This is a genomic window from Arthrobacter rhamnosi (genome assembly GCF_054510975.1).
The window spans coordinates 1-226,365 of sequence record NZ_JBTNDN010000006.1; the positions used below are offsets into that span (position 1 = coordinate 1).

General features: G+C 67.7%; 217 protein-coding genes, 9 tRNA genes, 1 other RNA gene, 2 pseudogenes and 1 riboswitch. Of the genes and pseudogenes, 132 read left to right on the top strand and 97 right to left on the bottom strand.

Features of this window, described 5'->3' with window-relative positions; translation table 11 throughout:
- Nucleotides 1-492: 492 nt before the first annotated feature.
- The 5 genes from ACX80J_RS13400 (at nt 493) to ACX80J_RS13420 (ending at nt 3,433) form a co-directional block, all read left to right on the top strand.
- On the top strand, nt 493-912 hold the full coding sequence (locus ACX80J_RS13400; protein ID WP_459343355.1) for a DUF3052 domain-containing protein: 420 nt from the start codon (nt 493-495) through the stop codon (nt 910-912).
- Nucleotides 913-915: 3 nt separating this feature from the next.
- Nucleotides 916-1,380, top strand: a complete 465-nt coding sequence (locus ACX80J_RS13405; protein ID WP_459348118.1) for a redoxin domain-containing protein — start codon at nt 916-918, stop codon at nt 1,378-1,380.
- Nucleotides 1,377-2,327 carry an NAD-dependent protein deacetylase gene (locus ACX80J_RS13410; protein WP_459348119.1) on the top strand — a complete coding sequence of 317 codons (951 nt, stop codon included), beginning with the start codon at nt 1,377-1,379 and terminating at the stop codon, nt 2,325-2,327. Before ACX80J_RS13405 ends, ACX80J_RS13410 begins: the two co-directional genes overlap by 4 nt.
- 116 nt (nt 2,328-2,443) lie before the next feature.
- The gene (locus tag ACX80J_RS13415) at nt 2,444-3,070 is read left to right on the top strand and encodes a hypothetical protein (RefSeq protein WP_459348120.1); all 627 of its coding nucleotides are present in this window, start codon (nt 2,444-2,446) and stop codon (nt 3,068-3,070) included.
- Between the two features lie 153 nt (nt 3,071-3,223).
- Nucleotides 3,224-3,433 carry a hypothetical protein gene (locus ACX80J_RS13420; protein ID WP_459348121.1) on the top strand — a complete coding sequence of 70 codons (210 nt, stop codon included), beginning with the start codon at nt 3,224-3,226 and terminating at the stop codon, nt 3,431-3,433.
- Between the two features lie 98 nt (nt 3,434-3,531).
- Here the strand turns inward: ACX80J_RS13420 and ACX80J_RS13425 are convergent.
- Nucleotides 3,532-3,604 (bottom strand) — tRNA-Val (locus ACX80J_RS13425).
- A gap of 97 nt (nt 3,605-3,701) precedes the next feature.
- Nucleotides 3,702-4,928, bottom strand: a complete 1,227-nt coding sequence (rlmN, locus tag ACX80J_RS13430; protein WP_459348122.1) for a 23S rRNA (adenine(2503)-C(2))-methyltransferase RlmN — start codon at nt 4,926-4,928, stop codon at nt 3,702-3,704.
- Nucleotides 4,929-5,160: 232 nt separating this feature from the next.
- Here rlmN and gndA point away from each other — a divergent pair, with 232 nt between their 5' ends.
- A complete protein-coding gene (gene gndA / locus ACX80J_RS13435) occupies nt 5,161-6,597 on the top strand; it encodes an NADP-dependent phosphogluconate dehydrogenase (RefSeq protein WP_459348123.1) in 1,437 nt (478 codons plus the stop codon).
- A gap of 56 nt (nt 6,598-6,653) precedes the next feature.
- Here the strand turns inward: gndA and epsC are convergent, their stop codons facing one another.
- From epsC to msrA, 3 genes are all read right to left on the bottom strand, one after another.
- Nucleotides 6,654-7,241, bottom strand: coding sequence for a serine O-acetyltransferase EpsC (gene epsC, locus ACX80J_RS13440; protein WP_087075947.1), 588 nt, complete (start codon nt 7,239-7,241; stop codon nt 6,654-6,656).
- A 61-nt stretch (nt 7,242-7,302) separates the two neighbouring features.
- On the bottom strand, nt 7,303-8,238 hold the full coding sequence (gene cysK, locus ACX80J_RS13445) for a cysteine synthase A (RefSeq protein ID WP_459348124.1): 936 nt from the start codon (nt 8,236-8,238) through the stop codon (nt 7,303-7,305).
- A 106-nt stretch (nt 8,239-8,344) separates the two neighbouring features.
- The gene (msrA, locus tag ACX80J_RS13450) at nt 8,345-8,869 is read right to left on the bottom strand and encodes a peptide-methionine (S)-S-oxide reductase MsrA (RefSeq protein ID WP_459343348.1); all 525 of its coding nucleotides are present in this window, start codon (nt 8,867-8,869) and stop codon (nt 8,345-8,347) included.
- A 104-nt stretch (nt 8,870-8,973) separates the two neighbouring features.
- On the opposite strand from msrA, the gene ACX80J_RS13455 reads away from it, so the two are divergent.
- The 3 genes from ACX80J_RS13455 (at nt 8,974) to ACX80J_RS13465 (ending at nt 11,637) form a co-directional block, all read left to right on the top strand.
- Complete coding sequence (locus ACX80J_RS13455; RefSeq protein ID WP_459348125.1) at nt 8,974-9,852, top strand: Nif3-like dinuclear metal center hexameric protein; 879 nt, start codon at nt 8,974-8,976, stop codon at nt 9,850-9,852.
- A gap of 100 nt (nt 9,853-9,952) precedes the next feature.
- A complete protein-coding gene (locus ACX80J_RS13460) occupies nt 9,953-10,696 on the top strand; it encodes a zinc ribbon domain-containing protein (protein ID WP_459348126.1) in 744 nt (247 codons plus the stop codon).
- 2 nt (nt 10,697-10,698) lie between these two features.
- Nucleotides 10,699-11,637, top strand: a complete 939-nt coding sequence (locus ACX80J_RS13465) for a reverse transcriptase-like protein (protein WP_459348127.1) — start codon at nt 10,699-10,701, stop codon at nt 11,635-11,637.
- Nucleotides 11,638-11,640: 3 nt separating this feature from the next.
- Here the strand turns inward: ACX80J_RS13465 and ACX80J_RS13470 are convergent, their stop codons facing one another.
- Nucleotides 11,641-12,402 (bottom strand): YaaA family protein, encoded by a 762-nt coding sequence (locus tag ACX80J_RS13470; RefSeq protein ID WP_459348128.1) that lies wholly within the window; start codon nt 12,400-12,402, stop codon nt 11,641-11,643.
- An 81-nt stretch (nt 12,403-12,483) separates the two neighbouring features.
- Here ACX80J_RS13470 and rnpB point away from each other — a divergent pair.
- The 3 genes from rnpB to ACX80J_RS13485 all read left to right on the top strand — a co-directional run bounded on the left by rnpB (nt 12,484) and on the right by ACX80J_RS13485 (nt 15,185).
- Nucleotides 12,484-12,880: RNase P RNA component class A (rnpB, locus tag ACX80J_RS13475), an RNA gene on the top strand.
- 130 nt (nt 12,881-13,010) lie between these two features.
- Nucleotides 13,011-13,286 carry a hypothetical protein gene (locus tag ACX80J_RS13480; protein WP_459348129.1) on the top strand — a complete coding sequence of 92 codons (276 nt, stop codon included), beginning with the start codon at nt 13,011-13,013 and terminating at the stop codon, nt 13,284-13,286.
- Nucleotides 13,287-13,928: 642 nt separating this feature from the next.
- A complete protein-coding gene (locus ACX80J_RS13485) occupies nt 13,929-15,185 on the top strand; it encodes an MFS transporter (protein WP_459348130.1) in 1,257 nt (418 codons plus the stop codon).
- Between the two features lie 107 nt (nt 15,186-15,292).
- On the opposite strand, the gene def (ACX80J_RS13490) is transcribed toward ACX80J_RS13485, so the two are convergent.
- The 4 genes from def (ACX80J_RS13490) to orn form a co-directional block, all read right to left on the bottom strand.
- The gene (gene def, locus ACX80J_RS13490; RefSeq protein ID WP_459348131.1) at nt 15,293-15,865 is read right to left on the bottom strand and encodes a peptide deformylase; all 573 of its coding nucleotides are present in this window, start codon (nt 15,863-15,865) and stop codon (nt 15,293-15,295) included.
- A gap of 5 nt (nt 15,866-15,870) precedes the next feature.
- Complete coding sequence (locus ACX80J_RS13495; protein ID WP_459348132.1) at nt 15,871-17,043, bottom strand: acyl-CoA dehydrogenase family protein; 1,173 nt, start codon at nt 17,041-17,043, stop codon at nt 15,871-15,873.
- 145 nt (nt 17,044-17,188) lie between these two features.
- A tRNA-His gene (locus ACX80J_RS13500) sits at nt 17,189-17,261 on the bottom strand.
- Between the two features lie 138 nt (nt 17,262-17,399).
- Nucleotides 17,400-18,002 (bottom strand): oligoribonuclease, encoded by a 603-nt coding sequence (gene orn, locus ACX80J_RS13505; protein WP_459343339.1) that lies wholly within the window; start codon nt 18,000-18,002, stop codon nt 17,400-17,402.
- Nucleotides 18,003-18,366: 364 nt separating this feature from the next.
- On the opposite strand from orn, the gene mptB reads away from it, so the two are divergent.
- From mptB to ACX80J_RS13520, 3 genes are all read left to right on the top strand, one after another.
- On the top strand, nt 18,367-19,887 hold the full coding sequence (gene mptB, locus ACX80J_RS13510; RefSeq protein WP_459348133.1) for a polyprenol phosphomannose-dependent alpha 1,6 mannosyltransferase MptB: 1,521 nt from the start codon (nt 18,367-18,369) through the stop codon (nt 19,885-19,887).
- Between the two features lie 61 nt (nt 19,888-19,948).
- Nucleotides 19,949-20,368 carry a DUF3224 domain-containing protein gene (locus tag ACX80J_RS13515; protein ID WP_459343337.1) on the top strand — a complete coding sequence of 140 codons (420 nt, stop codon included), beginning with the start codon at nt 19,949-19,951 and terminating at the stop codon, nt 20,366-20,368.
- Nucleotides 20,369-20,420: 52 nt separating this feature from the next.
- Nucleotides 20,421-20,493, top strand: a tRNA-Arg gene (locus ACX80J_RS13520).
- Nucleotides 20,494-20,585: 92 nt separating this feature from the next.
- On the opposite strand, the gene ACX80J_RS13525 is transcribed toward ACX80J_RS13520, so the two are convergent.
- Nucleotides 20,586-21,029 carry a DUF6098 family protein gene (locus ACX80J_RS13525; RefSeq protein ID WP_459348134.1) on the bottom strand — a complete coding sequence of 148 codons (444 nt, stop codon included), beginning with the start codon at nt 21,027-21,029 and terminating at the stop codon, nt 20,586-20,588.
- 217 nt (nt 21,030-21,246) lie between these two features.
- Here ACX80J_RS13525 and ACX80J_RS13530 point away from each other — a divergent pair, with 217 nt between their 5' ends.
- From ACX80J_RS13530 to ettA, 3 genes are all read left to right on the top strand, one after another.
- Complete coding sequence (locus tag ACX80J_RS13530; RefSeq protein WP_459343315.1) at nt 21,247-21,837, top strand: single-stranded DNA-binding protein; 591 nt, start codon at nt 21,247-21,249, stop codon at nt 21,835-21,837.
- Between the two features lie 149 nt (nt 21,838-21,986).
- Complete coding sequence (locus tag ACX80J_RS13535) at nt 21,987-22,562, top strand: DUF6993 domain-containing protein (protein WP_459348135.1); 576 nt, start codon at nt 21,987-21,989, stop codon at nt 22,560-22,562.
- Between the two features lie 92 nt (nt 22,563-22,654).
- Nucleotides 22,655-24,337, top strand: coding sequence for an energy-dependent translational throttle protein EttA (gene ettA, locus ACX80J_RS13540; RefSeq protein ID WP_459343313.1), 1,683 nt, complete (start codon nt 22,655-22,657; stop codon nt 24,335-24,337).
- A 121-nt stretch (nt 24,338-24,458) separates the two neighbouring features.
- Here ettA and tesB read toward each other — a convergent pair whose 3' ends face one another.
- The gene (gene tesB, locus ACX80J_RS13545) at nt 24,459-25,376 is read right to left on the bottom strand and encodes an acyl-CoA thioesterase II (protein WP_459343312.1); all 918 of its coding nucleotides are present in this window, start codon (nt 25,374-25,376) and stop codon (nt 24,459-24,461) included.
- Between the two features lie 196 nt (nt 25,377-25,572).
- On the opposite strand from tesB, the gene ACX80J_RS13550 reads away from it, so the two are divergent.
- The 3 genes from ACX80J_RS13550 to ACX80J_RS13560 are packed head-to-tail and all read left to right on the top strand — an operon-like array spanning nt 25,573 to nt 27,681.
- A complete protein-coding gene (locus ACX80J_RS13550; protein ID WP_459348136.1) occupies nt 25,573-26,037 on the top strand; it encodes an acyl-CoA thioesterase in 465 nt (154 codons plus the stop codon).
- A gap of 5 nt (nt 26,038-26,042) precedes the next feature.
- A complete protein-coding gene (locus ACX80J_RS13555) occupies nt 26,043-26,699 on the top strand; it encodes a hypothetical protein (protein WP_459348137.1) in 657 nt (218 codons plus the stop codon).
- Between the two features lie 58 nt (nt 26,700-26,757).
- Nucleotides 26,758-27,681: a metallophosphoesterase family protein gene (locus ACX80J_RS13560; RefSeq protein ID WP_459348138.1), complete on the top strand. Its 924-nt coding sequence runs from the start codon at nt 26,758-26,760 to the stop codon at nt 27,679-27,681.
- Nucleotides 27,682-27,766: 85 nt separating this feature from the next.
- Here ACX80J_RS13560 and ACX80J_RS13565 read toward each other — a convergent pair whose 3' ends face one another.
- The 4 genes from ACX80J_RS13565 to pepN form a co-directional block, all read right to left on the bottom strand.
- Nucleotides 27,767-28,306 carry a globin gene (locus ACX80J_RS13565; protein WP_459348139.1) on the bottom strand — a complete coding sequence of 180 codons (540 nt, stop codon included), beginning with the start codon at nt 28,304-28,306 and terminating at the stop codon, nt 27,767-27,769.
- Nucleotides 28,303-28,935, bottom strand: a complete 633-nt coding sequence (locus tag ACX80J_RS13570) for a mechanosensitive ion channel family protein (RefSeq protein WP_459348140.1) — start codon at nt 28,933-28,935, stop codon at nt 28,303-28,305. The genes ACX80J_RS13565 and ACX80J_RS13570 overlap by 4 nt, the downstream gene beginning before the upstream one ends.
- A gap of 138 nt (nt 28,936-29,073) precedes the next feature.
- Nucleotides 29,074-29,550 carry an OsmC family protein gene (locus tag ACX80J_RS13575; RefSeq protein ID WP_459348141.1) on the bottom strand — a complete coding sequence of 159 codons (477 nt, stop codon included), beginning with the start codon at nt 29,548-29,550 and terminating at the stop codon, nt 29,074-29,076.
- A 75-nt stretch (nt 29,551-29,625) separates the two neighbouring features.
- Nucleotides 29,626-32,172, bottom strand: a complete 2,547-nt coding sequence (gene pepN, locus ACX80J_RS13580; RefSeq protein ID WP_459348275.1) for an aminopeptidase N — start codon at nt 32,170-32,172, stop codon at nt 29,626-29,628.
- Nucleotides 32,173-32,379: 207 nt separating this feature from the next.
- Here pepN and ACX80J_RS13585 point away from each other — a divergent pair, with 207 nt between their 5' ends.
- Together ACX80J_RS13585 and ACX80J_RS13590 are read left to right on the top strand one after the other, a co-directional pair.
- Entirely contained in the window at nt 32,380-32,850 is a 471-nt protein-coding gene (locus ACX80J_RS13585; RefSeq protein ID WP_459343306.1) for a ribose-5-phosphate isomerase, read from the top strand.
- Nucleotides 32,843-33,727 (top strand): Fpg/Nei family DNA glycosylase, encoded by an 885-nt coding sequence (locus tag ACX80J_RS13590; protein WP_459348142.1) that lies wholly within the window; start codon nt 32,843-32,845, stop codon nt 33,725-33,727. The genes ACX80J_RS13585 and ACX80J_RS13590 overlap by 8 nt, the downstream gene beginning before the upstream one ends.
- 80 nt (nt 33,728-33,807) lie before the next feature.
- Here the strand turns inward: ACX80J_RS13590 and ACX80J_RS13595 are convergent.
- A tRNA-Gly gene (locus tag ACX80J_RS13595) sits at nt 33,808-33,878 on the bottom strand.
- 114 nt (nt 33,879-33,992) lie between these two features.
- Between ACX80J_RS13595 and ACX80J_RS13600 the strand changes: the two genes are divergently transcribed.
- The 5 genes from ACX80J_RS13600 (at nt 33,993) to clpX (ending at nt 38,763) form a co-directional block, all read left to right on the top strand.
- Nucleotides 33,993-34,066, top strand: a tRNA-Pro gene (locus ACX80J_RS13600).
- A gap of 69 nt (nt 34,067-34,135) precedes the next feature.
- Complete coding sequence (tig, locus tag ACX80J_RS13605; RefSeq protein WP_459348143.1) at nt 34,136-35,650, top strand: trigger factor; 1,515 nt, start codon at nt 34,136-34,138, stop codon at nt 35,648-35,650.
- A 308-nt stretch (nt 35,651-35,958) separates the two neighbouring features.
- Nucleotides 35,959-36,585 carry an ATP-dependent Clp protease proteolytic subunit gene (locus ACX80J_RS13610; protein ID WP_435868666.1) on the top strand — a complete coding sequence of 209 codons (627 nt, stop codon included), beginning with the start codon at nt 35,959-35,961 and terminating at the stop codon, nt 36,583-36,585.
- 45 nt (nt 36,586-36,630) lie between these two features.
- A complete protein-coding gene (locus ACX80J_RS13615) occupies nt 36,631-37,305 on the top strand; it encodes an ATP-dependent Clp protease proteolytic subunit (RefSeq protein ID WP_087075895.1) in 675 nt (224 codons plus the stop codon).
- Nucleotides 37,306-37,470: 165 nt separating this feature from the next.
- Nucleotides 37,471-38,763 carry an ATP-dependent Clp protease ATP-binding subunit ClpX gene (clpX, locus tag ACX80J_RS13620; RefSeq protein WP_301227294.1) on the top strand — a complete coding sequence of 431 codons (1,293 nt, stop codon included), beginning with the start codon at nt 37,471-37,473 and terminating at the stop codon, nt 38,761-38,763.
- Between the two features lie 80 nt (nt 38,764-38,843).
- Here the strand turns inward: clpX and ACX80J_RS13625 are convergent, their stop codons facing one another.
- On the bottom strand, nt 38,844-40,340 hold the full coding sequence (locus ACX80J_RS13625; protein WP_459348144.1) for a glyceraldehyde-3-phosphate dehydrogenase: 1,497 nt from the start codon (nt 40,338-40,340) through the stop codon (nt 38,844-38,846).
- A 209-nt stretch (nt 40,341-40,549) separates the two neighbouring features.
- Here ACX80J_RS13625 and ACX80J_RS13630 point away from each other — a divergent pair, with 209 nt between their 5' ends.
- A complete protein-coding gene (locus ACX80J_RS13630) occupies nt 40,550-41,167 on the top strand; it encodes a mycothiol-dependent nitroreductase Rv2466c family protein (protein ID WP_459348145.1) in 618 nt (205 codons plus the stop codon).
- Nucleotides 41,168-41,233: 66 nt separating this feature from the next.
- Here ACX80J_RS13630 and valS read toward each other — a convergent pair whose 3' ends face one another.
- Together valS and ACX80J_RS13640 are read right to left on the bottom strand one after the other, a co-directional pair.
- On the bottom strand, nt 41,234-43,858 hold the full coding sequence (gene valS / locus ACX80J_RS13635; protein ID WP_459348146.1) for a valine--tRNA ligase: 2,625 nt from the start codon (nt 43,856-43,858) through the stop codon (nt 41,234-41,236).
- Between the two features lie 53 nt (nt 43,859-43,911).
- The gene (locus ACX80J_RS13640) at nt 43,912-45,435 is read right to left on the bottom strand and encodes a SulP family inorganic anion transporter (protein ID WP_459348147.1); all 1,524 of its coding nucleotides are present in this window, start codon (nt 45,433-45,435) and stop codon (nt 43,912-43,914) included.
- A gap of 227 nt (nt 45,436-45,662) precedes the next feature.
- Between ACX80J_RS13640 and ACX80J_RS13645 the strand changes: the two genes are divergently transcribed.
- Nucleotides 45,663-46,457: an SDR family oxidoreductase gene (locus ACX80J_RS13645; protein ID WP_459348148.1), complete on the top strand. Its 795-nt coding sequence runs from the start codon at nt 45,663-45,665 to the stop codon at nt 46,455-46,457.
- Between the two features lie 5 nt (nt 46,458-46,462).
- Complete coding sequence (locus ACX80J_RS13650) at nt 46,463-47,383, top strand: diacylglycerol/lipid kinase family protein (protein WP_459348149.1); 921 nt, start codon at nt 46,463-46,465, stop codon at nt 47,381-47,383.
- Nucleotides 47,384-47,411: 28 nt separating this feature from the next.
- Here the strand turns inward: ACX80J_RS13650 and ACX80J_RS13655 are convergent, their stop codons facing one another.
- On the bottom strand, nt 47,412-48,737 hold the full coding sequence (locus ACX80J_RS13655; RefSeq protein ID WP_459348150.1) for a cytochrome P450: 1,326 nt from the start codon (nt 48,735-48,737) through the stop codon (nt 47,412-47,414).
- Nucleotides 48,738-49,157: 420 nt separating this feature from the next.
- Here ACX80J_RS13655 and ileS point away from each other — a divergent pair, with 420 nt between their 5' ends.
- The 5 genes from ileS to ACX80J_RS13680 all read left to right on the top strand — a co-directional run bounded on the left by ileS (nt 49,158) and on the right by ACX80J_RS13680 (nt 55,826).
- On the top strand, nt 49,158-52,463 hold the full coding sequence (ileS, locus tag ACX80J_RS13660; RefSeq protein ID WP_459348151.1) for an isoleucine--tRNA ligase: 3,306 nt from the start codon (nt 49,158-49,160) through the stop codon (nt 52,461-52,463).
- Nucleotides 52,456-53,847: a bifunctional folylpolyglutamate synthase/dihydrofolate synthase gene (locus ACX80J_RS13665; protein ID WP_459348152.1), complete on the top strand. Its 1,392-nt coding sequence runs from the start codon at nt 52,456-52,458 to the stop codon at nt 53,845-53,847. Before ileS ends, ACX80J_RS13665 begins: the two co-directional genes overlap by 8 nt.
- 7 nt (nt 53,848-53,854) lie before the next feature.
- Complete coding sequence (locus ACX80J_RS13670; RefSeq protein ID WP_459348153.1) at nt 53,855-54,286, top strand: DUF4233 domain-containing protein; 432 nt, start codon at nt 53,855-53,857, stop codon at nt 54,284-54,286.
- Between the two features lie 81 nt (nt 54,287-54,367).
- Nucleotides 54,368-54,784: a nucleoside-diphosphate kinase gene (gene ndk, locus ACX80J_RS13675; RefSeq protein ID WP_087075871.1), complete on the top strand. Its 417-nt coding sequence runs from the start codon at nt 54,368-54,370 to the stop codon at nt 54,782-54,784.
- 76 nt (nt 54,785-54,860) lie between these two features.
- A complete protein-coding gene (locus ACX80J_RS13680) occupies nt 54,861-55,826 on the top strand; it encodes an aldo/keto reductase (RefSeq protein ID WP_459348154.1) in 966 nt (321 codons plus the stop codon).
- Nucleotides 55,827-55,904: 78 nt separating this feature from the next.
- Here the strand turns inward: ACX80J_RS13680 and ACX80J_RS13685 are convergent, their stop codons facing one another.
- On the bottom strand, nt 55,905-57,332 hold the full coding sequence (locus tag ACX80J_RS13685) for an HNH endonuclease (RefSeq protein ID WP_459348276.1): 1,428 nt from the start codon (nt 57,330-57,332) through the stop codon (nt 55,905-55,907).
- Nucleotides 57,333-57,378: 46 nt separating this feature from the next.
- Here ACX80J_RS13685 and ACX80J_RS13690 point away from each other — a divergent pair, with 46 nt between their 5' ends.
- Entirely contained in the window at nt 57,379-57,717 is a 339-nt protein-coding gene (locus tag ACX80J_RS13690) for a hypothetical protein (protein ID WP_459348280.1), read from the top strand.
- 321 nt (nt 57,718-58,038) lie between these two features.
- On the opposite strand, the gene ACX80J_RS13695 is transcribed toward ACX80J_RS13690, so the two are convergent.
- The 9 genes from ACX80J_RS13695 to ACX80J_RS13735 form a co-directional block, all read right to left on the bottom strand.
- Complete coding sequence (locus tag ACX80J_RS13695; protein ID WP_459348155.1) at nt 58,039-60,165, bottom strand: 3-hydroxyacyl-CoA dehydrogenase NAD-binding domain-containing protein; 2,127 nt, start codon at nt 60,163-60,165, stop codon at nt 58,039-58,041.
- A complete protein-coding gene (locus tag ACX80J_RS13700; RefSeq protein ID WP_459348156.1) occupies nt 60,162-61,412 on the bottom strand; it encodes a thiolase family protein in 1,251 nt (416 codons plus the stop codon). Before ACX80J_RS13700 ends, ACX80J_RS13695 begins: the two co-directional genes overlap by 4 nt.
- A gap of 104 nt (nt 61,413-61,516) precedes the next feature.
- Nucleotides 61,517-62,824 (bottom strand): HRDC domain-containing protein, encoded by a 1,308-nt coding sequence (locus ACX80J_RS13705; RefSeq protein WP_459348157.1) that lies wholly within the window; start codon nt 62,822-62,824, stop codon nt 61,517-61,519.
- A 140-nt stretch (nt 62,825-62,964) separates the two neighbouring features.
- On the bottom strand, nt 62,965-63,591 hold the full coding sequence (locus tag ACX80J_RS13710) for a DUF3000 domain-containing protein (protein WP_459343892.1): 627 nt from the start codon (nt 63,589-63,591) through the stop codon (nt 62,965-62,967).
- Between the two features lie 82 nt (nt 63,592-63,673).
- Nucleotides 63,674-64,744 (bottom strand): threonine aldolase family protein, encoded by a 1,071-nt coding sequence (locus ACX80J_RS13715; RefSeq protein ID WP_459343289.1) that lies wholly within the window; start codon nt 64,742-64,744, stop codon nt 63,674-63,676.
- A gap of 7 nt (nt 64,745-64,751) precedes the next feature.
- Nucleotides 64,752-65,459 carry an SDR family NAD(P)-dependent oxidoreductase gene (locus ACX80J_RS13720; protein WP_459348158.1) on the bottom strand — a complete coding sequence of 236 codons (708 nt, stop codon included), beginning with the start codon at nt 65,457-65,459 and terminating at the stop codon, nt 64,752-64,754.
- A complete protein-coding gene (locus ACX80J_RS13725; RefSeq protein ID WP_459348159.1) occupies nt 65,456-66,820 on the bottom strand; it encodes a DUF6421 family protein in 1,365 nt (454 codons plus the stop codon). Before ACX80J_RS13725 ends, ACX80J_RS13720 begins: the two co-directional genes overlap by 4 nt.
- Before the next feature lie 217 nt (nt 66,821-67,037).
- Nucleotides 67,038-67,463 (bottom strand): peptide-methionine (R)-S-oxide reductase MsrB, encoded by a 426-nt coding sequence (gene msrB, locus ACX80J_RS13730; protein WP_459343286.1) that lies wholly within the window; start codon nt 67,461-67,463, stop codon nt 67,038-67,040.
- Between the two features lie 14 nt (nt 67,464-67,477).
- The gene (locus ACX80J_RS13735) at nt 67,478-67,963 is read right to left on the bottom strand and encodes a hypothetical protein (protein WP_459343285.1); all 486 of its coding nucleotides are present in this window, start codon (nt 67,961-67,963) and stop codon (nt 67,478-67,480) included.
- Between the two features lie 90 nt (nt 67,964-68,053).
- On the opposite strand from ACX80J_RS13735, the gene ACX80J_RS13740 reads away from it, so the two are divergent.
- On the top strand, nt 68,054-69,322 hold the full coding sequence (locus tag ACX80J_RS13740) for an alpha/beta hydrolase family protein (protein ID WP_459348160.1): 1,269 nt from the start codon (nt 68,054-68,056) through the stop codon (nt 69,320-69,322).
- On the opposite strand, the gene ACX80J_RS13745 is transcribed toward ACX80J_RS13740, so the two are convergent.
- Nucleotides 69,306-69,746, bottom strand: a complete 441-nt coding sequence (locus ACX80J_RS13745) for a SufE family protein (RefSeq protein ID WP_459343283.1) — start codon at nt 69,744-69,746, stop codon at nt 69,306-69,308. The two genes, ACX80J_RS13740 and ACX80J_RS13745, sit on opposite strands and share 17 nt — an antisense overlap.
- Complete coding sequence (locus tag ACX80J_RS13750) at nt 69,743-70,660, bottom strand: sulfurtransferase (protein WP_459343282.1); 918 nt, start codon at nt 70,658-70,660, stop codon at nt 69,743-69,745. Before ACX80J_RS13750 ends, ACX80J_RS13745 begins: the two co-directional genes overlap by 4 nt.
- Before the next feature lie 329 nt (nt 70,661-70,989).
- Between ACX80J_RS13750 and zapE the strand changes: the two genes are divergently transcribed.
- A complete protein-coding gene (gene zapE, locus ACX80J_RS13755) occupies nt 70,990-72,024 on the top strand; it encodes a cell division protein ZapE (RefSeq protein WP_459348161.1) in 1,035 nt (344 codons plus the stop codon).
- Nucleotides 72,025-72,119: 95 nt separating this feature from the next.
- Here zapE and ACX80J_RS13760 read toward each other — a convergent pair whose 3' ends face one another.
- The 5 genes from ACX80J_RS13760 to ACX80J_RS13780 form a co-directional block, all read right to left on the bottom strand.
- On the bottom strand, nt 72,120-72,371 hold the full coding sequence (locus ACX80J_RS13760) for an antitoxin (protein ID WP_459310793.1): 252 nt from the start codon (nt 72,369-72,371) through the stop codon (nt 72,120-72,122).
- A gap of 194 nt (nt 72,372-72,565) precedes the next feature.
- Nucleotides 72,566-72,639, bottom strand: a tRNA-Gly gene (locus tag ACX80J_RS13765).
- Between the two features lie 29 nt (nt 72,640-72,668).
- Nucleotides 72,669-72,740 (bottom strand) — tRNA-Val (locus ACX80J_RS13770).
- A 26-nt stretch (nt 72,741-72,766) separates the two neighbouring features.
- Nucleotides 72,767-72,837: transfer RNA gene (locus ACX80J_RS13775), tRNA-Cys, on the bottom strand.
- A gap of 52 nt (nt 72,838-72,889) precedes the next feature.
- A tRNA-Gly gene (locus tag ACX80J_RS13780) sits at nt 72,890-72,963 on the bottom strand.
- A 209-nt stretch (nt 72,964-73,172) separates the two neighbouring features.
- On the opposite strand from ACX80J_RS13780, the gene ACX80J_RS13785 reads away from it, so the two are divergent.
- The 5 genes from ACX80J_RS13785 (at nt 73,173) to rpe (ending at nt 78,108) form a co-directional block, all read left to right on the top strand.
- The gene (locus tag ACX80J_RS13785) at nt 73,173-74,048 is read left to right on the top strand and encodes a cytochrome (RefSeq protein ID WP_459348162.1); all 876 of its coding nucleotides are present in this window, start codon (nt 73,173-73,175) and stop codon (nt 74,046-74,048) included.
- A 205-nt stretch (nt 74,049-74,253) separates the two neighbouring features.
- Nucleotides 74,254-74,868, top strand: coding sequence for a peptide deformylase (gene def, locus ACX80J_RS13790; RefSeq protein ID WP_459348163.1), 615 nt, complete (start codon nt 74,254-74,256; stop codon nt 74,866-74,868).
- Entirely contained in the window at nt 74,865-75,818 is a 954-nt protein-coding gene (locus ACX80J_RS13795; RefSeq protein WP_459343278.1) for a methionyl-tRNA formyltransferase, read from the top strand. Before def (ACX80J_RS13790) ends, ACX80J_RS13795 begins: the two co-directional genes overlap by 4 nt.
- Nucleotides 75,815-77,401 (top strand): RsmB/NOP family class I SAM-dependent RNA methyltransferase, encoded by a 1,587-nt coding sequence (locus ACX80J_RS13800; protein WP_459348164.1) that lies wholly within the window; start codon nt 75,815-75,817, stop codon nt 77,399-77,401. Before ACX80J_RS13795 ends, ACX80J_RS13800 begins: the two co-directional genes overlap by 4 nt.
- Before the next feature lie 44 nt (nt 77,402-77,445).
- Nucleotides 77,446-78,108, top strand: a complete 663-nt coding sequence (gene rpe, locus ACX80J_RS13805) for a ribulose-phosphate 3-epimerase (protein ID WP_459343276.1) — start codon at nt 77,446-77,448, stop codon at nt 78,106-78,108.
- 160 nt (nt 78,109-78,268) lie between these two features.
- Here the strand turns inward: rpe and ACX80J_RS13810 are convergent, their stop codons facing one another.
- Nucleotides 78,269-78,931, bottom strand: a complete 663-nt coding sequence (locus tag ACX80J_RS13810) for an acVLRF1 family peptidyl-tRNA hydrolase (RefSeq protein ID WP_459348165.1) — start codon at nt 78,929-78,931, stop codon at nt 78,269-78,271.
- An 84-nt stretch (nt 78,932-79,015) separates the two neighbouring features.
- Between ACX80J_RS13810 and ACX80J_RS13815 the strand changes: the two genes are divergently transcribed.
- From ACX80J_RS13815 to nusB, 13 genes are all read left to right on the top strand, one after another.
- Entirely contained in the window at nt 79,016-80,494 is a 1,479-nt protein-coding gene (locus tag ACX80J_RS13815; protein WP_459348166.1) for a replication-associated recombination protein A, read from the top strand.
- Nucleotides 80,495-80,845: 351 nt separating this feature from the next.
- Entirely contained in the window at nt 80,846-81,472 is a 627-nt protein-coding gene (rpsD, locus tag ACX80J_RS13820) for a 30S ribosomal protein S4 (protein ID WP_055771608.1), read from the top strand.
- 156 nt (nt 81,473-81,628) lie between these two features.
- Complete coding sequence (locus tag ACX80J_RS13825) at nt 81,629-82,003, top strand: DUF948 domain-containing protein (protein WP_087075824.1); 375 nt, start codon at nt 81,629-81,631, stop codon at nt 82,001-82,003.
- Between the two features lie 25 nt (nt 82,004-82,028).
- Nucleotides 82,029-82,304 (top strand): hypothetical protein, encoded by a 276-nt coding sequence (locus ACX80J_RS13830; RefSeq protein ID WP_459348167.1) that lies wholly within the window; start codon nt 82,029-82,031, stop codon nt 82,302-82,304.
- A 145-nt stretch (nt 82,305-82,449) separates the two neighbouring features.
- On the top strand, nt 82,450-85,128 hold the full coding sequence (gene alaS / locus ACX80J_RS13835; RefSeq protein WP_459343272.1) for an alanine--tRNA ligase: 2,679 nt from the start codon (nt 82,450-82,452) through the stop codon (nt 85,126-85,128).
- Nucleotides 85,129-85,135: 7 nt separating this feature from the next.
- Complete coding sequence (gene ruvX / locus ACX80J_RS13840; protein ID WP_459348168.1) at nt 85,136-85,753, top strand: Holliday junction resolvase RuvX; 618 nt, start codon at nt 85,136-85,138, stop codon at nt 85,751-85,753.
- Complete coding sequence (gene mltG / locus ACX80J_RS13845) at nt 85,750-86,973, top strand: endolytic transglycosylase MltG (protein WP_459343270.1); 1,224 nt, start codon at nt 85,750-85,752, stop codon at nt 86,971-86,973. Before ruvX ends, mltG begins: the two co-directional genes overlap by 4 nt.
- Nucleotides 86,974-87,849, top strand: coding sequence for a shikimate dehydrogenase (locus ACX80J_RS13850; RefSeq protein ID WP_459343269.1), 876 nt, complete (start codon nt 86,974-86,976; stop codon nt 87,847-87,849).
- A gap of 32 nt (nt 87,850-87,881) precedes the next feature.
- Nucleotides 87,882-89,090 carry a chorismate synthase gene (gene aroC, locus ACX80J_RS13855; RefSeq protein ID WP_459348169.1) on the top strand — a complete coding sequence of 403 codons (1,209 nt, stop codon included), beginning with the start codon at nt 87,882-87,884 and terminating at the stop codon, nt 89,088-89,090.
- Entirely contained in the window at nt 89,090-89,677 is a 588-nt protein-coding gene (locus ACX80J_RS13860) for a shikimate kinase (protein ID WP_459348170.1), read from the top strand. Before aroC ends, ACX80J_RS13860 begins: the two co-directional genes overlap by 1 nt.
- A complete protein-coding gene (gene aroB, locus ACX80J_RS13865; RefSeq protein ID WP_459343266.1) occupies nt 89,667-90,761 on the top strand; it encodes a 3-dehydroquinate synthase in 1,095 nt (364 codons plus the stop codon). The genes ACX80J_RS13860 and aroB overlap by 11 nt, the downstream gene beginning before the upstream one ends.
- A gap of 112 nt (nt 90,762-90,873) precedes the next feature.
- The gene (gene efp / locus ACX80J_RS13870) at nt 90,874-91,437 is read left to right on the top strand and encodes an elongation factor P (RefSeq protein WP_087075808.1); all 564 of its coding nucleotides are present in this window, start codon (nt 90,874-90,876) and stop codon (nt 91,435-91,437) included.
- On the top strand, nt 91,434-91,844 hold the full coding sequence (nusB, locus tag ACX80J_RS13875; protein WP_087075807.1) for a transcription antitermination factor NusB: 411 nt from the start codon (nt 91,434-91,436) through the stop codon (nt 91,842-91,844). Before efp ends, nusB begins: the two co-directional genes overlap by 4 nt.
- Before the next feature lie 65 nt (nt 91,845-91,909).
- Here nusB and ACX80J_RS13880 read toward each other — a convergent pair whose 3' ends face one another.
- Entirely contained in the window at nt 91,910-93,199 is a 1,290-nt protein-coding gene (locus ACX80J_RS13880) for a PrsW family intramembrane metalloprotease (protein WP_459343265.1), read from the bottom strand.
- 96 nt (nt 93,200-93,295) lie between these two features.
- Here ACX80J_RS13880 and pyrR point away from each other — a divergent pair, with 96 nt between their 5' ends.
- From pyrR to ACX80J_RS13945, 13 genes are all read left to right on the top strand, one after another.
- Nucleotides 93,296-93,883: a bifunctional pyr operon transcriptional regulator/uracil phosphoribosyltransferase PyrR gene (gene pyrR / locus ACX80J_RS13885; RefSeq protein ID WP_459343264.1), complete on the top strand. Its 588-nt coding sequence runs from the start codon at nt 93,296-93,298 to the stop codon at nt 93,881-93,883.
- Nucleotides 93,880-94,908 carry an aspartate carbamoyltransferase catalytic subunit gene (locus ACX80J_RS13890; protein WP_459343263.1) on the top strand — a complete coding sequence of 343 codons (1,029 nt, stop codon included), beginning with the start codon at nt 93,880-93,882 and terminating at the stop codon, nt 94,906-94,908. The genes pyrR and ACX80J_RS13890 overlap by 4 nt, the downstream gene beginning before the upstream one ends.
- Nucleotides 94,905-96,284, top strand: a complete 1,380-nt coding sequence (locus ACX80J_RS13895) for a dihydroorotase (RefSeq protein ID WP_459343262.1) — start codon at nt 94,905-94,907, stop codon at nt 96,282-96,284. The genes ACX80J_RS13890 and ACX80J_RS13895 overlap by 4 nt, the downstream gene beginning before the upstream one ends.
- Nucleotides 96,272-96,808 carry a PH-like domain-containing protein gene (locus ACX80J_RS13900; protein WP_459343261.1) on the top strand — a complete coding sequence of 179 codons (537 nt, stop codon included), beginning with the start codon at nt 96,272-96,274 and terminating at the stop codon, nt 96,806-96,808. The genes ACX80J_RS13895 and ACX80J_RS13900 overlap by 13 nt, the downstream gene beginning before the upstream one ends.
- Nucleotides 96,805-98,130: a glutamine-hydrolyzing carbamoyl-phosphate synthase small subunit gene (gene carA, locus ACX80J_RS13905; protein WP_459348171.1), complete on the top strand. Its 1,326-nt coding sequence runs from the start codon at nt 96,805-96,807 to the stop codon at nt 98,128-98,130. Before ACX80J_RS13900 ends, carA begins: the two co-directional genes overlap by 4 nt.
- Entirely contained in the window at nt 98,130-101,474 is a 3,345-nt protein-coding gene (carB, locus tag ACX80J_RS13910) for a carbamoyl-phosphate synthase large subunit (RefSeq protein WP_459348172.1), read from the top strand. Before carA ends, carB begins: the two co-directional genes overlap by 1 nt.
- Entirely contained in the window at nt 101,464-102,315 is an 852-nt protein-coding gene (pyrF, locus tag ACX80J_RS13915; RefSeq protein WP_459348173.1) for an orotidine-5'-phosphate decarboxylase, read from the top strand. The genes carB and pyrF overlap by 11 nt, the downstream gene beginning before the upstream one ends.
- Nucleotides 102,316-102,428: 113 nt before the next feature.
- A complete protein-coding gene (gene mihF / locus ACX80J_RS13920) occupies nt 102,429-102,764 on the top strand; it encodes an integration host factor, actinobacterial type (protein WP_301227389.1) in 336 nt (111 codons plus the stop codon).
- Nucleotides 102,765-102,774: 10 nt separating this feature from the next.
- Entirely contained in the window at nt 102,775-103,344 is a 570-nt protein-coding gene (gene gmk, locus ACX80J_RS13925) for a guanylate kinase (RefSeq protein ID WP_459343257.1), read from the top strand.
- A 42-nt stretch (nt 103,345-103,386) separates the two neighbouring features.
- On the top strand, nt 103,387-103,647 hold the full coding sequence (rpoZ, locus tag ACX80J_RS13930) for a DNA-directed RNA polymerase subunit omega (protein WP_087025955.1): 261 nt from the start codon (nt 103,387-103,389) through the stop codon (nt 103,645-103,647).
- A 31-nt stretch (nt 103,648-103,678) separates the two neighbouring features.
- Nucleotides 103,679-104,893, top strand: coding sequence for a bifunctional phosphopantothenoylcysteine decarboxylase/phosphopantothenate--cysteine ligase CoaBC (gene coaBC / locus ACX80J_RS13935; RefSeq protein ID WP_459343256.1), 1,215 nt, complete (start codon nt 103,679-103,681; stop codon nt 104,891-104,893).
- A 166-nt stretch (nt 104,894-105,059) separates the two neighbouring features.
- Nucleotides 105,060-106,271: a methionine adenosyltransferase gene (gene metK, locus ACX80J_RS13940; RefSeq protein WP_459343255.1), complete on the top strand. Its 1,212-nt coding sequence runs from the start codon at nt 105,060-105,062 to the stop codon at nt 106,269-106,271.
- Nucleotides 106,272-106,319: 48 nt separating this feature from the next.
- Nucleotides 106,320-108,485 (top strand): primosomal protein N', encoded by a 2,166-nt coding sequence (locus ACX80J_RS13945; protein WP_459348174.1) that lies wholly within the window; start codon nt 106,320-106,322, stop codon nt 108,483-108,485.
- A 136-nt stretch (nt 108,486-108,621) separates the two neighbouring features.
- Here ACX80J_RS13945 and ACX80J_RS13950 read toward each other — a convergent pair whose 3' ends face one another.
- From ACX80J_RS13950 to ACX80J_RS13975, 6 genes are all read right to left on the bottom strand, one after another.
- Nucleotides 108,622-109,197, bottom strand: a complete 576-nt coding sequence (locus tag ACX80J_RS13950; protein WP_459348175.1) for a DUF2231 domain-containing protein — start codon at nt 109,195-109,197, stop codon at nt 108,622-108,624.
- Nucleotides 109,198-109,256: 59 nt separating this feature from the next.
- Nucleotides 109,257-109,544 carry a hypothetical protein gene (locus ACX80J_RS13955; protein WP_459348176.1) on the bottom strand — a complete coding sequence of 96 codons (288 nt, stop codon included), beginning with the start codon at nt 109,542-109,544 and terminating at the stop codon, nt 109,257-109,259.
- Nucleotide 109,545: 1 nt separating this feature from the next.
- Nucleotides 109,546-110,631, bottom strand: coding sequence for a glycosyltransferase family 4 protein (locus tag ACX80J_RS13960; RefSeq protein WP_459343251.1), 1,086 nt, complete (start codon nt 110,629-110,631; stop codon nt 109,546-109,548).
- On the bottom strand, nt 110,628-111,533 hold the full coding sequence (locus ACX80J_RS13965; protein WP_459348177.1) for an alpha/beta fold hydrolase: 906 nt from the start codon (nt 111,531-111,533) through the stop codon (nt 110,628-110,630). The genes ACX80J_RS13960 and ACX80J_RS13965 overlap by 4 nt, the downstream gene beginning before the upstream one ends.
- Entirely contained in the window at nt 111,533-112,366 is an 834-nt protein-coding gene (locus ACX80J_RS13970) for an aldo/keto reductase (RefSeq protein WP_459348178.1), read from the bottom strand. The genes ACX80J_RS13965 and ACX80J_RS13970 overlap by 1 nt, the downstream gene beginning before the upstream one ends.
- A 212-nt stretch (nt 112,367-112,578) precedes the next feature.
- The gene (locus tag ACX80J_RS13975; RefSeq protein ID WP_459343248.1) at nt 112,579-113,580 is read right to left on the bottom strand and encodes a sugar-binding transcriptional regulator; all 1,002 of its coding nucleotides are present in this window, start codon (nt 113,578-113,580) and stop codon (nt 112,579-112,581) included.
- A gap of 132 nt (nt 113,581-113,712) precedes the next feature.
- Between ACX80J_RS13975 and ACX80J_RS13980 the strand changes: the two genes are divergently transcribed.
- From ACX80J_RS13980 to ACX80J_RS14030, 11 genes and pseudogenes are all read left to right on the top strand, one after another.
- Nucleotides 113,713-115,455, top strand: coding sequence for a glycerol-3-phosphate dehydrogenase/oxidase (locus ACX80J_RS13980; protein ID WP_459343891.1), 1,743 nt, complete (start codon nt 113,713-113,715; stop codon nt 115,453-115,455).
- 134 nt (nt 115,456-115,589) lie between these two features.
- The gene (locus ACX80J_RS13985) at nt 115,590-116,336 is read left to right on the top strand and encodes an MIP/aquaporin family protein (RefSeq protein WP_459343247.1); all 747 of its coding nucleotides are present in this window, start codon (nt 115,590-115,592) and stop codon (nt 116,334-116,336) included.
- A 70-nt stretch (nt 116,337-116,406) separates the two neighbouring features.
- Nucleotides 116,407-117,924, top strand: coding sequence for a glycerol kinase GlpK (gene glpK, locus ACX80J_RS13990; protein ID WP_459348179.1), 1,518 nt, complete (start codon nt 116,407-116,409; stop codon nt 117,922-117,924).
- 312 nt (nt 117,925-118,236) lie between these two features.
- On the top strand, nt 118,237-120,735 hold the full coding sequence (gene leuS / locus ACX80J_RS13995) for a leucine--tRNA ligase (RefSeq protein WP_459348180.1): 2,499 nt from the start codon (nt 118,237-118,239) through the stop codon (nt 120,733-120,735).
- Nucleotides 120,735-121,652: a DegV family protein gene (locus ACX80J_RS14000; RefSeq protein ID WP_459348181.1), complete on the top strand. Its 918-nt coding sequence runs from the start codon at nt 120,735-120,737 to the stop codon at nt 121,650-121,652. Before leuS ends, ACX80J_RS14000 begins: the two co-directional genes overlap by 1 nt.
- Before the next feature lie 488 nt (nt 121,653-122,140).
- A complete protein-coding gene (locus ACX80J_RS14005; RefSeq protein ID WP_459343243.1) occupies nt 122,141-122,971 on the top strand; it encodes an SLBB domain-containing protein in 831 nt (276 codons plus the stop codon).
- A 131-nt stretch (nt 122,972-123,102) separates the two neighbouring features.
- Nucleotides 123,103-125,559: a ComEC/Rec2 family competence protein gene (locus ACX80J_RS14010; RefSeq protein ID WP_459348182.1), complete on the top strand. Its 2,457-nt coding sequence runs from the start codon at nt 123,103-123,105 to the stop codon at nt 125,557-125,559.
- A gap of 89 nt (nt 125,560-125,648) precedes the next feature.
- Nucleotides 125,649-126,659, top strand: coding sequence for a DNA polymerase III subunit delta (holA, locus tag ACX80J_RS14015; RefSeq protein WP_459348183.1), 1,011 nt, complete (start codon nt 125,649-125,651; stop codon nt 126,657-126,659).
- Nucleotides 126,660-127,610: 951 nt separating this feature from the next.
- On the top strand, nt 127,611-128,891 hold the full coding sequence (locus ACX80J_RS14020; protein ID WP_459348277.1) for a multidrug effflux MFS transporter: 1,281 nt from the start codon (nt 127,611-127,613) through the stop codon (nt 128,889-128,891).
- 63 nt (nt 128,892-128,954) lie between these two features.
- Nucleotides 128,955-129,338: pseudogene (locus ACX80J_RS14025) on the top strand (Gfo/Idh/MocA family oxidoreductase); the annotation flags it as partial.
- A 9-nt stretch (nt 129,339-129,347) separates the two neighbouring features.
- Nucleotides 129,348-130,064, top strand: a complete 717-nt coding sequence (locus tag ACX80J_RS14030) for a hypothetical protein (RefSeq protein ID WP_459348281.1) — start codon at nt 129,348-129,350, stop codon at nt 130,062-130,064.
- A gap of 44 nt (nt 130,065-130,108) precedes the next feature.
- Here ACX80J_RS14030 and ACX80J_RS14035 read toward each other — a convergent pair whose 3' ends face one another.
- The 16 genes from ACX80J_RS14035 to ACX80J_RS14110 form a co-directional block, all read right to left on the bottom strand.
- Nucleotides 130,109-131,077, bottom strand: a complete 969-nt coding sequence (locus ACX80J_RS14035; protein ID WP_459343239.1) for an aldo/keto reductase — start codon at nt 131,075-131,077, stop codon at nt 130,109-130,111.
- Nucleotides 131,078-131,113: 36 nt separating this feature from the next.
- Nucleotides 131,114-133,276: a beta-galactosidase gene (locus tag ACX80J_RS14040; protein WP_459343238.1), complete on the bottom strand. Its 2,163-nt coding sequence runs from the start codon at nt 133,274-133,276 to the stop codon at nt 131,114-131,116.
- Between the two features lie 93 nt (nt 133,277-133,369).
- Complete coding sequence (locus ACX80J_RS14045) at nt 133,370-134,371, bottom strand: LacI family DNA-binding transcriptional regulator (RefSeq protein ID WP_459343237.1); 1,002 nt, start codon at nt 134,369-134,371, stop codon at nt 133,370-133,372.
- Nucleotides 134,364-134,885 carry a hypothetical protein gene (locus ACX80J_RS14050; protein WP_459343236.1) on the bottom strand — a complete coding sequence of 174 codons (522 nt, stop codon included), beginning with the start codon at nt 134,883-134,885 and terminating at the stop codon, nt 134,364-134,366. The genes ACX80J_RS14045 and ACX80J_RS14050 overlap by 8 nt, the downstream gene beginning before the upstream one ends.
- Nucleotides 134,882-135,631: a ThuA domain-containing protein gene (locus ACX80J_RS14055; RefSeq protein ID WP_459348184.1), complete on the bottom strand. Its 750-nt coding sequence runs from the start codon at nt 135,629-135,631 to the stop codon at nt 134,882-134,884. Before ACX80J_RS14055 ends, ACX80J_RS14050 begins: the two co-directional genes overlap by 4 nt.
- Nucleotides 135,624-136,577, bottom strand: a complete 954-nt coding sequence (locus ACX80J_RS14060) for an aldo/keto reductase (protein ID WP_459348185.1) — start codon at nt 136,575-136,577, stop codon at nt 135,624-135,626. The genes ACX80J_RS14055 and ACX80J_RS14060 overlap by 8 nt, the downstream gene beginning before the upstream one ends.
- Nucleotides 136,574-137,575, bottom strand: a complete 1,002-nt coding sequence (locus ACX80J_RS14065) for an ABC transporter permease (RefSeq protein ID WP_459348186.1) — start codon at nt 137,573-137,575, stop codon at nt 136,574-136,576. The genes ACX80J_RS14060 and ACX80J_RS14065 overlap by 4 nt, the downstream gene beginning before the upstream one ends.
- The gene (locus ACX80J_RS14070) at nt 137,572-138,588 is read right to left on the bottom strand and encodes an ABC transporter permease (RefSeq protein ID WP_459348187.1); all 1,017 of its coding nucleotides are present in this window, start codon (nt 138,586-138,588) and stop codon (nt 137,572-137,574) included. The genes ACX80J_RS14065 and ACX80J_RS14070 overlap by 4 nt, the downstream gene beginning before the upstream one ends.
- Before the next feature lie 72 nt (nt 138,589-138,660).
- Nucleotides 138,661-139,761 (bottom strand): sugar ABC transporter substrate-binding protein, encoded by a 1,101-nt coding sequence (locus tag ACX80J_RS14075; RefSeq protein ID WP_459348188.1) that lies wholly within the window; start codon nt 139,759-139,761, stop codon nt 138,661-138,663.
- A 92-nt stretch (nt 139,762-139,853) separates the two neighbouring features.
- Nucleotides 139,854-140,669 (bottom strand): ATP-binding cassette domain-containing protein, encoded by an 816-nt coding sequence (locus ACX80J_RS14080; protein WP_459348189.1) that lies wholly within the window; start codon nt 140,667-140,669, stop codon nt 139,854-139,856.
- 210 nt (nt 140,670-140,879) lie between these two features.
- Complete coding sequence (locus tag ACX80J_RS14085) at nt 140,880-141,095, bottom strand: hypothetical protein (RefSeq protein WP_459348190.1); 216 nt, start codon at nt 141,093-141,095, stop codon at nt 140,880-140,882.
- Nucleotides 141,096-141,207: 112 nt separating this feature from the next.
- Nucleotides 141,208-141,465: an ArsB/NhaD family transporter gene (locus ACX80J_RS14090; RefSeq protein WP_459343890.1), complete on the bottom strand. Its 258-nt coding sequence runs from the start codon at nt 141,463-141,465 to the stop codon at nt 141,208-141,210.
- Nucleotides 141,466-141,468: 3 nt separating this feature from the next.
- Complete coding sequence (locus tag ACX80J_RS14095; RefSeq protein ID WP_459343228.1) at nt 141,469-141,627, bottom strand: hypothetical protein; 159 nt, start codon at nt 141,625-141,627, stop codon at nt 141,469-141,471.
- Between the two features lie 118 nt (nt 141,628-141,745).
- Entirely contained in the window at nt 141,746-142,168 is a 423-nt protein-coding gene (locus ACX80J_RS14100) for an arsenate-mycothiol transferase ArsC (protein ID WP_459343227.1), read from the bottom strand.
- A 135-nt stretch (nt 142,169-142,303) separates the two neighbouring features.
- Entirely contained in the window at nt 142,304-142,564 is a 261-nt protein-coding gene (gene rpsT, locus ACX80J_RS14105; protein ID WP_087075755.1) for a 30S ribosomal protein S20, read from the bottom strand.
- 251 nt (nt 142,565-142,815) lie between these two features.
- The gene (locus ACX80J_RS14110) at nt 142,816-143,352 is read right to left on the bottom strand and encodes a type II toxin-antitoxin system PemK/MazF family toxin (protein ID WP_459343226.1); all 537 of its coding nucleotides are present in this window, start codon (nt 143,350-143,352) and stop codon (nt 142,816-142,818) included.
- 183 nt (nt 143,353-143,535) lie between these two features.
- On the opposite strand from ACX80J_RS14110, the gene lepA reads away from it, so the two are divergent.
- Both lepA and hemW read left to right on the top strand, forming a co-directional pair.
- Entirely contained in the window at nt 143,536-145,389 is a 1,854-nt protein-coding gene (lepA, locus tag ACX80J_RS14115; protein ID WP_459343225.1) for a translation elongation factor 4, read from the top strand.
- A gap of 30 nt (nt 145,390-145,419) precedes the next feature.
- Complete coding sequence (hemW, locus tag ACX80J_RS14120) at nt 145,420-146,649, top strand: radical SAM family heme chaperone HemW (protein WP_459348191.1); 1,230 nt, start codon at nt 145,420-145,422, stop codon at nt 146,647-146,649.
- Nucleotides 146,650-146,673: 24 nt separating this feature from the next.
- Here the strand turns inward: hemW and ACX80J_RS14125 are convergent, their stop codons facing one another.
- Nucleotides 146,674-147,090, bottom strand: coding sequence for a DUF4870 domain-containing protein (locus ACX80J_RS14125; protein ID WP_459343223.1), 417 nt, complete (start codon nt 147,088-147,090; stop codon nt 146,674-146,676).
- A 78-nt stretch (nt 147,091-147,168) separates the two neighbouring features.
- Complete coding sequence (locus ACX80J_RS14130; RefSeq protein WP_459348192.1) at nt 147,169-148,020, bottom strand: DUF3097 domain-containing protein; 852 nt, start codon at nt 148,018-148,020, stop codon at nt 147,169-147,171.
- 164 nt (nt 148,021-148,184) lie between these two features.
- Between ACX80J_RS14130 and hrcA the strand changes: the two genes are divergently transcribed.
- The 3 genes from hrcA to ACX80J_RS14145 all read left to right on the top strand — a co-directional run bounded on the left by hrcA (nt 148,185) and on the right by ACX80J_RS14145 (nt 151,208).
- Nucleotides 148,185-149,198, top strand: coding sequence for a heat-inducible transcriptional repressor HrcA (hrcA, locus tag ACX80J_RS14135; RefSeq protein WP_459348193.1), 1,014 nt, complete (start codon nt 148,185-148,187; stop codon nt 149,196-149,198).
- A gap of 109 nt (nt 149,199-149,307) precedes the next feature.
- Nucleotides 149,308-150,438: a molecular chaperone DnaJ gene (gene dnaJ / locus ACX80J_RS14140; RefSeq protein WP_459343220.1), complete on the top strand. Its 1,131-nt coding sequence runs from the start codon at nt 149,308-149,310 to the stop codon at nt 150,436-150,438.
- Between the two features lie 2 nt (nt 150,439-150,440).
- Complete coding sequence (locus ACX80J_RS14145) at nt 150,441-151,208, top strand: 16S rRNA (uracil(1498)-N(3))-methyltransferase (RefSeq protein ID WP_459348194.1); 768 nt, start codon at nt 150,441-150,443, stop codon at nt 151,206-151,208.
- A gap of 38 nt (nt 151,209-151,246) precedes the next feature.
- Here the strand turns inward: ACX80J_RS14145 and ACX80J_RS14150 are convergent, their stop codons facing one another.
- Complete coding sequence (locus ACX80J_RS14150; protein WP_459348195.1) at nt 151,247-152,242, bottom strand: GerMN domain-containing protein; 996 nt, start codon at nt 152,240-152,242, stop codon at nt 151,247-151,249.
- Nucleotides 152,243-152,716: 474 nt separating this feature from the next.
- Between ACX80J_RS14150 and ACX80J_RS14155 the strand changes: the two genes are divergently transcribed.
- The 5 genes from ACX80J_RS14155 to ACX80J_RS14175 all read left to right on the top strand — a co-directional run bounded on the left by ACX80J_RS14155 (nt 152,717) and on the right by ACX80J_RS14175 (nt 158,227).
- Entirely contained in the window at nt 152,717-153,751 is a 1,035-nt protein-coding gene (locus tag ACX80J_RS14155; RefSeq protein ID WP_459348196.1) for a PhoH family protein, read from the top strand.
- Nucleotides 153,748-154,221 carry an rRNA maturation RNase YbeY gene (gene ybeY, locus ACX80J_RS14160; protein ID WP_087075733.1) on the top strand — a complete coding sequence of 158 codons (474 nt, stop codon included), beginning with the start codon at nt 153,748-153,750 and terminating at the stop codon, nt 154,219-154,221. The genes ACX80J_RS14155 and ybeY overlap by 4 nt, the downstream gene beginning before the upstream one ends.
- Nucleotides 154,218-155,528 (top strand): hemolysin family protein, encoded by a 1,311-nt coding sequence (locus tag ACX80J_RS14165; protein WP_459348197.1) that lies wholly within the window; start codon nt 154,218-154,220, stop codon nt 155,526-155,528. Before ybeY ends, ACX80J_RS14165 begins: the two co-directional genes overlap by 4 nt.
- Nucleotides 155,515-156,444 carry a GTPase Era gene (era, locus tag ACX80J_RS14170; protein WP_459343215.1) on the top strand — a complete coding sequence of 310 codons (930 nt, stop codon included), beginning with the start codon at nt 155,515-155,517 and terminating at the stop codon, nt 156,442-156,444. The genes ACX80J_RS14165 and era overlap by 14 nt, the downstream gene beginning before the upstream one ends.
- 196 nt (nt 156,445-156,640) lie before the next feature.
- Entirely contained in the window at nt 156,641-158,227 is a 1,587-nt protein-coding gene (locus ACX80J_RS14175; RefSeq protein WP_459348198.1) for an LCP family protein, read from the top strand.
- 136 nt (nt 158,228-158,363) lie between these two features.
- On the opposite strand, the gene ACX80J_RS14180 is transcribed toward ACX80J_RS14175, so the two are convergent.
- Nucleotides 158,364-160,319 carry a M13 family metallopeptidase gene (locus tag ACX80J_RS14180; RefSeq protein WP_459348199.1) on the bottom strand — a complete coding sequence of 652 codons (1,956 nt, stop codon included), beginning with the start codon at nt 160,317-160,319 and terminating at the stop codon, nt 158,364-158,366.
- Between the two features lie 228 nt (nt 160,320-160,547).
- Between ACX80J_RS14180 and leuA the strand changes: the two genes are divergently transcribed.
- From leuA to ACX80J_RS14195, 3 genes are all read left to right on the top strand, one after another.
- Entirely contained in the window at nt 160,548-162,290 is a 1,743-nt protein-coding gene (gene leuA, locus ACX80J_RS14185) for a 2-isopropylmalate synthase (RefSeq protein ID WP_459343212.1), read from the top strand.
- Between the two features lie 72 nt (nt 162,291-162,362).
- Nucleotides 162,363-163,109, top strand: a complete 747-nt coding sequence (gene recO, locus ACX80J_RS14190; RefSeq protein WP_459348200.1) for a DNA repair protein RecO — start codon at nt 162,363-162,365, stop codon at nt 163,107-163,109.
- A complete protein-coding gene (locus ACX80J_RS14195; protein ID WP_459348201.1) occupies nt 163,106-163,906 on the top strand; it encodes an isoprenyl transferase in 801 nt (266 codons plus the stop codon). The genes recO and ACX80J_RS14195 overlap by 4 nt, the downstream gene beginning before the upstream one ends.
- On the opposite strand, the gene ACX80J_RS14200 is transcribed toward ACX80J_RS14195, so the two are convergent.
- On the bottom strand, nt 163,903-164,961 hold the full coding sequence (locus ACX80J_RS14200; RefSeq protein ID WP_459348202.1) for an alpha/beta hydrolase: 1,059 nt from the start codon (nt 164,959-164,961) through the stop codon (nt 163,903-163,905). The two genes, ACX80J_RS14195 and ACX80J_RS14200, sit on opposite strands and share 4 nt — an antisense overlap.
- 72 nt (nt 164,962-165,033) lie before the next feature.
- Here ACX80J_RS14200 and ACX80J_RS14205 point away from each other — a divergent pair, with 72 nt between their 5' ends.
- Entirely contained in the window at nt 165,034-166,113 is a 1,080-nt protein-coding gene (locus ACX80J_RS14205; RefSeq protein ID WP_459348203.1) for a quinone-dependent dihydroorotate dehydrogenase, read from the top strand.
- Nucleotides 166,114-166,292: 179 nt separating this feature from the next.
- Here the strand turns inward: ACX80J_RS14205 and ACX80J_RS14210 are convergent, their stop codons facing one another.
- Nucleotides 166,293-166,880: a DUF3043 domain-containing protein gene (locus ACX80J_RS14210; protein ID WP_459348204.1), complete on the bottom strand. Its 588-nt coding sequence runs from the start codon at nt 166,878-166,880 to the stop codon at nt 166,293-166,295.
- Between the two features lie 116 nt (nt 166,881-166,996).
- On the opposite strand from ACX80J_RS14210, the gene ACX80J_RS14215 reads away from it, so the two are divergent.
- From ACX80J_RS14215 to ACX80J_RS14240, 6 genes are all read left to right on the top strand, one after another.
- On the top strand, nt 166,997-168,421 hold the full coding sequence (locus ACX80J_RS14215) for a M20/M25/M40 family metallo-hydrolase (RefSeq protein WP_459348205.1): 1,425 nt from the start codon (nt 166,997-166,999) through the stop codon (nt 168,419-168,421).
- A 151-nt stretch (nt 168,422-168,572) separates the two neighbouring features.
- Complete coding sequence (locus tag ACX80J_RS14220) at nt 168,573-168,953, top strand: HesB/IscA family protein (RefSeq protein ID WP_301227521.1); 381 nt, start codon at nt 168,573-168,575, stop codon at nt 168,951-168,953.
- Between the two features lie 170 nt (nt 168,954-169,123).
- Entirely contained in the window at nt 169,124-169,996 is an 873-nt protein-coding gene (gene ctaC / locus ACX80J_RS14225; RefSeq protein WP_459348206.1) for an aa3-type cytochrome oxidase subunit II, read from the top strand.
- Nucleotides 169,996-171,726: an aa3-type cytochrome oxidase subunit I gene (gene ctaD, locus ACX80J_RS14230; protein ID WP_459343205.1), complete on the top strand. Its 1,731-nt coding sequence runs from the start codon at nt 169,996-169,998 to the stop codon at nt 171,724-171,726. Before ctaC ends, ctaD begins: the two co-directional genes overlap by 1 nt.
- On the top strand, nt 171,723-172,124 hold the full coding sequence (locus ACX80J_RS14235) for a cytochrome c oxidase subunit 4 (RefSeq protein ID WP_459343204.1): 402 nt from the start codon (nt 171,723-171,725) through the stop codon (nt 172,122-172,124). Before ctaD ends, ACX80J_RS14235 begins: the two co-directional genes overlap by 4 nt.
- A gap of 106 nt (nt 172,125-172,230) precedes the next feature.
- Complete coding sequence (locus ACX80J_RS14240) at nt 172,231-173,022, top strand: GntR family transcriptional regulator (RefSeq protein ID WP_459343203.1); 792 nt, start codon at nt 172,231-172,233, stop codon at nt 173,020-173,022.
- Nucleotides 173,023-173,079: 57 nt separating this feature from the next.
- Here ACX80J_RS14240 and ACX80J_RS14245 read toward each other — a convergent pair whose 3' ends face one another.
- From ACX80J_RS14245 to ctaE, 5 genes are all read right to left on the bottom strand, one after another.
- Complete coding sequence (locus tag ACX80J_RS14245) at nt 173,080-173,694, bottom strand: phosphatase PAP2 family protein (protein ID WP_459348207.1); 615 nt, start codon at nt 173,692-173,694, stop codon at nt 173,080-173,082.
- Between the two features lie 108 nt (nt 173,695-173,802).
- Nucleotides 173,803-175,485, bottom strand: coding sequence for a cytochrome bc1 complex cytochrome b subunit (qcrB, locus tag ACX80J_RS14250; RefSeq protein WP_459348208.1), 1,683 nt, complete (start codon nt 175,483-175,485; stop codon nt 173,803-173,805).
- A gap of 1 nt (nt 175,486) precedes the next feature.
- Nucleotides 175,487-176,509: a cytochrome bc1 complex Rieske iron-sulfur subunit gene (gene qcrA / locus ACX80J_RS14255; protein ID WP_459343200.1), complete on the bottom strand. Its 1,023-nt coding sequence runs from the start codon at nt 176,507-176,509 to the stop codon at nt 175,487-175,489.
- 75 nt (nt 176,510-176,584) lie between these two features.
- Nucleotides 176,585-177,376 (bottom strand): cytochrome bc1 complex diheme cytochrome c subunit, encoded by a 792-nt coding sequence (gene qcrC / locus ACX80J_RS14260; protein ID WP_459343199.1) that lies wholly within the window; start codon nt 177,374-177,376, stop codon nt 176,585-176,587.
- Nucleotides 177,377-177,462: 86 nt separating this feature from the next.
- A complete protein-coding gene (gene ctaE, locus ACX80J_RS14265; protein ID WP_301227537.1) occupies nt 177,463-178,101 on the bottom strand; it encodes an aa3-type cytochrome oxidase subunit III in 639 nt (212 codons plus the stop codon).
- 148 nt (nt 178,102-178,249) lie between these two features.
- Here ctaE and trpD point away from each other — a divergent pair, with 148 nt between their 5' ends.
- Entirely contained in the window at nt 178,250-179,311 is a 1,062-nt protein-coding gene (gene trpD / locus ACX80J_RS14270) for an anthranilate phosphoribosyltransferase (RefSeq protein ID WP_459348209.1), read from the top strand.
- Between the two features lie 155 nt (nt 179,312-179,466).
- Here trpD and ACX80J_RS14275 read toward each other — a convergent pair whose 3' ends face one another.
- Together ACX80J_RS14275 and ACX80J_RS14280 are read right to left on the bottom strand one after the other, a co-directional pair.
- Nucleotides 179,467-179,748, bottom strand: a complete 282-nt coding sequence (locus ACX80J_RS14275) for an Lrp/AsnC family transcriptional regulator (protein WP_087075693.1) — start codon at nt 179,746-179,748, stop codon at nt 179,467-179,469.
- Between the two features lie 39 nt (nt 179,749-179,787).
- On the bottom strand, nt 179,788-180,207 hold the full coding sequence (locus tag ACX80J_RS14280; RefSeq protein WP_459343197.1) for a DUF3054 domain-containing protein: 420 nt from the start codon (nt 180,205-180,207) through the stop codon (nt 179,788-179,790).
- Between the two features lie 93 nt (nt 180,208-180,300).
- Between ACX80J_RS14280 and ACX80J_RS14285 the strand changes: the two genes are divergently transcribed.
- The 4 genes from ACX80J_RS14285 to ACX80J_RS14300 all read left to right on the top strand — a co-directional run bounded on the left by ACX80J_RS14285 (nt 180,301) and on the right by ACX80J_RS14300 (nt 182,326).
- Nucleotides 180,301-180,765 (top strand): VOC family protein, encoded by a 465-nt coding sequence (locus ACX80J_RS14285; protein ID WP_459343196.1) that lies wholly within the window; start codon nt 180,301-180,303, stop codon nt 180,763-180,765.
- On the top strand, nt 180,762-180,926 hold the full coding sequence (locus ACX80J_RS14290; RefSeq protein ID WP_459343195.1) for a hypothetical protein: 165 nt from the start codon (nt 180,762-180,764) through the stop codon (nt 180,924-180,926). The genes ACX80J_RS14285 and ACX80J_RS14290 overlap by 4 nt, the downstream gene beginning before the upstream one ends.
- 66 nt (nt 180,927-180,992) lie before the next feature.
- A complete protein-coding gene (locus ACX80J_RS14295) occupies nt 180,993-181,526 on the top strand; it encodes a hypothetical protein (protein ID WP_459343194.1) in 534 nt (177 codons plus the stop codon).
- Between the two features lie 245 nt (nt 181,527-181,771).
- A complete protein-coding gene (locus tag ACX80J_RS14300) occupies nt 181,772-182,326 on the top strand; it encodes a cysteine hydrolase family protein (protein ID WP_459343193.1) in 555 nt (184 codons plus the stop codon).
- A 27-nt stretch (nt 182,327-182,353) separates the two neighbouring features.
- Here the strand turns inward: ACX80J_RS14300 and ACX80J_RS14305 are convergent, their stop codons facing one another.
- The 3 genes from ACX80J_RS14305 to ACX80J_RS14315 all read right to left on the bottom strand — a co-directional run bounded on the left by ACX80J_RS14305 (nt 182,354) and on the right by ACX80J_RS14315 (nt 184,278).
- Nucleotides 182,354-182,926: an MOSC domain-containing protein gene (locus ACX80J_RS14305; protein WP_459343192.1), complete on the bottom strand. Its 573-nt coding sequence runs from the start codon at nt 182,924-182,926 to the stop codon at nt 182,354-182,356.
- A gap of 132 nt (nt 182,927-183,058) precedes the next feature.
- A complete protein-coding gene (locus ACX80J_RS14310) occupies nt 183,059-183,571 on the bottom strand; it encodes a hypothetical protein (RefSeq protein WP_459348210.1) in 513 nt (170 codons plus the stop codon).
- A 57-nt stretch (nt 183,572-183,628) separates the two neighbouring features.
- Nucleotides 183,629-183,757, bottom strand: a riboswitch (SAM riboswitch).
- Nucleotides 183,758-183,852: 95 nt separating this feature from the next.
- On the bottom strand, nt 183,853-184,278 hold the full coding sequence (locus ACX80J_RS14315) for a VOC family protein (RefSeq protein ID WP_459343190.1): 426 nt from the start codon (nt 184,276-184,278) through the stop codon (nt 183,853-183,855).
- Between the two features lie 149 nt (nt 184,279-184,427).
- Between ACX80J_RS14315 and ACX80J_RS14320 the strand changes: the two genes are divergently transcribed.
- The 5 genes from ACX80J_RS14320 (at nt 184,428) to ACX80J_RS14340 (ending at nt 189,365) form a co-directional block, all read left to right on the top strand.
- Entirely contained in the window at nt 184,428-185,045 is a 618-nt protein-coding gene (locus ACX80J_RS14320) for a TetR/AcrR family transcriptional regulator (RefSeq protein WP_459343189.1), read from the top strand.
- Between the two features lie 85 nt (nt 185,046-185,130).
- On the top strand, nt 185,131-186,384 hold the full coding sequence (locus tag ACX80J_RS14325) for an MFS transporter (RefSeq protein ID WP_459348211.1): 1,254 nt from the start codon (nt 185,131-185,133) through the stop codon (nt 186,382-186,384).
- A gap of 17 nt (nt 186,385-186,401) precedes the next feature.
- Nucleotides 186,402-188,075, top strand: a complete 1,674-nt coding sequence (locus ACX80J_RS14330) for an amidohydrolase (RefSeq protein WP_459348212.1) — start codon at nt 186,402-186,404, stop codon at nt 188,073-188,075.
- Between the two features lie 180 nt (nt 188,076-188,255).
- Nucleotides 188,256-188,912 (top strand): maleylpyruvate isomerase N-terminal domain-containing protein, encoded by a 657-nt coding sequence (locus ACX80J_RS14335; RefSeq protein ID WP_459343186.1) that lies wholly within the window; start codon nt 188,256-188,258, stop codon nt 188,910-188,912.
- Nucleotides 188,913-189,098: 186 nt separating this feature from the next.
- Nucleotides 189,099-189,365: a hypothetical protein gene (locus ACX80J_RS14340; RefSeq protein ID WP_459348213.1), complete on the top strand. Its 267-nt coding sequence runs from the start codon at nt 189,099-189,101 to the stop codon at nt 189,363-189,365.
- 101 nt (nt 189,366-189,466) lie between these two features.
- On the opposite strand, the gene ACX80J_RS14345 is transcribed toward ACX80J_RS14340, so the two are convergent.
- Together ACX80J_RS14345 and ACX80J_RS14350 are read right to left on the bottom strand one after the other, a co-directional pair.
- Entirely contained in the window at nt 189,467-190,048 is a 582-nt protein-coding gene (locus tag ACX80J_RS14345) for a Pr6Pr family membrane protein (protein ID WP_459348214.1), read from the bottom strand.
- Nucleotides 190,049-190,451: 403 nt separating this feature from the next.
- A complete protein-coding gene (locus ACX80J_RS14350) occupies nt 190,452-191,003 on the bottom strand; it encodes a helix-turn-helix domain-containing protein (protein WP_459343183.1) in 552 nt (183 codons plus the stop codon).
- A gap of 31 nt (nt 191,004-191,034) precedes the next feature.
- Between ACX80J_RS14350 and ACX80J_RS14355 the strand changes: the two genes are divergently transcribed.
- Nucleotides 191,035-191,994, top strand: a complete 960-nt coding sequence (locus ACX80J_RS14355) for a DMT family transporter (protein WP_459343182.1) — start codon at nt 191,035-191,037, stop codon at nt 191,992-191,994.
- A 188-nt stretch (nt 191,995-192,182) separates the two neighbouring features.
- On the opposite strand, the gene ACX80J_RS14360 is transcribed toward ACX80J_RS14355, so the two are convergent.
- On the bottom strand, nt 192,183-193,169 hold the full coding sequence (locus tag ACX80J_RS14360; RefSeq protein WP_459348215.1) for a hypothetical protein: 987 nt from the start codon (nt 193,167-193,169) through the stop codon (nt 192,183-192,185).
- Nucleotides 193,170-193,386: 217 nt separating this feature from the next.
- On the opposite strand from ACX80J_RS14360, the gene ACX80J_RS14365 reads away from it, so the two are divergent.
- The 4 genes from ACX80J_RS14365 to ACX80J_RS14380 all read left to right on the top strand — a co-directional run bounded on the left by ACX80J_RS14365 (nt 193,387) and on the right by ACX80J_RS14380 (nt 195,314).
- The gene (locus ACX80J_RS14365) at nt 193,387-193,971 is read left to right on the top strand and encodes a recombinase family protein (RefSeq protein WP_459348216.1); all 585 of its coding nucleotides are present in this window, start codon (nt 193,387-193,389) and stop codon (nt 193,969-193,971) included.
- A 249-nt stretch (nt 193,972-194,220) separates the two neighbouring features.
- Nucleotides 194,221-194,463: a hypothetical protein gene (locus ACX80J_RS14370; RefSeq protein ID WP_459348217.1), complete on the top strand. Its 243-nt coding sequence runs from the start codon at nt 194,221-194,223 to the stop codon at nt 194,461-194,463.
- 64 nt (nt 194,464-194,527) lie between these two features.
- A complete protein-coding gene (locus tag ACX80J_RS14375; RefSeq protein WP_459343179.1) occupies nt 194,528-194,782 on the top strand; it encodes a GlsB/YeaQ/YmgE family stress response membrane protein in 255 nt (84 codons plus the stop codon).
- Nucleotides 194,783-195,050: 268 nt separating this feature from the next.
- Nucleotides 195,051-195,314: a WGxxGxxG family protein gene (locus tag ACX80J_RS14380; protein WP_459343178.1), complete on the top strand. Its 264-nt coding sequence runs from the start codon at nt 195,051-195,053 to the stop codon at nt 195,312-195,314.
- Between the two features lie 186 nt (nt 195,315-195,500).
- On the opposite strand, the gene ACX80J_RS14385 is transcribed toward ACX80J_RS14380, so the two are convergent.
- Nucleotides 195,501-196,163: a PAS and ANTAR domain-containing protein gene (locus ACX80J_RS14385; RefSeq protein WP_459348218.1), complete on the bottom strand. Its 663-nt coding sequence runs from the start codon at nt 196,161-196,163 to the stop codon at nt 195,501-195,503.
- An 858-nt stretch (nt 196,164-197,021) separates the two neighbouring features.
- Nucleotides 197,022-197,666: a TetR/AcrR family transcriptional regulator C-terminal domain-containing protein gene (locus ACX80J_RS14390; protein ID WP_459348219.1), complete on the bottom strand. Its 645-nt coding sequence runs from the start codon at nt 197,664-197,666 to the stop codon at nt 197,022-197,024.
- 303 nt (nt 197,667-197,969) lie between these two features.
- Between ACX80J_RS14390 and ACX80J_RS14395 the strand changes: the two genes are divergently transcribed.
- The 6 genes from ACX80J_RS14395 (at nt 197,970) to ACX80J_RS14420 (ending at nt 204,671) form a co-directional block, all read left to right on the top strand.
- Nucleotides 197,970-198,305: a hypothetical protein gene (locus ACX80J_RS14395; RefSeq protein ID WP_459348220.1), complete on the top strand. Its 336-nt coding sequence runs from the start codon at nt 197,970-197,972 to the stop codon at nt 198,303-198,305.
- A 204-nt stretch (nt 198,306-198,509) separates the two neighbouring features.
- Nucleotides 198,510-199,631 (top strand): fatty acid desaturase family protein, encoded by a 1,122-nt coding sequence (locus tag ACX80J_RS14400; protein ID WP_459348221.1) that lies wholly within the window; start codon nt 198,510-198,512, stop codon nt 199,629-199,631.
- Between the two features lie 229 nt (nt 199,632-199,860).
- Nucleotides 199,861-201,537: an alpha/beta fold hydrolase gene (locus tag ACX80J_RS14405; protein WP_459348222.1), complete on the top strand. Its 1,677-nt coding sequence runs from the start codon at nt 199,861-199,863 to the stop codon at nt 201,535-201,537.
- Nucleotides 201,538-201,618: 81 nt separating this feature from the next.
- Complete coding sequence (locus tag ACX80J_RS14410) at nt 201,619-202,560, top strand: diacylglycerol/lipid kinase family protein (protein WP_459348223.1); 942 nt, start codon at nt 201,619-201,621, stop codon at nt 202,558-202,560.
- Nucleotides 202,561-202,882: 322 nt separating this feature from the next.
- Complete coding sequence (locus tag ACX80J_RS14415; protein ID WP_459348224.1) at nt 202,883-203,743, top strand: GAF domain-containing protein; 861 nt, start codon at nt 202,883-202,885, stop codon at nt 203,741-203,743.
- 751 nt (nt 203,744-204,494) lie between these two features.
- Nucleotides 204,495-204,671: a hypothetical protein gene (locus ACX80J_RS14420; RefSeq protein ID WP_459348225.1), complete on the top strand. Its 177-nt coding sequence runs from the start codon at nt 204,495-204,497 to the stop codon at nt 204,669-204,671.
- 214 nt (nt 204,672-204,885) lie between these two features.
- On the opposite strand, the gene ACX80J_RS14425 is transcribed toward ACX80J_RS14420, so the two are convergent.
- Nucleotides 204,886-205,662, bottom strand: a complete 777-nt coding sequence (locus ACX80J_RS14425) for a GAF and ANTAR domain-containing protein (protein WP_459348226.1) — start codon at nt 205,660-205,662, stop codon at nt 204,886-204,888.
- Between the two features lie 169 nt (nt 205,663-205,831).
- Complete coding sequence (locus ACX80J_RS14430) at nt 205,832-206,149, bottom strand: VOC family protein (protein ID WP_459348278.1); 318 nt, start codon at nt 206,147-206,149, stop codon at nt 205,832-205,834.
- Between the two features lie 209 nt (nt 206,150-206,358).
- Here ACX80J_RS14430 and ACX80J_RS14435 point away from each other — a divergent pair, with 209 nt between their 5' ends.
- Both ACX80J_RS14435 and ACX80J_RS14440 read left to right on the top strand, forming a co-directional pair.
- A complete protein-coding gene (locus tag ACX80J_RS14435; RefSeq protein WP_459348227.1) occupies nt 206,359-207,036 on the top strand; it encodes a GAF and ANTAR domain-containing protein in 678 nt (225 codons plus the stop codon).
- A gap of 31 nt (nt 207,037-207,067) precedes the next feature.
- On the top strand, nt 207,068-207,781 hold the full coding sequence (locus ACX80J_RS14440; RefSeq protein WP_459343168.1) for a GAF and ANTAR domain-containing protein: 714 nt from the start codon (nt 207,068-207,070) through the stop codon (nt 207,779-207,781).
- Between the two features lie 1,376 nt (nt 207,782-209,157).
- On the opposite strand, the gene ACX80J_RS14445 is transcribed toward ACX80J_RS14440, so the two are convergent.
- From ACX80J_RS14445 to ACX80J_RS14490, 10 genes and pseudogenes are all read right to left on the bottom strand, one after another.
- On the bottom strand, nt 209,158-209,721 hold the full coding sequence (locus ACX80J_RS14445) for a hypothetical protein (protein WP_459343166.1): 564 nt from the start codon (nt 209,719-209,721) through the stop codon (nt 209,158-209,160).
- Between the two features lie 206 nt (nt 209,722-209,927).
- Complete coding sequence (locus tag ACX80J_RS14450) at nt 209,928-210,059, bottom strand: hypothetical protein (RefSeq protein WP_459343165.1); 132 nt, start codon at nt 210,057-210,059, stop codon at nt 209,928-209,930.
- 347 nt (nt 210,060-210,406) lie between these two features.
- Nucleotides 210,407-210,643 (bottom strand): annotated as a pseudogene (locus tag ACX80J_RS14455) (helix-turn-helix domain-containing protein); the annotation flags it as partial.
- A 1,045-nt stretch (nt 210,644-211,688) separates the two neighbouring features.
- Nucleotides 211,689-212,345, bottom strand: a complete 657-nt coding sequence (locus tag ACX80J_RS14460) for a GNAT family N-acetyltransferase (protein WP_459348228.1) — start codon at nt 212,343-212,345, stop codon at nt 211,689-211,691.
- Nucleotides 212,346-212,481: 136 nt separating this feature from the next.
- On the bottom strand, nt 212,482-213,291 hold the full coding sequence (locus ACX80J_RS14465; RefSeq protein WP_459346293.1) for a GAF domain-containing protein: 810 nt from the start codon (nt 213,289-213,291) through the stop codon (nt 212,482-212,484).
- Between the two features lie 823 nt (nt 213,292-214,114).
- The gene (locus tag ACX80J_RS14470) at nt 214,115-214,915 is read right to left on the bottom strand and encodes a GAF and ANTAR domain-containing protein (RefSeq protein ID WP_459348229.1); all 801 of its coding nucleotides are present in this window, start codon (nt 214,913-214,915) and stop codon (nt 214,115-214,117) included.
- An 875-nt stretch (nt 214,916-215,790) separates the two neighbouring features.
- Nucleotides 215,791-216,114 (bottom strand): hypothetical protein, encoded by a 324-nt coding sequence (locus ACX80J_RS14475; RefSeq protein ID WP_459348230.1) that lies wholly within the window; start codon nt 216,112-216,114, stop codon nt 215,791-215,793.
- Nucleotides 216,115-216,232: 118 nt separating this feature from the next.
- Nucleotides 216,233-216,535, bottom strand: coding sequence for a hypothetical protein (locus ACX80J_RS14480; protein ID WP_459348231.1), 303 nt, complete (start codon nt 216,533-216,535; stop codon nt 216,233-216,235).
- A gap of 219 nt (nt 216,536-216,754) precedes the next feature.
- Complete coding sequence (locus tag ACX80J_RS14485; RefSeq protein WP_459348232.1) at nt 216,755-217,630, bottom strand: YsnF/AvaK domain-containing protein; 876 nt, start codon at nt 217,628-217,630, stop codon at nt 216,755-216,757.
- A 135-nt stretch (nt 217,631-217,765) separates the two neighbouring features.
- Nucleotides 217,766-218,389 (bottom strand): hypothetical protein, encoded by a 624-nt coding sequence (locus tag ACX80J_RS14490; RefSeq protein ID WP_459346299.1) that lies wholly within the window; start codon nt 218,387-218,389, stop codon nt 217,766-217,768.
- A 364-nt stretch (nt 218,390-218,753) separates the two neighbouring features.
- On the opposite strand from ACX80J_RS14490, the gene ACX80J_RS14495 reads away from it, so the two are divergent.
- Nucleotides 218,754-219,080 (top strand): DUF3040 domain-containing protein, encoded by a 327-nt coding sequence (locus ACX80J_RS14495; protein ID WP_459348233.1) that lies wholly within the window; start codon nt 218,754-218,756, stop codon nt 219,078-219,080.
- Nucleotides 219,077-219,481: a MarR family winged helix-turn-helix transcriptional regulator gene (locus ACX80J_RS14500; protein ID WP_459348234.1), complete on the top strand. Its 405-nt coding sequence runs from the start codon at nt 219,077-219,079 to the stop codon at nt 219,479-219,481. The genes ACX80J_RS14495 and ACX80J_RS14500 overlap by 4 nt, the downstream gene beginning before the upstream one ends.
- A gap of 155 nt (nt 219,482-219,636) precedes the next feature.
- Here ACX80J_RS14500 and ACX80J_RS14505 read toward each other — a convergent pair whose 3' ends face one another.
- Nucleotides 219,637-219,813 (bottom strand): CsbD family protein, encoded by a 177-nt coding sequence (locus ACX80J_RS14505; protein WP_459348235.1) that lies wholly within the window; start codon nt 219,811-219,813, stop codon nt 219,637-219,639.
- 11 nt (nt 219,814-219,824) lie between these two features.
- Here ACX80J_RS14505 and ACX80J_RS14510 point away from each other — a divergent pair, with 11 nt between their 5' ends.
- The 3 genes from ACX80J_RS14510 (at nt 219,825) to ACX80J_RS14520 (ending at nt 222,222) form a co-directional block, all read left to right on the top strand.
- Entirely contained in the window at nt 219,825-220,541 is a 717-nt protein-coding gene (locus ACX80J_RS14510; RefSeq protein ID WP_459348236.1) for a PP2C family protein-serine/threonine phosphatase, read from the top strand.
- Nucleotides 220,542-220,780: 239 nt separating this feature from the next.
- Nucleotides 220,781-220,996 carry an AsnC family protein gene (locus tag ACX80J_RS14515; protein WP_459348237.1) on the top strand — a complete coding sequence of 72 codons (216 nt, stop codon included), beginning with the start codon at nt 220,781-220,783 and terminating at the stop codon, nt 220,994-220,996.
- A 251-nt stretch (nt 220,997-221,247) separates the two neighbouring features.
- Entirely contained in the window at nt 221,248-222,222 is a 975-nt protein-coding gene (locus ACX80J_RS14520) for a serine hydrolase domain-containing protein (RefSeq protein WP_459348238.1), read from the top strand.
- Between the two features lie 152 nt (nt 222,223-222,374).
- On the opposite strand, the gene ACX80J_RS14525 is transcribed toward ACX80J_RS14520, so the two are convergent.
- Entirely contained in the window at nt 222,375-223,550 is a 1,176-nt protein-coding gene (locus ACX80J_RS14525; protein WP_459348239.1) for a glycoside hydrolase family 26 protein, read from the bottom strand.
- 597 nt (nt 223,551-224,147) lie between these two features.
- Here ACX80J_RS14525 and ACX80J_RS14530 point away from each other — a divergent pair.
- From ACX80J_RS14530 to ACX80J_RS14540, 3 genes are all read left to right on the top strand, one after another.
- Complete coding sequence (locus ACX80J_RS14530) at nt 224,148-224,744, top strand: LysE/ArgO family amino acid transporter (RefSeq protein ID WP_459348240.1); 597 nt, start codon at nt 224,148-224,150, stop codon at nt 224,742-224,744.
- A 373-nt stretch (nt 224,745-225,117) separates the two neighbouring features.
- Complete coding sequence (locus ACX80J_RS14535; RefSeq protein WP_459348241.1) at nt 225,118-225,312, top strand: helix-turn-helix domain-containing protein; 195 nt, start codon at nt 225,118-225,120, stop codon at nt 225,310-225,312.
- A 449-nt stretch (nt 225,313-225,761) separates the two neighbouring features.
- The gene (locus tag ACX80J_RS14540) at nt 225,762-226,049 is read left to right on the top strand and encodes a hypothetical protein (RefSeq protein ID WP_459348242.1); all 288 of its coding nucleotides are present in this window, start codon (nt 225,762-225,764) and stop codon (nt 226,047-226,049) included.
- Nucleotides 226,050-226,365: the final 316 nt, after the last annotated feature.

Consider the following 226,365-nt stretch of genomic DNA (forward strand, 5'->3'; position numbering starts at 1 on the left):
TGTACTGCGCGCGCTCGGTGCCCTGGGTGCGAATCAGCTGGTCGAGGGATTCGATCCACTCCGCGGTCTCTTCCGGATCCCCATCGGGCTTACCGACGGTCAACCCGCTCAGAATATCCGCCGTACCTTGTTCTGCAGCCACGCGATATCTCTCCACTTCCACAGATCATGTCTGTGTCGCTTTATGCCTGCGCCCGGCTCGTGGGCCCGCGCAGGGATGCAAGCCCCGGTGCTTGGACCGCGGCCATATAAGGCCACACTCTATCGCCGCCGGGCCTTCCATGCGTAGCCGGACCGGGGCCGCCGGGTAGATTACGCCGAGGGCGTGCCCTTCCTGCCCCGGTGCGGACGCCGGGCGCCGCTCCGGGGCACTCGGAGCCCCAAATCGACGCACTGGCTTGATGCTTGGCGGATAAGGGTGTTGGCTGGTAGCAATGTATATCTACACGAGGGCCCGTCAGCCGACAGTCCCGTCTTTCCAGGAGGAGCTAAGTGAGCGAGGCTGAAGCCGCCACTGCGGTCAACGTGGCAGGCAAGTTGGGTTTCAAGGACGGAGACCTTGTTCAGGAACTCGGCTACGACGACGACGTCGACTTCGACTTCCGGGAGAGCCTGGAGGACGGCATCGGCTCCGAGCTGCTCACGGAGGATGACCAGGACGTCGTCGACGGTGTGATCCTCTGGTGGCGCAACGGGGACGGCGACCTCGTCGATGCCCTCGTGGACGCCCTGACCTCGCTCGGCGCCGGCGGCGTCGTATGGCTCTTCACGCCCAAGTCCGGCCGCCCGGGCTATGTCGCTCCGGCGGACGTCCAGGAAGCCGCTCCGACGGCCGGCCTGCATTCGACGTCGTCGGCCGGAGTCTCCAAGGAATGGGCCGCGACGCGGCTCGTCAGCCGCCGGAAGCAGTAGGCGTTGCCGCTCGAGATCGGGTCCGCCGCGCCCAGGTTCACGCTCGACAACCAGTTCGGTGAGACCGTGGACAGCGCGTCGCTCGTCGGCGGGTCCGTCGTCGTCTTCTTCCCGTTCGCCTTCTCCCGCGTGTGCACCGATGAACTCGGCCAGCTCCGGGAAAACCTCGACCTCTTCGACGCCGCGGGCGTCACGCTGGTCGCGGTATCCGTCGACCACAAGTACACGCTGCGCGCCTTCGCGGACGCGAACGACATCTCCTTCGACCTCCTGGCCGACTTCTGGCCCCACGGCTCGGTGACCCGCGCCTTCGACGCCTTCGACGCCGTCCACGGGTACGCGGAGCGGGTCAGCTATGTCCTGGACGGCACCGGCACCGTGCGTGCCGTGGTGTCGTCGCCGCACGGACAGGGACGACCCATCGCCGACTACGCGCGAGCGCTGGGCTCGGTCGAAGCCGCACTGTGACGGCGGAGGGGGACAAGCACGACCAGGACGGGCCCGGATCCAACCCGCGCCTCGGTCTGACCGGGTTCGCGAGCGGGAACCCGGCGTCGGGCCTGAATCCCCTGGCCCCCGGGGAGCGCCACCTCCTCGACCAGGCCGTGGACCTGCTCGGCGGACTGCGGCTTGCCGTGCTGACCGGAGCGGGACTGAGCACCGACTCGGGCATACCCGACTACCGCGGCCCGCAGTCCGTCCCGCGCAATCCCATGACCTACCAGCAGTTTGTGGGCGACGAAGCGCTCCGCCGCCGGTACTGGGCGCGCAACCACGTCGGCTGGAGGCATCTCCGCCGTGCCGACCCGAACGCGGGCCACGCGGCCGTGGCGAGACTGGAGCAGCGGGGCCTGCTCTCGGGCCTCATCACCCAGAACGTCGACAGGCTCCACTCCTCGGCCGGGAGCGTGAACGTCATCGACCTGCACGGGACGTTCGACCGCGTCGTGTGCCTGCAGTGCGCGTCGACCTTCGCGCGATCCCGCATCGCCGAGATCCTCGAGGACCTCAATCCCGGGTACCTCGAGCGGGAGTCCGACGCCGGCGACGTGGCCCCCGACGCGGACGCGGATGTCGACGACACCGAGGACTTCGTGATGGCACCCTGCCCGGTGTGCGGCGGGATGCTGAAGCCCGACTTCGTCTACTTCGGCGAGAACGTGCCGAAGGACCGTGTCGCCGACGCATACGCCATGGTGGATGCCGCAGGGGCATTGCTCGTCGCCGGGTCGTCCCTGACGGTCATGAGCGGACTCCGCTTCGTCCGGCACGCCGTCAAGGCGGGCAAGCCCGCCGTCATCATCAACCGCGGCTGGACGCGCGGCGACGACCTCGCCACCCTCAAGATCGAGGCAGGCGTGTCGGAGGCCCTGACGTACCTCGCCGAGCGGCTGCCCGAACTTCCGCGGGCCTAGGTATCCACCCCCGGCTGGTCCGAGTAGTCAACCCGCAAAGCGAGTAGCGCCCACTGTTTCCCCGTCATCGACTGCGCCGTAGGTTCAACCCATAGGTCTCTCAACTGGGGTGGAACATGCGTCATTCAACAAGGTCTCTGCTGGTCGCTCTCGGAACAGTGATGGCTGCGGCCGTCGCCCCCCTCGCCCTCGAATACCAGGGGCAGGCTGCGGAGGACGCTCCCGTCTCCGCCGTCGTCGAGGCGGTCGCTCCGGCGCCGTCAGGTGCCGCCGGCGACGCCGTTGCGGATCCCGCCCCGTCGACGGGCGGGCAGGACTCCCCGGTGCCCGAGGATACGCCGCCTGCTCCCGCTCCGGCTCCGGCTCCGGCTCCTGCTCCCGCTCCGGCTCCGGCTCCCGCCTGGCCGGGCAGCGGCATGATTGGCGACCTCTCGCCCGGCTCGCTGCCCGTCCCGCCTTACCCGCAGTGTCCTGTCACCGAGGCAGGGGCCTGGTGGACCGACCCCGCTGACCCCTACACCTGCATCCCGCCGGGCTCCGTGCCGTTCCACGAGCCCACGCCACCGGGGATCGATCCGGAACTGCTCGAGCCGATCTTTGAGGAGCCTCAGACGCCGCCCGGTCCCGGCGATGACTGCAGGCTTGTCGGCGCGCTGCAGTGCACCGTGACCATCATGGGCCAGGACTATGTGCTGACGTTCTCCGACGGCAAGCCCGTCGGCGTGGCGGAGGCTCGGCAGTAGCCCTCGGGGCCGCTGGACCCGAGCCGTACCGGCGAGACGGCGGCATCTGTCGCGGGCGTCGTTTCCCGTACCTGTCCGCTCGAATCCAGCCCGTGGCATTGTCTGATGGATTGGGCTTGGCAGCCCGTGACCGTATACGCCTAGGCTTGGCGCATGAAGAGCACAATGCGCTGGAATCGAAGGACGGCCATGTTCGTTATTGGCGCTTCGATGCTTGCCCTCTGCGTGGCGGCCCGCAGGTTGGGTATCGGAATGGGCGCTGACGGTCCGTCCCTCTGGCTTGCTCTGCTGTTCCTCAGCGGGGCTGCGCTGATTCTGATCGTGTTCATCGGACGACTGGCCTCGATCGTCAGGAAGCGTTGAATGGCCGGGAGTTTCAGTCGGCCGCAAAGAGACCAACCGCACAGCAGAAAACCCCGCCATTCAAGGGTGGGGCCCTTGGAGTAGCGGGGTTTCGATAGTGGGTCCTACCGGGATCGAACCGATGACATCCACGGTGTAAACGTGGCGCTCTACCAGCTGAGCTAAAGACCCTGGTCCTGGATGCCGTCCCGCCGGCTACAGCCGGCAGCGCGTCATCACGAGGATCGACTATACCGGCTCGGCGGAGGATCGCGCCAATCCGTTCACGCTACTCGCCGGCCGCCAGCTGTCCGCAGGCACCGTCGATCTCCTTGCCGCGCGTATCGCGCAGGGTGGTGGGGATGCCGGCGTCGCGCAGACGGTTGATGAACTCCGTCGAGACGCTCTTCTCCGACGCGGTCCAGATGGAGCCCGGCGTGGGGTTGAGCGGGATCGGGTTGACGTGCACCCAGCCACGGCCGCGCTGGTTGAGTTTCTTGGCCAGCAGGTCGGCACGCCACGCGTGGTCGTTCATGTCCTTGATGAGCGCGTACTCGATGCTCACGCGGCGCCCGGTGGTCCGGTAGTAGTTGTAGGCCGCGTCGAGGGCCTCGTCGACCTTCCAGCGCGTGTTCACCGGGATGAGCTCGTCGCGGAGTTCGTCGTCGGGTGCGTGGAGCGACAGCGCGAAGGTGACCGGCAGCGACTCGGCCGCCAGCTTGTTGATGGCCGGCACCAGACCGACCGTCGACACGGTGATGTTGCGGGCCGACATGCCGAGACCCTCGGGGGAGTCGTCGACGAAGCGGTGCAGGGCCGCCATGACCCGCTTGTAGTTGGCCAGCGGCTCGCCCATGCCCATGAAGACGATGTTGGTCACGCGGTCGGCGTCGTGCCCGCCATCGGTGCGAAGGTCGCCCAGCGCGCCCTCGGCGAGGGCACGGTTCGCGGCGACCACCTGGTCCACGATCTCGGCCGTGGACATGTTGCGCGTCAGGCCGGCCTGGCCCGTCGCGCAGAACGGGCAGTTCATGCCGCACCCCGCCTGGGATGACACGCAGAGCGTCACGCGGCCCGGATAGCGCATCAGGACCGACTCGACGAGGGCGCCGTCGAAGAGGCGCCAGAGGAACTTGATGGTGTCACCGTTGTCCGTGGTCAGGCGCTTCACCTCGGTGAGCAGCGGCGGGAACATGGCCTGCACCAGCTCCTCGCGCCCCGCCTTCGGCAGGTCGCTCATGGCGGCCGGGTCCGTGGTGTAGTGCGAGAAGTAGTGCGTGGACAGCTGCTTCGCACGGAAGCCCTGGTGGCCCAGTTCCTTCAACCGGTCCTGCCGCTCGGCAAGGGTCAGGTCCGCCAGGTGCACCGGCGGCTGGCTGACGCGCGGCGACTTGAACTGCAGCAGCGGCCTGCCGTCGCTGGAGACGATCGGCTCGGCGCCCTCGACTTCGGGGCGCACCTGAGGGCGCGAGGAGGCGGGGGCAGGGGCGGCGGGGGTAACCGTAACGTCGGACATCCTTATCATTCTTTCATGGATGGCGCCAGCGTCCCAGTCGACGGCGTGTTCGAAGGGACACTTCCCCTCTCGGAACCCGCCGACATAAAACGGCGGGTCCGGTCGCGCGTGTGGCGGCGGGTGTTGCGACGGTAATAGTGTGAAAGCGGCCGGTTGGCCCGCGCGGGAACGCGCCCGAAAGCACCGGTACATGCAGCGCACTGCATGCAGCGGATAAACGACGGAGAACACATTGAGCGCACAGATCGGCGTCACAGGCCTGGCAGTCATGGGAGCGAACCTCGCCCGGAACCTGGCCCGCAACGGCTACACGGTGGCCCTGCACAACAGGTCGGTGGAGAAGACCGACACCCTGCTGGAGAAGCACGGGAACGACGGCGACTTCATCCGCACCGAGACCCTGCAGGAACTGGTCGACTCCCTCGAGAAGCCCCGCCGTGTGCTGATCATGGTGAAGGCCGGCAAGCCGGTGGATTCGGTGATCGACCAGCTGACCCCGCTGCTGGAGCCCGGCGACATCGTGATCGACGGCGGCAACTCGCACTACGAGGACACGCGCCGCCGCGAGGCCGCCCTCTCCCAGCAGGACCTGCACTTCGTCGGCGTCGGGGTCTCCGGCGGCGAGGAGGGCGCCCTCCTGGGCCCGTCGATCATGCCCGGCGGCTCCCGCGAGTCCTACGATTCCCTCGGCCCGATGCTGGAGAAGATCTCCGCGAAGTACAACGGTGAGCCGTGCTGCACGTGGATCGGCACGGACGGTGCCGGGCACTTCGTGAAGATGGTGCACAACGGCATCGAGTACGCCGACATGCAGGTCATCGGGGAGGCCTTCGACCTGCTGCGCTCGGGTGCCGGGATCGAACCGGCCGAGCAGGCGAAGATCTTCACCGACTGGAACGCGGGCACGCTGTCCTCCTTCCTCATCGAGATCACCGCCGAGGTCCTCGGCCACACGGACGCGCGCACGGGCAAGCCCTTCGTCGACGTCGTCGTCGACGCCGCCGGGCAGAAGGGCACCGGGCGCTGGACCGTGGTCTCCGCGCTGGAACTGGGCAGCCCCACCTCGGGCATCGCCGAGTCGGTCTTCGCCCGCGCCCTGTCCTCGCAGAAGGACCAGCGGGTCCTGGCCCAGGACATCCTGCAGGGCCACGAGGGCAGCGTCGAGCTGCCCGAGAGCTTCGTGGAGGACGTCCGCCTGGCCCTGTACGCGTCCAAGCTCGTCAGCTACGCCCAGGGCATCGACATGCTCACCGCGGCCGCGAAGGAGTACGGCTGGGAGCTCAAGCTCGACGAGATCGCCTCGCTGTGGCGTGCCGGCTGCATCATCCGCGCCGAGCTGCTCGACGACATCATGAAGGCCTACGCCGGCGACGAGCGCCCCGCGAACCTGCTGCTCGCCCCCGCATTCGCCGAAGCCATCGCCGGCGCGGTCCCGGCGTGGCGCCGCGTGGTCGCGACCGCCGTGCAGCTGGGCATCCCCGTCCCGGTCTTCTCGGCATCGCTGGCCTACTACGACGGCCTGCGCCGCAAGCGCCTGCCCGCCGCCCTCACCCAGGGCCTGCGCGACCTCTTCGGCGCGCACACCTACAACCGCGTCGACACCGACGGCACGTTCCACACCCTGTGGGGCGAGGACAAGTCCGAGATCGAAGCCGTCGACACCCACTGACGGCCCCCGCAACGACAGAAGCCCCGGACCTCGGTCCGGGGCTTCTGTCGTTGCGGCTAGATGTAGATGGCGGGGTCCACGTACTCCGCGGGGTCGACGGCAGGTTGCGTCTCCCGCCGCGAGTCGCGGTGGCGGAACGTCGCCGGGATGCCCGTGACGATGGAATCGGGTGGCGTGTCCTTCACCACGACGGCGTTGGCGCCGACGGCGCTGCCCGCCCCGATGGTGATGGGGCCCAGCACCTTGGCTCCCGCCCCGATGGTGACGCGGTCACCGATCGTGGGGTGGCGCTTGACCTTCTCCAGCGAGCGGCCGCCGAGCGTCACGCCCTGGTAGAGCATGACGTCGTCGCCGATCTCCGCGGTGCTGCCGATCACGATGCCCATCCCGTGGTCGATGAAGAACCGGCGCCCGATGGTCGCCGCCGGATGGATCTCGACACCGGTGAGTGCCCGCGCGAGCTGGGCGAGGGCGCGCGCGGGGAAGCGCAGCTTTTCGTTGCGCCACATCCGGTGGGTGAGGCGATGCACCCAGATGGCATGGAGCCCGGAGTACACGACGGTGTTCTCGAAGGACCCGCGGGCAGCCGGATCGTGGGTCCGTGCGGTCTCGAGGTCCTCGCGCAGTCGTTCTAGAAAGCTCACCGGCTACCTTTTCCTGGGGATGTCGTGGTCTCGGACGGTATCCGAGGTCGTGCGGGCGGTCTCAGCCGCGGATGTCGTCGAAGAGCACCGTCGAGATGTAGCGTTCGCCGAAGTCGCAGACGACGGCCACGATGAGCTTACCGGCGTTCTCCGGACGCTTCGCGAGCTCCAGGGCGGCCCAGACGATGGCCCCGGACGAGATGCCGCCGAGGATGCCCTCCTGGGTGCCCAGGGCGCGTGCCACCCGCACGGAGTCCTCGACCGTCGCGTCCAGCACCTCGTCGTACGCCTCGCGGTCGAGGTTCTCCGGGATGAAGTTGGCGCCGAGGCCCTGGATCTTGTGGGGGCCCGGAGCTCCGCCGTTGAGGATGGGGGAGTCGGCGGGCTCGACGGCGACGATTTGCACGCCGGGCTTGCGCTCCTTCAGCACCTGGCCGACGCCCGTGATGGTGCCGCCGGTTCCGACACCGGCGACGAAGATGTCCACCCCGCCGGCGGTATCCTCCCAGACCTCCTCCGCCGTGGTGGTGCGGTGGATGGCCGGGTTCGCGGCGTTGGCGAACTGCTGCGCCCAGATGGCGTTCTCCGTCGTCGCGACGATGTCCTTCGCCCTGTCGACGGCGCCGCGCATGCCCTCCGAGCCCGGGGTCAGCACGATCTCGGCACCATAGGCCCGCAGCATCACGCGCCGCTCGGTGGACATGGTCTCCGGCATCGTCAGGATGACCTTGTATCCCCGTGCGGCTCCGACCATCGCCAGGGCGATGCCGGTGTTGCCGGAGGTGCCCTCGACGATCGTTCCACCGGGACGGAGGGCGCCTGCCTGCTCCGCCGCGTCGATGATGGCCACGCCGATGCGGTCCTTCACGCTGTTGGCGGGGTTGTAGAACTCCAGCTTGACGGCGACCTGGGCGTCGAGCCCCTCGGTCAGGCGGTTGAGTCGGACGAGGGGCGTCCGTCCCACCAACTGGGTAACGTCGTCATAGATCTTTGCCATGCGGGAGCCTGCCTGTTCGGGTGCGGTGGATGTCGGCGTCGGGCGGGGCGGATCCGAACCGCCCGGGACCGACGGCGGTCAGCTTAACGGGTGGTCCGGGTTGCACCTACGCGGCGAGCCACTGGGCGTAATATTTCCGCGCCTTGGACAGCTTCGGGTTGATGATCACCTGGCAGTAGCCCTGCTCGGGGTGCTTCGCGTAGTAGTTCTGGTGCCAGTCCTCCGCGACGTGGAACCGGGGGAGCCTGCTGACCTCGGTGACGATCGGGTTCTTCCAGTTCTCCTGGTTGCGCCGGATCGCGTCCTCGAACAGTTCCTTCTGCTCCGCGTCCTGGTAGTACATGACGCTGCGGTACTGCGTGCCGACGTCGTAGCCCTGCCGGTTCAGCGTGGTGGGGTCGTGGGACACGAAGTACATGTCCAGGATGACGTCCTCGGGGATCACGTCCTCGTCGAAGGTCACCGCCACGACCTCCGCATGGCCGGTCATCCCCGAGCAGACGGAATCGTAGTCAGGGTGCCTCGTGTGCCCGCCGGTGTAGCCCGAAACGACCTCGGTCACTCCGCGGGTCTTCTGGTAAAGGGCGTCGAGGCACCAGAAACAGCCTCCTCCGAGCACGAAAGTCTTCATGTCCTTGTCAATGCGCCGCGGGCACAGATGATTCCCGGGGCGGATGGCCCGCCTGCGAACGGCGGAAGTTGGAGGCGTTCCGTGGCGGGGGTATTACTGGTGTCATGGAACAGAACCAGCACGACGACGCTCCGGTGGCAGCGGCGGCACCAACCGTCGGCGACGTCCTGCTTGCCATCGGCGAGTTGTGGCCCGAGAGCCTCGCAGAGGGCTGGGACGCCGTCGGGCTCGTGGCCGGCAGGGCGGAAAACCGCGCGGTGAAGATCCTGTTCGCGGTCGACCCGTCCGCTGCCGTCCTCGACGAGGCGCTCGCCTGGGGAGCGTCGATGATCGTGTCCCACCACCCGCTCCTGCTGAAGCCCGTCTCGTCGGTCGCGGCGTCCGGGTTCAAGGGCGACGTCGTCCATCGGTTGATCGAGGCGGGGTGCGCCCTCGTGACCGTTCACACCAACGGCGACAGTGCGGTCGGCGGCGTGTCCGACGTCCTGGCCGACGCCCTCGGGCTGCGCGACGTCGAACCGCTCGCACCGGCTGCCGGGGGCCTGCCCGAGGAGGGCATCGGGCGCGTGGGCGATCTCGGGACGCCGGTGACGCTCGGCGCCTTCGCCGAGGCGGTCTTCTCCATCCTGCCCGCCGTCGCAGGAGGAGTCAGGGTCGCAGGCAACAGCGATGCGTTGGTGCGCCGCGTGGCCGTGTGTGGTGGAGCCGGCGACTCCCTGTTCGATCGCGTCCGTGCCAGCCGGGCCGATGTCTACGTCACCGCCGACCTGCGCCACCATCCGGCCTTCGAGGTCCGGGAGGCCGCAGCGGGCGGCCCGCCCTACCTGATCGACGTCTCCCACTTCGGCAGTGAGTGGTTGTGGCTGACGCCGGCCGCGGACGCCTTGTGCGATGTGCTGAGCGCGCGAGGCTTCCTGACCGATATCCGGGTCAGCGGGGTCAACACGGACCCCTGGGACTTCGTCCTCACACCCGGCAGCTGATGTCCCGTCACCGACGTCCGGCCGCGGCGGCGTGGCCTAGGCTTGGACGACGCCCACGCCCGTTCGTCGTGCCCCATCCGACCCATCCTGGAGGTTAACCGTGGCCAAGGCTGCACCCGAGGAACAACTCCGCCTGCTCGACCTGCAGGCGCTCGATTCGACCCTCAACAAGCTGAGCCGGCAGGCTGCTGCCGCGCGCGCCAACCCCGAGCTCGGCACGGTGGCCGCCCGGGTGGCCGAGGTGGACGCGGAACTCGTGCGCGCCACCACGGAGCTGGGGGACCTCGAGCGTGAGCTGACCCGCGCGGAGGACGAGGTGCAGGCGGTCGTCAACCGCCTCGAACGCGACGAGAAGCGCCTGAACAGCGGAACCGGGACCTCGAAGGACCTGACGGCGCTGCAGCACGAGGTCGCGTCCCTCACCAGGCGGCGCTCGGACCTCGAGGACGTCGAACTCGACGTCATGGAACGGGTGGAGGCGGCACGCACCGCCCAGGCCGAGGTCCAGGGTCGGACGGACTCCGTCAGGGCGGAGCTCCGGGCCCTCGAGGAGGCGCGTGACGCCGAACTCGCGGCCCTCGAGGCGCAGCGCGGCCAGGTGCAGGCGCAGCGCGACGAACTCGCGGCGACCTTCGACGCGGGGCTGCTCGCGATCTACGAACGGATCCTCGCCAAGCGCGGCGTCGGTGCCGCACGCCTGTTCCACGGCAAGTCCGAGGGTTCGGGGATGCAGCTGAGCCCGGGCGACCTCGCCGACATCTCCGGTTCCGCCCCCGACGACATCGTGCTGTGCCCCGACTCCGGGTGCATCCTCGTTCGTTCCGGCGACTGGGGAAACCAGTAGCCGTGACAGATCAGCAGTTGTTCGACCCGTACGAATCCAGCGCATCAACGAAGCAGGACCAGGGCGCCCCTGCTCGGCTCATCGTCGAGGCCGACGGCGGCTCGCGCGGCAATCCCGGGCACGCGGGCTACGGCGCCCTCGTGCGCGACCCGGAGACGGGCCGCATCCTCGTGGAGAAGGCCGCCTACATCGGCAAGGCCTCCAACAACGTCGCGGAGTACTCAGGGCTCGTCTCGGGGCTGGAACTGGCCCGTGAGATCAATCCTCGGGCAGCCGTCCACGTGAAGATGGACTCCAAGCTGGTCGTCGAGCAGATGTCCGGCCGGTGGCAGATCAAGCACGCCGACATGCGCACGCTGGCGGCTAAGGCGCGGAAGGTCCTCGATCCGCGCCAGGTGAGCTACGAGTGGATTCCGCGCGAGCGGAACAAGGACGCCGATCGGCTGTCCAACGAGGCGATGGACGCCGGCATGGCCGGCGTCGAGTGGAAACCGCGTGCCGCCGCCGTGCAGCCGGAGGAGCCCGAGGCTCCGGCCGAGGAGGCCCCCCGTCCCGCAGGCAGGCTCCACCACCTGGAGGTGTGGACCCAGGACATCGCTGCCTCAGAGGCGAGCCTGGGCTGGCTGCTCGAACGGCTGGGCTTCCCCCGCAGGGACTCCTGGAAGGACGGGGTGAGCTACGGCTCCGACGAGTTCTACCTCGTCCTGGAAAGCGGTCCCGACGTCGCCGCCGGCGCCCACGAGCGCCGCCGGCCCGGCGTGAACCACCTCGCATTCCGCGCCGGCGCACGAGCCGACGTCGACCTGCTGGCGCGGCGTGCTGCGAGCCACGGATGGTCCCTGATGTTTACGGACAGGCACCCGTTCGCGGGCGGGCCGGAGCACTATGCCGCCTACCTCGAGAACGCCGAGGGCTTCGAAGTGGAGCTGGTCGCCGACTGACCGTCAGTCGAGCACGATGGTGAGCTGCGCGGGCTTCCGGCCGCCGGAAGGCTCGAGCTCCGCTGTCCACTTCTCGCGGGCCACCTTGAGCAGGGCCTCCGCCGTCTCCGGCGCGGTACCGCGTCGCGTCAGCAGGTGGCGGGCGAATTCGCCGCGCGTGTGCTTGGCGAAATGGGACACGACGGTCCTCCTGCCGTTGCGCAGCTGGACCACGTTGACGGCCGCGCTCTGCTGCGCCGGCGGCGCCCAGGCGGCGGCATAGGTGCTCGACCGGCAGTCGACGACGAGCCCCGCGCCTGCGTGCTCGGTCAGGGGAGAGGCGAGGTGCTTCTTCCAGAAGCTCGCCAGCCGTCCCGTCCCGGGCAGGTCGACCGACATCGACAACCGGTAGGCGGGGATCGGATCGCCGAACGCGATCGCGCCCCACAGGCCCGAGACGACGACGCAGTGCTCGCGTGCCCTGCGCTTCTGCACCGGGGTCATGCCGGCGTAGCCGAGCGCGTCGTAGAGGACCCCGGAATAGACGTCGTGTGCGGGAGCGGCCGGGGCTACGTCGAGCACCAGGTTCCGGGCTACATCGGCTGCGAGGGATTCTCCTACGCCGAGGATCGCGTGCGCGTCCGCGGCGCTGCTGGCGCTCTTGAGGGCGGCCAGGACAGCCCGGCGGGCGTCGTTGAGTTCCGGGAAGTGCAGGTCCTCCAGGTGGACCGGACCACCCTTGCGGGCTGCGGACTTGCCTTCGGACGGGGGAAGCAGGATCAGCACCGATCAACTGTACCCAACCGGGACGGCTCACCGTGCCCCCGGACAGGACGGCCGGCTGGGCCGCCTAGAATGGTTCCTGGATGGGTCGACCAGGCGGCCGCGTTGGACGGTGCTCGCACCGCTCCACCGAGGAACGTCCGGGCTCCGCAGGGCAGGGTGGTGGGTAACGCCCACTCGGGGTAACCCGCAGGCCAGTGCCACAGAAAAGAGACCGCTGTCCGCCGCAGGCTTCGGCCGCTGCAGGCAGTAAGGGTGAAAAGGCGGTGTAAGAGACCACCAGCACGCCGGGTGACCGGCGTGGCTCGGTAAACCCCACCCGGAGCAAGGCCAGACAGTGCACGTTCGAGGGCTGCCCGCCCGAGTGCACGGGTAGGCCGCTGGAGGGCGTCGGCAACGGCGTTCGTAGATGGATGGCCGCCACTCGCGCGACGGTAACGGCGAGCGATGACAGAACCCGGCGTATCGGTCGACCCATCCCTCGACCCCCTGCCGCGCTTCGGCAGGCATCGCCCCTCCCCGCCGGAATAGTGCAATCCCATAATCCGGGTTGCGCGGGAACGGCCACCTTGGTTTCATCGTGTCCAGGCTGGGCCGACAGGAGGGCAGCGATGACAACCGGAGCAGAACTTCGGAGCGACGTCTCGGTCATGATGCGCCTGATGCATGCGACGCCGGAAGAACTGTGGCTGACGTACTTCGCCGACTCCGGTGATGCCAGCGAGCACGAGGTGGAGGAGTGGCTGTACGGGGTTCGCGAGCTGCCGGCCCCCCAGGTGGACCTGTTGGGCGTGGCGGTCAACGACCTCGCCGAGGAACACGGTCTCCAGACCCGGGTGGGAGACATCGCCGAGCGCAGTGCGGCTTTTCTTGCGGGTGAGGTGTAGCGGCAGGGACCGCAGCGGGAGCGCGTCGCGACCGACGTCGCCCGGAGAACGGTTCCGCCCCGTGACGGTTCTGGTACGCGCCCGGCGCGTCGCGCGGTGTCCCGCGCCGTCGGGCGGCCTACCCTATGGGAACCGCCGCAGGTCTCAAACGCAATTGCGACGGTAACGAACGGGTCGGCATACTGCTGGGGCTTCGGGCCGGCCCGTTCACCTCGCACACCGGTGGTTTCCGAAGGCACCGGTGGTTCCCGACGTCGGGCGGCGCGAGGCCGGGCAGAAAACGGTCCCCCGTACCCGGTCTCAAGAGGTAGGGGGACCGCCCGGCGTCTATAGCCGCCTCGGAAGCGCATCGACCGCGGTACTGCTGGGGAACGACCGCGGGACACCCTCCCATGAACCATTTTCCGCTCACCCTTGCCGCGCGGCAATCTCAGCGGACGGGCTAAGCCAAGGGAGAAACCGGGAACTTCCGCCAGCGCGACAAGTTATTACCAAAGCGAACTATTATCAGCCGCGGGATCTCCACCGTCAAGACCAGAGGAAGTGAGGCCGAGAAGTGGTCGAATGCGGCAGGGATCCCTACGCGTCCTCCGTTAGGGTGATCGGATGAGCGCTGGGGGTACAGGGAGAAGACACCTTCTGGTGCGCAACCAGAACTTCCGGGCCCTGATGGTTTCCAGTACATCCGGAGTGCTCGGCAATGCCGTCGCAGCCGTGGCTCTGCCGATCATCGCCGCGGTCGAACTCGATGCCAGCAACTTCGAGGTCGCGGCGCTCGCCGGCATGACGTTCCTGCCCTGGCTCCTCTTCGGGCTCGTCATCGGCGTCTGGGTGGACCGGCTACCCCGGAAGCCGGTGATGCTGGCATCGCTCGTCGTACGCGTGATCGTGCTCGCCCTGCTGCCGGTCGGCTACTGGCTCGGATTCCTCAGCACGCCTTTGCTGTTCGGTGCTGCCTTCGTCGCAGGGATCACGTCCGTGTTCTTCCAGCTGGCGGATGCCGCCCTCGTCCAGCAGGCCATCACGGCGGACGAGCTGATGGAGGGCAACGGCCTCATCACCGGCTCGGGCGCAGCGGCGGACGCGGCCGGCCGCTCCGCAGCCGGCTGGCTCACCAGCGCGGCAGGCGCGTCGAACACCCTGGTCGTGCAGCTGGCGACGTCGATCGTCTCCCTCGTGGCCATCCAGCGCCTCGACGTCGCGGAGGTGGTGCAGCCCCAGAGCGACCGGCGGGTCCTGCGCGAGATGTACGAGGGTCTCCGGTACACCTTCAGCACGGCGCCCCTGCGCGCCATCCTCTTCAATGCGGCCCTGTGGAACCTCGGCGGCAACATCGCAGCCTCTCTGATCGTCCTGCTGGTCCTGAGGACGCTGGGGGAGTCGGAGGTCTGGCTGGGGCTGCTGCTGGCGGCGGCATCCGTCGGCGGAGCGGTCGGCGGGGTAACGGCGAACCGGATGGGGGAACGGTTCGGCTCGGGTCCGCTGTGGCGCTGGTCAATGGTGCCCGGCGTGTTCGGCTATGCCTCGCTGCTGATCATCACACCCGGGTGGGGCATGGCCTGGGGAATCCTCGGCATGTTCACCATGGGAGCGAGCGTTGCCTGGAACATCGTGGTCGGCTCGAGCTTCCGGCAGCGCGTCTGCCCGCCGGGGATGATGGGACGGCTGGGTGCGGCTTCCCGGACGGTGAGCTGGGGGATGCTCGCGCTGGCAAGCCTGCTCGCAGGCATCCTCGCGGAGATGGTCGGGATCCGCGAGGCCGTCCTGATCGGCGTCGTCATCGCATGCACCGCCCCGCTCGTGGCCCTGCTCGGGCCGCTGCGGGGCGTCCGGCGCCTGGAGGACCTCGTCGAGGCTCCCGCCGCCGACTCCCGGCTCGGGGCTTCGAAGAGCACCTGATCCGACATCCCCGCTCGCGGCCGCTGCACGGACCCGGTCACGACCCGGCCGGACAGCAGCCCAGGACAGGAGCACAGCACGAGCGGCGGAGCATGTCCCCGGCGGTCCTAGTGGCCGAACGGGTCCGGATCCACGCCGGGCATCCAGGAGAGTCCCGGCACCCCCCAGCCGTGGCTCTTCATCGCCTTACCGGCCTTCCGCGCCTGCCGGTTGTTGAGGCGGTCGACGTAGAGCTTCCCGTCCAGGTGGTCGTACTCGTGCTGCATGCAGCGGGCGAACCATCCCGTGGCCTCGAACTCGACGGGCGCGCCGTCGCCGTCGAACCCGGAGACCCGCGTCCACTCGGCACGCTTGAGCGGGAAGGCCTGGCCGGGGACGGAGAGGCACCCCTCGGACTCGTCTTCGGGATCGGGGTCCGACCCGGGGATCTTGGAGGTCACGAGCGTGGGATTGACGAGGACACCACGCGGCGCCACGCCGTCGTCGTTCTCCATGCCGTACACGAAGATCCTCAGGCCCACGCCGATCTGCGGGGCCGCGAGACCCACGCCATTGGCGACGTCCATGGTCTCGAACATGTCGGCGATCAGGGCGCGCAGCTCGTCGTCGAAGGACTCGACCGGCTGGGCACGCCGGTGGAGGACCGGTTCGCCCGTGATGGTGATGGGGTGGACAGTCATGGGACCTACCTGTTCTGGGTGCTCCGGTCCGCGATCGACCGGCCGATGGATTCGCGCATGATCTCGCTGGTGCCACCGAAGATGGTCAGCAGCCGTGCGGCCAGGAAGGCCTGCGAGACCGGGTATTCGAGGATGTAGCCGTAGCCGCCGTGCAGCTGGAGGCACCGGTCCGTGATGGACTTGGCCCGCTCGCTCGCCCACAGCTTGGCCTGCGCGGCGGCGGTCGGCGTCAGCGTCCCCGCGTTGAACGCGAGCACCGCCTGGTCGACGAAGGCCTCGGTCACCTCGACCTCGGTCAGGACGTCGGCGAGGACGTGACGGGTGTTCTGGAAGTCGAGCACACGCTCGCCGAAGGCGCTGCGCTCCGTGACGTACCGGACGGTCTGCTCGTAGGTCGCCCTTGAAAGGGCGGCGGAGGCGACCGCGATGCCCAGGCGCCCCTGCGGGATCTGCTCGAGGCTGTAGCGCAGGCCCTGGCCGACCTCGCCGACGAGGTCGGCGCCCGGGACCCTCACGTTGTCGAAGAACAGTTCTGCAGTGTCGGAGGCCCGCAGGCCCATCTTGTCCAGCTGGCGCCCGGGTGTGTAGCCCTCGCCCTTGCGGACCATAAAGAGGGAGAAGGAGTCACTGGAGCCGCGGCCGGAACTGCCGTCCGTGCGGGCGAGCACGAGGGAGGCGTCCCCTCTGATGCCGTTGCCGATGAAGACCTTCTGCCCGCTGATCAGCCAGTCGTCGCCGTCGCGCACCGCTTTCGTGCGGATCCCGCGCAGGTCACTGCCCGCTCCGGGTTCGGTCCAGGCGCAGGAGGTCACGATCTCGCCGGACACCATGCCCGGGAGCCACCGCTCCTTGAGGTCGTCCGACCCGTGGGCCAGCAGGTGCGGAAGGACCAGGTCGTCGTGCAGGTGGAAGGCGAGCCCGACGGCGAGGTGGTTGCTGCGGGCGAACTCCTCGTCGAGCACGGTGCGGAAGCGGTAGTCGGGCATCCCCGCGCCGCCGAACTCCTCGGGTACGGCCAGTCCGAGCAGGCCCTGCTCGCCCGCGGCGGTCCAGACGGACCGGTCCATCATGTGCTGCTGGTCCCAGCCCGCATAGTGGGGAGCGACGGCACGCTCGTTGAACTCGCGGGCGACGTCCCGGAAAAGCTCGTGATCCTCTTCGAACACCGTGCGTTCCATGGTCTTGGTCCTTCGTTGCTGTCAGCCGGAGGCGGGTATGCACCATGCCGTCCGGGCTGGGGCTTGCTGGGGCCGGAAATGCGTATGCCGCCCCGGATGATCTCCGGGGCGGCATACGTGGCCAGGATTCATCCTGACGACTGAGGGTGAGTAACGGGGGTTGAACCCGCGACCTCCTGGACCACAACCAGGCGCTCTGCCAACTGAGCTATACCCACCATGTGTCTTCGCGGCCGGCCCGGTGGATTACCTCCTCCAGGCTGTCTGCGAAAGGCAGCGGATACAAGTTTACACACTTTTTTGAGTGCTTCGGACCGCCGCGCCAACGGCGCCGTCCCGGACCCTGCGGGGGAGGGTCAGGGCACGATCGTGCGGGCGATGGCCTTGCTCGTGGCCGAGTCCGGTCCGGGGGAGGGGACGAAGACCGCGGCGCGGTAGTAGCGCAGCTCCCGGATCGAATCCTCGATGTCGCCGAGCGCGCGGTGTCCGCCCGTCTTGGCGGGCGACTGGAAGTAGGCGCGCGTGAACCAGCGGCGAGCGAGTTCCTTGATGGTCGACACGTCGATGACGCGGTAGTGCAGGTGATCGACGACGAGCGGCATGTCGCGGACGAGGAAGGTGCGGTCCGTCCCGACGGAGTTGCCGGCCAGCTGCGCCTTCCTCGGCTCCGGCACCCACTTCCTGATGTAGTCCAGGACCTGCTGCTCGGCCTCCGCCATGGTGATGCCGCCGTCGAGCTCCTCGAGCAGGCCCGACGTCGTGTGCATCTCCCGTACGAAGTCACCCATCTGCGCGAGGGCCTCGGGCGTGGGCTTGATCACGACGTCCACACCGTCACCCAGGATGTTCAGTTCGGCGTCGGTCACGAGGACGGCGACTTCGATGAGGGCGTCATGAGCGAGGTCCAGCCCCGTCATCTCGCAGTCGATCCAGACGATGTGTTCATTCGATATGGGCATTCGACCAATGTACCGTCCGGTACCGACGCCCTCGCGCCCATTCTTCGCGGTCCTCCGCCGTCCAGATGCGGACCCTCGCGGTCCTCCGCGGTCCTAGCGGTCCCTCGCGGTCCGGATGTGGACCCGCCGACCGTCCGACGCTCCTGACGGGGACCGCTCGCCTCCCGGCTGCCCGGCCGGCACCAGGGGCCGGTGCTAATATTCGAACAGTTCGCTCAGGGCTGCGGGGAGATCTGGGTAACCCTGCTGCCTCCAGCAAGGGCGCCGTACCGCGGGGCTCCCGCCGTTCAGCTCCCGGCGTCACCGGCCTGAGGACATGGGCGTTCCACGCCGACTTCTGCTTGCCGACGATTGGATTCCCCAGATGGCCGCCCAGGTCCCGCTCACCGAGGTCGAGACGTTGCCGGGGCCGAACCGTCCTCATGTCGCGATCGTCCAGGGATTCATCGGGTCCCTGATGATGTGGATGGGATCGCTCGGCGTCGGCTGGCTGTCGCTGGCGTCCGCCGAGCTCCGGCGCAACCCCGTCATCATCTGGCTGCGTTTCGAGCCCGCCGGTGCTGTGCTGTCCGTACTGCTCCTGGCGCTGGGTGGCATGCTCCTGATCCGGGCGTGGCTCCGGCTGGGCCAGCGGCTCAACGGCTGGTCGGACGACACCCGACCGCACCTGATGAAAGCCATAGTCGCCTGGACCATCCCGCTTGCCGTGGCACTGCCCCTGTTCAGCCGGGACGTCTTCGCCTACATAGCCCAGGGCCAGGTCATGGTCGCCAAGCTGAACCCCTACGTGGACGGCTACTCCCAGATCTCGAACTACCTCCAAATCGGCGCCGACGACCTCTGGGCCCAGAGCCCCACGCCGTACGGTCCGGTGTTCCTCTGGATCGAGGAGGGCATCGTCAGGGTGACCGGCGGGCACCCCGACACCTCGATCATCCTGTTCCGGGTCGTCGCCCTCATCGGTGTAGCGCTCTGCGTCTACTTCGTTCCGAAGCTCGCCGCCCTCCACTCGATCAACGCGAACCGCGCTCTCTGGCTGACCGTCGCCAACCCGCTGTTCCTCATCAACTTCGTTGCGTCGATCCACAACGATTCGCTGATGATCGGCCTCGCGCTCGCAGGGCTGTACTGCGCTGCGACGAAGCGCCCGGTGCTCGGGATCCTGCTGATCACCCTGTCCGTCGGGATCAAACCGATCACCCTGATCTTCCTACCCTTCGTGGGGCTGATGTGGGCCGGCAGGGGAGCCTCCTGGCCACGGCGCTTCCTCTACTGGTTCCTGACCGCCGGGCTGTCCCTCGGGATCCTCTGGATCATGGGCGTCGTGAACACCTTCGGGTTCGGCTGGGTCGGCGCGCTCAGCACCCCCGGCAGCGTCTGGATCTGGTACGCCCCGGTCGGCTTCATCGGACTGGTCATCGCCACGCTGGGCAACGCGGTCGGCCTGAACGGGTGGGACCTCGCCAGCGTGTTCCATACCCTCGCGCGCCTGGGCTCACTGGTGATCATCGCGCTGCAGATCTTCCGCGGTGACCACAGCCGCCTTGTCCGGAGGCTCGCCATCGCCTTCGCCGCCGTCGTCGTCCTCTCACCGATGATCCAGTCCTGGTACGTCGTCTGGCTCATTCCGCTGTTCGCCGTCACGGGGATACGCGAGGACTGGCAGGTGAAGTTCCTCTACTTCACCGTTGCCTTCTTCATGGTCTATGCGATCTCGGATCAGCTGGACATCTTCCCCTACTTCGACTTCAGCCTCATGATGGCGCGCCAGGTGGCAGCCGTCGTCGCCCTCGGCTTCGCGCTCTACCTGGTCTTCGTCGACCGCAGTACGAAGATCCTGTTCCGGCGTCGATACCGGCCACTGGCACCGGGCCAATTGCACTGACGCCGGCACACCGGTCCGGAAACGGCATGCGGGACCGGCGACGAGCGGCAATACTAAGCAGATGATTGAAACAGGAACGACGACGTACAGCGGCGAGTTCGAGATCACGGCCTGGGATGCCGAGACCTATTCCGAGCCCGGCAGCACCGGCGAACTGTCCCGGGTCCGGGCCGCGAAGGTCTTCGAAGGGGACATCAGCGGGACGAGCACGGCGGAACTGCTGATGGCGGGGAACGACATCGGTGCGGGGTATGTGGCGTCGGAACAGTTCGTGGGGACGATCGGGGACCGCTCCGGCGCAATGACTGTCCAGCACTGGGGGGTCGCCGAGGGATCCGATGCGGCGAGCTCCGGCCACATCATCCCGGGTTCCGGCACGGACGGGCTCCGCGGCATCTCGGGCAAGGCCATCTATTCGCAGGACCCGGACGGCCAGCATCGCCTCGAGCTGAGGGTGAGTTTCGCCGACGACGACGAGTAGGTGGGAGCGGTTCCGGAAGAGGTGGAAGCGGCCATAGTAAACTGGGGGAAATGCCTCCGTAGCTCAGGGGATAGAGCAGGGGCCTTCTAATCCTCTGGTCGCAGGTTCGAATCCTGCCGGGGGCACAGGATGAGGGCCGGACGCCGAGGCGTCCGGCCCTCTGCATTCTCCGTCCCTCAGTTCCCCGAGAGCCCGGCCACCCGAGAGTCCGGCCGGACTACGGGCGGTTGCCGGTATCGAATCTCTCGTCGTACACGCGCCCGGCCTCGTGCAGAAGGTCCTCGTGCAGCCGGCCGAGCGGCTTCACGTCGGTGAGGAGCGGCTCGCAGTCAGGGCCCCGCCCCACGCATCGTCCCGTCAGGACCCAGGGAAATCTCTCCTCTTCCTCCGCCAGGTGCCGGTACTGACAGATCTGGCGTGCCAGCCAGTCCTCGAGCGGGCGCGTCCACCACTGCTCGGGGGTCAGTGGGTTGACGGACAGCCCCGGCAGGGCGAGCCCGCTTTCGCCGTCCTCACTGGTCGAGTCCCTGTCCGCCTCGAAGCCGCATGAGTAGCGGAGGTAGAGCGTCTCCGCGCCCTGCACGAGGTCGGCCAGTTCGCTGAGGGTGCCGATGACGCGATCGTCGGTCCCGGTGGTCTGGGGAGGTGTCGCTGGGTCCATACCTCAACGCTAGGAACGGTTGCCCGTGCGCCTCAAGCGGTGATTGGTACCCCTGCACCACTTCCACTCCCTGTGCTGTTCACCTAGGGCCGTCCGGTCGGGCCGTCCACGCGGTTATCAACATAGGACGGTCCCTCCCTCCCCGCTACGGGCGCCGCACCGAGACTTGAGCCGGGCCGCAGGCATTGCCGCCCTCTCGGCAACGGAAGGACAGATCATGACCGACATCATCACCGTGCGGGGCTATGTCGCCACAGAGGTGCGGCTGACCGTGGCATCGAGCGGCCTGGCCATCACGGGTTTCCGCATGTGCTCCACCGAGCGCCGCTTCGACAGGGAAACCGGTACATGGGTGGACGGCCACACGAACTGGTACTCCGTCTCGATGTTCCGGCAGCTCGCGACCAACGCAGGAGCCAGCATCAAGAAGGGGGATCGCGTGATCGTCACCGGGCGTCTCAAGGTGCGGCCGTGGAGCAACGCCGACGGACGGACGGGCACGTCCGTCGAGATCGAGGCCGACACTGCCGGCCACGACCTGATGTGGGGCACAGCGAACTTCATCAGGACGGCGGCCAACCGGAGCGAGGCGCCGACGGCCACCGACGACCATGCGGCCGCCCTTCCCGCTGACGCCGGTGTCCCGGACGGTGTGGATACCGCCACCGGAGAGGTGTACGGCGACGGGCCCGGTCTCGGCCCGGACGGCGAGGCCGGGCCGGAGGATGACGCAGGGGACGGCGCCGGGATCGGGCAAGACGCGAAGGACCGCGACGAACTGCTCGAAGCAACGGGCGCCCCGTTCTAGCGAGGACGTCGTCGCGCGGGTGCCCTTACCGGGATGCCGGCCCGGCACTGGTGTGACGCTGGTCTGATGCCGGCTCGATGCCGGCTCGACGCCGTTCTGGTGCCGGTGTGATGCGGGGCAGGATGTCGCGTGCGTGGCAGGATGAACGGGTGACCACTGCCCCTCCCGCGAAGCCGCAGCACCGGGCGCCCGCCTGGCGCCGTACCGTCGCCGCGCTCGCGGCGGGTGCTGCCCTCGCGCTCACCTCCTGTGCGGCATCACCCGCACCGTCGCCGGATGCCCTGACCGACAGCAGTGCCCTGTCCCCGACTGCCGCGGCGGCCGACCCTGCCACCGCTTCGGGACAGCCGGCCGAGGCCGCACCAGCGCCGGCCGATGCTGAGCCGGCGCCGTCCGCGGTGCCCTCATCGCCGGCGGCGGACGCCCCAGGGATCGCGGCAGCCGTCGAGGCCGCCCTGCGAACGGTGGCCGAGAGCCAGGACTCGGTGTCGAGCGACCAGGTGCGAGGTGCCATCGAGCAGGGCTTCGCCGACGCCGGGTCGGCGCCCGAGGACGTGGAGGTGTCGATCGATCGGACGCCGACAGGACTCGACGTCGACGCCATCCAGGGCGCCGGGCGCACCGGTGGAACATGCATCGTGGGGGAGGTGCGCGAGGGTGCCGTGTCCGTGGCGGTGCTTCCCGCGCTCGCCTCCGGCCTGTGTTTCGTCGGCGACCAGCGATAGCAGCTCCACCGGACACCGTCCCGGCCGTGACGGGCCGGGTCCGGAGCCCGCCAAATGTGAGATCGGGCTAGGCAAGCACTAGCCTTAGGTGTATGGCGGAATTTATCTACACAATGACCAAGGCCCGCAAGGCCGTTGGCGACAAAGTAATCCTCGACGACGTGAGCATGTCCTTCTTCCCTGGCGCGAAGATCGGCGTCGTCGGACCGAATGGTGCCGGTAAGTCCACCATCCTCAAGATCATGGCGGGCCTCGATACCCCCTCGAACGGTGAAGCGCGCCTCAGCCCCGGCTACACGGTCGGCATCCTCCTGCAGGAACCGCCTCTGAACGAGGAGAAGACCGTACTCGGCAACGTCCAGGAGGGCGTGGGGGAGATCTACGGGAAGATCCAGCGGTTCAACGAGATCTCCGAAGAGATGGCCAGCCCGGACGCGGATTACGACACGCTGCTCGACGAGATGGGCAAGCTCCAGGAGGCCATCGACGCTGCCGACGCCTGGGACCTCGACTCCCAGCTCGAGCAGGCCATGGACGCGCTGCGCTGCCCGCCTGCGGATGCCGACGTCCGCGTGCTGTCCGGAGGTGAGCGCCGCCGCGTCGCGCTCTGCAAGCTGCTGCTGCAGAAGCCGGACCTCCTGCTCCTCGACGAGCCCACCAACCACCTGGACGCCGAGAGCGTGCTCTGGCTGGAGCAGCACCTCTCCTCCTACGCGGGCGCCGTCCTGGCCGTCACCCACGACCGGTACTTCCTCGACCACGTCGCGGAATGGATCGCCGAAGTGGACCGCGGTCACCTGTACCCGTACGAGGGGAACTACTCCACCTACCTCGAGAAGAAGCGCGCGCGCCTCGAGGTCCAGGGCAAGAAGGACCAGAAGCTCTCGAAGCGCCTGACCGAGGAGCTCGAGTGGGTCCGCTCCAACGCCAAGGGACGCCAGACGAAGTCCAAGGCACGCCTGAACCGCTACGAGGAGATGGCCGCCGAGGCCGAGCGTACGCGGAAGCTCGATTTCGAGGAGATCCAGATCCCGCCGGGCCCACGGCTCGGGAGCCAGGTCATCGAGGCCCACGACCTGCGCAAGGGCTTCGACGACCGCATCCTCATCGACGGACTGTCCTTCTCCCTGCCGCGCAACGGAATCGTCGGTGTCATCGGCCCGAACGGTGTCGGCAAGACCACCCTGTTCAAGACCATCGTGGGGCTCGAGCCCCTCGACGGCGGCGAACTGCGGATCGGCGAGTCGGTGAAGATCTCGTACGTGGATCAGTCGCGCGGCGGGATCGATCCGAACAAGTCGCTGTGGGAGGTCGTGTCCGACGGGCTGGACTTCATCCAGGTCGGCCAGGTCGAGATGCCGTCCCGCGCCTACGTCTCGGCCTTCGGCTTCAAGGGTCCGGACCAGCAGAAGAAGGCCGGTGTGCTCTCCGGTGGTGAGCGCAACCGCCTGAACCTCGCACTGACCCTGAAGCAGGGCGGCAATCTGTTGCTCCTCGACGAGCCCACCAACGACCTCGACGTCGAGACGCTCTCGAGCCTGGAGAACGCGCTGCTCGAATTCCCCGGCTGCGCCGTCGTCGTGTCGCACGACCGGTGGTTCCTCGACCGGGTCGCGACGCACATCCTGTCCTACGAGGGCACCGAGGAGGACCCGGACACCTGGTACTGGTTCGAGGGCAACTTCGACGCCTACGAGCAGAACAAGGTGGAACGGCTCGGCCCCGATGCCGCCAAGCCGCACCGCGTCACCCACCGCCGCCTCACGCGCGACTAGGGTCGACCGGACCGGAACCGGAGCGGAACAACGGGAAGGGGCACACGGCTGGCCGTGTGCCCCTTCCCGTGTCCTGGGACGCCCCGTCCGCGGGGACGGATACGCGTGCCGCCGAGCGTCCTCAGGCAGGAGGGACCCGGACCATGCCCTCCTGCGCCACGCTTGCCACGAGCTCTCCGCTGCGGTTGTAGATGCGTCCGGCGGCCAGCCCGCGCGCGCCGGACGCGCTCGGCGAACTCTGGACGTACAGCAGCCAGTCGTCCACGCGCACCGGGCGATGCCACCACATGGCGTGGTCGAGGCTGGCGACGTTCATGCCGGGCTGGATCCAGGTGAGGCCGTGCGGTCGCAGGATCGACTCCAGCAGGGTGTAGTCGCTCGCGTACGCCAGGGCGGCGCGGTGCAGGTTCGGGTCGTCGGGCATCGGCCCCAGGCTCTTCATCCAGACCGCGTTGCGCGGTTCGCGCGAACCCTCGTTGGACAGGTAGAGCGGCGCATCGATGTGCCGGATGTCGAACGGTCGGTCGAAGGCCCAGGCCTGGGCGACCGGATGGTCGAAGCCGCCGAGGAGTTCGGCGGTCGACGGCAGGCTCTCGGGGTCGGGCACGCCGGCCGGCATCGTGTCCTGGTGGGTGATGCCCTCGTCGGGCTCCTGGAAGGACGCGATCATCGACAGGATGGGCACCCCGTTCTGGTAGGCATGCGTGCGGCGGGCCGAGAACGACCGGCCGTCGCGCAGGCGCTGCACCCCGAAGGTGATGGGCTGGTCCGCGTCGCCGGCGCGCAGGAAGTAGCCGTGCATCGAGTGGACGGCGCGGCTGGGCTCCACGGTACGCATAGCCGCGATGAGCGACTGCGCGAGCACCTGGCCACCGAAGACGCGCCGGCCCGGCTGCCGTGCCGAGGTCCCGACGAAGATCTCCTCGTCCGTCTGTGCCCCCTCCGCGCTGCCCAGGTCGAGGAGGTCCAGGAGCGCCGCGGTGGGGTCCTTCCTCCGCTGTCCTGCCGGTGCTTCAGCTGATGGCGCATGGTCTGCCATGGTTCGATGTCTCCTCGTGGACAGGTAAGAGCGTCGCGGTGCGCCGCTGCAGGCGGCGCCTGGCACGTACTGACAGTAGACGCCGCCCCAGTCTCGCTCAACACGGCGCCGGGCGGACGGATGGCATTGCTCACACCCGGTGCCCTGCGGGCGCGCGGAATGGCTCGCAGGAAGCAGATCTTGAGAGGATGGCCGTATGTCTCCGGTGCACACCCTTCCCCTCCAGCTGCGGTTCGGCGACGAGGATTCCTACGGCCACGTGAACAACGTGCGCTTCCTCCAGTTCCTCGAGGACGCGCGCGTGCTGCTGATGAGCCGGCCCCGGCCGGGAGGATCCTTCCTGGACCTGATCGACCCCGACCACTACACGCTCGTGGGCCGACAGGAGATCGAATACCGTGCGCCCCTGAACTTCAGCACGACGCCGGCCGCCGTCGATCTCTGGGTGACCGCGGTAGGGGGCTCCAGCTTCGACCTGGGCTACGCCGTCCGGGACCAGGTCGACGCCGAAGGAAGCACCACCAGCGCGATCGCGGCGACCACCATGGTGCTCGTCAGCCGCAGCACCGGGCGGCCCGTGCGCCTGTCCGGACCCCAGAAGGACATTCTTTCGTCCTGGGCGGGCCCGGCCGTCCCGTTCCGTCGCGCCCGCGGGAAGTAGGACGCATGGCATCCTCATCCCTGCGCTTCGCGGACTCCGCTTCGGTCGCGGACCTCCAGACGTTCACCGCCCGGGCGCGCGCCAATGACGATGGCGGCATGCGCCTGCTCACCGTCGGTCGCGTCCTCGCGGCGTACGTGTGCACCCTCCGCCCCACCGTGCTGGGAGAAGCCGTCCCCACGGTGCTCGGGCTCCGGACCATGGCACTCGAGGGCGATGCCGACGTCGACGTCACCGTCTCGCTGGGCTCCGTCCTCGACAGGCTCGCGCGCATGCACGAAGGCGACCTCGAGTTCCCCGTCCCTACCGTCACAGTCGCGGAGAACTGGGCAGGGATCCTTCCGCCGCGCTCCGGCTGGGCGCACGCCGGGACCGTCCCGTCGGACGCCCTGGAGCAGGCGGCGAAGGACGGCATCGGCGAGGTCGCCCGGAGCCTCCCCGAGCGTGCCGGTGCGCCGTTGGTCAGCAGTGCGCGCACGGCGGTCTGGGGACGTCCGCTGGCGGGGGTTCCCGGAGCGGTCCCGGCGGGAGCCGCCTTCGGGGCCTTCAGCCTGGGGTTCCTCGAGCCCGGCGCGGAGGCGACCGTCCACACCAATGGCCGCTGGTCCCGCCTCAGTACCGGCCGGGGCCACGTCCTGGTGCGTGCGGCTGCCATTCTCTGAGTCGCTGATGGGTATGGCGGGACTTCCGCCCACTGCGTCCACCGCGGACACTGGGTCCATGGCGCCCCGGCGAGCCGCGATCATCCTGGGACTGGGACTAGTCTTCGTGCTGGCATGTGCTGCTCTCGCTCTCGTCGTGCTGTATCCGCCGGCATTTGCCGCGTCCTTCTTCTCCCGGGAGCGGCCCGCCGCCGGCGCCGGCGGCCCGGTCCCGCCGGTTGACGAGCCACCCGTGGTGCGCCTGGCGATTGCCGGAGACACCGGGACCGGAGACGCGGCCGAATACGCCACCGTCGACCGCATGGTCGCTGAGAGCGGGGAGTTCCCCTACGATGCGCTGCTCCTGCTCGGGGACCTGATCTACGAGGACGGGGGAGCGGAGCTGACCGACCGCCTCGTCTCCCAACCGTTCGCCCCGATCCTCGACGGCGGTGCCGAACTGCTGCCCGTGCTCGGGAACCATGATTACCTCGAGGGTGCACAGCAGCAGATCCTCGAACGGCTCGGCCGCCAGAGCCCCTGGTACGCCGAACAGGTGGGCCCGTTACGGGTCATCGTGCTGGATTCCACGCGCGTGGAGGACGAGGAACAGACGCGGTGGCTCCGCGCGACGCTGGCCGATGGACAGTCCCCGGGAACCTGGACGGTGGTCGCGATGCACCACCCGGCGTACTCCGCCGGCCGCCACGGGTCCAACCGGGCCGTTCGCGACGCGTGGAGTCCCCTGTTCGCCGCAGCGCACGTGCCGCTGGTACTGGCCGGCCACGACCACGACTACCAGCGTTCGACACCCCAGGACGGCGTCACCTATGTCATCTCGGGAGCGGGCGCGAAAGTGCGCTCGACCGGAAGCCGGGACTTCACAGCGGTGAGCAGTTCCACGCTGCACTACGTCGACCTGCTGGTCTACGAGGACCGCCTCGTCGGCAGGGCGATCGACCCGTCGGGCAGCCTCGTCGACAACTTCACCATCGTCCGATGAGTCCGCGCGCAGCCTCCGGCGTCGTACGCCGTGCTGCCGGAACGACTGCGGTACCCGACGAGCCGGTTGTCGCCGGGTCGGATCCTCAGTCTGCCGCGTTCACCATCGAGTGGGCGGCGCGGTCGAGGTAGTCCCACAGCGTGGCCTCATGCAGGGGGGCGAGGCCGAGGGTGTCCACCGCGGCGCGCATGTGCTGCAGCCAGTGGTCCCTCGCCTGGGGTCCGACGCGGAACGGCATATGGCGCATGCGCAGCCTCGGGTGTCCGCGCTGCTCGCCGTAGGTCTTCGGCCCGCCCCAGTACTGCTCGAGGAAGAGCAGCAGGCGCTCCTTCGCCGGACCGAGGTCCTCCTCCGGATACATCGGCCGCAGGACGTCGTCGCCTGCGACCCCGTCGTAGAAGGCGTCGACGAGCTTCACGAAGGTGGCGTGACCGCCCACGGTCTCGTAGAAGTTGTCCGTGTACTGCGGCTGGGTGAAGCCCTGTCCGGCTGCGACGAGCCGTTCGACGGGCAGCGCACTCCTGGCGCCGGCGGCCTGCACGGGGAGCTGGCCGGCCGGGGCGGGGAGGCCGCCCTGGGAGCCGCCGTCGCCGGGACGAGCGCCGCTTGGATCCTGCGCGTTCATGCGTGTCCTTCCACTGCCGCCGGAGCGGGCGTTGCCGGTTCCGACGGCGGTTCTACGTAGTCGCCCTGCGACCTGTTGCCGACCTTGGTGATGTCTCCGTTGCGGACGTACCAGATGGCCCCGTTCACGTCGACCATGCGGGTGATCCGCAGGCCGAGCGACTGCACGACCCCCACCGTGTCGCCGACCTCGATGGTGTCACCGATGCCGTACTGGTCCTCGATCGTGATGAAGAACCCGAGGAAGGCATCCCGGATCACTTCCCGTGCCCCGAAACCGATCGCGATGCCGACGATCCCGACACTGGCCAGGATGGGCCCGATGTTGAAGCCGAGCGACTCGATGGCCATGAGGACGGCGACGGTGGCGATCGTCACGGCAGCGATGCTCGAGATCAGGCCACCGATCGTCTCGGCTCGCTGTACGCGCCGCGCGCTGTCGAACGGGCGGAGCGCGGGTTGCGCCCACTTGAAGTGCGGTTTCTTGAAGACGCTGTAGCCGTTCTGGACGCGTTTGACCGACCGCGTGATCAGGTGGCGGACCACGAGCCACAGGAGGAAGGCGGCGATCAGGATGATCACCGCGCCGAGGACCTGGCCGCCGTAGCCGAGGGAGGAAAGGAATGTCATGGTGTCGCTTTCATGCAGGCGCCCGGGGTTCCGTCGTGGTCGATCATCTGCCGGTCCTCGGGACCGCCGACCAGCGCGGAGACGCCTTAACAGGCTACAGCGGACGGTCGCGCCCGCGGGCGTCGAGCGGGGCCTGCCCTACGATGTCGCGGGACCGGCCGACGTGGGCTCGTGCTGGATCGGGAAGTTCACCGACCGGGCGATGAAGCACAGCCGGTTCGCCTCGGCATGCAGGGAATCGGCCAGCGCGCCCTGCCCGGCGTCCGCCAGGTCGACGTGCGGCTGCAGCAGGATGCCGGTGAATTCGCCGCTGCCGTCCCTGTTGAGCCGCAGGGTGCCCGTTGCGCTGTCCCGGTAACCGGTGACGACCACGCCTGCCTTCACCGCGACGTGCAGGTAGGACAGCATGTGGCACTGCGCGACGGCGGTCAGCAGCAGCTGCTCGGGATTCCACCGGTCCTTCGACCCGTGGAACGTGGGATCGGCGGTGCCGGCGAGGAGCCCGGGGCCCTCGACCTCGATCTCGTGGTCGCGGCTGTAGGACCGGTAGCCGGAGGTCCCCGAGCCGAGGTTGCCCGTCCAGCGGATCCGGGCCGAGTAGCTGTGCAGGTTCATGCTCCAAACCTAGTACCGGAGCGCCGCCGTCCCGGTGCAGTAACGGGGTATTCCCCCGTTCCTGCACCGGGCGGACTACCGGTCGGCAGCCTGCGCCTTCCGGGCGCGCTCGACGCCGTCCCGGCTTTCCAGGATCAGCCTCCGGAGCGAGGGGGAGGAGTCGCCGAGCGCTGCAAGGAAGGCGTCGGTCCGGTCCAGCGTGTCCTGGGTCGTCAGGAGCGAGGGGTAGAGACCCACGACGATCTGCTGGGCGATCTCGTGCGTACGGGTGGCCCAGACGTCCTGCACCGAGGCGAAGTACCGCTCCACGAAGGGCTCGAGGAGGGAGCGGTCGTGGACGCGCGTGAAGCCCGCGATCATGGACCGCTGGGTGGCGTTCGGCAGGTCGGTCGAGTCGACGAGCGCGGCCCAGGCCGCCTCCTTGGCGTGCACCGTCGGCAGGGCGGCCCGTGCCGCTGCTGCCGCGAGCGCTCCGGTCGCCGTCGAGTCGCGCGCCAGTTCGGCGTCGATCGCTGCCTCGCCGACGCGCCCTCCCACCACCAGGCTGGTCAGCAGCTCCCACCGCAGGTCCTGGTCCACGGTGATGCCCTCGGGCACGCGCTCGCCGTTCAGCATCGCCTCGACGGTGTCCAGCTGGGACGCCGTGCGGGCGTGTGCCGAGAAGGCCTTCGTGAACTGCAGCTGCGCATCGGAGCCTGCGTCCGCGGCGAGGGCGAGGCCGAGGAGGCGGTCGGCAGCGGCTTCGGCCATCGCGTCACGGTCCTCGGGACGGACGTAGAACGCGAGCGCGGAGGCGAGCTGCCGGAGCAGGACGAGGACGACGGACGAGTCCGACTCCGCGCCGATGTTCTGCAGCACCAGCTCCACGTAGTCCCGCGCGGGCGTCTCGCCGTCGCGCGCCGCGTCCCACGCCGAGGCGAGGACGAGCGTGCGGGGGAGGGAGTCCCGGAAGTCCTTCACGTGCAGCACGGAGGTCTTCAGGGAGGCCGGGTCGAGGCGGATCTTCGCGTAGGCGAGGTCGTCGTCGTTCAGCAGGACGAGCGCGGGCTGCGTGCGTCCCACGAGGTCCGGCACCTCCGTCCGTTCGCCGTCGACGTCGAGTTCGAGACGATGCGTGCGGACGAGGGCGCCCCGGTCGAGGTCGTAGAAGCCGACGGCGAGGCGGTGCGGGCGGAGCGTGGGGAACGCCTCGACGGCCGTCTGCCGGATGGCGAACGAGGTGATGGTGCCGTCGTCGTCCGTCGTGAACTCGGGGCTCAGCGTGTTGACCCCGGCGGTCTCGAGCCACAGGGCCGACCACGCCTTCAGGTCCCGGCCGCTTGCGGCCTCGAGCTCCGACAGGAGGTCGACGAGTTCGGTGTTCTTCCACGAGTGCTTGGCGAAGTACTGGCGCACGCCCTCCATGAAACGGTCCTGGCCCACCCAGGCCACCAGTTGCTTGAGCACCGAGGCGCCCTTCGCATAGGTGATGCCGTCGAAGTTGACCTGCACGTCCTCGAGGTCCTTGATCTGCGCCACGATGGGGTGGGTGGAGGGCAGCTGGTCTTGGCGGTAGGCCCAGCCCTTCTCCAGGATCGCGAAGGTGGTCCAGGCCTGCTCGAACTCCGTCGCCTCGGCGGCGGCGAGGGTGGACATGAACTCGGCGAAGGACTCGTTCAGCCACAGGTCGTTCCACCAGCGCATCGTCACGAGGTCGCCGAACCACATGTGGGCCAGTTCGTGCAGGATCGTGATGGCTCGCCGCTCGACGGTCGCGTCGGGCACGCGGGAGCGGAACACGTAGGTCTCGACGAAGGTGACCGCACCCGCGTTCTCCATCGCGCCGGCGTTGAACTCGGGGACGAAGAGCTGGTCGTACTTCCCGAAGGGGTACGGCGTGCCGAACTGCCGCTCGTAGAACTCGAAGCCCTGCCGGGTCAGCGCGAAGATGTTCTCGGCGTCCATGTACTGCATGAGCGACTTGCGGGCGAAGACACCCAGCGGGATGGTCCGTCCGTCGGAGCTCGTGAGCTCGCTGCGGACGGACTGGTACGGGCCGGCGATGAGCGCGGTCACGTAGGAGGACATCGTCGGCGTGGGCTCGAAGTACCAGGTGGAGTTCCCGGCGCCCTCGGCCGGGCCGGCCGGCACGGGCTCGGGCGTGGGCATGTTGGAGATGACGTCCCAGTGCGACGGCGCGGTCACCGAGAAACGGAACGTGGACTTCAGGTCCGGCTGCTCGAAGACGGCGAAGACCCGGCGCGAGTCGGGGACCTCGAACTGGGTGTAGAGGTAGACCTCACCGTCGACGGGGTCCGTGAAGCGGTGGAGGCCTTCACCGGTGTTCATGTACAGCATGTCGGCCTCGACCACGAGGGTGTTGCTCGTAGCCAGCACCGGAAGCTGGATCCGCACGCCGTCGGCCACCTCCGCAGGATCCAGTTCCACGCCGTTCAGCTCGACGCGGTGCACGGCGTCCGCTACGGCGTCGATGAACGTCGACGCGCCCTGCTCCGCGGCGAAGGAGACGACCGTCGTGGACCCGAACACGCGGTCGCCCCGCGTCAGGTCGAGGGTGACCTCGTAGGAGTGGACGGTGAGCAGATCGGCGCGTGTGCGTGCTTCGTCGCGCGTCAGGTTCAGACCGGGCAAGGATCGCCTCCAGGGTGGGTTGCGGGTACGCGCGCGGGACCGCGGCGTTTCGTATTCTCTCACTCCGCCCCCCGCCTGCCGGGCGTCCCGCGCTTCGTCGGGTCCCCACCGGTCGGACTAGGCTGGGAAGGTCCTGCTCCGCAGACGTCCCCAGCCACCGCCGGTTCCTCCCGGCGCCACCCGAAGGAATCGATCGCCATGCGCGTCCACCTCGCCACCGACCACGCCGGCATGGAGCTGAGCGCCCACCTGCTCGCGCACCTCACAGCGGCAGGGCACGACGTCGTCGACCACGGCCCCACGTCCTACGATCCCGAGGACGACTACCCCTCCTTCTGCATCGACGCAGCACGCGCCGTCGTCGCCGACCGTGCGGCGGGCACCGAAGCGCTCGGCATCGTCCTCGGCGGGTCCGGGAACGGCGAGCAGATCGCGGCGAACAAGGTGCACGGGGTCCGGGCGGCGCTCGCCTGGAACCTGGACACGGCGCGCCTCGCGCGGCAGCACAACGACGCGAACGTCATCGCCGTCGGCGGACGACAGCACTCCGTGGAGGAGGCGACCACCCTCATCGAGGCGTTCCTCGCCGAGCCGTTCAGCGGCGCCGAGCGGCACAGCCGCAGGATCGCTCAGATCGCGCGTTTCGAGGAGACGGGCAGCATTGCCTGAGGGCCATTCGGTCCACCGGCTGGCGAAGCAGTTCACCTCCGTCTTCGTCGGCGAGAGGTTGGCGGTGTCCAGCCCGCAGGGACGCTTCGCCGCCGGAGCCGAGCAGCTCGACGGCGCCACCCTGGTCGGCGCGCTCGCCCATGGCAAGCAGCTGTTCCTGCGGTTCGACAACGACCGGGTGCTGCGCGTCCATCTGGGGCTGTACGGCGCGTGGAGTTTCGGGGGTGACGCGACGTTCCGCGGCGCCTCGAGCATCGGGGCGCCGCGGAGGATCGGGGAGTCGGAGCAGCCGTCCGGGAACGGTGATGCGGACGGAGGGTACGCAGGACCGCCGGAACCGGTCGGCGCCGTCAGGGTCCGGCTCGTGTCCGCCCACGGCTGGGCGGACCTCCGCGGCCCCACGGCCTGCGAGGTCATCACGCCCGCGGAGGAAGCGGCAGCGCGCACCCGGCTGGGACCGGACCCGCTGCAGCCGCGGTCGGACGACGGGCTCTTCGCACGCAGGGTCCTGTCCAGCAGCAGCCCCATCGGCATCCAGCTCATGAACCAGGCGGTCATCGCAGGCATCGGGAACGTCTACCGAGCGGAGGTGCTCTTCCTGCAGGGCATCTCTCCCTGGCGGCCGGGCAGGCAGTTGCGGGAGGACGAGGTGGCCGGCATCTGGGCGGACACGGTGCGGCTGATGAAGGACGGCGTCCGTGAGGGACGCATCATCACGACGACGGCGGAAGCGCGCGGCGGCAGGCCGAAGGCGTCCGCGCCCCACTACGTCTACAAGCGCACGGGCGAGCCGTGCCGCCGCTGCGGGACACCAATCCTCACGGCGGAGATGGCGGCACGCAACGTCTACTGGTGCCCGCAGTGCCAGGCCGACTGATGCTCCGCACCCCTCGGGGGCTTAAAGAACAATCACCCGGAGCGATGTCCGGGTGATGCGGACCTGACGGCCCGGAGGAGAGGGGATGACGGGAATCGAACCCGCGTAATCAGTTTGGAAGACTGAGGCTTTACCATTAAGCTACATCCCCGCAGGAGGCGCCTCTCGGAGCCCCGTGGAACGCATATAACTACACCACAGCTGCCGCGCTATCGCCAAATGTGCGTGGCAGGCGTAAAGGTGCGTAGACTGTCACTCGCACTTACGGGGTGTAGCTCAGCTTGGTAGAGCGCCTGCTTTGGGAGCAGGAAGTCGCAGGTTCAACTCCTGTCACCCCGACTCTGTCGTGTGATGAGGAAAGTGCCTCCGCTGCAGAACCAATCCCAATCATTTCAGGAGTCCTACGCTGTGAAGAGCGCTGTTGAAACCCTTTCCCCCACCCGGGTGAAGCTGAACGTCGAGGTCCCCTTCGAGGAACTGAAGCCCAGCATCGACGAGGCCTACAAGACCATCGCCACCCAGGTTCAGGTTCCGGGGTTCCGCAAGGGCAAGGTTCCCCAGCAGCTCATCGACCAGCGCGTGGGTCGGGGCTACGTCATCGAGACCGCCATCAACGACGGCCTGAACGGTTTCTACCAGAGCGCTGTCCAGGAGACGGGCATCCGCCCCCTCAGCCGTCCCGAGGTCGAGATCACCGAGGTCCCGGATCCCGCCAAGAAGGACGGCCAGCTCACCTTCACCGTCGAGCTGGACATCCGTCCCGAGGTCGAGCTTCCCGACTACAAGGGCATCGAGGTCACGGTCGAGCCCGTCGAGGCATCCGACGAGGACATCGAGAAGGCCCTGGACGAGCTCCGCGGACGCTTCGGCACGCTGGCCGCCGTCGACCGCCCCGCCAAGGACGGCGACTTCCTCACCATCGACCTGACCGCGTCCGTCGACGGCGAAGAGGTCGACTCGGCGCAGGACCTGTCCTACCAGATCGGTTCCGGCACCATGCTCGAAGGCATGGACGAGGCCGTCACGGGTCTCTCCACCGATGAGAGCGCGACGTTCGAGACCAAGCTGGCAGGCGGCGAGCACGCCGGCGCCGACGCGCAGGTCACCGTCCAGGTCAAGGCCGTCAAGGAGCGCGAGCTCCCCGAGGTGAACGACGAGTTCGCCCAGCTCGCCTCCGAGTTCGACACCGCCGAGGAGCTCCGTGCCGACCTCGCGAAGCAGGCCTCCGAGTCCAAGCTCATGGACCAGGGCGTCGAGGCACGCGACAAGGTGCTCGACAAGCTCATCGAGCTCGTCGCCGTTCCGGTTCCCGAGAGCGTCGTCGAGGAGCAGCTGGAGCAGCACTTCAACGGCGAGAACGCCCACAGCGCCGGCGAGGACCACGACACCGAGGAGCACCGCGCCGAGATCCGTACCAACACGGAGCGCGCCTTCCAGAACGAGGTCATCCTCGACGCCGTGGCCGAGAAGGAAGAGGTCGGTGTCAGCCAGAGCGAGCTGATCGACTACATCGTCTCCACCGCGGGCCAGTACGGCATGGAGCCCAACCAGTTCGCCCAGATGCTGGACTCGAGCGGCCAGGTCCCGATGATCGTCGGAGAGGTCCGCCGCCGCAAGGCGCTGGCCAAGGTCCTCGAGTACGCGACGGTCACGGACACCAACGGTGCCGCGATCGACCTCACCGAATTCGTCCGCCCCGCGGGTGACGAGGACGAGACGATCAACGTCGACGACGTCGAGACGGAGCAGGACGTCGCCGAGGACATCGAGTCCACGGAAACCGAGGCCACCGAGTCCGGCACCACGGAATCCGAGGCCACCGAGGCCGAAGCCACCGAGGACGCGGCGTCCGACGCTGAGCCGGCAAAGGCTCCCAAGGCTGCCGCACCGAAGAAGACCAAGAAGAAGGCAAGCGCGGAGTAGCTTGTCCCAGCAGCGCAGACAGCGGTGCCGCAGCCTTCGGGCAGCGGTGCCGCTGCCGCTTTAAGCCGGGAGTGCGGGTCGGACAGGTCCGCGGCGGCGGGCCGTCGGGGTGCCGGGCGGGGGCTGCGCGGCACCTGTGCGCCGGCCGCCCGGATGCCGCCGGGACACCGCCCGGACACCGTGCGCCGTCAGCGAACAGTTGCGCGAGCGGGACGAAATCGGCCGCGGGGCGGGTTAGTGTCCAAGGAGAGACAAACGGACGGGTCGGCCGAACTGGAGCGGCCCGCCAGAGTGAGAGGTTAACGTTCATGGCAACCGAACCAAGCACCCCGAGCATGGCCGGCCCCGAAGCGGCTGGTCGCGACGAGTACATCTACAACAGGCTCCTCAAGGAGCGCATCATCTGGCTCGGTTCCGAGGTCCGTGACGACAACGCGAATGCCATCTGCTCGCAGCTCCTGCTGCTGTCCGCAGAGGACCCCGAGCGTGACATCTACCTCTACATCAATTCGCCCGGCGGCTCGGTGACCGCGGGCATGGCCATCTACGACACGATGCAGTTCATCCCGAACGACGTCGTGACGGTCGCGACGGGGCTGGCAGCCTCGATGGGCCAGTTCCTGCTGTCCTCGGGCACCAAGGGCAAGCGCTACGCGACCCCCCACGCCCGCATCCTCATGCACCAGCCCTCCGGTGGCATCGGCGGTACGGCCACCGACATCCGCATCCAGGCGGAGCTGATCCTGCACATGAAGCGGGTCATGGCGGAACTGACGGCGGAGCAGACGGGCCAGACCGTCGAGAGGATCCTGAAGGACAACGACCGCGACAAGTGGTTCACGGCCCAGGAAGCGCTCGACTACGGTTTCTTCGACCACATCTCCGCTCACTCGGGCTCTGTCTCCGGCGGCGGCGGAACCGACCAGACGTCCTAGTCCGCAGCAGCCCATCCTCCGACCAGTCGTCCTACAGGAGACACCATGAACCACGATTTCCAGGCAGCAGCGGGATCCAAGGCGCAAAACCTTCCGACCAGCCGCTACATCCTTCCCCAGTTCGAAGAGCGCACGCCGTACGGCTTCAAGCGCCAGGACCCCTACACGAAGCTGTTCGAGGACCGCATCATCTTCCTCGGCACGCAGGTCGACGACGCCTCCGCGGATGACGTCATGGCCCAGCTGCTCGTCCTCGAGTCCACGGACCCCGAGCGCGACATCACGCTGTACATCAACTCGCCCGGTGGCTCCTTCACCGCGATGACGGCGATCTACGACACCATGCAGTTCATCCGGCCCGAGGTGCAGACCGTATGCCTCGGCCAGGCTGCAAGCGCCGCCGCCGTCCTGCTCGCTGCCGGCGCCCCCGGCAAGCGGCTGGCACTGCCGAACGCCCGCGTCCTGATCCACCAGCCCGCCCTCTCCGGCGGACAGGGTGGGCAGGCCTCGGACCTGGAGATCCAGGCCAACGAGGTCATGCGCATGCGGACCTGGCTCGAGGACACGCTGGCCCTGCACTCCGGCCGCTCCTCAGAGCAGGTCAACCTCGATATCGAGCGTGACAAGATCCTCACCGCCGCCGATGCCGTCGAGTACGGCCTGGTGGACGAGGTCCTCAACTCCCGCAAGATCACCCCGGTCAAGATCAACACCCCGTAAGCGGCAGGCGTCATCCGACGGTTCCCCGAACCGTCGGATGACGACGCCGAGGCCGGGATCCGCCCGTGGCGCCGTGAGGCACCACGGGCATTTTGATACTGGCTACCACGGGCATGTGGCCTAGAGTGGTGGTAGCAATCGCGAAATACCTAAGGGGATTGAACCATGGCTCGCATTGGTGAGAGCACGGATCTGCTCAAGTGCTCTTTCTGTGGAAAAAGCCAGAAGCAGGTCCGCAAGCTCATTGCCGGCCCCGGCGTGTACATCTGTGACGAGTGCATCGACCTCTGCAACGAGATCATCGAGGAGGAGCTCTCCGAGGTAGCGGATCTCGGCACGTTCGAACTGCCCAAGCCCCGCGAGATCTTCGACTTCCTGCAGGAGTACGTGGTGGGCCAGGAGCCCGCGAAGCGTTCCCTCGCCGTCGCCGTCTACAACCACTACAAGCGGATCCAGTCCGGCACCGGGCCGCGGGCCGCCGGAACCCTCGCCGACGCCGCCGAGACCGAAGACGTCGAGATCGCCAAGTCCAACATCCTGCTGATCGGCCCCACGGGCTGCGGCAAGACCTACCTCGCCCAGACGCTCGCGCGCCGGCTGAACGTGCCGTTCGCCGTCGCGGACGCCACGGCGCTGACGGAAGCCGGCTATGTCGGCGAGGACGTCGAGAACATCCTGCTCAAGCTCATCCAGGCCGCGGACTACGACGTCAAGAAGGCCGAGCAGGGCATCATCTACATTGATGAGATCGACAAGATCTCCCGCAAGAGCGAGAACCCCTCCATCACGCGTGATGTGTCCGGTGAGGGCGTCCAGCAGGCCCTGCTGAAGATCCTCGAGGGGACGGTCGCCTCCGTGCCCCCGCAGGGCGGCCGGAAGCACCCGCACCAGGAGTTCATCCAGATCGACACCACGAATGTCCTCTTCATCGTGGCCGGAGCCTTCGCAGGCCTCGAGGAGATCATCGGCTCACGGGCGGGCCGCAAGGGCATCGGGTTCGGTGCGCCGCTGAGCTCCCTCAAGAACGAGGAGGCGAGCTACGGCGACGTCATGCCGGAGGACCTCCTGAAGTTCGGGCTGATCCCCGAGTTCATCGGACGCCTTCCCGTCATCACCACCGTCACGCACCTGGACCGTCCGGCGCTCATGCAGATCCTGACGGAACCGAAGAACGCGCTCATGAAGCAGTACCAGAAGATGTTCCTGCTCGACGGGGTCGAGCTCGTCTTCGAACCCAAGGCGCTCGAGGCCATCGCCGATCTCGCCCTCGACCGCGGCACGGGCGCCCGCGGCCTGCGCGCCATCATGGAGGAGGTCCTCCTCCCGGTCATGTTCGATCTCCCCAGCCGTGAGGACATCGCCACCGTGGTGATCACGGACGACGTCGTCGCCAAGCGGGCGGAGCCCACGCTCATCTCCCACGAGGTGGTCGCGAAGCGGCGGAACAAGTCCGCCTGACCCGGGCGCACCGGCAGCAGACAGGAAGGGCCCGGCCGATCGGCCGGGCCCTTCCTGTGTCGCCGTGCGTTCCGCCGACGTCAGACGGTCGCGGCTACCGCGGCGTCGGCGTCCGCGGTGGGGTAGGTGGGTGGGTGGACGGCGGCCATTTCTTCCATGACGCGCACGACCTGGCAGCTGTAGCCGAATTCGTTGTCGTACCAGACGTAGAGGACGGCGTGGTGGCCGTCGGCGATGGTGGCGAGGCCGTCGACGATGCCGGCGCGGCGTGAGCCGACGAAGTCGGTGGAGACGACTTCGGGGCTGTCGATGTAGTCGACCTGTTTGCGCATGCCCGAGTGCAGGGACATCTCGCGCAGGTAGGTGTTGACGTCCTCCTTGGTGGTCTCCTTCTCGAGGGTGAGGTTCAGGATGGCGATGGACACGTCCGGGGTGGGCACGCGGATGCTGCTGCCGGTGAGCTTGCCGGCCAGTTCGGGCAGGGCTTTGGCGACGGCGGTCGCGGCGCCGGTCTCGGTGAGGACCATGTTCAGGGCCGCGGAGCGGCCGCGGCGGTCGCCCTTGTGGAAGTTGTCGATGAGGTTCTGGTCGTTGGTGAAGGAGTGGACGGTCTCGACGTGGCCGTGGATCACGCCGTAGCGGTCGTTGACGGCTTTCAGGACCGGGGTGATGGCGTTGGTGGTGCAGGACGCGGCGGTGATGATCCGGTCGGTATCCAGGATGGTGGCGTGGTTGATGCCGTGCACGATGTTCTTCAGCGCGCCCTTGCCGGGGGCGGTGAGCAGGACCTTGGCGACGCCGGTGCTGCGCAGGTGCTGGGAGAGGCCGTCCTCGTCGCGCCAGCGGCCGGTGTTGTCCACGACGAGGGCGTCGGTGATGCCGTAGGCGGTGTAGTCGATGGTGGCCGGGTCGTCGGAGTAGATGACCTGGATGCGGGTGCCGTTGGCGGTGATGGTGTTCGACTCTTCGTCGACCTGGATGGTGCCGTCGAAGGAGCCGTGGACGGAGTCGCGGCGCAGCAGGCTGGCGCGTTTGGTGAGGTCGTTGGCGGAGCCGCGGCGGACGACGACGGCGCGCAAGCGGAGTCCGTGGCCGCCGCCGGCTTTTTCGATGAGCAGGCGGGCCACGAGGCGTCCGATGCGGCCGAAGCCGTAGAGGACGACGTCGGTGCTGGTGCGTTCGTCGGCTCCGCCCTGGTCGACGATGTCGGCGAGTTCGGTGCGCAGGAACTCCTCCAGGGAGCGGGCGTGCCCGGCAGCGCTGGCCCGGTCGTAGGCGAGGCGGAGGCGTCCGATGTCGATGGCCGCGGCGCCGAGGTCAAGGTCGGCGAGGATCCGCAGGATGGGGGCGGTGTCCTCCAGGCGGAGTTCCTCGGTGGTGATGCGCCGTGCGAAGCGGTGGGCCTTGAGGATGTTCATGGTGGATTTGTTGATGAGGCTGCGCCCGTGGATGCTTGTGACCACGTTGTTGTTGCGGTACAGGTGCCCGATCAGCGGGATCATGGCCTCCGCGAGAGCCTCGCGGTCGAGCCAGGTGTCGGAGAATTCGGCGGGGCTCTCGGTCCGGTGCTGCTGCAAAACGCGTCCCTAACTGCGCCGGGGTGCCCGGCGCGAACTCATCCGGCCTGATGGCGACGCAGGAGTAGCGCCAGGCATCTTCGACCGGTCGTGTCCTTTCATTAGACCGCCTCACGGGGCACGGGACCAACTCGGCCGGAATAGGGAGCAGGGATGGCGGGTTGCACCGGAAAAGGCCCCGGCCTCACCAACCCCAGAAGGAGCCCCGTATGAGCGAGTCCACGACCACCCAGAAAGCCGATTTCTGGTTCGACCCCCTGTGTCCCTTCGCGTGGATCACCTCGCGCTGGATCGGAGAGGTGGAGCAGGTCCGGGACATCTCGGTGGACTGGCACGTCATGAGCCTGTCCGTGCTGAACGAGGGACGCGACCTGCCCGAGGAGTACAAGGCGCTGATGCTGCAGGGGTGGGGCCCGGTCCGGGTCATCATCGCCGCAGCCGAGCTGCACGGGGACGAGTACGTCAAGAAGCTGTACGACGCCATGGGCACGCGCATCCACATCGGCCAGAACAAGGACTTCGACGTGGTCATCAGGGAGTCGCTCGAGGAGGCGGGACTGCCCGTAGACCTCGCGAAGTTCGCGCACTCCGACGAGTACGACGAGCAGCTCCGGGCCTCCCACAAGGATGGGATCGACCGCGTGGGCGACGAGGTCGGCACCCCGGTCGTCGCCTTCACCGGCACGGCGTTCTTCGGGCCCGTCCTCACGAGGATCCCGCGGGGTGAGGAGGCCGGCCGCATTTTCGACGGCGCCGTCCTGATGTCGGAGTTCCCCGAGTTCTTCGAACTCAAGCGCTCCCGCACCGAACGCCCGAAGTTCGACTAGGTATCCGAGCCGGCAGGAGGGGACCCACCGCACGGTGGGTCCCCTCCTGCGTCTGCGGACGGGCGGCTACGCGGCGGGCTGGGGAACCAGTTCGACGTCGGAGACGGCCAGGGGGCCGTTCCCTTCCGCGAGCCGGAGGTCCCTGACGTTGCCGGCGGCGAGGAGGTCGGCCAGGCCCGCCCGGAGCTGCTCCACCTGTGCGGCGGGTGCCGTCACGACGGCGGTCTCCACTTCGGTGCGCTGCTTGACCTTCGCCTCGGACTTGGCCTTGCGGATGCCGCCGAGCGCGAGTGCGACGGACGTGAGCACGTCGGCGTCGGCGGTCCCGGGCAGGGCGTCGAGTGCGCCGGCGCTCGGCCACGCGGCCTGGTGGACCGAACCGGAGCGCCACCAGCTCCAGACCTCTTCCGTGGCGAACGGCAGGAACGGCGCGAACAGGCGCAGCAGGGCGTCGAGCGTCGTGGCCAGCGCGGTCTGCACCGACTGCGTCCCGGCGTCGCCGGCATCACCGTAGGCGCGGTCCTTGACCAGCTCCACGTAGTCGTCCGTGAAGGTCCAGAAGAAGGATTCGCTGAGCTGGAGTGCCCTGGCGTAGTCGTACTTCTCGAAGGCGGCCGTCGCCTGCTCGGTGACCGACCGCAGCTGCGTCAGCAGGGACTGATCCAGTGCGCTCGTGACCCGTGCGAGCGAGCCTTCGCCGATCGACGCCTCCGTGACGCCCAGGTTGAGGACGAACTTGGACGCGTTGAGCAGCTTGATGGCGAGGCGGCGACCGATCTTCATCTGGTTCACCTCGTACGCGGTGTCCGCGCCGAGCTTCGCCGAGGCCGCCCAGTAGCGGACGGCGTCGGCACCGAACTGCTCCAGGACGTCCGTGGGGACAACCACGTTGCCCTTGGACTTCGACATCTTCTTGCGGTCCGGGTCGAGGATCCAGCCGGAGAGCGCGGCGTGCTTCCACGGCACGGAATCCTGCAGCGCGTCCGCCCGCACCGCGGTCGAGAACAGCCAGGTCCGGATGATGTCGTGGCCCTGCGGACGGAGGTCGAAGGGGAAGACCTTCCCGAACAGGTCCTCGTCGCGCGCCCAGCCACCGACGATCTGGGGTGTGAGGGACGACGTCGCCCAGGTGTCCAGCACGTCGCTGTCCCCGATGAAGCCGCCCGGCTGGTCGCGGGCGGACTCCTCGAAGCCGGGTGCGGGATCCGCCGCCGGATCGACCGGCAGCGACTCGAGCGCGGGCAGGATCGGGTCGTCGTACTCCGGTTCGCCGTCGGCGTCGAGGCGGTACCAGACGGGCACGGGCACGCCGAAGAAGCGCTGGCGCGAGACGAGCCAGTCGCCGTTGAGTCCCTCGATCCAGTTCTCGTAGCGGGAGCGCATGAAGGACGGGTGGAAGTCGATCTCGCGGCCGCGCTGGATCAGGGCGTCGCGCTTCCCGGCATCGCGCCCGCCGTTGCGGATGTACCACTGGCGACTGGTGACGACCTCGAGGGGCTTGTCGCCCTTCTCGTAGAAGTTGACCGGGTGCAGGATCTTCTTCGGTTCGCCGTCGAGGTCCCCGCTCTCGCGGAGCAGGGCGACGACGGCCTCCTTGGCGCTGAAGATCGTCTTGCCGGCCACCTGCGCGTAGTTCTCCCGGGCGCGCTCCGTCGTGATCCAGTCCGGCGTCTCCGAGCGGATCCGCCCGTCCCGGCCGACGACGGCGCGCGTGGGCAGCTGGAGCTCGCGCCACCAGGTGACGTCCGTCAGGTCGCCGAAGGTGCAGATCATGGCGATGCCGCTGCCCTTGTCGGGCTTGGCGAGGGGGTGCGCCTTGATCTCGACCTCGACGTCGAACAGGGGCGAGGACACGGTGGTGCCGAAGAGCGGCTTGTACCGCTCGTCGTCGGGGTGCGCCACGAGGGCGACGCACGCCGGCAGCAGCTCGGGCCGGGTCGTCTCGATGTGGATCTTCTCGCCGTTCGGGGCGGAGAACGCGATCCGGTGGTAGGCGCCGGGCTGCTCGCGGTCCTCGAGCTCCGCCTGGGCGACGGCGGTGCGGAAGGTGACGTCCCAGAGGGTGGGGGCTTCGGCCAGGTAGGCGTCACCGGCCTTGAGGTTCTCGAGGAAGGCGCGCTGCGAGACGGCACGGGAGGTGTCGTCGATGGTCCGGTAGGTCAGGTCCCAGTCGACCGAGAGACCGAGTGTGCTGAAGAGGTTCTCGAAGACCTTCTCATCCTCGACGGCCAGCTCCTCGCAGAGCTCGATGAAGTTGCGGCGCGACACGGCGTCGAAGTCGCGCTGGTTCTTCGCGGGCTCTGCCGGCGGCCGGTAGTCGGCGTCGTACGGCACCGAGGGGTCGCAGCGGACACCGTAGTAGTTCTGGACGCGGCGCTCGGTCGGCAGCCCGTTGTCGTCCCATCCCATGGGGTAGAAGACGTTGGCTCCGCGCATGCGCTTGAAGCGTGCCATCACGTCGGTCTGGGTGTAGGAGAACATGTGCCCGACGTGGAGGGATCCCGACGCCGTCGGCGGAGGAGTGTCGATCGAGTAGACGTGCTCGCGGGTGGTGTCGCGGTCGAAGGCGTAGGTGCCGTCCTCGCGCCACTGCCGGGAGAGCCTCTCTTCGAGGCCCTCGAGGGCGGGCTTGTCGGGAACGGAAACGGGCTGGGGGGAGGGCGTGTCTGTGCCCTGGGTCGTATCGGCCATAGATCCATTGTTCCCTACGGCGGGCGGCCCGGGGTCCGTCCGGTGCCCTGGGCTCAGGAGCCCGCGCCGAGCTGCCCGCGCAGCCGGTCGCGCATCGACGCGGAGGCCTCGTTGAGGCCGACGACCTCCACCTCGGTGCCGTGCGCCCGGTACTTCTCGGAGATGGCATCGAGGGCGGCGATGGTCGAGGCGTCCCAGAGGTGCGATCGGTGCAGGTCGATGGTGACCCGGCCGGGGTCGCGCGCGTAGTCGAACCGGGTGTAGAGGTCGTTGGACGACGCGAAGAAGAGTTCGCCGTCGACCGTGTAGGTGACGTGCGCTTCCCCGTCGCGCATGTCGTCCCGGCGCGTCACCGTGACGAAGTGCGCGACGCGGCGTGCGAAGGCCACCATCGCGACGAGGACGCCGACGCCGACACCGATCGCGAGGTTGTGCGTCCAGACCGTCCCGACGACGGTGGCGAGCATGACGAGGGTCTCGCTCTTCGGCATGCGCTTGAGGGTGGAGGGCCGGATGCTGTGCCAGTCGAACGTCGCGATCGAGACGAAGATCATGACGGCGACCAGTGCGGCCATCGGGATCAACGCCACGATGTCGCCGAGTGCGACGACGAGGATGAGCAGGAAGATCCCGGCGAGGAAGGTCGAGATCCGCGTGCGTGCCCCGGAGGCCTTCACGTTGATCATGGTCTGGCCGATCATCGCGCACCCACCCATGCCGCCGAAGAAGCCCGTGATGATGTTCGCGGCGCCCTGGCCCCACGACTCGCGGGTCTTGTCGGAGCGGGTGTCCGTGATGTCGTCGACCAGCTTGGCGGTCATCAGCGATTCCAGGAGCCCGACGGCGGCGAGGGCGAGGGAGAACGGCGCGATGATCTGCAGGGTCTCGAGGTCCAGCGGCACGTCGGGGAAGAACAGCGTGGGCAGGCTGTCCGGCAGGTCGCCCTTGTCCCCGACGGTCGGGACAAGGACGTCGGCGAGGACCGCGAACACGGTGAGGACGACGATCGCGACCAGCGGGGCCGGAACCACCGTCGTCAAACGCGGGAGGCCGAAGACGATGAGGAGCCCGACAGCAACCATCGGGTACACCAGCCACGGGACACCGAGGAGTTCGGGGACCTGGGACAGGAAGATGAGGATGGCCAGTGCGTTGACGAAACCCACCATGACCGAGCGGGGGATGAACCGCATGAGCCGTGCCACGCCGGTAAGACCCAGGACGACCTGGAACACTCCGCCGAGGATGACCGCGGCGAGGAAGTAGTCCAGTCCGTGGCCGGCGACCAGGGGTGCGACCACCAGAGCCACGGCTCCGGTGGCGGCGGAGATCATGGCGGGCCTGCCGCCGAGGAACGCGATGGACACCGCCATGGTGAAGGACGCGAAGAGCCCCAGCCGCGGGTCGACGCCGGCGATGATGGAGAACGCGATGGCTTCGGGAATCAGCGCGAGCGCGACGACGAGACCGGCGAGCACTTCGGTCTTCAGGAGCCGTGGATTCCGCAGGGTCCGGGCCACCGACTGGCGTTCGAGGGGCGACAGGGCGGCGTCCGTTACGGAAGCTGCAGTGGTCATCGGTCTGGTCTTCCTTCGGTGAGGGCGCGGAGTGCTGCTGGTGCCGCTACAGTCCGGGGACGCCGGCTGAGGAACTCACGGGTCCCGGGGAGAGACGCGGCCCGCCCAACGTTACCGGTGGCGGCAGGCGGATCGGACCGCCCCGGGCGGCCCTGCTTCCCGCAGTCGGGCAGCCGACTCCCCACTGCCTTCTCACGGCCTTCCCACGGCCTCGCTACAGTGGCCCCATGACTCCGACATCCCCGGCGCCGCTCGGCGCACCCGTCGTCCCCGCCCCTCCGGCACTGCGAGCCGTCGTCACCGGAGCCAGTTCCGGCATCGGTGCGGCGACCGTCCGTGCCCTGCGACGGAACGGCTGGGACGTCGTCGCGGCGGCGCGCCGCGTCGACCGTCTCGAGGCCCTCGCGGCGGAGACCGGCGCGACGGCTGTGGCCCTCGACGTCACGGACCAGGCGTCCGTCGATGCCTTCACCGCGGAGGTCACGGCCGCCGGTCCCGTCCACGCCCTGGTGAACAACGCCGGCGGCGCCTTCGGGGCGGACCGTGTGGTGGACAGCGTCACCGAGGACTGGCAGCGGATGTACGACGTGAACGTGCTCGGGTCGATGCGGGTCACGCGCGCCCTGCTGCCGGCGCTCCGGTCCGGCGGCCAGGGCAGCGTCCTCTTCCTGACCTCCACGGCTGCGCTCGCGGCCTACGAGGGCGGGGCGGGATACTGCGGCGTGAAAGCCGCCCAGCAGTCGATGGCGCGCTCGCTCCGCCTGGAGGAGGCGGAGAACAACATCCGGGTGATCGAGGTGTCACCCGGCATGGTGCGCACCGAGGAGTTCTCGCTCAACCGCCTCGGCGGGGACCAGGGCGCCGCCGACAAGGTGTACGAGGGGGTGGACTACCCCCTGACGGCGGACGACGTCGCCTCCGCGGTCGCCTTCACGCTCGATGCGCCGCACCACATGAACATCGACCAGCTCGTCCTGCGTCCGCTCGCGCAGGCCGCCAACCACAAGGTGCTCCGGGGCTGATCCCCGTGCCCCGATCAGAGGAAGCTCTCCCGGGGGCCAGGGGGGACGCCCTGCTCCTCGTCAGTCCGACCGCGGGCAGGGGTAGGGCCCGACGGCTCGCCCCTGCCACGGCGGAAGCACTGCGGCGCGAAGGCTTCGCCCTCACCGTCGTCGTCAGCGGGAGCCTCGACGACGCTGCGGAGCAGGCGCGGAAAGCGGCGCCGGGGAGCGTCGTGGCCGCCCTCGGAGGCGACGGCTTCCTCGGCGCCGTCGCTGCCGGCGTGCAGGAGTCCGGTGCAGTCCTCCTGCCCTTGGCCGGCGGCCGCGCCAACGACACCGTGCGGCGCCTCGGCCTGCCGCTGAACCCCCTGAAGGCCGTCCGGGAACTCCCGGGCTACAGCGCCACGGCGATTGATCTGGGGTGGGTCAACGGCCGCCCATACCTGGGCGTGGCGCACGCAGGCTTCGACGCGCTCGCGAACGAGTACGGCAACGCGACGCGGGCACGCCTGGGACCGTTCGTCTATCTCTACGGCGGGCTGAAGGCGTTCCGGGCATGGCGCGGCGTGACGTTCACCCTGTCCGTCGACGGAGCGGAGCAGGTCTTCCCCGGCTGGTTCGTCGCGGTCGGCAACGGGGGACGGTACGGCGGTGGGCTGCGGATCTGCCCCCGAGCGAGGATCGACGACGGACTGCTGGACGTGGTGTCCCTGGGTGCCTCGTCCTTCAGGACCGTCGTCGCGGCCTTCCTTCTCTCGTACCGGGGACGGCATCTCGGCCTTCCCGGCATCACCGCGTCCCGTGGTTCGAGCGTCCGGATCGCGGCGGACGCACCACTCACCGTGTACGCGGACGGCGAGCCGGTGGGCCCACTGCCCGCCGTCCTGACGGTCACGCACCGGGCGCTGACGGTGCTGATGCCTGCGGATCCACCGGCCCTGCACTGACGTGGGCACTCCGGCGAGCCGGCGGCCGTCACGTCCGGGGAGAGACGCCGAGGCGCACCGAGTAGTTGTCGAGGGCCCCCGGCAGCGGACGGGAGGGGCCCAGCGCCTGGCCCTTCTCGACACGGAAATCCTGGTCCTCCACGAGGACGGCCAGTGCCGCGCTGGTCAGCAGCAGCGTCAGCTGCTTCCCGGGGCACACCACGGGTCCGTCGCTGAAGGGCACGAGCGGCCAGCCGTCGTCCTCCTCGGTGAGCCAGCGCTCCGGCGAGAAGTCGTGGGCGTTGCGCAGGTGGCGGTCGTCGCGATGGAAGTACGGGGAGTAGATGAGCACGCCGCAGCGGGCCGGCATCAGGCCCGACGCCCACTGCACGGGCTGCGTGGTCTCGCGCAGGATCATCGGAGTGGTGGACCAGAGGCGCAGCACCTCGAGCACGCAGGCGCGCAGGTACGGGAGGAACCGGCGGCCCGAGGCGTCGGCGTCGACCTCGCGCCGCGCGGCCTGCAGGGCCTCCGGATGGGTCGCCAGGACGGTCAGGGTCCGGAAGACCACCATGCCGCTGTTGTCCAGGGCGAAGAGCCACTGGGGCACCTGGTCGGCGGGGCGCGCACTGTCATCCGTGGGGACGGCGGCCAGGACCGAGGCGAGGCTCCCGGGCTCGGCGTGGGCGAGCTCGTCCCGGATGCGGGTGAGGAACCGCTCCCGGGTACTCCTGCGCACGGGCTTCAGGAACGCCCAGTTCCCGTCCTTCCGCAGCCGATTGAGCATCGCGGTGAGGCCCGTGTCGTCCCGCGCGTGGTCACCGAAGACCACGCGGCGCACCACGCGGGACCAGGCCTCGGCGAAGTCGCTCCAGGGCAGTGAGCCGTTCAATGCATCGGCCAGGAGGTCCCGCAGCTCCTCCTCCACGACGGGCACGAACCGGTCGGCGAGGTGGTGCACCGGGTGGTCCGTATCGAGGACCTGCTCCTGCAGCGCGCGGCGTACGGTGCGCTCCGGACCGCGGGAGACCAGGACGTTGGACGGCTGGAAGTGCGCCATGACGGCGCGCTTCTCGCTGCTGGCGGCCGAGAAGGGCTCCGGCGACCGGGCCAGGACGGTGTCCACGTCCCCGGGCGCGAGCACGACCGCCTGCTTCCGCAGGGGGAGCTTCAGCATCAGCGGACCGTCCGGGTACCGGGCGTGGAGCTTCTGGAGGACGGCGACGGCCCTCCTGTCGAGGTCGAGGCGCGCTGCCAGGCCGAGGGGCAGCGGACGCCGGATCACCGGTCCCTCCGCGATGGTGGGGAGGAAGACCCCCAGCAGCACCCGGGCGGTGTCGAGTGCGGACGCGGTGGGGAGGGTCGGCGTTGGCATGGCATGTCCTGTCACTGTCGGTTGTCTCCCACCTTGCCAAGCGCGCCCCGTGCCCACAACGCATTTCGCAGGGCCCGCGGGCGGTGGCGGTGTGCATGCCCTTTCGACAACGAATTCGCGGCAGGGCTAGACTTGAAGGACAAGCATCGACCCGGCAATCACCGGTGAGCTTCCGGAAGAAAGGCCGGCCCCACAGGGGCGACGGCCCGTAGAACCGGACGGGACGGCCCGTCACAGCCTGCGAACGAGCGGCGGCCCAGGCTGCCGTGACCGCGACGAGCGGCACGGTGGACGACGGCGGCAAGTGAGGTGGTACCGCGGGTCCAGTTCCCTGCGGCCGGTCAGGCAACCGGCGGCGACGGAACGGGCGCCCGTCCTCACGGCAGGACTCCTGCTCCACCCGACGCCGCCGTACACAGGATGAGACCAATGCCGCAGATCTACCCCAAAGCCGTGTCGCCCGACGACAGCGGTGCTTCCTCCGGAACCAGCGCCTCCCCGCGCTTCCCCGAGCTCGAGGAACGCGTCCTCCGCTACTGGCAGGAGGACGGCACCTTCCAGGCATCCATCGATGCCCGCGCTCCCGGCGTCGACGGATCGAACGAATTCGTCTTCTACGACGGCCCGCCCTTCGCCAACGGCCTGCCGCACTACGGCCACCTCCTCACCGGCTATGCCAAGGACCTCGTAGGTCGCTACCAGACGCAGCGCGGCCACCGGGTGGAACGCCGCTTCGGCTGGGACACGCACGGACTGCCCGCCGAACTCGAGGCGATGAAGCAGCTCGGCATGACCGACAAGCAGCAGATCGTCGCCATGGGCATCGACAACTTCAACGACGCAGCGCGGGCCTCCGTCATGAAGTACGCGGGGGAGTGGCGCGACTACGTGACCCGCCAGGCGCGCTGGGTGGACTTCGACAACGACTACAAGACCCTCAACCCGGAGTACATGGAGTCCGTCCTCTGGGCCTTCAAGACGCTGCACGAGAAGGGCCTGACCTACAACGGGTACCGCGTGCTGCCGTACTGCTGGAACGACGAGACCCCCCTGTCCAACCATGAACTGCGGATGGACGAGGACGTCTACCAGGACCGCCAGGACCAGACCGTCACGGTCACCTTCCCCCTCCTCGCGGGCGAGTCGGCCCTCTCGAAGGACCTCGCGGGCGTCCAGGCCCTCGCCTGGACCACCACGCCCTGGACGCTGCCCACCAACGCCGCGCTCGCCGTCGGGCCCGACATCGCGTACGTCGTCGTCGAGGCCGAGCGGGACGGCGGAAGCGGCCGCTACCTGCTGGCGGAGGACCTGCTCGGCAACTACGCCAAGGACCTCGGCTTCGCGGACGCCGCCGCCGCCCGGGAATCGGTCACCTCGCGGCACCTCGGCTCCGAGCTGGAGGGGCTCACCTACGAGCCGCTGTGGGACTACCTCGCCGATCCCGAGGAGGGCGGTTACCGCAACGCCTTCCGCATCCTGGTGGCGGACTACGTCACGACGACGGACGGCACCGGCCTCGTACACCAGGCACCCGCCTACGGCGAGGAGGACCAGAAGGTGTGCGAGGACGCCGGCATCCAGGTGATCCTCTCGGTCGACGAGGGCGCGAAGTTCCTGCCGATGTTCGGCCGGGGTCCGCTCGCGGACATCGTCGGGCTGCAGGTCTTCGACGCGAATCGGCACATCACGCGCGTGCTCAAGTCCGAGGGCCGCCTGGTGCGTCAGGCCAGCTACGTGCACAGCTACCCGCACTGCTGGCGGTGCCGCAAGCCGCTCATCTACCGCGCCGTATCCTCGTGGTACGTCGAGGTCACGAAGATCCGCGACCGCATGGTGGAGCTCAACCAGGACATCACGTGGATCCCCGGCAACGTCAAGGACGGCCAGTTCGGCAAGTGGCTCTCCAACGCGCGCGACTGGTCCATCAGCCGCAACCGCTTCTGGGGCAGCCCCATCCCGGTGTGGCAGTCGGACGACCCCGAGTACCCGCGCACCGACGTCTACGGCTCGCTCGCCGAACTGCAGGCGGACTTCGGCCGCCTCCCGCTGAACAAGCAGGGCGAGGTGGACCTCCACCGTCCCTTCATCGACGAGCTCACGCGACCCAACCCCGACGACCCGACGGGCCGGTCCACCATGCGCCGCGTCGAGGACGTGCTCGACGTCTGGTTCGATTCCGGGTCCATGCCCTACGGGCAGGTGCACTACCCCTTCGAGAACGAGCAGTGGTTCGACACCCACAACCCCGCGGACTTCATCGTCGAGTACATCGGGCAGACGCGCGGCTGGTTCTACATGCTGCACATCCTCTCCACGGCGCTGTTCGACCGCCCGGCGTTCCGCAACGTCATCAGCCACGGCATCGTGCTCGGCTCCGACGGGCAGAAGATGTCCAAGAGCCTGCGCAACTACCCGGACGTCTCCGAGGTCTTCGACAGGGACGGCTCCGACGCCATGCGCTGGTTCCTCATGGCCTCCCCGATCCTCCGCGGCGGCAACCTCGTGGTCACGGAGCAGGGTATCCGCGACGGCGTCCGCCAGGTGATCCTGCCGCTGTGGAACGTGTGGCACTTCTTCAGCCTCTACACGAACGCGGCCAACGGCGGAGACGGCTACGAGGCGAAGACCGTCACCCCCGAGGCCGCGGCCCAGCTGAGGGAGCCGATCGACCGCTACATCCTCGCGAACACCGGCAACCTCGTCCGCGACCTCACCGAGGCCCTCGACGCCTTCACCATCAGCGACGCCTGCGAGTCCCTGCGTCGCTACCTGGACACGCTCACCAACTGGTACGTCCGCCGGAGCCGGCAGCGCTTCTTCGACGAGGACACCGACGCCTTCGACGTGCTCTACACGTGCCTCGAAGCCGTGTGCCGCGTCGCGGCCCCGCTGCTTCCCCTCGTCACCGAGGAGATCTGGCGTGGCCTCACCGGCGGCCGGTCCGTCCACCTCACCGACTGGCCCGACGCGGCGTCGTTCCCTGCCGCTCCCGACCTCGTGGAGCAGATGGACCGCACCCGCCAGGTGTGCTCCGTGGGCTCCAGCCTGCGGAAGGCGGCCAACCTGCGGGTGAGGCTCCCGCTGCGGGAACTGACCGTCGTCGCGCCCGGCGCGGCGGGCCTCTCGGGCCAGTACTCCGCGATCATCGCGGACGAACTCAACCTCAAGGGCGTTCGGCTCGTCGACTCGGCCGACGCCGAGCCGGCCGAGTTCGGCATCTCGCAGCGCCTCGTGGTCAATGCCCGCGCCGCCGGCCCGCGCCTCGGCAAGAACGTGCAGACGGTCATCAGGGCGTCGAAGTCCGGGGACTGGTCGGTGGACGACGACGGCGGCGTCACCGCGGGCGGTCTCGCCCTCGAGCCGCACGAGTACACGCTCGACACCGTGGTGGAGGGGAACGATGCAGCCTCCAAGGCCGTGACGGTCCTGCCGGGTGGCGGGTTCCTCGTCCTCGACACGGAGGTCACGGAGGAACTGGCGGCGGAGGGAACAGCCCGTGACGCGATCCGCGCCATCCAGCAGGCCCGTCGCGACGCGGACCTCGACATCAGCGACCGCATCACCACGACCATCGGCGTGGCGCCGGACCAGGTGGCCGCGCTCGAGGCGAATGCCGAGCTGATCAGGGCGGAGACCCTGACGCTGGACCTGCGCATCACGGCGGTCCAGGGCTCGGGCAATGAATTCAGCATCACCGTCGGGAAGCAGGAGCAGCAGCATGGATGACACGAACGGAACCGGCACCGAGGGCCGCGCGGGACTCGACGCGTTCTCGGTCGAGAGCGTGTACGCCGAGCTGCTGAGCCGCGCGCCGGAGAACAAGATGGAGCCGCGCATGGCGCCGCTGCACCGGGCCATGGAGATCCTCGGCGAGCCCAACAGGGCCTTCCCGATCATCCACATCACCGGCACCAACGGCAAGACCTCGACCGCGCGCATGATCGAGAGCATCCTGCTGGCGCACGATCTCCGGACCGGCCGCTACACGAGCCCCCACCTCTCGCGCGTGACGGAGCGCATCAGCATCGACGGAGAGCCCGTCGCGGACGAGACCTTCGTCCGGGTCTGGGACGAGATCAGGCCCTACCTCGACATCGTCGACGGTGAGCTGCAGGCCGCCGGCGAACCACGCCTGACCTACTTCGAGTGCGTCACCATCCTCGCGTTCGCGATCTTCGCGGACGAGCCAGTCGACGTCGGCGTGATCGAGGTGGGGCTCGGCGGCATCACCGACGCCACGAACGTCGGTGACGGGCAGGTCGCCGTGATCACACCGATCTCCCTCGACCACACGGACCTCCTTGGCGACACGGTCGAGGACATCGCCCTCGAGAAGGCCGGCATCATCAAGCCCGGCTCCTTCCTGGTCAGCGCGATCCAGCCCCGCGACGCCGCCCAGGTCCTCCTCGAGCGCGCCCGTGAGGTGGGGGCGGAATTCCGATTCGAAGGCGTCGAGTTCGGCGTCGAGTCGCGCACTGTCGCCGTCGGCGGGCAGGTGATATCGCTCACCGGGCTCGCCGGCCGCTACGGGGAGCTGCTGGTGCCGCTGCACGGCGAGCACCAGGCGGAGAACGCGGCCGTGGCCGTGGCTGCGGTGGAGGCCTTCCTCGGCGGAGGCGAGCGGGAACTCCAGACGGAGCTCGTGCGCAACGGGCTGCGGGCCGTCACATCGCCCGGACGCCTCGAGGTGGTCCGTACGGCTCCGAGCATCATCGTGGATGCGGCCCACAATCCGGCGGGCGCCCGCGCCGCGGCCAAGGGGATCCGTGAGGCCTTCGAGTTCTCGCGCCTCGTCCTCGTCATCGGCGTGCTGCAGGACAAGGATGCCGCCGCGATCCTCGCCGAACTCCATGAGGAGCTCGGCGGGATCCTCGAGGACGTCTGCCTGACGCAGTCGACGTCGCCCCGCTCGATCCCGGCCGCCGACCTTGTGCAGGCAGCGCTGTCGGCGGGCTTCGCGGAGGAGAACATCAACATCGCCCCCGGGCTGGACGACGCGCTGGAGTGGGCCGTGATGAAGGCGGAGGAGAACAACGACCTCGCCGGAGGGATCCTCGTCACCGGCTCGATCACGGTGGTCGGGGAAGCCCGCACGCTCCTAGGGAAGTAGGCAGAGCATGGCACGGATGACCAGGGCCCAGCGCGAGTGGCGGCCGGGGATGCCGAAGAAACGCCGGTCCACGAAGATCATGTTCGCCTCCACGGTCCTGTTGCTCGAGGCGTTCGTCGTGTTCTTCGCGACGCTCGCAGTATTCGGGCTGCGGCGCGACGAGATCTCGCCCGTCCTGATCCTGACCTCGGGCATCATCCTCAGCATCGTGCTGGTCCTGACCTGCGCGGTGCTGACGAAGAAGTGGGGGATCGGCCTCGGCTGGATCCTCCAGCTGGTCATCATCGCCGGAGGTTTCCTCGAGCCGATGATGTTCGTGGTCGGCGGCGCCTTTGCCCTGACGTGGCTCTACGGCATCCGGCAGGGCATCCGCGTGGACAGCGAGAACGCGGAGCGGGACCGGCTGCAGGCGGAGTGGGAGAAGGCCAACCCCGAATAACGGCGCCGCCTTTAGTAGAGTCGATCGTGATACCCCACCACTGCGCCGTCCCGCACGGCGCGCACCTCCCCAGGAGTCCCCATGAGCGTTGAGCGCACCCTTGTCCTCGTCAAGCCCGACGGCGTGTCCCGCGGCCTGACCGGCACCATCCTGTCCCGCATCGAGGCGAAGGGCTACACCATCGCCGAGCTGAAGCAGGTGCACGCCTCGCGCGAGCTGCTCGAGGAGCACTACGCGGAGCACGTCGGCAAGCCGTTCTTCGAACCGCTGGTGGAATTCATGCTCAGCGGGCCGATCGTCGCCGCCGTCTTCGAGGGACAGCGTGTGATCGAAGGATTCCGGTCCCTGGCAGGGACGACGGAGCCTACGACGGCGGCACCCGGCACCATCCGCGGTGACCTGGGCCGCGACTGGGGAGTGAAGGTCCAGCAGAACCTCGTGCACGGCTCCGACTCCGCCGAGTCGGCCGAGCGCGAGATCGGTATCTGGTTCGCCTGACCACCAGCGGATGCGTCGGGGCCCCGGGTCGTGTGCCCGGGGCAACGAATGGTCGGGATCTTGGTAGGTTAGGTCCATGATGACCTACCGCAGACTGGGTTCCTCGGGACTCAGCGTTTCCACCGTCGGACTGGGCTGCAACAACCTGGGCAGGGCGGGTACCGTCTCCGAGTCCCAGGAGGGCACCGACGCCGTCGTGCATGCGGCGATCGACGCCGGGATCACGCTGTTCGACGTCGCCGACATGTACGGCAGGACTCCCGGCGTCAGCGAGGTGCAGCTGGGCAAGGCCCTCGGCGCGAGGCGCGATGACGTGGTCCTGGCGACGAAGTTCGGGCTCGACATGGGCGGGGTGAACGGACCGGACTGGGGTGCGCGCGGATCCCGACGCTACATCATCCGGGCGGTCGAAGCGTCCCTGCGGCGCCTCGGTACCGACTGGATCGACTTGTACCAGTACCACGCCCCTGATCCGCAGACGCCGATCGAGGAGACCCTCGCGGCACTCGATGACCTCGTGACGAGCGGCAAGGTCCGCTACCTCGGACACTCCAACTTCGCCGGGTGGCAGATCGCCGAGGCCGAGTTCACGGCGCGCAGCGGCGGCTATACCCCGTTCATCTCCGCCCAGAACCCCTACAGCCTGCTGGACCGCCGTCTGGAGCGGGAGGTCGTCCCGGCCGCCGAGGCCTACGGTCTCGGGGTCCTGCCCTACTTCCCGCTCGCCAACGGCCTGCTGACCGGAAAGTACCGGCGCAACGAGGTTCCCGCGGGCAGCCGGCTCACGCACTCCCGGAAGAACCTGCTGGAGACGGCCGACTGGGACCAGCTCGAGTCCTTCTCGGCGTTCGCGGCCGAGCGGGGACTCACCGAGGTGCAGGTCGCCTTCTCCTGGCTTGCAGCCCAACCCTCCGTCGGGTCCGTGATCGCCGGCGCCACGTCCCCGGAGCAGGTGCGGCAGAACGCGACGGCGGCCGAGTGGACGCCGTCGGACGCGGATCTGGCCGAACTGGACGACATCTTCCCGCGCCCCGAAGGCTAGAGCTCCCCGGGTGAAAGGGCTGCGACACAGCACCTCCGACACGGCACCTCCGAGCGGGGTGTTCGGCTTCCTGGTGGGTCAGGCGGTGACCGGTCTGTGGTGCGCGTTCTTCAGCGCCTTGCTGCGGTGCCGCTTCTCGTGCCGGGGGAATCGGGACTGTGCGGGTGGAGTGTCGCCGGATCCGGTGCCCAACGCCGGGGGCGCCGCGGAGCTGTAGGTATGTCCGGTGGGAGTCCGGAGGTCGATGGTGTGGGTCGGACCAGAGCGAGTGGTGGCTTTCCAGCCGTCGATCTCCTTGGTGTGGTTGCATGCTTCGCACAGACCGGCGCCGTTCCAAAGGCTTGTCGGTCCGGCGTCCCGCCAGGGGAGGATGTGGTCCACCTGGCGAATGGGTGCGTCGCAGTAGGGGGTCCGGCAGGATCGGTCGCGCGCCTCGATGAAGCGGCGCTGCCCGTCCGTGAAGAGCCGGGCGCGTGAGTCGACGGCGAGCAAATCCCCCGTCCCGGGCGCCGTGTACAGCCTGCGCACCCAGACCTTTAACCCCTGCCCATGCCCCGCACGGCCGACAACGCCGTCGCCAGCGTCACCGACGGCGCCACCGGCGGCCCCACCAGCGATGCCGGTTCGGGAACCGGTCGAGGGACTCGCGGAGGTCGCCCTGCCGGCCGGGCTCAGGGTGGTGCGGGCCCAGGCGCCGGGAACAATGCCATACCCGCTCAGGTGCGCCGGTTCGTTGCCGCCCCCAAGAAGGGTGCGGTCGGTCATCACGAGTTGGAGTTCCACGCCGCAGATACCTTCGACGGTGCCGGTGGTCCGCTCGACGAGGGTGTCCGCCATGAGCTGGCCCCGCGAACGGGTGTCGCCGGCCGAACGGAGCGAGTCGGCGTGCCGGGTCAGGGCCGCGTACAGGCCCACGCCCTGCGCGACGGGAAGCAGGGCGGTCAGGTAGGTCATGGTGTCAGGTGCGGGGCGGAGGCTGACGTACCGGTCCGCGGCAGCCTGGCTGGCGCGTTGCGTAGCGGAGCGAGGGTCCCTGCGGTAGACGGCGGTCCGGGCTGCAGCGATCAGGGCCCGGTCGCCCGCCCCGTCGAATGTTCCCGTATCCGGGGAGAGTTCCTCGTCGACGGCGCACCGGTCGGCTGCGCTCAGGCACGCGGTCTCCCGGACCAGCAGGGTTGCCCGCCATTCGTTGAGCCGGCCCGCGTCCAGAGCGGCCAGCGTATGGGGCATCTCCGTGACGAGCGCTCGTGCCAGGCCGAGGAGCCGGTTTCCTCGGGAGGGCGATTCGCGGCGGGCGAGGGCGATCTGCGCGGCCACGCCCTGTCCCCGGTCCGCTGCGGGTACACCGGCCTCGGTCTGGGCGCGGCGCTCGGCCAGGTCGAACGCAACCGCGATCCGGGCCTGCGCGGCGGCCACCGCCGACTTGAGGTCTTCCAGGTCCCGCAGGTGATCGATCAAGCCGGCCCTCCCGCTGCTGACTTCCAGGGAGGCCACCTCCTCAATCAGGTGCCGAACGGGAGAGTGCGAGGTTGTCTCACCTTTGGTACCGGGAATGGTGCTGCCCGAGACGGCACTGCCCTTGGCGGTGCGCGAAGGGGACGAGACTGCACCGCCCGAGGTGGTGCGCGAAGGGGACGAGACCGCACCGGACGGAACGGCGCTGCGCGTCGTGGAGCGCGAAGGGGACGAGACCGCACCGGACGGAACGGCGCTGCGCGTCGTGGAGCGCGAAGGGGACGAGACCGCACCGGACGGAACCGCGCTGTGCGTTGTGGAGCGCGAAGGGGACGAGACTGCACCGCCCGAGGTGGGGTGCGAAGGGGACGAGAGCGTGTGCCTGAACTCGTGTCCCTGCTTGTTGTCCATGCCCCAGTCTGTCAGCCGCCACTGACATTTTGAGAGGTGGATCATACCGTCAATGAAGGGCTCCACTGCAGGAAGTACGGCGGCATCATTCGCAGAACCCTGCGTCAACTGCTGCTCCGAGGGGCGCTTCGGTCCGGTAGGCGAGCATGCCCAGTAGCCAGTGACGAAGGGCGCGTGCCCGCGGCGTCGGGCCCTGCCCGCACATGCCAATAGTCAGTGCCGAAGGGTGGGCGAAAGTTGGTCACGAAGGGCCCCTGCCCGCACACGCCAATGGTCAGTGACGAAGGGCGCCTGAAAGTTGGTGACGAAGGGTCCCCGCCCGGGGACGCAGGGACCCTTCCGCGCGTCAGGCCCGGTGGAAGGTCTTCCCGTTGACGCGCTCGGACGCTCCGACCCGGTCTAGGTAGGGGGTGATCCCGCCGAGGTGCATCGGCCACCCCGCTCCCATGATCATGCAGAGATCGATGTCCTCGGGCGCTGCGACCACACCCTCGGCGAGCATGCGCCCGATCTCGTCCGCCAGCGCGTCCTGCGTGCGGCGCAGGACCTCGTCCGCGGACGAGGGGGTGGTCCCGCGGTCCAGCAGGGCGAGGGCGGACTCGGGAACCGCGTAGCTGCCGTCCTCCTGCTTCTCCCACAGCCCCTTGATGCCGGCGTCGATGAGCTTCTGCTGGTTCGCCGACACGTGGAAGCGGTCCCCGAAGGCCGCGTGCAGCGACTCCTGCACGTGCTGGCCGACGGGCAGGCCCACCAGCGCGAGCAGCCGGAAGGGCGTCATGGGCAGGCCCATCGGGCGCAGGGCGGTGTCGGCCGTCTCCGGGTCGGTACCCTCGTCGAAGACCGCGGTGATCTCGCCGAACATGCGTCCCAGGATGCGGTTCACCACGAAGGCGGGCGCGTCCTGGACCAGCACGGCGTTCTTCTTCAGGCCCTTCGCGAGGACGAAGGCCGTGGCCAGCACGGCGTCGTCCGTCTTGGGCGCACGCACGACCTCGAGCAGCGGCATCGCCGCCACGGGGTTGAAGAAGTGGAAGCCGACCACGCGCTCGGGGTGCAGCAGGTCCGCAGCCATCTCGGCCACGGACAGGGACGAGGTGTTCGTCGCGAGGATGCACTCGGGGGAGACCACGGCCTCGACCTCGGCGAACACCTGCTTCTTGACCGACAGTTCCTCGAAGACCGCCTCGATCACGAAATCGGCGTCGGCGAACACGTCCTTCGACACCGACCCCGAAACCAGCGCCTTCGTGCGGTTCGCGGCGTCCTGGGACAGCCGCTGCCTGGCGAGCATCTTGTCCACCTCGGCATGGACGTAGGCGACGCCCTTGTCCACCCGGGCCTGGTCGATGTCCGTCAGCACCACCGGCACCTTGAGCTGGCGGGCGAACAGGAGGGCCAGCTGGCTCGCCATGAGGCCGGCGCCGACGACGCCGACTTTCGACACGGGACGCGCGAGCTTCGCGTGCGGAGCTCCAGCCGGGCGCTTCCCGCGCTTCTGTACGAGGTCGAGGAAGGCATAGACGGTGGCATGGAACTCGGGCGTCTGCATCAGTTCGGCGAGGGCTGCGCATTCCGCCGCCGCGGATTCCTGCCGCGAGTAGGTGAGGCCGCCTTCGAGGAGATCCAGGACCCGTGAGGGTGCGGGCGCCGCATTGCTGGTCTTCGCCTCGACGAAGGCCCGGCCGGCGGCGACGGCGGCCTTCCAGTCGGCGTCGTCGTACCGTGCACGCTCGGCACGACGCTGCTGGACGGCGTCGGCGGCCTCGCCACCGGCCAGCACCTTCGCGGCCCAGAGGAGCGACTGCTCGAGGTAGTCGGCGGGCTCGAAGAGCGCGTCGGCGATGCCGAGCTCGTAGGCGGCCCTGCCGTCCAGGCTGCGATTGTTGCTCAGGGGGTTCTCGATCATGACCTTTACGGCGTTCGCGGGGCCGATGAGGCGCGGTAGGCGGTAGACGCCGCCCCAGCCCGGGACGAGTCCGATGAAGGCCTCGGGCAGGCCGATGCCGTTGGCCCCGGAGGACACGGTGCGGTAGTTGGCCGCGAGGGCTATCTCGAGGCCGCCACCCAGGGCGACACCGTTGATGAAGGCGAAACTCGGCACACCGAGGTCGGCGAGGAGGTCGTACGCTTCGTGGCCGAGTTCCGCCATGAGGCGGCCCAGGTGCTCGGACCGGACGCTCTTGACGGTGCTGAGGTCCGCGCCCGCCACCAGGAAGTAGGGCTTGCCGGTGACGCCGACGGCAGAGATCTCGCCACGCGCTGCGCGGTCCCTCAGCGCCTCGAGGGTCCGGCCGAACTCGATCAGGGTGTTCGGCCCGAGGGTGGTGGGCCGGGTGGAATCGAAATCGTTGTCCAGGGTGATGAGCGCGAGGACGCCGGCCCCGCCGGGAAGGGTGATGTCCTGGACGTAGGAGTGGGTGACGATCTCCGCGGGAACGAGCGCGGCCAGTTCGTCGTAGCGTTCGAAGCTCATGCTGCATCCTGTCCGTAGTGCTCGTGGCGGGGGTTCTCCCAGATGACGGTGGCGCCCATGCCGAGGCCGATGCACATGGTCGTCATGCCGTAGCGCACGGACGGATCCTCCTCGAACTGGCGCGCGAGCTGGTTCATCAGCCGGACGCCGGAGGACGCCAGCGGATGGCCGACGGCGATCGCGCCCCCGTACCGGTTCACCCGGGGGTCGTCGTCGTCGATGCCGAAATGGTCGAGGAAGCTCAGGACCTGCACGGCGAAGGCCTCGTTGATCTCGAACAGGCCGATGTCGGAGATGCCCAGTCCGGCCTGCCGCAGTGCCTTCTCCGTGGCCGGCACCGGACCGATGCCCATGACCTCGGGTTCGACGCCGGCGAAGGCGTAGGCCACGAGGCGCATGCGGACGGGCAGTCCCAGTTCGGCGGCGGCGTCGGCGGACGCGAGGAGGGCGGCGGTGGCGCCGTCGTTCAGGCCGGCGGCGTTGCCCGCGGTGACGCGGCCGTGCGGGCGGAAGGGCGTGCGCAGGGCGGCGAGGTCCGCCAGGGTGGTGCCGGGGCGCGGTGGCTCGTCGACCGTGTTGAGGGTCCACCCGGAGCCGGGCTTCCTGCCTGCGACGGGAACGAGGTCGGGCTGGATCTGCCCGGCCCTGTAGGCGTCGGCGAGCTTCTCCTGGCTGCGGACTGCGTAGGCGTCCGCCCGGTCCTTCGTGATGGCGGGGAAGCGGTCGTGCAGGTTCTCCGCCGTGACGCCCATGTTGAGCGCCGCGGGGTCCACGATCCGCTCCGTCTGGAAGCGCGGGTTGGGATCGGCGTCCGCGCCCATCGGGTGGTTGCCCATGTGCTCGACGCCGCCCGCGATGACGACGTCGTAGGCGCCGAAGGCGATGCCCGAGGCGGTGGTGGTCACGGCGGTCATGGCGCCGGCACACATGCGGTCGATGGCGAAGCCGGGGACCGTGCGGGGGAGTCCCGCGAGGAGGGCGGCGGTGCGGCCGATCGTCATGCCCTGATCGCCAATCTGCGTAGTGGCCGCGATGGCGACGTCGTCGATGCGTTCGGGCGGGAGGGACGGATTGCGGCGGAGGAGGTCGCGGATGCACTTCACCACGAGGTCGTCGGCGCGCATTCCCGCATAGATGCCCTTGTCGCCCGCCCTGCCGAACGGCGTGCGCACTCCGTCGACGAAGACGACGTCGCGGACGGCACGTGCTGCGCTCCGCGGAGACGCGGTCCCTGGTGCTAGGCTCACCTGTTGCTCCTCATCGAGATAGGGATCCCCCAGCGGGAGATGGATCCGCGACTATGTTACTGGTGAGTAACATAGTCGGCAAGCGGTGTGCCGGAGCCCTCCCGTCAGGCTGGGGCCGGCTCCTCACCCCGCTGCCCCTTGGCGGGCAGGGGATCGGGGTCCAGGAAGGCGACGGTGATGATCGCTGCGACCTGCTCGATCTGCCACCGGCGCGCCCCGAGCGCGGCGAGCGCCTCGGAGACGGACTCGAGCGAGATTTCGGCAGGCGGGCGCCAAGCGATCCGGCGCAGGTAGTCCGGCGTCAGCAGGTTCTCCACGGGCATGCCGAGTTTCTCCGCCCGCTGCGCGACCCGGGGGCGCGCCGTCAGGAGCCTCGCCGCTGCCTCCGGGTCCTTCTCCGGCCAGATGCGCGGCGGCGGAGGAGCGTTCGTCGAGACGTGGAGGGGCGGGAGGTCGGTGAGTTTCTTCGCCTCGCTGATGCAGCGGAGCCAGCGCGGTGCTTCCTTCTGGGCGGCCCTGCCGTGGAAACCCTTGGTGGCCAGCAGCTGCGGGACCGTGCTCGGCATCGCCTTGGCGGCCGCCACGATCGCCGAATCGGGAATCAGGCGCCCGGGTGCGACGTCGCGGCGCTGTGCGAGGTCCTCGCGCTCCAGCCACATCTGCCGCACCGCGGCGAGCTGCCGGCGGTCACGCAACTGGTGCAGCCCGGAGGTGCGGCGCCAGGGATCGACGCGGGGCTCGGCGGGAGGGGTCCGGCGGATGTGCTCGAACTCCTCCTCGGCGATCCCGAGTTTGCCGTCCTGTTCCAGGATGCCGGCGAGCTTGTCCCGCAGCTCCGTCAGGACTTCGACGTCGAGGGCTGCGTAGCGGAGCCAGGGTTCGGGCAGCGGCCGCTTGGACCAGTCCGCCGCCGAGTGCTCCTTCGCGAGGCTGAAGCCGAGCTGGGATTCGATGACGGCGGCGAGCCCTACGCGGGGAAGGCCCGCGAGGCGCGCAGCGAGCTCCGTGTCGAACAGCTTGTCCGGCCACATGCCGAGTTCCGAGAGGCAGGGCAGGTCCTGGCTGGCCGCGTGGAGGATCCACTCGACGCCGTCGAGGGCGTCGTCGATCACGCGCAGGTCGTCGAAGGGCTCGGGGTCGATGAGCCAGGTCCCGGCACCCTCGCGCCGGATCTGCACCAGGAACGCGCGCTGTCCGTAGCGGAACCCGGAGGCCCTCTCGGCGTCGACTCCTGCCGGTCCCGTTCCTGCGGCCAGTGCGGCTGCGGCACGCTCGAGGCCGGCCGGGGTGTCGATGACGAGCGGGACGCCTTCGCGGGGCTCGGTCAGGAGGGGGAGGGGAGGAGTGCCGGGATCGACGGCTGGATCGGACGCGCCGGTGCTGTCCGTCTGTTCGGAGGTGTGGGAACTCATGGTGATTTCAGTCTATCCCCGCATGAAGCCGCGCCCGGAAGCGACGGCCCGACGCACGGGACCACCCGCCCGGCAGCACGGGCCCGATACACGGGCCGGCTACCCTGGTCCGCTGCCCGTGGCCCGATACCGTGGCCCGATCAGGACCGGCGGACCGGCAGGTGCGCCACGCCGGACGGCAGGGGCGGCAGCCCGGCGAACGTGCACACCATCTCCGACCACGCCTCGAGGTGCCGTCGGACGTCCGCCGTCGCAGGCGTCCAGGATGCCCTCAGTTCGATGTCGATCGTGTCGCCGCGGTCCTCGAGCGTCCCGTAGCTCTCGGACAGGATCCTCGTGGCCGTGCCGCCCGTGCTGTGGTGCCGTGCGCCATGGTTGTCGAGGGCCTCCACGAGCCAGGTCCAGGCGACCGAGCCGAGGAGGACATCGTTGCCCATGTCCGGTTCGAGCTGGGCACGGATGTACGTGACGATGCGGAAGCGGCCGTTCCAGACCTTCGACCCGTCGGGATCGTAGAGGAGGATGAACCGCCCCGTGGCGAGTTCCGCCGGCTCGGGCGGAAGGATGAGGTTCCGTGCCGGCCCGTGGAGCGGCGGGGGTGCGACGGGCGTTGCCTCGACGACCTCGGTGCCGAGAGCTACGGCGAAGGGCGCGAGCCGTGAGGGTGCCGGTATCTCCTCGAGGCGGATCTCGCTGCGACGGGCCGCCTTACGGAGGCCGGAGAGGGCGTCGAGGAATTCCGCAGGAAGCTGCGATACGCCGCCGATTGCACTCACTCCCGCAGGCTATGCCCTGCGGGAGCGAGTTCGACGGCGGCGCGCCGGGCACGGCGCAGGCACGGAGGGTGGATCAGGCGGACACTTCCCGGCGGATCGCGTCGAGGAAGGCGTCGACGTCCTCTTCCGTGGTGTCGAACGAGCACATCCAGCGCACCTCGCCGGTCGCCTGGTCCCAGTCGTAGAAGCGGAAGCTCTCCCGGATGCGATCGGCGGCCCCCGGCGGGAGGATGGCGAAGACCGCGTTGGCGGTGGTCTCCTGCGTGAGGGTGACGCCCTGGATGCCCCGGGCGCCCTCGGTGAGGCGGGCGGCCATGGCGTTCGCGTGCGACGCCGAGCGGAGCCAGAGATCCCCCTCCAGCAGGGCTATGAGCTGCGCGGAGACGAAGCGCATCTTCGAGGCGAGCTGCATGTTGAGCTTGCGCAGGTAGTCGAGCCCGGTGGACGCCTCCTGGTTCAGCACGACGATGCACTCGCCGAACATGAGGCCGTTCTTGGTGCCGCCGAAGGACAGGATGTCCACCCCTGCGTCACGCGTGAAGGCCCGCAGGGGCTGCCCGAGCGCCGCGGCGGCGTTCGCGAGCCGCGCTCCGTCCATGTGCACGCGCATGCCACGGGCGTGGCAGTGGTCGGCGATGGCCTTGATCTCGGCCACCGAGTACAGCGTGCCGAGCTCCGTGGTCTGCGTGATCGAGACGGCCAGGGGCTGCGCGCGGTGCTGGTCCCCCCAGCCCCAGGCCTCCCGGTCGATCAGAGCGGGCGTCAGCTTGCCGTCCGGCGTGGGCACCGTCAGCAGCTTGATGCCGCCCACCCGCTCCGGTGCCGCGTTCTCGTCCACGTTGATGTGGGCCGTCTGGGGGCAGACGACCGCTCCCCAGCGGGGGAGGATCGACTGCAGCGATAGGACGTTGGCGCCGGTGCCGTTGAAGACGGGGTAGATGGAGATCCCCTCGCCGAAGTGGTGCTCCATCACCTCCTGCAGCCGGGCCGTGTACTGGTCCTCCCCGTAGGCGACCTGGTGCCCCTCGTTGGCGGCGGCGAGGGCCGTGAGGACTTCGGGGTGCACGCCCGAGTAGTTGTCGGACGCGAAGCTGCGCCGGGTCCGGTCGTGCAGGGATGCGGGTGAGGTCAGGGTGTCGGTCACTGTCCCATTATCCCCGAACCGCATCGATGCGGGCCCCGTTGGCCTCGGCGGCCGGCGACTCGAGCAGCGACGCCAGGATGGCGGCGAGCTCGTCGACGTGCGTGTAGCCCGGAAACGTCCGTTCGGGGTGCTGCTCCCGCATCGTGTCGTCGAGGAGCGCCTTCACGACGACGGCGGTGGCGGCGGCCGTGGCGCCGTCGCGCGCGAAGCCGTCGGCCACGGCCTGGAGCCATGCATCGACGGAGGCCTTCACCGCCGCGTACGAGGCGTTGGCTGCCGTCGGTTTCTCCACCGCCGTCGCGGACACGGCGGCGAGCCGCCCGCCGCGCTCGGCCAGCTGGTCGTAGAACGCCCTGCTCGTGTTGAACAGGGTGAGGAAGACCGAGCGGTGGAGGACCTCGTAGTCCGCCGTCGACTGCGTCGTGATGCCCCTGCCGCCCCGCCAGCCACCGACGAGGTGGAACAGGGCGTCCGCCCCGCCCTGGCCGGTACGCACGCGGTCCGCGAGGGCGCCGACCGCGGCCTCGTCCGTGAGGTCGCACACCTCGCGGACGACGCCGTCGACCCCGGCGAAGGCCGCGTCGAGGCGACCCCCGTCGGAGCCGACGGCGACGACGGTGAGTCCGTCCGCGACCAGCCGCCGGGTGAGGGCGATTCCGGATGCGCTCGTGGCACCCGCTACGACGGCGGTACGGCCGCCGGGAGCGTCGGTCATGCCGCGTCCGCCGTGATGCCCGCGGTGGACTCGATGACCGGCTTCATCTTGCGGTCGAGCGCCTCGAAGAACATCGAGAGGGGGAACTCGTCGTCGAGCACCGCGTCCGTGAGGGCGCGGGGCGGGCCCAGGAGCTCGAGGGCCTCGGGGCCCTTCGCCCAGACCGACGCCGGGTGCGGGGTGACCGTGGCGGAGACCAGGTCGTAGGCGGCGAGCCAGTGCGCGATCTTCGGACGGTCGATGGAGCGCCAGTACAGCTGCTCGATCTGCTCGCCCAGGGCGACGACGACGTCGGCGGCCTCGTCCCAGTCGATGGTCAGCTTGGTGTCGGTCCAGTGGAGGACCCGGTGCTGGTGCATCCAGGCGAACAGGAGCTGTCCGCCGAGGCCGTCGTAGTTGCGCACCCGGCTGCCCGTGATGCTGAAGCGGAAGATGCGGTCGAAGATGACGGCGTACTGCACGAGCCGAGCGTGCTTCCGCGCTTCGGGAGAGGCGTCCTCGTCCTTCTCGATCCGGACGCTCTCACGGAACGCGGTGAGGTCGCAGCGCAGTTCCTCCAGCGAGTAGAGGAAGAACGGCATGCGCTGCTTGATCATGAACGGATCGAAGGGGAGGTCTCCGCGCATGTGCGTGCGGTCGTGGATGAGGTCCCACATCACGAACGTCTCCTCGGTGAGTTTCTGGTCGTCGAGGAGCTCCAGCGCGTCATCGGGCAGTTCCAGGCGGGTGATGTCCGCGGCGGCCCGGACCACGCGGCGGAACCGGGCCGCCTCGCGGTCCGCGAAGATGGCTCCCCAGGTGAAGGTCGGCGTCTCGCTGACGGCGACGGTCTCGGGGAAGAGCACCGCGGAGTTGGTGTTGTACCCCTCGGTGAAGTCGAGGAACCGGATGGGGACGAACAGTGCGTTCGAGTACTCGCCGGCCTCGAGCTCGGCGATGAACTCGGGCCAGAGCACTTCGATGAGCACGGCCTCGACGAGCCGGCTGGTGCTGCCGTTCTGCGTGTACATCGGGAAGACGACGAGGTGCTGGAGCCCGTCGATCCGGTCCTGCTGCGGCTGGAAGGCGAGCAGGGGCTCGAGGAAGTCGGGGACGGCGAAACCGCTCGCCTGCCATGCCTCGAAGGCGGCGACGGTGCGGCGGAGGTACTCGGCGTCGTGGGGGAACAGGGGCGCGAGCTCCTCGACGGCCGCCACGATGGCCGCCGTCAGGTCCGCAGCGGCGGCGTGGTGCCCGGGCTCGGGGATGGAACCGTCCTTGACCTGCAGCAGCCGGAGTTCCTCGGCTGCGGCCTTCAGGGAGTGCCAGGCGGCGGTCTCCTGGGGGACGGATACTACCTGCGCGAGGGGCGTGACGGTCATGACTTCTGCTTTCTGTCGTGCGGACGGTCGTTCTGACGCGAGCGTAGCAACAAGAACAGCATTCCTTACCAGTTGACCGAGCAACGTACAGAAAATCTTATGCTCGACAGCATGCGTTCCGGGGGAAGAACCAGAGCGGCTTCATACGCCGGGCAGGCGACAGGCCGGCTCCGAGGAGCCGGCCTGTCGGGTAGTCCCTTGATCCTGCGGGGAGGACCTACTCCGCCGCCACCAGCTTCATCGAGATCGAGTTGATGCAGAACCGCTGGTCGGTGGGGGTGTCGAAGCCCTCTCCCTTGAACAGGTGCCCGAGGTGCGAGTCGCAGCGGGCGCACCGCACCTCGATGCGCTCCATGCCCAGGGACCGGTCATGCAGGTACCGCACCTTGTCCTCGGCCAGCGGCGCCCAGAAGGAGGGCCACCCGCAGTGCGAGTCGAACTTCTCGTTGCTGGTGAAGAGCTCGGCGCCGCAGGCGCGGCACTCGTAGGTGCCCGCCGTCTTCGCGTCGTAGTACTCCCCGGTGTAGGGGCGTTCCGTGCCCGCCTTGCGCAGGACCTGGAACTCCTGCGGTGTCAGTTCCTGGCGCCACTCGGCGTCGGACTTCTCGATTTCGGGCCGGTAGGCATCGTGTTCGGTAGTCATACTGGCTCCAACGCCTACGAGTCGCCAATAAATCCCGAGCCGGAGTACAGGTGCAGCACGGCGATGCCAAGCTTGTCCTGTGCCTTGTTGGCCCAGTCGGTGTGGAACGTATCGGCCATGGCATGCGGCCGGGTGATGACCACGGCCTGCTCGGCTCCACTGTCCGCGGCTTCCTGCACCAGGGCGTCGACCGGGTTCCCCGTCGTCGTCCTCCCGCGTGCAGCGAATCCCTCCGCCGTGAGGAGCTGCAGGGATTCGGCCAGGGCGGTGCGGGCGGTGGCCTCGTCGTGGCGGCGGTCGTCGGACGAGAACGTCCGGAAGGCCTCGCCGACCTCGAGCAGGCTCAGGTGGCGGAAGAACTCGCCCAGGACGGACTCGTGGCGGTCCTCGGGGATCAGCACGACGACGTCCGCGGGCTCCTCGCCCTGCAGTGTCCGCAGGTTGCGAAGATCGGCGTGGGTGAGGACTTCCTCGGTCAGCACCAGGATTGTTTGGGTCATGGCGCCACTGTACTGCCCGATCCCGGGGCACCACGCCGGGGTTGTGCAACGAATCGACGGCGCTTGGAGGGGCAGGGTAGAAATGGAGCTATGGCATCGACGAGGTCAACGGCCGCGGCGCAGCGGACCACCGCTCCCTGGCTCAAATGGACGGCGCTGGGGGTGGGGGCGGGAGCAGCCCTCGCGTCCTCTGCAGCCGGGGCGGTCTCGGGACTCGCCGTCTACTTCGCGCGGCAGATCGTGACACCCGCGCGCAGCCGGGACGAGAACCTGGACATCCTCGCCGTCGTCGGCCCCGCCGGCCGGCAGACCGTGATCCTGCCCGCGAACGACGACACCACGGTCGAGGGCACGTACAGCCTCCACTTCACCCGGGGGACCGGTCACGCCCGCATCGGGGGGATCCGCTCGTACGTGCCGCGCGAAGGCACGGTGGAACGCGTCGTGGAGAAGGTCTACGCCGGCGACCTCGCCGCCGCCACGCGCGGCTGGTGGGGCGGCGCCGTCTACCCCTCGCCGGCGGCGATGGGCTTCGCCGACGAGGAGGTGCTCATCCCGGTCGAGGGCGGTTCCGCCCCCGCTTGGCTCGTCCGCGCAGAGGCACCCGCCCGCACGTGGGCGATCATGGTGCACGGCCGCGGGGCCTCGCGTGCGGAGGCGCTGCGCGCGCTCGGACCGGCGCGTCGCCTCGGACTGACCAGCCTGGTCCTGTCCTACCGGAACGACGGCGAAGCGCCGTCGGCGCCCGACGGCCGCTACGGACTCGGTATGACGGAATGGCACGACGTCGACGCCGCCATCGATTTCGCCGCCTCCCACGGAGCCCGCGACGTCGTCCTCTTCGGCTGGTCCATGGGAGGCGCGATCGTCCTGCAGACGGCGGACCTCTCGCGCCACCGGCAGCGGATCAGCGCACTGGTGCTCGACGGCCCCGTCATCAACTGGATCGAAGTCCTGGCGCACCATGCGGAACTGAACCGGATCCCGGCTCCCGTGGGACGACTCGGACAGTACCTGCTCGCAAGCCGGCGGGCCCGGAGGATCACGGGACTGGCCGCGCCGCTGGACCTCAAGAGCATGGACTGGATCGCTCGTGCGGAGCAGCTGACCCTGCCGACGCTCGTCCTGCACAGCGAGGACGACGAGTTCGTGCCCATCGGCCCCTCTGCCGAACTGGCCGCCAGGAACCCGGCCTTCGTCACCCTGGAGCGGTTCCACCGCGCCCGCCACACGAAGGAGTGGAACGTGGACCCGGAGCGGTGGGAGACCGTGGTCGAACGCTGGCTCGGCGGGCGGCTGTTCGGGCGGACGCTTCCCGGCGGGAAGGCGCCCGACCCGAAGGCTACTGCGCTTCCCTGATCTTCCGCTTGATCCGCCCCAGCATCGCGGCCATGCCGCGCATCCGCAGCGGGGTGATGGCCCGGGTGAGCCCGAGCCGGTCGGGCACGTCGTCCGGGACGGCAAGGAGCTCCTCGGCGGGCAAGCCGTCGAGTCCCTCGAGGAGCACCCCGGCGAACCCGCGCGTCGTGGGCGCCTCGGGCGGCGCCGAGAAGAACAGGTGGACCGGTCGCTCCGGTTCGTCGCCGATCTCCATGGTCAGGAAGAGCGGGCTCTGGCACTCGACCACCTGCTCCAGGAGCTCGGGGTGGTTGCCGTACCGCTCGGGGAGGTCCGGGAGTTCCCGGGAGAAGTCGAGCAGCAGCTGGAGTCGGTCGGGCTCCGTCAGGTCCTGGAAGTCGTCGATGATCTCGGCGAGCTTCGCCGGGACGGCGCCGCCGGTCATCGCGCGGCCCGTGCCGCTGCCGCGGGTACCTCGCCGGGCTCGCTGCCCCGGACGATCGGCACGCGCACGGCGTTGCCCCACTCGGTCCACGACCCGTCGTAGTTCCGCACGTTCCCGAACCCGAGCAGGTGCGTCAGGACGAACCACGTGTGGCTCGAGCGCTCGCCGATGCGGCAGTAGGCGACGACGTCGTCCCCCTCCTGCAGTCCGGCCTCGTCCCGGTAGATGGCGTCGAGTTCCGCGCGGGTGCGGAACGTCCCGTCCTCCGCGGCGGCGCGGGCCCAGGGGACGGACACCGCGGTGGGGATGTGCCCGCCCCGCAGTGCGCCCTCTTCGGGGTAGGCGGGCATGGTGGTGCGGGCACCGGTGTACTCGTCACCGGACCGCACGTCGATGAGGGGCTTGCCCAGGTGCTCCAGCACATCGCCGAGGAAGGCACGCACGGGGGCGTCGTTGCGCTCGACGACGGGGTAGTCGCTTGCGGTGATCTCGGGCTTGTCGGTGGTCATCGGCCTGCCCTCGGCCACCCACTTGTCCCGGCCGCCGTCGAGGAGGCGGACGTCCTCGTGCCCGAACAGCGTGAAGACCCAGAGGGTGTACGCGGCCCACCAGTTGCTCTTGTCGCCGTAGATGACGACCGTGGAGTCGCGGGAGATGCCCTTCGCGGCCATGAGCCGGGCGAAGCCCTCCCCGTCGATGTAGTCCCTCGACACCTCGTCGTTGAGCTCGGTGTGCCAGTCGATCTTGACGGAGCCGGGGATGTGGCCCGTCTCGTACAGCAGGACGTCCTCGTCCGATTCGACGACGACGAGGCCTTCGGCGCCCTGGTTCGCCACGAGCCAGTCGGTGGAGACCAGCCGCTCGGGGTGGGCGTACTCGGAGAACTTGTCCTGCGGATCTGCTGCCAGGGTCATGGGGGCCTTTCGCGTAGCTGTCTGCACCGCGGTCTGTGCCCGCGGTGCGCGTCCTTCCACCTAGCCTAACCACGCGCTGCGGCAATTACTTCCGGGGCTGCAGCGGAGGGCGACGCAGCGCGCAGGGCAGGCGGAACGTACCGGGGAGGCATCGGGAACGTCACCGGAGACGGCGTCGGGACCAGCACCGGGAACGGTGCCGGAGCGTCCGGTCAAGGAGGGGCGGGCGCGGATCATCCGGGAGGGCGTGCTCCGGTTTGACGTATTCTTGCCTAGCGAAGCGGCCGCCCGTGGGCCGCCCCCCTGCCGGAAATAGAAAGCGGTCCCCAGTGCCAGCCATCGAACACCTGACAGAGCGATCGCCCAAGGTCTCCGTCAACGAGTTGCTGGGCGGGTTCTACCCATCGCCCCGCTTCGGGGAGGTGTCCTTCGACACCTACCGTCCGGATCCCCAGCAGCCGTCCCAGTCGGCGGCCGTCTCCAAGCTCCGCGAGTTCGCCACCTCCGTCAACGAGCCCGAGCCGTCGGGGTTCCGCAAGCTGTTCGGCGGCGGGAAGAAGGCCACGACGCGGGCGGGGATCTACCTCGACGGCGGATTCGGCGTCGGCAAGACCCACCTGCTCGCCTCGCTGTGGCATGCGTCCTCGGGGAAAAAGGCCTTCGGGACGTTCGTCGAGTACACGAACCTCGTGGGTGCGCTGAGCTTCCGCAAGACCGTCGACGCCCTGAGCAGCTACAGCCTCGTGTGCATCGACGAGTTCGAGCTCGACGATCCGGGGGACACCGTGCTGATGTCCCGCCTGATGAGGGAACTGGCCGACGCCGGCGTCAAGCTCGCCGCGACGTCGAACACCCTCCCCGGGTCCCTGGGTGACGGGCGCTTCGCCGCGGAGGACTTCCAGCGGGAGATCCAGGTTCTCGCGGACCAGTTCGAGGTGGCACGGATCGACGGCGAGGACTACCGGCACCGCGGGCTCCCGCAGGCTCCGGACGCGCTCGACGACGCCGCCCTGCAGGAGCGGATCTCCTCCTACTCCGGCGGCGTCCTCGCGGAGGACGACTTCGGGGACCTCATCCGGCACCTCGCCGACGTGCACCCGAGCCGCTACCGGCAGCTCCTCGACGGCATCGACGCCGTCGCATGGCACAACGTGGAGACCATCACCGAGCAGGCCGTGGCCCTGCGCTTCGTGGTCCTGGCCGACAGGCTGTACGACCGGGACGTGCCGATCATGGCGAGCGGGACCACCTTCGACCACCTCTTCACGGAGGAGATGATGGGTGGGGGCTACATGAAGAAGTACTACCGCGCGGTCTCCCGCCTCACGGCCCTGGCGCGCCAGGGGAGCGAGGTGGCGTCCTAGCTGTCCTGCAGGAGGACCGACGGACCCCGCAGACGCGAGAAGCGCCGGTGCCGCCTCTCGGCGGGACCGGCGCTTCCTTATTGCCGGGCTGGGAATTACACGGCCGGCGGGGAGGTAGGGCCGACGTCGCCCTTGCCGTCCTTCTTGTCGATCCTGTCGACCATCTCCGAAGCCTTCGCCTGCACTCCGGTGATGTGATGTGAGTACTTGCCATGGGTCCTGCTGTCGACGAAGCCGCCAGCCTTTCCGATGCCGTTCTTCACCTTGTCGGAATTATCGCCAATGAGTTCGGTCGCCTTACCCGCGAGGGTGCCGGCCTTGCCCTTGAGCCCATCCAATAAACCCACGGACACCTCCTTTCGGTCGTGGAAACGCAGTCCGTTTCCGCACCATGGATCTTAGGGCACGGCGCTGGGGATGTCCCCCGAGAAGGGGCAGAAGGGCGGCGGGTACGCGCAGGGCATAAAACAGGGCATGAAACGGGGCACAAAAAATGCCCGGTCCTCGCCAGGACCGGGCAACGGCCGACGACCGGCCTGAGAGCGGACGACGGGATTCGAACCCGCGACATCCACCTTGGCAAGGTGGTGCTCTAGCCAGCTGAGCTACGTCCGCAAAAAAGCGCCCCCGAGGGGGCGCCGTAGTGGGCGATACTGGGATCGAACCAGTGACCTCTTCCGTGTCAGGGAAGCGCGCTACCGCTGCGCCAATCGCCCATTTTCATGGTGCTCGTACCGTAACGAGGTGGGGACGGGATTCGAACCCGCGTATACGGCTTTGCAGGCCGCTGCCTCGCCTCTCGGCCACCCCACCATGACCGGATGGCTCCGGTCACCGGACTGATCCGGCTTTACAGTGACTTGCGAGCGGACGACGGGATTCGAACCCGCGACATCCACCTTGGCAAGGTGGTGCTCTAGCCAGCTGAGCTACGTCCGCAGAAGGAAAAAACACCCGAGATTCCCGTTCGATGCCGTGCATTTCGCGGTGTTTCTTCGTTTTCCAACGAGAAAAAACTCTATAGGACGTTTGGAGGTTCGTCCAATCGGCGTCGGCCCGCCGTGTCCGGCCGGGGTGTCCTGGGACATCTGCACCCTGTCTGGCCGCGGTGTCCTGGACCTGTCAGAGGCACCTGAGAGACTGGAATCATGACCGCCCCGCTCCTGGCACATGCCACACCCCACGGCAGGATGTACGCCCGTTCCACCGCGGACCAGCCATCCGTCCCGTCCATCACCACCGTCATCTCGCAGCTGCCCAGCTCCCTCGGCGGCTGGTTCGGCCACATGGCCGCCAGTGCGCTGTCACGGGACCCGCGCCTTCCCGGCGCGCTGTCGAATCCGACGGAGCTCAGGACGGCGGTCAAGGAGGCCGCCGCGGCAGCCGAACGCTATCGGGACGACGCCGCCCAGCGGGGCACGCGCGTGCACCACTACTGCGAGCAGGTAGCCCTGCGGGCGCTCGGCCGCCCCGAGGAGCTCGACGCCGCACGGCTGGTGCTGGAGGAGAACGGCGAGGGGGGCTTCGCGCAGCGGTTCGACGAGTGGTGGGAGCTGTACGACGTCCGTCCCGTCGAACCGGAGCTGACCGTGTGGAACACGGAACTTGGCTACGCGGGGACGCTGGACCTCGTGGCCACGATCGGCGGGAGGACGTGCCTCATCGACTACAAGACCAAGAACACCGACAGGGACGGCTTCGTGAAGGCCCTCGACGACAAGGTGGTCATGCAGCTGGTCGCGGGGATGAAGGCGGAGGAATCGCTCGTGGATCCCCAGAAGGGCGAATGGCGCCCCTGGGCGCACGGGGACCAGCCGCTCCTGCTCGGGGTCGCGGTGGGACAGACCGAGGTGCGGGCCATGCGGGCCAACCCGGCCGTGCTGCGCAATCACTGGTTGCGGTTCTGCGCCCTGCGGCGGGCGTGGGAGGCAGGGCTGGACGCCGAGGAGGCCGGGCGGGCCCTGCTGCCGATCGGGCCCCCGCCCGGCAAGGTCGCCCCGACCGTGTCCGCACTGCCCGCCTGAGGTCGGCCGCGCTTCCGGGCGGGGGTTCTGGCGCGGGGCTTGGTCACCGGGTTCTGGCGCGGGTCGCGTTCCCGAGTCGGTTCCTGCCCGGCGCGCCATCCAGCGGCACTAGGATTGATGCGAGCCTCGCGGCGTTACGCCGCGGGCACCGACAATCTCCGCGCATTCCGCGCGTTCCGCGACCGAAGCGAGGAACAGAGCACCGATGGCCGTCCTGAGTATCCGAATGATCGGCGACCCGATCCTCCGCACGCCGGCAGCGGAGGTCACCGACTTCGGACCGGAGCTGGCCCGGTTGGTCGAGGACATGACCGAGACGATGATCGATGTCCAGGGAGCGGGCCTCGCCGCTCCCCAGGTCGGCATCGGGCTGCAGGTGTTCACCTACCGCGTCGACGGCGTGCAGGGCCACGTGGTGAACCCGGTGCTCGAGGTCGGCGGGGAGTCCCAGGGGGAGTCCGACGTCGAAGGCTGCCTGTCGGTCCCCGGTCTGGGAAGCTACGTGGGCAGGACGGACTGGGCACGCGTCACGGGCAAGGACGTCTCGGGCGGCGACGTCGTGGTCGAGGGGACGGGCATGCTGGCCCGGGCACTGCAGCACGAGACCGACCACCTCCGTGGCACCCTGTACATCGACCGCCTCGAGGGCGAGGACCGCAAGAACGCCCTCAGGGCCATCCGCAGCGCGGAGTACAACCGCGTCACCTCCCGCACCGCCGCGCAGCGCTCCCTGTCGCTCGGCTCGAGCTTCACGCCGGGGCCCGCAGCCGGCAGAACGGCGACCCGCAGCACGGGGACGTCCGGGCAGGGCGCCCGATGAGGATCCTGTTCGCCGGGACACCCGAGGTCGCCGTGCCGTCGCTGCGTGCCCTCGTGGACGCCAGCTTCGACGTCGCCGCCGTGCTCACCCGCGTCGACGCTCCGGTGGGCCGCAGGAAGGTCCTGACCCCGAGCCCGGTCGCCGCGGCCGCCGAGGACCTGGGATTGGCGGTCCTCAAGGCGAACCGCTTCACGCCGGAACTGATCGACCACCTCGGGACCCTGGACCTCGACGCGGCGGCGATCGTCGCCTATGGCGGGATCGTGCCGCCGGCCGGACTCGCCGTTCCCGAGCACGGCTGGATCAACCTGCACTTCTCCGTGCTCCCCGCCTGGCGGGGTGCGGCTCCGGTGCAGCACGCCGTGCTCGCAGGGGATGACATCACAGGGGCCACCACGTTCCGGCTGGAGGAAGGGCTCGACACGGGGCCCGTCTTCGGTGTCATGACCGAGACCCTGGAGCCCGGGGCCACGAGCGGCGAGGTCCTCGAGCGGCTGTCGCACAGCGGCGCAGTCCTCCTCGTGCAGACCCTGTCCGGCATCGACGCCGGTCGCGTGACGGCCACCCCGCAGGCCGGTGAGCCGACCTTCGCACCGAAACTCACCATCGACGACGCGCGCATCGACTGGTTGCAGCCGGCCGTCGCGGTGCGGCGCCGCATCAATGCGGTCACCCCCGAACCCGGTGCATGGACCACCCTCGACGGTCAGCGTGTGAAGATCGGCTCGGTAGCGCCTCCGGCGCACGGCACCGGAACGGCGTCCGACGCCGGAGGCGGGCCTGCCCGGCCGGCACCGGGTGCCCTGCAGGTCGTCGGGCGGGAAGTGCGGGTAGGGACGGGTACGGAACCGGTGGCCCTCGGGACTCTCCAGCCGGCCGGCAAGAAGATGATGGATGCCCTCGATTGGGCACGTGGCGCGGCGACGCGCGGAGAGCTGGTGTTCGAGTGAGCGCTACCGGAGGCACGAACAGGGGATCCGGCGGAACCAACGGGGGGTCCGGCGGGTCCGGCGGCTCCGGGGCCAGGGGATCAGCCGGCAAGGGCGGGGGGCAGGGCAGCAACCGGCGGCGCAACGAGCAGGGGCGCGAGCGCAACCGGGGCGGCGAGCGGCAGTTCTCGCAGGCCGCCCCGGCGCAGCGCACACGCCGTGCCGATCCCGCACGCCTGGTGGCGTTCGAGGTCCTGCGGGCCGTCGCCGCCGAGGACGCCTACGCAAACCTTGTGCTGCCGGCGAGCATCCGCAAGCACAAACTTGACCGCCGGGATGCCGGGTTTGCGACCGAACTGACCTACGGGGCCCTCCGGGGCCAGGGGACCTACGACGCCGTCCTCGCCCGCTGCGTGGACCGGCCACTCGACCAGCTCGATCCCGCGGTGCTGGACGCGCTGCGGATCGGGGTCCACCAGCTGCTCGCCATGCGCGTGCCCGCCCACGCCGCCCTGGACCAGACCGTGGGACTGGTGCGCGCCGTCATCGGTGCCGGACCGTCGTCGCTGGTCAACGCCGTGCTCCGCAAGGTCACCGCGCACGATCTCGACGGGTGGATCGGCGAGCTCGTCGACGGCATGACGGACGCGACTGCCATCGCAGCCCTGACGTACAGCCACCCCGAGTGGATCGTCCGCGCACTGCGCCAGGCACTCGTCGCCCATGGGCGCGACGTCGCCGAGATCGACGCGCTGCTGGCCGCGGACAATGCTGCGCCCGTGGTGCACCTCGTGGCACTGCCGGGACTCGCCTTGTTGGACGACGCGCTGGCGGAAGGAGCCGAGCCCGGAGGCCTCGCTCCCGGCTCGGCCTACTACTCGGGCGGCGACGTCAGCCGGCTTCCCGGGGTCTCGACGGGTATCATCCGCGTGCAGGATTCGGGGTCGCAGCTCGTGGCCCGTGCCCTGGCCGCCGTGGACCTCGGGACGGGACGCGGGGAAGGCGCGGAGGAATGGCTCGACCTGTGCGCCGGTCCCGGCGGCAAGACGGCCCTGCTCGCGGCGATCGGCCAGGACAGCGGCGTCCACCTCACCGCGAACGAGCCGGTCCCGCACCGCGCCCAGCTCGTGCGGCAGGCCCTGCGGCCGCTGCCCGAGGACTCGTGGACGGTGCGCGTGGGCGACGGGCGCGAGGTCGGGCGGGAGCAGCCGGACCGCTACGACCGCGTCCTCGTCGACGCCCCCTGCACCGGCCTCGGAGCGCTGCGGCGCCGCCCGGAGTCCCGGTGGCGGCGCAAGCCGGCGGACCTCGTGGGGCTGGCGCCCCTGCAGCGCGACCTCCTCGCGTCCGCCCTCGACGCCGTTGCGCCGGGCGGCGTCGTCGCCTACGTGACCTGCTCGCCGCACCACGCGGAGACGGACGCCGTCGTCGACGACTGCCTGCGGAAGCGCCCGGGATTCGAGCGGCTCGATGCGGGTGCGGCGCTCGACGCCGTGAGCATCGGGGGAGCGCTCGGTGCCGGCCACGGGACCAGTGCGCAGCTCTGGCCGCACGTCCACGGCACGGACGCGATGTACCTCGCGCTGCTCCGGAAGACCCCATGACGACGGACCTCGCTCCGGGTGTACCCGCAACGAAAGGAACGGCTGTGACGCACCTCCGTATCAACCCGAGCATCCTCTCGGCGGACTTCGTCAACCTCGAGGCCGAACTGCAGCGCATCTCCTCCGCTGACGCCGTGCACGTGGACGTGATGGACAACCACTTCGTGCCGAACCTGACGCTCGGTCTGCCCGTCGTCCGCCGGATCCAGCAGGTCAGCCCGCTGCCGCTCGATGTGCACCTCATGATCGAGGACGCCGACCGCTGGGCGCCGCAGTACGCGGAGGCGGGCGCCGCGTCCGTGACCTTCCACGCGGAAGCGGCCACGGCTCCGGTGAAGCTGGCCCGGGAGTTGCGGGACGCCGGCGCGAAGGCGGCCATGGCGCTGCGGCCGGCGACACCCATTGAGCCGTACCTCGACATGCTCGGCGAACTCGACATGCTGCTCGTGATGACGGTGGAGCCGGGCTTCGGCGGGCAGTCCTTCCTGGACCTCACGCTGCCGAAGATCCGCCGGGCCGCGGCAGCCATCGAGGGTGCGGGACTCGACCTGGTCATCCAGGTCGACGGCGGCATCACGGAGGAGACCATCCTCCGTGCCGCGGATGCCGGGGCCACGGTGTTCGTCGCGGGTTCCTCGGTCTACGGGGCGGACGACGCCGCCTCCGCCATCACGGCCCTGCGCACGGCGGCCTCCCGGGACGCCTGAGCGGGTCTGGAGCACATCACCCCCGGGGCGGTCAGGGCGGGCAGACACGCTTCCGGCCTGGTCAGAGCGCGGGCGCGGGCAGGAGTGAGACAGGATCGGTCAGGGCGCGGGCACGGACAGGCACGGCTCCGGCCCGGTTCGAGTGCGGGAACGGACTGCGTCAGGGAACGGTCGGCGGGTCGGTCACCGTGATCCTGATCGACAGCGCCGAGCGGGCCGCCTCCTTGAGGACCGCGAAGCGGGGATCGGGCACCGTCAGGAAGGGGACCTGCGGGAGCCCGGCGTAGGGGGCGAGCACCGGCTCGCCGAGCGTGCTCGTGGCCAGGGCCCTGTCGCCGCCGAGCTGGAGGCACGACGGCGGTTCCGCTGCGTAGAGCGCCGCGGCGCGGGCGGCCGTCTCCTCCACGAGGGCATCGGCCTGGTTCGCGCGCCGGCGGGCGAAGCGCTGCTGGGACCAGCCCCCGGCGGCCGTCCTGCCCTGGACGTACCGCGTCCCCGTCTTCGAGGACAGGACCGCGCCCGCCCGGGCGATCCCGACGGAGTAGCCGCCGCGCCGGACCAGCAGGAGGCCCACGACGGCCGATGCGTCGACCCCGGACACCAGGGCCCGCAGGAGGTCGTCCGCGCCGGCTCCGGCGGGTGCCGGCGCTCCCGGCAGGGGTGGGCTGAGGACTGCGGTGCAGCCGTTGGCGCCCGTCACCCTCACGGAACCGTCGGATTTTTCCGCCTCGGGGTGCAGGGAGTAGGAGCCGTTGCGCTCCCCGAACCGGGCGAGCCAGCCGTCGAGGCGCTGCACCTCGACGAGGACGTATCTGGCGGGCATGGCCTTCCTTTCCGCTCGGGACGGCAACCGCACGGGGCCACCGCGGGAGCGGCCGGGTCAGTGCCCCACAGTAACGTTGGCGCTGTGAATGATCTATTCAGTGCCGCGGCGGAGGACGACGAGTCGGACGACCCACCTGCCGGTGGCGTCCGTGCGCCCGGCGTCGTGCGGCCCCGCAGCCCCCTCGCCGTGCGCATGCGTCCCCGCAGCCTGGACGAGGTCGTGGGGCAGCAGCACCTGCTCGGCCGCGGATCACCGCTCCGCACGCTCGCCGGCGAGCACGATCCCGGAGCCCACGCAGCGCCGTCGTCCGTGATCCTCTGGGGCCCGCCCGGTACCGGCAAGACGACCCTCGCCCATGTGATCGCGCGCGGCCAGGGCCGGAAGTTCGTCGAGCTGTCCGCCATCACCGCGGGGGTCAAGGACGTCCGGCGCGTCATGGACGACGCCCTGACCTCCCGGGACCTGTACCGGCAGACCACCGTGCTGTTCCTCGACGAGATCCACCGCTTCAACAAGGCCCAGCAGGACGCCCTGCTGCCCGGCGTGGAGAACGGGTGGGTGGTGCTGATCGCCGCCACCACGGAGAACCCCTCGTTCTCCGTGGTGTCACCGCTGCTGTCCCGCTCGCTCCTGCAGACACTCCGTCCGCTGGACGAATCGGACATCCGCGGCCTGCTGCAGCGCGCCGTCGACGACGAGCGCGGCCTGGCGGGCACCGTGGAACTCTCGGAGGAGGCACTCGAGCACCTCGTCCGCCTGGCGGCCGGTGACGCGCGGCGCGGCCTGACGGCGCTGGAGGCGGCGGCCGGCGTCGCACACTCCGAACGGGAACCGCAGCCCGGCGCGCACCGGGGCGGTGAGGACTGGACCGACGGCGAGGACGACGACGGAGCGGGCGACGACGCAGGCGGGGACGCGGCTCCCGTCCGAGTCACGCTGGACCACGCCGAGAAGGCCGTCGACGTCGCCGCCCTGCGCTACGACCGCGCGGGGGACCAGCACTACGACGTGGCGAGCGCCTTCATCAAGTCCCTCCGAGGGTCGGACGTCGACGCCGCGCTGCACTACGTCGCACGGATGCTCGAGGCGGGGGAGGACCCCCGGTTCATCGCCCGGCGACTGATGATCTCCGCGTCCGAGGACGTGGGGATGGCCGATCCGACCGCCCTCCAGACCGCGGTCGCCGCCGCCCAGGCAGTGCAGCTCGTGGGCATGCCCGAGGCACGGATCATCCTCGCGGAGGCCGTGGTGCACATCGCGACCGCCCCGAAGTCGAACGCCGCGTACAACGGCATGAACGCTGCCATCGCGGACGTGAGGGCCGGCCGGGGCCAGGGGATCCCCGCCCACCTGAGGGACGCGCACTACCCGGGAGCATCGCAGCTCGGGCACGGGAAGGGCTACGTGTACTCGCACGACGAGCCGCACGGCATCGCCCTGCAGCAGTACGCACCGGACGACCTCGTGGGACGCGACTACTACGAGCCGACGGACCGGGGCGTCGAGCGGGACATCGCCTCCCGCCTCGCGAAGCTCCGGCGGATCATCCGGGGGAAGTAGCGCCGGGGACAGACCCGACACGGCCCGACACGGCCCGACACGGCCCGACACCGCCCGGCGGGGCGGTGCGAGATGGACGGGCGCAGGTTTCCCCTCGCTACGATTCGGTGGCCCGGTGGGCCGACTGCTAGCATTGAAGGCTGACTGGCAAGTCGCCGTGTACCAGCCTCCCTCCTCCGCCGTTCCGCAGGTTTCCTGCTGTCCGGTTCGGGGTGGCGGCCAGGGTCGCAGCGCACTGTAGTACCGGGAAGCGGCCAATCCCGGCTCTCCGCAAGTGGAGGCCAGCGACACCAGGAAGTGCGGATGCCCTCGGGGCCTCCGCTTCTTCGCCGCAAAAATCGAAAGGTGAACGTGGCTAACAACACACGTGCCCGCCGCAAGGTCCGCATTTCGCGGGCCCTCGGCATTGCTCTGACCCCCAAGGCCGAGAAGTACCTCGAGCGTCGGCCGTACGCGCCGGGCCAGCACGGCCGCGCGCGTCGCAAGCAGGACAGTGACTACGCCGTACGCCTGCGCGAAAAGCAGCGTCTGCGCGCCCAGTACAACATCCGCGAAGCGCAGATGGCCCGCATCTTCGAAGAAGCGCGCCGGACCGCAGGCCTGACCGGTGAGAACCTGATCGAACTGCTCGAGATGCGTCTCGACGCCCTCGTGCTCCGTGCCGGCTTCGCCCGTACGAGTGCCCAGGCGCGCCAGCTCATCGTCCACCGCCACATCATGGTCGACGGCGCCCGCGTGGACCGCCCGTCGTTCCGCGTGGCCGAAGGCCAGCTCATCCACGTGCACAGCCGCAGCGAGACCATGGTCCCGCTGCAGGTTGCTGCCGCTGGTGCGCACCGCGACGTCCTCCCCGCCGTTCCCGGCTACCTGGACGTCCAGCTCGACAAGCTCCAGGCGCGCCTCGTGCGTCGCCCGAAGCGCTCCGAGGTCCCCGTGACCTGCGAAGAGCAGCTCGTCGTCGAGTACTACGCACGCTAGTCGCGCCGGCTGACCGTATCGGGCAGCCTCGAGCGAGACGTGCAGACCAAGAGCCCGCGGCACACGCCGCGGGCTCTTCGTTCTGTAAGGTACTAGGAGCAAGAATTCCCATGCCCGCCCGAGAGGCGGTGCACCCCTGCGTAAAGGAGACCGCCCATGTCAGGTGGAGATATTGCGGGCCTGATAGCTGCTGGCGTGTTCGCTGTCCTGGTACTGCTGCTGGCCGTGCCGATCTGGAAGCTCGGCCGCGTGTTCGACGAGCTGCGCAAGGCCATCCGCACCGTCACCGACGAGACGACCCCGCTGATCGAGGAGGTCACGAGCACGGTGAGCACCACCCACCAGCAGCTCAGGACCGTCGACGGCATCACCTCGAACGTCTCCGACGCGTCGGCCAACATCTCCGCCCTGTCGTCGCTCGTTGCCGCCACGATCGGCTCTCCGCTCATCAAGGTGTCGGCGTTCTCGTACGGTGTCCGCTCGGCCCTCGCGGGCCGCAAGTCGCCTGCCCGCCGTCGGCGCAGCCGCTAGTCCCCCCACCGAACCGGAGAGAACGATGATCAGAAGAGCCTTCTGGCTGGCAGCCGGCATCACCATCGGCGTCGCCGCCGTGCGCAAGGTGTCCCAGGCCAGATCGACCCTCGGGCCCGAGGGCCTGAACCGCGCCGTCGGGCAGATCAGCGACAGCATCGCGGACTTCGCGGACACGCTGCGCACAGCGATGGCCGAGCGCGAGGGCGATCTCCGTGCCGCGCTCGGTATCGACGCTCCCGCCGCGTCCGACGCCGGTACCGCCGACGCGCTGCCCGCCGCGCGCCGCGCCATCCGCTAGGACAGCCCGCACGTCCTGCCCCTGCACGCCGCCCGGTGCGGCGTGTCCCGACCGCGCCGTGTCCTGACCGCGGCCCAGCTTTCCGCAGCGCGGGCCCGCAGATGCTCCCGCTCCGCCGCGTCCCGACCACCAGAAGGATTGCCCCATGAAGTCCCACGAGATCGCCAGCCGCTGGCTGAGCTACTTCGAGAAGAACGGGCACACGGTCGTGCCCTCGGCGTCGCTGATTTCCTCCGACCCGTCGCTCCTGTTCACCGTCGCCGGCATGGTGCCGTTCATCCCCTATCTCACGGCGCGCGAAGAGGCTCCCTATAGCCGGGCGACGAGCGTCCAGAAGTGCATCCGCACGGGCGACATCGAGGAGGTCGGCAAGACCGCCCGCCACGGCACCTTCTTCCAGATGTGCGGCAACTTCTCCTTCGGTGACTACTTCAAGGCCGACGCCATCCGTCTCGCCTGGCAGCTGCTGACCAGCGACGTGGCCGACGGCGGCTTCGGGCTGCCGGCGGAGAAGCTCTGGATCACGGTCTACCACGAGGACGAGGAAGCGCTGGCGATCTGGCGCGACAGCATCGGCGTCCCCGCCGGACGCATCCAGAAGATGGGCAAGAAGGACAACTACTGGTCCACCGGCCAGCCCGGCCCCGCAGGCCCCTGCTCCGAGATCTTCTACGACCGCGGCCCTGAATACGGCGTCGACGGCGGGCCCGAGGCGGACGACACCCGCTATGTGGAGATCTGGAACCTCGTCTTCATGCAGTACCAGCGCGGCGAAGGCACCGGCAAGGACGACTTCGAGATCCTCGGCGAACTGCCGAAGAAGAACATCGACACGGGGCTGGGCCTCGAACGCCTCGCGATGATCCTGCAGGGCGTCGAGAACATGTACGAGACGGACCAGGTGCGCCCCGTGCTCGACCGGGCCGCGGCACTCAGTGGCAGGACCTACACCAGCGCGGAATCGCAGGACGACCCGCACCACACGGACGACGTCCGCATGCGCGTGGTGGCCGACCACATCCGGTCCTCTCTCATGCTCATCGCCGACGGCGTCACCCCCTCCAACGAGGGCCGCGGCTACGTGCTGCGCCGCCTGATCCGCCGTGCGGTCCGGGCCATGCGGCTCCTCGGTGTCGAGAAGGCGTGCCTGCCCGAGCTCCTGCCGGCGTCCCGGGACGCGATGAAGGGCGTCTACCCCGAGGTCGAGAAGGACTTCGAGCGGATCAGCCGCATCGCCTACGCCGAGGAGAAGGCGTTCCTGCGCACCATCGCCTCCGGCACGGCACGGCTGGAGGAAGCGGTCCGTGAGTCCCTGGCCGAGCAGCGCCCGCTGTCCGGACAGGATGCCTTCACACTGCACGACACGTACGGCTTCCCGATCGACCTGACGCTCGAGATGGCGGAGGAGGCCGGCCTGGCTGTCGACGCCGACGGCTTCCGTTCGCTCATGCTCGAGCAGCGCCAGCGGGCCCAAGCGGACGCCCGCGGCAAGAAGGCCGGGCACGCCGACCTGTCCGTGTTCAACGAGCTGCTCGGACGCGGCCAGACGGTCTTCACCGGCTACGACGAGCTGACGTCCGAAGCGACCATCATCGGCGTGCTCGACAAGGGCGCGTCGGTCCCGAGTGCGCTCCAGGGCGACGAGATCGAGCTCGTCCTCGACCAGACACCCTTCTACGCGGAGGCGGGCGGGCAGGCAGCCGACGTCGGCCTGATCACCGGGAACGGCTTCGTCGTCGAGGTCCTGGACGTCCAGCGGCCCGTCAAGGGCCTCAGCGTGCACCGCGCCGTCGTGCGGGAGGGCGAGGTCGCCCCGGGCGCCACGGTGACGGCCGCCGTCGACCGCCAGCGCCGCCACGCGGGGGAGCAGGCGCACTCCGGCACGCACATCGTCCACGCGGCCCTGCACGAGATCCTCGGCCCCGAGGCGCTGCAGCGCGGCTCGTTCAACAAGGCGGGCTACCTGCGCTTCGACTTCTCCTGGGGCGAGGGCATCAGCGCCGCGGCACGGTCCGAGATCGAGGAGGTCTCGAACATCGCGATCCGCAACAACTACGAGGTCGAGACCAAGATCATGTCCCTGGCGGACGCCAAGGCACTCGGCGCCACCGCCCTGTTCGGCGAGGCGTACGGGGAGACCGTCCGCGTGGTCGAGATGAACGCGGACTTCTCACGGGAACTGTGCGGAGGCACGCACGTGGCGTCGACATCCCTCATCGGGAGCCTGACGCTCCTCGGCGAGCAGTCGGTCGGGTCCGGCAACCGGCGTGTCGAGGCCCTCGTGGGGCTCGACGCGTTCCGCCACCTCGCCGCAGAGCGCGCCCTCGTCTCCGAACTCTCCGACATGCTGAAGGTGCCCTCGGCGCAGCTGCCGGAGCGCCTCTCGGCGACCCTGAACAAGCTCAAGGCGGCCGAGAAGGAACTCGACCGGCTCCGCAAGGAACAGCTCGCCGCTGCCGCGGGGTCCCTCGTGGACACCGCCGTCGACGTCGACGGCGTCCGGCTCATCGCGCACGACGCCGGCGAGATCGGCGGCGCGGACGAACTGCGGACGCTCGTCCTCGACCTGCGCGGGCGCCTCGGCTCCGATGCCGCCGTCGTCGCCGCGACCGGTGTCTCCCAGGACCGTCCGCTGGTGCTCGTCGCCACGAACGAGGCCGCGCGGAGCGCCGGGGTCAAGGCGGGGGCGCTGGTACGCACCGCGGCGAAGATCCTCGGTGGCGGCGGCGGAGGCAAGGACGACGTGGCGCAGGGCGGCGGGTCCGACGCGTCCCGCATCCCCGAGGCGCTCTCGGCCATCCGCACCGCCGTAGCGGAGCGCTGACGCCTCCGTGGGAGGCGACGGTTCCGGAGCGGCGTCCGGCACGCAGGACGCCGCTCCCTACCCCTTCGGTCCGAAGCTCGGCGTCGACGTGGGCCAGGTCCGGGTCGGCCTCGCGGGTTGTGACAGGGACGGGGTGCTGGCGACTCCGATCCGGACGCTGAAGCGCGACGCGCGGAAGAACTACGACATCCGGATCCTCGTGCGGGAGGCCGTCGAGCGGGGCGTCGTGCAGATTTTCGTGGGATTGCCCCGGAACCTCAGCGGCCTTGAGGGGCCATCCGCCGCGATGGCAAGGACCTATGCGAAACTCGTCGTCGAGGAACTTGAACGACAGTCCCTCGTGGTCCCGGTACGCTTGGTGGATGAGCGGTTGAGTACGGTGTCGGCCCACCGATCGCTTCATGCTGCTGGTCTGGGTAGCCGCGAGCATCGTAAGGTAGTGGATCAGGTGGCTGCCGTCGAAATACTCCAGCATGCCATCGATATGCAACGTTCACGTGGACGGGACGTGGGGGATCCGGTTCCTGCGCGTGACGCAGCGGGCAGCCAGGGCCCGCTGCTGCCCCCTACAGAGGAGCAAGTTATCAAGGACAATTCGCCGAGCAGGAGGGATGCGGAGTCGTGAACGACGGTACCCGCAATTCCACTGCCTCCCAGGACCCCAGCGACGTCGACGCGTCCTACGAGGATGACGGCTACGCCCATCCCGAGCCCGTCGAGGAATTCTTCGCAGCGCAGGATACCCCCGCGCGCACCGCACCGCGCCAGCCCTCCAAGGCCAGGCAGCGCCGGCGACGCCGGCGCACCGTCGTCGTCCTCGTCGTCCTGCTGCTGTTCGCCGGCATGGTCTTCGGCGTCGCGCTGATGCTGCGCGACATGCTCGGCCTCAACAAGGTGTCCGACTACCCCGGCCCCGGCGGCGAGGAGACCGTGTTCACGGTGCCCGAGGGAGCCGGCGCCCTGGCGATCGGCACCGGCCTCGAGAGTGCCGACATCGTCGCCGACTCCGCCACGTTCATCACGGCGCTGTCCGCGATCTCCGAAGGACGCGAGGTCCAGCCTGGCGAGTACGAGATGCGCCTGCAGATGCCGGCGGCCGACGCGGCCGAGGCGCTGCTCGGGGCGGACCCGTCGCTCGTCTCGTACGCCGCTGTCGCCCGCGACCTCCGGCAGGGTGAGGTCTTCGACATCCTCAGCGAGTCCACCGGCATCCCTCGCGCGGAGTTCGACGCCCTCGCGGAAGATCCCACCCAGTTCGGCCTCCCGTCGCAGGCGCTGTCGCTCGAGGGGTACCTTCACCCGGGCGAGTACCGCTTCGACGTCGAGGCGACGGCCCCGCAGATCATCGAGGAGATGGTCAAGGCCACGACGGACCGCCTCGCCGAGGACGGCGTCACCGATCCCGGCAAGCAGTACGAGATCCTGACGATCGCCAGCATCGTCCAGGCCGAGGCCGGCGAGGGCGACTACGCCACCGTGGCCGGCGCGATCAACAACCGGCTCACGCCCGGGAACACCGAGACCAGCGGCCTCCTGCAGTCCGATGCGACCGTCGCCTACGGCCTGGGGAAGCGCACCTACCAGCTCAGCGAGGAGGAGAAGGCGGACGCGTCGAACCCGTACAACACCTTCGCGAACCCCGGTCTCCCGAAGGGCCCCATCGGCTCCCCGAGCGACGAGGCGATCGACGCGACGGTCAACCCGGCGGACGTCCCGTTCTACTTCTGGGTGACGGTGAACCTCGACACGGCGGAGACCAAGTTCTCCGAGACGTATGCGGAGCACCTGGGCTATGTCGCGGAGTACGACGCGTGGTGCGCCGACCACCCCGGTCGGTGCGATTAGGTGCATGCGGCAGCTCCGGCGGCCCGGACTCTCCGGGCCGCCGTGATCGGTTCGCCGATCGGACACTCGAAGTCGCCCCTGCTGCACGCCGCGGCCTACCGCGCGCTGGGCATCGCCTGTTCCTACACGGCGATCGACGTCGGTGAGCCGTCCCTCGAGGAGTTCCTCGGCACCGTGCGGTCCGGCGACGGCTGGCGCGGCCTGTCCGTCACCATGCCCCTGAAAGCCGGGACGGCGCGGCTGACCGACACCACCACGGACCTGGCGACCGCGCTGGGCGTCGTGAACACGGTGGTCGTCGGCGGCGACGGTGACCATCGCGTGCTCACCGGGCACAATACGGACGTCGCCGGCGTGGCCAACGCCCTGGCCGGTGCCGGGGTGGGCACGCCCGCCCGTCCCGTCATCCTCGGCGGTGGGGGCACCGCCGCTGCCGCCGTGGCCGGACTGGCACGCCTCGGCGCCTCGACCGTGCGCGTGGTGGTGCGGCGCCCGGAGGCGGCCTCCGACCTCCTGCGGATCGGGGCGCTCCTCGGCATCGGCGTCGAGCTGCAGGCCTGGCAGCGGGCCGGTGCGGCGCTGCGCTCCGCGGACGTCGTCGTGTCCACGCTGCCGCCGCGCGCCGGGGATCCCCTCGCGGCCTCGCTCGACGACGGCTTCCGGACCGGCGGTACGCTGCTCGACGTGGCGTACGACCCGTGGCCGAGCGCCCTGGCCGCCGCGTGGCAGCGGGTGGGTGGCGAGATCGTCCCCGGGCTCGACATGCTGCTCCACCAGGCCGTCGAGCAGGTCCGCCTGTTCTTCCCGGACGTCGTCCAGGACCCGGCGTCCGTCTTAAACGTGATGTGTGACGCAGTGGGGGCTCCCCGGCGCTGAAGCCCGGTGCCCTGCATGGCAGTATGGAAACCATGTTGCGTTGGTTGACGGCAGGAGAATCCCACGGTCCGGCCGTGGTCGGGATCATCGAGGGAATGCCCGCGGGTGTGGGCATCACGAGCAGCGATATCCAGGAGGCCCTGGCTCGCCGGCGTCTCGGGTACGGACGCGGCGCCCGCATGAAGTTCGAGCAGGACTCCGTCCGCATCCTCGGCGGCGTCCGCCACGGCCTCACGCAGGGCGGCCCTGTCGCCATCGAGGTGGCGAACACCGAGTGGCCCAAGTGGGAGAAGATCATGTCCGCGGATCCCCTCGACGAGGAGGACGCCGCGGAGCTCGCCGTCTCCGCACGCAACGCCCCGCTCACGCGGCCCCGGCCCGGTCACGCCGACTTCACCGGCATGCAGAAGTACGGGTTCGACGAGGCCCGTCCCGTCCTCGAGCGCGCGAGCGCCCGCGAGACCGCCACACGCGTAGCGCTCGGCACCGTGGCCGCCAAGTTCCTCGAGAGCCTCGGCATCCGCCTGGTCAGCCACACCGTGTCCATCGCCACCGTCTCCGTGCCCGAGGACGCCCCCCTGCCCACGCCGAGCGATGTCATCGCCCTCGACACCGACCCCCTGCGCTGCTTCCACCGGGACACCTCGGACGCGATGGTGGCCGAGGTGGACGCCGCCCACAAGGAGGGCGAGACCCTCGGCGGCGTCGTCGAGGTGGTCGCCTACGGCCTGCCGCCGGGACTCGGGAGCTACGTGCACTGGGACCGGCGCCTCGACTCCCGACTGGCCGCCGCCCTCATGGGCATCCAGGCCATCAAGGGCGTGGAGGTCGGCGACGGCTTCGAGACGGCGGCGCGCCGCGGCACCGCGGCACACGACGAGATCGTGCGGAACGACGACGGCAAGATCGTCCGCGCCAGCAACCGCTCAGGCGGCATCGAGGGAGGCATGAGCATCGGCGACGTCCTCCGCGTGCGCGCCGCGATGAAGCCCATCGCCACGGTGCCGCGTGCCCTCCGCACCGTGGACGTGAGCACCGGTGCGGCCGCCCGGGCGCACCACCAGCGGTCCGACGTCTGCGCAGTGCCCGCCGCCGGCGTCGTCGCCGAGGCCATGACGGCCCTGGTGCTGGCCGAGGCCGTGACGGAGAAGTTCGGCGGCGACTCCCTCGCGGAGACCGCCCGAAATCTGCGCAGCTACCTCGAGAACATCCCGGAGTTCCTGGACTCCACCGGGGTCTGATGCAACGGAACCACCCCGTGGTCCTGATCGGACCGATGGCCTCCGGCAAGTCCGCGGTGGGCCGCATGCTCGCACAGCGGACCGGTGCCCGCTTCATCGATTCGGATCGCGAGATCGTCGAGCGCCACGGCAGCATCAGCACCATCTTCGAACAGCAGGGCGAGCAGGCGTTCCGGACCCTCGAGGCGGGCATCGTCGGCGAGGCGCTCGGGGCCGGGGACGCCGTCGTCTCGCTCGGCGGGGGAGCAGTGCTCCATCCGGCCACGCAGGCCCTGCTGGCGCACGCCACCGTGGTCTTCCTCGACACCGACGTCGCGACCGTGCTGCCGCGCATCAGCGCGGACGCGGGACGGCCGCTCCTCGCCGAGCGCCCCGCCGAGCGGTGGCAGGAACTGTACGACGAGCGGCGGCCCCTCTACGCCGCGCTGGCGACGGTCGTGGTGGACACCCGCGGCCGGTCCGTGCGCGACGTGACCGCCGCCGTGCTCTCGGCCCTCGAGGGCGCCCCCGGACCATCCCGCGACAGCGTCGCGGCACCATCGACCGATCTGAACGAGGAAAGCGGGACGAATCCCCATGGCGACTGACGAACCGACCATCATCCCTGTCACCGGGAGCACTCCCGAGAACACGTACGACGTCGTCGTCGGACGGGGGCTGCTCGGCCGGCTCCCCGCGATCCTCGGCGAGCGGGTCCACCGCGTGCTGGTGATCCATCCCCGGGCGCTGCGGGCGACCGGCGACACGGTGCGTGCCGAGCTGGCGGACGCCGGCTTCACCGCCGTGACCGCCGAGATCCCCGACGCCGAGGAGGGCAAGCACATCCAGGTGGCGGGGTTCTGCTGGCAGGTGCTCGGCCAGAACGACTTCACGCGCTCGGACGCCGTCGTCACCGTCGGGGGCGGCGCGGTGACGGACCTCGGCGGGTTCGTCGCGGCGACGTGGCTGCGCGGCGTGCGGGTGGTGCACCTTCCCACCAGCCTGCTCGGCATGGTGGACGCCGCCGTCGGCGGCAAGACCGGCATCAACACGGCGGAGGGGAAGAACCTCGTGGGCGCCTTCCACCCGCCGGCCGCCGTCCTCGCCGACCTGGACGCCCTGGCCACGCTGCCGAAGAACGAGCTCGTGACCGGGCTCGCCGAGGTGGTCAAGTGCGGCTTCATCGCGGACCCCGTCATCCTGGACCGAATCGAGCAGGACACCGCGGCCGCCACGGACGCGGCATCGCCCGCGCTGCGGGACCTCGTGGAACGCGCCATCCGGGTGAAGGCCGACGTCGTCTCCGAGGACCTGCGCGACACGGGCCGCCGCGAGTACCTCAACTACGGCCACACCCTCGGGCACGCCATCGAACTCGCCGAGCGGTACTCCTGGCGGCACGGCGCCGCCGTGTCGGTGGGCCTGGTCTTCGCGGCCGAACTCTCCCGGATGGTGGGGCGGCTGAGCGACGCGGACGCCGACCGCCACCGCAGCATCCTCGAGTCCCTCGGCCTGCCGGTGACGTACCGGCGCGACCGGTGGGCGTCACTGCTCGACGGGATGCGCCGCGACAAGAAGTCGCGCGGCGACCTCCTCCGCTTCGTCGTGCTGGACGGCATCGGTCGCCCCGGCATGCTCGAGGTACCCGACACCTCGCTGCTGTTCGCCGCCTACCAGGAGATCGCCTCCTGATCACCCCTCACGCTGCGCAGGGTAGACTGGACCGTGGATTTTTAGCGCGCTTCCGCGTGCCCGCTGTGCCTCGGCCGGCCCATCCATCCGCGAAACCGACGAAAGTGAATCTGTGGCGACCACGAACGACATCAAGAACGGCACTGTGCTGAAGCTCGAGGGCAACCTCTGGAACGTCCTCGAATTCCAGCACGTCAAGCCTGGCAAGGGTGGAGCATTCGTCCGCACCAAGCTTCGCAACATCCTCTCCGGCAAGGTCGTCGACAAGACCTTCAACGCAGGCCTCAAGATCGAGACGGCCACGGTGGACCGCCGCGACTACCAGTACCTGTACAAGGACGGCGAGGACTTCGTCTTCATGGACACCTCGGACTACGACCAGATCACGGTCCCCGGGAAGACCGTCGGCAACGCGGCGAACTTCATGCTCGAGAGCCAGATGGCCACCATCGCCCTGCACGAGGGCTCGCCCCTCTACGTGGAGCTCCCCGCGTCCGTGACGCTGGAGATCACCTACACGGAGCCGGGCCTGCAGGGTGACCGGTCCACCGGCGGCACCAAGCCCGCCACGGTCGAGACCGGCCACGAGATCCAGGTGCCGCTGTTCCTCGGCACCGGCACCAAGGTCAAGGTCGACACCCGCACGGGCGAGTACCTGGGACGCGTCAACGAGTGAGCGCACGCAGTAAGGCTCGTCGCAGGGCCCTGGACATCCTCTTCGAATCCGAGCAGCGCGGCATGCCGGCCCTCGAGGTCATCCGCGCCCGCCGCGAGAAGACGGACATGGTCATCGCCGACTACACGGTGGACATCGTGGAGGGCGTCCTGGAGCACCAGGAGCAGATCGACGAGTTCCTCAGCACCTACTCGCAGGGGTGGACGCTCGACCGCATGCCCGCGGTCGACCTCATGATCCTGCGGATCGGCAGCTGGGAGCTCCTGTACAACGAGGACGTCCCCGACGGCGTCGCCGTCAGCGAGGCCGTGGAGCTGGCGAAGATCCTCTCCACCGACGAATCACCCAAGTTCGTCAACGGCCTCCTCGGCCGGCTCCAGCAGCTCAAGCCGACCCTGCTCGCGTAGCCCGCGAGACCGTGCAGAAGCTCCCGTCGTCCTGGACGACGGGAGCTTCTGTGTGTCCGGCCGGGTCAGCGCGCGGCCGACGCCAGCTCGAAGATCCGTGCGCGGCGCTGCGTGGCCTCCTCCAGCAGGACGCGCTCCTGGGCGGCGTAGTCGGCGTCGCGCCGCCCGCCCAGCAGGCGCTGCCGGGTGTGGGCGATGCGCGCACCGGTGCGGATGAACGCGCGCATGTCCTGCTTCGCCCCGATGGACTGCGCCCAGGCGAGCGCCTGGGAGCGGCCCGGCCGCGTCGCCAGCATCCTCACCTCCTCCGGGGTGAACCAGCCCGCGCGGGCATAGTCGCCGAGGCGCGCCTCCGTCAGGCTCCGCTCGGACCGGCGGAGGAGCACGACCACGATCACGGCGACGACGAACAGCGGCACCTGGACCACGAGGTAGAACAGGAGGAAGTCGTGGAAGAGGACGACGGTGCCGCCGTTCCAGAGCATGTGGCCCGCCATCGCGGGGATCAGTCCGAGGACGAACGCCGTCAGGATGCGGGCGTTGCCCCCACCGCGGCTGAGCGCGGAGCCGAGGACGAACCCGAGGAGTGAGGTGAACATGACGTGGGCGAAGGGGGAGAACAGGCCGCGCAGGATGAACACCCCGACCAGGGCGCCCGCCGTGCCGGAGTCCCTGACGGCCGAGCCGAAGTACAGGATGTTCTCGGTGAAGGCGAAGCCCGCCGCGACCGTCCCCGCATAGACGATGCCGTCCACGGGGCCGTCGAAGTGGCTGCGGCGCGTGTAGACCAGGATGAGGACGCCGAGGCCCTTGGCGAACTCCTCGACGAGCGGCGCCTGCAGGACCGGGCCGATGATCTCCGGTGAGGTCGTCTCCAGCGCGGACCCGAGGAGTTCCACGACGTAGGTGCCGAGCAGCAGAGCCACGACGACCGAGGCGCCGGCGCCCCAGAGGAACGCGAAGAGCAGGGCGCCGCGGGGTTCGGGGTCCCACCGGTCGATCCAGCGCAGGCCGAGCAGGCAGATGCCGAGGGGCACGAGTGCGAGGATGCCGCAGAGCACGAACGCTGACGGGCCCAGGGACAGCGAGAGCAGGAGGAGGACGCCTGCGACGACGAGGGCCGCGACGATCACGAGCAGGACGTTGAGGACGCCGTGGCGGCGCGGCGGCGGCTGGTCCCAGACCGGCCGGAAGGGGTGTCCGTCGGTCGGGATGGGGGCCGGACGGTGGTGCCGCACGGTGGTGTCGCCCCACCAGCCCGGGTGCGGGGAGAAGGAGGTGTCGTGGCGGGCGGAGCCCCGTGCCTCGTTCCACTGCGGGCCGCCTGCGCCCGCTCCATGATTGTTGATCGCCATGGTGCAACCCTAGGGGCACGCGGCGCTGTGATAGTTTTGACGGTGCAACCAGCCTTTAAATTCCGTCCAGTGAGGCGGGGAAGGAGGAAGCGTGTTATGACTGTGCCTGCCCCGGAATCCGGCATCCACAAGCGCGTTGTTCTCGCAGAAGCAGATATAGACCGGGCGCTCACGCGTATCGCCCACGAGATCCTCGAGGCGAACAAGGGTTCCCGCGATCTCGTCCTCCTCGGCATCCCGCGCAGGGGTTTCCCCTTGGCCCGTCGGCTCGCCCAGAAGATCGCCGCCGTCGACGAGAGCGTCGACCCCGATCTCATCACCGGCCAGCTCGACGTCACCATGTACCGGGACGACCTGCGCCGCAACCCCACCCGTTCGCCGCTCGCCACGCAGCTGCCGCCGTCGGGTATCGACGACAAGGTCGTGGTGCTCGTCGACGACGTCCTGTACTCGGGACGCACCATCCGCGCAGCCCTCGACGCCCTCGCGGACCTCGGCCGGCCGCGCATCGTGCGCCTCGCCGTCCTCGTGGACCGGGGCCACCGCGAACTCCCGATCCGCGCCGACCACGTCGGCAAGAACCTCCCGACGTCGTCGAGGGAACGAGTCCGGGTCCACCTGGCGGAGATCGACCTGATCGGCGGTTCCGCGGTGAACGAGGTCGTCATCGAGGACCGCCCGTGAAGCACCTGCTCAGCACCCAGGACCTCTCGGCGAGGAACGCCCTGCGCCTGCTCGACGTCGCCGAGGAGATGGCGGCCGTGGGGGAGCGGGAGATCAAGAAGCTCCCCGCCCTGCGAGGACGCACCGTGGTGAACCTCTTCTTCGAGGACTCCACGCGCACGCGCATCTCCTTCGAGGCCGCCGCGAAGCGCCTGTCCGCCGATGTGATCAACTTCGCGGCGAAAGGCTCGTCGGTGTCCAAGGGCGAGTCCCTGAAGGACACGGCGCAGACCCTCGAGGCCATGAGCGCCGACGCCGTCGTGATCCGCCACCCGGCGTCCGGGGCGCCGGCCCGGCTCGCCGCGTCGGGCTGGATCGACGCCGCTGTCGTCAACGCCGGCGACGGCACCCACGAGCACCCCACCCAGGCGCTGCTCGACGCCTTCACGCTCCGGCGGCACTGGGCGAAGCTTGCCGGCGGCCCCTCCGCGGGCAGCACCCTCGCCGGCATGAAGGTCCTGATCGTCGGCGACGTCCTCCACTCGCGGGTAGCCCGCTCCAACGTCTGGCTCCTGACCACGCTCGGCGCGGAGGTCCTCCTCGCGGGTCCGCCCACGCTGCTCCCGGTGGGTGTGGGGTCCTGGCCGTGCACGGTGTACTACAACCTCGACGACGCCCTCGCGCAGCGGCCCGACGCGGTGATGATGCTGCGCCTCCAGGCCGAACGCATGAACGCGGCGTTCTTCCCCTCGACGCGCGAGTACTCGCGGCGCTGGGGATTCGACGACGGGCGCCTCGCGCTGCTCGACACGATGGGCCTCGACGACACCGTGATCATGCACCCCGGCCCCATGAACCGCGGGCTCGAGATCTCCTCGGCCGCGGCCGACTCACCCCGCTCCACCGTCCTCGCCCAGGTCCGCAACGGCGTCTCCGTCCGGATGGCGGCGCTCTACCTGCTGCTCTCGGGTGACCAGCACGACGAGCCGGACGACGACCTGCAGGACCTCCAGGCTGCCACGACACCGGAAGGCCGTACCCCGTGACGACGAACACCAGCGACTCCGCCCGCCACCCCTCCGAATACCTCATCCGGGGCGCCGCGATTTTGGGCGGCGTCCGGCAGGACCTCCTCGTCCGCGGCGGCATCATCGCCGCCGTCGGGCAGGCCGCGGCGGAGGACGCCTCCCCGGGGGCCGTTCCGGTCGAGGCCGACGGCCTCGTCGCGCTGCCCGGCATGGTGGACCTCCACACCCACCTCCGCGAGCCGGGCCGGGAGGACGCCGAGACCGTGGAGACCGGTTCCCGGGCCGCGGCGCTGGGCGGCTTCACCGCGGTCCACGCCATGGCCAACAGCTCGCCCGTGGCCGACACGGCAGGCGTCGTCGAGCAGGTCTACCGCCTGGGCCTCGCGTCCGGCTGGGTCGAGGTGCGACCCGTGGGCGCCGTGACCGTGGGCCTGGGCGGTGAACGCCTCGCCGAGCTCGGTGCCATGGCGGAGTCCCGGGCATCCGTCCGCGTGTTCTCCGATGATGGCATCTGCGTCTCCGACCCCGTCCTGATGCGCCGGGCCCTGGAATACGTCAAGGCCTTCGACGGCGTCATCGCCCAGCACGCCCAGGAGCCCCGGCTGACGGAGGGCGCCCAGATGAACGAGGGCGAGGTCTCGGCCGTCCTCGGACTCACAGGCTGGCCCGCCGTCGCCGAGGAGAGCATCATCGCCCGCGACGTCCTGCTGGCACAGCACGTCGGGTCCCGGCTGCACGTCTGCCACGTGTCCACCGCCGGGTCGGTCGAGATCATCCGCTGGGCCAAGGCCCGCGGGATCGACGTGACGGCCGAGGTCACGCCGCACCACCTCCTCCTGACCGACGAACTGGTCCGCAGCTACGACCCCGTGTACAAGGTCAACCCGCCGCTGCGCACGTCGGACGACGTGCACGCCCTGCGTGCGGCCCTCGCCGACGGCACGATCGACGTCGTCGGGACCGACCACGCGCCCCACCCGAGCGAGCACAAGGAATGCGAGTGGGCGCAGGCGGCGATGGGCATGACGGGGCTGGAGACCGCGCTGTCCGTGGTGCAGCACACCATGGTGGAGACCGGCCTGCTCGACTGGGAGGGCTTCGCCCGCGTCACCTCCGCGACGCCGGCGCGCATCGGCCGCCTCGGGCACCAGGGCCGGCCGCTCGCGGCCGGCGAGCCCGCCAACCTGATCCTCGTCGACCCCGCCGCGCGCTGGACGGTGGATCCGTCCACCATGGCCACCAAGGGGCGCAACAGCCCGTTCCGGGGGCTCGAGCTGCCCGGCAGCGTGCGGGCGACCTTCTACGGCGGACACCCGACGGTCCTCGACGGACGCCTCGCCACCCCCCGCCGCGCGGCACCGACCGCGGAGGAGGCTCCGGCATGGAATACCTAGGCTGGATCGCGCTGACCCTCGGCATCATCGTGGTCATCGTCGCGCTCATGGCGCTCGGGTGGCGCAACCGGCTGCGCCGCCAGGCCGACGTCCCCGCACCACCCGACGCGCCCGCCGACCCGGGACGCGTCCTCTACGAGGCTGAGGGCCAGTACGTGGCGACGACCACCGCAGCAGACTGGCTCGACCGCATCGCGGTGCACGGGCTCGGCCTCCGCGGCAACGCCATCACCGCCGTCCACCCCGACGGCGTCGTGATCACCCGCACGGGTGCACGGACCGTCTTCATCCCGCGCGCGGACCTCGTCTCGGTCCAGCTCGCCAGCGGCATGACCGGCAAGTTCGTCGAGAAGGAGGGTCTCGTGGTCATCACCTGGCGTCTGGGCCCCGGCCGCGTCGACACCGGTTTCCGCACACGCCACCCCGCATCCAAGGCCCAGCTCGTCGCCGCCGTCGCGGCGCTCGTGCCGGCCGAACCCACCCCCCGAACCCCACCGAAACCCGAAGGCAGGGAACAGCTGTGAGCAACGTCCAATCCAAGGCACCCGCGGTGCTCGTCCTCGAGGACGGCCGGACCTTCCGCGGCCGGGCCTACGGAGCCGAGGGCACCGCCCTCGGAGAAGCCGTCTTCGCCACCGGCATGACCGGCTACCAGGAGACCATCACCGATCCCTCCTACGCCCGCCAGCTCGTCGTCCAGACCGCGCCCCACATCGGCAACACCGGGGTCAACGCCGACGACGCCGAGTCGCGGCGCATCTGGGTCGCCGGCTACATCATCCGCGACGCCGCCCGCCGCCCGTCGAACTGGCGGTCCGAGCAGAGCCTCGACGACCAGCTGCGCGAGCAGGGCGTCGTCGGCATCGAGGGCGTCGACACCCGCGCCGTCACCCGCCATCTCCGCGAACGCGGCGCCATGCGCGCCGGCATCTTCTCCGGCACCGACGCGACCCTGCCCGAGGGGCAGCTGCTCGAGCAGGTCCTCGCCCAGCCGTCCATGGCAGGCGCCCGCCTCGCCGAGGAGGTCAGCATCGACGAGGCGTACGTCGTCGAGCCCGCCGACCACGGCTGGACCGACGAGCCCGTCGCCACCATCGCGGCGCTGGACCTCGGTATCAAGGCCATGACGCCCAAGCACTTCGCCCAGCGCGGCGTGCGCACCGTGGTCCTGCCCGCCGGGGCGACCTTCGAGGACGTCGTGGCCGTGCAGCCGGACGGCGTGTTCATGTCCAACGGCCCGGGCGACCCGGCGACCGCCGACGCCCAGGTGGAACTCCTGCGCCGCGTGCTCGACGAACGGATGCCGTTCTTCGGCATCTGCTTCGGGAACCAGATCCTGGGCCGCGCCCTCGGCTTCGGCACCTACAAGCTCCGCTACGGCCACCGCGGCATCAACCAGCCGGTCCTCGACCGGCGCACCGACAAGGTCGAGATCACCTCGCACAACCACGGGTTCGCCGTCGATGCTCCCCTCGGCGGGCCGGTCGAAGCACCCGCCGGCCGCTACGGGCGCGTCGAGGTGAGCCACGTCAACCTCAACGACGACGTCGTCGAGGGGCTCGCCTGCCTGGACATCCCGGCGTTCTCGGTCCAGTACCACCCCGAAGCGGCCGCCGGTCCCCACGACTCCGCGTACCTCTTCGACCGTTTCGTCGACCTCATGCAGGCCGAGAAGCACGGGGCAGGCGACGCCCGCGCGGCCTCCCTCCTCGACGCGTCCTCCGAGTCGGACGCACTGGCTCGTGCGGCCTCGGCGGAACTGGGGACCCACGGATCCAAGGTGTCGGGCACGCAGCCCCGGCACAGCACGACATCATTGAGCAGCACAACGCAGGAAGAGAACTGATGCCCCGCAGAACCGACCTCAAGAGCGTCCTGGTCATCGGCTCCGGGCCGATCGTCATCGGGCAGGCCGCCGAATTCGACTACTCGGGCACCCAGGCGCTGCGCGTCCTGCGCGAGGAGGGCCTGCGGGTCATCCTCGTGAACTCGAACCCCGCGACGATCATGACGGACCCCGAGTTCGCGGATGCGACCTACGTGGAGCCGATCACGCCCGACGTCGTCGCGAAGATCATCGAGAAGGAACGCCCCGACGCGCTGCTCCCGACCCTCGGCGGCCAGACGGCGCTGAACACGGCGATCGCCCTCGACAAGAACGGCGTGCTGGACAAGTTCGGCGTCGAGCTGATCGGTGCGAACATCGCCGCCATCGAGCTCGGCGAGGACCGCGAGAAGTTCAAGGGCGTCGTCGAGCGCTGCGGCGCCGAGTCCGCCCGGTCCGCCATCATCCACTCGCTCGACGAGGCCCTCGTGGCCGCCGAGGACCTGGGCTACCCGATGGTCGTACGCCCCTCCTTCACCATGGGTGGCCTCGGCTCGGGCCTCGCGTACACCGAGCAGGACCTGCGCCGCATCGTCGGCCAGGGCCTGCAGTACAGCCCCACGAGCGAGGTCCTCCTCGAGGAGAGCATCCTCGGGTGGAAGGAGTACGAGCTCGAGATGATGCGCGACAAGAACGACAACGTCGTGGTCGTCTGCTCCATCGAGAACTTCGACCCCGTGGGCGTCCACACGGGCGACTCCATCACCGTGGCTCCGGCCCTGACCCTCACCGACCGCGAGTACCAGCGCCTGCGCGACATCTCCATCGCGGTCATCCGTGAGGTCGGCGTCGACACGGGCGGCTGCAACATCCAGTTCGCCGTCGAGCCGGACACCGGCCGCGTCGTCGTCATCGAGATGAACCCGCGCGTGTCGCGGTCCTCGGCGCTGGCGTCGAAGGCCACGGGCTTCGCGATCGCCAAGATCGCCACGAAGCTCTCCCTCGGCTACACGCTCGACGAGATCCCGAACGACATCACGCTGAAGACCCCCGCCTCGTTCGAGCCGACCCTCGACTACGTGGTGGTCAAGGTCCCGCGGTTCGCCTTCGAGAAGTTCCCCGCGGCCGACCCCACGCTGACCACCACCATGAAGTCCGTCGGCGAGGCCATGGCCATGGGCCGCAACTTCACCGAGGCGCTCCAGAAGGCACTGCGCTCGCTCGAGCAGAAGGGCTCCCAGCTGTCCTTCGCGCCGGTCGCGGCGGAGGAGGTCGACGCCCTCGTCGAGGCGGCGAAGCGCCCCACCACCGAGCGTCTCTCGCAGGTGCAGCGCGCGCTGCTCGGCGGGGCGAGCGTCGAGCGTCTGTACGAGGCCACCGGGATCGACCCGTGGTTCCTCGACCAGCTGGTCCTGCTCAACGAGGTGGCCGAGGAGGTGCGCTCGGCGCCGAACCTCACCGAGGAGGTGCTGCGGCACGCCAAGCGCCACGGCTTCTCGGACGAGCAGATCGGGTTGCTGACCTCCACGCCCGACGCCGTCGTGCGCGGTGTTCGCCACGCCCTCGGCATCCGCCCGGTCTTCAAGACGGTGGACACGTGCGCCGCGGAATTCGCCGCCTACACGCCGTACCACTACTCGTCCTACGACGAGGAGGACGAGGTGGAGCCGCACGAGAAGCCGTCGATCATCATCCTGGGCTCCGGTCCGAACAGGATCGGCCAGGGCATCGAGTTCGACTACTCGTGCGTCCACGCCACCATGGCGCTGCGCGAGGCCGGCCACGAGACGGTCATGATCAACTGCAACCCCGAGACGGTCTCCACCGACTACGACATCTCCACGCGCCTGTACTTCGAACCGCTGACCCTCGAGGACGTCCTGGAGGTCATCGCAGCCGAGGAGCGCACCGGCGGGGTCCTCGGCGTGTTCGTGCAGCTCGGCGGCCAGACACCGCTGAAGCTGGCCCAGCAACTGGCGGACGCCGGCATCCCGATCCTCGGTACCTCCCCGGAGGCGATCGATCTCGCCGAGCACCGCGGCGCCTTCAGCCGCGTGCTCGACGCCGGAGGGCTCATCGCCCCGAAGAACGGCACCGCGGTGTCCTTCGAGGACGCCAAGAAGATCGCCGACGAGATCGGGTACCCCGTCCTCGTCCGGCCGTCCTACGTGCTCGGCGGCCGCGGGATGGAGATCGTCTACGACGAGGCGAACCTCTCGCGCTACATCACGAACGCCACGGAGATCACCGAGGCCCACCCCGTCCTGATCGACCGCTTCCTCGAGGACGCCATCGAGATCGACGTCGACGCCCTGTACGACGGGACGGAGATGTACCTCGGCGGCATCATGGAGCACATCGAGGAGGCCGGCATCCACTCAGGCGACTCCGCGTGCGTGCTGCCGCCCATCACCCTGGGTGCCGACGTCCTGCAGCGTGTCCGCGAGGCGACCCTCGCCATCGCGGAGGGAGTGGGCGTGCGGGGCCTCATCAACATCCAGTTCGCCCTCGCCTCGGACGTGCTCTACGTCCTCGAAGCCAACCCGCGGGCCTCGCGCACCGTGCCCTTCGTCTCGAAGGCCACCGGCGTGCAGCTCGCCAAGGGGGCGGCGCTCATCGGCACCGGCGTCACCATCGCGGAGCTCCGGGGTGAGCACGGACTGCTCCCGGCGCGGGGCGACGGCGGCTCCCTGCCGCTGGACGCACCGGTGTCCGTGAAGGAAGCCGTCCTGCCGTTCAGCCGCTTCCGCACCCCGGAGGGCACGGTCGTCGACTCGCTGCTGGGCCCCGAGATGCGCTCCACGGGTGAGGTCATGGGGATCGACAAGTACTTCGACACGGCCTTCGCGAAGAGCCAGGCCGCCGCGAACGCCGCTCTGCCGATCGAGGGCAAGGTCTTCGTGTCCGTTGCGAACCGGGACAAGCGCTCCATCATCATGCCCGTCAAGCGGCTCGTCGACCTCGGCTTCGAGATCGTCTCCACCGGTGGCACGGCAGACGTGCTCCGGCGCAGCGGCATCCAGGCGACCACGGTCCGCAAGGTCGCCGAGGGCGTGGGAGCCTCCGGCGAGGGTACCGTCGTCGACCTCATCACCGAGGGCGGGATCGACATGATCATCAACACGCCCTCGGGCGGGCAGGCCCGCGGCGACGGCTACGAGATCCGCGCCGCGGCCACCTCCTACGGGTTGCCGGTCATCACGACCATCCCCGAGGTGGGAGCGGCCGTGCAGGCGATCGAGGCCATGCGCTCCTACGAGTGGTCGGTGACGAGCCTCCAGGAGCACGCTGCCAACCTGCGCGCGTCGACCGAAGCCCGCGATGCCGGCCTGCGCGCGTCGACCGAAGCCGGCCATGCCTCCTGAGGCCGGCGCCGCCGCGTCCCGTGCCCCGTTCGGGGAGCGGCTCGCGGCGGCGCGTGCGGCGAAGGGCAGCCTGTGCGTCGGGATCGACCCGCATCCCGCGCTGCTGGCAGGCTGGGGACTGGACGACTCACCCGCGGGCCTCGAGCGGTTCTCGCTCGCGGTGCTCGACGCCGTCGGGCCTGTCGCGGCAGCCGTGAAGCCCCAGGTGGCGCTGTACGAGCGGCACGGCGCGCGGGGGCTGGCGGTCCTGGAGGCCCTGCTGGCGCACGCCGCGGAGTCCGGTGTCCTGACGATCGCGGACGCCAAGCGCGGCGACATCGGCTCGACGATGCAGGCGTATGCGGAGGCATGGCTGGGGGAGGGGCGGCCCCTGGCTGCCGACGCCGTGACCCTCAACCCGTACCTCGGGTTCGAGTCCCTCCGGCCCGCCATCGATCTCGCCACCGCGACCGGCCGGGGCGTCTTCGTCCTCGCACTCACCTCGAATCCTGAGGGCCGGTCGGTGCAGCACGTCGGAGGGGACGCGTCCGTGGCGCGGTCCATCGCGCATGCTGCCGCCGCCGAGAACGCCGGGTCGGCACCCGGGCACGTGGGACTCGTCGTCGGGGCGACCATCGGCGACGCCGCCCAACGGCTCGGCCTGGACCTCGCCTCGCTCAACGGCCCCATCCTCGCACCCGGCGTGGGAGCGCAGGGTGCGGGGCCGGAGGAACTCCGTGGCGCGTTCGGGGACGCCCTGCCGTTCGTCCTGCCGACGTCGAGCCGTGCCATCCTCGCGGCAGGACCCGCTCCCGGGAACCTGCGGGCGGCGGCGGAGCGGACGCGCGACGAGCTGGTGTAGGTCGCACTGATCCCACGCCGGTCGCATTGATTTCGGAGGCGTGCGCCGGGTAGGTTCGGTTCGGGACCCGACCCATCCACCCCATCGGGTGCCGTCAAGCGCAGGGAGCACCAGTGAGTCTGAAGCCATTGACGGATGTCGAACGAACACGGGCGCGGGAGAAGGCGACGGCAGCGCGCGCGGTTCGGGCGGACATCAAGTCCCGGCTGAAGACCGGTAAGCTTTCGGTGGCGGAAGTGATCGAGAATCCCGACGGCGACGACGCCGTGGGCCGCCTCAAGGTCCTGGATCTCCTCAAGGCCCTGCCCGGCGTGGGGGACGTACGGGCGGCCGCCATCATGGCAGAGGTCGGTATCGCCGCGACGCGCCGCGTCCGCGGACTCGGCATCCATCAGCGCAGGTTACTCGTCGAGTACCTCGGACACCATTCTGGCTCGGCCAGTAAGTAAGGAAGCGTCAGTGATCCAGCCCCGGTTGACTGTTCTCGCCGGTCCGACCGCGGTCGGCAAGGGAACTGTCTCGACCTACATCCGGGACAACTACCCGGAGGTGTGGCTCTCCGTCTCCGCGACCACCCGCCCTCCCCGCCCGGGTGAGGTCCATGGCGTGCACTACTTCTTCGTCTCCTCGGAGGAGTTCGACCAGCTCATCGAGGACGGGGAGCTGCTGGAGTGGGCCGTGGTCCATGGCCGCAACCGCTACGGCACGCTGCGCAGCACCGTGCAGGCCGCGATGGACGAGGGCCGCACCGTGCTGCTCGAGATCGATCTGCAGGGCGCGCGCCAGGTCAAGGAGAGCATGCCGGAGGCGAATTTCGTCTTCCTCGCGCCGCCGAGCTGGGACGAGATGGTGCGCCGGCTCGTGGGCCGCGGCACCGAAACACCGGAGGAACAGCAGCAGCGGCTGGAAACAGCTAAACTGGAACTTGCCGCCGAGCCGGAATTCAACCACACCGTCGTCAACGACACCGTGGAGCATGCGGCAGACGAGCTCGTATCACTGATGGGACTGCGTCCGCTGCAGCGCTGAGAAGCCCTGCACCGGCCGTTCCGCCTAATATTTGGAGAATTTGTGTCAACTCAGCCCGAAGGCATCATCAACCCGCCGATCGACTCTCTGCTGGAGGCCTCGGACTCGAAGTACGCCCTCGTGATCTACGGTGCCAAGCGCGCCCGCCAGATCAACGCGTACTACTCCCAGCTGCACGAGGGGCTCTTCGAGTACGTCGGCCCCCTGGTCGACACGAAGCTGAACGAGAAGCCGCTCTCCATCGCGCTGCGCGAGATCAACGAGGGCATGCTCGTGTCCACGCCGATGGAACAGTCCGAGTAGTCCCCCCGGTCGGGCAGGACACGGACAACCGGTGCGCATAGTACTCGGTGTCGGAGGAGGGATCGCAGCCTACAAGGCAGCATCCCTCCTCCGTCTTTTCACGGAGGCGGGGCATGACGTCACCGTCATCCCCACGGACGCGGCAACCCGCTTCGTCGGCACCGCCACCTGGGAGGCGCTCTCGGGCAACCCGGTGAGCAACAGCGTCTGGGACGACGTCGACAAGGTGAACCACGTGCGGCTCGGGCACGAGGCCGACCTCATCGTCGTCGCCCCCGCCACCGCCGACGTCCTGGCCCGCGCTGCCGCCGGGCTCGCCAACGACCTGCTGACCGGTACCCTCCTCATGGCGCACGGTCCCGTCTTCCTGGCGCCTGCCATGCACACCGAGATGTGGCAGCACGCCGCCACGAGGGCGAATGTCGAGACCCTCCGCTCCCGGGGCGTCACGGTCATGGAGCCCGCGTCCGGGCGCCTCACCGGCGCGGACTCCGGTCCTGGCCGGCTGCCGGAACCGGCCGACATCTTCGAAGCGGCGATGGTTGCCGTCGCGCGGTCCTCGGGATCCGGAGCCCTGCAGGGCAAGCGCGTCACCATCTCCGCAGGAGGCACGCGCGAGGCCCTCGACCCGGTGCGCTTCCTCGGCAACCGGTCGTCCGGCAAGCAGGGCATGGCCCTCGCCGAGGCGGCCCTCGCCCGGGGAGCCCAGGTGACCCTGGTCCTCGCGCATGCGGATGTGGCACCGCCCCGCGGCTGCGACGTCGTCCGGGTCGAGTCAGCCCTCCAGCTGCGCGAGGCCGTCCTCGCGGCGCTCCCGGCCACCGACATCCTCGTGATGGCCGCTGCGGTCGCCGACTTCCGTCCCGCCGAGGTCGTCACCACCAAGATCAAGAAGAACGACGACGGGACCGATCCGGTGATTACGCTCGTCCGCAATCCCGACGTCCTCCGTGAGGCCGTGCTGGCCCGGCAGGATCACGGGAGGCCGCCCGTCATCGCGGGATTCGCCGCCGAGACCGGGGATGCCACGGCCGACCCGCTCACGCATGCCCGAGCCAAGCTCGCGCGGAAGGGCTGTGACTTCCTCGTGCTGAACGTCGTCGGTTCCGACCGGGTCTTCGGCGCGGACTCGAACGAGATCACCATCCTCGACGCCGACGGCATTGAGTCGGCTGCGGTGCGCGGATCGAAGCGGGTCGTCGCGGACGCAGTGCTCGACCACGCCGCGCAGCTCCTGGCCCGCTGAGGCAGGTCCGCCGGGCGTACCGACCGGCCCGCTGCCAGTGGCCGGCCGGCGTCCACCCGGCGTCCCCGCCGGGCGTATCGACCGGCCTCCGTCCGGCAGCCGCGGAGACCGTCGGGCCGCGTAGTATCCGGGGCTGACTGTCCCTCCGACCAAGTAGAGTGGGCACGTGAATTCACCCAGCACTAGTTCCCCCCTGCGCCTTTTCACCTCGGAGTCGGTCACCGAGGGCCATCCGGACAAGATCTGCGACCAGATCAGCGACGCGATCCTCGACGGCCTCCTGGAGCAGGACCCCGACTCCCGCGTGGCGGTCGAGACGCTCGTCACCACCGGACTGGTGCATGTCGCGGGTGAGGTGACCACGGAGGCGTACGTCGAGATCCCGGACATCGTCCGCAAGACGATCCTCGGCATCGGCTACGACTCCTCGGCGAACGGTTTCGACGGCGCGCGGTGCGGCGTGTCGGTGTCCATCGGCCAGCAGTCCGCGGAGATCGCCTCGGGCGTCTTCACCTCCCTGGAGACCCGCGAGGGCACCGGCGTCGATCCCTTCGACGCCCAGGGCGCCGGCGACCAGGGGATCATGTTCGGCTACGCGAGCGACGAGACCGCGGTGATGATGCCGGCGCCCATCTGGCTGTCCCACCGCCTCTCCGAGCGGCTCACCGCTGTCCGCAAGGACGGCACCCTTCCGTACCTCCGGCCCGACGGCAAGACCCAGGTCACCATCGGGTACGACGGCGACCGGCCGGTTTCGATCGACTCCGTCGTCATCTCGTCGCAGCACTCCTCCGACGTGTCCCTCGAGCAGCTCAGGGCCGACCTGGCCGACCACGTCATCGCGCCGGTCCTCGCGGACTCCGAGCTCGACACGTCCTCCGTCCGGCACATCCTCAACCCGGGCGGTGCGTTCGTGATCGGCGGCCCCGTGGGGGATGCCGGACTGACGGGCCGCAAGATCATCGTGGACACGTACGGAGGCATGGCCCGGCACGGCGGTGGGGCCTTCAGCGGTAAGGACCCCTCGAAGGTGGACCGTTCGGCGGCCTATGCCATGCGCTGGGTCGCGAAGAACGTCGTCGCGGCCGGTCTTGCGCGCCGCGCCGAGATCCAGATCGCCTACGCCATCGGCATGGCCCAGCCGGTCGGCATCTATGTCGAGACCTTCGGGACCGAGACGGTCGACCCGCTCGCCATCGGAACCGCCATCCGCGAGGTCTTCGACCTCCGCCCCCTCGGCATCATCACGGCTCTCGACCTGAAGAAGCCCATCTACCAGCGCACCGCCGCCCACGGCCACTTCGGCCGTGAGGAGGAGGGCTTCACCTGGGAGCGCACCGACCGCGTGGACAAGCTCCGGAGCTACTTCAACGCCTGAGCGGGAAGGGGACAGCGCGCGGCGCAGGCTGCCGGACGCTTCAGCATCATGACGGAGACGGAGCGGGACACGATCGGGACGGACGGCCAGCTGTCGCTGCTGCACGGCTTCGGGCCCGCGAAGCTGCCCCAGACCGATCCCGAACGTGCCTCGACGCGTCCCGTGGCCCGGGTGGTCCTCGACGCGCAGCTGCCCCATCTCGACCGGTTTTTCGATTACGCGGTACCCGCCGCCATGGACGCCGAGGCGCAGCCCGGGGTGAGGGTGAAGGTCCGGTTCGCCGGACGCGAGCACACGGGGTTCCTCGCCGAACGGGTGGACGAGGCCAGCACCACGGCCACGCTCCTGCCCCTGGGCAAGGTCGTGTCCCCCCAGCGGGTCCTGACGCCCGAGGTCCTGGCCCTCGCGGAAGCCGTCGCGGCGCGGTCGGTCGGAACGGTGAGCGACGTCCTGCGGCTGGCTGTCCCGCCGCGCATGGCCCGTGTGGAGGACGAGTTCCCTCCTGGAACTGCTCCGGCAGGTGATCCGGCAGGTGATCCGGGCGCAGCCGGGTCGGCACAACCGGCCCCCGGGATCTTCCGGCGCTACTCCAACGGGCCGGCCTACCTGCAGCACCTGCGAGCGGGGGAATCACCGCGCGCGGTCCTCACGAGCCTCGGCGGCTTCGGCAGCACGGCGTGGACGGAGGAGATCGCTGAGGCCGTCGCCGAGACGGCAGCCTCGGGCCGCGGCTCCATCGTCGTCGTCCCCGACCAGCGCGACCTCGCACGCATCGAGAGCGCGCTCGTGGCCCGTCTCGGGTCGTCCGCCGTGGCCCGCCTCACGGGGGAGGACGGGGCGACGCCCCGGTACCGCAGCTTCCTGCGGATCCTGCACGGGTCGGCAACGGTCGCCGTGGGGACCCGTTCGGCCGCCTACGCGCCCGTCCGGAACCTGGGACTGGTGTGCCTGTGGGACGACGGCGACGACCAGCATCTCGAGCAGCGCGCACCGTACCAGCACGTCCGCGACGTGCTGCTCGTGCGGGCCGAGCAGGAGGGTGCAGCCGTCCTGCTCCCCTCCTTCTCCCGCAGCACGGAGGCGCAGCGGCTCGTCGACACCGGCTGGGCGCACGCCGTCCAGGCCGATCGTGCCGAGGTGCGCCGGGCGACACCGCGGGTCGTCCACGCTGCCGACGCGTACCAGATGGAACGCGACCCGCTGGCCGCGCAGGCCCGGATACCCCACGCGGCCTGGGCGGCGGCGCAGGCCGGGCTGAAGCACGGGCCCGTCCTGCTGCAGGTGGCCCGCACCGGATTCTCCCCGTCCCTCGCCTGTGACCGGTGCCGTCACGCTGCGCGGTGCTCCTCCTGCGCCGGGCCACTGGCGCAGCCGAGCCGGAACGCTCCGCCGGCCTGCCGGTGGTGCGGGCGGCCCGAGACCTCCTGGTCCTGTCCCGAATGCGGCGGGACCCGTGTCCGCGCAACCGTCGCGGGTGCCACCCGGACCGCCGAGGAACTGGGGCGGGCCTTCCCCGGCGTGCCGGTCGTGTCCTCCGCGGGCGAGCACATCGTCGACACCGTCCGGGACGTGCCCGCCGTCGTCGTCGCGACACCCGGCGCCGAGCCCGTGGCACCCGGCGGCTACGCCGCGGTCATCCTGCTCGACGGGAACGCCCTGCTCAGCCGCGAGTCCCTGCGCGCCGGGGAAGATGCCCTGCGGCGCTGGTTCTCGGCGGCCATCCTGGCCCGCCCCTCCGCGGCAGGCGGCACCGTGGTCATCACGGGCGACGACGACGTCGCGGTGGGCCACCTCGTGCGCTGGGATCCCGCCGGCGCGGCGGCGAGGGAACTTCTCGAGCGGCAGGACCTCGGCCTGCCTCCCGCCGTCCGGTATGCCGTGCTGACGGGGACCCGCGAGGCCCTGACGTACTTCCTCGAAGGAGTCGAGACCGGGGGCGCCCGCGTCGTCGGGCCCGCACCCGTCCCGCCGGACATCCGCCGGGAGGCGGTACGGGCGGCCCGTGCAGCGGCGGACCCGAAGGACGCCGGGCGGACGGGCGATGCGGCTCCGGACGCACTCGCCGGGCAGGGAAGCCACCGCGTCCTCCTGTTCTTCCCCTATCGGGCAGCAGCGGCCATGACACGGCAGCTGCGGGCCCGCCGCGCCACCCTGTCCGCGAAACGGACGGGAGATCCGGTCCACATCCGGCTCGATGCGCTCGACGTGCTCTAACCGACAGCTCGACGCGCTCACGCCGGCCGCCCGCACTGGGATTACGGCAACCTTTCCGCTGCCTGCCTCAGCCGGCGTCCGTGCCTGCGTCGGCCGTGCCAGTCCCTGGATCAGACGTTGCGATCAGCCGTCTGGGTCAGCCGTTCGTGTCCGTCCCCGCTTCGGCGTCCGGGCCTGCGGCGGCGTCAGTCGTTCGGCGCGCGGTCCCGCGATTGAGCGCCAGATGGCCTCCCAGGAATCCCGCGCCGGCCACCACCGCGTTACCCGCCAGACCGAGCCCCATGCCCAGGGCATGACGGTCCCGGATCCGGGCGATGAGGGAGCCGAGGAGGAGGAAGATGGCGATGTCGGTGCCCAGGGCGTGCACCGCGCCGATCCGGCGCTCGGCACCCTCCATCCCCGCCCAGTCACCGGCACCGGAGATCGCCGTCGGTACCGACGCCGCCAGCCCTGCGCCGACCAGGAGCGTGGCGCTGGAGCGTCCGCCGGCCTCGCCGGCTACATCGAGGATGGACGCACTCAACCAGCATCCGAGCGTCACGTCGGTGAGCAGCGGATGCACCGAGTGGCCGAGGACGCCGGTATGGAACGGGCTGTGCCCTGCCCACCTCAGCAGGGGCCCGTACAGGACCTCCTGGGCGACCGCGACCCGTTCCGACAGGGCATCCTCTCCCACGGAGTGCGCGACACGCTGCGGCAGTGACAGTTCCATGGTCATGGACGGTACGCCGGTGCCGTGCGGCTGTACAGAGCGCCGCGGGGACGGCGCCGTCAGGTAGCGGGCACGGTCCGCCATCCACCGGAATCGATCTCGACCATGATCGGCGCGGTCCCTGCGATGCCCTGCGTCCGCAGCGCCCGGGCGATGTCCGCCGGAGGTGCGGTCACCACGAAGGCCTCGCCGCGGTACAGGTCTGCCGTCTCCTCCACGAGGGCGACGATGGCACCGGGACCGCGCGCCTCGAACCGGCCCGCGACCTGCAGGCGCACCAGCCACGGGGGCGGAGCGGCGGCGGCGTCGAGCAGGATCGCCGTGGCCGGACACTGGAGATCGGCCATGTCAGGCCCGCCGTCGTGCATGCTCGGCGACGGCCCGTCGGCACGCGACCCGGAGCTGCTCCGCGGAGGCCGACCAGGAGTACTGCGCCGCCCGTTCGAGACCGGCCCGGGACGCCTCGGCCCACCGGTCCGGCTCCGCCAGGGTCCGTACTGCGGCGGCCACCGCCGACGGGTCGTCCGGGTCGACGTACAGCGCCGCGGCACCGCCGACCTCGCGGAAGATGGGGATGTCGCTCGCGACCACCGGGGTGCCCGTCGCCATCGCCTCGATGATCGGCAGGCCGTACCCTTCCGCCTTCGACAGGGTGACGAGCGCGGTCGAGTCGTGCAGCAGGTCCTCGTACTCGGCGTCGGTCACGCCGCCGTGGAAGACCACGCGGTCCGCTCCGGGAGCGAGGGACTCGAGCTCCCGGCGGCGTTCCGGGGTGATGCGGCTCAGGAGGTGGAGCGTGTGCCCGGGCAGGGCGGCCATGGCGCGGACGAGTGTCTCCACGTTCTTGTAGGGCATGAAGGAGCCCATGTAGAGCAGCGACGCCGACCGTGACGCGTGCGGATCGCGACGGCGCTCCGTCGGCTGCGGCGCATTGCCCACGAGCATGACCGGTCGGCGCGTCAGCCGGTGCCGGCGGATGAGGTCCGCCGTCGTGCCGGAGATGGTGGCCACGACGTCCGCGCGGTCGAGGAGGAGGCGCTGGGGCCAGTAGGCGAGGTGGTAGAGCCGCCAGAGCAGGCGCACGGGGAGCGGGAGGAACGACGGCGGCGCCGGGTTCTGGTAGTAGATGAGGTCGTGCAGGGTGAGGATGAGCGGATACCTGCGGCCCCAGGACCCCATGGTCTGCATGGGGCACACGACGACGTCGGGCTCGAGGGGGTTGATGCGCCGGGCGACGAACAGTTCCGCGGGGGAGAGGGGGCTGGTGACCCGCACGTGCGGCACGTCCGGGAGGAGGGCGAGCTGCCGTGGGTCGCTGATCAGCATCACGACGTCGTCCGTCTCGGCGAGGGCAGCGATGAGGCTGGCTCCGTAACGGCTGATGCCGTCGTGGTGGTCGGTGCGCGTGAAGCGCGCGTCGAACAGGATCCTCATGCGGGTGCGTCCTTCAGGCAGTTCTCCAGGAACTTCTCCAGTAGCAGCGCTGCCTCGCGCGGCTTCTCGTAGTGGACGAGGTGGCCGACGCCGGGGATGACCTCCAGGGTCGCGTGCGGGATGAGGGCAGCCAGCTCCCGTTGGCCGGCGACCGACCCGATGTCGTCGTTCTCCGCGGCAAGAAGCAGGACCGGCATCGTCAGCTCCCGCGCACGGTCCCGGACGGTGCCCGAGATGGACGCCCGGAACGCCTCCAGTACGACGCGCCGGCCGGCGAACGAGCTGAAGTAGGCGTCGTGCTGCCCATGGATCCAGCGCCGCAGGTTCCTGTCCTTCGTCTTGGCCAGAAAGATGCTCATGCCCCGCACGATCACGGGATTCGCCAGGAGCGCCCGTCCGGCGGTGTCCGGCAGGCGGTCCGCGGCGACGTAGTAGCCCTCCGCCAGCCGGGATGCAGCCCGGCTGGGTCCCTCGAGGGCGGGAGCACTGATGGGATTGACGAGGACCAGGATCCCGGCGAGGTCCGGGTCCAGGGCGGCCTCGGCGGCGACGATCGACCCGAAGGAATGCCCGAGCAGGACCCGCGGTTCCGGGATTAGCCTCCGGGTGATGTCCCGGATGAAACGGGCGTAAGTGGCGACATCGTGCGTGCCGTTCAGTTCCTGGCCCTGCCCGAATCCCGGCAGGTCCGGCAGGAGGACCCTGTGCCCGGGTAGTTCCTCGACCAGGCGCAGCAACCCGTGATGGTCCCCCCGGAACCCGTGCACCATGACGATGGTCGCGCCGTGCGGACGGTCGTTCGGGCCGTCGTTCGGACCGCCGGCGGGATGGGCGGCGGGATAGTCCCAGACCCGTTGCAGCGTCCCCTCCCAGGGGATGCTGCGGACGACGGCGGAGCGCATCAGCCCACCCGGTCCGGGTGTGAGCCGAACCGCTGGTCCCGGTCCAGAGCGTCGAGTGCCGCGAGGTGCGCGTCGTCGAGGGCGAGCCCGAAGATGTCGAGGTTGGAAGCGATGCGCTCGCGGGAGCTCGCCTTCGGGATGGTGAGGATGCCGTGCTGCAGGTGCCACCGCAGGATCACCTGCGCCGGCGTCCGCCCGAGCTCGGCCGCGATGCGTCCGACGACGGGGTCCTGCAGCACGTTGCCGCGCCCGAGGGGACTCCATGCCTGGGTGGCGATGCCGTGCCGTTCGTGGAAGGAGCGCAGGTCGTGCTGCTGCAGGTACGGGTGCAGCTCCACCTGGTTGAGGACGGGGACGACGCCGGTCTCGGCCAGGAGTCGCTCCAGGTGCGGCCGCTGGAAGTTGGACACCCCGATGGACCGGACACGTCCTTCCGCCTGGAGCCGCCCCAGGGCACGCCAGGTCTCGACGTACAGGTCCTTCGAGGGGCACGGCCAGTGGATGAGGTAGAGGTCGAGCCGGTCGAGGCCCAGCAGGTCCATCGATGCGTCGAACGCCCGCAGCGTGGCGTCATGGCCGTGGTCGTCGTTCCAGACCTTCGACGTCACGAACAGATCCTTCCGGTCGCCGGTCTCGAGGTAGGCCCGCGCGGCTTCGCCCACGCCCGCTTCGTTGCCGTAGAGGGCCGCCGTGTCGAGGAGCCGGTACCCGGCCTCGAGCGCCGTCGAGCAGAGGTGTGCGGTGTCCGCGGGCGGGACCTTGTAGACGCCGTACCCGACGACGTCGATCGAGGTGCCGTCGGCGAGTGCGATGCGGGGGACGGAGGAGCTCATGGGGGAACTCTACCGAGATCGGTCCGGGCAGGGCCTGCGTCCGACAGGCCCTGCGCATCGGTCAGCGGGGATCGACCTGTCGAGGATGAGCTCCAGTCCCTACCTTCCCGCTGGCGGCGGCTGCGGAGGCACTGGACTCCCTCGAGCCGGGCGCCGTCCGCGGCAAGGGAGTCCTTACGGTGTAACCGTGGGTGCTCCGGGAGTTCCTCCGCTCAGGCGTGGACGAGGCGCCGGGCGGATCCCTCGTCCAGGATGAGGTCGGTGGCCAGTCCTGCGGCGAGCGCCCCGCGCAGGCCGTGGATCTTCGATTCCCCCGACACGACGCAGATGCGCCGCTGGACCCGCTTCAGGTCGTCGAGGTCCGGGCCGGTGCTGCGCTTGTTGAGCAGGATGTCGCTGTGGGTGCCGTCGGCCCGGAAGAACATGGTGGCGACGTCGCCCACGACCTCCTCGCTCTCCAGGGTGTCGAGGTCCTCCCGGTCCAGGTAGCCACCGCTGTAGACATGGCTCGGGATGCCGGCGCCGATCGACCCGACACCGAAGATCGCCATGGTCATCCGGCCCTGCAGGTCGAGGATGCGGCGGACGCTGCGCTCCTCCCACATTGCCGTCTTGGTGGCCGCATGGTCGAAGAACGCGGGGACGGGGAACTGTTCCACGCGTGCACCGTAGGCCTGCCCGAAGCGCCGCAGGATCTCGCTCGCGTAGGTGATCCCCGTGGTCTGCGTGTTGCCGGCTCCGTTGAGTTGCACGATCGTGCTGTCGTGGGTCTGCTTGCGGGTGAGGTGGTGGCTGACGGCGCTCAGGGTGGATCCCCAGGCGACGCCGATGATGGCGTTCGAATCCACGAGGGGCCCGATAGTGCGGGCCGCCTGGATGGCGACGCGGTCGAGCACCTCGGAGTCGCTGACGGAGTCCGCGACCGGCACCACATGGGCCTCGACGCCGAACCGGCGGCTGATCTGCTGCTCCAGCGCCGGCGCACGCTCGGACGGATTGTTCAGGGAGATCTGCACGAGGCCGGTCTCGCGCGCCATGGAGAGCAGACGGGAGACCGTGGAGCGCGAGGTGCGCAGCTCACGCGCAATGGCCTCCATGGTGAGGTCCTGGAGGTAGTACATCTGGGCGGCCCTCAGGGCGTCCCGCGAGCGGTTGCCCTCCGTGCGGTCCGCGCCGGCAGACTCCCGTGCGGGAGTGCCGTTCGTCGTCGTCATCCCGTTAGTCTGGCCGCCTCTGCACGTTTGTGCAATCCGATTGACTGCTATTCCCACTGCTTGAAGGATGGAACCGCAGCACCCATTCCAGACAGAAGAGCCACACAGAAGCGACGGAGCAGTCCCTTGAGCATTCCAGCCGACCGGACCACCGGTGAAGGCACCACAACTTCTATCCGCACCGTGGTGCAGAAGCTCAGGGACACCCCCCGGGCCTCCGTGCTCGTCATCGGCGGCGGCATCAACGGGGTCGGTACCTTCCGCGACCTCGCACTGCAGGGGATCGACGTCGCCCTCGTGGAGCGCGGCGACTACTGCCAGGGTGCCTCGGGTGCCTCGTCGCACATGATCCACGGCGGGATCCGCTACCTCGAGAACGGCGAGTTCCGCCTCGTCCGCGAGTCCGTCATCGAGCGCAACGCCCTCCTGCGGATCGCTCCGCACTATGTGAAGCCGCTGCAGACCACGATCCCCATCTACACGACGTTCTCGGGCATCCTCTCCGCCCCCATGCGTTTCCTCACGCACCGCCAGGGCAAGCAGGTGGAGCGCGGCGCCGTCCTCATCAAGGCCGGCCTCACGATGTACGACTTCTTCTCGCGCGACGGCGGCAACGTCCCCCGCCACTCCTTCGTCGGCCGCAAGAAGGCGCTCGCCGCCATGCCCGAGCTCCGCAAGGACATCAAGTACGCGGCAACCTACTTCGACGCCTCCGTGCACAACCCGGAGCGCCTGACGCTGGACGTGCTGCGCGACGGCCAGGTCGCCAACCCCGCCGCCCGCGCCGCCAACTACGTCAGCGCTATCGGCACCACCGAGGAGGGCGTCGTGCTGCGGGACGAGCTCACGGGGGAGACTTTCCCGTTCCAGGCCGACGTCGTCGTCAACGCGACCGGGGCCTGGACCGACAGCACCAACGCCGCACTCGGTGCTGAGACCCTCTTCATGGGCGGCACCAAGGGCTCCCACATCGTGCTGGACAACCCCCGACTGCTCGCGGCCTGCAACGGCACGGAGATCTTCTTCGAGCATCTCGACGGCCGGATCGTCCTCATCTACCCCATGGGGGACCGCGTCCTCGTCGGCACCACCGACATCGACGTCGACGTCGAAGCGCAGGCCGTCTGCACCGACGAGGAGATCGCATACTTCTTCGAACTCATCGGGCACGTGTTCCCCGACATCCCGGTGTCGCAGGACGACATCGTGTACAGCTTCTCCGGCGTGAGGCCCCTGCCGCGCCACGACGACACGCAGCCCGGCTTCGTCTCGCGCGACTACCGCATCGAGAAGCGCGAGGAGAAGCGGGGCGGCCGGTCCGTCACCACGCTGAGCCTGGTCGGCGGCAAGTGGACCACCTTCCGCGCCCTGTCCGAGCACCTCACCGACGACACGCTCGCGGCCCTCGGTGCGGCGCGCAGGACCTCGACGGCGGGTGTCGCGATCGGCGGCGGCAGGGACTTCCCGACGGACGAAGCGTCGCGGCGCGCCTGGGTCGCTGCGGCGGTACGGCCGGGCGTCGACGAGGCCCGCGTGGAGGTTCTGCTGACCCGCTACGGGACCCGTGCGAAGGATGTTCTCGAATACCTCGCCGAAAGCCCGGACAGGATGTTTAATTCCACGCAGGAGCTGAGCACGCGAGAACTCGCCTACATGGTGGAGCACGAGCAGGTCGGCCACCTGATCGATGTCCTGATTCGCCGTACATCGCTTGCATTCCGGGGCCTGGTCTCCGAGGAACTGCTCGCTGAGCTTGCCGAGACCCTGGCCCCGCTGCTGGGCTGGACCGCTGCGGAATCCGCAGCGGAGATCGAGCTCGCCGAGAAGGTCCTCGCCGAAGCCCACCGGGTGCAGGTCAAGAGCTTGACCGCGTAGCGGCACCTGCCGCGACGTGGTCGAACCGCTGTTCCGGCGGTGCAGTGCCAACGGCAGTGGTTGCCGGGGGGAACCAACGGGTGCCGTCGAGGCGGCGGCACCCGTCGATAAATGAATAGATAGAGGAGTCAATGATGTCTCTGGAAGTATTTGTTGCCGAAACCTTCGGCACGATGCTGCTGCTATTGCTCGGTACGGGCGTCGTCGCGAATGTCGCGCTCGCCAGGACCAAGGGCAATAACGGCGGCTTCCTCATGGTCAACTTCGGATGGGGGCTCGCAGTCTTCGCCGGCGTCTACGTCGCAGCCCTCTCCGGAGCCCACCTCAACTTCGCGGTCACGATGGGTCTCTGGGTCAACGGCGACACCGCCGAATTCGCTCCGGGCGTCGACAAGAACTTCATCAATGCGATCGCCTACCTCGCGGCGCAGATGCTCGGTTCCATCCTCGGTGCGGTCCTGTGCTGGCTCTCCTACAAGCAGCACTTCGACGAGGAGCCGGACCCCGCCAACAAGCTCGGCGTCTTCTCCACGGGTCCCGCCATCCGTTCCTACGGCTGGAACCTCGTCACCGAGATCATCGGCACGTTCGTGCTCGTCTTCGTCATCCTGTCCCTCGGCCCCACCGCAACGGGCCTCGGCCCCCTCGCGGTCGCCCTGCTGGTCGTCGGTATCGGTGCATCCCTCGGCGGCCCCACCGGCTACGCCATCAATCCGAACCGCGACCTCGGTCCCCGTATCGCCCACGCCATCCTGCCCATCCGGGGCAAGGGCAGCAGCGACTGGGGCTACGCCTGGGTCCCGGTGGTCGGACCGATCATCGGTGGTGTCCTCGCCGGCATCGTCGTCCAGTTCGTCACGTTCCCCGTAGCGGCCGCGTAGGTCCCCCTTCCGGTTCGGCGGCTGTGCGCAGCCGCCGATCAACGACGTCCATCCAATGAAGGAGCAAGACATGTCGCAGCAGTACGTCATAGCCATCGATCAGGGCACCACCTCCAGCAGGGCCATCGTGTTCGACCACAAGGGGGACATCGTGTCCTCCGGCCAGAAGGAACACGAGCAGATCTTCCCGCAAGCCGGCTGGGTGGAGCACGACCCCGCCGAGATCTGGGACAACACCCGCGAGGTCATCGGCACCGCACTCTCCAAAGCGAACCTCACACGCCACGACATCGCCGCAGTCGGCATCACCAACCAGCGCGAGACCGCCGTCGTCTGGGACAGGACCACCGGCAAGGCCGTCTACAACGCGATCGTCTGGCAGGACACGCGGACGCAGAACATCGTGGACGAGCTGGCACGGGACGGCGGCGTCGAACGGTACAAGCAGAAGGTCGGCCTGCCGCTGGCCACCTACTTCTCCGGCACCAAGATCAAGTGGATCCTCGACAACGTCGACGGGGCACGCGAGAAGGCGGAGGCCGGCGACCTCCTGTTCGGCAACACGGACTCCTGGGTCACCTGGAACCTCACGGGCGGCACCGACGGCGGCGTGCACATCACCGACGTCACCAACGCCTCGCGCACGCTGTTCATGGATCTCGAGACGCTGGCGTGGGACGAGTCGATCCTCGCCGACTTCGGCGTACCCGTGTCGATGATGCCCGAGATCAAGTCCTCGTCGGAGGTCTACGGCACCGTGCACACCTCGCAGCTCCTGCGCGAGACGCCGGTGGCCGGCATCCTCGGTGACCAGCAGGCGGCGACCTTCGGCCAGGCCGCCTTCGACAAGGGCGGTGCGAAGAACACGTACGGCACCGGCAACTTCATGATCGTAAACACCGGCGAGGAGATCGTCCACTCCAAGAACGGCCTGCTCACGACGGTCTGCTACCGGCTCGGTGACGCGAAGCCGGTCTACGCGCTCGAGGGTTCCATCGCGGTCACGGGTTCGCTCGTGCAGTGGCTCCGCGACAACCTGGGCATCATCAAGAGCGCCCCGGAGGTCGAGCAGCTCGCCAAGACGGTCGATGACAACGGTGGCGTCTACATCGTCCCTGCGTTCTCCGGCCTCTTCGCACCGTACTGGCGTTCGGACGCCCGCGGAGCTATCGTCGGGCTCACCCGCTTCGTCAACAAGGGCCACATCGCCCGTGCGGCGCTGGAGGCCACGGCCTTCCAGACGCGTGAGGTGCTGGACGCGGCGAATGCCGATTCCGGGGTGAACATGGAGGACCTTCGAGTCGACGGCGGCATGGTCGCCAATGACGCCCTGATGCAGTTCCAGGCCGACATCCTCGGCATCCCCGTCATCCGACCGAAGGTCACCGAGACCACCGCGCTCGGCGCTGCCTACGCTGCGGGCCTCGCCGTCGGCTTCTGGAAGAACACCGACGAGCTCGCCACCAACTGGGCCGAGGACAAGCGCTGGAACCCGTCCATGGACGAGGCCGAGCGGGAGCGCCAGCTGCGCCTCTGGAAGAAGGCGGTCACGAAGACCTTCGACTGGGTCGACGAGGACGTGCGCTAGCACTCATCTCCCATCACCGGGTCATGTCCGGTCCGCCGCAGGGCGGGCCGGGCAGGACCTAGCAGGTGCACCCCTGCAACCCGGAATCCGTCGTCGGGCTGCGGGCACTGCTAAAGTGAACGCATGCTCCGCGCCCTCCTGCTTACCTAGCCGCACGGTACTCACCGTGCGGCGGCCCCTCCCTGTGTGAGGGGCTTTTGTGTGTCCGGCGCAGGACACCCCGAGGCAACGGGGGCGCGGGTCCGCGGCAGCGCAGCAGAGAAGAAGCATCGAGCAGGACGACGTTCCACCGACAGGACAGGTCAACATACAGTGAGCATCAACCCCGAGGGCGCTCAGCCGGACGAGAACACCTACGATTTCTCCGCCATCGAGGCGAAGTGGCCCGCGGTCTGGGACCGACTCCAGGCGTTCGCACCGGCCGACGACGGCGAGCGCGAGCGCCGCTACGTGCTCGACATGTTCCCCTACCCCTCCGGCGACCTGCACATGGGCCACGCCGAGGCGTTCGCCATGGGCGACGTCGCGGCGCGTTTCTACCGACAGAAGGGCTACGACGTCCTGCACCCGATCGGCTGGGACTCCTTCGGGCTCCCCGCCGAGAACGCGGCCATCAAGCGCAACGCCCATCCCGCAGAGTGGACCTACGCGAACATCGAGACCCAGGCGAACTCGTTCCGGCGCTACGCGATCAGCGCCGACTGGAGCCGCCGGCTGCACACCTCCGACTCGGAGTACTACCGCTGGACACAGTGGCTCTTCGTGCGGTTCTTCCAGAAGGGGCTGGCCTACCGCCGCAACTCGCCGGTGAACTGGTGCCCCAAGGACCAGACCGTCCTGGCGAACGAGCAGGTCATCAACGGCGCCTGCGACCGCTGCGGGACGATGGTCACCAAGAAGAACCTGAACCAGTGGTACTTCAAGATCACCGACTACGCGGACCGCCTGCTGGACGACATGGAGCAGCTGAAGGGCCACTGGCCCGAGCGCGTGCTCGCCATGCAGCGCAACTGGATCGGCCGTTCCGAGGGCGCGCACGTGCGGTTCCGGATCGAGGCCGACGGCGACCTGCCGGCGAGCGACGTCACCGTCTTCACGACCCGGCCGGACACCCTGTACGGGGCGACGTTCTTCGTCGTGGCCGCGGACGCCGACCTCGCGCTGGACCTCGTCACGCCGGACCGGAGGGCGGACCTCGAGCAGTACCGGGAGCAGGTCAAGGGACTGTCGGAGATCGAACGCCAGGCGACGGAGCGTGAGAAGACCGGGATCTTCACCGGCCGCTACGCCGTCAACCCGCTCAACGGCGAGAAGCTGCCCGTCTGGGCCGCCGACTACGTCCTGGCCGACTACGGCACCGGGGCGATCATGGCGGTCCCCGCGCACGACCAGCGCGACCTCGACTTCGCACGGGCCTTCGACCTGCCCGTCCGCACCGTCGTCGACACCGGAGCGGCGGATGCCGCCGAGACCGGGATCGCGACGACGGGCGAGGGGACCCTGGTCAATTCCGGCGAGCTGACCGGCCTGGACAAGGCCGAGGCCATCCGGCGCGCGATCGAGCTGATCGAGGAGCAGGGGACGGGCGAGCACACGATCAACTACCGCCTGAGGGACTGGCTGCTCTCGCGGCAGCGTTTCTGGGGCACGCCCATCCCGATCATCCACTGCCCCTCGTGCGGTGAGGTCGCCGTCCCGGACGACCAGCTGCCCGTCACGCTGCCCGAGGGCCTGCGCGGCGAGGCCCTCGCTCCCAAGGGGACGTCGCCGCTGGCCGCCGTCGAGGAATGGGTCAACGTGGCGTGCCCGGACTGCGGCGGCGCCGCACTCCGCGACACCGACACCATGGACACGTTCGTGGACTCGTCCTGGTACTACCTGCGCTTCGTCGACCCGCAGCTGGACACCGCGCCGTTCGACACCGAGGCCGTGAACCGCTGGCTGCCCGTCGGCCAGTACGTGGGCGGCGTCGAGCACGCCATCCTGCACCTGCTGTACAGCAGGTTCTTCACCAAGGTGCTGTTCGACCTCGGCATGGTCGGCTTCACCGAGCCCTTCAGCGCGCTGCTCAACCAGGGCCAGGTGCTCAACGGCGGCAAGGCCATGAGCAAGTCCCTCGGCAACGGCGTGGACCTCGGCGAGCAGCTCGACCGCTTCGGCGTCGATGCCGTGCGCCTCACCATGGTGTTCGCGTCCCCGCCCGAGGACGACGTCGACTGGGCGGACGTCTCGCCGTCGGGCTCGGCGAAGTTCCTGGCGCGCGCCTGGCGCCTCGGTGGCGACGTCACCAGCGAAGTCGGAGCCGACCCGTCGGCGGGTGACCGGGCACTGCGCTCGGTGACGCACCGGACCGTGGCCGAGGCCTCGGAGCTGATGGAGGCCAACAAGTTCAACGTCGTCATCGCGAAGCTCATGGAACTCGTCAATGCGACGAGGAAGGCGATCGATTCGGGTGCGGGCGGCGCTGACCCCGCGGTGCGTGAGGCGGCCGAGGCGGTCGCCATCATGCTCAGCCTCTTCGCGCCCTACACGGCGGAGGACCTGTGGAACCGCCTCGGGCACGAGGCCACCGTGGCGACGGCGGGCTGGCCGGCGGTGGATGCCGGACTGCTGACGCAGGAGAGCGTCGTGGCCGTCGTCCAGGTCCAGGGCAAGGTGCGGGACCGGCTGACGGTGTCCCCGGACATCGCCGAGCACGACCTGCGCGAGCTCGCCCTCGCCAGCGAGCAGGTGCAGCGCGTCCTGGACGGCCGGGGGATCCGCACGGTGATCGTGCGCGCGCCCAAACTGGTCAACATCGTCCCGGCCTGATGGAGCCGGGACCGGCGGCCCCCGCGCACGGGGACACGGTGCGGGTGGCCGTCGTCACCGATTCGGCCGCGGGCTTCCCCCCCGACTGGCTGGCACCCGGGGGTGCGGCCGCGGAGGTGCGGGTGGTCGCGATGCCGGTCCTCGTGGGCTCCGACATCCTCACGGGTGAGCACGACGACGTCACGGAACCGCTGATGGTGGCCCTCGCCGCCGGGTCGGACGTGCGCACGTCCCGTCCGTCGCCGGGCCAGTTCGACAGGGTGTACGGACGCCTCGCGGAGGAAGGCTACGACGGCGTCGTGTCCGTCCACCTGTCGGGGCTGCTGTCCGGGACGGTCGAAGCAGCACGGCTGGCGGCGTCACGGGCCACGATCCCGGTCGAGGTGATCGACACGAGGACGGCGGGCATGGCCCAGGGCCGTGCTGCCCTCGCCGCCGTCGCTGCCGCCCGGGCGGGCGCTGACCTGCAGGCAGCTGCGGCCGCCGCGGCCATGGCGGCGCGTGCCTCCGCGCTCTACTTCTACGTGCCGAGCGTCGAGCAGCTGCGGCGCGGCGGCAGGGTCACCGCGGCCGCGGGCTGGTTGGGCACGCTCCTGTCCGTCCGGGTGATCCTCCACGTGCAGGCCGGGCGGCTGGTACCCCTCGAACGCATGCGGTCGGCGCCGCGGGCGATGGCGCGGCTCCAGGAACTGGTCGAAGCCGACGCCGCGACCCGGCCGGGCGGCGTCCTGCTGACCGTGCACCACTTCGGCAACGAGGACGAGGCACGCGGCCTGGCCGAGCGTCTCGAGGCGGTGGCAGGGACGGGACGGGTGTCCCTGGCTCCCTGCCCCTCGGTCCTCGCTGCGCACGCGGGCCTCGGCGTCGTCGCCGTGACCGTCACCGCGGACCAGCCCGGGACGTCCGACCGGCCCTGACCGCTCCTGGGAGGCGTCCTGAAGCTCGTCCTGGGGGCTGCTGGCGGCGATTCCAGCCGGATGTCCACATAGCACCAGCCGTCCGCGGGTCCGCAGTGCGCCGGTCCTAGCGTTGCCCCATGGGAAAGCACCGATGGCCAACCGCGGGGGACGAAGGGGTACAGCTCCCGGAGGCGTCCATGTCTCCGCCGTCTGATGTTGCGCCGTCTGATGTTGCGCCGTCTGATGTTGCGCCGTCTGCTGTTCCGCCGTCTGCTTCTCCGTCGCCCCATTTTCGCCCGCCCGCTTCTCGGCCGCAGGACGAGGGTCGGACCGACTCCTCGCGGGCCGACGAGGGCCCGGGCAGGGGTGCGGGCCATGAGCAGCCCATGCTTTGCCGGAGCGATGTCCTGCAGCGTCCCGCCTCGGGTCCGTTCTCACGGCCGGCCGGGCGGGATCAGGGTCCTCCACTCCAGCGAGGGCAGGATGAGGGTCCTCCTCGAAGCGGAGTGCAGTGGGGCATCGCCCGGTCTGCGGCGCTCGTCTTCCTGGGGGTCGCGCTGGCGATCGGTGCAGGGCTGTTCCTGGTGCGCAGTTCCGAACCGTCTGCCGCTGCGGTGTCGGTGCAGCTCGACGCCGGATCCCCCAGCAGTGAGGACCCGGGTACCGGCCCGCCCGACGCTCCCCGCTCGGTCGGTCCTGATGTAGGCGACGGTGCCTCCGGTGCCGCGAGCGAGGGCAGTGGGCCCGGAGCCGGGGGCGAGCAGCAGGGGGACTCCCGGGAGCGTGGCGACGACGCGTCGGGCGGGTCATCGGCGGGAACGCCTGTCCCGGCTGGCCGTGCCGATCAGGGGACGGTCGTCGTCTACGTCACGGGTGCGGTGGCTTCGCCCGGCGTGGTCACGATCCCGTCCGGCACACGCCTGTTCGAGGTACTGGAAAAGGCCGGTGGTGCTCTTCCCGAGGCGGACCTCGAGGGCATCAATCTCGCCGCCACCCCGTCCGACGGACAGCACATCCACCTCCTCGCCGTGGGTGAGGAGCCGCGGACCGATCAGGATGTGCCGGACGCACCGGCAGCACCTTCGGGCGGGCAGGCCGGCGCCTCCGGCGGAACTCCGGACAGCGCCGGCCCCGGCCCGGGTGGGGTCATCGACATCAACACCGCCACCCTCGCCGAGATCGAGTTCCTGCCCCGCGTGGGGCCGGTTCTGGGGCAGCGGATCATCGACTGGCGCGAGGAGAACGGCCCTTTCGGGCAGCCCGCCGATATCGACGCCGTACCGGGAATCGGGCCGGGGATGCTCGAAGGGATCCTTCCCCTCATCGTGGTGCGGTGAGCTGTCCCGTGGCGTCCCCGGGCGCCCCGGAGCCCCACCGGGCGGTCGGGGACGACGATACGACGGCCGGCGCACAGCGGCCCCGTCGACGGCGGTGGAGTGGTGACCTCCGCCTCGTACCGTCCGCCGGAGTGGCATGGGCGGCGGCCGCGATCGCCATCCGGGGTGGAGCGACGGGGGCTGCGGCGGGTGGCCTCCTCGCTGCTGCGGTCGGACTGGTCCTCGCGTGCCTCGTGTTCCTCGTCCCGTCCGGGTCCAGCCGGAAGAGGACGCTGGTGGCCGCGCAGGCCCTCGCGGCAGCAGCAACGATGACGCTCGTCCTGCTGGCCGCTGCCGGGAGCCTCGCCCGAGCGGACGCAGGACCGGTGGACGACGCCGTTGCCGGCGGGATCCCGTTCACGGCCGTCCTCCGGATCTCGGGGGAACCGTCGCTGCTGGGTCCCGGAACCTTCGGCGGCGGCAACCGCTACCTCCTCGACGCCGACGTCATCGGGGGGATGCTGCGCGGTGATCCCTTCGCTTCCACGACGCCCGTCGTGGTCTTCGGGTCGGAGCAGTGGGCGGGTCTCGGAACGGGAGACACGGTCCGTGTACTGGGCATCGCGAAACCGCCCGATCGCATCGGCGAGGCGGCCGCGGTCTTCTTTCCCTCCAGCAGACCGGCGGTCACGAAGGCAGCTGGGTGGCTCGGCTACACCGCCGACCTGAGAACGCGCTTTCGCGACCTCGCCGTTCGGGATTCCCCCGATGGTCTGCTGCCCGGGATGGTGCTCGGTGACCGGGCCGGTCTCGAGCCCGCCCTGAAGAAGGCCATGACGGTCACCGGGCTGACCCATCTCACCGCCGTGAGCGGAGCGAACTGCTCCTATGTCGTCGCCTTCGCGTTCCTCGGACTGAGGGCCGTCCGACTCCCACGATTACCCGCCGCCGCCGGCGCGGTGATGGCACTGGTGGGCTTCGTGATGCTTGTCCGCCCTGAACCGAGTGTCCTCAGGGCCGCGGTGATGGGCACGATCGGAGTGGCCGCCGTCCTCTCGGGACGCGGCAGGGCGTCCCTGACCCTGCTGATGCTGTCGATCATCATCCTCCTCGCGGTGGACCCGTGGCTCTCCGTGTCCTTCGCCTTCCTGCTCTCGGTCGCAGCAACCCTGGGGCTGGTCACCGCCGGGCCCAGGGCCGTCGACACGCTCGAACTCGTGATGCCGCGTGTCGCCGCCCAACTGCTCGCCATCCCCCTGACGGCACAACTCTTCTGCACACCGATCCTCGTCCTGATCCAGCCGGTACTCCCGGTGTACTCGCTGCCGGCGAACGTGCTGGCGTCGCCCGTGGTCCCCGCGATCACTCTCGTGGGGATGCTGGCCGTCCTCGCGCTGGTGGCCGCTCCTGTCCTCGCGCAGCCCCTCATCGCTGCAGCCCAGTGGGGGACGCGGTGGATCGCAGGCGTTGCCGACACGCTTGCTGCTGCGCCGGCGGCATCCGTGCCGTGGATCCCGGGAGCACCAGGCGCCGCCGTGGCCGCACTCGCCTCACTGTCGTTTCTCGTGCTCATGGTCCAGCGGGAGGCCATCACCGGGTGGTGGGGAAGGAGAATCGCCGCACCTCTGCCGCCGGTTCCGGATGGCGGCACCGGCACTGATCCGGACCCGGGTCCAGGGGCGGGCCCGCCCCCGTCCGGACGTGCCCCACGGGGGGCCCGGACCTCCGGCGTCAGGAAGGACGGGCGCCGGCGGCACCGCGGCGCCGCGCTCGTCCTCCTTGTCGTCCTGTGCGCCGTCGGAGGTGCCTTTATGATCCACCGGGCGATGGGCGGGCCCATGGGGAGCTGGGTGATGGCGATGTGTGATGTCGGTCAGGGAGACGGCATCGTCGTCAGGACGACAGCCGGCCATGCGCTGGTCGTGGACGCGGGACCGGATCCCGACGCCATCGACAGGTGCCTGGACCGCCTGGAGGTCGATGTGATCGACGCGCTCGTTATTACTCATCTGCACGACGATCACTATGGCGGCGTCGAGGGGGCCATGCGGGGAAGGACCCTCACGGTCCTGTACTACTCGACGAGCGAGGAGAACCCGCCCCGTGAGGTCACGGAGGCTGCAGCCGCCGCCGGACTGGAGGCCGAGCGCTTGACCAGCTCGACGACTCTCGACCTCCCACAGATCCAGGTCGACGTCCTCTGGCCGACAGGGGACACCGTCACGTCGGAGGAGAACAACGCCAGCGCCGTCCTCGACGTCGTCGTGCCGACGCCGCACCGGTCCGTGACGCTGCTGCTCACGGGAGATCTCGAGGAGGACGCTGCCGCCGCCCTGCTGGCCACCGAGCCTGCCCTGGCCGACGGGGGAGTGGACATCCTCAAGATCGCCCATCACGGGGCCCGGAACGGGGGCACGGCGGTGCTGGAAGCGATCGCTCCCAGCCTCGCGCTCATCTCCGTGGGTAAGGACAACGACTACGGGCACCCCCACGCGGTCATCATCGACGCCCTCGCCCGCCTGGGCATTGCCACGGCCAGGACGGACGAGCTCGGGTCGTTCACCGTGGAGGTCGTCGGCGACACGGTCGAAGTCCGCCAGCTCCGGTAGGGCCGGCACGCCACCGGGTGTCCGCAGCTTTGAGGCATGGCCGCGCCGTGAAACAGTAGAAGGAGGTCTGACGGAAGGAACCTCGCCACGTGGCAACAAGATCACCCGCCGGCCGCAGCAGCGGCTCCAACCAGCAGCCGGCATCGTGGCGTGAGGCGCGTCCTGCGGCCGTCATGCTGCTGTCCGGTCCCGAGGACTATCTGGCGTCGAAGGTCTCCGAGTCGATCCGGGCACAGGTCCGCACCGCTCAACCGGGGGCGGAGCTCGTCAGCTTCGACGCCGGATCCTACGAGGCGGGAACACTGACCATGCACGCGAGCCCGTCACTGTTCGGTGACTGGAAGGTCATCGAGGTCGCAGGGCTGGCGCAGATGAACGATGCATTCCTGGTCGACGCGCTCGCCTACCTCACGGATCCAGCACCGGATGTCGTCCTGGTGATGCGTCATTCGGGCGGCAACCGTGGGAAGAAGCTGCTCGACGCGATCAAGGCCGTGGGTACCGTCGTCGATTGCCAGCCTCTCAAGAAGGACGGCGAGAAAGCGGAATTCGTCACGACGGAGTTCCGGCTGGCGCGTCGTCGCATCGACCCGGACGCCGTGAGGGCGCTCGTCGCCGCCGTGGGGTCGCAGTTGCCGGAACTCGCGGCAGCCTGCCAGCAGCTCATGGCCGACTCCGCGGGCGATGTCTCCGCCGAGACGGTGGAGAAGTACTACGGCGGACGCGTGGAGGCCACGGGATTCAAGGTGGCCGACGCGGCCCTGGCGGGACGCACGGCCCAGGCGCTGTCCATGTTGCGCCACGCTCTCGCGACAGGAGCAGATCCCGTCCCGATCGTCGCCGCGCTCGCGATGAAGGTCCGCGCCGTCGCGAAGGTCCATGGTGTCAGGGGGTCCTCGATGCAGCTTGCGAAGGACCTGGGCATGGCACCGTGGCAGGTCGACCAGGCGCGGAAGGAAGCCCAGCGCTTCAGCTCGGACGCCCTCGCACGTTCCATCCGAGCCCTCGCCGAGGCGGACGCCCAGGTCAAGGGCGAGTCACGGGACCCGGTGTACGCCGTGGAGCGGGCAGTGACCGTCATCGCACTGGGGGACGGCTGACGGACGGCTGACCGCCGCGGCGCGTTGGTAGTGCCATCACCCATTGGCTGGCGCAGGCGAATGCGCTGGGGCCTCCCGGTCGAGTTCCAGCAGGAACGCTCTTCAACACGGGCGGCGGCTGGGATCGAGGGCGGCTGAGCGCGGCTTCTGATGCCGCTCCTCTATTCGCGTCTGCCCCGAGGTCACAACCCGAGGTTCATCGGTACTGATCGACCATATTGGAAAGAATTTCGTCCGGAAGCTGTGAGGTCGCCTAGGAAGTGGCCGTCCGCCGTGATGGCGGAGGGCTTCCGCGGGCCGGTGACAGGATTCCTCCCCAGATCGTACCGACCAGTGAGGTCAAGAGTGTCAGCGGCCATGGACTCGTCATTCACGCCATGCCGGCGCGCAAGCAGTACCTGATACTCCACCCAAAGTGACACAGGGCGTAGTAGAACACTCCTTTCGTTGATCGCCGGACCCATCTCCTGAAAGCTCCTCGCTCAGATGCCCAGCCGGCGGGCGCGAGCAGATCGGGTAGCTGATTCACGCTGCGCCACTGGCGATAGGCGCGATGATTCTGAGTGCACATCGAGGTAGGCCTGCGCCGCCCCCATGAGGGAAGCATCGGCAGCTGCAGCAATGCTGCTGGCCCAAAGGCCTTGGAAGTCGGGGTGCTGGCTCACCTTGATCGGGATAGTGATGTCGTCGCGATGAGGGACACGTGCTGTAGTGCGGCACGTGTTCCTCCAACCTTCGAGTTCTGTAGCTCACCGGGGTGGCAAGCACCGACGTGCGAGTTCATCTTGACGATGCCCGAGGAGTAGCGCACGATAAGACGACCAGTGGAAAGCGGTTTCCAGCACATGCGAGTCGAGCTAAGCAGGCTACTTGACGCAGTGGGGTGCTGACCCAGCGTGGAAGGGCACAGACGTGAAGCGAGAAGCGCCACGCCGGCGTCTCGTAGTGCTGGTGTGTGCGCTTGTAATGCTTCAGATTATCTGGCCGCTGACTATGGATCTGTACCTTCCATCGTTCACAGCGATGCGCCGCGAACTCGGGACCAACGAGTCAGGCGTCCAGCTCACTCTTACAGCCGCTTTTGTCGGTATGGGTATCGGGCAACTAGCGTCGGGCCCTGTCTCTGATGCGGTCGGGCGGGCACGACCGCTCGTCGTGATGATCGTGCTGTACTGCATAGCAACTGCTTCCTGCGCCGTTGCACCGACTGTGGAGTGGCTTATCGCCAGTCGCGCTTTCCAAGGCACGGGATCGGCCGCTTGCGCTGTGTTGGCAATCGCCATCGTCCGTGACCTGTATAGCGGTAAACGCCTGGTTGTGTTCCTTGCGCGACTTTCCATTGCTTCGGGTCTGTTCGTGGTGCTGTCACCTGCCCTGGGGGCTCAGTTGCTGCAGGTTGTGGGCTGGCGGGGCCTTTTCTGGGTCCTTCTGGGGTACGGCGTGGTGTTGCTGTGTGTTGCCGGGGTGATCCTGCTGCGGAACGAGACGCATACTGTTGAGCGGCGCCGGCTTCGCAAAAGCGTGCGGTTGCGCGATGATTACCGCAGCCTTCTGCGCGATGGACAATTCCGTGCTCTAGCCGTGGCAGGGGGTTTCCTGTTCGCCGCGATGATGTCCTACATGGCGGGCAGTTCGTTCCTGCTGCAGGACGTTTTCGGGTTGAACCCAGCGGAATACGGGCTCGTGTTCGGGGCGCAGGGCGCTTTGATGGTGGTGGGCGCGCAGATCGGCGGCGTGATAGCTCAACGGTCCTCGCCCGGTCTTGTGATTCGTGTGGGGGCTTTCGCGTTGGTCGCAGCATTGGTGATCCTGGTCTTGAGCGTCAGCCTTGCCCCCGAACTTGGGGTGTGGGGTTTGACCGTTCCCATCATGGCGTTCACCACTTCGTTCGGGTTGGTCAGCCCAGCAATTCAGGCGACCGCCCTGGAGCATCATGGGTTGCGTGCTGGTACGGCTGCCTCGCTCCTTGGAGCGGCGAATATGACAGGATCAGCTCTTATTGCCCCTGTGTCGGGTGCGTTCGGATTGTCATCCCCCCTGCCTACTGCGGTCGTCATGGCGGTTTGCGTGCTGATCGCAGGCGTCTTCCTGCTTACAGGAACACAGATGGCGGGCGTGAGAGCGAAAGGACCCCGAGTTCATACTGACGGCACTCCACGCCCGGAGCAGGCTCCAACGGTTACGACCAGCGGGCCACAACGGTGCTCGGCATTCCGTGACGAGCAAGCGTGAAAGGGGAGACGGTAGGAGCTCGCTCAGGTCGACCGGAAGCGACTCCGTGAAAGGAAGAGTGCATTGAAGTCATCGATAGCTGAAAGTACGAGCAGCGCGGGCGGCCGTATCCGCTTCGGCATCGTCGGAAGTGGATGGAGGAGCGAGTTCTTCCTTCGTGTGGCGCGGGAGCTGCCGGAGCGCTTTGACGTAGTCGGCCTGGTGACCAGAAGCGAGGACACAGGTAGACGTATCAGAGACATATGGGGTGTGCGGTCTTTCGCCTCGATCGAGGACCTTGTGGCGGCTACGTCTCCGGCCTTTGTTGTCGTGTCCGTCCCTCGGGATGTCGCACCGCAGATCATTCGACGTCTTGCCGAACTTCGGGTTCCGGTACTGACGGAGACGCCTCCCGGGCCGGACATTAGGGCGCTCTCAAGCCTGTATGAACTGGTGCGTCAGGGAGCTGTCGTTCAGGTGGCTGAGCAGTACCATCTGTCCCCGCTCCTGCGCGCACAACTGCACCTCGCCGCGTCCGGCCGTCTGGGCCGGGTCAGTCAGGTGCTGGTGGCTCAATGCCACGACTATCACGGAGTGAGCATCATGCGCCGCGCCCTGGGCGTGGGTTTCGATGCCGTGACAATCACCGCCTCGATCTTCGAGTCACCGCTGGTACAGGGTCCGAGCCGGCACGGAGATCCGCAGCAGGAGGTCGTCATCACCGCCGAACAAGTCTCTGCTCGATTCGACTTCGGCGACCGCCTCGGCGTCTACGACTTTGCAGCCGAACAATACTTTTCCTGGATCAGAGCGAACCGGCTGCTCGTCAGGGGAGACCGGGGAGAGATCAACGACCTCGACGTCCGCTACCTCGCCGATTACCGCACACCGGTGTCAACGTCCCTTTGTCGTATGGCGGCGGGGGAGGGCGGCAACCTCGAGGGCTTCTTTCTGCGCGGCATCATGGCCGGCACTGAGTGGGTGTTCACCAACGACTTCATGCCCGCGCGGCTGAGCGATGACGAACTGGCGATCGCAGAATGCCTCGTGCGGATGGCTGAGCATGTTCAGGGTGGTCCTGACCTGTACAGCTTGGCGGAAGCAAGCCAGGACCACTACCTGTCCCTGCTGATGCAGGAAGCGGCGGCTACTGGCGAACCCGTCCGCTCCCGACCCCAGGTCTGGTCACAGTAGGGGAGCCCACAAGCCTTCCCTACTGTGACCCGTTATGCCTGGTACTACCAGGCATAGGCCTCAGGAGCCTGGCCGCCAGGCCCGGGCCAGATCTCGTCCAGGGCCCGGAGCTGCTCGGCAGTGATCGACAGATCCAAGGCCCCGAGGGCGCTGGTGAGTTGTCCGGCTGTGCGTGGCCCGATGATCGGCGCGGTGACGACGGGTTGGTGCAGCAGCCACGAGATCGCAAGGACGGCCGGGTCGACGCCGAGCTCCTCGGCGTAGCGTTCGTATTTCTCGATCTGGGTCCGGCGTTCACCCAACCGGTCGAGGTCCTGCGACCGGGACCGATCGGATTTGCGGAGCACTCCACCGAGTTGACCGCTGGCCAGCGGGGACCAGGGAAGGATACCCATCCCGTACTCCTGGGCGGCCGGGACGACTTCGAGTTCGAGGAGCCGTTGAGCCAGGTTGTATACCGACTGTTCGGTGACGATTGGCAGCTGGTTCCGCGTTGAGGCATGTTCACGGTACTGGGCGATGTTCCAGCCGGCGAAGTTCGATGAGCCGAGGTAGATGATTTTGCCCTGGGCCTGCAGAATCGTGAAGGCATCAAGGACCTCATCGACGGGTACTGCCCGGTCGATGTGGTGCATCTGGAAGAGGTCGATCCGGTCGGTCTGCAGGCGCCGCAACGAAGCGTCGACTGCAGCACGTATGTGCAGGGCCGACAGTCCCCGGTCGTTCCGGCCCTGCCCCATGGGCCCGTAGGCCTTCGTTGCGATCACGAGGGAGTCCCTGTTGCTCCGGGCCTGCATCCAGTTGCCGAGGAGTTCCTCGGATTGGCCGGGTTGGTCTCCCCAGGGGCGGCCGCCGTACACGTCCGCACTGTCGATGAAGTTGATGCCGTTCTCCACGGCGAGGTCCAGGATGCTGTAAGACTCCTCCCGCCCGATAACAGGGCCGAAGTTCATGGTGCCGAGGGCGATTCTGCTGACGACGGCGCCGGCGGAGCCGAGGCGTGTGTAATCCATATCAGGTTCTTTCGTGAGTAACGGTCAGGGAAGGTGTTAAGGACGTCCAGAGCGGTGGAGTGGGCCGCTAGCACCGATCAGCGCCCACCCATGGGGGCCGAGCTCCACCCGGGAGGGCGACGACTGGTTGCCGGATACCGGATCGGGTAGGCGCACCACGACGCTATCCGGGCCGTGGTTGATGAGGGTCAGGACGTCACCACGACGGGCTACCTCGACGTACTCGAGGTCTACCGAGCCCGAATCGGGCAGCTCAGGCCTGATACCGGCCTGGCTGATGAGCCATCGCGTGAGCTGCAGCATCCCGTGGTCGTCCGGAATGGTCGCGAGGTAGTAGCCGACACCACCCTCCCGCCCGTGTTCCCCCTCCTCCCGGGGATCCCTCTGTTCGCTGTATTCGCTGGGCTGGGCGCCGCTGACCTGGTCAAGGTTCGCATGGAGGGCGGTGAGGGCTGGCCCGCCAGAGACGCGGCCTGTCGTGAACGGTGCCAGTACGGTGACCGCTGGGTTGAGGATGTCCAGTACTTCGGCGAAGTGCTGGCCAGTGAGAACCCCGACGGGCGTGTCGAAGAGCGCGTGGTCCTCACCTGGCTCACGTAGTGATGCCTGGTGAGTCTGGTGTGTCTCACCGGCGGACGTGGGACCGGTGGAGGTGGTTTGGGGTTGAACGAGGGCCCCGAATTCGTGCACGGTAACACCCAGGGTGTCTCGGAGGCCGACCTGGAACCCTCCGCTGCGGAACGCGTCGTGTTCGTCGACGATATCGCTGAAGGCAGTGACGAGGAGGTGGCCGCCGCCGTTGACGAATCGCGTGAGGTTATCCGCCCCGTCATCGGTGAGGAGGTAGAGATTGGGTGCGATGACGACCTTGTATCCGGTCAGGTCTCCGGTCGGGTGGACCAGGTCGATTGAGAGGTGTTGGCGGTGAAGGGCGGCGTACCAGCGTTGCACCAGGGTCAGGTAGTCCAGTTCGGCAGGGTGGTCGGGGTTCTGCAGCGCCCACCAGTTCTCCCAGTCGAACACGAGAGCGACCTTCGCTCTGCTGGAACCTTCACCACTGGGTAGATCGGTCACGCCGGCAAGTGTTTGCCCGAAGTCTGCGACTTCTTGCCAGGTGCGGGTGGTCGTCCCTGCCTGGGGAAGCATTGCGGAGTGGAACTTCTCACTGCCACGCTGGGACTGCCTCCATTGGAAGAACATGATGCCGTCGGCGCCGTGGCCTACGGCTTGCATGGACAGCGCAGCCATTTGTCCGGGGGCTTTGGGTGCGTTGCTCGGACGCCAGTTCACTTCGTTGGTGGATTGTTCCATGAGCACCCAGGGTTGTCCTGGCTTGAGGGATCGTATGAGGTCGCGTGTGAAGGCCGCGGTTCGGAAGGAGTGGGGGTCGTTGGGGTCGGGGTAGTTGTCGTCGGAGATGAAGTCGAGCTCCTCGGCCCACTTCCAGTAGTCCAGGGGCGGGAAGGCCCCCATGAAGTTGGTGGTGACCGGTTGTTGTGCCCCCGAGGCCCTGATGATGTCTCGTTCCATGATGAAGAGCCCGAGCAGCGTATCGGAGGTGAAGCGTTTGAAGTCCAACGCCTGGCACGGGTTGTGGCTGTAGGGCGCTGTGCGTGGCGGCAGTATCTCGTCGAAGGCGCTGTAGCGCTGGGACCAGAAAAGGGTTCCCCACGCCGCGTTCAGCGCGTCGATGCTCCCGTAGCGATTGCTGAGCCATTGGCGGAACCCAGTCGCGGCGTTGTCGGAATAGTCGTAGTGCAGGTGGCATGCGTATTCGTTGTTGACGTGCCACATGACGACCGCTGGATGGTGGGCGTAGCGTGCGGCCAGTTCGGTGACGAGCCTGGCCGCGAGGCGCCGGTAGTCCGGCGAACTGGGAGCGTAGGCCTGACGGCTGCCTGGCCAGTAGGTTGTCCCGTCTGAATCCTGAGGGAGAAGTTGCGGATATCGCGTGGAAGCCCAGGGCGGTGGTGATGCTGTGGCGGTAGCCAGGTCCACCGCAATACCTGCTTCGTGCAGCCGGCCCAGGACGTCATCGAGCCACTGCCAGTCGAAGGAGTCTTCATCGGGCTGAATGCGGGCCCAGGCGAACACCCCGACAGTGACAAGGTTGACTCCGGCCTCTTGCATGAGCCGGATGTCCTCGTCCCAGGTCTCGGGCGTCCATTGTTCGGGGTAGTAGTCGGCTCCGTAGTACACGGGCATCCTCCAAGACGTGGGTGGGGTAATGAGTCGGCGGGCAGAGCGGGCAGTGCCGGATCCGTCTGTATCTGGTCGTCGGTTCCTGTGGTGTCAGTGCCGGGTTGATTGGCGCGGCACGAGGAGAGGCTCGAATCGGGTCTGCACCTCGGACGGAGGCACGGCTTTGAGTTCCTGCAGGAGCAGTCGTGCGGCGTGGGAACCCATCTCGATAGCCGGCTGCCGGATGGATGTAAGGGGGACGACGGCGGCGGCGGCGAAATCGATGTCGTCGTAGCCGATGATCGCTATCTCGCCGGGGACCCCGACGCCATGGCGAATAAGACTCTGCAGGATGCCGAGAGCAACATGGTCATTGGCCGCGAAGATCCCGTCGGGCCGCTCACTCAACGGCAGGGCCGCGATGCGGTCACCGATGTCGCGGCCGAGCCGCGGATTCAGGGTCGTGGTCTCGATGAAGGTGAAGCGGGCACCGGCGGCTTCGACGGTGGATCGGCATCCCTCAAAACGTTCGCGCATCTGGTCTACGGTGAGCGGGCCTCCGATGAACGCGATATGGCGGCTTCCTCCTTGAAGGAGGTGTTCGGTGGCCATGGCGCCGCCGGTGACGTCGTCGAGCGAGACGGAGGGGAAGATCCCTTCCTTGTCGGCCCGGTCTACGAGGACAACGGGTACCTCGCGCTGCCGGAAGCGTTCCAGCATGGCTGTCGGGGTGCGGACCGGTGCTATGAGAATCCCGTCCATTCTTTGGCGCTCGAACAGGTCCAGGTGCCGCGACTCCCGTTCCTCGGAGTCGTAGCTGTTGCCGACAATGATCGAGTAGCCGGCCCTCTCGGCTTCCTCCTCGGCACCGAGCACCACGTCGGCGAAGAACGGGTTGGTGATGTTCAGGACAGCCATGCCGATCGCATTGCTGCGCCCGGCTCTGAGCTGCCGGGCGGCAGTGTTGGGGACGTACCCGAGGTGGGTGATGGCTTCGGCGACCCGGTGAGCGGCGGAACTCGACACGAGTTCGGGCCTGTTGAGGGCGTTGGAGACCGTGCTGACGGACACACCCGCCCTCGCCGCGACGTCCTTGATGCCGATCTCACCCATGGTCCCCCTTTAGACGCCTGAGGCTGTGTAGGAGCCCGATGCGGTTCTCGACTTTACCTGTGGCCGGCCCATGCACGAGCGTAAAGCCCAGTCGATCCGGAATCGGCGCGGCCAGCAGGACTTCATGCTCCTCCCCACCCGGGTGGAAAGTGGTGTCCGGGTCGGCGACGACGGCAATGCCCGCCTGGGATCGCAGCACCCGTCCGTCGAGGTGTGGGGGAGCGTCGAATCGGAGGGAGATCGTGCCATCCGTGGTCTCGGTGAGTTGACCTACAGGGTGCCCGTGACTGAATACCCCGAGAGTTTCCTCCCCGGAACCGGGGGAGGATTTCGACAGCATCAGATAGCCCGCGACGACGCGCCAGGCAGGACGACTGGTCAGGTGCGTGTCAGGAAAGCCCGACAGCACCCGATCCGGGTCCCGTCCCAGCCAGATGATCTCGTAGAACACCGGGTCGATGCCCAGAGACCCGTGACGCACCAGCGTGTTGTGGGAATCGTGTGCAACGGTCATGCTGGTCCTTTCTGCCCAGCCGCGATGTTGATGCCGGCGATCCATCGGACGAGCATCAGGAATACCTGCTGGTGGGCGGGAGAATCGTAGGACTCGACTCCGTGACCGAGGGCGTCGTAGGCGACCCGGCCGTCGTTCTTGTGGGTGTCATTGGCCCAGATCAGCGGGTGCGTCGTGCCGTCTTCGGTGTGTATGGCCAGGGTCTGCACCTGCGTCGAAGTTTCCAGGTGGGTGTACCGCTCGTCGTAGACCGTGAAGTCGTCGAAGGTCAAGGTGTCGAGGGTGTGCGGGGCCGCCTGGATGAGGGAGGTTCCTATCTGGGGGTGCATGGTGGTCCCTGGAACCCAGCGTCCGCCGAGCAGCTCGGCCCAGCGCGGGTCGTCCCGGAAGGCGAGGGCGGACGAATGCGATGCCAGGACACCTCCTCCTCGATGCCAGTGAGCCGTGATGGCATCCATGAGGGCCGCCGAGTCGGGCGCCGCTTGGGACAGGTCGCTGCTGGCGTTGACGATCAGGATCTCCGCCGCGTCCATGGCCTCGCGGAAGTCATCCTGCTCATGCGTGCTCGCAATGCGGACGTTCGTGAAGCCGTCGTCATGCAGGAGCTCTGCTATCCGCTGACTTGTCGCGATGAGGGCATGCCAGGGGTCACTGTGGGCTCCTGCTCCCACGAGCAGCACAATCCTCGGGTTGTCCGTGGAAGTAGCAGTGGCGTCTTCGGTGGGGTGCGCGGGGTGGTCAGTCATTGATCCATGTGCGGGGGTCCGGGCAGATGGCCTCGAGTTCGTCCCACAGTGCGTCAGGGATGGCCAGATGCAAGTTCAGGACTGCTTCATCGACCTGTTCAGGGGAGACGACTCCGCAGATGGTCGATGAGATGCGGGAATCGCGGGTGGAGAACTGCAGGGCGGCTGCCCGCAGTGGTACGCCGTGCCTGGCACAGGCAGCACCCATGGCGTCGACAGCTGCCACGATTTCCGGTTTGGCTTCGGCGTAGTGGTACCGGTTGGTTGATCGCGGCCAGTTGGCGAGCAGTCCGCCTCCGTAGACGGCTGCGTTCATGACGCCGACGTCGGCCTTGGTGGCGGCGTCGAGGAGCCGGTCTGCGGTGCGGTCTACGAGGGTGAAACGGTTGTGCGTGATCAGCGCATCGAAGTGCCCAGTCTCGACGAATTGCTGGAGCATGGTCGCCGGACCACCCGAGATTCCGATGTGATCGGTGTAGCCCTCGTCCCGGAAGCGCCGCAGAGCTTCGACAGGCCCGTCAGGGGCCATAGCCGCGTCGAAACCGATGTGTTCCGGGTCGTGGAGGTAGAGGATGGGCACGCGGTCCAATCCGAGGCGTTCAAGGCTCTCCTCGAGCGAGGCACCCATCCGATCGGTGTCGAAGGTGTCCGTTGTCGGATCGCGATCCAGTTTCGTCTGGATAATGAAACCGTCAGGTAGCCCGTACTGCCGGATAGCGGCCCCGACCCGACGCTCGCTCTCCCCGTCGCCATAGTTGTTCGAGGTGTCCAGGACGGTCACGGGTCCGGCGAACGCCCGACCGGCAGTTGCTATGGCGTCTTCTTCGCTGACGGTGAGCTCGTGCACAGGGGAGGAGACTCCCCATGCCGCCGTTCCGATACAGAGTCGGGAGACGCGCAGGCCTGTGCGTCCCAAGGGTCTTGTTTCAAGGGTGTGCTGGGTCATTCGAATTCGTCTCCTCCGCGGTAGCGGTCGACCAGGACGGCGGCGAGCAGGATGAGTGCCACGATCAGATCGAGGTAGTCGGGGTCAAAGAACTGGATGTTGAGGATGTTGGTGATGCCGGCGACGACCAGCAGGCCGAGGAGGCCGCCGAGTGGGTTGCCGACTCCGCCGCGCGTGATGGAGTACCCACCGATCATGAGGGCTGCGTAGATCTGGAACTCGAGTCCGGTGCCGAGGATGTTCGAGGCTGAACCGAGTTGTCCGACGTAGAGGATCCCCCCGATGGACGCTCCGGCGGCGCTGACGACGAGGGCGACGACGCGCACCTTCGTGACTGAGATTCCGGCGCGGGCGGCAGCCCGGTGGTCTCCACCGACGGCCTGTACCTTACGGCCGGCCCTGGTTCTGCCGATGAAGCCGGCAGCGACGAGGGTGATGCCTATCCCGATGAGTAGGAGAGTGGGGAATCCGAGGAGGGCGCCCTGTGTGACGTTGTAGAGCGGGTCGATCAGGGTCGAGGGAGGTGCGCTCACGACGATCGCCTGGCTGAGTCCGCGCAGCAGGGTGAGCATGCCGAGGGTGACTGCGAGGGGTTCAGCGCCGAAATAGACGATGACGAAGGCGTTGGTCAGTCCGACCACGACACCGACGCCGATGGTAATGGCGGCGACCAGCCATGGGTTCATCCCTGTGGCCACGAGTTGGTTGAAGATCACCGCCCCGAAGCCGACCATCGAGCCGATGGAGAGGTCCACGACGCCTGCCAGCAGCGCGAATGACGCCAGGACGGCGACGATCAACGGGATGGCGACGCTCACGCCGACGATCTGAATGTTCGAGGGGGCGAAGAACTCGGGACCGACCCATAGGAGTCCGACGAGCAGGGTGACTGCGAGAGTGGCGGTGATGCTTCCGACAGGTCCGTTGAAGGAGTTGAGTGTTCGCTGCCGGAAGGACTGGGGGGTGTCTTCGAAGAGCGGGGAAGTGAGGGTAGTCATCGGCTTGTCCTCTTCAACCGGGCGCCGTCGATGCCGACGGCGATGATGAGCAGTGCACCCTGGAAGACGAGTGACCAGGCTGGGGGTAGGCCGAAGAACGCGATCGAGGTCGGAATGGTCGCGAGGAATCCGACACTGAGTAGGAGGACGAGGAGGTTTCCTTTTCCACCGGAGAGGCTGATGCCGGCGAGGATGACCGCTCCGATGACGATGAGCTGGAAGCCGGTCCCGGAGGCCGGGGTGAAACTCGGATTGACGGCCGAGAAGAGCACTCCGGCAAGGCCGGCGACGACTCCGGATCCGGCGAAGGTCGCCAGGCGTATCCGGCGGAGGTTGAGACCGCGTGCTTTGGCAGCGCGGGCGTTGCCTCCGACCGCGATGAGGCGGCGACCCCAGCGGGTGTATGTCAGGGCGAGACCGAAGAGGATGATCGTGAGCACCATCGGCCAGAAGATGTTGGGCAGTCCGAGGAAGCGTCCGAGGCCGTAGGCCCGCAACGAGGACGCTGAGGGGATTTGTGCTGATTTGAAGAGGATCAGCATGATTGCCAGTCCGCCGAACCCGGTTGCGAGGGTAACAATGATCGGGTTCAGTCTCCCGAAGACGACGATGGCACCGTTGAGCAGGCCCCAGCAGGCTCCGGCTCCCAAACCGGAGAGGATGGCGACAATTGTCGGCAATCCGGCGTTCAGTGCGCTGACTGTGGCCCAGGCGCTCAGGGTCAGGGATACGGGCAGACTCAGGTCAAGGAGGCCCCCGCTGATGACGATCAGGGCCTGAGCGACGGCGAGGACCCCGGAGATGGACATGGTGAAGGTGACGGCGAGCAGGGTCTGGTTCGAGAGGAAGTCGGGGCGGGCTATGAGTGTGGCTGCCAGGAGCAGAACCCATACGCCGGTGATGCTGATTGCGTCGCGGAACGAGGTGAAGGTGCGCCCGTCCCGTACTGGAATGTGAGGCTTGTCCGGCTTGGTAGCGACCGGATCGGTCGGGGTGAGGTGAGATGTGGTCATGGTGTGGTGTCGTCTCTGACCGATCCGGTCGCTGTCATGGTCGGGCGGGTGTCAGGTGATTCGAAGGTCGGTCTAGAAGTCGCAGAACAGGTCGTATTCAGTGGTTCCCTTGGGGGCGGAAGCGAGTTCGGAGACGCGCTCATCGATGCTGGGGATGGAAGCGGCCTGTTCCTGGGTCACGGGGCAGGGCTTGACGCTCACGGCGGCGTTGTCGCCTGTGTCCTTGACCTCTGGGGTGTTGCCTTCGGCGATCTGGTCGGCGACTTCGAAAGCGGAGGCCGGGTAGCCCTCGAGGAAGTACATGACGCTTCCGGCGAGGTTGGGGTCGACGTTGTCCCCGGTGATCAGTCCGCCGTCCTGACCCCAGCCCATGATCGAGCCGTCCCGGCCGAGCTGGGTCGCTGCCTGGAGGGCGCCGACGACAGCTTGGTCGTTGAGTCCCACGACGAGGATGTTCTCGGCGTCGGGGTGGGCGGCGAAGACACCGGGGGCGTTGGCTAGGGAGGTGGTGAGGTTGCCGTCCGCCTCATAGGACACGTAGTTGTCCTCGGGGATGTCCGGGCAGGTTTCTTGGATGGCGGTCCGCGCGTTGCCGGTGCGCCACTCGTTGATCTGGCCGGCTGCAGTACCCTCGGCAGAAATGACCAGATCGACGTCGCAGTCCCACTTCTCCTGCGCGAGCTCCGCAAGTTTGGTTCCTCCCTCGGTTCCCGCTGCGGCGTTGTCGACGCCGACGAAGTACCAGCCGGGCTGGGCGATGTCGAAGGTCACGACCGGGATGCCGGCGTCTTCATACTTCTTGGCGATCACAGGGTTCGCCGAGGGTTGACCGTTGAACATCATGACCATGTCGACACCCTTCTGGATGAAGAGGTCGGCATTGGTCGTGGCTGTGGCTTCGCTGTTGTCGTTGGAGAGTTCGACGAAGTCCCAGCCACGCTGGTCGGCCAGGCCTTTGGCGACGTCGCCCTGGAGTTCCTGCCAGTCGGCGTCCGGCTGGCCTCCGACCGCGAAGCCGAGGGTGAAGGTTCCGTCATCGGCCGCCTCGGAGCCGGAACCCGAACCTCCTGCCGCAGGGTCGACGGTGCTGCATCCGGTGAGGGTGAGACTGGTCGCGGCCAGGCAGACGAGCGCTGCGCGGACCAGACGTGAGCGGGTGGTGAGTTGCGTCATTGCAGTGTTCTCCTGGGAGTGATGTTCCTGTGGGGGTGGAGCTGAAAGAGGTCATGCTGTTGGAAGGGAGTGGAACGGGTGGGGTGAGCCCGTCAGACAACGACGGTGGAGGTGTCCTCAGGTGTTGCGACGTCGGCGGGGATCGCCCCGGTGATCAGACCGACGATCTTTTCGGGGGTGATATCGGCGACGTCACGCGTTGCGATGGTCCTGCCCAGGCGCATGACAGTCACCCGGTCTGCGACCTGAACGAGTTGTTGCATGTTGTGGCTGACGAGGATGACGCTGACCCCGCGGTCGCGGAGCCGACCGATGAGCTCGAGGACCTGCGCGGACTCCCGGACTCCAAGTGCTGCAGTGGGTTCGTCGAGGATGACGATCTGTCGTCCCCAGATCAGTGCCCGGGCGATCGCAAGGCACTGGCGTTGACCGCCTGACATGCCGCGGACCGACACGTTCACGGACTGGATACCAACGCCCAGATCCTTCAGGACCTCGCGGGAGCGTGCCCGCATTCCTTTGTCGTTGACGATATTCAGAGCCCGAAGGAGCGGATTGGAGGAAAGCTCTTCCCGCCCGAGGTACACGTTCTGTACGGCAGACATGGTGTCCACCAGGGCAAGGTCCTGATACACCGTCTCGATGCCGGCCTCGAGCGCATCCGAGGGGCGTCGGAAGGACACTGGCCGCCCTGAGACTTCAATTGATCCGGCATCCGGTGTCACAGCACCGGACAGTATCTTCAGGAACGTGGACTTCCCGGCTCCGTTGTCTCCTACCAGCCCCATGACCTCGCCCCGACGGAGGTGCATGGATGCGGCTGAGAGGGCTACGACGGCGCCGTAACGGCGTTCAATATCTTGTGCCTGAAGGACGGTGTCCTGGGTGGCAGCGGTGGAATCATGCATGAAGACGACCTCTTCGTCGATCTGTAACGTTTTATCTAAAACGATTTAGACGACGATCACACACTGGCGAGCGCTCGTCAAGAGAAGTCGCGCAACACCCTTGTCGGGTGCCCTCACAACATGCTGAAGTCCCTGGCGGCAGCAGTGCTCGACGACGGAGAGAGTCCACAGAACCTCATCGTCGAGTGCCGGTGTGCGGCGCCGAGTCCCTCAGCCCACGGTCCGGGTCGGGTCTGCCCTTGTCCGGCCGAGCTTCAGGCCCATTGTGATCAAGTCCGGCTGGACGTCGACTAGGAGTCCCAGTCCTGCGTGGCCGGCGCCGAGATCATCAAGGGCCGTCATGAACCCATGCCGGCGGTAGCCGGTGATGATGTTCCTGATGTGATCGGCGGCGGTGACTTCTATATCCTGGATGAACTCGAACATGATGTTGGTCCTCGGGAGGTTGTACCGCGCGGCCGCGAGCGCTAAGAAGTGCCCCTGTCGTTTCTGTTTCACCCGAATCGATCGCGTGTGGTTCTCACACAGCAAGCCGTGGCTACCGGTGTGGGCAAACCTTGTGGGGCCCGCTCGACTGCTGCGGTGCCAAGGAAGAGGTAGGTCGGCGGGAGGCAGCGATCGTCAGGATGACGGCTCCGAAGCCGGCGACGGCCGAAAGCGGGATGTTCGCTGGTTCGGCGGCGAAACAGCCGGCGAGCAGAACGCCGAGAACAATCCAGCCGGCCGTGGAAGTCACCGGATCCCCGGTGGCCGACGCGGGCGCCTGGAGTACGGCAACGTCGAAGTGGCGGGGGATGACTCAATGGAAGAACAGGAGCAGTCCGCCGAGCCTCACAGCGACGGAGACCATGCCGACGGGGATCATCACGACGGCGTAGCGGGCGAAGCTGACGTCGAAGAAGCCCGCGACGACGAACGCGAGTGAAGATCTGGTCGTGAATTCCAGGGCCAGAAGCATCCGGATGGCGATCGGGATGACGCGCCCCAGCCGATGCCGAGCCCTTTGGACTGCCGGAACGCCAGTGTCTCGGTCGTGACGAGACCAGGACGGCGCCTGCAGTCCGAGGGCACATGCGTCAGCGGGTGGTGAGGGTGGCGTGAAGGTCGGTGACACGTTCGAGGATGTCGTCGCGGACCAGGCGCATCCGCTCGATCCCGTCGATGCCGCGCTCGCTGGGCTCGTCGGTGTCCCACCGCTCGTACAGGGTGCCCTCGACCTCGTCGACCTGCGCCTCGGGGCCGAGGATGACGACGAGGTCCGCTCGCTCCTGGTCCTCGACGGTGATCTGCCGGGGGACGTTCCGGCTGATGTCGACCCCTACCTCGGCCAGGACCTGGGCCGAGAGGGCGTTGACCGCAGAACCGGGCTTCGATCCGGCAGAAGCGGTGGCCACGGAGTTCCCGGCGACCTTGTCCATGAGGCCGGCGGCCATCTGGGACTTGCCTCCGTTCTTCACGCAGACGAACAGGACGAAGGGCTTGTCGGCCTTGAAGCTCACGGGGTGCTCGATTCTTTGTGGCGGGCAGCTGCCCGGGAAGTCGGAAGGGGATTACTGGGCTTTGTGAGGATCGACCCGTTAACGACGTAGGGCCGACCCCGTGAGGAGTCGGCCCTACGTCGAAGGGTCCGCAGCTTAGAGCGCGTTGACCTTCTTGGAGATCGCGGATTTGCGGTTCGCTGCATTGTTCTTGTGCAGCACACCCTTGCTGACAGCCTTGTCGAGCTTGCGGCTGGCTGCCTGCAGAGCCGTAGCGGCAGCGTCCTTGTCAGCGCCCTCGACGGCCGTGTTCACGGCGCGGATGGCGGTCTTGAGCTCGGACTTGACCGAGTTGTTGCGCTGCCTCGCCTTTTCGTTGGTGAGGATGCGCTTCTTCTGGGACTTGATATTTGCCACGTATGAAAACTTTCTTTGTATTGCGGACTGGTCGTGAGGGTATTTCGGCCAACCAAGACTGAGCGGCGTGGGGATACCGTATGGCGATTGGCCAAAGTGCCCGGAGACCTGCGCGGACACACAGCTATAAAGGTTACCAGAAACACGCGCGGAACCCGACCCGTGGTGACCCGGGCCAGGGTCGGCAACGGGATGTTCAGGACGACGCGGGTGGCTCGCGGCAGGGGGCGGGGACTTCCCGTGCCCGTGCGCTATGCCAGCAGGTGATCGGGTATCGCTGCGAGGACCTCTTCGAAGCGCCGGCGGGGCAGGACTGCGCCCTCGCGCCTGATGGCCCCGGCGGTGATCCGCAGGAGCCGGTCGACCTTCACCTCGCTCGGGCGCCCCTGCCGGTCCCAGGCCCCCGTGCCGATGTCGACGTAACGCCCGTCGTGGTCGCTGGCGTTGTTGCGGTCTCTGCTCGTCAGCATCAGGCCCAGCAGGTCACCGCCGTCGCGCCCGATGAGGAGCACCGGGCGGTCCTTCCCCTGCGCCGGGTCATCCTCGTAGGGCACCCATGTCCAGACGATCTCGCCCGGGTCGGGCTTGCCGTCGCTCGAGGGTGAATAGGCGAGCAGTGCGTCCTGCCGGCGGCCCGCCGTCCTGCGCGCGGCGGCGGGGGCTGCGGGACCGGCCGACCGGGTGCGCTTCGCACCGCCCCGGCGGGGAGCCTCCGGGGGCGATGCGCTGTTCACCGCCCGGACAACGCGAGTCGCGAGGGACAGGAGGGAGCGGACCGTGATCGCCATGCTGGAATCCTAGGCGGGTAGTCGCCACCGGCCCAGCAGCCGGGGCAGCGATTCCCGGAGCCGTCCGGCCACGTGGGACACTAAGGGGAGTTGAAACGGCGCGAACCAGCCCCGGCCGCCGCCGATGACGGCACGGCTGGGAGCCGCATGCCGCACCCTGTCCCGAAAAAGTGAGGAACCTACGTGTCACCCATGGCCCGCACCGCGCCGGTGCCTGCCTCCACCGATCCGGCGATCATTCGTAATTTCTGCATCATCGCCCACATCGATCATGGCAAGTCCACGTTGGCCGACCGCATGCTCCAGCTCACCGGAGCCGTGGAGCAGCGGGACATGAAGGCGCAGTACCTCGACCGGATGGACATCGAGCGCGAGCGCGGCATCACGATCAAGTCCCAGGCAGTCCGCCTGCCGTGGGAGGTGGACGGCACCGCCTACGCCCTGAATATGATCGACACTCCCGGCCACGTCGACTTCACCTATGAGGTGTCACGCTCGCTCGCGGCGTGCGAAGGAGCCATCCTGCTCGTCGACGCCGCCCAGGGCATCGAGGCGCAGACTCTCGCGAACCTCTACCTCGCGATGGAGAACAACCTCACGATCATCCCGGTCCTGAACAAGATCGACCTCCCGGCCGCGCAGCCGGAGAAGTACGCCGCGGAGCTGGCGAGCCTCATCGGCGGGGAACCCGAGGACGTCCTGATGGTCTCCGGAAAGACCGGCGTCGGCGTCGAGGCCCTCATGGACAAGATCGTGCGCGACCTCCCGGCCCCGACCGGTGACCCGAACGCGCCGGCCCGCGCGATGATCTTCGACTCGGTGTACGACACGTACCGCGGCGTGGTGACCTATGTCCGGGTGGTCGACGGGAAGCTCAGCCCCCGCGAGCGTATCCAGATGATGTCCACGCGGGCCAGCCACGAACTGCTCGAGATCGGCGTCAGCTCACCCGAGCCGAAGCCCTCCAAGGGGCTCGGCGTCGGCGAGGTCGGTTACCTCATCACCGGTGTGAAGGACGTGCGCCAGTCGAAGGTGGGCGATACCGTCACCAACCTGGCCAAGCCTGCCGCGCAGTCGCTGGGCGGCTACCAGGATCCGAAGCCGATGGTCTTCTCCGGCCTCTATCCGCTCGACGGCACCGACTACCCCGTCCTGCGGGACGCCCTGGCGAAGTTCACCCTGAACGACGCCGCGCTCGTCTACGAGCCGGAAACCTCGGCCGCGCTGGGCTTCGGGTTCCGCGTCGGCTTCCTCGGCCTGCTGCACCTCGAGATCACGCGGGAACGCCTCGAGCGCGAGTACAACCTCGACCTGATCTCCACCGCCCCTAACGTGGAGTACGAGGTGACCCTCGAGGACAAGCGCGTCCTGAAGGTCACCAACCCGAGCGAGTACCCCGTCGGGAAGATCGCGGAGGTGCGCGAGCCCATGGTGTCCGCGACCATCCTCGCGCCGTCGGAGTTCGTCGGCGCCATCATGGAGCTGTGCCAGCAGCGCCGCGGCATCCTCGGCGGCATGGACTACCTGTCCGAGGACCGCGTGGAGATCCGGTACCGGCTGCCGCTGGCGGAGATCGTCTTCGACTTCTTCGACCTGCTGAAGTCGAAGACCCGCGGGTACGGCTCCCTGGACTGGAAGGCCGACGGCGACCAGGTGTCCGACCTCGTCAAGGTCGACATCCTCCTGCAGGGTGAACAGGTGGACGCCTTCAGCGCCATCACCCACCGTGACAAGGCTTACGCCTACGGTGTCATGATGACGGGCAAGCTCCGCGAGCTCATCCCGCGCCAGCAGTTCGAGGTGCCCATCCAGGCCGCCATCGGCGCCCGCATCATCGCGCGCGAGAGCATTCGGGCCATCCGCAAGGACGTCCTCGCCAAGTGCTACGGCGGTGACATCACGCGTAAGCGCAAGCTGCTCGAGAAGCAGAAGGAGGGCAAGAAGCGCATGAAGATGGTGGGGCGCGTGGAAGTGCCCCAGGAGGCCTTCATCGCCGCACTGTCCTCCGACGAGTCGAAGGACAAAGCCAAGAAGTGACCCCGTACGGTTTCGAGGGGGCTGGTCCGCGTGCCTAGCGCCCTTCCGCTCGGCCTGCCGGCACCGGAGGACGGCGTGCTGCCCCCTGAGGCAGCCGAGGGCGCGCGCAGCCGCGACTTCTGCCTCTACGTGCACATCCCGTTCTGCGCGGTGCGCTGCGGCTACTGCGACTTCAACACCTACACGGCCACGGAGCTCGGCGGAGGAGCGTCGCAGGACGCGTACGCCGGATCCGTGCTCGCCGAGCTCGCCCTCGGTGCGCAGGTGCTCCGGTCCTCGGGGATGCCGGCACGGCCGCTGTCCACGGTCTTCTTCGGCGGAGGTACTCCGACGCTGCTGCCCGCCGGGGACCTCGCGTCGATCCTTCGGGCGGCGACGGCGCAGTGGGGCCTGGCCCCGGACGCGGAGGTGACCACCGAGGCCAATCCCGATTCGGTGACGCCGGAATCGCTGCGTGTCCTGAAGGATGCCGGCTTCACCCGCGTCTCGTTCGGCATGCAGTCAGCGGTGCCCCACGTGCTCGCCGTGCTCGACCGCACCCACTCGCCCGAACGCGTGCCGCAGGCCGTGCAGTGGGCGCGTGAGGCCGGCCTGAAGGTGAGCCTGGACCTGATCTACGGCACGCCGGGGGAGTCGCTGGAGGACTGGCGGACGTCGCTGTCCACGGCGCTGTCCTACGGCCCCGACCACATCTCGGCGTACGCCCTCATCATCGAGGACGGGACACGGCTCGCGACGCGCATCCGCCGCGGCCAGGTGCCGCCCATCGACGACGACGACCACGCCGACAAGTACGCCCTCGCGGAGGAGATGCTGACGGCCGGCGGCCTGCACTGGTACGAGGTGAGCAACTGGGCTCGGACGCCCGCCGATGCATGCCGGCACAACCTCGCCTACTGGCGTGGCAGCGACTGGTGGGGTGCAGGTCCGGGTGCGCACTCGCATGTCGGCGGCACGCGCTGGTGGAACGTCAAGCATCCGCGCCCGTACGCCGAGGCGCTGGATGCCGGGCGGTCACCCGCCGCGGGGCGCGAGATCCTGTCGGCGGAGGACCGCTACGTCGAGGACGTCATGCTGCGCGTGCGGCTGCGTGAGGGGCTTCCGACCGAATCCCTCAGGGCAACGAGCCGCACGGCGGTCGCCGGACTGATCGCCGACGGGCTCGTCGAGCCCGCCGCGGCCTTCGCGGGCCGCGTGGTCCTGACCTTCCAGGGCAGGCTGCTCGCGGACGCCGTCGTGCGGAGGCTGTTGCCGGACTGAGTACCGGACCGAGCGCGGACGGGCCTAGGGGATCAGGCGCAGGTTCAGGCTGTACCGGTAGGGCCGGCCACGGTTGACCTGGATGCCCGCATTCACCGAGAAGATCGTGATCGTGACCCAGATGAGGGCGTTCACGACGGCGAACACCCCTCCGATCACCGGCACGAGCGACAGGAGCCATGCCGCCAGCGCCAGGAGGGTCGGCGGAAGCGTGAAGTTCAGCGCCTCCTTCGACTCCTGCGCCGTGAACGGGCCCCGGTCCTTGAAGATGAGGTAGATCAGCAGCGAGGGGATGAAGCCCAGGATGCCGCCGAAGTGCGCAAGCGTCGCGAACTGGCGGTCCTCGGACGCAGTCAGGGGAAGGGCATTCGCCGGCGTCCCTTCGAACGCGGGCCGGGACTCGCCCCGCCCGTGGTGCTGCTGGTCGGCGGTGTTGGACAACGTCAATTCCTTTGCTGGCTGGCGGGACTGTTCCCCCGGACTCGATCCAAGGATACGTGGTGGCGGCGCCCGGACTGCTCAGGCAGTGCCCGGGGGCGCGGTCAGGAAGTCGATGACCTCCTCCACCCGGCCCAGCAGCGAGGGCTCGAGATCGGCGTAGGTGCTGACGCCGGCGAGGATCCGCTTCCAGCCATGGGCCACGGCCGCCTGGTCGGAGTGGGGCCAGCCGAGCCCGGCGAGAATCCCGGTCTTCCAGTCCTGGTTCCGCGGCACCACGGGCCAGGCGTCGAGTCCCAGCGCGGCCGGCTTCACCGCCTGCCAGACGTCCACGTAGGGATGGCCGACGATCAGGACGTGGTGGCGTGCCCCCGGCACGGTCATCGCCTGCTGTGCGATCCGGGACTCCTTGGTCCCGGGCAGCAGGTGGTCGACGAGGATGCCCAGCCGCCGCCGGGGACCGGGGCCGAACGCGCGGACCGCGCCGGCGAGATCGTCGACGCCGTGCAGCGGCTCGACGACGATTCCCTCGAGCCGGAGATCGTCCCCCCAGACCTTCTCGACCAGCTCGGCGTCGTGCTGTCCCTCCACCCAGATCCTGCTGGCCCGCGCAGTCCTCGCCCGCGCGCCCTCGACCCGCACCGATCCGGACGCGGTCCGGGTGGACGCCGGCGCTGCGCGCTGCACGGGTGCGACGACGTGGACGGGCTGTCCGTCGAGGAGGAACCCGTGGCCGAGCCGGAACGTCCGGCGTTTGCCACGCCGGTCCTCGAGCACCATCACATGCAGGCCGCCGGACTTCTCGACCCGGACCACTGCGCCGACGAATCCGCTCTGCACGTCCTCGAGGACCGTGTCCTTCTCCACCGGGACATCGGGCAGGCTGACCCGCTTCGGAGCCGTAATATCCTGTGCTCCCCAGCCGTAGTCCATCCCGAGCTGTCCTTCCGCCGAGGGCTTCGGCGGTCTGCCGCGGCCCGGGTTCCCAATGCTAACAATCAGCCCGGACGTACTAGACTTGGCACTTGGGTGTGTCGAGTGCTAATCGCTCGGAGCCGCCCCCACGCCCGTTCGTGCAGACCCGGAGGTGACATCGAATGAGTGAACCGCGACGCCTGGAGGTGCTCCGGGCCATCGTCGAGGACTACGTCCATTCGCGGGAGCCCGTCGGCTCCAAGGCACTGGTCGACCGGCACAAGCTCGGCGTCTCCTCCGCCACCATCCGCAACGACATGGCGGTCCTCGAGGAGGAAGGCCTCATCGCGGCACCCCACACGAGTTCGGGCCGCATCCCCACGGACAAGGGATACCGGCTGTTCGTGGACCGTATCTCCGAGGTCAAGCCGTTGTCCGCGCCGGAGAAGAAGGCAATCCAGACCCTGCTGGAGGGCGCGGAGGACCTCGACGACGTCATGGACCGGACCGTCCGGCTGCTCGCCCAGCTCACGAACCAGGTCGCCGTCGTCCAGTTCCCACGTGTGGGCGGGGCGTCCGTCCGCCACATCGAATTCGTCCTGCTGGCTCCCCAGCAGATCCTCGTGGTCCTGATCGCGACCAACGGCACCGTCCAGCAGCGCATCGTCCGGACGCACGCGGACATCCAGGAAGCCGAGCTCACGGACCTGAAGCAGCGCATCCTGTCCGCGGTGTCCGGGGTGAGACTCTCGGCGCTGGCCGGTGAGCTGGGCGTCGCAGCGTCGCAGTTGCCTCCCGCGCTGCGGGCGCACGGGGGTACGATCATCAAAGCGCTGGAGCAGCTCGCCGGCCTCGGCCGCGACGACCGGATCCTGCTGGCAGGAACGGCGAACCTCGCCAGATCCACGGGTGACTTCCCGCTCAGCATCGGTCCTGTCCTCGAGGCCCTCGAGGAGCAGGTCGTCATGCTGAGGCTCCTGTCGGAGATGGAGTACGACGCCCGCGGCATCTCGGTGAGGATCGGCAGCGAGAACCCCTACGGTGGCCTGTCGGAGGCCTCCGTGGTCGCGACGGGCTACGGTCCGGACGCCGGGGCGAAGCTCGGGATCCTCGGGCCCACCCGCATGGACTATCCGACGACGATGGCCGCGGTGCGGGCCGTCGCCCGTTACCTCTCGAGGATCCTCGAGGAGTAGCCGGCCCCGTGGCCGTCCCCGGTGTTCCGCCGGCACAACGGTATTCCGCCGGCACGACCGGCGAGCAGAGCAGTAGACAGAAATCTCCAACAGGAAGAGATGTGCACGAGTGAGTAATCACTATGAGGTCCTCGGTGTGGCGCAGGGTGCGACCGGGGAGGAAATCAAGAAGGCGTACCGCAAGCTCGCCCGGAAGCTCCACCCCGACGTGAACCCGGGTGGAGACGCCGCGGAGGAGTTCAAGCGCATCACGCACGCCTACGAGGTGCTGTCCGACCCGCAGAAGCGGCGGATCTACGACACGACCGGCAACGAGAACGGCACGGACAACGGCTACGGTGCCGGCTACTCGGGCTCCGGGTTCGCGTTCCAGGACATCTTCGAGACCTTCTTCGGCGGCGGCGGCCAGCAGGCAGGAGCACCCTCCCGGACCCGACGGGGCCAGGACGCGCTCATCAACGTGCGGATCGACCTCAAGGACGCCGTCTTCGGCACCAACAAGAAGATCGAGGTGGACACCGCGGAGGTCTGCCCCACGTGCGACGGGACCTGCTGCCAGCCGGGTACGTCGCCCCGCACGTGCGACATCTGCGGCGGCTCCGGGCAGGTCCAGCGGGCGGTCCGCTCGATCCTCGGCCAGGTCATGACGAGCGCGCCCTGCGGGACGTGCCAGGGCTACGGCACCGTGATCCCCAACCCCTGCCATGAATGCAGCGGTGAGGGACGCGTCCGCGCACGCCGCACCCTGACCATCAAGGTCCCCGCCGGCGTCAGCACGGGCACCCGCATCCAGCTCGCCGGCCAGGGCGAGGCCGGCATCGCCGGCGGTCCCCAGGGCGACCTCTACGTCGAGATCCGCGTCAACACCGACTCGACGTTCCTCCGCGACGGCGACGACCTCCATGTCACGTTGAGCGTGCCCATGACGGCGGCCGCACTGGGCACCACGGTGCAGCTGGACACGTTCGACGGCGACCAGGAACTGGTCATCAAGCCCGGGACGCAGTCCGGCGAGATCGTGACCCTGCGCGGGCTCGGCGTCACGCACCTCAGGAACCAGGGCAGGGGAGACCTACGCGTCCACCTGAATGTCGAGACGCCGCGCAATCTGGACCACCAGCAGGAGGAGCTCCTGCGCAAGCTCGCCGAACTGCGGAACGAGGAGTACACGGACGGCCAGCTCGCCAGCAGCGGTTCCGGCGTGTTCGCACGCCTGCGGGAGCGCCTCGGGAACCGCTGACCATGACGCGTCCCCTGTTCTTCGGGTCGAGCGAGGCCGTTCGCGCGGCTGCACCCGGCGCCCTGTTCGTCCTCGACGGTGACGAGGGCCGGCACGCCGCCACCGTCCGGCGGCTCGGGACGGGGGAGCGCATCGACGTGTCCGACGGCTCCGGCTACCGGATCGGCGGAGTGATCTCGGCCGTCGGGTCGGGAACCGTCGAGGTCGAGGTGGAGACCGCCGGCCGGGATCCCGCGCCAAAGCACCGTCTGGTGCTCGTCCAGGCCCTCGCGAAGGGTGGTCGCGACGAGCAGGCGGTCGAGTCGGCCACCGAGCTCGGCGTCGACGCCGTGGTGCCGTGGCATGCCGAGCGCAGCATCGTCCGCTGGCGCGGCGACAAGGCCGAGAAGGGCCGGCAGAAGTGGGTATCCCTCGTGGGTGCGGCGTCGAAGCAGTCGCGCCGCTCGTTCGTGCCCGAGGTCCACGCCGTGCTGGATACCTCGGGGCTGGCCGCCTGGGCGTCGACGGTGGACCGGATGGTCGTCCTGCACGAGGACGCCGAGTCCTCCCTCGCCGAGCAGGTCTCGGAGCTCCGCGCAGCGGGCGCCCTGGACGCGCCGTCGTCGACCGCGGTCGTCGTGGGTCCGGAGGGTGGCATCAGTGCGGCCGAGCTGGGGAAGCTGCGCGCTGTCGGTGCCGGTGCTGCGCGACTGGGGCCGCACGTCCTGCGGTCGTCCTCCGCAGGCCCGGCCGCCCTCGTGCTGCTGAACCACCTGTTGGGGCGCTGGTAGCCGACAGCGCCGATGACCGCCGGCACGAGGCCGGGGGGCTACCTGACGACGACGGACTTCGAGTCCTGTGCCCGGCCGTCCCCGGAGGGCACGGCCACCGTGATCTCGTAGGAGCCGGGCGGGAGCGTCACGGAGAAGGAATAGGCGCCCGGAGCGCCGTCCTCGGGCGAGATCCGGACCGAGCCGTCGCGGAAGAGCGAGGTATCTCCTGTTCCGCCGTCCGCCGGCCCGCCCTCGCTCCGGTCTATCCGCCAGGCGAGCGTCTGCTCCGATGCCGGCCCTACGCCGTGGATGGTCAGGCCGGAGCGGTCGGCCTCGACGCCCTCCTGCGGGTCGATGATCCACACGGGAGCGAGTGTGGACGTATCCCGCGTCCATTCCCCGCCGACGTCCACGGAGCCGAAGGCGCGGTAGCCCGCCGCTCCGTCGACGAGCACGACGACGGAACTGGACTCGCCGCCGGAGATGAGGCCGGCGTTCGAGGCGGCCGCCGTGGCAGTGTAGACGAGCTGCTGCAGGGCCAGGCGTGCGTCGCCTTCCCCGAGGCTCTCCGAGAAGGCGTCCGAGGAGATGTCGAGGGTGATGACATTCTTCGTGGAGATCGACGAGCTCACGCTCGATGCGGCATGCCACGGCGAGTGATAGTCGGAGTCGAGGGGCTCTCCCGAGGTCATGAGCCGCACCGCGTCGGAGATCGGGTCGCTGGTGGATTCCGGAGCGACGAGGAATTCACGGAACAGCCGGTCGGTCCCTTCGACCTCCCCGAGCCAGTAGACCGGCAGGAGCGGCTGGACGGCGTCCGCGGGCCCCGCTGCCGCGCTCTGGCTCCGGACGGGCGTCTCGGGCTCCCCGGACTCCCCATCGGGGATCGCCGTCGGAAGCGTGACGGGAAGGGTCGTCGTCGGTGCGCTGCCCTGCAGCAGCCCCACCTCGGGAAGGAAGAACACACTGCTCGCCGCGAGCACGGCGCCCGATACCAGGAGCATCCCGCGGAGCCCGAGCCGGTTCTTCTTCAGGGGGTCCTGCTCGTGCATGCCGGTCCCCTTCCGTCAGGCGCGCTGGTGCGCGGGTGGAATCTGTAACGTGGAATCGTCCCGGACGGGCCGACCCTCGACGTGTGCGCCGGAGGATGGGCGACCGCTCGTGGGCGCGGACCTGCCGGACCTGTTTCAGCTTGGCACAGCGCGCGGAGCACACCAGTGTGAATACACGCGGTCGACGGGACTGAAACCTGATCGATACGAACCCGTTGCCGATTCGCGATGAAAGTCGAGTGCCGCTCGGTAAGAAGGGAGCTCCCGGCGGCGCGGGAATCAAGGCGCTCCCGCGCCAGTTGACAAATAGGGGATGCCGTAACATTGGCATCTCCGCCGGTGCTGGTGTGCTCCGTCCCGAGGGCGGGATCGGCGGCAGACGACAGCACGAACGGCAGCATAAACCACCGCATGAAATGACAGCACAGTACGACTACTCAGACGAGGGGCGATCGAAGGCCGGACGGCCGAGCTATGAGCGAATCTTCAACAGGCATCAACGTGGCAGGACTCGACACACGGACGTTCGTCTTCGACTCGACGGAGCAGATGGTTCAGGCGCTTGGTTCGAACGACGAGGCCCTTCGCCTGATCGAAGACTCCTTCCCCGGCATCGGCCTGCAGGCCCGGGGCAATGAACTGACGATCACCGGTCCCTCGGCGGACGTGCTGCGCACCGAGCGGCTCATCGGCGAGATCCAGACCATGGCCACCAACAATGCGACGGTCTCTCCCCATGTCCTCGAGCAGCTGGTCACGATGCTCAAGACGCAGAGCACTGCCCGGCCGTCGGAAGTGCTGTCCGTGAACATCCTGACCTCGCGCGGCAAGACCATCCGCCCCAAGACGCTCAACCAGAGCACGTACGTCGAAGCGATCGACCGGAACACCATCGTGTTCGGTATCGGCCCGGCGGGTACCGGCAAGACCTACCTGGCCATGGCCAAGGCCGTCCAGGCGCTCCAGCAGAAGGAAGTCAACCGGATCATCCTGACGAGGCCCGCCGTCGAGGCGGGGGAGCGTCTGGGCTTCCTGCCCGGAACCCTCAACGACAAGATCGACCCGTACCTGCGCCCGCTGTACGACGCCCTGCACGACATGATGGACCCCGATTCCATCCCGCGCCTCATGGCGGCGGGAACGATCGAGGTCGCGCCCCTGGCGTACATGCGCGGGCGGACCCTGAACGACGCCTTCATCATCCTCGACGAGGCCCAGAACACGACGCCGGAGCAGATGAAGATGTTCCTCACGCGCCTCGGCTTCGGTTCGAAGATGGTGGTGACCGGCGACGTCACGCAGGTGGACCTCCCCAACGGCACCAGCTCGGGACTGCGGGTCGTCAGCGAGATCCTCCGAGACGTCGACGACGTGTACTTCAGCGAGCTGGACGCCGCCGACGTCGTGCGGCACCGGCTCGTCGGCGACATCGTCAGCGCCTACAGCACCTGGGACGACGAGCAGCGTGCCGCACAGGCGCGCGCCGGCCGTCCGGGGGTGGCACGATGAGCGTCGAGGTCAACAACGAGTCCGGGTACGACGTCGACGAGGAGTCGCTGGTCCGCCTCGCGAACTTCCTGTTCGAGGCGCTCTTCCTCCACCCCGAGGCCGAGCTGTCGATCATCCTGGTGGACACGGCGGCGATGGAGAAGCTGCACGTCGAGTGGATGGACGAGCCCGGCCCCACCGATGTGCTCTCCTTCCCGATGGACGAACTGCGCCCGGGTACACCCGGGCGCATCACGCCGGCCGGACTGCTCGGGGACATCGTGCTGTGCCCCGAGGTCGCGGCGTCCCAGGGTGCGGCTGCGGGCCACAGCACGAACGACGAGCTGCTGCTGCTGACCACCCACGGTGTCCTCCACCTCCTCGGCTACGACCACGCGGAACCCGAGGAGGAGAAGGAGATGTTCGGCCTGCAGCGGCAACTCCTGTCGGACTTCCTCGGGGGTACCGCACCGCAGGAGACCAGCGCTTGACCATCTGGCTCCTCGGGCTCATGGCCCTGCTCTTCGCCCTCACCGCTGCCCTCGTGACCGCTGCCGAAGCGGCCTTCAGCTACCTCCCGCGGCAGGAGGGCGAGGCCCTGGTCCAGGAGTCGCGCGGTACGTCGCTCCGCCGTATCCTCGAAGCCCCCGTGGCCCACATGCATGCGCTGCGGTTCTGGCGCGTCTGGTTCGAGATGGCAGGGGCCGTCGCCGTCGCCATCCTGTTCCACGACCTGCTGGACAACATCTGGCTCGCCGGGCTCCTGGCGACCGCCGTGATGGCGGCCGTCGGGTTCGTGATCGTAGGAGTCTCGCCCCGCCAGCTCGGTCGGCTGCATGCTCCCGCCGTCGTCCGCCTGACCGCCGGACTGGTGGCGTCCCTCTGCGCGGTCCTCGGACCCATCCCGCGCTGGCTCGTGCGGATCGGCAGCTCGATCACCCCGGGCGCAGCACGGGACGAAGCAGCCTTCTTCACGCAGGAGGAGTTCCGCGAGCTCCTCTCCCGTGCCTCGGACGCCGAGATGATCGAGGACAACGAGGCCGAGCTCATCCACTCGGTGTTCGAACTCGGGGACACGAAGGTGCGCTCCGTGATGGTTCCGCGTACCGACATGGTCACCATCGAATCGGGCTCCACGCTGAACCAGGCGATGTCGCTCTTCCTGCGCTCGGGGTATTCGAGGATCCCCGTCATCGGGGAGAGCTCGGACGACATCAAGGGCCTGCTGTACCTGAAGGACGTCGTCGCGAGCCTGCACGGCCGCCCGGCGTCGAACCTCTCGCGGCCGGTCGACGGGGACTGCAGGCCGGCCCGCTACGTCCCGGAGTCGAAGCCCGTGGGTGACCTGCTCCGGGAGCTGCAGCGCGAATCCACCCACGTGGCGATCGTCATCGACGAGTACGGCGGAACGGCCGGACTCGTCACCCTCGAGGACCTCATCGAGGAGATCGTGGGCGAGATCGTCGACGAGTACGACTCCGAGGTGCCTGAGCAGGAACAGCTTGACGACGGCGGATACCGCGTCAGCGCCCGGATGGGGATCGACGACCTGGGCGAGCTCTTCGGCCTTGACCTCGACGACGAGGAAGTCGACACGGTGGGCGGACTCCTGGCCAAGACACTCGGAAGGGTGCCGATCGTGGGATCCGAGGTCACAATTGACGGTATAGGCCTGCGGGCCGAGCGCGTGGAGGGCCGACGCAACAGGGTCTCCCACGTCATCGCCTACCGCTTGCCACCCGAGCACACCGAGCAGGACGAACGAGAGACGATAGAGGCTGACAATGAGCGACGCTAAGCACAGGGCCGGATTCGTCTCGCTCGTCGGACGGCCGAACGCGGGCAAGTCCACCCTGACCAACGCCCTGGTAGGGCAGAAGGTCGCCATCACCTCGGCCAAGCCGCAGACCACCCGACACACCATCCGCGGCATCGTCAACCGGCCCGACGCGCAGATCGTCCTCGTGGACACCCCGGGGCTGCACCGGCCGCGTACCCTCCTGGGCCAGCGCCTCAACGACCTCGTGGCCGACACGCTCGCCGAGGTCGACGCCGTCGGATTCTGCCTGCCCGCCAACGAGAAGATCGGTCCCGGTGACCGGTTCATCGCCGAGCAGCTGGCGCGGCTCAACCGCAAGCCGCTGATCGCGGTGGTGACGAAGACCGACCTCGTCGACCGCCAGGCGCTGACGGAGCAGCTCCTTGCCGTGTCGAAGCTCGGTACCGATGTGGCGGGCCCCGGGGGATGGGCGGACATCGTGCCGGTCTCGGCCGCCGACGGCTTCCAGGTGGAGACGGTCGCAGAGGTGTTCAGCAACCACATGCCGGAATCGCCGGTGCTGTACCCGGGCGGCGAGCTGACGGACGAGCCGGAAGCCGTCATGGTCGCCGAACTCGTCCGGGAGGCAGCCCTCGAGGGGGTCCGTGACGAGATGCCGCACTCGATCGCGGTCGTGGTCGAGGAGATGATCCCGCGCGAGGGACGCAGCGAGGACAATCCGATGCTCGACGTCCACGTGAACCTCTACGTCGAGCGGCCGTCCCAGAAGGCCATCATCATCGGCAAGGGCGGCGCCCGGCTCAGGGAGGTCGGCACGAATGCCCGTCGGGGGATCGAGGCCCTACTGGGAACCCGGATCTACCTCGACCTGCATGTCAAGGTCGCCAAGGACTGGCAGCGCGATCCCAAGCAGCTGGTCAAGCTCGGCTTCTAGCCGGCACTACCTCCCGGCCCCGTTCGTTGGGGTCCGGGAACGGGGCCACCGGTCCTGCGACACCTGCTGATCGCCGTCGATCACCGCGCGAGAGGCGCAGCGGCGATCCGGCCGCTGCATCCGGGCCGCGGCGACCGAGGGACAGAACCCCCGCCGGCCTCGGGCCGGCACCGACACCATCCGAAGGAGCCCGGGCATGACCCGCCGAACGTCCCCCGAGGGCGCCGACAGCGCCCGTGATGCCCCTTCGGCAACTGTCCCCGACACGGCAACCGCGCACGGCACGGCCGGAGGCGCGGACGCGGCCGGTGGTACGCATACGGCGGACGGCCCGCACCCTGCGGGGCGGCACCTCGGCAACGCGCGCCGGAGGCTCAGGGTGACCGCCATCGTGATCGCGTCGGTCCTCGTGGCCGCCGTCGCCTTCGTCGCCGTCCAGGTGATCCGCCTGCAGTCCAACGTGGCCACCATGCCGCTGAACCTCGGCGGGGAATCGGCCCTCCCGGTCGATTCCAGCACCGACCCGCTCCAGATCCTGATCCTGGGTACCGACACCCGGACCGGCAACGGCGGAGAATTCATCGGCGGCGAGGACCTCTCCTCGGGGGAGGGGAACTCGGACGTCATGATGCTGGTGACGCTCTCCGCGGATCGGGAGAACGTCACGGTCGTCTCGTTCCCCCGTGACCTCCTGGTGCCCCTGCCCAGCTGCACCGACCCCGAGACGGGGAACTCGTCCGAGGAGGTGGACCTCGGCCAGCTCAACGGGGCGCTCCAGGAGGGCGGACCGGGCTGCACCGTCGCTGCGATCAACAACCTCACGGGCCTGTCCGTCGACCACTTCATGATGGCGGACTTCAACGCGGTCAAGGAACTGTCCTCCACGCTCGGCGGAGTGGAGGTCTGCGTCGAGGAGCCGGTGGACGACGAATACTCGGGACTGACGCTGCCGGCCGGCACCAGCGAGGTCGAGGGTGACCAGGCCCTGGCCTTCCTGCGCACGCGCCACAGCTTCGGCGACGGCGGGGACACCGGGCGCATCGCCGCCCAGCAGTCCTTCCTGGCCTCCATGGCCCGCAAGGTGCGGGCCGAGGGCACGCTGACGAACCTGCCCAAGCTCTACGCGATCGCCGACACGATCACCCGCAACCTGACGGTCGACGAGGGACTGTCCCAGCCCACGGAACTGCTGAAGATCGCCGACCGTATGAAGAACGTCGACCTCGGCAACATCGCCTTCGTGACGGTGCCGACCGAGGGGTGGGTGGAGGACCCCAACCGGCTGGTCCTCGACGAGGACGGCGCTGCACCGCTCTTCGAGGCGCTGCGCGAGGATCGTGGCCTCACCGAGGCCACTCCGGAAGCCTCGACTCCTGCGCCCGCTACCAGCTCGGCGCCTGCCACTCCCGAGGCGCCGGCTCTCGATCCTGCGGCCGTTCCCGTCCTAGTCATCAACGCCACGACGGACGCCGACCGCGCGGCCGAGGTGCAGCAGCTCCTCGTGGACGCGGGGTACTTGCAGGCCACGACGTACGAATCGGTCCCGGCCGAGACGACGCAGATCCTGTTCGGAACCGGCTACGACGCGGCGGCCGCCGACCTCGCCGACCGCTTCGGGGTTCCAGCGAGCCAGGTGCAGTTCAGCGGAACCGCTGTCGGGATCGAGCTGCTCGTCGGCGCGGACCTGGCCAAGGGATCCCGGGTCGTCGTCCCGCCACTCGGCAGTGAGCTGCAGGGCCAGACGGCCGACCAGGTGACCTGCCAGGCGTCGTCGGGGTTCTAGCCGGGACTGCCCGGCCTGTACCCGGGCGGAAACTCCCGGGGTCGGATTCCTGGGTCGAATTCCTGGGTCGGATTCATGGACGCGCCCCGCCGCACCCGTCGGACGACGGGATGCGACGGGATGCGACGAGGCGGCTCTACCAGATGCGGACCCGCTCCTCGGGCGTGAGCCACAGGCCGTCCTGCACCCCCACGCCGAATGCCTCGTGGAATTCGTCCAGGTTCCGGACCACCTGGTTGCAGCGGAATTCGTTGGGTGAGTGAGGGTCGACGGTCAGGCGCCGTGTGGCCTCCTCGGGGCGGATCTTCTGCTGCCAGCAGGTGGCCCAGGACAGGAAGAACCGCTGGGTCCCGGTCAGCCCGTCGACCACGGGTGCCTCGGCGCCTCCGAGGCTCAGGAGATAGGCGCGGTAGCTGATGCCGAGTCCGCCGAGGTCTCCGATGTTCTCGCCCAGGGTGAGCTCCCCGTTCACCGTCCGGCCCGGGACCTCCGAAGGCTCGAGCGCGGCGTACTGTGCGACGAGCCGCCCCGTCAGCGCGTCGAACGCCGTCCTGTCGTCCTCGCTCCACCAGTTGTGCAGACGTCCGGTCCCGTCGAACTGGGAGCCCTTGTCGTCGAACCCGTGCCCGATCTCGTGCCCGATGACCGCACCGATCGCCCCGTAGTTGACGGCGTCGTCGGCCTCGATGTCGAAGAACGGAGGCTGGAGGATGGCGGCAGGGAAGACGATCTCGTTCATCGTCGGCATGTAGTAGGCGTTGACCGTCTGCGGGGTCATGAGCCATGCGCCGCGGTCGATCGGCTGCCCGAGCTTGTCCAGCTGCCTGCGGTGTTCGAACTCCGCTGCGCGAAGGGCGTTGCCGTACAGGTCGGACGGGAGGACCTCGAGCGGCCCGTAGTCGATCCACGTGTCGGGGTAGCCGATCTTCGTGGTGAACTGCGCGAGCTTCTCGAGCGCCCTGGCGCGGGTCGTGTCCGTCATCCAGGTGAGAGCGGTGATGCTCGACTCGTAGGCCGCGATGAGGTTGCCCACCAGCTCGAGCATCGCGGCCTTGTGCGTGGCCGGGAAGTGCCGCTCGACGTAGCGCTGCCCGATGGCCTCGCCCATCGCTCCCTCGACCAGGGCCACCCCGCGCTTCCACCGGTCCTTCAACCGCGGGGTCCCTGCGAGGTGCGTGCCGTAGAAGGCGAAGGCGGCGTCGACGAAGCGCTCGTCGAGGTAGTCGGCGGCGTGCAGCAGGACGCGGCTCACCAGCCACTCGCGCCAGGTCCCGAGGTCCTCGGCAGCGAGAGCCTCGTCGAGTCCGCGGACGAAGCCGGGCTGGTTGACCACGAGCTCCGCCGACTGGTGCGGCTCGTCCGTCACGATTCGCAACCAGGGGACGAGGTGACCCGAGAGGCCGGCGACGTCGTCGTGCTGGACCAGGTTGTACGTCTTCTGCGGATCCCGCCGTTCCACACTGCCCATGGACGACGCCGCGAGGCGCGTCTCGAGCGCGAACACACGGTCGGCCGCGCCGACGGGATCCTCCGTGGCGACGAGTCCGAAGAGTGCCGCAAGCAGGTCGCGGTACCTCTCCCTCGTCTCCGCGAAGCCCTCCTCGCGGTAGTACGACTCGTCCGGCAGCCCCAGGCCCGACTGGTACAGGTGGAGCAGGTACCGCTCGGGGTTGCCGGCGTCGTTGCTCACGTAGGGCGCGACGAGTCCCTGGACCCCCGACCGGGTGAGTCCAGCGCTGAGGTCCACGAGTTCCTCGACCGTCCTGATCGCGGCGATCCGCTCCAGCAGCGGCACGATCGGAGCGGCTCCCTCCGCCTCGATGCGGTCGGTGTCCATGAAGTCCGCGTAGAGGATGCCCAGCTTCGCTCCGACAGGGTCCGCCGATCCCCCGTCCGCCCGGGCAGCGTCCTCGATGATCGTGCGGACCGCGAGTTCCGACGCGTCGCGCAATGCGGTGAAGGAGCCCGTCAGCGGACGGTCGTCAGGGATGACCGTCTCCCTCAGCCACACGCCGTTGGCGTGCCGGAAGAGGTCGTCCTGGGGCCGGACCGTCCGGTCGAGATGGTCCGGATCGAGTGTGCTGATCGTCATTGTCGCTTCCCGTTTCCTCGTGTTGCGGGGGAGGGTGGCGCTCGTCCGAACGCCCCGCCAGCCATCCTATGCGCCGTGCTATGGTGGCACTGTGCGCGCGCAGCTGACTCTTCTTCGGTGCCGCGGCGAGGCCATCTAGGACACTCGAGCTACTGGCCAATCCTCGCCGCGGAGTCTGCGTTGCCCGGCCGCCAGCACCTCCAGTTCCAACAGACAAGGCCGATTCCCATGCGAAACGCACAGAAGACCTCCGGTATGCCGTTCGGTAAGTACCGACCCTTCCAGGAGCAGATCTCCGTCGAGCTGCCCGACCGCACGTGGCCCGACAAGGTCATCACCAAGGCGCCCCGCTGGTGCGCCGTCGACCTGCGCGACGGCAACCAGGCCCTGATCGACCCGATGAACCCCGAGCGCAAGCACAAGATGTTCGACCTCCTCGTGCAGATGGGCTACAAGGAGATCGAGGTCGGGTTCCCCTCGGCGTCCCAGACCGATTTCGACTTCGTCCGCCAGCTCATCGAGGGCGACCGCATCCCCGACGACGTCACCATCCAGGTGCTGACCCAGTCCCGTGAGCACCTGATCGAGCGCACCTACGCGTCGCTCGAGGGCGCCGACCGCGCCATCGTCCACCTCTACAACTCGACGTCGGTCCTGCAGCGGCGCGTCGTGTTCAACCAGGACCAGGACGGCATCATCGACATCGCCCTCCAGGGGGCACGCCTCTGCCGCAAGTTCGAGGAGAACATGGGCGATACGGCGATCACCTACGAGTACTCGCCGGAATCCTTCACCGGGACCGAACTGGAGTTCGCCGCCAGGATCAGCAACGAGGTCTCCGCCGTGTTCGAGGCCTCCGCGGACCGCCAGATGATCCTGAACCTGCCGGCCACCGTGGAGATGGCCACCCCCAACGTCTACGCCGATTCCATCGAGTGGATGACCCGGAACCTCGCGGACAGGGACAGCATCATCCTGTCCCTGCACCCGCACAACGACCGCGGGACCGGCGTCGCGGCCGCCGAACTCGGCTACCTCGCCGGCGCGGACCGCATCGAGGGCTGCCTCTTCGGCAACGGGGAGCGCACCGGCAACGTGGACCTGGTAACGCTGGGGATGAACCTCTTCAGCCAGGGCATCGACCCGGAGATCGACTTCTCCGACATGGACTCCATCCGCCGCACGGCCGAGTACTGCAACCAGCTCAGCGTGCCGGAACGCTCGCCCTACGGCGGCGACCTCGTGTTCACGGCGTTCTCGGGTTCGCACCAGGACGCCATCAAGAAGGGCTTCGAGAGCATGGAGCGCGACGCCGCCGCGGCCGGCGTCGGCGTCGACGACCTGCCCTGGGCCGTTCCGTACCTGCCGATCGATCCGAAGGACATCGGGCGCTCCTACGAAGCGGTCATCCGGGTCAACTCGCAGTCGGGCAAGGGTGGCGTCGCCTACCTGCTCAAGAACGAGCACAGCCTGGACCTGCCGCGCCGGGCGCAGATCGAGTTCTCCGGCGTCATCCAGCGCCGGACCGAGACCCAGGGCGGCGAGGTCAGCGGTGCGCAGCTGTGGTCGGTCTTCCAGGACGAGTACCTGCCGACCCGTGCAGAAGGCGGCTCCGAGGCCTGGGGCCACTACGAGCTGACCTCGGTCAACACGGACACCGCGGAGGACGGCTCGTTCAAGCTCGTTGCGACGCTCCTGGTGGACGGGGTGCAGCAGCGCAGGAGTGCCCAGGGCAACGGCCCGATCGACGCCCTGTTGGCCATCCTCAGCTCCGACGGTGTCGACGTTCGCGTCCTCGACTACACCGAGCATGCCCTGTCCTCCGGCGGGAACGCCCGCGCCGCGGCGTACGTCGAGTGCGCCGTCGGGGAACGGGTGCTGTGGGGCGTGGGGATCGACGCCAACACGACGATGGCGGCACTGAAGGCCGTCATCTCCGCCGTCAACCGCGCCATCCGCGACGCCGCCTGATTCCGGCTCCTTCCGCCCGCCACCCCCGTGCCTCCCGAGCTCGGCGGGGGTGGCAGGTGGGAGAATGAACCCGTGCCTTCATCGACAGCCTTCCGCACCTACCGCACCGAAGGTGTCGTCCTGCGGACCTACAAGCTCGGTGAGGCGGACCGCATCATCGTGCTCCTGACGCGTGAGCACGGCCAGGTCCGTGCGGTGGCCAAGGGCGTACGCAGGACCAGCAGCAAGTTCGGATCGCGCCTGGAACCCTTCATGTCCGTCGACCTCCTGCTCGCGCGCGGCCGGAACCTCGACGTCGTCACCCAGGCCCAGACGAAGGGGGCCTACGGGCACGGCATCGCCTCCGACTACGGCCGGTACACCGCCGCGACGGCCATTGCCGAGACCGCCGAACGCCTGACGGACATCGGCGAGGGCGGGGGAGCGCAGTACGCGCTCGTCGCCGGCGCGTTCTCCGCGCTCAGCCGCAACCTGCACCCGTCCGAGCTCATCCTCGACTCCTACCTGCTGCGCGCCCTGGCGACGGCGGGCTGGGCCCCCAGCTTCACGGACTGCGCCCGGTGCGGCGCTGCCGGCCCGCACTCAGCCTTCTCCGCGCCGCTCGGCGGGGCCGTCTGCCCGGCGTGCCGTCCGCCGGGCGCCGCGTCGCCGTCGGCCGCCACGATGGAACTGCTCGGAGCCCTGCTCACGGGCGACTGGGCGATCGCGGACGCGTCGGACAACGGCGCCCGCCGTGAAGCCGCCGGACTCGTGGCGGCCTTCCTGCAGTGGCACCTCGAACGCGGGGTCGCCTCCCTCAAACATGTGGAGCGTGTATGAAGAACCATCGTCCCGTTGCGCCGTGGCCCCACCCGAGCGGTGAGCGGGCGCCGTCGATCCCGCGCCAGTTCGTGCCGGCGCACGTGGCGATCGTCATGGACGGCAACGGCCGCTGGGCGAACGAGCGGGGCCTGCCGCGCACCGAAGGACACAAGGCCGGGGAGGCCGCGCTGCTGGACGTCATGGCGGGCGCCATCGAGATCGGCGTCCGGCATGTCTCCGTGTACGCGTTCAGCACCGAGAACTGGAAGAGGTCCCCGGAGGAGGTGCGCTTCCTCATGGGCTTCAACAAGGAGGTGCTGAGGCGCCGGCGCGACCAGCTCGACGAGTGGGGCGTCCGCATCCGCTGGTCCGGGCGCCGGCCGAAGCTCTGGCAGTCGGTGATCCGCGAACTGGAGGAGGCCGAGCGGTACACGGCGCACAATACGACGTGCACGCTCACGATGTGCGTGAACTACGGGGGTCGCGCCGAGATCGCCGACGCCGCCAGGGCCATCGCCGAGGACGTCGCGGCCGGCACCCTGAAGGCCTCGTCGGTCAGCGAGAAGACCATCCAGCGGTACCTGGACGAACCCGACCTGCCGGACGTGGACCTGTTCCTCCGCACGTCCGGCGAGCAGCGGTTGTCGAACTTTATGCTCTGGCAGTCGGCCTACGCGGAGATGGTGTTCATGAACACGCTGTGGCCCGACGTCGACCGACGGACGCTGTGGCGCGCGGTCGAGGAGTATGCCTCACGCGACCGCCGGTACGGGGGAGCGGTGGACAAGGCCGCTGCGGGCAGCGCGTCCTCCTAGCCGCGGAACCCCTCCGGGCGGCCGTCCTCCCGGCACGGCCTGCATGCCGGCACGTACACGTCCAGCCACCAGGCGGCGATCCCGACCGCCTGCCTCCTCACCTCCCGGCGTGAGAGGAAGACGTCGTGCAGGGCGCCCGGAAGCCGCCGGATGGTCACGTTGGGACCGAGTTCGGCCGCGCGGCGCACCATCGGGGTGACGTCGAGGACGCTGTCCGTCTCCAGCATCGCGCTGTTCCAGCTGGTGCTGATGGTGGACGCCTGGGAACAGAGGACGAGCACCGGGACGTCGATCGACACCCCGCGGGCAAGGGCCGCATGGCCGGCGAGCACGGCCGCCAGCCAGCCGGCCCGGATGGGGAAGCCCGCCTCGGGACGCCACGCCGGGTCGATGCTCCATTCGCCGTCGCGGGTGTCGCTGATGCTGCGGAAGTAGAAGCCGAGTTCGGGGAGCCTCAACCGGGTCTTCGGCCGACGCCGTGACACCGCCAGGATGCCCTGCGCGGCGCTCCGCAACTGGGCGCTGCCCTGGGTGTCCAGCCACGGGCTGTTGAGGACGAGCGCAGCGATCCGGCCCGGGTTGCGGGCGGCCCACAGCGCCGTGGTCAGCCCTCCGGTGGAGTGCGCCATGAGTACCAGGTCGACGTAAGGGGCCGGTGCCGGGTCCCCGCCGCGGCGCGCGGCCAGGCGGTCCGTCAGTGCCGCCATCGCCGCCTCGAGGTCGGCGTCGTAGTGGTCGAGGGACGTGGTGAATCCGGGCGTCTGGCCCGGCAGGAGGCTCCGGCCGTACTTGTGGAGGTCCAGGGCGAAGAACGCCCAGCCGTGGGCGTGCAGTGTCCGGGCGAGCTCCGTATGGAAGAAGTAGTCGCTGAAGCCGTGGACGTACAGCACCGCCCGCGCCGGTCCGCCCTGCTGCGGGTCGTCCCCGGCGGGCCCGTCGTCGGGCTCGTACGCGACGAGGGTGGCGACGCGTGGCCCCTCGTCGTCGGGCTCCAGCGGAAGTGTCAGCGCACGGAAGGATTCGCCGAGAATGTCCTCCGACCAGAGCTCCTCCATGCGATGACCCTACCGCCGGCCCGATGCCGTCCTGAGTTGGTGCCCGCCCCGTCCGCGTGGAATTCTGGAGGCATGCGCTTCTACCCGACCTTCTTCCGGATCGTCTTCTCCGGGATGGACGCCGAACGGGCCCACAGGATCGGGTTCGCCCTGATCCGGGCCGCCGACCTTCCCCCTGTGGGATGGGCGCTGCGGCGGTTCTGCGCGCCCGATCCGCGCCTCGCCACCACCGCCTTCGGAGTGGACTTCCCGTCACCGTTCGGTCTCGCTGCCGGCTTCGATAAGGCGGGCAAGGGCGTGCTTCCGCTGACCGCACTCGGCTTCGGGCACGTGGAGATCGGGACGATCACCGGCCAGGCCCAGCCCGGCAACCCGGCACCCCGGCTCTTCCGGCTCGTCGAGGACCGGGCGGTCATCAATCGGATGGGCTTCAACAATGACGGCGCGGCCGCCGTCGCCCCGCGCCTGCGATCGGCCCGGCAGCGGCTGGCCCGGCGCTACGGTGCACGTTCCCGCCCGGTCGTCGGGGTCAACATCGGCAAGACCAAGAAAGTGGACCTCGCCGACGCTGTCGCCGACTACCTCGTGAGCGCCGAGCAGCTGGCCCCCGTGGCGGACTACCTCGTCGTCAACGTGTCCTCGCCGAACACCCCGGGCCTCCGGCTGCTCCAGACCGTCGAGTCGCTCCGGCCCCTGCTCGAAGCGGTCCGCCGCACCGCCGACGAGGCGGCGGGGCGCCACGTGCCGCTCCTCGTCAAGATCGCCCCCGACCTGATGGACTCCGACATCGACGACGTCGGCGCCCTCGCGCTGGATCTGGGGCTGGACGGCATCGTGGCGACGAACACCACGATCACGCGCGAGAACCTCGTGACCGATCCCGCCACCGTGATGGCGAAGGGCGTGGGCGGCCTGAGCGGTGCACCGCTCAAGGCGCGGTCTCTCGAGGTCCTCAAGCGCCTGCGTGGCGCCGTAGGGGACCAGCTCGCCATCGTCGCCGTCGGCGGCGTCGAAACCCCCGAGGACGTCCTCGAGCGGCTGGAGGCCGGCGCCACCCTCGTCCAGGGGTACACCGCGTTCCTCTACGAGGGTCCCTTCTGGGCGCGCCGCATTAACCGCGGCCTGCTGCACGCGCGCCGCGCCACGGCCTGACCGGACGGACCCGGGCCGCCCCGCGGTACGCCGGTCAGACAGAAGCCGGTCAGACAGAAGAAGCCGGGCCCTCGGGCCCGGCTTCTTTCTGTTCCTGCGACCGCAGATCCTGAGACCGCAATTCCTGCGGTTGCCCGGCATGCGGCCGGCGTCAGGACGTGCGCATCAGAAGATGCGGATCAGGAGGGGTACTGTCTCCGGCCGACCTGCGGCTTCGGGAGGCGCAGGCGGCGGAACTGCAGCGCACGCGTCACCCCGTACCAGAGGTCTCCCTGGTTGGGGGAGCCGAACTTCTCGGTCAGCTTCTTCTTCAGCTTCCGGCGCAGCAGGAAGCAATCGACGATCACAGCGACGATGAGCACCCAGAAGGCCATCAGGACGGCGCTCTGCACCGCGACGGACTGGAAGAAGCTCAGGATCACGAACACCAGCGCGGCGATCATGAGGAACTCGCCGATATTGACGCGGGCGTCGACGAACTGACGGATGTAGCGACGGTTCGGGCCCTTGTCCCGCAGCGGCAGGTAGCGCTCCTCGTCGGTGTCGAGGGCCTGGCGCATCTTCGCACGTTCGTCACGCACGCTCGCACGGCCCTGGTCGCGGGCGGCCTTGCGGTCGGTGGGAACGAGGGGCCGCTTGCGTGCGGCCTCCTGCACGCTGCGCTTGGGCGTCGGTGCGCCCTTGCCCTGGGCGCGCAGCGCTTCGTCGGTGCGTGAAGCGCTGTCAACGGCTTCCTGGGCAGGCGGGGTTTCTTTTCGTCCGAACACCCATTCAGGATACCGGCTCGGTGTCCGGCGGACGCCCCCTCGGGAGCGCAGGCTCCGACGCCGGTCCGCGGCGGCGCATCCCCCGCGGCACGGGGCCGCGTGTGTAGGGTTCTGGCATGACTTCCACGAATACCTCCACCGAGCAGTCGCACGACCGGTCGCACGTCGTCGAGCAGTTGCGGGCGAGCGTCGACGCGGCGTTCCCCCGCATCGTCGAGCAGCTCTCGGCCCTCGTCGCCGTCCAGGGCATCGCCTGGGAAGCGTTCGACGCGGCCGAGCTGGACCGCAGCGCCGACGCCGTTGCCGCATTGGTCCGGAGTGTCGGCATCGACGATGTCCGGGTCCTGCGCGTGGACAACGACGGGACCCCCGGCGGGCCCGCCGTCGTCGCCCGCCGCGCCGCGGCAGAGGGCAAGCCGACAGTCCTCCTCTATGCCCACCACGATGTGCAGCCGCCCGGAGATCCGGCGCTCTGGGAGACGGAGCCCTTCGTCGCAACGGAGCGCGACGGCAGGCTCTACGGTCGCGGAGCGGCCGACGACAAGGCGGGCATCATGGCGCACATCGGCGCCTTCGGAGCCCTCAGCGAAGTACTCGGCGACTCCTTCGGGGTCGGGGTGACACTCTTCATCGAAGGGGAGGAGGAGGCCGGCTCGCCCACCTTCCGCACGTTCCTCGAGACGTACCGTGACGACCTCGAGGCCGACGTGATCGTCGTCGCCGACTCCAGCAACTGGAAAGTAGGGGTGCCGGCACTGACCACGAGCCTCCGCGGGCTGGTGGACGGCACCATCGAGGTGCAGGTCCTCGACCACGCCGTGCACTCCGGGATGTTCGGCGGACCGGTCCTCGACGCGCCGACCCTCCTCGCGCGGCTCATCGCGACACTGCACGACGACGCCGGCGATGTCGCCATCGCGGGCCTGCGGGGCGGCGACCTCGCATCCGTCGAGTACGCCGAGCAGGACTACCGCTCGGACGCCTCGGTGCTCGACGGCGTCCAGCTCGCCGGCACGGGCTCCATCGCCTCCCGCCTGTGGCACAAGCCGGCCCTGTCCATCATCGGCATGGACATCCCGAGCGTCGCCTTGTCCTCCAACACGCTGCTGCCGCGGGCGCGCACCAAGTTCAGCCTCCGGCTCGCTCCCGGGGAGGATCCGCAGGCCGCGATGGACGCCGTGCGGGCCCACGTCGAGTCCCACGCCCCCTTCGGGGCCAGGGTCACGTTCACGCCGGGGGAGAGTGGCAGCCCCTTCCAGACGAACACCTCCGAGCCGGCGTCGCGCCTGGCGCTGGAGGCACTCGAGGAGGCCTGGGGCGTGCAGCCCGTGGAGGCGGGCATGGGCGGCTCCATCCCCTTCATCGCCGACCTGACAGAGCTCTTCCCCTCGGCGCAGATCCTGATCACGGGCGTCGAGGACCCCGATTCGCGGGCCCACAGCGCCAACGAGTCGCTGCACCTGGGCGAGTTCCGGAAGGCCGTCCTCGCCGAGGCGATCCTGCTTGCCCGGCTCAATGACGAAGGACTCGCCGGCGCCTGAACGTCCGGCGCGGACGGGAGGGTGGAAATGTTTCAGCCCTCCCGTCCGTTATGTCTGCAGCGTGCACGGCTACCATTGGATCAAGCCGTGTGCGCTCCACCGCGGACGGCACTGAGAGCGGACACCACGCGTCCGAGCTAGGAGAAACACTATGAGCACATCGACCACCGAAACAGGGTCCCTCCAGGAGTCCTCGGAACTTCCCGTGCACGAGGTCAACCTGTCCGATGTCGCAGCCGGCAAGGTGCGCAGCCTCCTCGAGCAGGAAGGACGCACCGACCTCCGTCTGCGCGTCGCGGTCCAGCCGGGCGGCTGCTCCGGGCTGATCTACCAGCTGTACTTCGACGAGCGCGTCCTCGACGGCGATGCTGTGCGGGACTTCGACGGCGTCGAGGTCATCGTGGACAAGATGAGCGTCCCCTACCTGTCCGGTGCTTCCATCGACTTCGAGGACACCATCTCGAAGCAGGGCTTCACCATCGACAACCCGAACGCAGGCGGATCCTGCGCCTGTGGGGACTCCTTCCACTAACACGTCGCAGGGGCCCGGAACACCACCGATGAGGTGTGTTCCGGGCCTTTTGCATGTCACCAGATCGCCGGTCGTACAGGTAAGCTCTACAGTGAGTAGTAAAACTGGATGTGCTCCCCGGGCAGCTTCATGGGCGGGTGGCAACGCACGTAGAAAAGGAAGGTCCGTCTGTGAGTTCGCAGGACCGAACCGGTAGCAAGCGCGTCAGGATCGCGAAGATCTCCAGCATCTCGCTGGCTGGCGCCCTCCTACTGACCGGCTGTTCGGCACAAGCCCAGAATGGCTGGCTCCCGGCAGACCGGGACAACACCAATCACACCGGGATCATCACCGATCTGTGGGTCAACTCGTGGATCGCGGCGCTGGTCGTCGGCATCATCACGTGGGGCCTGATCATCTGGTGCATGGTTGCCTACCGCCGCCGGAAGAACGACACCGGCTACCCGCGGCAGATGAGCTACAACCTGCCGCTCGAGATCTTCTACTTGACGATCCCGCTGTTCATGGTGCTCGTGTTCTTCTACTTCACCGAGCGCGACATCGCCACGATCGACGCCCGCGTCGAGGACCCCGATGTCATCGTGGACGTGCGTGGCAAGCAGTGGGCGTGGGATTTCAACTACGTTACCGAGGACAAGTACTCCACGGGACAGCAGGCCCACCTCACGGGTGAGCCGGGCCGGGTCGATGACCTGCCGACCCTGTACCTGCCGGTGAACCGGAGTGTCGAGCTCCAGCTCAACGCCCGCGACGTGCAGCACTCGTTCTTCGTCCCCGCGTTCCTGCAGAAGCGGGACCTGTACCCGGGGCGCACCAACTACATCAACCTCACCCCTACCAAGGAGGGGACCTTCGCGGGCAAGTGCGCCGAGCTGTGCGGTCAGTACCACTCGGAGATGCTCTTCAACGTCAAGGTCGTCTCGCAGGCGGAATTCGACGCGCAGATGGCGCAGCTGGAAGACGGTCAGCTCGGTGACGAGTACGACCGCGACTCCTACCCAGAGGATGATCCCGATACCGACCCAGCCAGGAGCAGCAGCTGATGTCCACCTTCGAATACACCCTTGAGGAAGCCGGCACCATAGCCGCTCCGCGTGTTGTTCCCCGGTCCAAGGGACGCATCGTCGTCAACTGGATCACGACGACGGACCACAAGACCATCGGGTACATGTACCTGATCTCCTCGTTCGTCTTCTTCTGCTTCGCCGGCGTGATGGCGCTGATCATCCGCGCCGAGCTCTTCGAACCCGGGATGCAGGTCCTGCAGACGAAGGAGCAGTACAACCAGCTGTTCACCATGCACGGCACCGTGATGCTCCTGATGTTCGCGACACCGCTGTTCGCCGGCTTCACCAACGTCATCATGCCGCTGCAGATCGGGGCGCCCGACGTCGCCTTCCCGCGGCTGAACGCCCTGGCCTTCTGGTTCTTCCTCTTCGGCAGCACCATCGCGGTCTCCGGCTTCATCACCCCCCAGGGTGCGGCATCGTTCGGCTGGTTCGCGTACGCCCCGCTCTCGAGCACCACGTTCTCGCCGGGCATCGGCGGGGACCTGTGGGTCTTCGGCCTCGCACTGTCCGGCTTCGGCACCATCCTCGGTGGCGTCAACTTCGTCACGACGATCATCTGCATGCGCGCCCCGGGCCTGACCATGTGGCGCATGCCGATCTTCACCTGGAACGCCCTCATCACCTCGATCCTGGTGCTGATGGCCTTCCCGCCGTTCGCTGCAGCCCTGTTCGCGCTCGGTGCCGACCGCCGCTTCGGTGCCCACATCTTCGACCCTGAAGCGGGCGGTGCCATCCTGTGGCAGCACCTCTTCTGGTTCTTCGGCCACCCCGAGGTGTACATCATCGCGCTGCCGTTCTTCGGCATCGTCTCCGAGATCTTCCCGGTCTTCAGCCGCAAGCCGATCTTCGGCTACAAGGGCCTCGTCTACGCGACGATCTCGATCGCCGCGCTCTCCGTGACGGTGTGGGCGCATCACATGTACGTCACCGGCGCGGTCCTGCTGCCGTTCTTCGCGTTCATGACGATGCTCATCGCCGTCCCCACGGGCGTGAAGTTCTTCAACTGGATCGGCACCATGTGGCGCGGCTCCATCACGTTCGAGACACCGATGCTGTGGAGCATCGGCTTCCTCGTCACCTTCCTCTTCGGCGGCCTCACCGGCATCATCCTGGCCTCGCCGCCGCTGGACTTCCACGTCTCGGACACGTACTTCGTGGTGGCCCACTTCCACTACGTGGTCTTCGGGACCGTGGTGTTCGCGATGTTCGCCGGCTTCTACTTCTGGTGGCCCAAGTTCACCGGGAAGATGCTGAACGAGCGCCTCGGCAAGATCCACTTCTGGATGCTGTTCCTCGGCTTCCACGCCACGTTCCTGATCCAGCACTGGCTCGGCGTCGAGGGCATGCCGCGACGCTACGCGGACTACCTGCCCGAGGACGGCTTCACGGCGATGAACCAGTTCTCGACCATCGGATCCTTCATCCTCGGAGCCTCCCTGATCCCGTTCTTCTGGAACGTCTACATCACATGGCGCAGCGGCAAGAAGGTCGAGGTGGACGATCCCTGGGGCTTCGGAGCCTCGCTGGAGTGGGCGACGTCCTGCCCGCCCCCGCGCCACAACTTCACCTCGCTCCCGCGCATCCGCTCGGAGCGCCCTGCACTCGACCTGCACCACCCCGAGCTGCAGCAGACCCACACCCCCGATGACAGTGCCGCGGGCCAGCTCCTGGGCTCTGCCGACCGGAAGGACGCCAACGCGTGAAGATCGAGACGAAACTCTTCGCCTACATGACGCCGTTCTTCCTGCTGGTGGGAACCGTGTACGGCTTCCTCGTGGAATGGTCGGAGCCCGTAGGGTTCCTCGCGCTTTACCTCACAGCGGGTCTGTCGGGGATGATCGCGTTCTACATCGGCTTCACCGGTAAGCGCGTGGGCCTGCGCCCCGAGGACCGCCTGGACGCCGAGATCCACGAGGGCTCCGGTGAGCAGGGCCAGTTCAGCCCCTGGAGCTGGTGGCCCCTGGTCCTCGGGCTCGCCGCCGCGACCGGTTTCCTCGGTATGGCGATCGGGTTCTGGATCATGTACATCGGCATGGGGCTGGCCGCGATCGCTCTAGTCGGCTGGGTCTTCGAATACAGCCGTGGGTACCACGCCCACTAGGCCTGTAGGACCCGTCCGAAGGGAGCCCGCCACGTGCGGGCTCCCTTCCGTTTAAGTACAGTCGATAGTGCTGCCGCCGGGCGGCCTGAGGACGGGGAGGGACACCATGGCGGTACTGCCGAGACCTTTCGACGCCGAGCCCCTCGACAGCGCGACCGGGGTACCGAAGCATGTCCAACTGCGCGAGAGCCTCCGGCGCTACGTGCGGCAGTTCGGGGAACCCGGCGCGGGAATTCCCTCCGAGCGTCAGCTCAGCGAGTACTTCGGCGTGGCACGCATGACGGTCCGGCAGGCCATCGACGCACTGGTCGCGGAGGAGGTCCTCGAGCGCATCGTCGGCCTGGGCACCTTCGTGGCACGCAGCAAGATGGATCTGCACATGAAGATGACCTCCTACACCGAGGAGATGATCCGTCGCGGCATGGTGCCCGACGCCAGGGTGCTGAGCTTCGAGCAGCAGGGTGCCACGCCACTCGTGGCGCGGGAGCTCCAGATCGAGATCGGTCAGCCGGTCGTGCGGTTCCGCCGTCAGCTGCTCGCCGACGGGGAGCCCATGAGCGTCGACGAGAACTTCATCCCCGCGCACCGCGTCCAGGGCATCCTCGATGATCCGCCGCCGACGTCGCTGTACCACGTGCTGAGCGAGAAGTACGGCCTGGTGATGGAGTGGGGTGAGGACACCATCGAGGCGACCGCTGCGTCGCCGGCGATCGCGCGGTTGCTCAACGTGGAGATGAATGCACCGCTGCTGAAGATCCAGCGCCACGCCTACGTCGCGCGCGCCATGATCGACTACTCGGTGTCCTACTACCGGGCCGACCGCTACAAGCTCTGGGTGCCCCTGCAGCGGCCGGGTGTGCGTACGCCGCGGGCCTACACCTCCAAGCGCCTCGGGTAGCACCCGGGGGCTTGATGGCCGCGCAGAGGGATCAGCAGGCGGAGGCCGGAGGACGGATCAGCGCCCCGCGACGAAGACCGCGAAGGCCCCGCCGATGACAGCGCCGACGACGCAGCCGGCCCAGACCTGCCCCAGGGTGTGCGCGCGGAGCCGCACCCGCGACCATCCCACCGCCGGGGGGACGAGCAGGAGCGGGGCGGCCTTCGGACCGAAGAGCGCCACGATCCCGACGACGAAGAACACGGCGACCGCGGAATGAGCGGACAGTTTCCACCAGAGGTTCACGACGAGGACGACGACCACACCCCCGACCGTGCACAGGACGGTGCCGATGACCGCCCAGGGCGCGTGCAGAAGGGTGAGGATCACGAGACCCACACCGATCGACACGAGCGTTGCAGCGAGCACCGGGCCCCGTTGACGGCGATCACTGATGTGGTGGTCCACCAGGTGGCCGCGGTGCACGAGGAGCAGCACCCCCGCGAAGGGGAGTGCTGCGGTGAAGACCACCGCGACGGCGCTGGGGAGTATCCCGCCCGGCCCTCCCGCCGATCGAACCGCGGCGACCAGGAGGAAGACCGACACGAGGATGGCCGGAGCGAACACCTCGCTGATCGCAGCAGCAAGGGAACGGCCGGCTGATTTCCCCTGCGCGGGGCCTGGTGCCGTCACGGACGACCTTTCCGGGAGTGGGGACCGTTGAGATCCCGGGGTTTCGATAGGGCCCGGAGACGGCGAAAGGGCCCGGACTCAGGAGTCCGGGCCCTTTCGGCGAGGAGCCTAGTGGCTCGCGATCGACTCGCGATCCTTCGCGCCGGCAACCTCATCGTGGTGGTCACCGTGCGACGCGGCCAGTTCCTTCGGCGTGACCGGTGCGACCCGGTCCTCGAAGAAGAAGCGGGACGCCCGACCGTGGACCTTGTCGAGCAGGCTGACCTTGCCGTTCGCATCCGCGGTGGGCACCATGACCTCGGGCGAATCGAAGCTGACCAGCTTGTAGCGCTTGTAGTCGTCGACCGGCTCGTGGACCTCGATGAACTCACCGTGCGGCAACCGCACGATGCGTCCGGTCTCGCGGCCGTGGAGGGCGATCTCGCGGTCCTTGCGCTGCAGGGCCAGCGCGATGCGGCGCGTAACCATGAAGGCGATGACCGGACCGAAGAACACCAGGAAGCGCAGCCAGTAGGTCACGTCGTTCAGCGACACCAGGAAGTGCGTGGCGATGAGGTCGGAGCTGGCAGCAGCCCACAGTACGCAGTAGAACACGACGCCTGCGACGCCCACGGCGGTGCGGGTAGGAGCGTTGCGCGGGCGGTTGAGCAGGTGGTGCTCGCGCTTGTCCTTGGTGACCCAGGCCTCGATCCACGGCCAGGTGAACATGAGGGCGAAGACGATGGTCGCGGGGACCAGGGCGGGGACCAGCACGTTCAGCGAGAGCGCGTTCACGCCCCAGGGGAACGGGATCATGAACTCGAAGTCGAAGTTGCCGATCGTGCCAGGCATGAGGCGCAGGGCGCCGTCGACCCAGCCGATGTACCAGTCAGGCTGCGTTCCTGCCGACACGGGGGAGGGGTCGTACGGGCCGTAGTTCCAGATCGGGTTGATCGTGAACGCCGCGGCGATCGCGGCCAGCACGCCGAACACGATGAAGAAGAATCCGCCGGCCTTCGCTGCGTAGACCGGACCCACGGGATAGCCGACCACGTTCGTGTTGGTGCGGCCCGGGCCAGGGAACTGCGCGTGCTTGTGGAGCACGACCATGAACAGGTGGATGCCGATCATGAGCAGGATCACGGCCGGGATCAGCAGGATGTGGAGCACGTAGAGGCGTCCGATGATCATCGTGCCCGGGAACTCGCCGCCGAAGAGGAAGAAGCTCAGGTACGTCCCGACCACGGGGATGGCCTTCATGACGCCGTCGATGATGCGCAGACCGTTGCCGGAGAGGAGGTCGTCGGGGAGCGAGTAACCGGTGAAGCCGGCAGCCAGGCTCAGGATGACCAGGGTGCAACCGACGACCCAGTTGAATTCACGGGGCCGGCGGAACGCGCCGGTGAAGAAGACGCGGAGCATGTGCACGGCCACGGAGGCCGCGAAGAGCAGGGCCGCCCAGTGGTGGATCTGCCGCATGAACAGGCCGCCACGGATGTCGAACGAGATGTCCAGCGACGAGGCGTAGGCCACGGACATCTCGACACCACGCAGGGGGAGGTAGCTGCCCTCGTAGTGCGTCTCGGCCATCGACGGGTCGTAGAAGAAGGTGAGGAAGGTGCCGGTGAGCAGCAGGATGATGAAGGTGTACAGGGCCACCTCACCGAACATGAACGTCCAGTGGTCGGGGAAGATCTTACGGCCGAACTCCTTGACGATCCCCGAGCCGCCGACCCGGGAGTCGACGTAGTCGGTGACCTTTCCTACGCGCGTCTTCGGCACGTAGCTTTGCGTCGCAGTTGAGCTGCTCATGTCAGCCTCGCTCCCAGAAACTAGGTCCTACGGGTTCTTGGAAATCGCTTGACGCGACGAGGTAGCCCTCGTCGTCGACTTCGATGGGTAGCTGTGGCAGCGGACGCGCAGCCGGTCCAAAGATCACCTTGCACTCTTGCTCGAGGTCGAAGGTGGACTGGTGGCAGGGGCACAGCAGATGGTGCGTCTGCTGTTCGTACAGTGCTACCGGGCAGCCGACGTGCGTGCAGATCTTGGAATACGCAACAATTCCGTCGTAGCCCCAGTTCTCCCGGCCGGGAGAGGGGTTGAGCTCCTCGGGGTCAAGACGCATCAGCAGGACGACTGCCTTCGCCTTTTCCTCGAGCCTGTTCTCGATCTCGTTGAGACCTTCCGGAATGACGTGGAACGCCGATCCGATGGTCACGTCCGAGGCGCGGATGGGTGTACCGCTCGGGTCACGGGTCAGGCGGACGCCGGTGTCCCACATGGTCTGCTTCAGGGAGTTACCCGGCAGCGGACCGAGGTCGCGGAAGATGGCGATCGCCGGCAGGGGAGCCAGCAGCGCCGCTCCGAGGAGCGTGTTACGGATCAGCGGGCGGCGCTTGATGCCGGACTCGTCGAGGATGTCGGTGACGATCTTCTCGGCGTCCTGGCGGTCCCGCTCCGGGCGGATCTCGTGGCGGCTCTCCGTGACCTCGTGGTCCGGCATGAGCGTCTTCGCCCAGTGCACGATACCGACGCCGATACCCAGCATCGAGAAGGCGGTGCCCAGCCCGAGCATCAGGTTCTGGAGTCGCAGGCGCTCCACCGTCTGGTCGAGGGGGACGAAGAAGTAGCCGGCGAAGAAGAGCAGGGTGCCGAGAACCGAGATGGCGAACAGCAGAGAAACCTGGCGTTCGGCGCGCTTCTCCGCGCGTCGGTCACGGTCCGCGAGGCGCGGCCGGTGGGGCGGGAGACCCGGGTTCTCGAACTCGTCGAGTTCCCGGCCCGGCGTAGCGACGGTGACCGAGGTTCCCGGAGCGCCGTTACTAGAGTCGGCCATGATCACTCTCATCCTTCTTTAGGTACTGCATTCGCAGGTCTGTCATTGATTCGTTCCCGAGGCGTGCGCGGATGGTCAGGAGGACCTTGACGTGAGCCACACCGTGAAGGCGATGATGACGCCCAGCCCGGCGACCCAGATGAAGAGTCCTTCGGAGACAGGACCGAGCGAACCCAGGTCCGCTCCACCCGGGGAGCCCTCTTCCTTGATGGTGTCGAGGAAGGCGATGATGTCCTGCTTGTCCTCCGGAGCGATGTTCGCGTCGTTGAAGACGGGCATGTTCTGCGGACCGGTGACCATGGCTTCGTAGACGTGCTTCCCCGTAGTGCCGTCGATCGACGGAGCGAACTTCCCACGGGTCAGGGCACCGCCGGCCGCTGCCGCGTTGTGGCACATGGCGCAGTTCACGCGGAACAGCTCGCCGCCGTTGGAGGCGTCACCCTCGGAGGGATCGGTGATCTCCTCGGACGGGATGGACGGACCAGCGCCGAGCGACGCCACGTAGGCTGCCAGCTGGCCGATCTGCTCCTCGGTGAACTGGACCGGCTTGGCCTGTGCCTGGGGGCCGTCCATCTGCATGGGCATGCGGCCGGTGCCGACCTGGAAGTCGACCGACGCGGCTCCTACGCCGACGAGCGACGGTGCCGCGTTGGAGCCCGTGGCTCCCAGTCCGTGGCAGGAAGCGCAGTTGGCCGAGAACAGCTTGCTGCCCTCTTCGACGTCGTCGGCCGTGAATGTGGTGGTCTGGGCCTGTGCCTGGTTGGCGGTGCTGGCGGCGGCATAGATCCCGCCGGTGACGAGGAGTGCCATCAGGAGCAGCGCGAATGCTGCTAGGGGATGACGCCGCCTCTGGGAAAGTGCCTTCACGGAATGCTTCCTGCCTTTTGTGGTACCAGAGCTGCTGGAGTTCTTCATTGAATTCTACCTCTAGTAGAAGAATCTGGGGGAGGTAGTTACTGAAGGAAGTAGATGATGATGAACAGGCCGATCCAGACCACATCGACGAAGTGCCAGTAGTACGACACCACTATGGCGGAGGTGGCTTCGAAGTGGCCGAAGCGGCGGGCGATGAACGCGCGGCCGATGATGAAGAGGAAGGCGATGAGACCGCCGATCACGTGGATCCCGTGGAAGCCCGTGGTCATGTAGAACGCCGACCCGAAGGGGTTGGACGACAGCGCGACGCCCTCGGAGACCAGCTCTGCGTACTCGTAGGCCTGCACCGAGACGAAGATCGCGCCCATGATGAACGTCAGCAGGAACCACTCGACCATGCCCCAGCGGGCGAAGGAGAAGAGTCCGCCCGTCCTGCGCGGCTGCAGGCGCTCGGCGGCGAAGACACCGAACTGGCAGCTGAAGGAGCTCGACACCAGGACGATGGTGTTGATGAGCGCGAACGGCACGTTCAGCTTCTCGGTCTCCGTGGCCCACAGTTCGCTGGAGGTGGAGCGCAGGGTGAAGTACATGGCAAAGAGGCCGGCGAAGAACATCAGCTCGCTGGACAGCCACACCACGGTTCCTACGGAGACCATGTTGGGACGGTTGAGCGCGGGATGCGGGGCGGCACTGGGGGCTTGGGTCGCAGATGTCACGATCTCATTATGTCCCCAAGATCATGGCGATCACCAACGCGAAACGGCGCCCCAAAGCGTCCTGCGAAGGGGTGGGGAGCCCGAACGCCCGGTATTCCGCGGAAGTTCCCCGTGATGACTTTCTACAATTCGTAGATAATCTTGGACGGTGAGCCTGACAACAAGCCCTCCCGCGGCGCAACCCACCTGGCCGTCGATCTTCTCGTCACTCCTGGCGGGCCTCGATCTGAGCACCGGGCAGAGCCGCTGGGCGATGGATACGATCATGGCGGGGGAGGCGAGCCACGCCCAGATCGCGGGCTTCCTCATCGCCCTTCGGGCCAAGGGTGAGTCCGTGGACGAGCTCGTCGGCCTCGTGCAGGCGATGCTCGGCCGGGCGCACCGGATCCAGGTGGCCGGACCCACCCTGGACATCGTCGGCACCGGCGGCGACGGGCTGAACACCCTCAACATCTCGACGATGTCCTCGCTCGTGGCCGTAGGAGCCGGGGCGAAGGTTGTCAAGCACGGAAACCGGGGGGCGTCCTCGGCCTCGGGTGCGGCGGACGTGATCGAGGAACTGGGCGTGCGGCTCGACCTCGCACCGGCCGACGTCGCCCGGACCGCCGATCAGGCCGGCATCACGTTCTGCTTCGCGCAGGTCTTCCACCCGTCCATGAAGCATGTGGCGGTGCCGCGGCGGGAGCTCGGGGTTCCTACGGCGTTCAACTTCCTCGGCCCGCTGAGCAATCCGGCCGGGGTCGCGGCCCAGGCGCTCGGGTGCGCCGATGCCCGGATGGCTCCGCTGATGGCCGGGGTGCTTGCGGCGCGGGGCATCCGCGCGCTCGTGTTCCGCGGCGACGACGGTCGGGACAAGCTGACGACCAGTGGATCGTCCACGGTGTGGGAGGTCCGGAACGGCCAGGTCCAGGCACACGAGGTGCACCCGGGGGACTTCGGACTCGACGTCGTACCCGTCGATGCGCTGCGCGGCACGGATGCGAGCGGCAACGCGGACGTGGTCCGCGCGGTTCTCGGCGGGCAGGCCGGCCCGGTGCGCGACGCCGTCATCCTGAACGCAGCGGCGGGCCTGGTGGCGCTGGACGAGACCGCCGACGGCGGCCTCGTCGGCCGGATCCGCACGGCGATGGAGCGGGCGCGCACGTCGATCGATTCCGGCGCCGCAGCAGGAGTGCTTGAGCGCTGGGTCGAGGTCAGCCGGTCCCACTGACCGCCCCGCTCGTCGTCCAGCCCGGCCCGACGGGTCGGCACAGGGCCCTTTCGCGGCGTCGCCGGCCGGATCGCCCGGGCAGTTCCGGGGCGGTGTTCGGGCGGTTTCAAGCAGTTTTGGGGCGGTTCGGACCGTTTCGGGCGGCGCCCGCGGTGTCAGCTGTCGAAGCCCAGGGTGAACGCGGCGTCGAGGTCGTGCTGCGAGTAGGAGCGGAAGGCGATCTGCGTCGTCGTCGAGCGGACGCCGTCGACCTTGGACAGGCGGTCGGCGATGACGTCCGCGAGGTCCTCATGGCGGCTGACGCGCGCGATGGCGATCAGGTCCCATTCGCCGGTGACGGAGTAGACCTCGCTGATGCCCTCGATCTCCGAGATGGCCTGGGCGCTCTCGGGAATGCGCGACGCGTCGGTCTGGATGAGGACGAATGCCGTGATCATGGCGTGCCTTTCAGGAGGGGACGGGGACTCGGATCTACGCTACCGGTTTCCGCGGCGTCGACTGATCCAGCGCACGACGGCGCGGGGCAGGAGGAGGAACGCGCCGAGGACGAGCAGGGTGACGATCTGGAAGCTCAGGGCCACCCCGCCGCCGGACAGTGCCCGCAGCGCGAGGCCACCGATGACGGTGCCCAGCCAGAGGACCACCCCGGTGGGCCGGAGGGCCGCGGGGGAGCGCCAGGCCCGGACCGCAAGGGCCGACAGCGCATACGCGACGAGGAACGGCCACGCCGTCTCCAGGACACCGGCCACGGTCACGCCGTGCTCGTGGGTGCGGCGCCCCGAGGCGGCGAAGGCGAGGATCAGGACGACGTCGGCGACCCCCCAGGCGGCGGGTACGGCACGGGCGCGCTCCCGTACCTGCTCGACCGGAGGAGGGACAGGGTTGGAGCGGGGCATACAACCAGCGTAGTGGTTGTCGCCGTCCTGCCCGTGGGCTAGATTCGGGCACCAGCCGGCGCGCCAGCGCGGCACGAGCAAAGGACACCTCCGATGGGATTGATCACTCCGTGCCTCTGGTTCGACGGCCAGGCCGAGGAAGCCGCGCAGCTCTACACGTCGATCGTGAGGAACTCTCGCATCGTCGATGTCTCCCGCACCGGGCAGGGACCGGACGATCCGGCGCTGACGGTGTCGTTCGACCTGGACGGCCAGCCGTTCGTCGCCCTGAACGGCGGTCCCGAGTTCTCCTTCACGGAAGCGGTGTCCTTCCAGATCGCCTGCGCGGACCAGGCGGAGGTCGACCACTACTGGTCCGCGCTGGCCGAGGGCGGGGAGGAGAGCCGGTGCGGCTGGCTGAAGGACCGGTTCGGACTCTCATGGCAGATCGTTCCGACCGTGCTGCCCGGACTGATCGGCGGCGAGGACGCCGCGGGCGCCCAGCGCGCCCTCGAAGCCATGCTGGGCATGCGGAAGCTGGACATCGCAGCCCTTGAAGCCGCCTACCGGGGCGAGTGACCTACCGCCCCGGCATCGACCCGAGGATCCAGCAGTGGTTCGAGCAGCGCGGCCCGGAGTTCGCGGCTGAGGCCGATCTCCTCGTCGATGTCCGCACCCAGCACCTCCGTGCACAGCGCGCACACAGCGCCGGGAAAGGTGGGCCACAAGCGCAGCGGTGACAGTGGTCCTGGGCCGTGTGGGCCCTTCACTGCAACCGCTCGGAACGAGCGGATCGAGGAGACACGATGATTCAGCGTAGGAAGATCGCACTGGGCGCCAGTGCAGCTGCCCTCGTGGCCGGAGCGAGCCTCGGGGTCACCGGTATGGCCTCTGCGGCAACGACGGGGACGCCCGAACCCACGGCCGGCGCGTCGGCCGCTCCGGGGGACGAGAACCACGGCGGCGGCTTCGGTCGCCACGGCCGCGGCGGGGTCGACACGGCACGCCTTGCGGAGAAGCTCGGGGTGGAGGAATCGGCAGTCAGCGACGCGCTGGAGACTCTTCGGGACGAGGCACGGGCCGGGAACGACGACGGAACCAGGCCTGATCGGGAGGCGATGCAGGCCGCTCTGGCTGCTTCGCTCGCGGAGGCACTGGGACTGGACGAGTCCACGGTGCAGACCGCCCTCGATGAACTCCGCACCGAGCAGCAGGAGAAACGAGCCGCTGCCCTTCAGGAGCGTCTCGATGCCGCAGTCACGGACGGCTCCCTCACCCAGGCGGAGGCGGACGGCGCAGCCAAGGCCGTGGAGCTGGGCATCATCGGCGGACACCGGTAAGCGGAACACCACCCGGAGGCTCCGGAGAGCTCTGCCTCGGACGGCCTTGTGTTGCACGGCGTCGTCCAGGCCTCTGGTCGGCGCCGTGCGCACAGGCCCGGTTCCTCGGCAGCCCCTGCTGCTGCGGAACCGGGTTGTCCGCATTGCTCCTCCCTGCGGCAGCCCGGCGACGTACTCTTTCCTCAGTCGGCGGGGTGCGCAGTGCAGCTACCCAGCCCTTTTCGAGAAGGCCATGAGGAGCAGCCATGACGACCCTGCAGAACCGCCCGAGGACAGCGCTGCTCGTCATCGACGTGCAGAACGGCGTCGTCGCCGATGCCTATGACCGCGATGCGGTCGTCGCGAACATCGACACCCTGGTCGGGAAGGCACGCACCGCAGGTGTCCCGGTGGTCTGGGTGCAGCACGCCGATGCCGACCTCGAGGTGGGCTCGGATCCCTGGGAACTGGTCCCCGAACTCGAGCGCCTCCCGTCCGAACCGCTCGTGCACAAGAGCTATGGTGACTCGTTCGAGGGAACCGACCTCGAGGACGTTCTTGCAGCGGCAGGCGTCGGTCGGCTGGTGGTGTCCGGCGCCCAGACCGACGCATGCATCCGCTCGACCATTCACGGGGCGTTCGTGCGGGGGTACGACGTGACGCTGGTGGGCGACGCCCACACGACCGAGGACCAGAGCGCGTGGGGTGCCCCTTCGCCGGACAAGGTCATCGCTCACACCAACCTGTACTGGCAGTACCAGGCCGCCCCCGGCCGGGCTGCCGGCGTCGGCGAGACGGCGGACATCCGGTTCACGAACTAGCGGTCCCGTCGCGTTCGGCGCCTCCGGTCAGGGGAGCCGGCTCGGCCTCAGCACGGAAGCGCTGCCGGCCTGCGTCGGGTCCAGGGGAACCGGGCTGACCAGGACCGCGGGTCCGCGGGAGAGGGTCCCGCTGTCGAGGGGTCTGCAGCGCAGCCCGCCCCTGCCCCGCATCGCCTTGTGGGCGCCGGGCGCCAGCACCCGATCCATCCAGGCGCAGGGATGCGCATGCCGGCCTCCGTGGAACCCCACGCTTCCCGCCTGCGTCTCCAGGACGAAGTCCTGCCCGATGAGGGGTGGAAGCTCAGCGCCGCGCAGGACCAGATTGCGGCGGGGCAGCAGCGGATCGAAGGGATCGGCGCCGAGCTCTGCCGCTATCGCCTCGAGCGACTCGATGGCGAACAGGGTCACCGCCGCATCCATGTGGGCCGCCTTGCCGAAGAAGCGGTCTCCCACGATCCCCTTGCCGGCGACGACCTCGACGCTCCCGGCGTCCATGGTCACGACGTCGGCCGCTCCGTCCCGCGCCCGACCGAAGTAGGCGTGTGCCCCCGACACGAGCAGGTGCAGGATCTCCACGTCATACCGGAAGCCGGGCATCATGCCCCCACGGTATCCGGTCGTGGTCCTCCGGTTCGCCTCGGTCGTCCCCGGCGCTGGTTCACTTCCGCCGACATTCCTTCCGAGGGGGCAATCACCCGGAGGACTCCCCGGCAGGTCGTCGGGGGATTCCACCTAGGCGTAGGAAAAGCTCCCGGCCTCGACGGCGCCGGAATCGAGGGTGTCGGCCTCCGGACCGAGGTGGGCGCCGTTGCGGTACCGCGCACCGGGGTGCTGGTCGAACAGCCTCGTGTTGCCCGCCCCGAACAGGCGCTCGCGGAGGGTCGACTCCTCATAGGACGTCCGGTACAGGCCTCGTCGCTGGAGTTCGGGGATGACGAGTTCGATGAAGTCCTCGGCGGTGCCGGGCGTGAGGAACTGCCGCAGGTTGAATCCGTCGAGATCCGTGCCCTCGACCCACCGCTCGATCTCGTCGGCAACCTCGCCGGGAGTGCCGATGGCGACGAAGGGACCGCGGTCGAACCGCGTGGGCCGTCGTAGGTGCCGATCACATCGGCGAGGAACACGCTGTCGAAGAGCCCTGCCTCGAGCATCTTCGCCGTTTCGGTCCAGAAGTCGAGATCGTTGAAGCGGTGCCGGTTGTTCTCGGGGTGTACCCAGAGGCCGTGGGAGATATGGCCCACGCAATTCATCTCGAAGAGGTTGAAGGCGATCTGACGTGGCATGGGTGGACCGAGTCCTTTCGACGTGCTCTTGCCTCCGCCGGACCAGCACTGTCATGCCGAGGCGAAGGCCGCTTCGTCATCCGAACCACCCAGGAACATGGGGTTGGTGCGCGGTCCAGTCGGAGCTTTGCGACCGCATCTCTTGAAGCTGGAACGACTATAGGCAGAGAACGCAGCGGTGGGACGAATGCGAAGCAATGTGACCCGTAGCCGGAGCAGCTCGTCCCTGCCGTGAACGCTGCGTCAGCCGATGCCCACCATGCCGTCCTCACCGACGTGCCAGCCCGGATTGTGGGCGATTTCCCAGACGATGCCGTTCGGATCGCGTACGAGTGCGTGGAAGATGCCCCCGAAAGCGCCGTCCCGAGGTTCCTTCAGGATCGTCGCGCCCGCGGCCGCCATCGCCGAGACGAGCTGGTTCACGTCGGCTGGACTGCCGACGTTGTGGGACAGCGTCACCCCGGACGGCGCGGGCCTGGCATCGAGCCCCGCGTCCTGGGCGAACTTGTCGTCGCGGAAGAGCCCCAGCAGCAAGCCGGGTGCCACCTGGTAAAAGATGATCTCGCCTGGAACGTCCAGTGCAGGCGTCCAGCCCAGCGTCCGGTAGAACGACCGTCCCGCATCGAGATCCCGCGTGGCGACGGTGACGAAGTGCAGCTGCTGGTCCATGGCGAGAGCATAGCCGCGCGACGGCTGTGCGCTGAGTGTGCTCCCGGCAAGGACTTCGCATGCCGTGCAGATGCCCTGCTGCCGTTCAGGCGCTATCGCCCTGCCGCCGGTTGCCTGACTGCTACTTTGGGCCTAAAAGGAGACCGTCCATGCCACGCCCCCGATCCACCCTCCTGTCCGTCGAGCGGATCGTCGAGGCAGCGCTGAAGCTCGTCGACGAGACGGGCGACTTCAGCTTCCCGAGGATTGCCCGCGAGCTCGGCGTCAGTCAGTCCTCTCTCTACAACCGGATCTCCAGCCGCGAACACATCGTGGAACTCCTCCGCGCCCACCTCTTCAGCTCGAATCCCACCCCATCGACCGCTGACGCCCCGTGGGACGAGGCTCTGCGCATCCTCATCCGCGGCTATCGTGACTGCTTCGCTCCGCACCCCCGGCTGGTACCCCTACTGGTGACCCAGACGGTGAGGGCGGCCGAGGTCATCGCCATGTATGAGGATCTGACGCTCGCCCTGGAGCGGTCCGGCCTCGACGCCGCCGATGTCGCTCCAGCCCTCTCGCTGGTCGACTACTTCGCCCTGGGCGCGGCGCTCGACTTCACCGCCCCTGATGAGGTCTGGGGACCGGAACCCGAGCAGTACCCGGCCCTGACGAGGGCGGTCCGAGCCAGCCCGTCGGCGCCGGAGCGGGTCGAACGTGCCTTCGAGTTCGGCCTCGAGGCACTGATCGCCGGCATCGCAACACGGGTGAAATCCAAAGTTAATTGAAAGGCTTTCAAAAACTATTGCTCCCGGCGCTCCCCGCGTCGATACTAAATGAACGCCGTTCATTTGGAGTGACGGCCATCACTGAATGGAGCACGCCGTGGGAAGTACGCCAACACCCCCTGACGCCACCGTCCGGGTTCCACTGACGGCCTCCCGGGCTGTCTCCACCTTCGGGATCACGGTCGTAGGATTCATGACCGCGAATCTGGTCCCCGTCATGATCGTCGCGCTGGCCGACCTGGGGTTCAGCCCGACCGGAGCGGGCACCCTCATGACGGCCTGCCTGCTCCTGTCCGCCCTTGCCTGCCTGGCTACCTCCCGCTGGACCGCCCTCGGCGGCCGCTATGTGGTCGCACGGGCGGGCCTGGCACTGACGGCCCTGGGGTTCGGTGCGGCCGCCCTGGTCGCCGACCCTACGATCGCCGCCGCCGGGATCATCATCGGCGGCATCGGTGGCGGCGGTGCGGTAGCTGCAGGCGGAGCGGCCCTTGCTGCGTTGCGTGACCCTGACCGGGCATCGGGCATCAGCGGGTTCGCCAACAGGGCCATTGTCGCCGTCGTGCTGTTCATCATCCCCGCCGTCGGCCTGGGCATGGCGAGCGCTTTCGGCATCCTGGCATGCCTGGCACTCGCGGCGCTCGTGACCACGGGGTGGCTGCCGGACCGTCCGGCCGCTACGCCGCACCGCAGTGTTGCCCGCTCGGCGGCTCCCGCCGAGAGCCCACGAACCGGAGCCATCGCCGGCGTCGTACTCCTGGCCTGTTTCGCCATCTGGGCACTGGGTGAGGACTCGCTCTGGGCCGTTGCAGCAGTGATGGGCGCGGAGCAAGCCGGCCTCGATGAAGCAGGAATGGGCCTGGTACTGAGCCTTTCGACCCTGGGCGGGCTCCTGGCCTCCGCACTGGTGGGCGTTGCAGGCAAACGGCTCGGCCGCACAGTCCCGCTCGCAGCTGCTCTCCTCATCGGTGCAGCGCTGAAGATCGCCTCCGGATTCATCACGGATCCCCAGCTGTACCTGGTGGTGATCATCATCTGGAACACCGTCTACATGGTGGCGTTCCTCTACGTCATCGCCATCGCCGCCGCGCTGGATCCGACGGGCCGCTGGTCGGCTCCCATTCTTGGCGTCTATCTGGTCGGTTCTTCCTTCGCACCCCTCTTCGGGACCGCGGTCTCCTCAGCGCTGGGCTACCCGGCCCTGGGCATCATTCTCGGCAGCATCACCCTGCTGGTCCTCGGTCCCCTGGTAGCCGTCTCGCGCGAGTCCCTGCGCAGAGAAAAGGCTCTCGTGCCGGACGCGACGCCGGAGACCGATGCCCCCCGCGCAGCCATCGCCTGACAACAGAACGGATTCCCGTGCCACTTCAGCAGACCGCCTACACCAATGCGTCCATCCTCACTCCTCAGGGGGTGATCAAGGGCTCCGTCGTCGTCGACGGCACCAGGATCCACGCCGTCCGTCCTGATGACGCCGGCCATCAGGCCAGCGACCGGGCCGACACGGCGAACATGCGTGAGATCGACCTGGGCGGCCGTTTTCTCCTACCAGGATTCGTCGACGCGCACAGTCACCTGCTCATGCTGGGGCAATCCCTGCAGAAAGTGCAGCTCCGCGGAGCATCATCGCTGGCCGAGATACAGGAAGCGGTGAAGGAGGCGCGACGCCGGAACCCCGGGGCCCCACGCATCCTGGGCGGCGGCTGGCTCTACAGCGCGCTGGGCGGCGCCGCTCCCGACCGGGCGATGCTCGACGCCGCCGTCGCGGACGTCCCCGTCTACCTCGACGCCAACGACCTGCATTCGGTGTGGGTGAACACGGCAGCACTGGCAGAGCTCGGCATCACCGCGGACACCGAGGATCCCCACGGAGGATCCATCACGCGGGACCCGGAGACCGGAGAAGCGACAGGGATGCTTCTCGAAACGGCTGCGCAACAGATCGTCTGGCCCGCGTTGGCCCGGCGAGCCACCGACGCCGATAGGGATTCCTGGCTCGAGAGCGCGATCAGTCACTACCTTGCCAGCGGCGTCACCAGCGTTGTGGACATGGCCGTGGAGGACGACGACCTGCAGGCTTTCCTTCGCGCGGAAGCACGACACGGGGGAGAGCTGCCCCTCCGGATCAAGGGACACTGGTTCGTCCACCACCGGCCTACCGTGGAGGAGAACCTCCAGCAGGTGCACCGTGCCGTCGAGCTGGCTGACTCGGTGAACTCACCGACCCTCAGGATGGTCGGCATCAAACTGGTCCTCGACGGGGTCATCGACAGCTGCACCGCGGCGATGAAGGAACCGTACGCCGATGGAACGAACGGCGACCCTATCTGGGATCGGGAGGCACTGATCCCCGTCGTCGCGGCAGCAGATGCGGGCGGACTCCAGATCGCCATCCATGCCATTGGCGATGAGGCCTCGGATATCGCGCTGGACGCGCTGGAAGCGGCATATGCGATCAACGGACCCCGGGACCGGCGCCACCGGATAGAACACCTGGAGACCGTGACACCCGAGAACGTGGTCCGGCTGGCCCGGCTCGGCGTCGTCGCCTCGATGCAACCCGTCCATGCCGACCCCGCCATCCAGCACAACTGGCAGGCCATGCTGGGAGATGAGCGAACAGACAGGGCCTACCCGTGGACGGAATTCATTGCCGCCGGGGCCACCCTTGCGCTGAGCACCGATGCACCGACCGCCCCCCACGAGCCCCTGCCCAACATGTACGTTGCAGCGACCCGGAAGTCCGCGCTGGATCAGTCCCTGCCGGCGAACCTTCCCCGGTACGCGCTCGACCTCGAGGCAGCCCTGCGCCACGCCACCAGGGATGCGGCATACTCCTGCAGGGCGGAGCATCAGGAGGGCAGCATCGAGCGCGGGTTCCTCGCGGACTTCGTGGTGCTGCAGGCGGACCCCTTGTCCGAGGACCCGATCGGGCTGCTCAGCAACCAGACCTGTCTGGTGGTCGTGAACGGCGTCCACCGGTTCGAGACGCGGAGTGGGCTGTCGTCACGCCGGGAGGAAGCGCGTCGGTAACGGATCCCTACGCCCCCGGAATGCTGTTCCTCCTGACGTTGCCGACCGACCTCGGGCCCGAGCGGGGGAGTAGGGCCTCCTTCGACCCGCGCAGGCGAGGCGTGCATCTTGCCTCCCGATCCCAACAGGGGGACAGTAGCCACGGAAAGCAGCGAGGCGCAGCCCGATGGGAGTTCATGTATGCGGAATGCATCGACAGGCATCCTTGGTGCCTTCCTGGCAGCAGCGGAGCACGTCGAAGTCGTACTCGGCAGCACGGCCGTCGCAGAGCATTGGGAGGACCAGAGTGCTCTGGAGGGCTATACCGTGGCAGGCCTGGCCGGGCACTTGGCGAGGGGCGTGCTGACGGTCGAGAAGTACTTGGACGCCCCCGAGCCGTCGACCACTACTGAAGCCACTGATGCCGCGGGCTACATCACCGCCGTGCTGGGTGATCATGACCCGGTCGACAGCGGGTTCCACCGGAGCGTCCGCGCCCGATCACTGGATACCTCCAGGGTGGGGGCGTCCGCCCTTGCGCGGGAGGTGGGACGCTCGCGGCTGGGGTTGCACCAGCGACTGGATGAATCGACCATGGGCCGGCGGGTCGAAGTCCTGCAGGGCGTTGTGATCACGGTGGAGGAGTACCTGAGGACGCGACTCGTGGAACTGGTGGTACACCTCGATGACCTTGCGGTCAGCGTCGGCCAGGAGAGCAGCAAGGATCTCCCGCAGGACGCCTATGACGAGGTTGCGATTGTCCTGGCTGAAGTCGCCGTTCGTCGGCACGGAGCCCTGCCGGTGATTCGCGGGCTGGCCCGGAGGGAACGCCACCCGGAAGCCATTCGCGCCTTCTGATGGAGAACGAGAAAACCTGGCGGGGGGCAAGGCCGGCACCCGCTCTGCCCGCCGGTTTACGGTGAAACCGGGCGAGCCTCATGATGAGCCTGGAACAGGGTCCTCGGGTGCAGTATTCACGCAGCTTTCATGTGGGGCACGCCGATCTGCTGCTGGCCGTTGTGGTGCCGAGCCTAGGCTCGAACCATGAACGTGATTACCGCACTGCATCCCGTGCATTCCTTGTCCGTCCTTTCTGCTGATAGCCCGCTGCGTGAGCGCCAGATCCTCATGCTGCAGCAGGCGCTTTACAACGCGCGGGTTATCACCCCGCACGAGCGTCTGACAGTGATCGAATGGTGTGTTGGGCGTTCGATCACCTCGCTGCGTGATGTGCGCCAGAGCGAGTTACGGCCGATCCTCACCCATGTGCGCAGTATGGCGACACCACCTCAGGAAGCATCGCTGGCCTAGCGTAGGAGCGGCCCGCACCGTTACGCTCCACACTCCGCCTTCGTGCTCCCGCCGGTGAACTTCCCACGCGCCCTCACCTCAACCAACCTCCGGCAGTGCAGCTACCTGGTGTGGGATGTGCGGTTCGTCCATGGCAAGCGGAGCCGGCTGATGGCGATGATCAGGGCCCCGAAAATAGTGAACGCAACAGCGATGAGGACTACGTAAAGAGCTACCGACCCGTACCCGGTCGCCGGGTCGAGGAATGGGTACGGGACCCATCCGTCCGTGGCTCCTCGGACGAGGACGACTGCGCACCAGGTGAGTGGGTACACAAGGATCAGGCCGATTGTCGTGAAGGGAAGCCGGTGTCGATCGGAATTCAGGAGCCAGTCCAGAAACGCGTACACCGGGAACGCGACGTGCAGGACCCAGTTCGCCCAGGCCAGGTCGACCCCGCCGGCCAGACCTGCTAGCAGCAGGTTATAGACGATGCCCACGACGACCATGTACGTCGTCGTCGCCGCCCGCACCGGGACCAACCAGCCCGGATTCGACCGCCGTCCCAGTTCGATGACTGCCGCAACGAGGAGGACAAACGCGGTCATGATGTTGCTCTGCATGGTGAAGAACCCGAAAAAGTTCAACGGGTTGATAGGCGTCCTCGACGCAGTATCGAAGAACGTTGCGACAATAGCGGTCACGACGCCCAAGACCGTAATCAGGCGGACAACCGGACGCAGGACCGCCACGATGGTGGGCCCCCGAAATGTAGTGGGGCGTTGTCTCGGGGCAGTCACTGAGCGATCTCCCTGCTGAATTGCCTATCGCGTCGACGGCATCGGCTGCGCATACTGGACCCTCCGACGATGAATGTCTCCTAGGTGTCTACCACGAGCGTCGTGTGGAAACGCGCAGACCCTCGAAGCAGGACATCCAGGAGTCCGGCGCAGCGACCATTCGACCACAGCGGGGTCGTCCTCGTTACTTGCGTGGCGCGCCTTCATCGACTCGAGCCCACGGTGCTTGAATGAGGATCCTCGTGCGGGCGTTACCGCCGGTTCCTGGGCAGGAGAACAAGCGTCGGGAATCGGAGCGTGTGCTCAGTCAGCTGACGACTACCCGCGTGAAACGGGCGCGGCGATGGCCGTCGTTGACGTAGGAGTATTGCTGTGCTGTGCCGAAGGCGAGGTGCTCACCCGCAGTCAGTACGACGTCTCCGCGTTCCTGCTCCACACGGATGGATCCTTCAGAGACCATGAGCAGTTCGGACCAGCCTTCGGGGTCGGGTTCGGCGTCGTAACGGTCCCCGGGCTCCAGCACCCATGCCCACAGCTGGGCGTCCTTCGTGGCGGGGACCGAGGCCAGCAGCACCGCAGAGCCGCCGGTTCGGCCTCTCCAAGCGAGCTCGCGGATGTCAGCGTGGGCCGCCGCGGGGGCGGCGACCAGGTCGACGAAGGTGACACCCAGCGCGTCGGCCAGATGATCCAGGCCCGTCAGGCTGATATTCGCCTCGCCTGATTCGAGTTTGATGATCGTTCTTCGGCTGATGCCGGCCCGGTCCGCCAAGGCGACCTGACTGAGATTGGCCGCAACCCGGAAACGGTGCACGTTCGCCCCTGCGTGGGCCAGGACCTGCGATGTTTCTCCCGTTTGCATGTGCACTATTTTGCACCATAAAGTGTGCATCATGTTGCACGTACCAACTTGTAAGCGTTGGCTCTCCCGCCAGGAGCTCGCCCTCGTCCTCGTCACTGCCGTGTGGGGGGCGACGTTCCTCATCGTGCATATCGCCGTGCAGTACAGCGGACCCTGGTTCTTCGTCGGGCTGCGGTTCGTCACCGCCGGCCTCATCAGCGCGCTGATCTTCGCCCGGATTCTCCCCGGCCTCACGAGGAAGGAAGTAGTGGCGGGAGCTGCGATCGGAGTGATGATTTTCCTCGGCTACGGGTTGCAGACCGTCGGATTGCAGACAATCACCAGCAGTACCTCCGCCTTCATCACCGCGCTCTACGTCCCCCTCGTTCCCGTCCTGCAGTGGGTCGTGTTCAAGAAGCCGCCACGACTTTTTACTTGGGTCGGTGTCGTGCTCGCCTTCACCGGTTTGATGCTGCTCGCTGACCCAGGGAGCGCCAGTTTCTCGTTTGGGGCGGGGGAGATCGTGACGGTCGTCAGTACTCTCCCGATCGCCGCGGAGATCATTCTCATCGGTTGGTTCGCCGGCAAGGTCAACCTCGGCCGGGTGACCGTCGTGCAGCTTCTCGTCGCGGGGTTACTTGGGTTCCTGACGATGCCCGCTGTTGGAGAGCAGCTGCCGACTTTCTCGTGGGTGTGGGTGATCTCAGCCGTTGCCCTCGGTGCGGCGAGCTGCCTCATCCAGCTCACCATGAACTGGGCTCAGAACTCAGTTTCACCGACACGGGCCACGATCATCTACGCCGCCGAACCCGTCTGGGCTGCCATCGTCGGCCGTATCGCCGGTGAACGTCTCCCCCCGATCGCGATCGTAGGCGCCATATTCATCGTCGCCAGCGCCCTCTTCAGTGAGCTGAAACCCAACAAACGCACCGACACCGACCCTCGCGACGAGCCCTCGCAGCAGGCCGGCGACACAATGACCTCCACTCCTCAACTCGAGCGGATGGATTAGCCGAAGGCCCTGCCGACGACCGACACCGGGGGTTCACCGGAATCGGAGGTGCCCTCGAACTGATTACGGAAACGGTCGTCATCCCAATGACGTCCAGCGGGTTCGTTACCTGGACGCTCACGCAGGTTTGACGGCGGATCGGGAGTCGCAGCGATGAAGCTGACTCCTCTAGTAGTTGAGCCACATTCTTAGGAGGGGACGGGTGTTTTTGGGCCGGGCTTGCGGGGAAGCGCCGTGATCCATTCTGAGAAGTGGGTGAGTTCGGTTCCGGTGAGCACGGCGGCGGGGCCGCTGTCCATGGGGTCGGCGAGGAGGGCCAGTGAGTCGGCCGGTAGGTTCTTTGTGGACTCCCAGACAACCGACGACGGGGATGCTGCGTCGGGCCAGCACAGGAAGACGAGGGGATCCAAGGTGGTGGACTCTACAATGCCGATCCGGTGATTGAGCAGGTTGATGAGCTCGCTCGCGTACATGCGCCCGGCCACTTCTCCAGCACTGAGGAGAACGCCCGACTCCAAGGTGCCCTTGCGCCCGCGGGGAAGCTGGATCCACTGGGCTCGAAGGGTTGTGCCCTGCCAGGGCTCGACGTCGCTGGGCGCCGCAGGGTTGGGGGTCTGCTGCCGGGGGAAGCGCTCCTGCAGATACGCGACGATGTTGTCGTAGCCGATGCTGATCTTGGTCGCAGTGAAGAGCGTCCTGCCGTTCGCGTCTTTCACGGCGATTCCGTCTAACTGGTTGAGTGACGGGCCGATTGACCCGATCTCGGTCAGTGGGACGACCCGCATCGCTCGGAACCAGGGACGGACCGTCAGGTGCTTGTCGAACGCGTCGACTCGGAACCGGCGGATTCCCATGGCGAGGAGGACGAAGAGCGATCCGGCGACCATGATTGCGGCCGCACTGATGAGGGGACCCGGCCCATCCATCTGCTCGGATTCCACAACCGCGACGAGCGTGAAGAAACCGCCAATGACCAGGAAGACGATGCCGACCACACGGAACAGGACCGACTGCCAGCGACGATTCTTCACGACGAACAGTGCCCCCGCGTCTGGGTTCGGGCGAGCCCCCGCGCGACCGTTCCGGTCGCTTCGGCGGACGGCCGCTCCGACGATCATGGGGATCACGACAGACAGCAGAACCGCCACGACAACGGGAAACGCGAGGAGGGACACTTACCGAATCTACTGCCTCTCCTGCACATGCAATGCCCGCAACGCATCCGAGCAAAGGATCCTTTGATTGGATCGAGTCGTGAGCTCTCGAGCGACCTGGACGGGCCCAGTATCGGCGGGAAATGTGGTGCTCCTATGTTATCTCAGCAATGTGTCTCACCTGCGCTATTCTCAACAACAGGAGACAAAGCCTTTGATGAGTACAAGGGGCGTAGGAATGGGAAGTATCGGCTACGCCAGGGTCAGCTCCCTGGACCAGAACGCTGACCTGCAACATGCCGCGCTTACCGCGGCGGGCTGCGCCCGGATCTTCACCGACAACGGGGTGAGTGGGACCAAAGCTAGCCGACCCGAGCTCGACAAGTTGCTCGATCACCTGCGAAAGGGTGACGAGGTTGTGGTGTGGAAGCTGGACAGGTTGGGACGGAACACCCGCAACCTTTTGGCCCTAATCGATGATCTGGAGCAGAAGGGCGTGCACTTCCGCAGTGTGACCGAGGGCATCAGTACTACCGGACCGATGGGTAGGGCCATGCTCACCGTCATGTCCGCCTTTGCGCAGCTTGAGCGTGACCAGCTTGCCGAACGCACCAGTGCAGGTATGGCTGCAGCCGCGGAACATGGGCGGAAGGCCGGCCGGCGGGAAGCTACCGCTGAGTATGCCAGGGTAAGACGAGCCCGGGATCTCAAAGCCCAGGGGCTCGCTCCCGCCGACATCGGAGAAATCATTGGGGCAAGCCGTGCCATGATATACCGCTACCTCAGCATGGGAGTGGATGAGGAGTCCTACCGCAACAAGTAAGGGGTGCTGAGCGTTCAGTCACCGCACTGACGACCTGCATATGGTTCTGGTGCCTCGTCCGTCATGGATGAGACCTAGGTGGAGTTCGTCATGAGGGTGTATGAACGGCAGCGCCTGACCTGATACTTCATCACAGCACCAGAGGCCGGATGAGTCCTCCAGGTAAGGGGTTAAGGCGTGTTGTGCAACCTGATCCTGCACGTCACAGGACGCGGGGAGTGAGCGTGCTCGCGGACTAGGCTCTGACCGATGAGCTCAACCATGACCGTCCGGCTGGTCGTAGCTGGTGTGCTTCTGACTGCCACCAGTGCATGCGGCGACAAGGTGTCTGCGTCGGATTTCGAAGCGTGCATGGAAGCGGGACAGGAAACCATCAGGGAAAAGATCGACGCCGGAAGCGCCGGTGAGCAGGTCTACCAGGAAGCGATGAACGATGGCGGCTTCGAGCAGCTCGGTAAAGCCGAGCGCGACAAGCTATTCTCCGGATCCTGAAACAAGCACGCTTGAATACGCAGGTCCAGATCCGACCGGATCGCATCAGGAGGGAGCGTGATAGATGATTGAGTTCGCCGTCGTCGGGCTTTTCGTGGGTGCTCTCTCCCGGTTGATCAAACCGGAGAAGCAGCGCCTGGGTCTGCTCCTCGCACTGGTGCTGGGACTTGTGGGATCACTCCTGGGCGCCTTCACCGCACCCCTGGTGGGTACTGGGGTGCTCTTCGACCTGAACCTTGGAGGGCTCATCATCGCGCTCATCGGTGCAGCCCTACTGATTGCAACAACCGAGACCATCGCCGGTACGCGCGCCCCATAATGCATCACCTCGATTCATCACAGGTGAGGCTTCTACGGAACCGTAGCCCTCTCACGCACAGGTGCGCGTCGTGACGAGCGCTTTATGCGCGCGGTGGTGAAGCAATGCGTTCCACATCTCCTCGCGCAACGAATGCCACGACTCAGGCTATGAGCAGGGCTTTTCGCCACGCCATACCACGATGTATGACACCCGAATCCGGAAATAGAAAGTAGGCTTACCAATTGGGTCTCCATCAGGGGGTCCTCCCTGACTTCAAGGAGAAGCAATGATTCGCACGAGCGCAGCTACTGCAGCCCTGTCCTTCGCCGTCCTGATGGGCGTGGCAGCTCCTGCCACCGCCGCGGAAGAAACGGCCCCTGCCACCGAGCAGACCCAGGAAACCGACGACAGCGGCGACGCCGGCCTGTGGGGCCTGCTCGGCCTTCTCGGCCTGGCCGGCCTCCTGAAAAGGAACAAGAAGGAACACGTCGATCACGTCCGCACCACCGGCGCTACCCGCGTCAACGACGTCAACGGCTCCGGACACTAGTTCCACCAGCGCTGATCAGCACTGATCAGTGTTCTGACATGGTGAAGGCTCGCTCATATGAGCGGGCCTTCCCCATATCCGGAGTCCTGTCAGGATCACCGGGGAGCTGCCGCCCATCTCAAGTGTCGCGATGGTGGCGGAAACCGGTGGTCATTGCCCGTGCTATGAGGCGTTGGTCGCTGTAGTTTAGAGCGCTTGGAAGAGGTCAATCATCGCGTCGGGCGAGGACTGGTGGGAGACCTGGCGTGTCAGGTATAATGCGCGATCGATGATTTCCTGGGAGATGACGACGACTTTGCGGTTCGTGCGCTGGCTGTAGGAGCTGATCCGCTCGAATGCTTCGGCGGCGTTGAGGCCTGCACGGCCCATGAGGATCCCTTTGGCCTGCTCGATCACGGCCCGGCTGAGTGCGGACGCGGCGACTGCCTCGTTGGCGATCTTGTGTGTATCGACGTGGATGGAGTGGGTGAGATCCACCACCAGCGCCCATACCCCAACCGGCTGCTCGTCCTCGGTGTGGATGAGGTCCGCGGAGATCAGGAGTTTATGCGTGTGACCGTTGAGGTCGCGAAGGGACGCGTAAACCGATGACGGCCCGCCGGTGGTGGTGACTTTGGTCCAGAACGCCCGGACGGCGCCCCGATCTTCCGGGTCGAAGTGGGACATGCCGAGCTCAAGGGTCGGGGCGATGTCGCCGCGCTCGTACCCGTGGATCCGGTACAGCTCGTCCGACCAGTTGTAGGTGTCATCGGCGAAGTAATGCTCGACGGTGCCGGTAGGGCAGTCAATGAAGTAGTCGACACTGGACGCGGACGCGGATAAGGGCGAAGACCCAACGGTGGAGGGCATGGGAACCATTCGACGGAGATGGAACGAGCTAGCGTCTTACCCCGTACCTGGAACAGCAGACTAACAGGAACACAAAACGCTGTGCTGTCCAGGGGGCGATCACGAGGCAGCCCAAAGGTCAGTTCTCCTGTCCAGTCGCGATACGAGGTTCGCCCACCGCGCCCGAAGGAGTAATGACAAGCTAGGAGAGCCCCTTGTGTAGGAGAAGCCAGGCCGGAAGGGCGAGGGGGCAGGAGCCGGGCTGATTCACCGATAAACACCGACCCCTGCCCGATAGGCTCAGCGGCAGCCGACTTCTTGACCAACTACTAAGCCTGCTGATCAGTTGATCATAGGAGAGCAGGGGGAGGTCAAGTTCCGAGGCGAAGCCGTTTTGTGCCGCGGACAGAGGTCTTCGTGCTACAAGCTCATACGGGTGCCGAGCAATACGCCGGTCATGACGCTGTCCTTCCCGCCCTTACCCGCGGCCCGTCGCAAAGAGTGGACCGTGGGGAAACATCACCCGCACTGCAGGCGACAGTCGGAATTCCGAAAACACCAAGCCGTCCAACTTGCGAGACGGGTTGCGGTGAGGCAATTGAAGGAGACACTGTCGCACTCATTTTGCTGGTGATCCCGTCCGGGCGACTGTGGGCTTCCAGGGACTCCTGAAGAGTTTCAGCTCGTCGAGACTGGAGTAGGGCTTCCCCATTTAGCTCGAACATGCCGATGCATGCCGAGGAGGCAGCAGAGGACTGGAAGCTACTTCGGTTGAGATGGCTGACGTTGGAATGAGGGCTGACGGTGACGAATCAGGCCGAGCCTGGGGCTCCGTGAAGGGGGTTGGCTCAATCGCTGTTAAGACTTGTTTCGGTGGTCTCATCGTGACCCTGCTGCGTGCAGTTGTGACTGGAGGCCTTGGAGGACGATGGTCACGCCCTGGTCAAGTTCTGCCTGACCGTCGTAGGCCAGCAGGAGAGGTGCCAGATCGCGCAGGTGTGGGAAGTCCTTCTCCGGAAGCCGGTGGAGGCCCATGCGTAGTCCGGTTTCGTCTTCGTCAGGGTCCACCACGACTTCCTCTAGTTCGTTGAGAAGGTGCCCAAGCAGGAACCCGTAGTAGGTGCGATATGCATGGAGTGCTCCGGCGGGATCGAAGCCTGCTTCCCGCAGGGTGGTGAGGATCCGCTCGATGGGTCTCAGCGCCCCGAGGGGCCTGAGCCCGAGGGGCGTCGACAAGGGGCGTGTGACCAGGAGGGGGACGATATTACGGTGCTGCAGCGTCAGGTCGCGGAAATCATGGGCGGCTCGACGAAGCTTCCCTTGCCACGCCTCTTGAGTCCTATCCGGGGCCGGGATCGTCCATTGGTCCAGCAGCAGTTCGGTCAATCCATCGAGCAAAGCTTCCCGGTTGGCCGCGTACCGGTAAAGCGCCATGGGATCCCGGTTAAGCCGGGCCCCCAGGCGCCGCATCGACAGGGCGTCAAGCCCGTCCTCATCGACAAGATCCAGAGCGGTCTGCAGCACGATCTCCCGGCTGAGGGAGCCCCGCGCACGACCTGGACGCGACGGGTCGTCCGGGGGCTCAGCCCCGCCGTCGACGGTCGGGGAGGACGGTCGATCGTTCCGGTTGTTCGCGATCCTGAACACCACTTCCTGGTTCGAGGCTTGTAAGCGGCCTTGCTATCCACTGCTCTACACCGTAGAGTCTACAGCGTAGAGCAACCGTTGAGCAGACTGCGGACCCTTCCAGCTCACATCCATGAAGCAGCCCGATCCGGGCCTTCATCGCCGACTCTCGGTGCCCTTATCTTTTTCAGGAGAACCCCTTTGGCTAATAGCACTGTGCACAGCACCACCCATAAAGACCACAGCGACATCCGAGGCGAGAATGACCCCGGCCACAACGGTGCCGGGAACCGGGTCGAGACCCGCCGTTCGACCGAGACGAAGGCCTCGACGAAAACCACCGAGTTCTTCGCCTACGTCGCCATGGTCATCGCGACCGTCGTGACCGCGATGGTCGTCGGCGACGGCGACGGCGAGGACGGCATCGACATGTTCAACGCCCACCAAAGCATGGAACTGATCACGTTCCTCACCATCGGCTACATGGTGGCCCGTGGTCTGGCGAAGTCCGGCAGCCGCGAGTACTACAGCGTCTGACGACACCCGTCATCCCCGCACCGGAGCTACTTACTTCCGGTGCGGGGATCACCTGTATCCAGCGGGTTCGATCCGCCGCCGGTGGCGGACACCAGTTCCAACTGGCCCGTCGGATGCTCGCCAGTAAGTCTCCCGCTGATTGTCTCGATCAGTACGCCCACCAGTGCTCCCACGAACGCAGTTCCATGAATGCCAAGGACCCGTATGAGTGACCTCGCTACTTCTGCCGCCCCCGTTGCTGGAAACACACAGTCGCCTGCCCCGCGCATCGTCCGTATCTCCAAGCCGAACGACATCGTCGCCTCCTATTCCGTCCTGCTCAAGCAGGTCCGCAAGGAGGGCCTCCTGAACCGCCGTCGGCGATTCTACGTCTCTGTGTTCGCGGTCCTGGCCCTGGCCATGGGCGCGGCCTGGACGGGCTTCGCGCTCCTGGGCGACACGTGGTTCCAGCTCCTGGTCGCGGCCGTGCTCGGCGTCGTCCTCACGCAGATCGCCTTCCTGGCCCATGAGGCGTCGCATCGCCAGATCTTCAGGACCCGGGGCGCCAACGACTGGTCCGGGCGCATCCTCGCAGCCGGTGTCGTCGGCATCAGCTACGCGTGGTGGATGGACAAGCACACCCGCCACCACAACGACCCCAACACCCGGGGCAAGGACCCGGACATCGAGGTGGACACCATCTCGTTCCTCGAGGAGGACGCCGCCAAAGCCCGCGGCCTGCAAGCGTGGATCACGCGGCGCCAGGGTTACCTCTTCTTCCCCCTCCTGACCCTGGAGGGCATCAACCTGCACGCCCGTTCCATCAGCACCCTGTTCTCCCGCCGCACCATCAAGGGCCGCTGGGTGGAGCTGGCGCTGCTCGGGGCACGCTTCGGTGCCTACCTCGGCATCCTGTTCTGGTTCCTCCCCGTCGGCCTGGCCTTCGCCTTCCTGGGCGTCCAGCTGGCGGTGTTCGGCATCTACATGGGCGCGAGCTTCGCGCCGAACCACAAGGGCATGCCCGTGGTGCCGCGGGACAGCACGCTGGACTTCTTCCAGAAGCAGGTCCTCACCTCGCGCAACATCCGCGGCGGGTCCTTCGTCAACAACGCCTTCGGCGGCCTGAACTTCCAGATCGAGCACCACCTCTTCCCCGACATGCCGCGCCCGCACCTCCGCCGCGCCGCCGTCATCGTCCGGGAGCATTGCGAGCGCCTCCGCGTGCCGTACACCGAGGTGGGCGTCGCGGCATCCTACGGAGCCGTGGTTTCCTACCTGAACCGCGTCGGCCTCGCTGCGCGCGATCCCTTCGACTGCCCCCAGGTCAACCGCTACCGCCGGCCCTGACGTACCTGCTCCAGAACTGACGGCGAACGACCTGGACGCGACGACCGGGACGTCATACCCCAGGATCCCGCGAGTCGGCCCCCAAGAACTCCTAGACCATAAGAAACCAATGATGCCAACACAAACCGCCGACACTGCTGACGCTACTGACGCTGCTGACACTGCCGCAACCGTCGCGAGCACGAGAACGATCGAGATCGATGACGTGCGTGGGCGCCTATCCTGCAGGATGCACCTGTCCCGCCGGGCGGCGGGCCACGGACGAGTCCGGCCCCTGTTCGTGATGGTGCACGGCATCGGAATGTCCCACCGCTACTACGACAAGTTGCAGCGCAGACTCATCGAGCAGGGCGACACCCTCGTCCTCGACCTGCCTGGTTACGGTGGCATGCCGAAACCGGAGCGCCGGATGAGTGTGGAGGACTACGCGGCTGTGATAGCCCGCACCTTGGACGAGGAGGGTGCCCGCGGGTGCGTGCTGATCGGGCATTCCATGGGTGCCCAGTTCGTCACCGAACTCGCCATCAGCAGACCCGACCTCGTGTCCCAGCTCGTGCTCATCGGGCCCGTCACCGACGTCGAGCACCGCTCACCCATGAAGCACACACTCATGCTCGCCGCCGACACCCTGATCGAACGGCCCGTCACCAACCTGATGGTCGGCACCGCCTACGCCGAGTGCGGGATCCGCTGGTACCTACGGGAACTACCCGTCATGCTCGACTATCGCCTCGATGACCGGCTGCCCCTCGTCGATCGCCCTGTCCTGGTCATCCGGGGCACCCGCGATATCATCTCCGGCCACGACTGGTGCGAGAAACTCAGCTGCAACGCCCGAGACGGGAACCTCGTGGAGATACTGGGACAACCACACGCCGCCCACCGCGGAGGCGCCGCCGCGATCGCCGCCGCGGTGCTCAGTGCAGCAGTTCTCAACGCGGTGGAAAAGCAGGCAAGTGAGCAGATAGAGGAGCCGGCTGCTGACCAGTCAGACGAGCCAGCGGATGGGCGAGCAGGTGACCGACCGCTGCAGGGCGAGCTGCTCCAGGAGAAGCACGCGCACGCTTCTTCTACCCGTTCTTCCAGGTCCTACACCGCCGGGCTCCAATCCCTTCCCGGGGTGCTCGAGCTGAGAAGTATCACGGTGGGGGACCGGCAGTGCCGGGCCTATTTCATTGCTCATGGCGCAGGTCCAGGCCGCGAAGGCCGCGTCGACCCGCACCATGGAACACCGGTGCCGGTGTTTGTGCTCATCCACGGGATCGGCATGTCCCACCGGTACTTTCGCCGCCTCGGCGCCGTCCTTGCCGCCCACGGCGATGTGCACCTGATCGACCTGCCGGGGTACGGCTGGACGAGGCGACCGGAGCGCGCGTCGAGTAATGCAGCAACAGCCGACTTGATCGGGAGACTACTCGACGAAGCCGGTGCGTCGTCCTGCGTGGTCGTCGGTCACTCCATGGGAGTGCAGAGCGCAACGGAACTGGCCATCGGACGCCCCGATCTGGTGTCGCACCTCGTCCTCATCGGTGCTGCCATCGACGTCGACCACCGCACCGTCTGGCAGCAGGCCGTGAGGCTGGGCGTGAATTCGATCTTTGAGAAGCCGTTGCTGAGCACGGTGCAGTTCTTCGACGTCCTGCGGTGCGGGCCGCGCTGGTACCTGGCCCAGCTGAAACTGGCGATGAGCTACCCGATCGAGGACCGGTTGCCCCTGGCCGGGCAGCCCGTGCTGGTCCTGCGTGGTTCACGCGACGTCGTCGCCGGGGCTGCGTGGTCAGACCGGCTCGCCCGCACCGCTCACCACGGAGAAGCAGGCACCATCGACGGCGCACCCCACGCGGCACACCACAGCGCCGCCGGCACGGTAGCAGCTGCCGTCACCAGTTTCCTCGTTCGTCGATAATCCGCTATCAAAGCCGACCTGCCGAGGCGGTCATCAATAACGCCGCCGTATGAGCGAAACCCTCCCACGGAAAGAAGAGACATGGACCAGACATCAACGCAATGGCCTCGCAGGTTCGACACGATCACCATCATCTTCAACCCCAACAGCACCGGCGACGCCCCAGCACTGGCCCGGGAACTCCACGACGAGCTCACACCCAGGCTCCCGGGAACCGATGTCCGATTGACCCCTACAGAGCATGCAGGCCACGCCGTCGACCTCGCCCGGGAAGCGGCATCGGCAGGTAACGCCCTGGTCGTCTCGGTCAGTGGCGACGGTGGATACAACGAGGTGGTCAACGGGGTGATGGCCAGCGGCCGGGACGATGCCGTATCGGCGGTCCTGGCGGCCGGGAACGCCAATGACCACAGCCGTGTCACCGGACGGCAACCCCTGGCAGAGGCAATCATCGAGGGCAACGTCCGGCGCATCGATCTGCTGCGGCTCAGCATCCGCTACGGCGGGTCCACGTCCGGGTCTGCGTCCAGATCCCGGCCGGACCCCGAGCCGATCTATGCGCATTCCTACATCGGGTTCGGTCTGACACCGATCATGGCGATCGACCTCGAGAAGGGCAGCAAAGGCGCGATCAAGGAAATGCTCTCCGTGGTACGTACCTTCAGCAAGTTCAAGCCGTTTCAGATCCGCCAGAGCGACGGGAAACGCCGGACGTTCGACAGCCTGGTCTTCGCTAACATCTCGCAGATGGCGAAGTACGCCACCCTGAGCGAGGCCAGCGACCACCCCGCTGACGGGAAATTCGAAGTCGTCATCTTCCCCCACATGGCCAAGTGGCGGATCCTGCTCACCGCACTCCGAGCCTCGACCAAGGGTCTTGGTGACCAGCCGAGCTACACGCAGTACAAGTTCTCGGCCCTGAAACCCATGCCGTATCAGATCGACGGCGAGGTCAAGGACGTCGACGCCAACACCACCGTCATCATCGACAGCGCCCACCGGGCCCTGGCCATCCTCGGCTGATCAGCACCCCCAACCAGCCTCGTAGGATACCTGCACGAATGGCCGGTTCGTCAGGCAAGCCCCTGAGTCGTACACCACAGAGAAGTGCTTCCCTGATCATTCGTCTCCTGCTCACCGACATAGGTCCCGAGACGCCCGCGCTCTTCGAACGCAGCAGGAACCAATGCAACTCCCACCCACTGAGCGGACTTGATGTACAGGTCGCTGATCCAGCGTCAATCTGGTATTGCGTCTCCCCGTGGTTGGTAACCTCAGACCATAAGCCAGCTGAGTAATGGGCGCGGGAACTGGTCGGTAGGCATTACAACGACGATCCAACGGCTTGGGCAGGACTGTCGATACAAAGGTTCGCGTCATGAGTTCACCGGTGCATGTGCAGAAGATGAGGGCGGTCCTGTCCGAAACGGGCTTGTCCCTTGAGGAAGTCTGGATCAGGTACTACGGATTGGGTGGGTCGGTATCCCAGTGCGAACTCGATGCCTACCTGGGCGGGCTGCTGTTGTTGCAGGACCACGAATGCGACATCCTGGCCGATGCAATGAACGACCTCCTGGTAGACCGTGGTGCAAAGGAGAGGGTGAACCGCTGCTCAGCTGACTCGTCAACGGAATCGACACGGTCCCGGTACGAGCTCGGCGCTGCCGGTGCGTTCCTGTTCACGGCGGAGGAACGGGAACAGGAACGCCTACACGCGGTGACCCGTTCCGATCTGTTGGATACGGAGCGGGAGGAGCGGTTCGATCGGATCACCCAGGAAGCCAGGGATTACTTCAGGGTCAGCTCCTCGATCGTGGCTCTCATCGATGACCGGCGGCAGTTCCTGAAGTCCGTCATCGGGCCGGTCCAGCAGAACATGCCGCGGGAGATCTCGTTCTGCAACGCGACGATCCGTAATGCGGGCCCCCTGATTGTGCGTGACGCTCTCGAGGACGACCGGTTCAAGGACAACCCCCTGGTCACGGGCGAGCCCTACATCCGCTTCTACGCCGGATACCCGCTCCGCGGGCCCGGCGGGTGGACGATCGGGACGCTGTGTGTGATCGACCAAAAGCCGCGGGAGTACTCCATGAGTGACGGCAGGAAACTACGTGCCCTGGCTCGTCAGGTCGAGGATGAGATCAACGGCCCGCGCATACTCGGCGATGAGGACGTAGAACCAACCGGACTGGCGGAGCAGGAGTAGAAGCCGGAGCGGAAGCGGCCCTGATCCGCTGGAAGTGCGGCCACGGCATGAAGTACGTGGTCGGGGTGCCGCCGACGTGCGCCACGATACTGTTCGCCAAGTCGCGCAACGTGACGTTGTGCGTGTTTGAAGCCCCCTTGAGAGCCGACGCAGTAGCTTCCATCGAGTGCGCTGATGTGATCAGCACGGACGTATGTCCACCGATACTGGTCGAGCTCAGCGGCGGGGTGACCCCGAGCAGGAACGCCCTCGTCCAGTTCGCCAACGAACTGAACATTGCGGCGATGGCATCGGTGGGTCCGCCTGCTACGGATTCTCGCGGATCATTTCATCGAGGTTCGCCACCCGCGCTACCCGACCCGGTACTCACCCAGCCGCAACCAGGCCCTGACCTGGCTGCCTGACTACCCCACGAACCCGGAAGCACACCTGACACTCAGCGGTTGAACGACGCAGCTGCCGCTCCGCGCATCTTTAGTAGGACTACTATTTCTCTTCAAATCAACCACCGGGTGTGCATCACTACAACATGTGAAGTGCATTCGTCGCTGTCTCGTGGGAGTCTCCCAGAAGTACCTGGAATCTTCCATGAGGCTGGAATCTTTCTGGTGGGGCGGGCGAAGGTCGATCGTGGATCATCCCGAAAGTGTTGCTGTGGGCAAGAACTTTTTCGTCCTGCGGGGGGCTGGTAAGCCTGTTTAGCCTTATGGTGTCACCCGGCAATCTCGAACACTACAAGGTGTGTGCGCCCGTGAATCAGGACGGTTCAGGGCAGGCCCTTCACACCCACATCGTCGACGCCATGGAACGGGCCCACATCACAGCGCATGAGTTATGGCTGTACTACTTCAGTATCGGCGGCAGCGTCAACGAGTTGGAGGTCACCGCGTACCTGCACGCACTGATGCCCCTGCCGGCACTGGACTAGGAACTGCTCGCTCACGCCGTGACGGAGATGTACGCCGATACCTGAGGTCTTCTCGATGACCGGGTATCGTGCCAGCTGGTCGCGGCTGTTACCTGAAGTGCCAGCAGGGGGGATTGGTCGCCGGCGGAGGATGAGGCGCGACTGCAAGTTTGGTGCTGGGATGAGTGGTTTACTGCTTACTGTCCAGCCCACTGTGGTCGTTGCCCAGATGCGTTCAGGCGTCGAAGTGGGTGTTGGGGACTCCCTGCCCGAGGGACTGCACGACGTTGAGGGCCATGACGTTGAGTTTTATGTTTCGTCCGCTGGACGCGGCTTTGAGGATGGTCATGGCCGTGTTGTGGTTGCACCTGTTCTGGCCCATGATGATCCCGGCTGCGACGTCGATGACGGTGCGGGAGTTCATGGCTGCTCTGAGGTGATCAGTGGTGTCGGTGGCTTTCGCGATTCGTACGGCCGTGCGGAGTGACTTCGATGCCTGGCGTGCCAGCATCTCGGCTTCGGCAATGTCCTCAGCGGTGAAGTGGTCCGCGTTCAGGGCGTAGAGGTTCATCGCCGCATTAGCATCGCCGTCGAGCGGGATCGGAACCCCCAGGCCGGAAAGGATGCCGTGATCAGCAATGGCTTTCGGATAACCGCCGAACCTGGTCTCGGTGCGGAAGTCTACGACGGTGTGGGTTTTCACCTCGCGTGCGGCGCGCAGGCAGGGCCCGTCATCGAAGGCGTACTGGATTTCGTCCATCTTTTTCGCGTGTTCATTGCTGCTGGCCACAGTGATCTTCGTGCGCGGCCGCAGGAGTGTCACCGCCGCGAGGACTTCGGTGTCAGGGGATGAGAACCTCGCGGCGGCTAGCTTTGCCAGGTTTGTCAGAAAATTCTCGATGTCGGTGCTTTCGAGCACCATGTCCTGCAGCATCCCTGAAACCGACACATCGGCGAAAGCTTCAGCAGGGATCTCAGCTGAGACATCCGTGCGTGGGTCATTGTCAGGCATAGTATTCCGGCTTTCAGCGATTCTCACCGTTGCGGCCACGCTCAAAAGCCTGGCACCATCCGGATGGAACCCGGATTTGCTAGATGATCGAACCAATTCTAACCCCGGCGTTCGTACACAAACCCGGGGGACCAGCCCCGCCCACCAGCACTGGCCCTACGACCCGGCCCTACGACCCAGAGGTTCCCTCGAGCGGCCCGTAAGTGAATCGGCTTACGCATGCTTGTTCTGGGTTGCCCGCAACGTCAGTTGTCGGAACTGCCTTTCTGGCTCCCGGGATGCAGAACTCGTTGCCCGCCGGGTCCGCGAGCCCAGTCCACGGTTGCACGCCTCGAGCGATGTCAATCTTGCGGCCACCACGAGCCACGATGCGGTCTATCTCGACGGTTGGATCGTCCGGACGAAAGCCGACGTGGAGGCAATTCGTGCCTTCTGGTCTGTCACCGGCACGAAGACCATCCCTGCACCGTCTCCCATAGATCTGCAGTGCGGTGCTCTCCGGCGCTAGTTAGTCGGTGTCTAAGCTTATGACGTCGCCTTGCTGGTCCGTGGTGGGTCGGTGAAGGACGTGGAAGAACTAACAGGGCGATCGTCGTAGGCAATGGTTTACGTGACTGACTGTCGAGTCCATGGAAGGGTGAGGAAGATGTGGGGCTGGTCCTATCTCCTTGTCATCGTCGTCCAGGCGGTGGGCGAGTGAGCGGGGAGGATCTATCCGGGCTCGATGGGTTGTGTGCGACGCTGTGTGCGTCGTTCATTGAAATGCTGCCAGTGACGGGGGCCGCGCTGTCGGCGTTCAGCGGTTCCCCGCAGGAGACCAGGCTGCATGCCAGTGATGAACTAGCCGCAAGGCTGGATGAGTTGCAGTTCGACCTGGGGGAGGGCCCGCGGTGGGAGGCTGCTCGCATGAGGGCGCCGGTCCTCCTGCCGTATGTCCGCTCGATGCCCCACGAGAGGTGGCCCGTCTTCGGGAAGGCCCTGACAGACACCGATGCGCAGGGCCTCTTCGTCTTCCCCCTCGTCGTCGGCGCCATGGATATCGGGGTCGTCGAACTCTATAGGACCACCCCAGGGGACCTGAGCGAATCCGAAATGGTCACCGCACGCGCGCTGGTCGACGGGGCGGCCTGGAGTCTGCTGCGGCGAGTCCTCGTCCCGGAGTCCGGGAACGGTTCTCCCGAGATTGGTCTGTCCCCGTCACGCCGTGAGATACACCAGGCAACCGGTATGGTGCTCGCTCAGGTTGGGGGGACAGCGGCCGACGCGTTGCTCCTGCTGCGGGGGTACGCCTTCGCGCATGGGCAGACGGTGCGGGAAACTTCCATCGAGGTCCTGGAACGCCGGCTGGATTTCACACCGCCCCCAACTCCCTGATCGTGCGGCAAGGGGCCGTAAAATTGGGTTTATGGACATATCTACCCGAGCTGCCCGGGTCAGTGCTGCGTTCGTGAGGATCGCGGACACCCTCGTCGACGAGTACGACGTGCTGGATCTGCTGCACACCCTCGTGGATGAATGCGTGGACCTGCTCGATGCGACCGCCGCCGGCCTGATGCTGGCCGGCCCGGACGGGGTCCTGCAGGTGTTGGCCTCCACCAGCGAGGAGAGCCATCTCGTGGAAGTCCTGCAGCAGGAACTGGGGGCCGGCCCCTGCGTCGAGTGCTACGTCACGGGCGTCCCGGTCACTATCCGGGACATTGCTGGCACCGGAGACCGGTGGCCCGAATTCAAGGACGCGGCCGCAGCGCAGGGGTACCAGTCGGTTCACGCCTTCCCAATGCGGGTCCGCGGCAGGACCATCGGCGCGATGAACCTGTTCCGCGTCGACAGGGGTGAACTTAGCGACGAGGATGTCGCGATCGGCCAGGCGCTGGCGGACGTGTCGACGATCAGCATCCTGCAGGAGCGCACCATCCAGGAATCGGCTGTGGTCAACGATCAGTTGCAGCGCGCACTCAATAGCCGGATCCTCATCGAGCAGGCCAAGGGCATGATTTCCCACATCTCGACCGTGGACACGAACGAGGCCTTCCAGCGACTCCGTGCCCATGCGCGCGCGCACAACACAAGCTTGCGCGCCACGGCAGAAGCGGTCCTGAGCCGCACCCTCACGCTCTAATCACCCCATCCCTTCCAGACCGCAACCGCTACCCGACTGGCCGTCTGCGAGGACGACCCGGTTCTACTGTCTGAGAGCAATCGGTATGACCCCTGCTGTCGGTGAGCCAGTAAAGTCCCGGCCGCTACCCGCGACTTGATGTTGCCCATGACAGCGGAGGGACTTGGGCCTGAAGTTTTGGGTTGCTGGTGTTGTGCTTTTACTTTTACTGTGGGCGCACGGGCGCCCTCCGCGCCCGGGCAGGCGGTGCGGAATGCTGGTGTTCAGGGTCGATGTCAAGGAAGACGACGACGGGCTTGCGGTGACGTGTGCAGATGTTCCAGCGGTACGCCACCGAATTGAGTCTTTGTGGGATGCATGTAGTGTGCGAGGCGTCCTGGCCCGGCAGGCCGGGGTAGCCGATGACCTATTGTGGCTGCAGATCCGTGCCCGTATCGGTGCGATGACAGTCGTTGCCGATGTTCATCCCTTGCACTGGGTAGCATTTCACACAGTCGTTCGTCCCTCCCATCCCGTGTTCGACCAACCGAGTCGGGTCTTTGATCACGCCGCTGGCGCCCTGCAACACGAAGCGGTCCAGGCAATACGGCAGGGTCGTACGCATACCCAAGTGAAGTTCATCCTGTCGTTCCTTGATGGAACAAAAGTGTCCTTGCCCCGCCACGGAGGCCACCTACTGCGTGACGTGGTTGATGAGACGCAGACGAGCGGGGAACTAAGCTCTCGGGTGCGGGCACACCTGACAGGACGGCCCGACGCAGAGGATCAGTGGCGCATGCCCATCGTCGGCGTTCAGGTGGGGACTTTCGGCCCCGAAACATCAGCGGCCCACCGGTACCGATAGTAGGAATGCAATTCGTACAGCCGACCGGTCCGATCGCGTGTGCTCTGGCAGCACTGACCCTGTCGGCAACAGGTCCTATTTGATAGGTATGACGCCAGGATTCAGAGTACGGAATCTCTCCTTCACAGGTGCCGTGAGGCTCAGCAACGTGGTGGAGTTTGATCCTAGGCCTCCCACCAATAGGTCGTTTCTGCGGAGGTTTCCATGAGCCATTGGGTCAGGAGTTCATCGGGGGCCTCGTCGCGTTCACTGGGGCTGCTGGGCCTCAGGGCCCAAGGTATGGGACCGCGATGAGGGGCCCTAGGAGGCGGAGGCCGTTCGTCTATGAGTTCGTTGACCGCGTGCGCAAGAAGATTACACTCCTCCAAGGGCAGAGAGACCAGCCCTTCAAGGTAGGCGCGGATCCCGAAGAGGTCAACGACTCCGGTGTATTGGGCGTAACGCCGCCAGGCATACAAACAGGAAATGTTGGAAGCGGTCATCGCTGCATGGATGAGGACGCGCTGCGTCTCTTCCTCCTTATCCGGCAACATCACCGCGGCCGCCCTATCCCCACACTGCCCGACCCGGGACCGTGTGGATCCCCTAGTTCTTGAGTGTGCGCTTGTGCGGCTTCGATTGCGTCCAGTAGTACCAAGGAGTTCGCCGAGCCGCCGGTGTGGCTGCTGGTGTTGACGGCGGCGAGAACGTCAGTATCAACTCCCCGCGATGCTTGTGAAAATTCACCCAGTGTGGGGGCATCACTGTCCCGCGTTTTATCTGTCAGGTGGGCAGCATCCTCCACCCGGTGTTTGAGGAATCGAGAGGTGGGCCGGACGCGGTCGTAGTGCGTTGCAACGACAAGGTGCGTTAGATCTTTGGTGTCAGAAAGACCGAGAATGCTCATCGCCCGCTGCAGGTCATCCTCTATCGTACGTATCGGAATGGGTAGCACGAGGGCAATCTCATCACACGTGAGGCCACCACTGGTCATCACCGCGATCACCGCCTGGCGATCACTTAACGCCTCCACATGCGTGGTGTTGTCCCCCCGGGGCGCCATCGTCACCCCATGACGGAGATTCGACTCGTCCGGGTTCTGGTGTGTCTGCCTCATGGCACTCCCTGCTGGCACGGCGTGAACGGCTGTGCGCCAGGGTCTGGGGCGACAGAATAAGACTCTCTTTCCGAGGTCCCAGTGTCAAGGAAAGATTGCACGCGCTCGTTTGCTATTAGGGCTTTCGGCGGTATGGCTTAGTCGCCGGCGCAGGTCGGCCAGTGCCGTCTGCGCGTGCCGGTGAGGAATCCGATGGCGCCACCAGATCACCCCTCGGGTTCTTCTTCGTGTCCGATGGATTTCTCCTGGAGGAACTGGCATAGTGATGCGGCGACCAGCAGTTCCACGGCGAGCCCCTGCAGCTCGGGGGCGGTGAGTGTTGTGTCGCTGTCGTGCATCCCGAATGTGATGGACCACCGCGGGTCATCGACGGCAACTGGCTTGCATGTACATTTCGGTGCCGTCATCGCGCAGCGGAACTGTGACCAGGCCGTTATCAGCGCCGTCGACCCCGTCCTGAACGAGGACGGTGATCAGCGCACCTCCTTCCCGTGTGTCTCGGAACTCTTGAACCCAACGTTCAAGGGTCTGGCGACTACGAAAAGGCATGCACGCTTCCTCTCCTTAGGGTGAAAGGCACAGAGCAGGTCAGCCTTCCAGGACGAAACGGGCGAAACCGGTCCCCATCCGCAGCGGGTGGTACCAGCGCCATGTATAGAGCATTCGGTGCACCACGTATTCCGGATCAGGTGCCTGTTGTACCCGGATGGGAGGCAATCCACTGTCGGGCATCAAGGTGGGCGATCCGCCGGTACAGGGTTGCCCTAGACATGCCGAGGTCGCGGGCGACATGGGAGGCGGGTTGGCCCTGCTCGATGAGCCGACGAGCGTTGGCGATCTGACTGTCCGAGAAGATGGGTCGCCGTCCGCCGAGGTCTTGGCCGGCGTCGCGGCGTTTGGTGTTGGAGTCATCGTCGCGTTCTCCCACTTCCATGACAGTGCTGGAAGATCCCTCGCCGTAAGCGCTGAACGCTCCCTCGGAGGAACTCTAGATGCAGAGGACAGGAATAACGACTGGGACCAAATGGGCCGGGAAGATCCGTTCATCCGAGAAGATGGGGCAGCTATCCGCAGCACCGGATACAGTGTCAGGCTCGAATCCGACACCACCGTAGGAGACATTCTCGGCGTTGCTCTTCCGTTAGGAATTGCGATCGGTCTCCTTGTTGCGGGAGCAACCAATAAGGTCTGCGGTCCCTACGGATCTGTCAAACGCGACCCCTGCACCCATCAGGACCAGCCATCCGTCGGGTTCGAGGTAATCCCTCCAGATGAAAGCTGTCCTCCAGGATATGGAATGCACCACTGAAGGGTTGCAAGACACTTGAAAGCCGGAAAAAGCCGCCAACCACGACCGACGCCTGTGGCCGCGGCGAAAGCCTGGTTTCCTCCTCGCGGTGCAACCCACTGCATGGCATGTGGTGCATCAGCTCTCCCGAGAGGGGTACGGTGCTCCCTTCGGGGAGGGATCTGTTCCAGGTTCTGCTCAGGTCGATTGTGGTGCAGTGGCAGCCGAGCGCATTTGTGGAAGCATCCCCATTCCACCAGAACCGCTCGATACGGTTGTAGACCTACGTGTCACCACGCAGGCGTCTGCACCAGATCCGGAGGTGCCATCGATGAGAAGTCCACGAGAAGTCCACGCCGCTGAGCACTATCAGCTTCACCACCTCGAAGACGCCGCGCATCATGGACGCCGACCAGTACGTCCACAACGTCAGATCAACGAAGCAGAACCCCTACAGCACTGGGCGGGGCACGGTCGGCAGCGGTGTACTGCTCCTCTCCGACGTGAACGCCACAAGCCGGTACTGGCACTACTACAGCCGGTAAACGCGTTGGTGACGGGCATGGAAGTACGCCATGCCTACCGCTCATCCGCCGATGGTTCCACTTCTGCTCCGATCATGCCCCGGAGCGTGGTCGACGGAATACTGGCCGCGAGAAGCTGCGGACCTTTCGGGCTCCTAGCGCCGAGGCCGGCCGGTGAGGGTCTGGTACTGAGGGTTGTCGGCGAGGAAGGTATGTGCCATGGGGCATTGCGGGATGAGGCTCAGGCGTCGTTTATGGGTGTTGAGCACGATGTGGTGCATCAGGGTCGCGTCAATGCCCTGGTCCCGGAACTCGGGGTGTTCTATGCCCGCGATGAGGATGACGTGCCCGCCGTTCATCGTGTACTTCATACATGCGGCGAGGTCACCGTCGATGAAAAGCTCGAACCGGCAGTACAGGGAGTTATCGCGGAATGTTTCCTTGACCTGGTGCACCGTGCCAGATTCGGCTCCGCCTTCGGCGCCGCCCTCGGTGGCTTGCTGTGCGCGATGCTCGAGCTCCTCGACGATCATCTCGTAACGGTCGATGGCCCCGGTGGGCGGGTAGTCGGTATCCATGACCTGGTAGGCCTGGTTCACCAAGATCCGCAGGTGCCTAGTGGGCAGTGCGGCGAGGTCCTCGGGGGTCAGGGTTCCCTCCAGCTCGGCGCTGTCCCGCGCATGGCGGGCGGTCCGCACTCGGGGCGCCTGGCTGTTGCTGCGGGAATCGGCCGAGGAGGTGATTGTGCTCGACTCATCCAGCGCAAGGGCTGTGGATGGTTCGGTGGGGTCTGGGTGCAGGAGTTCTGTCATGGCCATTCCTGTGCTCGTGATAACGATGGCCTTTTTCTGGACCCCGGTGTCACGACGAGAGTATCGGCAAGACACTGGAAAAAGACACCACGTCGGCTTACAACTCGCTGTATGACAGCGCCTCGGGTTTGGTCGTTCAGACCCAGATGTGCAGTTGAACCTGCGCGGCGAGGCGTCTGAGGACCTGGACATCTTCCTCGGTGAAGGACCGCGGCTGGTCATCGATCAGGCAGAGGGTGCCGATGCGCCAGCCGGCGGCTGTGCTGATGGGGTGCCCGGCGTAGAAGCGGATCCCTGGGGCGCCGGTGACGAGGGGGTGATCACGCCATTCCGGGTCGAGGGCGGCATTGGTGATGACGAGGGTGCGGTCGTGTTCGATGGTTTTCGCACACAATGCGATGCCTCGGGGGAGGTCCTGGCCGATGGGTCCGACGACGGACTTGATGACCTGGGCGTCCTCGGTGATCAGGGCGATGGAGGCTGAGCTGACACCGAAGTGGTCCCGGGCCTGCCGGGTGATCCGATCGAAGCGTTCCTCCGGCCCGGACTCGAGCAACCCGGTCTCGTGCAACGCGTGCAGGCGCCGAAATTCATGCTCGTCCGGGCCTGCATCGTCGATCCCTCCCGCCCGGGCATCCGCGGCACCCTGAGCGTCCGCAGTACCAAGGGAAGCGCTGGTGCTGTGGTCCCCGACCGGCGGTGCGGTGAAGTCGTATCCGTCGGGGGACAGAGCCACGTCGCGAAGGTAACCGTCGTACCCGGAGGACGACGCCGCACCCTGATTGCTGTAGTGCGCACCGTCAACCATGGAACCAGTGCTGTCGAGCAGTTCATTGATGGCGTGGGCGAGCAGGTCGCGGTCCGGTACCGGGAGCATCACCAGGCCGGACAGATATCCCTGGACGTCGAACTCGTCCGCGTCGCCCGTGAGGGCAAAGTACGCCATGAATACGTCCTTGGTATCCAAGCTCGCTGCCCGGACGGTCTGAATCGCACTCCACTGCTGCACGTACTCATCCAGCACGTTCACTCCTCCACCGAATCGTCAGGGGCCCTGTGTGGCACCTGATCCGCTTCCTCTAGTGATTCAACAGTAGGGTTTTCACGCGTTCTGCGTCGCCCGCCTTTACGTAGGGACGGCTGATCGACAGGTGAGCCTGAATCTGCAACGGAACGTACACCGGCTCATACGGTGGCAGGATCACGGGCAACGTCGTCTTCCTGCGGGGCTTCCTGCCGGGACACTAAGGGACTCGCTGACCTGCGGGTGCCGAGCCTTGATTCCACTAACAGCTGTCACTCCTATCACGATGGCAGTCTGATTCAGCACGACAGCTGAGGAGCCGAAATCGTATTGCAACCGACATCGCAGTCCTGAACTAGCACGACTGTTGAGGGATCGTCCGCGTGTTTCACCAACCGTTAGGTTTTGGCGACACCTCAGGTTCTGACCATGACACTCGCGCGCCTTACACGACCATCAATGCGCAGGGAACCTCTCCCGATGCGAGATCCACCGTTGGCCTACCGAGGGCAGCAGAATATTAAGTGTTTCCGCTGGCTTCACATGTCTAGCAGTAGGCAGATGCCACTTGGGGGCGGCAGGAACGCTGTGCAACGCACGTGTCCTGCCGCCCCCGCCTCAGCACCGCAGACATCCGGGCAACAGGCGGAGAGCCTGCGCAAATCGAACAACGAGCAAGCTCCCGGAACCTTAGTAAACAGCGGCTTTGTACCCAGCCGGGCGCATGATGTGAGCCAGCTACGAGTTATTCGAAGTGGGTGGTCGGCGTTTCATCGCTGGTGGTGGCGACGACGCGGGCTGCGATGTTGCGGAGCTTGATGTTCCGGCCGCTGGAGGCTGCTTTGAGGATCTGCATGGCCTTTGCCTGGCTGCATTTGTTCTGCCCCATGATGATCCCGGCGGCAAGGTCGATGACGGTCCGGGATTCCAGGGCCGCACTGAGGTGGGTCTCCTTGTCGGACAGGTGCGCGATCCGTACCGCCAAACGCAGGGATCTGGACGCTTCCCGGGCGAAGACTTCCGCAGCCGCGGCGGTTTCCGGCGTGAATCCATCCACCGTGTTGGAGTAGAGGTTTAGCGCGCAGTCAGCTTCGCCTTTGAGGGGAATGGGCACGCCGAGGATGGAGAGCATGCCGTGTTCGGCGATGGTCGCGAAGTACTCGGGCCACCGGCCATCGATGCGCGTGTCAGGGACGTAGACGGTTTCCATGGTGCGGGCTGCGGTGAGGCAGGGTCCGTCCCCGTAGGAGTACTGGATTTCGTCGAGCTTCAGGGCTTTCTCGCTGCTGCTCGCCACGGTTTCGGCGTGCCGGGGCCGCAGCAGTGTCACCCCGCAGAACACCTCACGTCCCGGGTCGGACAGTTGCCGGGCCGCGAGCTGCGCAAGAGTACCGAGGAAATGCTCCACGCCCGAACTGTCGAGGACCAGATCCTGCAGATCCGCTAATTCGCTGACAGCCACTACGGGACCGTCCGGCTGAGTACTAGGCGTCGGGGCGGGTGAGGCGGCCTCGGCGTCGAGGGTGAGGAGGGGTTGATCGTTCATGATTCTCCTATCCAGGAGATCAGCGTTCGCGGAGCGGCAGCGCCCGGAGAACCCGAAACACGGCGATAATCATCACTACAGCGCTCTTTCACTAACGACACTCTCAACGCTACGCTCCGGGTCCTAATTAACCCCACGACAGCCCCGACGCCTGCAGCCAAACACGGCGGAAGCCACTTCCAGGCGCCAGCCAAATCCGTACGATGCTTGGACTGGCCGACCCAGGCTGTTCAATTTGCCCCCACGGCTAAGATCTACCCGCGGTACACGTAAGCTCTGCCGCCTCATAAAGGAAGACCTTTGACTGACAGCCCGGAAGGACACCCGCAGGCAGGCACCTCGCGTCGCGTGATGCACTGAAGCAGAAGTTGACTGCTCAGGAGGTGATGAGTGTGAAGGGTCGCTACTTCGTGCTCGCCCTCGCTTTGATCGGCGGTCAATCCATGACGGCGTGTACCATCGAAGCTGCCGGCGGGCTGCAGAAGTCCTCAGCACTCCAAGTGCTCGTTTCAGATGAGTAGCGCGACGGTCGATTCGGGCCTGAAGCACTATTTGAGGGCGTCCTGCTCACCAGTAAGGACGAATGCCTGCTAGCTCACGCCTCGGACGGCACGATCTACAACGTCGAGTTCCCTGCTGGCACGCACTTCAACGACGCAGGGGAGCTCGACATTGGGTTCGACACGATTCCGCTGGGCCAGCAGGTGTCCCTGGGTGGTGGATATAGCGAGGCGCCCGAACTGACGGAAGCTTTGCCAGGTTCATGCAAAACAGGCGCGACCTTTATGGTTTACACGTCCTGACCGTCCGCGATCGAGCGGTTCGGTAGTCGATCCCTTAGCGGGACGGCACGATGGCCTTATCGGCATCGCTCGTCAGCGACGGTAGTCGTCCGCCTCGCCGTGGTTGTCGTGGTCCTGGCCTTGGTCGCCGCCGTGGTCCTCGAGCCGGCGTAGGAACGGTTCGAATCTGGTGTGGAACGCAATACCAATACTCTGTGCAGACTCCTGTGCCGCCAGGGCCAGCAGGTCACGCTGGGCCTCCGGTAGCATCATCATCCCCACTGTGTAGAGGGCCACTTCCTCCTCGGACGCGCTACCTGACATCGCGAAATACACTAGCCACACATCGTGCAGATCAAGGTCCTCCTGCAGGATCATCCGCACGAACTCGTGCCGCTGCTCCTCGGCGTTCAACACCTAAACCACCCTCACGCTTCCCCGGTTCCGTTAATCGTCTCGAAGGCCGCAGGCAGCGGTGAAGGGGATTGCACGAACAAAGTGAGGGTTGCAGCTCGCGTCCAAAGCCCCTACCTGCTCAGACTTCGCGAACCCTAACGTCCTCCTCGGCCCCGGCCTCGGCTTCTTCCGCCTCGGCCTCGGGTTTGGTCGTGGCGGAGGTGTCAGCTGATGCGTCGCGAATCGCCTGCCGGCGATCGAGCTCTTCCCGTAGCTCGTGGTGCTGGCCGTCGGTCTCCGCACCCACCTCACCGTCGCGGACGTACTGCAAGTCCCGAGCCCGGTGATTCCTGCTGTTGAGGATGTCCAGGTCATCCCGATCTATCGACGTCAGATCCTCTGGAAAGTCTTTGTCCGGATCCAATCTGCTGCTATCGCTCACGAAAGGCCTCAATCACGTGCTGGCAATCTGAATGCCCCGCTTCTAGAGGCGAAACCGAGGATACCGCAGCGGCTCCTTGTTCACTGGACCTATGAGTGGACACGTGCCCGGTGGTCCTCCGTGAACGCGCCGAGGGGCGCCGCATGTACGGCGCCCCTCGGTAGACTTGGGTTCTACTGGATGACCTACTATCGGCGGGTTTGCTGCCGGTGGATCTACCTAGCGACGGTGACCGGTGGTGTCGATGGTATCGGTGCCGTCGGTGGTGCCGTCGGCACCGAGGAGTTCGATGCGCTCCTTGCGCACCTGCTCCGAAACGGTCTCCTGCTCGGTAACGGTTTCCTTGTCGAGGCGGACGCGTTCGACAGCAACGGCTTCCTTTTCCACGACCGGACGCTCGGCGTGCAGGATCACTTCGTGCTCTTCTTCACTGATCGCAGGCCCGTCGTAGGCGTCACCCCGGTTGGCATTGGTGATGGGTTCCCGCTCGATGCGTACTTCCTCGTGGGACACAGGGACGGTCTTGGTGACGGTCTCGGTGACGACGTACTTGCGCAGGCGGGCTTTCCCGACTTCGCGGCGCTCGGTCCCGACGTGGAGCTGCTCCTCCGAGCGGGTCATCGCGTCATCGGTGGTCGGACCGGACGTGTCGTGACCAACGGTGTCCTTGCGGTCGTGACGCTCGTCGCCAGCCTGGAAGCCAAGCTCGAACCCGGTCGTACCCGTCGTCGTCCCGGTCGTCAGACTCGTGGTGTTCGAGTCAGTGGTTCCAGTGTGTCCGGAGAGCCCGTAGTGGCGGTACAGGGTGTCTTCCTCTTCGGGGCTGAGGTCTCCGTCGGATTCGATGCGGGGTGCGTCCTTGACCTGGTCCTTGGTGTAGCCGATGGTGACGTCGTTGCCGGTCACGTTCGCGCCCTGCAGGGGTGCGAAGGACTCCGAGGTGCCGAACAGGCCCGTCTTCACGGTGACCCACCTCGGGTCCTGGGTCTGATCATCCAGGTAGACCTGGCCGACGGACCCGATCTTCGCGCCGTGGGAATCCAGGACGTGGCCGCGGCCGGAAAGAATGGTGTCGATGTGGTTCTGCGTAATCATGAACTGCTCCCTGGAAGTCGGATGAATGGAACGGGGTGTGAGATCCGGTTGGTTACGGTCTTGGGGGAGTGCCTAGGACCCCGTGGACAACGGCTTTTCGGCCGTTGTCCACTGTCGGTCGTGGTGATGCGGGGGTCAGCCGTTGAGGCCGGCCTGGTGGTTGATGCCGACCTGGTCGACCTTGCGGTGGAAGTGCATACCGGCCTTGCCGCCGAGGATCGCACCGATGAGGGGGACGAGCACGGCGATGGCCAGGCCGACCAGACCGCTGGCGGTCAGCAGGCTGCCATCAACCGGAATTCGGGGGGCGCCGCCGATGCTGGAGAGGATGTTGAACTGGCTGCCGGCGATGGCGGCGAGGATCGCGACGACGATGGCGATGATGATGCCCCACAGCCATACGGCGACGCCCTGCTTCACGCCGTCGAAACGGGCCATGCGGCCTGCGACGTAGCCGCCGCAGTAGTAGGCGAGGAACAGGACGATGGCGAGCACGATGCCACTGATGATGCTGAGTGTGTCCGCGTTCTGGGTTGCCTGGTTCGCGGCGTCCTGGGCTCCGCTGGTGTTCGCGGCTCCTACGCCGGCCCCGATTGCTGTTGCCAGTGCGCTGAGCAGGACGGTCAGTCCGATGGCTGTGAGCCATCCGAAGAACGCCGAACCCCACTTGATGCCGCCGAAGCGTTCCTTCTGCGCGGCGACGACGTCGTTCTTCCGCGCCCTGGGCGTACTGGACCCCGAGGTGTTGTCCTTTGCCATGTCATGTCCTTCGCATACGAAATCTTTGGTTTGGTCGGTGGTTGGCGCTTCTCTGGCGGGCGGGGAATCCGACGCCTGCCCGAGGAGGAATGCCCTCCCACCAAAATACCTAAGGAAACTGATGATCAGTACCCTTGTGTTCTTTTCGGGGGAACTCTAATCTGGGATTGACATCTGTTGGTCGTGCGGGGGCACCTCATCTGCTGGTCGCACCAGGGCACCCTGAGGGACTGGACGGGGAGGGGCGCGGTCTAAGGCAGCATCCCTCCCGCGTCTTCAGGTATGCCCCGTGATGTCGGGATGAAGCACGGCACGTACAGGGAAAAGGCAGCGTAGTAACGGTGCCCATGAAGGGGAGAACGATATGGCGCTGTCAGCCGAGGAACCCCGGCAATGGGCCGAGCTCGAGCGGCAGCTGGCAGCTGGGAGACCTCAGTTGCACCCATCGAATGGGAGCCGCAGGTCGGCGCACTACAGAGCCAGCACGGCAGGGGTAGCCCGAAGAGTGCTGGCTCTGGTAATTGTGCTGGTGGCGTTCACGATCGTAACCCTGGCCGTCGTCGTGAAGATCCTGCTGATCGGGGTGCTGGGATTCGTCCTCATGATCTTTGGCGGAACTCAGTTCCGGCCCCCCACGTCCTACGGTCGGCGTCCTGTGGTGGCGACCCGGAATGCCGTGAAGGGGTCATGATGGGGACCGAAGCTTGGTCCTCGGTGCACCTGCTGTCCCTCGCGGCCCGCGCCGTTCAACGGAAGTCCGCGGCTTACCTCAAAGCACTCGGACTGCCTCAACTGGGCTTCTACATTCTCGAGCACCTCAGCGAGCGAAGCCCGATGCTGCAATCCGAACTCGCCCGACTGGTTCTTGTGCGCCCACAGACCATCGGAGTCGTCCTGACTACGCTCGAGGACCAACAGTGGGTCACTCGTCAGCATGGCCTCAGCCAGAACCAGGTAGCAGTCAGCATCACCGACCAGGGCAGGGCACTCCTGGCCGCAGCCCAGGAATGCCTCCAGTCGATTCAGCTGCCGGCCGACGTCGAAGCGCTCCGCCCGATCCTCTCCACTATCATCAACCGCACCGAACACTGACCCCCGCGCATTACCCGTTATGAGTTGACATATGCGCAGGGAAGGAGTGGACAGGTGCCGGAACGGGTGGAGGGAGTGCGCCCGTCATGGGCGCACTCCCTCCACTTCTCCGTATCCGTCCGCCTGATTACTCCAGGCGCCGGACGGGTAAAACGTCAGTCTTTCTTGAAAGCGTCCTTGATCTTCTCGCCGGCCTGCTTCAGGTCACCCTTGGCCTGATCGCCCCGGCCTTCGGCCTTCAGGCTCTCGTCTCCAGTCGCGTTACCGGCGGCTTCCTTGCCCTGACCGCCGAGCTTCTGCGCGGCGATGCTGATCTTGTCGTCCAGCCCCATGATGTTTCTCCTTGCCGTCGACTTCAGTGGTCATTCAACGGGCACACCTGCCCGAGCAGGTCCCGTCCCTGCCCGGATACACCATCAGCGCCGCGTCCCGGCCTGCCGGTGAGCTCTCCGGGGACTTCTACGGCTGGGAGATCATCAACGGCGCCTTCCGCTTCACCCTGGCAGATGTGATGGGTAAGGGGACCGGTCCGGCCATCCTGGCCGCGACAATCCGTGCGGGTCTTCGTGCCGCTGCCGGTCGTGACCCAGCGGGGGCGTTGACAGTGATGTCTGAGGAGATGCTGACCAACCTGGCACGGACCGATTCCTTCGCGACCGCTTTCCATGGCGATCTTGACCCGGCCACCGGAACCATCGGTTATTCCGACGTCGGGCACGGACTCGCACATCACATACCGTCCCACGGGTCAGCCAATGGGTCAGCTCGCGGGACGGCCAGGAGGCTACCCACCAGCAGTGCACCCTTGGGGATCCTGCCCGGAATGCAGTGGCACACCCATGCCCTCACCCTGGGCCCCGGGGATGCGCTGATCGTCCCCAGCGACGGCGTCCTGGACCTGCTCGGTGAAGACCTGGAGGAACTCGCTGGAGAACTGGAGGGCCTGGCAGCCAGCACGGACCTTCCCGCCGACCTGAACCGGTTGATCGGCCGTAAGGGCCCCGCCGCCGTTGATGTGACAGTCCTGATAATCCGCAAGAACCCCGACAGACTCTCCTGACGCCAGCGGCGCGACAAGCGCAGAGCGGGGAGGGCCTTGAGGGTCATGCAGCTCTGCCGGACTTCCGGGCAGCCCAGCCGACGCCGCCGCGGACCTGATCGGACCACCAAGGCTCTCCAGACAGGGCCAGCAGGACGATGAGCATCAGGGTGCTCTGTTTGTGGTGTCGGTCCATGCGTCGAGGACTTCGGCATGGTGAGTAAAGTACTCCCACCTTGCTCGTCAACTAGTATTGACGTATGGAATTGGAGCGGCTGAAGGTGCTTGTGGGGTCGATCGACGGCAAAGGGCCCGCCGAAGCTCTGCAAATCGTGGCTGAACTTCATCGGGAGGTAGCGCGCAGCGAGGCAGGCTTCGTCCGCAATGCTCGCCAGGCCGGGCTGTCATGGGAAGCAATTGCACAGTGCCTCGGCGTAACTAAGCAGGCAGTGCATCGGAAGTACGGCAAGCGATAGCGCTGGGCAAAGGCTTGGGCCCATAAGGGCTTCGGATCCATCGAACTGTTCAGACTTCCGTCGTCCGATGGCCTGGTGGTCGCGTCGCTCAGGAAGGCGACCGTAATGGTGCCAGTCAAGCAGAATTGTCAACTGATGTTGACTAATGATCTTGACGTCAATTATGGTCGACCAGGCGACGTCGTCAACTCCTGTTGACTCGAGTTCGATGACGCTTTTCGCTTCATGTGCCCGAGGAAAGGAAGTGCGTCGTGGAAACTGCATGGATCGGTGACTCGGAGATCGTTCGCGTAGTGGAGCGCACATTTCGAACAACGGCCGGAGCGGTAGCCGTGGCAGTGGTCACCCCGGATCGCGAAATGACCGCCAGGGTGGGTTCCTACCACCACCACTCCACCTTCGAAATCGGGTCCATCTCGAAAGGGCTCACCGGCCTTCTGTACCGGAATGCGGTAGAGCACGGCCTCGTCTCACCGGCGACGGTCCTTGGCGAACTGCTCCCTCTCGAGGGGCACGCGAAGGTCGGCTCCGTGAGCTTGGAGTCTCTGGCCACCCACCGCTCCGGGCTTCCGGGTCTGCCGCCGGGGATGCACCCGCTCCGGCGCACCATCGGGTTCTGGATCCGCGGTGAGAACCCCTACGGCGACTCGCTCGCTGACCTCCTGGACCAGACGCATGCGGTCCGCGTCGGCGCCTCTCGGCCCCGGTATTCGAACCTCGGTTTCCAGCTACTCGGGCACGCCGTGGCGAAAGCGACCGGCAGCAGCTACGCACAACTCCTGCACGACGTCCTCGGCCCAGAATTCTTGACGCCCGCACGCGCCGAAGACCTTGGGCCCGCAGACCTCACGGGATTCGACCGCTTCGGGCGCCCCATGCAGCCGTGGGTCGGTGAAGCCATCGCGCCCGCGGGAGGAGTCCGAGCGACCATTGACACGACGCGCAGCTTGCTCCGTTCGCTCCTCGACGGGACATCTCCCGGCATTTCGGCGCTCGATCCCGCCGCGCAATTCACCCCCAGGGTCGGCATCGGCGCCGCCTGGATCACCCTCGAGCACCATGGCCACAGCATCACCTGGCACAACGGCAGTACCGGAGGATTCAGCAGCTGGATCGGACTCGACAGGACCGCGGGCACCGGAGTCGTAGTGCTCGCGGCGGTCCACCGCTCCGTCGACCGGGAGGGGTTCCGGCTCCTCGAGGAATTCACCACCCGGTCACACTGACACGACCACTCGTCGCCGGCGGTCCAGAAGTGGCGAGACGGCAGCCATGTCTCGCCCACCTGTCCTGCACCCCAATGCCTACTTGGTGGACGCCGGAAACAAACCCGGGAGTCTAGGACTCAGTTTGGGTGAGGGCATGCGTCACGGGGGTCTTACGTTCCGCGGTCGACGAGGGGTTCCCCGCAGGTGTCGGGTGCCTGGGCGAAGCGGTGCCACGCCGGTAGGGCGGCTGTGAATTCGGAGCGGATGGTGGGATCCTCCAGGACGGTCCAGTCCACGGGGGCGCCGACTTCGGGTTCCATCTTGTTCCACTCGAACCAGTTGATCATTTTCAGCTGCGGGAACCGCTCGTGCACGGTCGGGTCGAAGACCTGCTTCCACCAGGCGCGCTTGATGTTCAGGCTTCGGAGGTCGCCGATGTCGTCCTGCACGAGGGACGCCGTCTCCGGGATGGCGACCGGTTTGCTGTGATTCACCGCGTACTCGGTGTAGAAGTCTGGGAGCATGGAGTCATCCCCGTTCTTCCCGTCATAGGTTCCGTTGAGCTGGTCGGCGAACTTGCCCTCCTCGGGCATCTCGCTCTCACCCCAGGGGTAGGTGTTACCCCAGTGGTAGAGGGACATGCCCACCCAGTCGACGGCGTCGTCGCCGGGGTAGTAGGGGGCGTACGGGTCATCGAACGACGTCAGGGCCCCATCCCCGGTCGTGTCCAGGACAGGGAAGCCCGGCGTGCCGGGCAGGGACTCGTACTCACCGCCGGCGAAGGGGTACCCCCCGGCGTAGTTGGGCGCCCACATCATCGCCGACCCGGACGCGACTCGGTGGACGGCGTCGGCCACGCGCTGGAAGGCGGCAATGTAGTCGGCGGGCTGCTGGCCCCACGGGTACCAGGATCCGTTCATCTCGTGGGCGAAGCGGACGATGACCGGCACGCCGTTGGCATTGAAGCGCGCGAGCATGCCGGCCAGCTCATCGGCGTGGTCCTCGGTGACCGCCTCGAGCCCGTCCATCGGCTCGAGCGTGAGCAGCAGGATCCCGCCGTTCTGGCGTACCTGCTCGGCAGCCGACGCGAGCAGGCCCGGGTCTTCCTCGTTGAACGGGAAGTCCGCGAAGGTCACGGCCACAGCGGGTCGTTCACCGAGCTTGTCCGAGTACTCGGCGAGGGTTTCCCGGCCCCACTCCAGGTTCACGCCCATCAGCGTCCCGTCCTCGGGTGCGAGGTTCCGGCCGTCGACGGGATCACAGGGAACAGCCCTGGGATTGATATTGCACGCAGTGAGGGACAGAAGCAGCAGCGCGGTGAGAATTCGCGCAAGGTTTGAGACCATACCCCCAATCTACGGGCGACCTCTCGTCCCCAGGACGAGGCCGAGCCGAACCTCACCCGCTCCTGCGCCCACCCTGACCAGGCACAGCTCCGCGGTCATCGACTGACGCTGATTACTCAGCAGTCCCATCCGGCAGGGGGACAAGTTTTGGGTGCTGCAGTGCGTTGACCGGGTGCAATCGTGCGCGCATGCTTGTAGACGATCCACGTTCGACCTGGGCGAAGGTGGTGCTCGTGGATGAATCCCAACGAGCTCTGGAGCGTTGCTGTTCCTCCGCCGCTGATCCCGGCGGCCTCGACTCGTAATCCCCTCGCTAGTTCCTCCGGCGTCCAGTCCCGTGACCTCGCGGCCCTGGTTGATGGCATCTTCGGCGCCTCCATCGAGCAGGGTAGCCGCAGCACTTCGGCGATCACGTGCATACGCCACCCACGATTGGGTGGGGTGACACTTCGACGCGTGCGCCACCACGTTCACCTGCTGCGAAGCGGGCCCACCTGAACCGGGACTTCGCGCCAGACCTGTTCAACGAGAATCCAAGGGCCCTGCCAGGGCCGGTACCGGGTCGAAACTATGTGGAGTATTTGGAGTGCAGGGCTGATGACCGGCTTCGCATTGATCCTCGGCATTGGAGCGCAGAACGCGTTCGTGCTGCGTCAAGGCCTCCAGCGCGAACACGTGGGCGTGGTGGTGGTTCTCTGTATTTCAAGCGACGCGATGCTGATTTTGGGGGGCACCTTTGGAATCGGGGCTTTGGTGTCCGGGGTTCCTGCGGCCTTGATCGTGCTGAGGTGGGGTGGGGTCGCTTACCTGGGATGGTGGGCGGTGCGGTCCTTCGCGGCTGCACTGAAGCCGCCAACGTTGACCGTCGAGGTTGCGCGGTCGCGGGGCCCGGTAGTGGTGACGACTCTGGCTGTGACCTATCTGAACCCCAACGTCTACCTCGACACGGTGGTGTTGCTGGGCGGTCTCGCTAACCAGCATGGCCCTGATGCCCGGTGGGTTTTCGCAGCTGGGGCGATGGCAGGAAGCGCAGTGTGGTTTCCCGCCCTGGGATACGGGGCCCGGGCACTCTCTAAACCGCTCAGCAGCCCCCAGACGTGGCGCGGCGTGGAACTAGCTACCGGTGTGATGATGCTCGTCATTGCCATCAACCTGGTACTCGGTGACCCCACCATCAGCAGGAACGGGACGTAGCCGTCGCACCGGGCGCTGTTTCGTGGTTCGAGGCCCTCACATAAATCCAAGGGCGCCACGCTGCAGATTGGGCTGGACACAACTGCCCACCTAGGTGCTAAAGATGTGCCGGAGCTCCGCGTGGCACTGGGCGAGAAGCTACTGTGCGGCGCTGTTGTGCGAGCACGAAATTTCGCGGCGGTATCAGGCCGGTGGCCCGGGTAGTGGTCCATGTCCGGCACGTCGACCCCCTTCGGGGACTATCCCCATCGATTACCTAGGGCACGAGCGGGCAAGAACACGTAGTGACTACTCGTGCGGTAACCCACCTCAGGCGAGCACTGTTATTCCTGTTCCAGAAGTGGTGAAAGAGTCTCAAGGAGCAGATGTAGCTATGGCACAAGTGGATTCAATGACGATGAACCTTCTGACCGTTGCGGAGATAGCCGCGCAGATGCGGGTATCGAAGATGACGGTGTACCGGCTGGTGCAGTCCGGGGCGCTGCATGATATTCGGTTCGGGCGCTCCTACCGGGTGCCGGAAACAGCCGTCCAGCAATACATCAAATCAATCAACTCAGGGCACTGAGTCACCGCACTCCAGTGAGCTGAGGGCGCTTCTGGCACGCGTTTGCCTGCTGCTTCCGGTAACGGGAAGCCCGGTTATCGCGACATGTACCCTGCCATGGATCGCTCAGCTGGAAAGTGCCCATGCGACATTGTGGACCGGTCGCGTTCGAGGCTGTCGCCCACCAAGGAATCGGTGGCTTCATCCGGTAGGTACGCGGTGGATAGCTACACCTCGTTCAGGGGTGTCGTCGGCCGATGGCTTCGACCTGGGTCAGCGATGGGCGCGATCACCGGGATGTTCGGGATGAGCCGAAGGACGCTGGCCGTGGCATCGGTGATCGGTGTGCGTGATCGGAGTTGGGTGGTGTTCTCTCCCAAGCCATTCGGTCGGGCTGTCGCGCCCACGTCGTGACCCAGCTCAGACGTGTCCTCGCCCGTTTCGGGATCGGCGGGTCGGACACTTGGAGCATGGCGCTCAAGGGGATTGAAGCAGGACAGATAGCGCGGCGGGTCAGGGCCAATAAGGCGGCCCTACCGTCGATAGCGGTGCTGATCGCCGTGGCGGTGGTGTGGGTCGTTGGAGTAGTAAGCGGTATCGGTTTTCTGGCCGACGCGAGCTCGCCGATGGTAATGCTTGTCGGGCTCTACCTCATGCTCGCGGGCGTCGCCGTGTCGATCATCGTCGCCACGCTTGCGCTCAAAGATGTCCTGACCCGTTACTCCCGGCCGCGCACGGGTCGCAAATTCAGCGCGTAATCTGGGCTATTTGTCACTCGTGGTGCTCGTCGCCCACTTGATCGTGAGATGCTCGGCCAACACGGCATGGTCACCCTCTCAGGGCAGGCATTCGTCCTGCTCGCCGCATCCCTGGGCGGCTTGGTGGTCACGTTCATCGGTAGTTGACCGGTGGAGAAGGTACTCATCGCACACTTCGACGCTGTTCATCGGCTCCTGTATTCCGTTCAGTACTTCGGGAACCGCGTCTATAGCTTAAGCGAGGACGACAACGCCGGCAGGATTTCAGCAGGGCACCGAAGCGCCGCGTCCCCGGAGGGCTGTTGCGGGGCTTCGG

What these genes read in the sequence shown, in the direction of transcription:
- ACX80J_RS13415 (WP_459348120.1), top strand. Translation starts at nt 2,444, where the DNA reads ATGCGTCATTCAACAAGGTCTCTGCTGGTCGCTCTCGGAACAGTGATG.
- ACX80J_RS13420 (WP_459348121.1), top strand. Translation starts at nt 3,224, where the DNA reads ATGAAGAGCACAATGCGCTGGAATCGAAGGACGGCCATGTTCGTTATT.
- rlmN (WP_459348122.1), bottom strand. Translation starts at nt 4,928, where the DNA reads ATGTCCGACGTTACGGTTACCCCCGCCGCCCCTGCCCCCGCCTCCTCG.
- cysK (WP_459348124.1), bottom strand. Translation starts at nt 8,238, where the DNA reads ATGGCAAAGATCTATGACGACGTTACCCAGTTGGTGGGACGGACGCCC.
- msrA (WP_459343348.1), bottom strand. Translation starts at nt 8,869, where the DNA reads ATGAAGACTTTCGTGCTCGGAGGAGGCTGTTTCTGGTGCCTCGACGCC.
- ACX80J_RS13455 (WP_459348125.1), top strand. Translation starts at nt 8,974, where the DNA reads ATGGAACAGAACCAGCACGACGACGCTCCGGTGGCAGCGGCGGCACCA.
- ACX80J_RS13480 (WP_459348129.1), top strand. Translation starts at nt 13,011, where the DNA reads ATGACAACCGGAGCAGAACTTCGGAGCGACGTCTCGGTCATGATGCGC.
- def (WP_459348131.1), bottom strand. Translation starts at nt 15,865, where the DNA reads ATGACTGTCCACCCCATCACCATCACGGGCGAACCGGTCCTCCACCGG.
- ACX80J_RS13495 (WP_459348132.1), bottom strand. Translation starts at nt 17,043, where the DNA reads ATGGAACGCACGGTGTTCGAAGAGGATCACGAGCTTTTCCGGGACGTC.
- orn (WP_459343339.1), bottom strand. Translation starts at nt 18,002, where the DNA reads ATGCCCATATCGAATGAACACATCGTCTGGATCGACTGCGAGATGACG.
- mptB (WP_459348133.1), top strand. Translation starts at nt 18,367, where the DNA reads ATGGCCGCCCAGGTCCCGCTCACCGAGGTCGAGACGTTGCCGGGGCCG.
- ACX80J_RS13515 (WP_459343337.1), top strand. Translation starts at nt 19,949, where the DNA reads ATGATTGAAACAGGAACGACGACGTACAGCGGCGAGTTCGAGATCACG.
- ACX80J_RS13525 (WP_459348134.1), bottom strand. Translation starts at nt 21,029, where the DNA reads ATGGACCCAGCGACACCTCCCCAGACCACCGGGACCGACGATCGCGTC.
- ACX80J_RS13530 (WP_459343315.1), top strand. Translation starts at nt 21,247, where the DNA reads ATGACCGACATCATCACCGTGCGGGGCTATGTCGCCACAGAGGTGCGG.
- ettA (WP_459343313.1), top strand. Translation starts at nt 22,655, where the DNA reads ATGGCGGAATTTATCTACACAATGACCAAGGCCCGCAAGGCCGTTGGC.
- tesB (WP_459343312.1), bottom strand. Translation starts at nt 25,376, where the DNA reads ATGGCAGACCATGCGCCATCAGCTGAAGCACCGGCAGGACAGCGGAGG.
- ACX80J_RS13550 (WP_459348136.1), top strand. Translation starts at nt 25,573, where the DNA reads ATGTCTCCGGTGCACACCCTTCCCCTCCAGCTGCGGTTCGGCGACGAG.
- ACX80J_RS13555 (WP_459348137.1), top strand. Translation starts at nt 26,043, where the DNA reads ATGGCATCCTCATCCCTGCGCTTCGCGGACTCCGCTTCGGTCGCGGAC.
- ACX80J_RS13560 (WP_459348138.1), top strand. Translation starts at nt 26,758, where the DNA reads ATGGCGCCCCGGCGAGCCGCGATCATCCTGGGACTGGGACTAGTCTTC.
- ACX80J_RS13565 (WP_459348139.1), bottom strand. Translation starts at nt 28,306, where the DNA reads ATGAACGCGCAGGATCCAAGCGGCGCTCGTCCCGGCGACGGCGGCTCC.
- ACX80J_RS13570 (WP_459348140.1), bottom strand. Translation starts at nt 28,935, where the DNA reads ATGACATTCCTTTCCTCCCTCGGCTACGGCGGCCAGGTCCTCGGCGCG.
- ACX80J_RS13575 (WP_459348141.1), bottom strand. Translation starts at nt 29,550, where the DNA reads ATGAACCTGCACAGCTACTCGGCCCGGATCCGCTGGACGGGCAACCTC.
- ACX80J_RS13585 (WP_459343306.1), top strand. Translation starts at nt 32,380, where the DNA reads ATGCGCGTCCACCTCGCCACCGACCACGCCGGCATGGAGCTGAGCGCC.
- ACX80J_RS13610 (WP_435868666.1), top strand. Translation starts at nt 35,959, where the DNA reads ATGGCAACCGAACCAAGCACCCCGAGCATGGCCGGCCCCGAAGCGGCT.
- ACX80J_RS13615 (WP_087075895.1), top strand. Translation starts at nt 36,631, where the DNA reads ATGAACCACGATTTCCAGGCAGCAGCGGGATCCAAGGCGCAAAACCTT.
- clpX (WP_301227294.1), top strand. Translation starts at nt 37,471, where the DNA reads ATGGCTCGCATTGGTGAGAGCACGGATCTGCTCAAGTGCTCTTTCTGT.
- ACX80J_RS13630 (WP_459348145.1), top strand. Translation starts at nt 40,550, where the DNA reads ATGAGCGAGTCCACGACCACCCAGAAAGCCGATTTCTGGTTCGACCCC.
- valS (WP_459348146.1), bottom strand. Translation starts at nt 43,858, where the DNA reads ATGGCCGATACGACCCAGGGCACAGACACGCCCTCCCCCCAGCCCGTT.
- ACX80J_RS13640 (WP_459348147.1), bottom strand. Translation starts at nt 45,435, where the DNA reads ATGACCACTGCAGCTTCCGTAACGGACGCCGCCCTGTCGCCCCTCGAA.
- ACX80J_RS13645 (WP_459348148.1), top strand. Translation starts at nt 45,663, where the DNA reads ATGACTCCGACATCCCCGGCGCCGCTCGGCGCACCCGTCGTCCCCGCC.
- ACX80J_RS13655 (WP_459348150.1), bottom strand. Translation starts at nt 48,737, where the DNA reads ATGCCAACGCCGACCCTCCCCACCGCGTCCGCACTCGACACCGCCCGG.
- ileS (WP_459348151.1), top strand. Translation starts at nt 49,158, where the DNA reads ATGAGACCAATGCCGCAGATCTACCCCAAAGCCGTGTCGCCCGACGAC.
- ACX80J_RS13665 (WP_459348152.1), top strand. Translation starts at nt 52,456, where the DNA reads ATGGATGACACGAACGGAACCGGCACCGAGGGCCGCGCGGGACTCGAC.
- ACX80J_RS13670 (WP_459348153.1), top strand. Translation starts at nt 53,855, where the DNA reads ATGGCACGGATGACCAGGGCCCAGCGCGAGTGGCGGCCGGGGATGCCG.
- ndk (WP_087075871.1), top strand. Translation starts at nt 54,368, where the DNA reads ATGAGCGTTGAGCGCACCCTTGTCCTCGTCAAGCCCGACGGCGTGTCC.
- ACX80J_RS13680 (WP_459348154.1), top strand. Translation starts at nt 54,861, where the DNA reads ATGATGACCTACCGCAGACTGGGTTCCTCGGGACTCAGCGTTTCCACC.
- ACX80J_RS13690 (WP_459348280.1), top strand. Translation starts at nt 57,379, where the DNA reads ATGGTGCTGCCCGAGACGGCACTGCCCTTGGCGGTGCGCGAAGGGGAC.
- ACX80J_RS13695 (WP_459348155.1), bottom strand. Translation starts at nt 60,165, where the DNA reads ATGAGCTTCGAACGCTACGACGAACTGGCCGCGCTCGTTCCCGCGGAG.
- ACX80J_RS13705 (WP_459348157.1), bottom strand. Translation starts at nt 62,824, where the DNA reads ATGAGTTCCCACACCTCCGAACAGACGGACAGCACCGGCGCGTCCGAT.
- ACX80J_RS13720 (WP_459348158.1), bottom strand. Translation starts at nt 65,459, where the DNA reads ATGACCGACGCTCCCGGCGGCCGTACCGCCGTCGTAGCGGGTGCCACG.
- ACX80J_RS13725 (WP_459348159.1), bottom strand. Translation starts at nt 66,820, where the DNA reads ATGACCGTCACGCCCCTCGCGCAGGTAGTATCCGTCCCCCAGGAGACC.
- msrB (WP_459343286.1), bottom strand. Translation starts at nt 67,463, where the DNA reads ATGACTACCGAACACGATGCCTACCGGCCCGAAATCGAGAAGTCCGAC.
- ACX80J_RS13735 (WP_459343285.1), bottom strand. Translation starts at nt 67,963, where the DNA reads ATGACCCAAACAATCCTGGTGCTGACCGAGGAAGTCCTCACCCACGCC.
- ACX80J_RS13740 (WP_459348160.1), top strand. Translation starts at nt 68,054, where the DNA reads ATGGCATCGACGAGGTCAACGGCCGCGGCGCAGCGGACCACCGCTCCC.
- ACX80J_RS13745 (WP_459343283.1), bottom strand. Translation starts at nt 69,746, where the DNA reads ATGACCGGCGGCGCCGTCCCGGCGAAGCTCGCCGAGATCATCGACGAC.
- ACX80J_RS13750 (WP_459343282.1), bottom strand. Translation starts at nt 70,660, where the DNA reads ATGACCCTGGCAGCAGATCCGCAGGACAAGTTCTCCGAGTACGCCCAC.
- ACX80J_RS13785 (WP_459348162.1), top strand. Translation starts at nt 73,173, where the DNA reads ATGACCGCCCCGCTCCTGGCACATGCCACACCCCACGGCAGGATGTAC.
- def (WP_459348163.1), top strand. Translation starts at nt 74,254, where the DNA reads ATGGCCGTCCTGAGTATCCGAATGATCGGCGACCCGATCCTCCGCACG.
- ACX80J_RS13795 (WP_459343278.1), top strand. Translation starts at nt 74,865, where the DNA reads ATGAGGATCCTGTTCGCCGGGACACCCGAGGTCGCCGTGCCGTCGCTG.
- ACX80J_RS13810 (WP_459348165.1), bottom strand. Translation starts at nt 78,931, where the DNA reads ATGCCCGCCAGATACGTCCTCGTCGAGGTGCAGCGCCTCGACGGCTGG.
- ACX80J_RS13825 (WP_087075824.1), top strand. Translation starts at nt 81,629, where the DNA reads ATGTCAGGTGGAGATATTGCGGGCCTGATAGCTGCTGGCGTGTTCGCT.
- ACX80J_RS13830 (WP_459348167.1), top strand. Translation starts at nt 82,029, where the DNA reads ATGATCAGAAGAGCCTTCTGGCTGGCAGCCGGCATCACCATCGGCGTC.
- alaS (WP_459343272.1), top strand. Translation starts at nt 82,450, where the DNA reads ATGAAGTCCCACGAGATCGCCAGCCGCTGGCTGAGCTACTTCGAGAAG.
- aroC (WP_459348169.1), top strand. Translation starts at nt 87,882, where the DNA reads ATGTTGCGTTGGTTGACGGCAGGAGAATCCCACGGTCCGGCCGTGGTC.
- ACX80J_RS13860 (WP_459348170.1), top strand. Translation starts at nt 89,090, where the DNA reads ATGCAACGGAACCACCCCGTGGTCCTGATCGGACCGATGGCCTCCGGC.
- aroB (WP_459343266.1), top strand. Translation starts at nt 89,667, where the DNA reads ATGGCGACTGACGAACCGACCATCATCCCTGTCACCGGGAGCACTCCC.
- ACX80J_RS13880 (WP_459343265.1), bottom strand. Translation starts at nt 93,199, where the DNA reads ATGGCGATCAACAATCATGGAGCGGGCGCAGGCGGCCCGCAGTGGAAC.
- pyrR (WP_459343264.1), top strand. Translation starts at nt 93,296, where the DNA reads ATGACTGTGCCTGCCCCGGAATCCGGCATCCACAAGCGCGTTGTTCTC.
- ACX80J_RS13900 (WP_459343261.1), top strand. Translation starts at nt 96,272, where the DNA reads ATGGAATACCTAGGCTGGATCGCGCTGACCCTCGGCATCATCGTGGTC.
- carB (WP_459348172.1), top strand. Translation starts at nt 98,130, where the DNA reads ATGCCCCGCAGAACCGACCTCAAGAGCGTCCTGGTCATCGGCTCCGGG.
- pyrF (WP_459348173.1), top strand. Translation starts at nt 101,464, where the DNA reads ATGCCTCCTGAGGCCGGCGCCGCCGCGTCCCGTGCCCCGTTCGGGGAG.
- ACX80J_RS13945 (WP_459348174.1), top strand. Translation starts at nt 106,320, where the DNA reads ATGACGGAGACGGAGCGGGACACGATCGGGACGGACGGCCAGCTGTCG.
- ACX80J_RS13950 (WP_459348175.1), bottom strand. Translation starts at nt 109,197, where the DNA reads ATGGAACTGTCACTGCCGCAGCGTGTCGCGCACTCCGTGGGAGAGGAT.
- ACX80J_RS13955 (WP_459348176.1), bottom strand. Translation starts at nt 109,544, where the DNA reads ATGGCCGATCTCCAGTGTCCGGCCACGGCGATCCTGCTCGACGCCGCC.
- ACX80J_RS13960 (WP_459343251.1), bottom strand. Translation starts at nt 110,631, where the DNA reads ATGAGGATCCTGTTCGACGCGCGCTTCACGCGCACCGACCACCACGAC.
- ACX80J_RS13965 (WP_459348177.1), bottom strand. Translation starts at nt 111,533, where the DNA reads ATGCGCTCCGCCGTCGTCCGCAGCATCCCCTGGGAGGGGACGCTGCAA.
- ACX80J_RS13970 (WP_459348178.1), bottom strand. Translation starts at nt 112,366, where the DNA reads ATGAGCTCCTCCGTCCCCCGCATCGCACTCGCCGACGGCACCTCGATC.
- ACX80J_RS13975 (WP_459343248.1), bottom strand. Translation starts at nt 113,580, where the DNA reads ATGACGACGACGAACGGCACTCCCGCACGGGAGTCTGCCGGCGCGGAC.
- ACX80J_RS13985 (WP_459343247.1), top strand. Translation starts at nt 115,590, where the DNA reads ATGTCTCTGGAAGTATTTGTTGCCGAAACCTTCGGCACGATGCTGCTG.
- glpK (WP_459348179.1), top strand. Translation starts at nt 116,407, where the DNA reads ATGTCGCAGCAGTACGTCATAGCCATCGATCAGGGCACCACCTCCAGC.
- ACX80J_RS14000 (WP_459348181.1), top strand. Translation starts at nt 120,735, where the DNA reads ATGGAGCCGGGACCGGCGGCCCCCGCGCACGGGGACACGGTGCGGGTG.
- ACX80J_RS14035 (WP_459343239.1), bottom strand. Translation starts at nt 131,077, where the DNA reads ATGGATTACACACGCCTCGGCTCCGCCGGCGCCGTCGTCAGCAGAATC.
- ACX80J_RS14045 (WP_459343237.1), bottom strand. Translation starts at nt 134,371, where the DNA reads ATGGGTGAGATCGGCATCAAGGACGTCGCGGCGAGGGCGGGTGTGTCC.
- ACX80J_RS14050 (WP_459343236.1), bottom strand. Translation starts at nt 134,885, where the DNA reads ATGACCGTTGCACACGATTCCCACAACACGCTGGTGCGTCACGGGTCT.
- ACX80J_RS14055 (WP_459348184.1), bottom strand. Translation starts at nt 135,631, where the DNA reads ATGACTGACCACCCCGCGCACCCCACCGAAGACGCCACTGCTACTTCC.
- ACX80J_RS14060 (WP_459348185.1), bottom strand. Translation starts at nt 136,577, where the DNA reads ATGACCCAGCACACCCTTGAAACAAGACCCTTGGGACGCACAGGCCTG.
- ACX80J_RS14065 (WP_459348186.1), bottom strand. Translation starts at nt 137,575, where the DNA reads ATGACTACCCTCACTTCCCCGCTCTTCGAAGACACCCCCCAGTCCTTC.
- ACX80J_RS14070 (WP_459348187.1), bottom strand. Translation starts at nt 138,588, where the DNA reads ATGACCACATCTCACCTCACCCCGACCGATCCGGTCGCTACCAAGCCG.
- ACX80J_RS14075 (WP_459348188.1), bottom strand. Translation starts at nt 139,761, where the DNA reads ATGACGCAACTCACCACCCGCTCACGTCTGGTCCGCGCAGCGCTCGTC.
- ACX80J_RS14080 (WP_459348189.1), bottom strand. Translation starts at nt 140,669, where the DNA reads ATGCATGATTCCACCGCTGCCACCCAGGACACCGTCCTTCAGGCACAA.
- ACX80J_RS14085 (WP_459348190.1), bottom strand. Translation starts at nt 141,095, where the DNA reads ATGTTCGAGTTCATCCAGGATATAGAAGTCACCGCCGCCGATCACATC.
- ACX80J_RS14095 (WP_459343228.1), bottom strand. Translation starts at nt 141,627, where the DNA reads ATGCTTCTGGCCCTGGAATTCACGACCAGATCTTCACTCGCGTTCGTC.
- ACX80J_RS14110 (WP_459343226.1), bottom strand. Translation starts at nt 143,352, where the DNA reads ATGGCGATCACGGTCCGCTCCCTCCTGTCCCTCGCGACTCGCGTTGTC.
- ACX80J_RS14130 (WP_459348192.1), bottom strand. Translation starts at nt 148,020, where the DNA reads ATGGACTACGGCTGGGGAGCACAGGATATTACGGCTCCGAAGCGGGTC.
- hrcA (WP_459348193.1), top strand. Translation starts at nt 148,185, where the DNA reads ATGAGTGAACCGCGACGCCTGGAGGTGCTCCGGGCCATCGTCGAGGAC.
- ACX80J_RS14145 (WP_459348194.1), top strand. Translation starts at nt 150,441, where the DNA reads ATGACGCGTCCCCTGTTCTTCGGGTCGAGCGAGGCCGTTCGCGCGGCT.
- ACX80J_RS14150 (WP_459348195.1), bottom strand. Translation starts at nt 152,242, where the DNA reads ATGCACGAGCAGGACCCCCTGAAGAAGAACCGGCTCGGGCTCCGCGGG.
- ACX80J_RS14155 (WP_459348196.1), top strand. Translation starts at nt 152,717, where the DNA reads ATGAGCGAATCTTCAACAGGCATCAACGTGGCAGGACTCGACACACGG.
- ybeY (WP_087075733.1), top strand. Translation starts at nt 153,748, where the DNA reads ATGAGCGTCGAGGTCAACAACGAGTCCGGGTACGACGTCGACGAGGAG.
- era (WP_459343215.1), top strand. Translation starts at nt 155,515, where the DNA reads ATGAGCGACGCTAAGCACAGGGCCGGATTCGTCTCGCTCGTCGGACGG.
- ACX80J_RS14175 (WP_459348198.1), top strand. Translation starts at nt 156,641, where the DNA reads ATGACCCGCCGAACGTCCCCCGAGGGCGCCGACAGCGCCCGTGATGCC.
- ACX80J_RS14180 (WP_459348199.1), bottom strand. Translation starts at nt 160,319, where the DNA reads ATGACGATCAGCACACTCGATCCGGACCATCTCGACCGGACGGTCCGG.
- leuA (WP_459343212.1), top strand. Translation starts at nt 160,548, where the DNA reads ATGCGAAACGCACAGAAGACCTCCGGTATGCCGTTCGGTAAGTACCGA.
- ACX80J_RS14195 (WP_459348201.1), top strand. Translation starts at nt 163,106, where the DNA reads ATGAAGAACCATCGTCCCGTTGCGCCGTGGCCCCACCCGAGCGGTGAG.
- ACX80J_RS14200 (WP_459348202.1), bottom strand. Translation starts at nt 164,961, where the DNA reads ATGGAGGAGCTCTGGTCGGAGGACATTCTCGGCGAATCCTTCCGTGCG.
- ACX80J_RS14205 (WP_459348203.1), top strand. Translation starts at nt 165,034, where the DNA reads ATGCGCTTCTACCCGACCTTCTTCCGGATCGTCTTCTCCGGGATGGAC.
- ACX80J_RS14215 (WP_459348205.1), top strand. Translation starts at nt 166,997, where the DNA reads ATGACTTCCACGAATACCTCCACCGAGCAGTCGCACGACCGGTCGCAC.
- ACX80J_RS14220 (WP_301227521.1), top strand. Translation starts at nt 168,573, where the DNA reads ATGAGCACATCGACCACCGAAACAGGGTCCCTCCAGGAGTCCTCGGAA.
- ctaD (WP_459343205.1), top strand. Translation starts at nt 169,996, where the DNA reads ATGTCCACCTTCGAATACACCCTTGAGGAAGCCGGCACCATAGCCGCT.
- ACX80J_RS14240 (WP_459343203.1), top strand. Translation starts at nt 172,231, where the DNA reads ATGGCGGTACTGCCGAGACCTTTCGACGCCGAGCCCCTCGACAGCGCG.
- qcrB (WP_459348208.1), bottom strand. Translation starts at nt 175,485, where the DNA reads ATGAGCAGCTCAACTGCGACGCAAAGCTACGTGCCGAAGACGCGCGTA.
- qcrA (WP_459343200.1), bottom strand. Translation starts at nt 176,509, where the DNA reads ATGGCCGACTCTAGTAACGGCGCTCCGGGAACCTCGGTCACCGTCGCT.
- ACX80J_RS14275 (WP_087075693.1), bottom strand. Translation starts at nt 179,748, where the DNA reads ATGATCACGGCATTCGTCCTCATCCAGACCGACGCGTCGCGCATTCCC.
- ACX80J_RS14280 (WP_459343197.1), bottom strand. Translation starts at nt 180,207, where the DNA reads ATGCCCCGCTCCAACCCTGTCCCTCCTCCGGTCGAGCAGGTACGGGAG.
- ACX80J_RS14285 (WP_459343196.1), top strand. Translation starts at nt 180,301, where the DNA reads ATGGGATTGATCACTCCGTGCCTCTGGTTCGACGGCCAGGCCGAGGAA.
- ACX80J_RS14295 (WP_459343194.1), top strand. Translation starts at nt 180,993, where the DNA reads ATGATTCAGCGTAGGAAGATCGCACTGGGCGCCAGTGCAGCTGCCCTC.
- ACX80J_RS14300 (WP_459343193.1), top strand. Translation starts at nt 181,772, where the DNA reads ATGACGACCCTGCAGAACCGCCCGAGGACAGCGCTGCTCGTCATCGAC.
- ACX80J_RS14305 (WP_459343192.1), bottom strand. Translation starts at nt 182,926, where the DNA reads ATGATGCCCGGCTTCCGGTATGACGTGGAGATCCTGCACCTGCTCGTG.
- ACX80J_RS14315 (WP_459343190.1), bottom strand. Translation starts at nt 184,278, where the DNA reads ATGGACCAGCAGCTGCACTTCGTCACCGTCGCCACGCGGGATCTCGAT.
- ACX80J_RS14320 (WP_459343189.1), top strand. Translation starts at nt 184,428, where the DNA reads ATGCCACGCCCCCGATCCACCCTCCTGTCCGTCGAGCGGATCGTCGAG.
- ACX80J_RS14325 (WP_459348211.1), top strand. Translation starts at nt 185,131, where the DNA reads ATGGAGCACGCCGTGGGAAGTACGCCAACACCCCCTGACGCCACCGTC.
- ACX80J_RS14335 (WP_459343186.1), top strand. Translation starts at nt 188,256, where the DNA reads ATGCGGAATGCATCGACAGGCATCCTTGGTGCCTTCCTGGCAGCAGCG.
- ACX80J_RS14340 (WP_459348213.1), top strand. Translation starts at nt 189,099, where the DNA reads ATGAACGTGATTACCGCACTGCATCCCGTGCATTCCTTGTCCGTCCTT.
- ACX80J_RS14350 (WP_459343183.1), bottom strand. Translation starts at nt 191,003, where the DNA reads ATGCAAACGGGAGAAACATCGCAGGTCCTGGCCCACGCAGGGGCGAAC.
- ACX80J_RS14355 (WP_459343182.1), top strand. Translation starts at nt 191,035, where the DNA reads ATGTTGCACGTACCAACTTGTAAGCGTTGGCTCTCCCGCCAGGAGCTC.
- ACX80J_RS14365 (WP_459348216.1), top strand. Translation starts at nt 193,387, where the DNA reads ATGGGAAGTATCGGCTACGCCAGGGTCAGCTCCCTGGACCAGAACGCT.
- ACX80J_RS14370 (WP_459348217.1), top strand. Translation starts at nt 194,221, where the DNA reads ATGAGCTCAACCATGACCGTCCGGCTGGTCGTAGCTGGTGTGCTTCTG.
- ACX80J_RS14375 (WP_459343179.1), top strand. Translation starts at nt 194,528, where the DNA reads ATGATTGAGTTCGCCGTCGTCGGGCTTTTCGTGGGTGCTCTCTCCCGG.
- ACX80J_RS14380 (WP_459343178.1), top strand. Translation starts at nt 195,051, where the DNA reads ATGATTCGCACGAGCGCAGCTACTGCAGCCCTGTCCTTCGCCGTCCTG.
- ACX80J_RS14385 (WP_459348218.1), bottom strand. Translation starts at nt 196,163, where the DNA reads ATGCCCTCCACCGTTGGGTCTTCGCCCTTATCCGCGTCCGCGTCCAGT.
- ACX80J_RS14400 (WP_459348221.1), top strand. Translation starts at nt 198,510, where the DNA reads ATGAGTGACCTCGCTACTTCTGCCGCCCCCGTTGCTGGAAACACACAG.
- ACX80J_RS14405 (WP_459348222.1), top strand. Translation starts at nt 199,861, where the DNA reads ATGCACCTGTCCCGCCGGGCGGCGGGCCACGGACGAGTCCGGCCCCTG.
- ACX80J_RS14410 (WP_459348223.1), top strand. Translation starts at nt 201,619, where the DNA reads ATGGACCAGACATCAACGCAATGGCCTCGCAGGTTCGACACGATCACC.
- ACX80J_RS14425 (WP_459348226.1), bottom strand. Translation starts at nt 205,662, where the DNA reads ATGCCTGACAATGACCCACGCACGGATGTCTCAGCTGAGATCCCTGCT.
- ACX80J_RS14440 (WP_459343168.1), top strand. Translation starts at nt 207,068, where the DNA reads ATGGACATATCTACCCGAGCTGCCCGGGTCAGTGCTGCGTTCGTGAGG.
- ACX80J_RS14445 (WP_459343166.1), bottom strand. Translation starts at nt 209,721, where the DNA reads ATGAGGCAGACACACCAGAACCCGGACGAGTCGAATCTCCGTCATGGG.
- ACX80J_RS14450 (WP_459343165.1), bottom strand. Translation starts at nt 210,059, where the DNA reads ATGCACGACAGCGACACAACACTCACCGCCCCCGAGCTGCAGGGGCTC.
- ACX80J_RS14460 (WP_459348228.1), bottom strand. Translation starts at nt 212,345, where the DNA reads ATGACAGAACTCCTGCACCCAGACCCCACCGAACCATCCACAGCCCTT.
- ACX80J_RS14465 (WP_459346293.1), bottom strand. Translation starts at nt 213,291, where the DNA reads ATGGCGTACTTTGCCCTCACGGGCGACGCGGACGAGTTCGACGTCCAG.
- ACX80J_RS14470 (WP_459348229.1), bottom strand. Translation starts at nt 214,915, where the DNA reads ATGAACGATCAACCCCTCCTCACCCTCGACGCCGAGGCCGCCTCACCC.
- ACX80J_RS14485 (WP_459348232.1), bottom strand. Translation starts at nt 217,630, where the DNA reads ATGATTACGCAGAACCACATCGACACCATTCTTTCCGGCCGCGGCCAC.
- ACX80J_RS14490 (WP_459346299.1), bottom strand. Translation starts at nt 218,389, where the DNA reads ATGGCAAAGGACAACACCTCGGGGTCCAGTACGCCCAGGGCGCGGAAG.
- ACX80J_RS14495 (WP_459348233.1), top strand. Translation starts at nt 218,754, where the DNA reads ATGGCGCTGTCAGCCGAGGAACCCCGGCAATGGGCCGAGCTCGAGCGG.
- ACX80J_RS14500 (WP_459348234.1), top strand. Translation starts at nt 219,077, where the DNA reads ATGATGGGGACCGAAGCTTGGTCCTCGGTGCACCTGCTGTCCCTCGCG.
- ACX80J_RS14505 (WP_459348235.1), bottom strand. Translation starts at nt 219,813, where the DNA reads ATGGGGCTGGACGACAAGATCAGCATCGCCGCGCAGAAGCTCGGCGGT.
- ACX80J_RS14515 (WP_459348237.1), top strand. Translation starts at nt 220,781, where the DNA reads ATGGAATTGGAGCGGCTGAAGGTGCTTGTGGGGTCGATCGACGGCAAA.
- ACX80J_RS14525 (WP_459348239.1), bottom strand. Translation starts at nt 223,550, where the DNA reads ATGGTCTCAAACCTTGCGCGAATTCTCACCGCGCTGCTGCTTCTGTCC.
- ACX80J_RS14530 (WP_459348240.1), top strand. Translation starts at nt 224,148, where the DNA reads ATGACCGGCTTCGCATTGATCCTCGGCATTGGAGCGCAGAACGCGTTC.
- ACX80J_RS14535 (WP_459348241.1), top strand. Translation starts at nt 225,118, where the DNA reads ATGGCACAAGTGGATTCAATGACGATGAACCTTCTGACCGTTGCGGAG.
- ACX80J_RS14540 (WP_459348242.1), top strand. Translation starts at nt 225,762, where the DNA reads ATGGCGCTCAAGGGGATTGAAGCAGGACAGATAGCGCGGCGGGTCAGG.